Genomic DNA, 227,325 nt, shown 5'->3' with positions numbered 1-227,325 from the left:
GGTGGTCGAAGTCGTCTACGCCGACGTCGACCGGGCACTGTGGGCGCCCGCCGAATGGAGCGTGCAGGCGCAGCTGGACTACTTGCGGTCGGAAGGACAGGGATGAGCAACGTCGAGGTGGAGTTCTACTGGCGGCCCGGGTGCGGGTTCTGTGCCGCGCTCGACCGGCCGATCTCCAAGAGCGGCTTCAACGTCCGGAAGATCAACATCTGGGAGGACCCGGACGGCGCGGCGCGCGTGCGCGAGGTGGCGAACGGGAACGAAACCGTCCCGACGGTGATTGTCGGCTCGGTCGCGATGGTCAACCCGTCGTTCGCCGAGGTCGAGGCCGCCGTCAAGGCCGCTCAGGCGGCCTGAGCGCGGCCCACTCGAGGCTGGGTCGCTTTCCGTGCAGGAAGGCGGCCCAGACCTCGCGCAGCCCGGCTTCCTCTTCGAGCCCCTTCGGCGCGCCTTCGAGCATCGGCGCGGCCCAGACGTCGTGGGTGCCGAACAGGAACGGCAGGTCGACGCAGTGGCACGCGCCGAACCGGTTGCCGGGCGCCTGCCAGTCGAAGCGGAAGGTGACCGCGTCGAGCTTCCCGGCGAGCCGCGGGATGTCACCGGCGAAGAACGTGCTGGTCGCTTTGTCGACGACGTCTTGGGGCGCGTCGGGGACGAACGCGCGCAGCTCGTCGCGCGTCCAGCTGATGAGCGCTTCGCCGTGGGGCACCGCCTCGATGAGGTCTTCCGCGACGAGATCGCCGTCGGCGACGAGCTGGAACGGCGGTTCGAGCGAGCCGGGCTTCGTGGTCTTCGCGGCGACCTTGAGCTGCGCTGCGAGCAGTTTGTCCAGTGTGGCCGTTCGGACGTCCACTTCTTGTTGCAGCAGCAAGGCGTTCTGGTTCGCGTCGTCCCGAGTGGACGGTCGCATGCCGAGTGGCGCGCTCTGCAGGGCGATCCGCTTGACGAGGTTCCTTGCCCGCGGTGACGACCACAGTGCGAGCGTCGACTGCGCGCCGGCCGACTGACCGCCGAGGGTGACTTCGGCGGGGTTTCCGCCGAACGCGGCGATGTTGTCGCGGACCCATTCGAGTGCCGCGAGCTGGTCGGCGATCCCGAGGTTGGGCGGAACGCCGTCCATGGCCAGGAAACCCAGGGCGCCGAGCCGGTAGTTGAGCGTCACGACGACGGCGTCCGCCTCGCGGGCCAGGCGCGTGCCGGTGTACCAGACCTGGGCGCCCGAGCCGCTGGAGAACCCGCCGCCGTGGATCCACACGAGCACCGGCCTGCGGCCGCTCGTCGACGGCGTGAAGACGTTGAGCGACAAGCAGTCTTCACTCTGGGGGAGCGGCATCGGCCCGAGGGCGTGTTCGAGCCGCGACGGCGGCTGCGGCGCCGCGGGCCCGGGTTCGAGGACGTCGCGGACGCCGGTCCACGGCTTCGGCGGCGTCGGAAGTTCGAACCGTTTCGCTTCCGCGTAAGGGATTCCGCGGAACGTGCCGTTCAGTCCGCGGACCTGCCCGCTGGTGGTGTCGACGATCATCAGGCCTCCTCTTCGAAGTACACCGCGGCGCCGTACGCGTCCTCGGCGCGCACGAAGAATCCGCGGTCGCGGGTGGTGGTCGGGACGTGCCGCTCGACCAGTGTCCGCGCCTTGTCCAGATCGTCCACCGCGACGCCGTGCGCCGCGAAGCAGGGCAGCCGCGGCACGGTCTCACCGGGCAGGACGGCGTCGAGGTCGCTCGCGCCGACGATGTCGACGAGCCGCTCGCCGCCGGTGATCAGGGCGTAGCGCTTGCGGTAGGTCTCGACTTCGTCGTCGGCCACGACCAGCAGGATCCCGGCGACGCGGCGAGCGCCGTTCGGGTGATGGAGGTAGCGCGGCTGGTGGACGTACTCCGGGGTGAGGTGCTCGGCGGTGTGCAGGATGCCTTCGGGTGTCTTGTCGCGGCTGATGTGGACACTGCGGAAGCGCGCGGTGCGCGTGCCTTCCGGCAGGTCGACGTCGCGCTGCAGCGAGAGCACCCCGGACGTCGAGAGCCCGGCTTCGCGCAGCCGGCGTTCGGCGGCTTCGGAGTCGTCGCAGCCGAAGGAGACGCCGTGCAGGCCGTCGCCGCGCTCGTCCAGGATGGGCAGCACGCGCCACGGGTCGCCGGCGGCCGCGTCGACGACGCCGATGAGTTCGAGGAAGGAGCCGCCGAAGTAGGCGCAGCGGTTCGCCGTGCAGCTCGGCAGCAGTTCGCCGCCCTCGCTGCGGGACGCGAAGTGCCGCGACGGCGGGCTGAGCGTGAAGCCGAGTTCTTCGTAGCGCTGCCAGGTTTTCTCGTAGTTCCGGGTGAGGAAGACGGTGTGGTCGATGTTCATAGGCTCAGCGTGGATTCTCCCGGGCAGGTCTTCCATCCGTGGCGGGATTGTGCGCGAAATCCGACGTTCGCTAGGCTGATTTGATGAATTCCGACCTGCTGGACGAGCTGGACCGCAGGCTCGCGCACGCGCTCCAGCTCGACGGGCGCGCGTCGTTCAGCACGATCGCCGAGGTGCTCGGCGTCTCGGACCAGACGATCGCGCGCCGCTACCGCAAGCTGCGCTCGTCCGGGGTGCTGCGCGTGGTCGGCGTCCCGGAGGCGGCGCCGCTGGGCCAGGTCCACTGGCTGGTGCGCTTGAGGTGCGTCCCGGACGCGGCGGCCCCGATCGCGACCGCCCTGGCCCGGCGTGCGGACACGCAGTGGGTGAGCCTGATGTCCGGGGGGACGGAGATCGTGTGCTTCATCCGCGCCCCGCAACGCGAGGAAGCGGACGGCCTGCTGCTGGGCCAGTTGCCGCGCACGCCGCGAGTGGTCTCGATGACGGCGTACCGCCTGCTACGCCGTTTCGCGGGCGGCCCGGCGGGCTGGCCAGGCCGATCGAGCGCACTGCCGCAGTCGGCTGTTCTGTCGCTACGCCGTCCTACCGCTGAGGTCGCCTACCGCCCGGAGCCGGAGGACCCGGCCCTGCTGGCGGCCTTGGCCCACGACGGCCGCGCCGACATGTCGACACTGTCGGCGGCCGCGGGCCGCTCGGAGTCGACAACGCGCCGCCGCCTGGAGCACCTGCGAGACGCGGGAGCGCTGTACTTCGACGTCGAGATAGACGCGGCCCGCCTCGGCTACTCGTTGACGGCCACGCTCTGGCTGACGGTGGCCCCCTCGGCCCTGTCATCAACGGGCCGCGCACTGGCGCAGCATCCGCAGGTCGCCTTCGCGGCGGCGACGACGGGCCCGTCGAACCTGGTGGCGAACGTAGGCTGCCGCGACGACGCGGCCCTGTACGAGTACCTGGCCGACGACCTGGGCGGACTGTCCGGAGTCCAGCAGGTGGAGACGGCCCCGATGATCCGCACCCTGAAACGCTTCGGCACCCTGGATCCGGTGTAGCAACGGCCGGCGAGCGAGCGACTCCATGCCTATGGACGACGAGCGCGCGATCGACTTTGTCCTCAACGGGGAGCGGCACCACCTGAGCCGCGCCCAGGTGCTGGCCGCGGCGGCACGTGGCGGGCCGGAGGCGATCCACACGCACTGGGTCGCCGTCGACGATCAGCACTGGCCGCCGAGGCAACTGTTCGAGCGGGCCACCGGGGTGGCCCGCTCCGAGTTCATCTCGCACGCCGCGATCCGGTACCTCCGCAGGCTCGGCTTCTCGACCAGTCCGCTGCCCCAAGAGTCCGGAGTCCCGGCTGACCCAGGGGTACGCGAGCCGAAGACCACCCCGCCGCCACCGACGATCGATGTCGGCTCGGCGGTCACTTCCTTCATCGAGCTGCTGCGGTTCTTCGGCGACGAAGATCTGTCCAGCCGCGTCCTGCGACTGGAGGACCGGCTGGAAGGTGCCGACCGCGAGACGGTCGACGACCGGGTGGCGGCCGAGGGGATGACCGACGGTCTGCTGCAGGCCGCGCTGCTGGTGCGGCAGCACGCCGGGCGGATCAACGACCTCATCCACGCGACGATGATCGTCCGGGCGCTGCCGAAGGTCCTCGAGCCGGGCGAGCGCATCGTCCGGCGCCCATCGCTGGCCGCTGGGAACGATCCGAGCCGGAAGTTCGATCTCGAGACGAGCCTTCGGGTCGCGGAGTTCAAGGCCGGGCAGTGGAAGGGCCGCGACGCCATGCGCAAACGTGGGCTCGTGGCTGACCTGGTCGGCTTGGTGCTCGGCCGCGGTGATCGTCGTGCGGAGCTTTACGTGCTCGGGCGCCTGCCCATCGAGTTCCTGCGCAACAGCAACTCGACCATGGAGTGGGCACTCGGCCGCTCGTCGCCCCACCTCCGGCGGGCTTATGACGACCGCTTCGGGAGCGCGTCGTTCACCGTGCGCCAGTTCACCGAAGGGCCGGCGGCGGACGTGGCCTTGATCGACTTGGCCGAAGTGCTCAAGGCCGGCTGATCAGCGGGGCAGCATCGGCATCAGGTAGTACGTCAGCTCCACCTCCCCAGGGTCCACAGCTCGGAGGATGCACGCCCGCATGCCCGGCTGGATCGACAGCTCCACTCGCTCCCCGGCGAACGCGCTCAACGCGTCCAGCAGGTACCGGGCCTGGAACGACGGCGACGTCCGGCCACCGCTGACGTCCGCTTTCAGCGTCTCCTCCGCCTCGCCGGCGTCCAGGCGTGCGCTCGCCAGGCGGACCTGTGCGTCACCGACCTCCAGGGTCAGCACCCGGCGGTCCTCCGCGTACACCCCGACCCGGCGGACCGCCGCCGCCAGGGCGTCCGACTCCAGCGTCACCCTGGTGTCGACCGCGCCCGACGGGATTGCTTCCTCCGACAGGAAACCCGCGTCCAGGACCGCTGTGCCCACCAAGCCGCCCGCCCAGCTCAAGCCGAACCGGCCCGGTCCCGTGTGGAGTCCGACCACGCCCCGCGCCTGCCGCGCCGCCTCCGTCAGCAGGGCCGCGGGTACCAGGACGTCGAGGGACCCAGGCGTCCGCAGTGGCAGCCGGGCCACCGCCATCCGGTAGCGGTCCGACGCCGTCAGCGTCAGCCGGCCGTCGGCGGCCTGGACGCGGACGCCGGTGAACAACGGCAGCGGGTCGTCCTTGGCCGCTGTGCCGGCGACGATCCGCAACGCCGACGCGAACGCCTGTCCGTCCACTTCGGACACTTGGGGTGCGGCAAAAGCCGGCGACGCGGCCGCGGAAGCGAGCAGCGGCAACGCGAACCGGGCTTGGTCCAGGCGCAACGCCAGCCTGCTGCCTTCGACGACCAGGCGCACCGGCGCCGCGCCCAGCATCTTCAGCGTCTCGGCCAGCGGGGCCGCGGGCACGGCCACCTCGCCGTCGGTGTGGGTGGTCGCCGGGCAGTCGAACCGGACGGCGAGATCCGGGTCGCTGCCCGCGACCGTCAGCCCGGACGCGTCCGCCCGCAGCCGCAGCGCGGCGCGCGCGGGCAGCAGGCGGGACGCGGCGGAGACGGCCGCCGAGAGGCGGTGAGCAGGCGCGGTGACGTCCATCCCCGCAAGCTAGCGGCGACCACCGACAAAAACGACGCCGTCGCGGAGGGCGTCGAACAATCGCTCCAGTCGGACGCGGTGGTCGTCCACCACGACGTCCGGCGATTCTCCGGCGACGAGCCGGGACGCGGTCTCCGTCAGCACCGCGGCGTACCCGGCGATGAAGAAGGCGGCGAGCAACGTCCCGTCGGCGCCGAGTTCCTCGACCAGGACGCCCTGGAGTTCGGCGGCGATCTCCCGGGCGCGCGCGATCAGCGCGGGCGAGCCCGCGACGGTCCGGAAGAACGGGATCGAGTGGTCGTTGACGCCGGAAAGCGGGTGACGGTCGTCGAAGAGCCGGAAAGCGGCGTCGCGCAGGGACGTCAGCACGTCGACGTCCGGGGCGCGGTCGCGCACCGCCGCGCGTAGGACCTCGACGGCGTCGTCCGCGCGGTCCAGGAAGAGGTCCTCCTTGCGCGGGAAGTGGTTGAAGACCGTCACGCTCGAGACGCCGGCCTCCTTCGCGACCTCGGCGACCGTGACCTTGTCGTACCCGCGCTCGAGGAACAGCCGAGCCGCGACCTCCGCGATCTTCGCGCGCGTCCGCGGCCCGCCGCGTTCACTCGTCCTGGGCATCCGGACCTCACTCTCTTGTGTAACTAAACTTAGTCGCTTAATCTAGTGGCATGCACACCGAACTGACAGCCCGCTCGCCACGATCGTTGCGGGAAGCCTGGGTGGCCCTGGCGGGGCTGTCCGCGGTCTTCCTCTTCGAGATGCTGGACAACTCGATCCTGAACGTCGCGCTGCCGACGATCGGCCGCGAACTGCACGCGTCGACGACGTCCCTGCAGTGGGTGACCGGCGCGTACTCGGTCGTCTTCGGCGGGCTGATGCTGGCGTTCGGCGCGCTCGCCGACCGGTTCGGCCGACGGCGGATCATGCTTATCGGGCTGGTCCTGCTCGGCCTCGCGAGCCTGGCGACCGCGTTCGTCGGCAACGCCGGACAGCTGATCGCCGTCCGGGTGCTGATGGGGATCGCGGCCGCGATGACGACGCCGGGCTCGATGGCGCTGGCCTTCCGGCTGTTCGAGGCGGACGACCTGCGCGTCCGGGCGACCACGCTCATCTCGACCGTGGGCCTGGTCGGTCTCGCGATCGGCCCGACCGCGGGCGGTCTCGTGCTCGCGATCGCGCCCTGGCAGGTCCTGCTCCTGGTGAACGTGCCGATCGCCGCACTCGCGATCATCGGCGTGCGGGCCGGCATCGCCGCTGACGACCCCGCTGACCTCCACCGCGACCCATTGGACGTCCTCGGAGCGGTGCTGGGCACGGCGACGATCGTACTCGCGCTCGTCGCGCCCACCCTGTTCGTGAACGAAGGCACCGGATCGTGGGCGCCGTGGACGGTCACCGCCGCGGCCGTCGCGGGGGCGATCTCGTTCGTCCGCCGCGAGCGCTCGACCCGGTACCCGCTGCTCGACCTGAAGCTCGTCGCCCGCCCGCTGGTGTCCAGCGGCCTGGCGTTCAAGTCCGCGGCCGGGCTGGCGACCGCCGGCCTCGGGTACCTGGTGACGCTGCAGCTGCAGCTCGACTGGGGGTGGCCGCCCGCGCTCGCGGCCCTCGGGCTGCTGCCGCAGGTGGTCGTGCTCGTCGCGGGCGGCGCGTTCGTCAGCCCGTTCGTGCGGAAGGCCGGCCTCGAGCGGGCCGCGTGGCTCAGCGCCGCCGCGGTCGTGCTCGGGCTCGCGTTCTACGCGCTGCTCGGCCGGCTCGGCTACGTCTGGGTCGCGCTGGCGCTGGCGCTCGTGGCCGCCGGGCTGCGCGTGGTCGGCGTCGTCGCGGGGGTCAACGTCCTGCGCGGCCTGCCCGAGAACCGCACGACGATCGGCGCGGCCCTCATCGACACCGCGTCGGAAGTCACCACGGGCGCCGGCATCGCCGCGGCGGGCACCATCTTGGCGGCGCTGTTCACCGGCAGCATCGCCACGTCGAACTGGAGCCCCCAGCAGACCTCACAGTTCGAGACGGCGGTGATGATCGCGGCCCTGGTGCTCACCGCGGCCGCTGCTGCGCTGGTCGGCTGGGGCTTCGTCAGGTCACGGCGCGCCACGGCTTAGCGGCCGACGCTCACCAGGTCGGTCGGCTCGACCGCCGCCGAACGGACCGGGTGGACCGTGCCGCGCGGCAGTCAGGTGGCCCTGGCGAGCACCAGCTCGCGCCCACCGGTCGTGGTTGCCCGACGGGCGCCCGCCCCCGCGAGCATCAGGCCCGCCGCAACCTAGCGGGGTCGGCTCGATCGCCGTCGGCCGGACGGGGTGGACCCCGTGCCGCGTAGTCAGGCGGCCTTGGCGAACATCAGCCCGCGCCCACCGGTCGTGCTCGCCCGATGGCCGCCGCCTCCGCGAGCATCAGACCCGCGCCACGTCCTAGCGAGCCACGCTCACCAGCTCGGTCGGCTCGACCGCCGCCGAACGGACCGGGTGGACCGTGCCGCGCAGCAGCCACACGACCCCGGCCAGCACCACGCCGGCGACGCTCGCCACCAGGAACGCCGTGCTCGGGCCCGCGTGCTCGACTACGTAACCGCTCACCGACTGGCCCATGGCCAGTCCCAGCGTCACCGCCGTCAGGACCCAGCCGAACGCCTCCGCGGCCGTGCCCTCGGGGGCGACCACCTCGATCGCCGCCGAGTGGGCCGTCGACTGCGGGGTGATCAGCGCCCCGGCGACCAGCATCGCCAGCGCCAGGCCCCACAGCGACGACGGCCACGCGAGCAGCGCCACCAGTGCGCCGAACCCGCCCAGCAGCACCGGCAGCCGCACGCCCAGCCGGCGCGGCCACGGTGACAGGCTGTACACGACGCCGAACGCGACCGAGCTCAGCGACCACGCCGACAGCAGCAGGCCGCCGACCGAGGCGTGCCCGGCTTCGGTGGCCGACGCCGGGACGGCGACCTCGACGAAGCCGATCACGATGCCGAAGCCGAGCGCGGCCACGGCGAGCGTCCGCATGCCGGGGCTCGACAGCGCGCCCAGCAGCGAACCGCGCGAAGCGGCGGCCGGGCCCCACGCGCGGACGGCCGGGCTCAGCGCGAACAGCACCGCGCCGGTGAACTGCAGGGCGACGCCCAGCACCAGGCCGGTGCCCGCCCACGGCGCCATGACCAGCAGCCCGGCCACGCCCGGGCCCAGGATGAAGAAGACCTCCATGCTGATCGCCTCGTACGAGAACGCCGCGTTGCGCGCGCCGCCCGGCGGCAGGAGACGCGTCCACAGCGCGCGTGACGCCGACCCGACCATCGGCTCCGACAGCCCGGTGGCCGCGCCCAGTGCGACCAGCACGGCGGTCGGCGCGTGCGACTCGATCGCCGTGACGAGCGCGCTCATCAACAGCATCAGGAGGATCGCGACGGTGAGCAGCGGCCGAGTCGGCCCGAACCGGTCGATCAGCCGGCCCTGGATCACCGCGCCCACCGAGACACCGGCGAGTGAACCGGCCGAGACGAGCCCGGCGGCGGCGAAGGAACCGGTTTCGCGCTGGACGTAGAGCAGGGCCGAGATGCCGATCATCGCGATCGGCAGGCGGGCGAGCACGGACGCGACGGCGGGCCGCCGGGCCGCGCGGGTCGTCAGCGCGGTGCGGTAGTCGGCGAGGGACGTCCGGCTTTCGTGGTTCGAGGCAGACTGGGACACGCGTACCAGTATGCCGCAGAGTGGTACGTCGGTACCAGTTATTTGACGGTCAGGTGGGTCACCGGCAGACTGGTGGTGGATCTTGGCGTCGGAGCGCGAAGTCTCGATCAGGTAACACTCACGACATTCTGTGTGGTCTCCTGCAACGAAACGGCGCCGACCGCGTCCTTGAGAGTGAATGGCCTTGAATTAGTGGGTATGGGCCGTGATGGTTGGACAACAGCAACAGATAACCCAGCTCCCTCCGGCATATGGGTCGGGGCCTGGCCCGGAGGGCGGGGAGCGCGGATCGTCGGGGGATGGTCCGCGCGACAAACGAAGAGCCGGTGCGCCACGTCGGGGGTGGCGCCCGGCTCTTTGTTTTGTGCGCTGAACACTACGAAAAAGGCCTCCTGACCTGCGGGTCAGGAGGCCTTCTTCGTGCGTGGAACAGGATCAACGGGCGCGGCGGGCCAGGCGCTCCGGGTCCAGGATCAGGACGCTCTTGCCTTCCAGCCGCAGCCAGCCGCGGTGCGCGAAGTCGGCCAGGGCCTTGTTCACGGTCTCGCGGGACGCGCCGACGTATTGGGCGATCTCTTCCTGAGTCAGGTCGTGCGTGACCCGCAGCAGGCCCGCCTCCTGGCTGCCGAACCGCTGCGCGAGCTGCAGCAGCGCGCGCGCCACGCGGCCCGGGACGTCGGTGAAGATCAGTTCCGCGACCATGTTGTTCGTCCGGCGCAGGCGGCGCGCGACGACGCGCAGCAGCTGTTCCGCTATCTCCGGGCGGGTCGAGATCCACTGCCGCAGCGCCGGGCGGTCCATCGTGACCGCGCGGACCTCGGTGACCGTGGTCGCGCTCGACGTCCGGGGGCCGGGGTCGAAGATCGACAGCTCGCCGAACATGTCGGACGGGCCGAAGATGCCCAGCAGGTTCTCGCGGCCGTCCGGGGACTTGCGGCCGATCTTCACCTTGCCGGACTGGATGATGTACAGCTTGTCGCCGGGTTCACCCTCGTTGAAGATGACATGGCCGCGGGGGAACTCCACGGATTCCAAGGTCTGGGCCAGCGCCTCCGCCGCTGCCGGCTCCACACCCTGGAAAATGCCCGCACGGGCCAGGGTTTCGTCCACCTCGGGTGCCTCCTCGTCGAGAAACGATCACGCTCGGCGTCGGTCGCAGAGCGTGACGCCAGTCACTTGCGCGTCAGTCTAGGGCGTACAGCCGAGATCGCCCGCCGGGCGCGCGGCCCGGCAAACGATCTCGTCCGAACGTGGAGCCTAACTCCGCACGCGACGCGCGCGTTGCCTGGCTGCCCGTCCGCCCAGCCTACGCAGCCGGAACAGCTCCAGCGCGCGGCCGATGCCGTGCCCGTAGAGCGCCCGGACCTCGTTGGGCTGCGCCTGCTCGAGGAACTCTTCGACCTCGTTCTCCTGCACCGCGACGTGCTTCAACCGGCTCTCCACCCGCTCCATGAACAGGGCGAAGAACATGATCACCAGGGGGACCAGGATGACGAACCAGACGGTCATGGCCGGACTCCTGAACACAGCCGGAAACACTCAGTGAAAAGCATCTACTCCAGATCCTCGCTCATGGCGGCCGGAAACTGCGCCGAGGTGGTGCTCTGGCGTGTCGGTCGTCCACCGGTGCTGTGCCCGGCCCGTCCGACGGCGCCCGTAGGCTATCGGGGTGCCACCTGCCACCACGAACGCCCCCCGTGAGGGCGCTGGTGAAAGCCGGTTAGCTCTGGTGAGACGCGCCAGGCGGATGAAGCGTTGCCTCGACGACGTGTATCCGGACGCCCACTGCGAGCTCGACTTCACCACACCACTGGAACTGCTGGTCGCGGTCGTGTTGTCCGCCCAGACCACCGACGTTCGGGTGAACCTCGTCACGCCCGCGCTGTTCAAGCGCTACCGGACCGCCGCCGACTACGCCGGCGCCGACCGCCCTGAACTGGAGGAATACCTGCGTTCGACCGGCTTCTACCGGGCCAAGGCGAACTCCGTGATGGGGCTCGGCGCGGCGCTGGTCGAACGCTTCGGCGGCGAGGTGCCCGCCAAGCTCGCCGACCTCGTCACCCTGCCCGGCGTCGGCCGCAAGACCGCCAACGTCGTGCTCGGGAACGCCTTCGACGTGCCGGGGATCACCGTCGACACCCACTTCGGCCGGCTGGTCCGGCGCTGGGGCTGGACGGCGGAGGAGGACCCGGTCAAGGTCGAGCACGTGGTCGGCGAGCTGATCCCCCGCAAGGAGTGGACGATGCTGTCCCACCGGGTGATCTTCCACGGCCGCCGCGTCTGCCACGCCAAGAAACCGGCCTGCGGCGCCTGCCCGCTGGCCCGGGACTGTCCGTCCTACGGCACCGGCCCGACCGGGTTCGAGGAAGCCGCGAAGCTGGTCAAAGGCGTCGAACGGGACCACATCCTGGCCCTGGCGGCGCCCCGGTGACGACCGTCACCAAATGGGCGCTGGCCGTCGCCGTGCTGGTGGTGGCGCTGATCGTCGCGCTGCTGCCGCGCGGGGGCGCGGACACCGCGACGCCGTCCGCCGACCTCGCACCCGCGCGGTCGGCGGCGGCGCTGCAGCCGTGCCCGCCGGCGAGCCCGGCCGCGCCCGTGAAGCAGCTCGACGGCGTCCGCGCGGACTGCCTCGGTGACGGCGCGAGCGTCGACGTCGGACGCGCGCTGGCCGGCGCTCCGGTGCTGGTCAACGTGTGGGCGTCGTGGTGCCAGCCGTGCAAGACGGAGCTGCCCGTGCTCCAGGACTACGCGAAGCAGCCGGGCGCGGTGCGCGTCCTCGGCGTCCAGGTCCAGAGCCCGGCGGAGGACGGCTTGAACCTGCTGGCCCGGCTGGGCGTGCACCTACCGTCGGTGTTCGACGGCGACGGGCAGAGCGGGCCGGTCCGGACCGCGCTCAAGGTGCCGGCGTCGTTGCCGGCGTCGTACCTGGTCACCGCGGCGGGCACGGTGCGGTTCATCGCGAATCCCCGGACCTTCGGGAACACTGACGAGGTGCGTGTGGCTGTCGAGGGGGCATCGTGATCGGACCGCTGGTCGAGCCGGAGTCGGTTCCGGAGTGGCTCCGGCCGCTGGTCAAGGTCAGCGGTGAGGTCGACTCGAAGACGTTCACCCGGTTCAGCCCGCCCGACGGCGCCTACACCCGGTCCGCCGCGGTGCTGATCCTCTTCGGGGAGAGCGACGTCGACGGCGAGCCGGACGTCCTGCTGCAGCGGCGCGCCGACACGCTCGGCTCGCACGCCGGCCAGGTCGCCTTCCCGGGCGGCGGCGCCGAGGACGGCGACGGCGGCCCGGTCGGCACGGCGCTGCGCGAGGCCGAGGAGGAGACCGGGGTCGTTCCGGCGGGCATCCAGCCTGTCGCGATCCTGCCGGAGCTGTTCGTCCCGGTGTCGGCGTTCGCCGTGACGCCGGTGCTGGCGTACTGGGCCGAGCCGTCGCCGGTGCACGCCGTCGACCCGGGCGAGACGGCGTCGGTGGCCCGCGTCCCGGTGGCCGAGCTCGTCGACCCGGCCAACCGGTTCACGGTCAAGAAGGCCGGCGCGCCGTGGAAGGGCCCGGCCTTCGAGGTCTCGGGCCTGTTCGTGTGGGGGTTCACCGCCGGGTTGCTGTCCGTGTTGCTCGGCCTGGGAGGCTGGGAGCGCGAATGGGACCCGGGCGACGTCCGGGACCTCGACGAGGCGCTGGCCGCGTACCAAGCGCGCGTAGCAGTGGAGGAGTGACCGTGAACTGGGTCGATGTGCTGGTCCTCCTGCTCGCCGTGCTGGCGGCGGTGTCCGGTGCATACCAGGGCGTGATCATCGCGCTGCCGTCCCTGGTCGGGGTCGTGCTCGGCGCGATCACCGGCATCAAGCTGGCGCCGGTGGTCGTCGCGTTCTTCGACGACCCGGTGTGGAAGGTCGCGTTCGCGGTGGCGACCGTGGTGTTCCTGGTCGCCTTCGGCGAGGCGCTCGGCGTGTACGTCGGCCGCCGGCTGCGGCAGAAGATCAACCCGGACAAGCTCTCCGGCATCGACAAGACGCTCGGCGCGGTCGTGCAGGCCGCGGTCGTGTTCGTGGTCGCGTGGCTGATCGCGACGCCGCTGACGACCGTGTCCGGCCTGCCCGGCCTCGCCAAGGCGATCAACAACTCGGTCGTGCTCGGCAAGGTCAACGACACCATGCCGGCGGCCGCCCAGGGCTTCCCGAGCCAGCTGCGGAAGCTGCTCGACGCGTCCGGCTTCCCGTCCATAGTGGACCCGTTCGAGAAGGCCCCGACGGCGGACACGTCCCCGCCGGACCCGGCCCTGCAGAGCAGCGGGATCGTCCAGCAGCTGCACGGCAGCGTCGTCAAGATCCGCGGCACGGCCAGCTCCTGCTCGCGGTCCCTCGAAGGCAGCGGGTTCGTGATCTCGCCGCAGCGGGTGATGACCAACGCGCACGTCGTGGCCGGCACCGACACCGTCGGCATCGAGACGACGCAGGGTGACTACCCGGCGCGGGTCGTCTACTTCGACCCCGAGGTCGACATCGCCGTGCTCGCCGTGCCCCGGCTGAGCGCCCCGCCGCTGCAGTTCGCGCCGGAGACGGCTCGCGCGAGTGACAGCGCGATCGTGCTCGGCTACCCGCTCGACGGCCCGTACCGCGCGACGCCGGCCCGCGTGCGCGGCCGGATCAACCTGCGTGGCCCGGACATCTACGAGGCCAACACCGTGCAGCGCGACGTCTTCACGGTCCGCGCGGAGATCCGCAGCGGCAACTCCGGCGGCCCGATGGTGACGCCGGACGGCCGGGTCATCGGCGTCGTGTTCGGCGCGGCGGTGGAGGACCCGGAAACCGGCTTCACGCTGACGGCCGAGCAGGTCCGCGGCGAGGTCGACGCGGCGTCGACGCAGACGACGGAAGTCTCGACCGGCTCCTGCGCCGCTTAACGGCCGTAGCGCAGCGCGAGGCCGTCGAGCAGGGCGCGCAGGCCCGACTCGAAGAGGTCGTCCAGGACGAGGTCGTAGCCGTTCGTGCTCAGCTCGGTCATCATCCGGGCGAAGATCGGGTGGCCGCTGACCATCGCCGCCATCGCGGGCGCCTGGTGGTCGATCCACTGCTCTTCGGACAGCCCGGACGCGGCGAGCGCGTGCTGCTCGCGTTCGAGGTGGATCGCGATGCCCTGGACGTAGCTGAAGAACAGCACGTGCAGGTCGCACAGGGCGGCCGCGTCGTCGTCCAGCTCGGCCAGTGCCGAGAGTGCCCACTCCGCGTGCGTCGCGAGGTTGCGCAGCGGCAGCGGGCGGGTGATCGGCGTGAGCTGGGCCAGCCACGGGTGCCGCCGGTGGAGCGACCAGAGCGTCCGGCCGGCCAGCGTCAGCCGCTCGCGCCAGCCCGGCGGCGGGACTTCCGGGTAGCCGCGCTCGCCGTACGCGGAGTCGGCCATCAGCAGCACCAGCTCGTCCTTGCCGCGCACGTACCGGTAGGGCGCCATGGCCGCGACGCCGAGCCGGGCCGCCACCCCGCGCATGGACAGCGCGCCGAGCCCTTCGGCGTCGGCGATGTCGATCGCCGTGCGCACGATCCGGTCGCGCGTCAGGCCCTGGTGCCCGCCGCGGTGCTCACGTCCGGCGACGACCGTGCCGGACCGCGGCTCCGCGCGCACCAGCCCCTCCTGGTTCAGCAGGGCGAGCGCCTTGGCCGCGGTCGCCATCGCGACGCCGTGCTCGGCCGCGAGCCGCCGGGTCGAGGGCACCCGCGCGCCCGGCGGGAGGTCGCCGCGCGCGATCCGGCCGCGCAGCTCCTCGGCGATGACCACGTACTTCACGGCTGCTCCCTGACCTAGTACAGACGGCCATCTGTACTAGCACAGAATTGGCCTCTGAACTGCGATTACTCCAGTGTGGTGCGGGCAAGCGTACAACTCTGGAGGAAGCATGCGGAACGTACTGATCTCGGGAGCAGGCGTCGCCGGCGGCACCCTGGCCTGGTTCCTGGCCCGCGACGGCTGGACGGTGACCGTCGTGGAACGCGCGGCCGGCCCGCGCACCGGCGGCCAGGCGGTCGACGTGCGCGGGGTCGCGCTCGACGTGGTCGACCGGATGGGCCTGGGCGAGCGGCTGCGGGCGAAGCGGACGCGGATGCGCGGGATGTCCGTGGTGGACGGGGCCGGGCAGGAGCTGTACCGGTCCGAGGAGTTCACCCACAGCAGCGGCCGGCTCGACAGCGCCGACTTCGAGCTGCTGCGCGACGACGCCGTCGCGATCCTGCACGAGGCGACCGCGGACCGCGTCGAATACGTCTTCGGCGACTCGATCACGGCGTTGACCGAGGACGCGCACGGCGTGCGCGTGAAGTTCGAGCACGGCGGCTTCCGGACGTTCGACCTCGTCGTCGGCGCCGACGGCCCGCACTCGGCGGTCCGGCGGCTGGCCTTCGGCCCGGAGGAGCGCTTCAGCACGCACCTCGGCCAGTACCTGGCGATCTTCCCGGCGCCGAACTTCCTGGGCCTCGAGGACTGGCAGCTGTGGGTCCGGCACGAGGAGACCGGCGGCGCGGTCTACCCGGTGCGGGACAACACCGAGCTGCGCGTGACGCTCGGGTTCGGCTCGGCGCCGCTGCCCCCGATGAGCGTCCCGGAGCAGAAGCGGCTGGTCGCCGAGCAGCTGGCGGGCGTCGGCTGGGAGATGCCGAAGCTGCTGGCCGCGATGGCCGAAGCCGAGGTGTTCTACTTCGACGCGATGGCGCAGATCCACCTGGACCGCTGGTCGGCGGGCCGGGTCGTGCTGGTCGGCGACGCCGGGTACTGCGCGTCGGCGCTGTCCGGCCAGGGCACGAGTCTCGCGCTCGCCGGCGCGTACGTCCTGGCGCAGGAGCTGGGCCGCGCCGGGCACGAGGAGGCGTTCGCGGCCTACGAACGTCGGATGCGGCCGTTCGTCGCGCTCAACCAGGCGCTGGCCACGGAGAACCCGACCGGCGGACCTTCGGAGGAGTCGCTGGCGCGGGCCAAGAACGCGCTCACGCTCGGCTGAGGAAGTCCACCAGGGCCGCCGACGTGCGGTCCGGCACCTCGAGGTGGGGGAAGTGCCCGACGCCCGGCCAGAACTCCGGCTCGGCGTGCGGGCCCGCCCAACGCGCGGACGACCTCGCCGTCTCGGGGAGGATGCAGGTGTCGTCGGCGCCGTGCAGCTGCAACGTCGGGGCGGCGATCCGACGGCCGACGGCGTCGGTGAACCGGCGGCCCTCACCGCGGAACTGCGCGCGGAACGCCCAGCGGTAGTACTCCAGCGCGCTGTGCGCGACGCCCGGCACGAGCATCGCCTGCCGGAACGCCGCCGTGCTCTCGGTGAAGTCCGAAGTGGACCGCCAGGAGTCGCCGGCCCACGCGTCGAAGAGGTCCTCGACGGCTTGGGCGTCTTCGCGGGTCAGCCACTTCTCGGGCGCCATCGGCATCTGGAAGCGGAACAGGTGCCCGGCCGCGCGGCCCTGGCCACGCCAGAGCGTGCGGGCGATCGACGACCGCAGCGCGAGCGGGTGGGCGCCGCCGATGGCCGTCACCGACGACACGAGCCGGGGGTGCAGCGCGGCGACCGTCCAGGCGAGCATGCCGCCCCACGCGTGTCCGACGAGGTGCGCGCGCCGGGCGCCGAGCGACTTGACCAGCCCGCCGATGTCCCCGGCGAGCGTCCACGCGTCGTAGCCACGCGGCGGCTTGTCCGAGTCGCCGTAGCCGCGCAGGTCGACGGCGACCGCGCGGTACCCGGCGTCGGCGAGCGCCTGCAGCTGGTGGTGCCAGGTCCACCAGAACTCGGCGAACCCGTGCAGCAGCACCACGACGGGACCCTCGCCGAGCTCGGCGATGTGCAGCCGGATGCCGTTGGCGGAGACGTCGCGGTGCGCCCACGATCCGTCGATGCGGACGATCGACGGATCGGGGGACGGGTGCAACGAACTCAGTCGCGCGTGGTGGTCAAGTCGGCTTCGGGCGCCTTCTGCGGCTTGAGCGCGGCGGCGGTCTCCTTGACGCTGGCGATGGTCCGCTCCGGTGCCTTGAACTTCTTCACCTTGCGGTAGCCGAGGAACCCGGCCACACCCGCGACCAGCAGCATCAGGAAGAACACGATGCCGAACGCGATCCAGCGGTAGCGCACCCACTCCGCCAGGCCTTCGGCCGCGAAGAAGAACAGGAAGAACGTGCTGTACAGGAAGACCGTCAGCGCGATCAAGAAGTAGATGGCGCCCTTGAGGCCCTTCTTCACCTCGCCGACCAGCTCGGACTTCGCCAGCTCCATCTCGGCCCTGACCAGGGTGGAGATGTGCTGGGTCGCGTCGCCGACCAGGCGGCCGAGGGACTGGTCGCCGGGGACGTCGGTGTCGGAGGACAGCGGGAGGTAAGGCACGGCCCCCACGCCGTCGGGGCCGGTGCGTTCGTGTTTGGGGCTGCTCACCGGGTCATCGTGCCATGACGCTCCTGCGCGGGCGCGGCGGACCGGGTGAGTGTCGGCGATCAATCCGCTTCTGCGTGGACCTTGCTCCGCCGCAGGAGCATCACCGCGGCCAGCAGGGACGCGATCCCGGACGCGATCAGCACCGCCGCCTTGGCCAGTTCGCTCGCCTCCGCGGGCAGCGCGAGGTCGGCGATCAGCAGGCTGACCGTGAAGCCCACGCCGCCGAGCAGCGACAACGCGCCGATGTCACGCCAGCCCATGCCGCGCGGCTTCTCGGCGAGCTTCAGCTTCACCGCCAGGAAGCTCGCGCCGAAGATCCCGACGACCTTGCCGCCGAGCAGCCCGGCGAGCACCGCGAGCGGCAACGCCGTCGTGAACACCTTGCCGAGCGAGTCGCCGCTGACCGAGATCCCGGCCGCGAACAGCGCGAAGAGCGGCACGGCGACGGCCGCCGACCACGGCTGCAGCCGGTGCTCCAGCCGCAACGCCGGCGCCTCGGCCTCACCGTCGTCGGCCCGGACGCGGGTGAGCAGGCCCAACGCGACGCCGGCGATCGTCGCGTGGATACCCGCCGAGTGCACCGCGACCCAGGTGACGAGCGCGAGCGGGACGTAGATCCACGCCGTCCGGACGCGCTTGTGCTGCAGGAAGGCGTAGAGCGCCAGGGCCACGACGGCGACGGCCACCGCGACCAGGTCGAAGCCGGTCGTGAAGAGCACGGCGATGACGATGATCGCGCCGAGGTCGTCCACCACGGCCAGCGACAGCAGGAACACCCGCGCGCTCGAGGGCAGGTTCGACGCCGTCAGCGCGAGGACGCCGAGCGCGAACGCGATGTCCGTCGCGACCGGGATCGCCCACGCCCGGTCGATCCCCGGCGTCCCCCAGCCGACGCTCAGCGCGACCAGCGCGGGCACGATCATCCCGCCGATCGCGGCGACGATCGGCAGCACGGCCTGCTTGAACCGCGACAGCTCGCCGATGACGAGCTCGCGCTTGAGCTCCAGCCCGGCGACGAAGAAGAAGATCGCGAGCAGGCCGTCCTTCGCCCAGTCGCCGATGGTGAGGTTCAGGTGGAGCAGCTCCGGGCCGAGCCGGAACTCGCGCAGCGCGTGGTAGCTGTCGCGCAGCGGGGAGTTGGCCCAGACCAGGGCGAGCGCCGTCGCGCCGAGCAGGATCATCCCGCCGGTGGTCTCGGTGCGCAGGTAACGCGCGAATTCGCTCAACGGGCGGGACACGGGCGGCTCCTGGGGTCGCTGATCACTGTTGCCGACCAGGCTTCCCGGCGCACCTTGACGGTATTTTAATGCCGCTCGTCACCGACCGTTATGGCGGGGACCACACCTCGTGCCGGTGGTGGGTCACACGGTGGCCTCATAACATGCGAACGGACAACGAAGTCCAGACAAAGGATGACTCAGTTGTGAGCACCTCCACCGAGGTCCAGCAGGACAAGAGGTTCTTCGGGCACCCACGAGGGCTGGCGAACCTCTTCGGCGTCGAGATGTGGGAGCGCTTCTCCTACTACGGGATGCTCGGCATCCTGCCGTTCTACCTGTACTACGCGATCGACCAGGGCGGTCTCGCGCTGCCCAAGGCGCCGGCGCTCGGCATCGTCGGCGCGTACGGCGGCCTGGTCTACCTCGCGACCGTGCTCGGGTCGTGGGTCGCGGACCGGCTGCTCGGCTCCGAACGGACGTTGTTCTTCAGCGCCGTGCTGATCATGGTCGGCCACATCAGCCTGGCCGTGATCCCGGGCGTCGCGGGCCTCGGTGTCGGCCTCGCCTGCGTCGCGGTCGGCAGCGGCGGGCTCAAGGCGAACGCCACCGGCATCGTCGGCACCCTCTACGCGCCGGACGACGAACGCCGTGACGCCGGCTTCACGATCTTCTACATGGGCATCAACCTCGGCGCGTTCGTCGGGCAGATCCTCACCGGCCTGGTCTGGGACCAGGCGGGCTTCCACTTCGGCTTCGGCCTGGCCGCGATCGGCATGGCGCTGGGCCTGGTCCAGTACACGCTGGGCCGGCGCAACCTGCCGGACAAGGCGAACGAGGTGCCGAACCCGCTGCCGTCGTCGAACCGCCTGCTGGTCGTCGCCGGTGTGGTCGTCGTCCTCGCGCTGATCGTCGTGCTGCTGCTCACCGGCGTCGTCCGGGCGGACAACCTCGCCGACGTCGTGCTCTGGGCGGTCGGCGGGATCTCGATCGTCTACTTCGCGGTGATCCTCTCGAGCCGCAAGATCGACGCCGACGAGCGCAGCCGGGTGTACTCGTTCATCCCGATGTTCATCGCCAGCGCCGCGTTCTTCTCGCTGTACCAGCAGATCTTCACGGTGCTCGCGACCTACGCCGACACCCGTCTCGACCGGCGGATCTTCGGCTGGGAGATGCCGATCCCGTGGGTCGGCTCGGTCGGCCCGGTGTTCGTCATCCTGTTCTCGCCGCTGTTCGCGCTGCTGTGGACGAAACTGGGGACGCGGCAGCCGTCGTCGCCGATCAAGTTCGTCATCAGCACGATCATCATGGGCGTCGCGTTCCTGCTGTTCCTGCCGTTCACCGGCACCGGCCAGAACGGCACCCCGCTGATCGCGATGGTCGGCGTGCTGGCCGTGTTCACCCTGGGCGAGCTGGGCCTGTCCCCGGTCGGGCTGGCGCTGGCCACGAAGCTGGCGCCGAACGCCTTCCGCACCCAGATGGTGGCGCTGAACTTCCTGTCGATCTCGTTCGGCACGGCGATGTCGGGCAAGCTCGCCGAGTTCTACTCACCCGAGCACGAAGGCGCGTACTTCGGCACGGTCGGCGGCGTCGCGATCGTCATCGGTGTCCTGCTGTTCGCGGCGTCGCCGTTCATCCGCCGGATGATGAAGGGCGTGCACTAACCGATCGTGACGCCGAACAGGACCCCGACGAAGTAGGTCACCACCATCGTGAGGGCGCCGACGCCGACGTTGCGGAGGATCGCCCGCCCCACGTGCGCGTCGCCGAGCCTCGCGCTGACCCACCCGGTCAGCGTGAGGCCGACGACGACCGCCGCCGCGCACGCCCACACCCGCAGCGAGACGCCGGTCCAGGCGATGGCCAGCAGCGGCAGCAGCGCGCCGACGGAGAACGCGATCAGCGACGCCCACGCCGCCTGCCACGGGCTGGTCAGGTTGCCCGGGTCGATGCCGAGCTCGGCTTCCGCGTGCGCCTGCAGCGCGTCCTTTTCGGTCAGTTCCCGGGCGACCTGCCGCGCCAGCTCGGGCGAGAGGCCCTTCTGCCGGTAGATGTCGGCGAGCTCGTGCTCCTCGGCCTCCGGCATGGTCGTGAGCTCTTGTTCTTCCAGCCGGATCAGGGCCTGCTCGGTGTCGCGCTGGGTGCTCACCGAGACGTACTCGCCGCCGGCCATGGAGAAGGCCCCGGCGACCAGCCCGGCGATCCCGGCGGTGAGGATCGTGGTGCGTTCGGCGGTCGCCCCGGCCACCCCGACGACGATGCCCGCGACGGACACGATCCCGTCGTTCGCCCCGAGAACCCCGGCCCGCAGCCAGTTCAGCTTCCCGCCGACACCTTCGTGCGGCTCGTGGGGATGCGTTTCGATCACCCGGCAAGTGAAACACGAAAGACGTTCCTGAGAGAGTCCTCAGTGGACTTCTCGCTCAGCGGGACATTCGGTCATGATGGGGGCATGGACGAGCAAGTGTGGCAGCCCCTGCTCACGGTCGAGGGCCTGCCGCTCCAGGGCGGCGAAGGCCGGTTCCGGCTGCTGGAGAGCGCGGACAGCGGCTTGGCGTACTTGATCCACTACCCGGCCGGGGTGTCCTCACCCGCTCATGCGCACGACCACGACTCGATCGTGTACGTCCTGTCGGGTCGCCTGCGGGGCGTGGTGGACGGGGTGGAGTCGGTCCTGGAGCCGGGGGACTCGGCGGTGCACCCTCGCGGGGTTCCGCACCAGGTGGAGGCCCTGACGGACTCGATGTGGGTGGAGTTCAAGTCCCCACTGCCGACCCGCCCCCCGATCGCCTGACCCCACGGGCCCAGCTCCCGCGCCGACCCCCTGATCACGCGAGTCGACCCTTCAGACACGCGAGCCGGCTCCTCGGGTGCCCTTCGGGCGTCGCGGCCGCCGCAAAACCGCGGAAAGGTCCGGAAAGCGGAAACGCCCGGCCCCGCCAATGCGGAACCGGGCGCTTCCTGGAGAGAAAGCTGAAACTCAGGCGTCCAGCTCGGCGAGGGCCTGCTTGGCCTTCTCGAGCTCGGCCTCCAGCGCGGCGACCTTCGCGACCTGCGCCTCGCGGGCCTGGTTGATCACCTCGTCGATCGGGCCGGACAGGTCGGCGTGCAGTTCCTTCGCCGCGCGCGACACCGCGGCGGCGGGGATCTCCAGGCCCTTCGCGACCCACTTCGAGCCGTTCTTCAGCTCGGCCTGCCACTCGCCATCGGCGGTGCCGGTGACGGTCAGGATCAGCTCGACCGTGCGGGTCTTCTTCGCCGTCGACGCGGTCGCCGCACCCTTCGGGCGGCCACGCTTGGGCTTCGGTGCCTCTTCGGCGGCGGGCTCAGCGGAAGCCGAGTCCTCCGAAGGAGCGGCAGCCTCCGAAGAAGCAGCGCCCTCCGAAGAGGTGGACGCGGACTCGGTGACGGTCGTCGCCTCGTCAGTGGCAACGGCGGGCGCCTCAGGGGTCGCCGAAGCCGTTTCCTCGTCGTGCGTCAGGACATCCACGGTCATCGTCGTGTCGTCTCCTTGCCCGGGAAGGGGGTGTGGTTCGCGGCACAGTGTAGAACATGCGTTCGAAGTGCGCCGCTCGGGGGGTTCATGAAAGAGCCCTCCCGGCGCGAAGCCGGAAGGGCTCTGTCACGAAGACGCTAGCTCACTCCTCGGACTTGCCCGTCTGCAGGCCCGACGAGATCAGATCCATCACCGTCGAGTCGGCCAGCGTGGTGACGTCGCCGACCTGCCGGTTCTCCGCGACGTCGCGCAGGAGACGGCGCATGATCTTGCCCGAGCGCGTCTTCGGCAGCTCCGGCACGACCATGATCTGCCGCGGCTTCGCGATCGGCCCGATCTCCTTCGCGACGTGGTTGCGCAGCGCCTGGATGGCCTCTTCGCCGCCGTCCACCGCGTTGCCGCGCAGGATGACGAACGCGACGATGCCCTGCCCGGTCGTCGGGTCGGTCGCGCCGACGACCGCCGCCTCGGCGACCGTCGGGTGCGAGACGAGCGCCGACTCGACCTCGGTCGTCGAGATGCGGTGGCCGGACACGTTCATCACGTCGTCGACGCGGCCGAGCAGCCAGATGTCGCCGTCGTTGTCGTACTTCGCGCCGTCGCCGGCGAAGTAGAAGCCCTGCTCCTTGAAGCGCGACCAGTACGTCTCCTCGTAGCGCTCGTTGTCGCCCCAGATGCCGCGCAGCATGGACGGCCACGGCTCGTCGAGCACCAGGTACCCGCCGCCGCCGGGCGGCACTTCGGCCGCCTGGTCGTCGACGACCTTCGCCGAGATGCCCGGCAGCGCCTTCTGCGCCGAGCCCGGCTTGGTCGAGGTGACGCCCGGCAGCGGCGAGATCATGATCGCGCCGGTTTCGGTCTGCCACCACGTGTCGACGATCGGCGCCTTGCCCGCGCCGATGTTCTCGCGGTACCAGATCCACGCCTCGGGGTTGATCGGCTCGCCGACCGAGCCCAGCACCCGCAGCGACGACAGGTCGTACTTCTCCGGGATTTCCGCGCCCCACTTCATGAACGTGCGGATCAGCGTCGGCGCGGTGTAGTAGATGGAGACCTTGTGCTTCTGGATGATCTCCCAGTGCCGGCCCTCGTGCGGGGTGTTCGGCGTGCCTTCGTAGACGACCTGCGTGACGCGGTTCGCGAGCGGGCCGTAGACGATGTAGCTGTGGCCGGTGATCCAGCCGATGTCCGCGGTGCACCAGTAGACGTCTTCGCCGGCCTTGTGGTCGAAGACGTTGTGGTGCGTGTACGCCGTCTGCGTCAGGTAGCCGCCGGAGGTGTGCAGGATGCCCTTCGGCTTCCCGGTGGTGCCGGAGGTGTAGAGGATGAACAGCGGGTGCTCGCTGTCGAACGCCTCGGGAGTGTGCTCTTCGGACTGTCCGCCGACGAGCTCGTGCCACCACAGGTCGCGGCCGTCGGTCCACGGGACGTCGCCCTCGAGCTGGTCGCCGGTGCGCTGCACGACGATGACCTTCTCGACGCTGTCGGCGCCTTCGAGCGCTTCGTCGACGTTGGCCTTCATCGGCGCGGCCTTGCCGCGGCGGAACTGACCGTCCGAGGTGATCACGATCTTCGCGGCGGCGTCGTCGACGCGGGCGCGCAGCGCGGTCGGGGAGAAGCCGCCGAAGACGACGCTGTGCAGCGCGCCGATCCGGGCGCACGCGAGCATCGCGAAGATGGCCTCGGGGATCATCTGCAGCTGGATCGCCACGACGTCGCCGGCGGTGACGCCGAGGGACAGGAGGGCGTTGGCGGCCCGGGAGACCTCGGTCTTCAGCTCGGCGTAGGTGATGTCCCGGGTGTCACCCGGCTCGCCGACCCAGTGGATCGCGACCTGCTCGCCGTGGCCGGACTCGACGTGCCGGTCGACGCAGTTGTACGCGACGTTCAGCTTGCCGCCGACGAACCACTTCGCGAAGGGCGCATTGGTCCAGTCCAGTACCGTGGTCCACTTCGTGTCCCACGTCAGCCGCTCCGCCTGCTTCGCCCAGAAGGCCTCGCGATCGGCGTCCGCCTCGGCGTAGAGCTCGGCCTGCGCGTTGGCCTGAGCAGCGAAATCGTCACTGGGCGGGAAAGTACGGCTCTCGGTGAGCAGGTTGTCCAGGGCTGGGGACTGCTCGGTCATGTTGCAAGGCCTCCTGTAGTGCGCCGATCACCGGCTAGCGGCACGCTAGCGACGTTAGTCCGCCTTGTAAAAGGTTGCACCCACGTTGCCCCGGGGTTTCACCGAGGCAGGCGAGCGCCGGTGACTAAGCGTTCAGTCAGCCGGGCTTTCGCGGCCGGCCACTCCGGCGCGAGCATCGAGTAGGTGACGGTGTCGCGCGACGACCCGTCCGGCCGGATCCGGTGCGCGCGCAGGACGCCTTCGCGAAGCGCGCCAAGTCGTTCGATGGCGCGTTGTGAGCGCAGGTTGCGGATGTCGGTCTCCCACGCGACCCGTTGCGCGTCAAGGGTTTCGAACGCGTGCGTGAGCAACAGCAGTTTCGACTCGGTGTTCAGCCCGGTGCGCTGCCAGTCCGCGCCGATCCAGGTGTGCCCGATCGAGAGGATCCGGTGCTGCGCCACGACCTGGTAGTACGACGTCGTCCCGGCGACCCGGCCGGAGGCGGCGTCGAGCTGCGCGAAGGGCCGCCGGGCGGGGTCGGCCAGCGCGTCCGAGATCATCCGTTCGGCGGCCGGGACGTCCAGCGGCTGCCGGACGCTGAGCCAGGCCCAGATGCCCGGGTCGGCGCCGGCCTCGAACAGGCCCTTGGCGTGGTCGGGCGTCAACGGCTCCAGGCGGACGTGCTCACCGGACAGGGTCGGCAGGGTGCTCCAGTCACTCACAGGACCACCGTAAGGCGGCCAGTGGCTGTTCGTGATAGCCAATTTCGGAGCATCTCCAGAGTCCACTTCGGCGTTGCCTATGCTCGGCCGACCACGACCGAAGGGCGAGAACGATGGCCGAAGAGCGGGAAGAGCTGAGCTGGGAGCTGTTCGGCACGGCGGCGCGTGAACTGGCTCACACCGTCGCCGACGACGGCTTCGCGCCCGACCTCATCCTGTCCATCGCCCGCGGTGGCCTGTTCGTCGCCGGCTCGCTCGGCTACGCGCTCGACGTGAAGAACCTGCACGTGATGAACGTCGAGTTCTACACCGGCGTCGACCAGCGCCTCGACCTGCCGGTGATGCTGCCGCCGGTGCCGAACGCCGTCGACCTCACGAGCAAGAAGGTGCTGATCGCCGACGACGTCGCCGACACCGGCGCCACCCTCAAGCTCGTCCGCGACTACTGCCTCGACCACGTCGCCGAGGTGCGCTCGGCCGTCGTCTACGAGAAGCCGCACTCCACCGTGAAGTGCGAGTACGTCTGGCGCCACACCGACAAGTGGATCAATTTCCCGTGGTCGGTGCTGCCGCCCGTGGTCAAGCGCGAAGGACAGGTTCTCGACGCATGAGCGACCCGCTGAAGCCCCTGCTCGACCTCGAAGGTGTGGCCGCGGCGGCGAAGTCCGCGCAGGACGCCGTGTTCGCGGTGCACCGCCTCCCGGCGAACCTGCGCGGGGGTGCGGCGACCGCGAGCGAAGCCTCGGTTCGCGCGGCGCGCGCGTCGGCCGGGATCGAAGGCGCCAACCCGGAACTGCCGGCCGACGGCGCGGTGGCCGACCCGGTGCTGGCGGGCGCGCTGCGCGTCGCCGAGACGTTGGAGACGCTGCTGCCGACGTGGCGCCGCGCGCCCCTGCAAGCGTTGGCCCGCATGCACGTTCTCGCCGCGGCGGACCTCGTCAGCGACCCGGATGCGTTGGGGCGCCCGCATTCCGGCGGCGGCCGGCTGGAGCTGCTGGCCCAGCTGGTGACCGGCGCGACGTCGGTGCCGGGTCCGGTCCTGGCGGCCGTCGTGCACGGGGAACTGCTGGCGCTCAAGCCTTTCGGCAGCGCGGACGGCGTCGTGGCGCGCGCCGCGGCGCGGCTGACGATGATCGCGACGGGCCTGGACCCGAAGGCGCTGAGCATCCCGGAGGTCGCGTTCTTCCGCCGGGTGCCGCGTTATCTCGAAGCCGCGGAAGGGTTCGCGAGCGGGACGTCGGACGGCGTCCGCGCGTGGCTGCTCTTCAACTGCGAAGCGTTCGAAGCCGGTGCGCGCGAAGCGAAGAGCATCTCGGACGCGGCCTCTTAGCTGAGCACGGCGTCCAGCAGGCCGGGAAACCGCGCCTGCAGGTCGTCACGCCGTAGTTCGACCCAGCGCCGGCGTCCGTCGACGAACGTCGTCGTCAACCCCGCTTCGCGCAGCACGCGCCAGTGGTGCGACAGCGTCGCCGCCGTGATGTCGACGTCGTACGCCTCGAGCGAGCAGCTTCGCGGCTCCGTCACCGTCGACAGCTCACGGATGACCTCCAGGCGCACCGGATCGGCGAGCGCCTGCAGCACCGTCACGATCTCGATCGCTTCACGCGCCGGTTGAGGCAGCGTCCTGGTCACCGTGATCTCCCAACAGTTGGATCGTTTGACAACGATCGAAGTGTAGCTCCATCATGACCGTATGACGATTCGACGATCATCTAATGATCGGCTGGGGATCCTGCTCGTCCTCGCGGTGGGCACGTTCACCGTCGGCACCGACGGGTTCGTGCTCAACGGCCTGCTGCCGGTCATCGCCGCCGACCTGCACGTGACGGAGTCCGTCGCGGGCCAGCTCACCACCGTCTTTGCACTGACGTACGCGGTCGCGTCGCCGCTCATCGCCGCGTTCACCGGCTCCTGGGACCGCCGCCTGCTGCTCGCAGGCGGCATGGCGCTGTTCACCGTCGGCATGGCCGGGCAGGCGCTCGGGACGTCGTTCGCGGTGGTCGCCGCGGCCCGGCTGCTCGCCGCCGTCGGCGCGGCCGCGTTCCAGTCGAACGCCTACGTCCTCGCCGGGGCGCTCTCGTCCGAACAACGCCGCGGGCGGGCCCTGTCGACGGTCGCCGCCGGGATGAGCGTGTCGATGGTGCTCGGCGTCCCGATCGGCGTGCTCGCCGGGAACTGGTTCGGCTGGCGCGCGGTGATGTGGGGGATTGGCGTGGTCGCGGTCGTCGTCGCGGCCCTGATCCCGCTCATCCCCGAGGTCCGCGTGCCCGCGGCCGGGCTGCGCGAGCGCCTCGCCGTCGTCGCCCGGCCGGCGGTCGCCCGCGTCCTGGTGGTGACGGTCTTCGGCACGCTCGCCGCGTTCACCGTGTTCGTCTACCTGCCGGTGCTGGTCGCGCCGGTCGCGAGCGGCGCCGTCCTGTCGTGGGTGCTGGTCGGGTTCGGGCTCGGCCAGCTCGCCGGGACGACGTTCACCGGCCGCGCCACCGACCGTCTCGGCCCGGCCCGGGTCCTCGCGTTTTCGCTGGCGGGCACGGCGGTCGTGCTCGCGGTCGTGGACGTCGCCGTGCTGTCCCTGCCAGGAGCGCTGCTGTTCGCGGTGCTCGCCGGGGCCTTCGGCGGGCTGCTGATGGTGCCGCAGCAGCACCGGCTGTTCACGATCGCGCCGGACGTCCCGACCGTCGCATTGGGCGTGAACGGCTCGGCGATCTACGTCGGCGGCGCGCTCGGTTCGGTGCTCGGCGGCGTTGTCCTCGCCGACGCGGGCCCGGGATGGGTGGGGCCGGCCGGCGCGCTCGCCGCCCTGGCCGCTCTCGCGCTGGGCGTCAACCCAGCTTCGCGGACCACTTCTCCTCGATCCGCCCGAACCGCCACACCGCCAGTGCGATCACCCAGGTGAGCACGAACAACCCGACGATCGCGAACCCGACGTAGTCCAGGTCGACCGAGGCGATCGCGGCCAGCGGCCCGGACGTGATGTCGAGCTTCTCGGCGAGGATCGACACCAGCTCGATCGTGCCGATCAGCAGTGCGACGGCGACCGACAACGCCGTCACCGTGAGGTTGTAGAAGATCTTGCGCACCGGCTTCGCGAACGCCCAGCCGTAGGCGAAGTTCATGAAGCAGCCGTCCACGGTGTCGAACAGGCTCATCCCCGCGGCGAACAGGATCGGCAGCACGAGGATCGCGTACCAGGGCAGGGCGAACGTCGCGGCGCCCGCGGCCAGCACCAGCAGGCCGATCTCCGTCGCGGTGTCGAAGCCCAGCCCGAAGAGCAGGCCGACCGGGTAGATGTGCCACGGCTTGCGCACGGCCTTCGTCGCCCCGCGCAGCAGCCGGTTCATCAGGCCCCGGTTGTCCAGCTGGTGCTCCAGTGCGGCTTCGTCGAACTCGCCGCGGCGCATCCCCTTGAACACCCGCAGGATCCCGACGAGCACCACGAGGTTGAGGATCGCGATCACGTACAGGAACACGCCGGACACCGACGTCCCGATGAGGCCGGTGGTCCGGTGCAGCGTCGAGGAGTCGTCCTCGACCTGCCCGGCCAGGGCGCGGACGCCGAGGGAGAGCAGGAGGCACAGCACGAAGACGATCGTCGAGTGCCCGAGGGAGAACCAGAAGCCGACCGACAGCGGCCGCTGGCCGTCGGCCATCAGCTTGCGGGTGGTGTTGTCGATCGCGGCGATGTGATCGGCGTCGAAGGCGTGCCGCATGCCGAGCGTGAACGCCGTGACGCCCAGCCCGATCCCGAACACGCCGGAGGTGCCCAACGCGTAGTGCTGGGGTGCGACGAAAACCGCCAGCACCACCCAGCCCACGACGTTCAGCAGCAGGATGAACCCGGCCATCCCGCCCACGGAGACCCATTCACGGCGTGAAAGCCGCGAACCGGTCGCTTCGAGCACGCCCATCGTCGCCACCTGCCTTCCCTCTCATCTGAGAGGTTAGACAGGTGAACAGTTGATGGGCAATCAATCTGTGACAGCCGAGGCTTCGCCTCGGGCCGGGGGCTCCGCCACCCGGAACCCCCTAACGGCGTGTTAGCTGGCGCGCGCCCGCACCAAGTCAAGAGCCTTGCGAACGTGTCCGCCGGACGTGTGGAGCGCCTTCGCCGCGCTCGTGACGTCCGCCCCGGACAGCAGGTGCACCAGCGCCACCTTGAGGTCGCCCCCGGCCTCGGTGAGCGCGTCGGAGCAGTCCGCCATCGTCATGCCGGTGGCTTCCTGCAGGATGCGGATGGTCCGGCCGCGCAGCTTCGCGTTGGTGGCCCGCATGCTGACCATCAGGTTGGAGTAGGTCCGGCCGAGCTTGATCATCGTCGCCGTCGAGAACGACGTGAGGATCATCTTCTGCGCCGTGCCCGCCTTCATCCGGGTCGAGCCGGCGATCGCCTCCGGCCCGGTGTCGACGGCGATGAGCACGTCGACGCCCGGCGGCTTGGCGGCCTTCGCGTTGCCCGACACCAGCCCGGTGCGGGCCCCCTGACGCGACGCCGCGAGCAGCGCGCCCAAGACGTACGGCGTCCTGCCCGACGCCGTCAGCCCCAGCACGAAGTCGCCCGGCTGGACCATGGCGGCCATCTCGGCCGCGCCCGCCCCGTCGTCGTCCTCCGCGTTTTCGACGGCCTGGCGCAGGGCGCGCTCGCCGCCGGCGTGGTGCGCGATGAACCAGTCACCCGGCACGTTGAACGTCGGCACCAGCTCGGCCGCGTCCAGCGTGGCGAGACGACCCGAGGTCCCCGCGCCGACGTAGTGCACCCGGCCGCCGGCCCGCAGTGCCTCCACCGCGTAGTCCACCGCCCGTGCCACCTGCGGCAGCACCGCGGCGACCGCGCCGGCGACCGTGCGGTCCTCGGCGTTGATCGCGCTCAGGATCCCCGCGGTGGACATCAGGTCGATGTCCGTGGTGCGGGGGTTGCGGGTCTCGGTCGGCGAATCGACGTGCACCGCCTGCGTGGGGACGGTCATCATGCGCCTCACATTTTCTCCGGTCATTACTTGCCGGTTTCCCGAGGACGGCGACGACCGTCCGGCCTGACACCCAGGCGGTGCGAGCCGACCGCGTCCCTGGTGGCGTCCAGGGCGTTGACCGACGCGTCCATGTGCCGCTGCGCGACGCCGATGAACAGGCAGTCGATGACGGTGAGCTGGGCGATGCGGCTCGCCGTGGCCCCCGAACGGAAGGTGGTTTCCCGGGCGGCCGTCGTCAGGACGTAGTCGGCGACCTCGGTGATCGGGGAGCGCGGGAAGTTCGTCACGGCGATGGTGATCGCGCCGTGCTCCCGGGCCACCCGCAGCGCCTCGACGGTGTCGGTGGTCGCGCCGGTGTGCGAGACGCCGATCGCGACGTCACCGGGGCTCAGCACCGCGGCCGAGGTGAGCATGATGTGCGTGTCCGACCACGCGAAGCACACGCGGCCGATGCGGTGCAGCTTCTGCTGCAGGTCCGCGGCGACGAACGCGCTGGCGCCCACGCCGTAGACGTCGGAGCGGCCGGCGTTGGCGACGACCTCGATGACGCGCTGCATCGTGGCGACGTCGAGCTGCTCGGCCGTCTCTTCGACGGCGCGCGCGTCGGCGAAGCTGACCTTGCTGATCACGGCGGCCAGGTCGTCGTCCGGGCCGATCTCGCCGCCGAGGTTGCGCGAGCTGCGCGCCTCGGTGCGGGCGGTGTCCGCGGCCAGCGCGATGCGCAGCTGCGGGTAGCCGCCGACGCCGACGGCCTTGCAGAACCGCGTCACCGTCGTCTCGCTCGTGTTGGCGGCCAAGGCCACCTCGGTGATGCTGCGTCTCGCGACGTGCGCGGGATCCTCCAGCACCACCTTGGCCACGCGCTGCTCGGCGCGGGCCAGTCCGGGGAGCAGCGACCGGATCCGCACCAGCGGGCTGGCGTCGGCGTCCCGCACGGCCGTCTGGACCGGTACGGCTTCGGACGGTGCCGTTCCGACTACGGATTCGGTATCAGTCACCGTCGGAAAGTTACTAACCGTTGGCATTTGCGACAAGGTTACCCACACCCTTCGGTACGATCGCAACCCGTCCGTGTCTGCGGATCTCGATTTGCGATTAATCGTTGACCAGAAAGTCGCCAACAGGGTCGACCTTGTTAACGAGGTCAAGCTAACGACTTGGCAACTTAGTGTCGCGACGCAAACGGCTTGGTACCGCTCAGCGGTACACGGATGTCGGCGTTGGGCGACCGAACGGTCACCGTGCGCTCAACTGGAAACCTTCAGCGGTGAAAGCAGACGATTCTCGCTCACCGTCGAGGAGTGCTCGGCCGCGTTCGGTGACTTTCACACCGTCGACCGAAACTCCGCGGCCCGTGTAGTTCGGATCGGTGCCGTAACGCCACCTGAGGCTGATCCCGGCGGCCTGGGGCAGCTTGGCCGTCACCTTCCACCAGGCACGGTGCCCGTGCCCGGAGAGCGACGTCACGTCTCCGGACGGTGCACCCGGCCCGGATACCGATAGCGCGATCGGTTGCCAGTTCACCCCGTCGGTGCTGGTCTGCAGCTGAAGTGGATCGGTGCTCCCCTCGGTGTCCACGAAGGCGTAGAAGGACACGCGAGCTTGATCACTTTGCGTAGTAATGGGGCGGGTACTCAGCGTGGCAACGGCGTTGTTACCCAGCGTGCTCGTCCAGGCGTCCTTCCCGGCGGCCGGCTTGACGGCCATCGCGCGCGCGAGCGACGTCGCCCACACCTGGCGGGCGGTGTTGATCGAGCCCCAGTTGCGGCTCGGGTGCACCCGGTTCGTCAGCAAGATCGCGAACGAGCGCGACTCCGGGTCGATGACCAGCGTCGTTCCGGTGAAACCGGTGTGCCCGGCGGTGACCGGCGAGGCCAGCGCACCCATGTACCAGGGCTGGTCGAGCTCGAAGCCGAGGCCGTGCGAGTCGTCCGGGAACTGCTGGTTGTAGTTGGTGAGCATCAGACGCACGGTGTCCGGGCGCAGGACCCGGTGCCCGCGGTAACTGCCGCCGTTGAGGATCGTCTGGGCCAGCACGGCCATGTCGCCCGCCGTGCTGAACACCCCGGCGTGCCCGGCGACGCCGCCGAGCGACCACGCGTTCTCGTCGTGCACGCTGCCGCGCACCATCCCGCGGGGCGGGTTCGCCTCGAACTCCGTCGCGGCGATCCGGTTCAGCTTCGACGCGGGCGGGTTGTACCCCGTGTCGGCCATGCCCAGCGGCCCGGTGATCCGGTCGTGCACCACCTTGTCCAGCGGCTGCCCGGTCAGCTTCTCGACGATGAAGCCGAGGGTGAGCAGGTTGATGTCGGAGTAGAGGTACGTCGTGCCCGGCTTGTTCTTCAACGGGCTGTCGAGCACGGCCTGCCGGCGCGACGGGATGTCCGGGTAGCCGGCCCACAGCGAGGGGATCGGGTCGGCGTCGAACCCGGAGACGTGCGTGAGCAGCATCTTGATCGTGATCGCGGCCTTGTCGCCGGTCGCGAACTCCGGGAAGAAGCGGGACACCGGGGTGTCGACGGTCAGCCGCCCGCGTTCGATGAGCTGCAGCACGGCGATCGAGGTGAACAGCTTCGAGATCGACGCCATGTCGAAGATGGTGTCGTTCCGCATCGGGACCTGCTGGTCGGCGGGCAGTTCGGTGCCCGCGGCGTCGGCGTACCGCACTGCGCCGCCGACCGCGTACCGGTCGACGACCACGCCGTCGTGGGCCAGCAGCCCGACCGCGCCGGAGAAGTGCGGGTGCCCGGTGGCGTCCGGCTTCGTCCAGCTCGCCAGGAAGTCCTCGGCGGACTTGATCGGCGCGGGATCGAGGTTGACGTCCTTCGGGGGCCCGTCGCGCAGGGTCGTCCACGAAGGCGCGAAGCCCTGCTGCGGCCGGTCGAAGCGGCCGGCATCGGGGTCATGGCGCCCGGCGGGGGTGGTGATGGCACTGGCTCCCGAGGTCAACGTGGTCAGCGCGACCAGCACTCCGGCGGCCGCGGCGAGGACCTTCCTAGCACGCACGACTCTTCCTCTCAGCGGTAGAGCAGGTGGCGACGGCGGGTGTGGTCGAACGCGGCGAGCTCGGCCCGCCAGGCCCCGGTGACCTCGTCGACGCCCGCACCGGCGTCGACCATGGTCCGGAGCCGGTCGGACCCGGAGAGCTTGTCGATGTAGTTGTCGGGGCGCCAGGCGAACTTGTCCGGGTGCAGCGCCTTCGCCGTGACGAGCATGGCGACCGCGGTCCGGATCGCGTCGAAGGCCCGCGGATCGCTGACGCTCACCTGGACGCCGCCGCAGGTCTCGTTGACGAACTTGTTGAACGTCGGCACGAAGTAGATCTCCCGGAACTTCGCGCCGGGCAGGTGGAGCTCCTCGAGCTTCTCCCGCCAGCGCCAGTCGAGCCCGGGCGCGCCGATGATCTCGAACGGCCGCGTCGTCCCGCGGCCCTCGGAGAACACCGTGCCTTCGAACATGCCGGTGCCGGGGTAGACGAGCGCCGTGTCCGGCGTCGGCACGTTCGGGCTCGGCAGCACCCAGTTCAGCCCGGTCTGCGCGAACTGGACGTCACGCTGCCAACCGCGTACCTGGATGACTTCCAGCTTCGCGAGCTTCACGCCTTCGCCCGGCAGGAACTCTTCGGCGAAGAAGCGCGCGAGCTCGCCGACGGTCATGCCGTGCTGCTGGGCGATCGGCTTCTTCCCGATCCCGGAGGCGAACTTCGGGTCGAGCACCGGCCCGGCGAGCCGGCCGCCGATGGGGTTCGGGCGGTCGAGCACGACGAAGGCCGCGCCGACCTTCGCGGCCGCCACCATCGCCGTGTAGAGCGACCAGATGTAGGTGTAGAAACGCGCGCCGACGTCCGCGATGTCGAACACGACGGTGTCGACGCCCGCCTTGGTGAACAGCGAAGCGAGCTTCGTCGCGTCGGCGCCGTACGCGTCGTACACGGGCACGCCGGTCCGCGGGTCCGTGTAGTCGCCCTCGGAGCCGCCGGCCTGCGCGCTGCCGCGGAAGCCGTGCTCGGGCCCGAAGGCCGCGACCGGCTTGACGCCGGCCGCGACCATCGAGTCGACGATGTGGTCCCCGTTCAGCAGGACCCCGGTCGGGTTCGACAGCACGCCGAGCTTGCGGCCCTTGAAGGCCTGCCAGCCCTGGCCGGCCAGCTGCTCCGCGCCGGTCAGCACCCTTCCGTGGGTCTGCGTCTGTCCGGGTTGTTCCGACTGCGCCCGGGCCGAACCACCGGCCAGGACCGGGACCGCGAGGGCGCCCGCGCTCGCGCCGAGGAAGTGACGCCGGTTCAGGTTCACCAGGTGAGCCCGTGGCCGAACGGGTACTTCACGGTCTGCAGGTCGGCGCCCGCCGGGATGTCGACCGGCAGCTTCCCGACCGGCTTCGTCTCGCCGAGGATGACCTTGGTCAGCGCCTCCAGCGTCGGGTTGATGTAGCCGTAGGTCGCCAGCCAGGTCGGCACGGCGTTCGCGTAACCCGCGTCGTACGGGATCTGCGCGGCGACCGCGACGACCGGTTTGCCCGTGTTCTGCAGGGCTTGGAGGAGCTTGGTCTGCAGCGGGAAGCCGCCGATGTTGTTGGTCAGCACGACCACGAGGTCGACGTTCTTGGCGCTCGCCGCGGCCTGCGCGATCTGGGCGTCGGTCGGGGCCTGCCCGGTCTGGTACGCCGTCGCCGCCGTGCCGTGCGCGGTGAGCTTCTGGGCGAGCGTCGCCGTCGTGGCGACGCCCCAGCCGGTCACGAGCGCCGTCGCGGGCTTCTGCTTGAGCGGCAGGACGCCGGCGTCGTTCGCGATGGCCGTGATGCCGCGGTCGGCGATGTCCTGCGCGGTCTTGAGGTTGGCCGGCGTGCCGACGGTCTTCATCACCCGGTTCGCGTCGACGAACGGCGAGAACAGGATGCCGCGCTTGAACTTCAGCTTCAGCACGCGCAGCACGCTCTGGTCGATCCGCTGCATCGACAGGTCGCCGGTCTTCACGGCGTTGAGCACCGCGTTGATCGCGACGTCCAGGTGCACCGGCATGAGCAGCTGGTCGATGCCCGCCTTCAGCGCGAGCGCCGGGATCTCGGCGTCGCTGTGCATTTCCCGCACACCCTGCATTTCCAGTGAGTCGGTGATGACCACGCCGTTGTAACCGAGTTCCTTGCGCAGTTTGCCGGTGATGATCGGCTGCGACAGCGTCGCCGGCTCGAGCGACGGGTCGAGGCTCGGGAACTGGATGTGCGCGCTCATGATCGAGTCGATGCCCGCCGCGATCGCGGCCTTGAACGGCGGCACGTCGATGGCGCGCCACTGCTGCTCGGTGCGGTCGATCCGGGGCAGGCCGGTGTGGCTGTCGGTGGCGGCGTCACCGTGGCCGGGGAAGTGCTTGGCCGTCGCGGAGACGGTCTTCGTCGGGAAGTCCGAGTTCTGGTAGCCCTTCACCTCGGCCGTGACGAACTGGCTCGCGAGGCCGGGCTGCCCGGCGAAGGAGCGGACGCCGATGACCGGGTTCGCCGGGTTCGAGTTGACGTCCGAATCGGGCGCGAAGTCCTGGTTGATGCCGACCGCGCGCAGCTCGTGCCCGAGGACCGTCGCGGCCTTCGTCGCCCGGCCGGTGTCACGCCCGGCCGAGACGGCCATCGAGTTCGGGAACTCCGTGGCGGGCGCGCCCATCCGGGTGACCGTGCCACCCTCCTGGTCGGCGCCGACCTGCAGCGGGATGTGCGCCCCGCTCGAGACGGCGGCCTTCTGGAGGCCGTTGGACAGCTTCGCGACCTGGACGGGGTCGTCGAAGTTGTCGCGGCTGTCGTTGTTGAAGTAGATGACGCCGCCCAGGTGGTACTTCTGGACCACCTGCGCCGGGGTGTCGACGCCGAAGTCGGTCTGGTTCTTCGGGTTGACCTCGTCCGCGGACTTGCCGTTTACCCAGGTGACGAACAGCTGCCCGACCTTCTGCTCGAGCGTCAGCCCCCGAAGCGCCTGCGTCGCCGCGGCGTCGGCCTGCGCGTCCGCGCTCACCGCCGGTGCGCTGGCCGCGGTCGCGACACCCACACCGGTGAGGGCGAGCAGCCCCGCGACGGGCAGCGCGAACGCATGGAACCTCCGATTTCGGGTCGTCACGACCAGCCTCCCAGAAAGTTGCGGGCGCCCGGTGTGACGTGAGAAGTCCACTCAGAGGCGCCAATATCGGGAAGCTACTCACCGAATCCTTCGATGTCCATCGACCGACCGCAGCAACGGTCGAGTTCGTACCCGGATCGGTAGGAAATTCGCCGTTCGCAAGATGCGGCTCACCCGAACGGACTGGTGGGAGGGGTGACCCGAACGGCCCAGCCTCGCCTCGCACGGCGTCGTTCCGTCGCCGGCGGCTCGGCTCCTGTGCGCCAGGGGCGCGCGTCGACGGCTCCTCCGAGTGGCCGATACCGCGCGCTCGGGCTACCCATATGACGAGGCGGCGCCCGTGGCCGAAGGCCAACGGGCGCCGCCTGCAAAGCGCGAACATCTCGGGCGACCAAGCGTGCAACTCTGGTCGTACCTACATGGACTCGGCGTGTGGCGTCCCACTACGCAGTCCCTAGACGACGAGCCTCCCGCGGCGCGCTGCGCGTGGGTTCCCGGAGTCCGCGCACGGAGATTCGCCGGGGTGGAACAGGCTTCTCTTCTACCTGTTCCCTGGCCGACCGAACGTCCGCACCTTCTTTCTACGCCGTGAGCCCGGTCACTTCAAGTGCGCGGATGGGTGCACCGGTACAGAGGCTGGATCGGGTGACACGAGCACCCTCAGCGACGGACAATTCGGGGCTGGGCCAAGCAAAGCGGACGCTGTACGGCCGTATGGGTGGCCCGGCCGCCGTTACCGGGTCCGGCGGCGCCGGCTGAGGCCGTACCAGGTCGCCCCGGCGGCCATCGCCCCGACGCCGAGGGCCACCATGCCGGCCGACCGGGTCGGGATCCGGCTGCGCAGCGACATGGGCCGGTCGAACGCCAGGATCGGCCAGCCGCGGTCGAGCGCCTCCCGCCGCAGCAGCTTGTCCGGGTTGACCGCGTGCGGGTGCCCGACGACCTCGAGGAGCGGGATGTCGGTGCTCGAATCGGTGTAGGCGAAACACTCGGCGAGGTCGTAGCCGTGGGTCGCGGCGAGCTGCTTCGCGGCGACGGCTTTGTTGGCGCCGTAGCAATAGAAGTCGACTTCGCCGGAGTAGCGGCCGTCGACGATCTGCATCCGCGTCGCCACGCTCCGGGTCGCCCCGAGCATTTCCGCGACGGGCGCGACGACCTCTTCGCCGGTCGCCGAGAGCACGATGACGTCGTGGCCGTCTTCGCGGTGCTGCGCGATCAGCTCCGTCGCCTCCGCGTACACGAGCGGGTCGACGACGTCGTGCAGGGTTTCCCGCACGATCGCCGAAACCTGCGCGACGTCCCAGCCGGTGCACAGCGCGGAGACCTCCGCGCGCATCCGCTCGGTCTTGTTCTCGTCCGCGCCGGCGAGTGAGAACACCAGCTGCGCGTAGGCGCTGCGCAACGCGGCGCGACGGTTGATCAGTCCCTCCTTCAGCAATGGTTTGCTGAACGCCAGCGCGCTCGAGGAAGCGATGATCGTCTTGTCCAGGTCGAAGAACGCGGCCACCGCGTGCTCCGGGCCCGGCTTCCGGATGCGCGTCGGCGCGCTGATCGGTTCGGCCACGTGTCCAGGATAAGAGCTTGATCGCGACGCGTCCCGTTGATCCACCACAAGCGCGTCGTGTCGCCGGAAAATCCATGACAGGAAGGGACTTTCGACGCGCGATGCCGTTACCGAACTGTGTGCCTCGCCCGCTGGGCTCCCGGGCGTCCGGCGGAGTTACAGTGAGGGAGCCCGGTGTCCAACCGGGCCGGTTCAGTCCGACCCCCCGGGGCTGAACCCTTGGCGGCCCCCGTCCCTCCCCCCTGGCGGGGGCCGCCTTCTTAACCTCCCGCTCGCCTTTCGCGAGCCCGGGTTCCGAATCGCCGGACGGTTCTGTCGCGCCATTCGCCTTTCCGGAAATCTTTTCCCGTCGGGTCTATGGCGACGCGGGTGCCGCCGCGATCTTGCCACGCCCCACCGACAGAACCGGCGCGCGAGCCGTTCCCCGGCGGCAGTTGTCCACATCCCCCCGGTTGTCCACAGCCCGGCCCCCGACCCGTTGTGCCCCCAAGCCCCCCGCCGCGACGGTGGAACCGGGCCATCCGAGGCCCGCACCGACGACGGGGGAGGAACACATGGCGGGGGAACGACCGCTCGTGGTCGCCACGGACGAAACCGTGCTCGACGAGATTCTGCGCGTGGCCGCGGTGGCGGGCTGCGAGCTCGACCGCGCCCCGGACCTGACCGCGGCCGGCGGGCAGTGGGCCCGGGCACCGCTGGTGGTCCTCGACGAGGAAACGGCGTTGCGGCCACCCTCGCTGCCCCGGCGTGGCGGGATCCTCCTGGTCTGCAAGGGCACCCCGGAGCCGAGGACGTGGGAGCACGCGTTCCGCGTCGGCGTCGAGCGCGTGATCTCGTTGCCGGAGGAGGAGACCGAGCTCGCGGGGGCGTTCGCGGACGTCGTCGAGACGCCGGCCGAGCAGGCCGGGCTGGTGCTCGGTGTGGTCGGCGGCCGCGGCGGCGCGGGCGCGTCCGTCTTCGCCGCGACCCTCGCGCTGGCGGCCGACCGCGACCCCGGCGGCGCGCTGCTCGTGGACTGCGATCCGCTGGGCGGCGGTCTGGATCTGTTGCTCGGCCTGGAGAAGACGCCCGGCCCGCGCTGGTCCGAGGTCCGGCTGAGCGGCCGGGTGTCGGTACCGGCGCTGGCCGCCGCGCTGCCCCAGCGCCGTCATCGAGGCGGCAGCCTCCCGGTGCTGGCGTGCGGCCGGGAAGGTGAGGGCCCGGGGGTGGAGTCGCTGTCGGCGGTCCTCACTGCGGGCCGCCGCGCGGGCCGCACGGTGGTCTGCGACCTCCCGCGCACCTTGGGTGACGCGGCGTTGGAAGCGGTCACGGTGGCCGACCTGGTGGTGCTCGTGGTCCCGGTGGAGTTCCGCGCGTGCATGGCGGCGAAGCAGGTGCTGCGCGGGCTGTCGGAGCTGACGGCCCGCCTGGGGGTGGTCGCGTGTGGACGGTCCCGCTCCGGAGTCTCACCCGCCCAGACGGCCGGCCTCCTCGGGCCACCCCTGCTGGCCTCGATGCCCTTGGAACGAGGCCTGCCGGCGGCCGTGGAGCGCGGCGAGTTCCCGGCCAAGCAGACCGGGCCCTTGTCCACAGCGGCAGCGGACGTCCTGTCGGTGGCCCGCCGCGAAGCCCGGGCGGCGACCCGATGACGTCAGGTCTGCCGACATCCCCGACCCGAGTGGGTGACCTCCTGCTCCCGACGATCCTGACCCTGGCCGGCCGCAACACAGCGAGCGTGAAGCAGTTCCTGGAGCTGTTCCCACCCCGCAGCTCCCCGCCCCGGCCGCCCTCCCAGCCCAAGGCGGTGCACCCATGACGACCGACTTCGTGGACCGCGTCCGCAACCGCCTCGCCGGCGACCGCCGCCAAGCCGACCCGGTCGCCGTCGCGACCGCGGTCCGTGCCGAAGCGGGCGGCGCCCTCGGCCACGACGCCGTGCTCGACGCCGTCCGCCAGGCCCGCGACGAGTTCGTCGGTGCCGGCCCGCTGGCCCCGCTCCTCGACGACCCGGCGACCACCGACGTCCTCGTCACCGGCCCGGACGAGGTCTGGACGGACGGCCCGCACGGCCTCACCCGCACCGGAATCCGCTTCGAAGGCGAGGAATCCGTCCGCCGCCTGGCCCAGCGCCTCGCGCTGGCGGCCGGCCGCCGCCTCGACGACGCACAGCCCTATGTGGACGGCTGGCTCCCCGGATCCGGCCCGCACGGGCGCATCCGCGTGCACGCCGTCCTCCCGCCGGTCGCGGCCAACGGCACCTGCCTGTCCCTGCGCGTCCTCCGCCCGGCCACGCACGACCTCGCCGCACTGCAAGAGCTCGGCGCGTTCGACGCGAGCGGCGCGAAACTGCTGGAGCACGTCGTGGCGCGGCGAATGGCGTTCCTCGTCACCGGCGGCACCGGCGCGGGCAAGACCACCCTGCTGGCCGCGCTCCTCGGCGCCGTCGACCCGGGCGAGCGGATCGTCTGCGTCGAGGACGCCGGTGAGCTGCAGCCCGCGCACCCGCAGTTCGTCGGCCTCGTCGCCCGGCCGGCCAACGTGGAGGGTGCGGGCGCGGTCGGCCTGCCCGAGCTGGTGCGCCAGGCCTTGCGCATGCGCCCCGACCGGCTGGTCGTCGGCGAGGTCCGCGGCGCCGAGGTCGGCGCCCTGCTCACCGCCCTGAACACCGGCCACGACGGCGGCGCCTGCACGCTCCACGCCAACTCCCCGGCCGAGGTGCCCGCCCGCATCGAGGCGCTGGCCGCACTCGGCGGGCTGGGCCGTGACGCCGTGCACAGCCAGCTCGTCGCGGCGGTCCGCGTCGTGCTCCACATGCGACGCGAGCCAGGCGGCCGACGCCGTCTCGCCGAAGTCGGCGTGCTCCGCGGCGAGCACGGCCGCGCGCGGGTGGTGCCGGTGTGGCGCGCGGGCCGCTGGACGGTCGACCGCCACCTCTTCGTGACGACGGGATCCCTCACGTGCTGACTTTGCTTGCTGGACAACGTTTCCCGCACCGTCGAAGGAGAGACCGATGATCACCGCGTGGCTCCCGCTGTGCGTCGGCGCGGCCCTGGCGTGCTGGCCCGCGGCGCCGGACCGGCTGCAGGCCGTGGTGGAACAGCCGGCGCCGAAGTCCCGCAGCCGGCTGCCCGAGCTGTGGCCGGTCGTCCGCTGGCTGCTCCCCGCCGCGCTGGCGGGTCTGCTCGCCGGAGTCGGCGGCGCTGTCGCCGTCGGAGTGCTGACGCTGGCGTGGCGCCAGGAATGGCAGGCCCACCGCCGCGCGAACCGGGACCTCGCGATGGCCGCGCACACGGCGACCGCGTTGCGGACGATGGTCGCCGAGCTGCGCGCCGGAGCCCACCCGGTGACCGCGGCGGAGGCCGCCGCCGAAGTCGTCCCCGCGGTTTCGGCGGACTTGCGAGCCTTGGCGGCCGCGGCCCGTCTGGACGGCGAGCTGCGAGCACCGGCCATCCCGGAGCTGGCCACGGCGTGGACGTTGGGCAGGCGTTACGGCCTGCCGATGGCCGACGTCCTGGACGCCGCCCGCCGCGACGCCGAAGCCGCGCTGGCGTACGCCCGCCGGATGCGCGCGAAACTGGCCGGCCCGCAATCGAGCGCGGCGGTGCTCACCGGCCTCCCGGTGCTGTGCGTGCTCCTCGGGCAGGCGATGGGCGCGTCACCGCTGTCGGTGTTGATCGAAAGCACGCCAGGGCAGCTCCTCCTGGTCCTGGGCAGCGTCCTGCTCTGGGCGGGAACGGCCTGGTGCCGCGCCCTGACCGGCCGAGTACGGCTCCGATGAACGCGGCGGCACTCCTGCTGTTCGCCGGCGCGGTCGTCACCTGGCCGACCGACGCCGTCGCGGTCCGGCGGTTCGCTTGGCTGCGGGTCGCCCGAGCACCCGAGCCCGTTCGCGAGTGGCCGGGCGCAGTCCCGCACATCGCGACGACCTTGGGCGGCGTCTCGCTGGCCGTACTCGTCGGCGGCCTGGCCGGGATCGTCGTGGGTGCGCTCGTGACCGCCGCCGGCTGGTGGGCGATCGGCCGTTCCCGGCGACCGCGCGCACCCGCGGCCGACATCGCCACCAGACTCCGGCTAGCGGGCACGCTCGACCTCCTCGCGGCTTGCCTGCGAGCGGGCCTCCCGGTCCCGACGGCGCTCGACGCGGTCTCCGGTGCCGCACCCACCGAGGCAGCCAAGGCGTTGCGATCAGCCGCGGCCTTGCTCGCCCTCGGCTCGGAGCCAGGCGAAGCCTGGGCACCGGTGCAGGCGCTCCCGGGCCTCGATGAACTGGCGATCGCGGCGATCCGCACGTCCCGCTCGGGCGCGGCGTTCGCCACGGCCGCCGCCGACCTCGCCGAGCGGTTCCGCGAGGAACTGGCCACCGAGGCCGAGGAACGCGCCGAACGAGCCGGAGTGGCGCTGGCCCTGCCGGTGGGTCTGCTTTTCCTGCCCGCCTTCTTCTGCCTGGGCGTCCTGCCGGTCGTCCTGGGCCTGGCCGCCCGTCTCGGCCCCCTCTTCTGACCTCTTTATCGAAGGGAATCCCCCATGAACACGCCCCACCGACGTCCCACCGACGACGACGGCTCCACAACGGTCGAGTACGCCATCGTCACGGTCGCGGTAGCGGCCTTCGCGGCCGTCCTCTACACCCTGCTCACGGGCGACTCGGTCGTCTCGTGGCTGACAAGCCTGGTCATGAAGGCCTTGTCGGTCCCGTCATGACCCGCCGCGACGAAGGCTCGGTCACAGTCGAGGCAGCACTCGGGCTGGCCGGCCTCACAGTGCTGGGGCTGTTGCTGTTGGCGGCAACGACGATGGTGACAGCCCAGCTGCACTGCACAGACGCGGCACGAGAGGCAGCGCGCCTCCTGGCCAGAGGCCAACCCACCCAGGCCGAGGCGGCGGTCCACCAGATCGCACCACCGGGAGCAACCCTCGACGTCCAGCGCACGGGCGAAGAAATCACGGTCAGGGTGGCAGCCCACCCAGCCGACAGCCTCCTGCCGATGATCACCTTGAAGGCGACGGCGTACGCCCTGGCCGAGCCAGGCACAGAGGCCCGCAATGCCTCACGCTGACAACCAGAGGGCCCGAACACAACACAGGCCGCGCACCGCCGGCCGCCCTGCCGCCAAGACGCGCCGCCGCACAGCGGCAACCACGCGGACGCATAGCCGCCGAGCCGGCTCCACCACGGAGGCGGACAGCGGAGCGGCGACAATCTGGACGGCAGTGGCAGTCGCGGCGCTAACGGGCATAGCAGTGCTCGGCCTCTGGCTGAGCACGGTGACCATCGCCCGGCACCAGGTCGAATCGGCAGCCGACCTGGGAGCCCTAGCAGCGGCATCACACGCATCAGAGGGACCGGACAAAGCCTGCGGCCGCGCCCGCTGGGTGACCGAACGCATGGGAGTCACGCTCCTGACCTGCCGCTGGCAAAGACTGGACGCCCTGATCGAGGTAGAAGCCCCAAACTCGAAGTTCGCCGGACTACCCGCCCCATCAGCCCACGCCCGAGCAGGCCCCGTCGACTAACCACCCTGACCCGGCCCCACACCGGCCACCCACGCCTGGCGAAGCCCAACTGCTGTTCATGCCGACCGCTGGCCGCCGCCCGCGATCGCCGAACAAGAGACTCGACCCGTGTCACATGCGATGAACAGCTGCGGCGGCCGACGGGCGCCAAGTGACTGGCCGTTCACCAACGCGCCAACCAGCGGGGACCCGCCGCACCGGCGATGCGCCACCCGGAATCGCCGCTCGCCTTCCATCGGGCTGACTCGCCGGCGGGGTCGACCGGCGGACGCCGACCGGTCGGTATGCGGGGGTGACCGGCGCGGCGGCTAGGCCGCGCGATGAGCGGTGGTTGGTCACGCGCAGCGGTCATCGGTGCACGGTGAGCGGTCAAAACCCTCTCCCACCTGGGCTGATGGGTGGCCTGTGTGAGCCCTGTGAGGCCTCCGACGGGTGCCGATCCTGGGGTTCACCGCGACGAACGGTCTTTGTTTGCCTGCCGTTCACCGTCGGAGGCCCGCCAGTCCGTTCGGTCCGGCGTAGGGACTACTGGGCGCTCATCGCCCCGTAACCACCGGTTGTCGCGTGGGGGTTCCGGGCAATGTGCAACTTGCCGTTAAGTGAGACGTGCGACACCACGGCAGGGTCTCGGGGGGTCGCGACGAACCAGACCTCACAGGCAGGAAAGACATGTTGGACGCGAATTGGCCGGACAGCTGGCGCGGCGCCTTCCGCATCGAAATGCGGGCGGAGGCGATCGGTCTCGCCTGGCGTGGCTGGCCGGTGCTGCCGGGCGTCAACCCCGCGCCGCTCACCGAGGGCGACGACCTCACCTGGCGCCGTCCCGTTCCGGCCAGTGACAACTGGCGCGAGCAGATCGGCACCCACGCCCACGAGGTCGCCACCTGGTTCTCCGACCGCACCCACAGCCTGCTCGTCGCGACCGGCACCGTGCTCGACGCCATCGAGGTCGACGACGAACTCGGCAAGCGCGCCTGCCGCCTGCTCCGCGCCCTCGGCCACCCCGCGCCCATCATCGCGCTGCCGAACGGCCGCTGGCTCTTCCTCACCACCGCCGCCGACAGCATCCCGGCGGAGCTCGCCTCCCGCGCCACGATCCAGTGGCACGGCAAGGACAGCTGGATCCCGCTGCCTCCCTCGCCGTTCCAGCACGGTGTCGTGCACTGGCGCGTCAAGCCCGAGGTCTGCGGCTGGCAGCTGCCGGACGCGACCGAGGTGCACGACGTGCTCGTCCGTGCACTGGCCGGCGCCGACGCCGCCCTGCTGGTTCAGACCACTGCGGCCTGAGCCACTCCGAATCACCGCCCCAGGCCGGTCCCAGCCCGGCCGAGGCGGAGCAGGACACAACTCCATGGACCACTGAGTGGCCGTTCTAGGCGCCGTGTTGACGCAATGCCCCGAGCACGGTTCCGAGAACTGCCACCGCCCCCGCCTTGTCCAGCGGTTCGTTGCCGTTCCCGCACTTCGGCGACTGAACGCAGGACGGGCATCCCGTCGGGCACTCGCAGGAGACGATCGCCTCCCGCGTTGCGACCAGCCACGGGACAATCGCGGCATAACCGCGCTCGGCAAATCCCGCACCCCCGGGATGGCCGTCGTGCACGAACACCGTTGCCTCCCCGGTGTCTTCGTGCCACGCGGTACTCACCCCGCCGATGTCCCATCGGTCGCACGTAGCAAAAAGCGGTAGCAGGCCGATCGCCGCGTGCTCGGCGGCATGCAGGGCACCGGGGACCCGTGCCGGAACCAATCCGGCACCCCCCGGTGTCCTGCCACCCTCGTGAACGGGCCCCCGACCGTTCGCCAGGGTTTCCTCCCCGGTCCCCACCGTCCCCGCAGATTCGGTCCCCACCCGATGGCCCCCGGTCCCCGCCTCGCCATCGGCCCCAGATCCGCGGACGGCCTCACCCGAGCCGACCATCACCGGCTCGCCGACGACGGTCTCGCGATCGGCCGAATCCCGCTCGGCAAGCCTGCGGTCACCCGAATCTCGATCAACGACGCCACGGTCGCCCGATTCCTGGCCGCGCTCATTCCGGTCGCCGGAGTCCAAGCCGCCGATGATGGTCTCGCGAGTGACCGCACGGCGGTCGGCCGAATTCTGGCCGCCTGAATCTCGAACTGCGGCCGCATGGTCAGCGGAATCCTGAGTGATCGAGGCACGGTCGCCCGAATCTCGCTCGGTCACCTCACGGTCGCCCGACTGCCGTCCGGGCGGATTCCGGTCGCTCGAACCCACGCCACCCGAGGCCCGCTCGGCCGCGCCGCGGTCGCCCGAACCCAGGGCCGCTGCGCGTGGGGGCTCGCTAGGGCCGAGCAGGTGCGACGAGATCGTGTACCAGACCGCCCGCGTGTGGAGGCTTTGCTCCGGCAGGTCCAACGGTGTCGAGTCCAGCACCTCGCCCGATGGGCGTCGTCGCAGGTAGCCCACTACTTGGGATGTCACCGCTACCTCGCCCAGGCAGATGCTCACTCCGCCGAAGTCCTGCTTCTCCTGGGTGCTCAGCACCGAGATGTCCACGATCTCGCGCGGTGTTGTCGTCCAGTCCGGGTTCTCCGCGTGCACCAGCGCCAGGCCCTGCTCCAAGTCGAGCTCGTCCACGACGTACGACGAACCCTGGTGCAGGTAGACCGCGCCGGGGTGGACGGCGAAGCAGGCCGAGCCCGGGTCGACCGTGCCCAGCATTCGGCCGGAGTCCGACTCGACCACCGCTATCTGCTCGCCGCCCGTTCCGCGGATGCCGACGTCGGCGTGGGGGCGGTCACGGGATGTCCAGTACCAGCCGCTCGATCGGCGGCGCAGCAGTTTCTGCTCTGCCAGTTCCGCGAGCACCGCCTGGGCGGCCGCGCCGCCGAACACCTCCAGCTCGGGCACGGTCAGCGGCAGCTCGGCGACGGCGCACGCGAGCTGCGGCGCCAGCACGTACGGGTTCGACGGGTCCAGCACCGCCGACTCCACCGGCCTCTCGAGCAACGCCGCCGGGTGGTGCACCAGGTACGTGTCCAGTGGGTCGTCGCGTGCGACGAACACCACCAGTGCCGAGTCGCCCGAACGGCCCGCGCGGCCGGCCTGCTGCCAGAACGACGCGAGCGTGCCCGGGTACCCCGCCAGCACCACCGCGTCCAGCCCCGCGATGTCGACGCCCAGCTCCAGCGCGTTGGTCGTCGCGACGCCCAGCAACCGGCCCGACAGCAACGCCGCCTCCAGGGCCCGGCGCTCCTCCGGTAGGTAGCCAGATCTGTACGCCGCAACGGTTCCCGCCAAGCGGGGGTCCACTTCGGACAGTATGCGACGCGCACCCAGCGCGGCCAGCTCCGCGCCCCGGCGCGAGCGGATGAAGGCCAGCGACCGGGCGCCCTCGACGACCAGGTCGGCGAGGATCCGCGACGCCTCCGCGCCGGCCGACCGCCGGACCGGTGCGCCGTTCTCACCCGTCAGCTCCTCCAGCAGCGGGGGCTCCCACAACGCCACCGTGCGAGCGCCGCGCGGCGACGCGTCATCGGTAACGGCGACACATGGAACCCCAGTCAGCCGCGAAGCGAAAGAAGCCGGCGAGGCCGTGGTCGCGGAGGCCAGTACGAACACCGGCGAAGCGCCGTAGTGCTCCGCCACCCGCCGAAGCCGGCGCAGCAACAGGGCCACGTGCGATCCGAAGACCCCGCGATAGCTGTGGCACTCGTCGACGACGACGCAGCCGAGCCGCCGGAAGAACGGCGCCCACCGCCCGTGCGCCGAGAGGATTCCGCGGTGCAGCATGTCCGGGTTGGTGAAGACCCAGTTCGCGTGCGCGCGCACCCAGTCGCGTTCGACCATCGGCGTGTCCCCGTCGAACGCCGCCGCGCGGACGCCGGGCACGTCCAAAGAGGACACCGACCGCAGCTGGTCCGCGCCCAGCGCCTTGGTCGGCGACAGGTACAGCGCCGCCGTCTTCTCGCCCGCGGCCAGCCGGGACAGCACCGGCAGCTGGTAGGCGAGCGACTTGCCGGACGCCGTGCCGGTCGAAATCACGACATGACGACCCTCGTACGCGTGCGACGCCGCCTCCGCCTGGTGCGCCCACGGCGACGGGACGCCGCAGTCACGCAGCGCGTTCACCACCGCCGGATCCGCCCACGACGGCCACGGCGAGAAGCGCGCCGCGCGGCCCGGCAGGTCCGCGACGTGCGTGATCGGGTCTTCGCGCGCCGGGATGCCCGCGGTCACCCGCCCCAGCAGCCGCCGCCCACGTGAATCGTCCACTCGCCGAGCTTGGCACAGGGGTCCGACAGTTCCGGCGCATCCCAGCAGGGCCAACGGATCGGCGGCAGAGTGATCGATCAAGTGAGGAGGCTCACAAGGTAACGGATTGTACCGACCCTGGGACGGCTTGTCGGGCCTGGTTGCAGTACCAATACACTCCCGCAATCCACACTCTCTGTGGTGAGCGTCATGTGAGACGTGCGTTGCTGCCCGGCTAGCGTGTCGCTCGGTACAGGGTCCAAGCCAGCGTCGGCCGTGTCGAACCTCGGCCTGCCGTCGACGCTGGCGCATGTCGACGTCTCCTGGAGGACGAATGGCACGGCAGTTCCTCGCGGAGGGCGGCAACATCACGCTCTCCGGAGGTGGCTACACGATCGTCGGTGTAGTCGCCGTGGTCGCGCTTGCCGCACTCGTCATCGGCTACGTCTTGCTCAAGGAGGTGCTGGCCGCGGGCCAGGGCACCGCCAAGATGCAGGACATCGCCAAGGCGGTGCAGGAAGGCGCGGCCGCTTACCTCAAGCGGCAGCGGAACACTCTCGCCATTTTCGGCGCGATCGTGTTCCTCCTGCTCTTCGCACTTCCCGCCGACGACTGGAACGAGAAGATCGGCCGCTCGCTCTTCTTCCTGGTCGGCGCCGGCTTCTCGTTCGCGATCGGTTACCTCGGCATGTGGCTGGCGACGCAGGCGAACCTGCGCGTGGCCGCCGCGTCGCGCGAGGAAGGCGGTCGCGAGATCGCTATGCGCGTGGCCTTCCGCACCGGTGGTGTGGTCGGCATGATCACCGTCGGCCTCGGCCTGTTCGGTGCCGCGGTCGTCGTGCTGGTGTACACCGGCCAGGCGCCCAAGGTCCTCGAAGGCTTCGGTTTCGGCGCCGCGCTGATCGCCATGTTCATGCGTGTCGGCGGCGGCATCTTCACCAAGGCCGCCGACGTCGGCGCGGACCTGGTCGGCAAGGTCGAGCAGGGCATCCCGGAGGACGACCCCCGCAACGCCGCGACCATCGCGGACAACGTGGGTGACAACGTGGGTGACTGCGCCGGCATGGCGGCGGACCTCTTCGAGTCCTACGCCGTCATGCTCGTCGCCGCCCTGATCCTGGGCAGCACCGCCTTCGGTGTGCACGGCCTGATCTTCCCGCTGATCGTGCCGGCCATCGGCGTGATCACCGCGGTGATCGGTGTCTACATCACGAAGGCGCGCGTCGGCGAGCCCGGTCTCGTCACGATCAACCGCTCCTTCTACATCTCCGCGGTCATTTCCGCGGTGCTGTCGGCGATCGCGGCGTTCGTGTACTTGCCGAGCAGCTTCTCGGACTTCGGTGCGGGCTTCGAAAACTCGGGCAACCCAGCGGTCATCGCGACCATCGCGGTGATCATCGGCATCGTGCTCGCCGCGGTCATCCTGAAGCTGACGGGTTACTACACCGGCACCGAGTACAAGCCGGTGAAGGACGTCGCGCAGACGTCGGAGACCGGCGGCGCGACCGTCATCCTCTCCGGCATTTCGGTCGGTTTCGAGTCCGCTGTGTACACCGCGCTGGTGATCGGCGCGGCCGTGTTCGGCGCGTACCTCCTCGGCGGCGGCGTCGCGCTGTTCGCCGTGGCGCTCGCCGGTACCGGCCTGCTGACCACCGTCGGCGTCATCGTCGCGATGGACACCTTCGGCCCGGTCTCGGACAACGCGCAGGGCATCGCCGAGATGTCGGGCGACGTCGACGAGAAGGCCGCGCAGATCCTCACCGAGCTGGACGCGGTCGGCAACACCACCAAGGCGATCACCAAGGGCATCGCGATCGCCACGGCGGTGCTCGCGGCGACGGCGCTGTTCGGTTCCTACTCGGACGCGATCGCGAAGACGCTGACCGGCATGGGCGCCGGTGTGGCCGACGGCATCTCCGGGGCGAACTCGTTCGTCAACACGATCGTCAGCCCGAACACCCTCGTCGGCGTCATCGTCGGCGCGGCCGTGGTGTTCATGTTCTCCGGTCTCGCCGTCAACGCGGTCTCCCGCGCCGCCGGCGCGGTGGTCTACGAGGTCCGTCGCCAGTTCCGCGACATCCCCGGGATCATGGAGGGCACCACCCGTCCCGAGTACGGCCGGGTCGTCGACATCGTCACGCGCGACTCGCTGCGTGAGCTGACGACGCCGGGTCTGCTGGCGGTCTTCGCCCCGATCGCGGTCGGTTTCGGCCTGGGCACCGGTGCGCTCGCCGGTTACCTGGCCGGCGCGATCGCGTGCGGCACCCTGATGGCGATCTTCCTCGCCAACTCCGGTGGCGCGTGGGACAACGCGAAGAAGCTCGTGGAGGACGGCAACCACGGTGGCAAGGGCTCGTCCGCGCACGAGGCCACCATCATCGGTGACACCGTGGGTGACCCGTTCAAGGACACCGCCGGCCCGGCGATCAACCCGCTGATCAAGGTGATGAACCTGGTCTCCGTGCTGATCGCGCCCGCCATCGTGCAGTTCTCGATCGGTCCGGACCAGAACACCGCCGTGCGCATCATCATCTCGCTGGTCGCGGTCGCCGTGATCGTGGCGGCGATCGTGGTCTCGAAGCGGCGGGGAACGGTCCTCACGGACACCCCGACGGAGATCAAGGCCTGATCCTCGCGGTACCCGTTCACGGGCCCGGCACGCAACGTCGCGTGCCGGGCCCGTGGCGTGCCCGGGCATCCCACGCCGGGACGGCGAGTTGCGAAGCGGCACCGAGTCGGTACCGTCGGGCTCTCCGGGACGTCGTCGAGCAGGAGGTGTGCAGGTGCGGCCGCGGTCAACCGTCTTAGCCGCTCTGACCACGACGATCACGATCGGCCTCGCCGGCTGCGGGCAGCAAGCCGCCACGCAGTCGCCGGCGCGGGACCAGGGTCTGTCGGTGACGACCGTGGTGCCGCAGGCCGATCCCGCGGCGAGATGGGCGGACGCCTACTGCGGCGCGGTGGGCGGCCTGGTCCGCACCCTGGCTTCGCTCCCGGCGGTCGACCCGAGCACGCCGCAGCAGGCTTCCCGGACGTCGAGCGAGCTGCTCTCGTCGGTGGTCGGCGGCCTCGACCGGAGCCTGGCCGGGCTGACCGCGCTCGGCGCGCCACCCGTGCCCGCCGCCGATGGCGGCCGCGAGGACGTCATCGGGCAGTTCACCGAGATCCGCACGCAGGCCGAGAACGCGCGTCAGCGCATCGACGCGGTCCGCGGTGACGCGGCGGCGACCAAGGAGGCCCTCGGCGAGGCCAGGGCCACGCTGGACCGCATCGACGCCCTCGACTACCTCAAGGGCCTCGAGGACGTCCCGGCCCTGGAGGCGGCGCAGCAGCGGGCCCCCGGCTGCCGTCAGCTCGACGAGCCGCCACGCTGAAAGATCCCGTGACCCTCGCCGCGAATCGAACTTGTGTTCTAGTATGGCGCGGTGGATCGGACGATCTCGCTCTTCTCCGCGGAAGCCAGCGGGCCCGGCCTGGGCGACCTGGCCGGGCTCTTGTGCTGCCACGGTCAGATCACCGGGTTCGGGCGCACCGCCGCGCGGCTTTCGGTGGTCGTCGAGGAGCCGTGGCGGGCGCACATCCTCGCGCGTGAGCTGCGGCAGCGCGGCGCGGACGCCCAGGTCTCCAAGGCCGACTGCGGCAACCCGCAGGTCCGGACGTCGTTCCGGGTGGACCTGCTCCCGATGGCGGTGAAATGGCTGCGCACGGGCTGCGCCGGCCCGGTCGAGGACGACTCGGGCAAGGCGGTGCCGGACGGCTTCCGGCTGAGCGGGGCGATGCTGCGGATGTGGGCGCTGGCCGGCGGCCGGCCCGGCACGCAGGGCTACCTGCTGGCCGTCGACCCGCTGGCGCCCGGCATGCACGAGCGGCTGGTCGACGCGTTGACGCCGCTGGGCGTCCTGGCCAAGCTGACCGGCCCGAAAGCCGAGGTCCCGGCCGTGAAGGTCACCGGGAAGCGCCGGTTGGAGGCGCTGCTGGAGCTGATCGGCGAGCCGCCGCCGGGCGCCGAAGCGGCGTGGCCCGGGGCGGTGCCGGCGGAGGTGGAACCGCACCCGGAGGCCGTGCCGAGCACGGCCTGACCGGGTGCGGTCGCCGCGTCAGGGCCGGGGCAGGGTGCAACCGGCCTGGGTGAGCGCGATCTCGTTGGCCGCGGTGAGGCAGGCCGGGATGCCGTAGGTCTCTTCGCCGTAGTTCGTCAGGTGGTGCACGGTGACGTTGCCGGCCTGGTCGACCTCGCACGGGTTGTTCTCCGTGCAGCGCTGGCCGTCTTCGTTGCCGGTGTTGTTGACGCCGACGACCTTGCCGCCGGAGATGATCGGCGAGCCCGAGGTCCCGCCGATGGTCTGGCACGCGGAGGTGTAGCGGATCGAGTCCTTCCAGGTCCAGCTGCCCTCCTTGAGGCGGTAGACGAACCCGTCGATGTTGCAGGAGTAGACGCGCTTCCAGTAGCCGGAGACGACGTCGATCGCGGAGCCGGCGGTCGGGTGCGCGTTCGACAGCTCGAGCGGCGAGATCCCGTAGTTCGACTTGATCTGCGCGTAGGTGGTGGTGAGCTGGTAGAGCGACAAGTCGGTGTCGGTCATCGTGCCGTAGATGATCTTCTTCGCCCGGAGCGTGGCCTTGTTGCTCCCGCTGGCCGTGAGCAGCGTGAACGTCCGGGTCGAGGTCTGGTTCGTGATCACCTGGCCGGGGCCGGGGAAGCCGCTTTCGAGGCAGTGGCCGTTGGACATGACGAGGGCGGGCGCGGTGTCCGGCGTGGCGGCCGGCTTGACCACGGAGCCCGAGCAGTTGGACAGCGCCACGGTGCCGGCGAAGTTCGCCGCCGCCGCGTTCGCCGGAGTGACTCCCAGTAATACGGTGGCGGTCACGGCGGTGAGCAGGGCGCCGAGCAGGCGACGGGTCATGGCGGTTCCTTTCGGCTGGACGGGGAATCCAGTGAAGCGGTCACCTCCACGCGCCCACCACCGTCGAACGGAGGGTATCCGGACGGTCACGCGCTAGGCTGCGCGGCACGTGGCCGAAATCACGTGCCCGGTGTAGAGAGGAAACATCGCCGAGGTCAGCGGCGATGCGGTGGACACGGGCCCAGCGGCGTGTTGGGCCACCTCCACGCCGTCCGGGCTGGGAGAGCGTGCACACTGACAGGCCGAGACGCGGGCTCGGGCCCTCCGTCAGGGGTCCGGACGTGGTGCAGTCCCGCGGCGGCGGGACGAGATGAGCGGAGAGCAGGACAGCGTGGCAGGAGCAGGGACCAAGAAGAACGGAGCCGGGGCGGACAACGGCGCCGGGCACCGGCGGCTCGTGATCGTCGAGTCACCGACCAAGGCCCGCAAGATCGCCCCCTACCTCGGCGGCGGTTACGTCGTCGAGTCCTCCGTCGGGCACATCCGCGACCTGCCGCGCGGCGCCGCTGACGTCCCCGCCCAGTACAAGGGCGAGTCGTGGGCCCGGCTCGGTGTCGACGTCGACAACGACTTCAAGGCCCTCTACGTGGTCACCCCGGACAAGAAGTCCAAGGTCACCGAGCTCAAGGGGCTGCTGAAGGACGTCGACGAGCTCTACCTCGCGACGGACCCCGACCGCGAGGGCGAAGCCATCGCGTGGCACCTGCTCGAGACGCTGAAGCCGAAGGTCCCGGTCCGCCGGATGGTCTTCCATGAGGTCACCGAGCAGGCGATCCTCGCGGCCGCCGGCTCGACCCGCGAGCTGGACGTCGACCTCGTCGACGCCCAGGAGACCCGCCGCATCCTCGACCGCCTCTACGGCTACGAGGTCTCGCCGGTGCTGTGGAAGAAGGTCATGCCGAAGCTTTCGGCGGGCCGCGTGCAGTCGGTGGCGACCCGGATCGTGGTCGAGCGGGAGCGCGAGCGGATGCGCTTCACCTCGGCGTCGTACTGGGACATCTCGGCGACGATGGACGCCGGTGCAGAGGCGTCGCCGCGGGACTTCGCGGCCCGCCTGGTCGCCGTGGATGGCGCCCGCCTGGCCACCGGCCGCGACTTCGGTTCGGACGGGCAGCTCAAGGCCTCGAACAACGAGATCCGCGTGCTGGCCGAGGCCGACGCGCGGCGCCTGGCCGACGCGCTGAAGCAGCGTGACTTCAAGGTCTCGAGCGTCGAGGAGAAGCCGTACACGCGGAAGCCGTACGCGCCGTTCATGACCTCGACGCTGCAGCAGGAGGCGGGCCGCAAGATGCGGTTCACCTCCGAGCGCACCATGCGGATCGCGCAGAAGCTGTACGAGAACGGTTACATCACCTACATGCGTACCGACTCGACGACCCTGTCGGAGTCGGCGATCTCGGCGGCGCGCAGCCAGGCCACGCAGCTGTACGGCAAGGAGTACGTCTCGCCGTCGCCGCGCCAGTACACCCGCAAGGTGAAGAACGCGCAGGAAGCGCACGAGGCGATCCGGCCGTCGGGTGAGGTCTTCCGCACGCCGGGCCAGGTCGCGAGCGAGCTGGACACCGACGAGTACCGCCTTTACGAGATGATCTGGCAGCGCACGATCGCCTCGCAGATGACCGACGCCAGGGGCACCACGATGTCGGTGCGCATCGTCGGCAACGCGACGTCGGGCGAAGAGTGCACCTTCGCGGCTTCGGGCCGCACGATCACCTTCGCGGGCTTCCTGAAGGCGTACGTCGAAGCGGTCGACACCGAGACCGGTGGCGACGCCGACGACAAGCAGAGCCGCCTGCCGGTGCTCGAGAAGGACCAGGACCTCACCGCGACCGAGCTGAGCCCGGACGGGCACACGACGTCGCCGCCGGCCCGGTACTCCGAGCCGAGCCTGGTCAGCAAGCTGGAAGAGCTGGGCATCGGCCGCCCGTCGACGTACGCGTCGATCATCAAGACCATCCAGGACCGCGGCTACGTCTGGAAGAAGGGCTCCGCGCTCGTTCCGTCGTGGGTCGCGTTCGCCGTGATCGGCCTGATGGAACGGCACTTCGAGCGGCTGGTCGACTACGACTTCACCGCCGGCATGGAGGACGAGCTCGACCGCATCGCCAACGGCGACGAGCAGCGCGGGCAGTGGCTGTCGAAGTTCTACTTCGGCGGCGACATGGGCGTCGACGGCTCGATCGGCCGCCTCGGCGGGCTGAAGAAGCTGGTCGAGGGCAGTGTCGAAGACATCGACGCGCGGGAGATCAACTCGATCCCGCTGTTCAACGACTCCGACGGGCACAAGGTCGTCGTCCGCGTCGGCCGCTACGGGCCGTACCTGGAGCGCGAGGTCGACGGGAACTCGCAGCGCGCGAACCTGCCCGAAGACCTGCCGCCGGACGAGCTGTCCCTGGAGCTGGCGGAGAAGCTGTTCGCGACCCCGCAGGAGGGCCGCACGCTGGGCGCCGACCCGGTGAGCGGGCACGACATCGTCGCGAAGGAAGGCCGCTTCGGGCCGTACGTGACCGAGGTGCTGCCGGAGGCCGAGCCGCTGCCCGAAACCGCGACGGCCGCGCAGAAGAAGGCCGCGAAGGCGAAGCAGCCGAAGCCGCGCACCGGTTCGCTGTTCAAGTCGATGGACATCGAGTCGGTGACGCTCGAAGACGCGCTGAAGCTGCTTTCGCTGCCGCGCGTGGTCGGCAAGGACCCGGAGTCCGGCGACGAGATCACGGCGCAGAACGGGCGTTACGGGCCGTACCTGAAGAAGGGCACGGACTCGCGTTCGCTCGCGACCGAGGACCAGCTGTTCTCGATCACCGTCGAAGAGGCGCTGAAGATCTACGCCGAGCCGAAGCAGCGCGGCCGGTCCGCCACGGCGAAGCCGCCGCTCAAGGAGCTCGGCGAGGACCCGGTGTCGAAGAAGCCGATGGTGGTCAAGGACGGCCGGTTCGGCCCGTACGTGACCGACGGCGAGTACAACGCGACCCTGCGCAAGGGTGACGAGATCGAGGAGCTCACCACCGAACGCGCGTCCGAGCTGCTGGCGGAGAAGCGGGCGAAGGGCCCGGCGCCGAAGCGGAAGGCGCCGGCGCGCAAGCCCGCGTCGACGACGGCGAAGACGGTCAAGGCGGGCACGAGCAAGACCGCCAAGGCCGCGGCCACGAAGTCCACCGCGACGAAGACCGCGCCGAAGCGCACCACGGCCACCAAGGCGAAGTAGCGCTCTCAGGAAGTCCGTGAAGGCCTCCTTACCGGCTCTTATGGCCGGTAAGGAGGCCTTCACGGCGTTTCGGACCATGCATCGACCGTTCGGCGACTCATCTCGCCTGTTCGAACGTATGTGCGAGAAATTGTCGGTGCCAGGGTGTTCAATCCAAGGGTGAACAACTCAGTCGCGGTCTTCGACGTCATCGACGAGGTCATCGCCCCGCTCTCGGCCGAGGTCCCGGAGCGGCCCTCCGTGATGGAGTTCTACGACCCCGAGTTCGAGATCCCGCCGGTGCTCTCGGACACCGAACCCCGGTTCTCGCGCCGGGCGAACCGGCCGCGGACCCTGGCCGACGAGGTCGAGCAGTACACCCGGTTCGTTGCCGGCATGGCCGCGATCGGCCTGGCGCCGGGCGGCGAGGTCACGGCGGAGGCCGTCGGGCTGTACCGGGCGTTGCGCGGCGGCTTCATCCGCGGCGTCGTCACCGGCGTCTTCCCGGCCCGGCGCGAGCCGTGGGAGGTCCGGTTCTTCGGCGACGAGGACTACACCACGGTGCTGCACAAGCTGGGCAACCGCGCGCGGCTGCGGTCCGGGTTCCTCAGCGAGCTGCCGGGCTGGGTGTTCGACGGCCTGCCGGACCGGCCGCCGGGCCCGGGCCGGCAGGTGCGCATCGAGACCGACGAGGGCGGCCTGATCCCGCGGCGGTGCGAGGAGGCCGTCGAGCTGATCCGGGAGTGCGCGGCGCGGCCGCGGCTGGGCACGGTGCTGGTCGACCTCGCGGTGCGCGACTCGATACTGGCCGAGTACCCGCACGGCGCGTTCGGCCTGGTCGACAACGACCTCGGCCGCTACCAGTTCAGCGCGGCCGTGGGCCGGACCGGGCGCTGGACGGTCACGTGGGGCCCAGCCTCGCGGAGCACGGCCGAGCAGTGGATCGTCGAGGCGGTGCAGAGCCATGCCTGAGCCGGCCGCCCGGAGGGACCTCACGGTCCGCGACGCGATCCTCGCCGCGGTCGAGGAGAACAGCGGCGTGCCGGAGTGGCGGGGCGCGGCCGCCGCCGGCGACCCGCCCGTCGGCTCCGGCTCCGGCTCGGACGAGGGCTCTGGCGGGCCCCCGGTCGAGCCACCGGTCGAGCGGAGTGACGTGAAGGGCGAGGTGCGACGCCATGCCTGAGCGGACGGCGGCGCGCGAGCTGCTGGAGCTGGCGGCCGGGCCGGTGCTGGCGGCGATGCCGGACCGCGAGCCCGTGGACCGGCTCTACAACCCGGACGTCAGCGACCACGACATCCTCGTGCACGGCCCGGTCTCCGACGACCCGGCGGACCTGGCCGAGGAGGTCGAGCGGCACGTGGCGTGGGCCGCCTGGATCGACGGCACGCCGTTCGGCGAAGACGGCGAGCTCAACGACGTCGGCTTCGAGGTCGTGTCGCTGATGCTGCGCGGTTCCGTCCGCGCGGCGCTGTGCGGCGTGTTCGACAAGGGGCCGGAGACCGCGGACATCCGGTGCTACGCCGACGGCGAGCGGGCCTTCATGATGGGCTCGCTGCCCGGCCGCACGGCGATCCACCTGGCCGACTTCGAAGAGCTCCCCGAGATGCTGGTGGCGGAGCTGCCGGAGGCGCCGTTCGGCAGCCCGCGCCGCGCGATCTGGGTCACGGTGGACGACGACGGCCTGGTCCACGACGGCCAGGACGACGACGTCGGCGCGATGCGCGACGTCCTGGCCCGGCCTCGCTCGGGCACGGCGGTCCTGGACATGCTCGCGTTCGGCGGATTGTGCGCGGAGTTCCCCGACCACGGCTTCGTCCTGGTCGACACGGACCTCGGCCGCTTCGCGCTGGCGGCCCTGGATCGCGGTGACGGCCGTCGCCAGCTGGTGCTGAGCCCGTTCAGCCGCGAAATGCTCCGCGACTGGTGCCGGAAGATGATCGACCTCGGGCAGGAGGAGGTCTCCTGATCTGTTGACGACGCCGCCGACGACGCCAGGGCTGCTCCATCCGGGCTCGATCACCACGCGCGAAACTGGTCATCCTGACACCCTGGGTATGACCGGTTACGGGCGGTCGCTGTCGGTGACTGTGATGGGCTTCACTACGATCTGTCACCATTGGCGGTCGACCGGAGCCTCGGCGGATTGGACACTGCTGGGGGTTCGGGCGTGGGCTTGCGCTGCGTGACGAACCCTCCCGTGGAGACAGAGCCATTGGGCGGATGCGTTATCCGCCTTGGTCGCTACCCTGGAAAGGCGAGGACATTCAGTAGTGAGGTGGTCACCATGAGCGCGAACGGTGAGGCTCCCTTCTTCAGTGCCCCCGAGCTCACTCAGCGCGACGGCACACTGTCCGAAACACCAGGCGAGACGTTCGCGGACCCGGTCTCCGGACTGGTCACCACGGACCCCGAGCCACGCACCGCGATGCCGAACGGCCATGAGCCCGCCGCCATCTCGGTCGCCGGGCCCGTGCAGCACGACGAGGAGGTCGTACGCCGGATGGTGGAGGAAACCCTCCGCGAAGACGGCGTGACCGGGGCCCGAGCCCCGGAAGCGATCCCACCCGCCGGCACCACGGGCACGCTCGGCGAGGACGTGACGCCGCCGCTCGGGGTGTTGCCGCGGCAACGCAACCGGCAGCGGACCTGGCCGAAGCGGGCACCGCAGATGCTCCGGCCCGTCCGGCAGCTGCCACCGCCCGCCGAGGACGACTTCGACGACGACCTCGAGGTCGTGCCCGTCAAACGGCGCAAGCTGCCGAAGATGCCGGCGATGTCGATGCCGGCGATCGGCAGGCCGTCGTCGAGCGCGTCGGGCGTGATACTCGCGGTGGTGCTGCTGATCGTGTTCGGGGTCGTCGCCATCGAGATGGTCTCGAGCCTGGTCAGCAGCGTGACGGGGTTGTTCGACTGACGTTCACCAGCTGATCCCCACCCCACTGGGACCTCGGGGTCGTCCGCGTGCCAGAGGCCGATCGGGCTACCCTGGCTACACGGTCGGGCTAACTCACGAGGGTGCCCGGCACCGCGGTGACTAGTGGGGTGGGCGTATCAGCGAGGGCGTGCGATCGGTACCCGGGTCCGGCCCGGGCGGATCGTCGGGCGCCGAGGCGTCCACGATCAGCCGGGTCCGGCGGGTGCTGGCGATCAAACCGTTCCGGCGCCTCTGGGGCGTCACGTACCTGTGCAGCGTGGCCGACTGGCTGAACATTCTGGCCCTCACCGGCCTGGCCACGAAGCTGACGAACAACTACTTCGCGCAGAACTTCGCCTTCGTCGGCGTCGTGCTGACCGGACTGGCGCCGGGGCTGCTGTTCGCCCCGGTCGGCGGCCTGCTCGCGGACCGGTTCGACCGCCGCAAGGTGATGGTGGTCGCCGACCTCCTGCGCTGCGGGTTCCTGCTGTCCATCGCCTTCGTCAGCGCGCCGTGGTGGCTGCTGGTCGGCAACTTCCTGGTCGGCAGCGCGGCGAGCATGTGGATCCCCTCGAAAGAGGCGGCGGTCCCGAACCTGCTTCGCCGCCCCGACCAGGTCGAGACGGCCAACCAGCTCGGCATGGTGATGACCTACGGCCTCGCCGTCATCACCGCGGCCGGCGCGAACGCGATCCTCACCGGCATCAACACGAACTTCCTCCACGTTCCCGGCGAAGACACCAGCCTCCGCATCGCGAAGCTGGTCGTCATCATCACCGCCCTGCTCTACCTGGCCAGCGCGATCCTCATCGCCACCCGGATCCCCGAGCTTTCGCTGCGCAACGTCCACGAGTCGCCCGAGAAGAAGGCCGACCTGGCCGACGAGGAGAAGCTCGGCATCGGCCGGATGATCGCCGACGGCTTCCGGTTCGTCCGCAGCACGCCGCTCGTGCGCGGGCTGCTGGTCGGCGCGTTCGGCGCGTTCGCGGCGGGTGGCGCCGTGATCGGCTCGGCCAAGCCGTACTCCTCGAGCCTGCTGGCCGGTGACTCGGCGTTCAGCCTCCTGGTGCTGGCCATCTTCCTCGGCCTCGCCTCCGGCATGGCCTTCGCGCCCAAGCTTTCCCGGCGGCTCCCGCACGACCGGCTGTTCGGTGTCTCGATCATCGCGGCCGGGCTCTCGCTCGCGCTGGTCGCGTTGTCGCCGCACCTGTCGGTCTCGCTGGTCACCGTGGTCCTGGTGGGGTTCTGGGCCGGGACGGCGTTCCTCACCGGCGTCACGATCATCGGCTCCCGCGTCGAAGACGCCATCCGCGGCCGGATCAACGCGATCTACCAGCTGATGATGAAGCTCGTGCTGTTCGGCACCACGGTGACCGTCCCGGTACTGGTCGGTGTCGTGGCGACGCGCACCATCAACGTCTGGGGCAGCCCGGTCACGATCGACGGCACCCGGCCGATCATGCTCGTCGGCGCCGCGCTCGCCCTGATCGCCGGCTTCTTCGCCTACCGGCAGATGGACGACAAGCGCACTGAGCCGATCCTGTCCGACCTGCGCAACGCGTTGCGCCGCACACCGCGGCGGGTCAACGGCTTCCTCATCGCCGTCGAGGGCACCACCGCGATCAACACCGCGATCCAGGCCGTCAACCTCGCCGACTGGATGCGCGGCGGGACCCGGCCGGTCGTGGTCGCCGCCGACCCGGCGCTCGACGACAAACGGTTGACAGCGCTGGTTTCCGGCGCCTCGCTGACCGGCGCGCGGGCCCAGGCGCTGGCCGCCGCCGCGGTGCGGGCCGACATCGTCGAGCGGCACGTCCAGCCGGCGCTCGACGCCGGTTCGGTGGTCGTGATGGAGCGGTTCGTCGACTCGCCGCTGGCGCACCTGTCCGCCGTCGCGGGCCTCGACAGCGACGAGCTCGAAGGCCTCGCCGACTGGGCGACCGGACGGCTGCGGCCGGACCTGACCGTCCTGCTCGACGCCGCTCCGCCCGGGGCGCCGCGCGACCGGGCGGCCACGATGAACGACCAGTGGCGCGTCCAGCACCTGCTCGTCGAGATGGCCGCCGCGGACCCGGATCGCTACGTCGTGATCGACGCCGACGGCACCGACACCGAGGTCGCCGCGCGGATCCGGATCGCCCTGCGCGCCGTGTTCGTCGGCCGCCTTTCGGCGCTGGCCCCGGCTGCGTCCACATCGGACAAGCCGGTCACCCGGCCACTCGACGTCGACGAGCCGTCGGCCGAGGAGACCCTGCCCGTCGAGACCGCGGACGCGTCTCGCGTGGAGGCGAAGTGACGACGACCGAACGCATCGGCGTCTGGAACCAGCTGGTCGGCCAGGAACCCGCGGTCGAAACCCTGACGGCGGCCGCGTCCGCCGCGGCGAAGATCGTCGCCGGGGAGCCCGCGCCGCCCGGCGCGATGACGCACGCCTGGCTGATCACCGGCCCGGCCGGGTCCGGCCGCTCGGTGGCCGCCCGGACGTTCGCCGCGGGCCTGCAGTGCAGCACCGGCACCGGTTGTGACGCCTGCCCCGGCTGCCACACGACGATGGCGGGCACCCACGCCGACGTCCGGCTCGTCGTGCCCGAAGGCCTGTCGATCTCGGTCGCCGAGATGCGTGCGCTGGTCCAGGCCGCGGCGCGCCGCCCGACCACCGGCAGCTGGCAGGTCGTGATCATCGAGGACGCCGACCGGCTCACCGAAGGCGCGTCGAACGCGCTGCTGAAGGCCGTCGAAGAACCGCCGGACCGCACGGTGTTCCTGCTCTGCGCGCCGTCGGACCACCCCGAGGACGTCTCCGTGACGATCCGTTCGCGCTGCCGCCTGGTGAACCTGCGGACGCCGCCGCCGGAGGCGATCGCCGACGTGCTCGTGCGCCGGGACCACGTCGACCCGGAGCAGGCGCAGTGGGCCGCCGCGGTCTGCGGCGGGCACGTCGGCCGCGCGCGCCGGCTCGCCACCGACGAGGCCGCGCGCCAGCGTCGCGCCACGGTCCTGCGGATCCCGCTCGGCCTGCGCCGCCCCAGTGACGTCTTCACCTGCGCCGACCAGCTGATCAGCGCGGCGGAGGCCGACGCGGGCGAGGCGAGCAAGGGCCGCGACGAGGACGAGCGCAACTCGTTGCGCACGGCGATGGGCGGCGACGGCGTCGGCAAGGGCGTCGCGGGGGCCAAGCGGGCCGCGGAAGCCGCGGTGAAGCAGCTGGAGAAGAAGCAGAAGTCCCGCGCCACCCGCACCCAGCGGGACACGCTGGATCTGGCGCTGATCGACCTCGCGGGCTTCTACCGCGACGTCCTGGTGACGACGACCCGCTCCGGCGCGACGCTCAACCACCCCGACCACTTCGACCAGATCGCCGAAGCCGCGACGGCGTGGACCCCGGAGTCGGCGCTGCGCCGTCTCGAAGCGGTGCTGGAATGCCGCGAGGCGATCGACCTGAACGTGAAGCCCCGCATCGCCGTCGAGGCGATGGTCACCACGCTTCGCCAGGGCTGAACACAAAGAAGCCCCGTCAGGAGCCAGGCTCCTGACGGGGTTCTTCACTGTCCCCGGGGCGGACTCAGGTCACTCGCGCGGCCGCGGTGACGGCTTGAACGGCTTCTCCTCGGCCAAGATCGGCAGCGGCCGACGACGCGAGCCCGGCATCGCGGCCACCATGACCACGCCGAGCAGGAGCATCGCGGTGCCCGACCAGAACAGCGGCACCGTGTCGTACGCGCCGCCGGTGTAGGCGAGGTTCTTCACCGGGCCCTTGGGCGCTTCCCCGCCCGCGGGCGGCGGTGTCGTCGTGCTCCCGCAGACCACGCCGTCGGTCGGCGCGTAGGCCCGCGCGATCTGCTCGCCGATCGACAGCTGCGCCAGCGAGGACGGCAGGTTGCTCGCCGCGTCGCCGGGCAGCAGGCTCTTCAGCCTCGTCGTGGGCAGCAGCTGCAGGTCGAACATCCGCGCCGAAGCGCCGAGCTGGAAGCCCTTGAACGGCGTCGTCATCGCCGCGCTCTTCTGGTCGAGCCCGGCGATGCTCAGCCGCAGCACGCCCAGGTCGAGCACGGTGCCCGCGGTGTTGCCGACCTGCTCGATCGGTCCTGCGGCCGTCGCCAGGAGACCGCCGACGACCGGAAGATCTTTGAGAACGCCGAATTGGTCGCTCAGCTGCTTGAGCGGCAGCCCGATCGGGATGTCCTTGGTCGGGTGCGCGGCGTCCAGCGTGTAGAGCACCTTGCCGCCTGCCTCGATGGTCAGCACCGGCGCGGTGTACTCCACTTTGGACGTCTTCGCGTCGCCGGTGGAGGTCACCTTCAGCGTCGGCTGGCTGGCCACCTTGATGCTCAGCGCCAGCGGCGTGCCCTTGAGGATCTCGATGTCCGCGCCCTGCAGCGTCGACGTCGACTGCACAGCCTTGTTCTTCGAGCCGGGGATGTCGACGAGCTTCACCTGCGAGCGCGACGACAGCGCGTTCGGCAGGCTCAGCAGCGATCCGGTGCCGCTGGCCGCGGTCTGCCCGCCGCCCTGCAGCAGGCCGCCGAGGCTCTGCAGGCCCTTGGTCAGGTCGAAGCCCTTCGCGAGCGTCGACGGGTCGAGCGCCAGCTTGTCGAGGCCGAGGTTCGGCAGCGACGGGATGACGTTCAGCAGCGACAGGCTCGCGACGGACGTGCTGGCGTCGGCGATCGTGTCGACGCACGGGCCGAGCGTCGGGCTCCAGCGCGCGTGCGCGGAGCCGTTCAGCACCCCGACGTTCAGCAGCGGGTTGGACGGCGCGTTGAGCCCGCCGGTGATCGGCTGCGGGTTGTCCGGCAACGCGGTCTGCACCACGCTGCCCGGCGTCTGCGGCGCGTTCCCGCCCACCGACAGCCCGAGCGGCGACGCCTGCGCGATGGCCTTCTCGTAGCTCAGGTAGGCGTCGGAGTTCGCGGACGCGCTGGACAGGCCCATCCCGGCCTCGAGCGCCGACTGCTTGGGCAGCGTCGCCCCGAAGCCGGGCAGAATCGTGCTGGTGGGCACGGCGTTGGGCAGCAACCGCACGATGCCGAGCGCGGTCCCGGCATCCCCGACGGCCTGCCCCAGCGGCTGCGGCCCGATCGGCGCCGAGATGGGCGCCTGCCCGGAACTCGCCGGCTGCGGGATCGGCGTGGTCGGATAGGTCGGGTCGGCCATCGCCGGCGCCGCGCTGAGCAGGAGCAACGCCGCGGCCGCCGGCAGGGCCGCCGAACGGGGCAGTCTTCGCCGCATGTGCCAGTGCCTCCAGGTAGGTCGATCCTGGTGTGAGATCGACGTCATAGGGCCCTAACGACGGTGCCCCGGGAAAGTGACGCTCACAGCCTCCGCTACACTGGTTCCCGTCGCCAGCGCGAGCCGGAGACATGCCGCCTTAGCTCAGTCGGCCAGAGCGATTCACTCGTAATGAATAGGTCAGGGGTTCGATTCCCCTAGGCGGCTCCGCAGGTCAGGCCCCATCCGAGACACCTCGGATGGGGCCTGACTCGTCTGGTGAGTGTCTAAGTGAGTGACAACGAAGGCTCGTCGGTGGGCGAAGAAAGTTCCGCAGGTTCACCCGTCGCGGGGAAACCGGGCAGCCGCGAGATCTGCGGGAAGTGGCCTAGCCGCGCCGCTTCTTTGCTCGGCCGCGAAGGCCTCCAGAACGTGCCGGAGTGCTCCGTCACGGAAAGCGGTCGCTCGGCGAGGGCTCTGGGAGTGGTTTCGGCGGCGCGGGCGCTTGCGCCTCGCGATACGGCGGCTCGACAAGACCTGGAAGGCCCGTGCTCGCCCAGAGCGCGGGCCTTTTGGCTTGTCTCGCGTGTTTTGTGGGGCTCCGCCCCACACCCCGTCCGGAGAGCTTCGCCCCCGGCCCCCCGACCGTGGCCGGCTTCGTGAGGTGGGTGCGGCTTGGAATTTCTTCTGAGGAACCACCCTTGTGGGTCAAGTTTTGGGCTTGAAGCAAGCGAAGGCCCCCGCCTTGTGGGCGGGGGCCTTCGAGGTGAGCAGGGGGTTACTTCGGCGGGGCTACCTTGACCACGCTGGCCTTGGCGTCGCCTCGGGGGGTGCGGTAGGTGATCTCGTCGCCCGCTTTGCGGCCGACCAGGGCCAGGCCCAGGGGGCTGTCCGAGGTGATCGCGTCGGAGTCTTCGCCCGGGACCGTCACCACTTGGAACGTCTCTTCGTCGCCGTCCGAGAAGCGGAGGGTGACCGTTGTGCCGTCCGGGAGCTGGGCGTTGCCGTAGCCGCCGTGTTCCATCTTCGCGGCCAGGTCCGCGATCTGGCGGTCGAGCCGCGCCGCGGCTTCCGCTCGGTCGATCACGTCCGCCTGGTCCGCCGCGTCGCCCGTTCGCTCCTGCTCGCCGGGTTGCGGTGCGAGAGCTTCGCGTTGCGCGCGCAGGTTCGCGATTTCCTTCTCCAGCTGGCTGCGCGCAGCCGGGCTGAGCCCCTTGTCCCCTGAGATCACCATGCCGCGCATTGTCCGCCGCGCGGACCGGGGTGGCCAATCCGGTTTTTCACCCGGCGGCCACCCGCAGGACGTCTGCCCTAGAATTTGGGGCCGTCGTCCAGGAAGAAGGTAACGAGAATCACCGTGAGCGCCGTCCCCGGTCGCAGTGACCGGCTCTCTCCCAACCAGCTGGCCAAGCAGGAACAGATCGTCGAGGCCGCCCGCGTCGTGCTGGCCCGCGACGGCCTCGCGGGCTGCACCGTCCGCGCCATCGCGGACGCCGGACCGCTCACCAAGAGCGCGATCCACTACTACTTCGCCGACATCGACGTCCTCATCGACCGGGCCATGGCCGCGCACATCACCGCGTTCGCCGCGGGCCTGCGCGACGTCGGCGCGAAGCACGCCGACCCGCGCAAGCGGCTGTTCGCGGTGGTCGAGGAGTACCTGAGCGTGTTCGCCGCGAACCCGAACGCCGCGTTCCTCTGGTTCGAGTACTGGATCGCCGCCGGCCGGGCGCAGCACCCGCAGGCCATCGACGTGATGCTCACGTCGCTCACCGAGCTCCTCGCCGAGCTGCTGGCGCCCCTGGACGTCGACGACCCGCGCGCCCGGGCCCGCGCGCTGCTCTCGTACCTGCTGGGCACGGTCGTCCAGCAGCGGGTGCGGCCGCGGTCGTTCGCGACCCTGCGCGCCGACATCGAGGCGCTCTGCTTCGCCAACTACGGCTGACGGCAGAGCCGTAGCGCGCTCTCCAGGCACAACCTTTCGGCCTCGTCGGTGGTGACACGCCCGGCCGTGACTTCCGCGGCGGCCGTGTGCAGGAGCCCGAGGATCGCCGCGGCGAGCCACGCCGCCGGCAGCGCCGCGTCGAACTCGCCCGTGTCCTGGCCTCGCACGATGAGCCGCTCGAGCCGCGGCGGCACGACGTCGTGGGGGTCGTTGCCGGGCCGGGGGAGCCCGGCGGCGGGGCTCAGCAGCAGCGGGAAGCGGTCCAGGAACCGCCAGCCCGCCCCGAGGAACGCGGCCAGGGCGTCGGCGGGCGGCGCCGTGTCGAGACCGGCGTCGTCGAGCAGCGCGACGTATTCGGCGGCGGCCACTTCGACCAAGGCGGCGAGCAGGGCGTCGCGTGACGGGAAGTGCGCGTAGACCGTCTGGCGGGTGACGCCGGCCGCCGCGGCGATGTCCTCCATGCTCGCGTCCGGCTGCTCGCCGAGCACGCCTCTGGCCGCCGTGAGGATGGCGTCGATGCTGCGCTGGGCGTCGGCGCGGCGACGGCGTGGCTGCGTGGTGACCATTCCGAGCATCGTAGGAGCCCGGTCATAACCTTGACAACTTGTCAGAGATAGCTAACTCTTACGGCATGTCAAAGGACAGCGATCCGCCGGCGGTCGAAGCGCGCGGCCTGGTCAAGGCCTACGGCGGGCACCGGGCGCTGGACGGGATCGACCTCACGATCCGGCGCGGCGAGGTGTTCGGCTTCCTCGGTCCCAACGGCGCGGGCAAGACGACCACGATCCGCGTCCTGGCCACGCTGACCCGGCCGGACGGCGGCACGACGCGCGTCCTCGGCCACGACGTCTTGACCGGAACGGCCGCGATCCGCGCCCGGGTGGCGGTGACCGGCCAGTTCGCCTCCCTCGACGAAGACCTGACCGGCTACGAGAACCTGCTGCTCCTCGGCCGGCTGCACGGCCTGTCCCGCGCCGCGAGCAGGAAACGCGCCGACGACCTGCTCGCCGCGTTCGACCTGACCCGCTCGGCCGGACGTCCGGTGGGCGGCTACTCGGGCGGCATGCGGCGCCGGCTCGACATCGGTGCCAGCCTGATCACGACGCCCGACCTGCTGTTCCTCGACGAGCCGACCACCGGCCTCGACCCGCGCAGCCGCAACCAGGTGTGGGAGCTCGTCCGCCGGATCGCCGCGGCCGGCACGACGGTGCTGCTCACCACCCAGTACCTCGAAGAGGCCGATCAGCTCGCCGAGCGGATCGCGGTCATCGACCACGGCCGGATCGTGGCCGAGGGCACCAGCGCCCAGCTCAAGTCCCGGGTCGGCGCGGGCACCCTGCACGTCCGGCTGCTCGACGGCGAGCAGCGTCCAAGGGCCCGGCAGATCCTGGCGGAGGCCGGCGCGGTCCGGCTCGCCGACGACCCGCTCGCGCTGTCGATGCCGCTCGACGCCGGGGTGGACGCGGGCCGGCTGGCCGGGCGCGCCATGAGCCGGCTGGCCGACGCCGGGGTGGGCGTCGCCGAGTTCTCCCTCGGCCGGCCCAGCCTCGACGAGGCCTTCCTCGCCCTGACCGAGCACCGGGAGCTGACGGCATGAGCACCCCGATCGACGTCCTGCTCGCCGAGGGCCGCACCCGCCACCACGCCGGTGCGCTCACGGCCTCGGTCACCTTCGGCCGGCGTGGCCTGCTCAAGATCAAGCACGACCCCAAGCAGCTCGTGGACTCGGCCGCGGTACCGATCCTGTTCACGGTGCTGTTCACCTACCTGTTCGGCGGCGCGCTCAGCGGGTCGACCGGCGACTACCTCGAGGTTCTCCTGCCCGGCGTGCTGAGCATGAGCGTCGCCATCGTCACGATGTACGGCGGCGCCCGGCTCGCCCGGGACGTCCGGAGCGGTGCCTTCGACCGCTTCCGCGGCCTGCCGATCTGGCGTGGCGCCTTCGTGCTCGGCGGCCTGCTCAGCGACGCCGCCCGGTACGTGTTCGCCGCCGCCATCGTGGTCGTCCTCGGCCTGGTCATGGGCTACCGCCCGGACGGCGGCGCGCTGGGCGTGCTCGGCGCGGTCGCGCTGGTCGTCGCGTTCGGGCTCGCGCTGTCGCTGGTGTGGGCGGCGGTCGCGCTGGTGGTCCGCGACCCGGCCGTCGTGATCAGCATCGCCAACGCCGTGCTGATCCCGCTTTCGTTCGCCAGCAACATCTTCGTCGAGCCCACGACGTTGCCCGGGTGGCTCCGGGCCTTCGTCGACGTCAACCCGCTCAGTCACGTCGCGAGCGCGGCGCGGACCCTTATGAACGACGCCGGCGGCACCGGCGTCGGGTGGTCCCTCGTCGCGACGGCCGTCCTCGTCTCCGTGGCCGGCCCGGTGACGCTTCGGCTCTACAGCAGGCAGGGCTGAGGAAACCGCTCGTCTAGGGTGCGGACATGCCTCTGTTCTCGTTCGAAGGGCTCAGCCCGCAGGTCCACCCGGACGCCTGGATCGCGCCCACCGCCACCCTCATCGGCGACGTCGTCGTCGAGAAGGACGCCTCGATCTGGTACGGCGTGGTGGTCCGGGCCGACTTCGGCCGGATCGTCATCCGGGAGGGTGCCAACATCCAGGACAACTCGGTGATCCACGTCAACGACGGCGTCTGCGAGGTCGGCAAGAACGTCACCGTCGGCCACCAGTGCCTGGTGCACGACTGCACCATCGGGGAGCAGGCGCTGATCGGCAACGGCTCGACGGTGCTCGACAAGGCGAAGATCGGCGCGCGGGCGCTGGTCGCGGCGGGCGCGACGGTCACCCCGGCGACCGAGGTCCCCGAGGAGGTCATCGCGATGGGCAGCCCGGCGAAGAAGTTCGTCCCGCTGACCGATTCGGCGCGGATGTGGGTCGACCACAACGCCGCGATCTACCAGGAGCTGGCCCGCCGCCACCGCGCCGGCACGAAGCCGATCGATCGAGGTTGACCCTCCAGTAACTGGAGACTCCAGCTTCGGGCCGTGGCTCCGAAGAAACTCACCCACCAGGTCGCCCTCGAACTCGCCGCGGGCAACGCCCCGGTCGTCGACCTCGGCAAGATGCTGGGGCAGACCGGGGTCAACCTGGTCGAGAAGGCGTTGGGGGACAAGGGATCCTCGCGGCCGGGGCACGAGGTGGCGGGCAAGATCACGACGGCGCAGCTGCGCGAGATCGCCGAGCGCAAGCTGCCGGACCTGAACACGTCCGACGTCGAGATGGCGATGCGCACGATCGCCGGCACGGCCCGGTCCATGGGTGTCGCGGTCGTCGACTGAAGTGAACCGCGGCTCGAGCGGGGTGCACTAAGCTCTTCCCCGCAGCAGCGACTGGCGCCATCGAGGTGGAGCACCACCGGGAAGCGACGACGAGGCCGGCACCGCGCGCCTGGGTGAAGGCCACTCCAGAGCCGGAGTACGCCCATGACCCACCAGCCGAAACTGAACGCGCTCGCGTCCGCCGACCCCGCCATCGCCGGGCTCGTCGAGGACGAAGCCAAGCGCCAGCACGACAAGATCCGCTTGATCGCGTCGGAGAACTACGTCTCGCAGGCCGTGCTCGAGGCCACCGGGACCGTGCTCACCAACAAGTACTCCGAGGGGTACGCGGGCAAGCGGTACTACGAGGGCCAGCAGTTCATCGACCAGGTCGAGCTGCTCGCCATCGAGCGCGCGAAGGCCGTCTTCGGCGCGGACCACGCCAACGTCCAGCCCTACTCCGGATCTCCGGCGAACCTGGCCGTGTACCTCGCCTTCGCGAAGCCCGGCGACACCGTGCTCGGCATGGCGCTGCCGGACGGCGGCCACCTGACCCACGGCTGGAGCGTCTCCGCGACCGGCAAGTGGTTCACGCCGGTGCGCTACGGCGTCGCCAAGGAGACCGGCCGCGTCGACCTCGACCAGGTGCGCGACCTGGCCCGCGAGCACCGGCCGAAGCTGATCTTCGCCGGTGGCACGGCGATCCCGCGCACCATCGACTTCCCGGCGTTCGCCGAGATCGCCGCCGAGGTGGACGCGGTGCTCGTCGCCGACATCGCGCACATCGCCGGGCTGGTCGCGGGCGGCGCGCACCCGTCACCGGTCGGGCACGCGCAGGTCATCACCACGACGACGCACAAGACGTTGCGCGGCCCGCGTGGCGCGATGATCCTGTCCGACGCCGAGCACGCGAAGGCCGTCGACAAGGCCGTGTTCCCCGGCCTGCAGGGCGGCCCGCACAACCACACGACGGCGGCCATCGCGGTCGCCCTCGGGGAGGCGCAGCAGCCGTCGTTCGGCGAGTACGCGCACAGCATCGTCGCCAACGCCCGCGCGCTGGCCGACGCGCTGCTGGCCCGCGGTTACGACCTCGTGTCCGGTGGCACGGACAACCACCTGCTGCTGATCGACCTGACGAACAAGGCCGTCGCGGGCAAGCCGGCCGCGCAGGCCCTCGACCGCGCGGGCATCGAGCTGAACTACAACACGGTGCCGTTCGACCCGCGCAAGCCGTTCGACCCGTCCGGCATCCGGCTCGGCACGTCCGCGATCACCACCCGCGGCCTCCGTCCGGAGCACCAGACGCAGGTGGCGGACTGGATCGACCGCACGGTCACCGCGGCCGCCGCGCAGAACGAGTCCTCTTTGGACACGATCGCCGCGGAGATCCGCGAGTTCCTGGCGCCCTTCCCCATCCCGGGCTACTCCGCCTGAGCCCAAGTCCGTGAATGCCACATTGAGGGACACTATGTCCCTCAATGTGGCATTCACGGCTTTTGTGCCAGGGCGGCGAGGACGAGCGGGTGCAGGGTGGGGGCGGCGGCGAGGAAGCTCGGGGACGCCGGGGTCCAGGGGGCGCCGTCGGTGGTGGTGACCACCGCGCCGGCCTCGCGGGCGATCAGAGCCGCGCCGACGAGGTTCGTCGCGTCGTGGCCGTACTGCCAGAAGACGTCCAGGCGCCCGGACGCGACGTCGGCGACCTGCCACGACGTCGGGCCGAGGTTCCGGACCGCGGCGACTTCGTCGAGCACGGCGGTGAGTGATCGGCCCGCCGCGGCCGAGACGCCGGGCTGGCGCGTGACGAACGGCGGCTGGCTGGTCGCCGCGACCGCCGCGTCCAGGGAAGTCTTGTGTGACGGCGAAATCGGCGTCCCGTTGCGCCACGCGCCCGCGCCGCGCGAAGCCGCGTAGGTCTCGCCGAGCCACGGCGAGTGCAGCACCGCCAGCTCCGCCTCGCCGTCACGCAGCAGCGTCACGGTGACGCAGTACTGCGGCAGGCCCTGGACGAGCTGGACGGCGCCGTCGAGGGCGTCCACCACCCAGACCTCGCCGCCGGGGACGTCCGCGAACTCGTCGACCCAGCCCGCGTCCGGCCGGATTCCGGCGAGCGCCGCGCGCAGGCTCGCGGCCAGCGGGTCGTCGATCGCCGAGAACGTCGTGGCGAGTTCGCCGAGCGACGTGGGTGGCCGCCGCGGTGCGCGGATGCCGGTGGCCAGGGTTTCCACGATGTCGATCACTGTTTTCAGCATGCGCCCAGGGTTACGCTCGGGCGGCGCGAGCCGGTACTCCAGCGCGCCAACCTGAGCGAAAACGGACTCACAAATGCAGCTGCTGACCGAAATCGAACAGCGGGTCGTCTCGGCCCTGCAGGTCGACGGCCGCGCCGGGCCCGGCCGGATCGCCGAGGTCCTCGACCTCTCGCCGCGCACGGTCACCCGCGTCATCGCCCGGCTCACCGCCGACGGCCGCCTCGAGGTCGTCTGCGTCCCGAACCCCGCGCACGGCCTGCGCGGCGCGCTGCTCCTGCGGGTGAAGGTGCTCCGCGGAAGGACGCCGGTGATCGCCGACGCCCTCGCGAAGCGCGACGACGTCCTGTTCGTCGACATCCTGGCCGGCGGCGAGGAGATCAGCGCCGTCGCGTTCGGCGGGCTCGACGGCCGGTTGGTGCACGACGCGCTGCCGTCGACCTCCGCGATCACCGAGCTGCGCGCGCACTCGATCCTCCACGTCTTCTCCGACGCGACGCGCTGGCGCACCGGCCTGCTCACCGACGCCGAGGTCGCCGCGCTGACCCCGCCGCCGCCCGGCGACGACGTCACCCTCGACGAACTCGACCGGCGGCTGCTGGCCCGGCTCGCGATCGACGCCCGGCTCGGCCCCGCCGAGCTGGCCGCGGAAGCTCCGGAGTCCACCGTGCGCAGGCGGCTCGACCGGCTCACGGCGGCGGGGCGCATCCGGACCTACGCGAACATCGACGTCACGGCGCTCGGCCTGACGGTCGACGCCAACGTCTGGATGACCGTCCCGCCCGGCCGTCTCGACGACGTCGGGCGCGTGCTCGCGCGGCACCCGATGGTGCACGGCACCCTCGCCACGACCGGCGTGACCAACCTGATGGCCGCCGTCTGGTGCCGTGACCTGGCTGGCCTCTACGCCTTCGTCACCGGCCTCGACGTGCCGTCCGCCGAGGTCACGGTGGTCGCGCGGGCCGTCAAGCGGGGCGGGAGACCAGGGTCACAGGATATTTGATTGCACGATACAAGCTTCCGCGGAATAGTTGGCCGAAGCAAGTAGTTGACAGCTACAAGCAACTACGACGAAGGCTTCACCCGAGGGAGACCACCATGAGCGACACCACCACGGCGGAAGGAGCAGCCGCTACGAAAGGCCGGCTATCGCACCGTCAGATCCTGACCATCCTGTCCGGGCTGATGCTCGGCATGTTCCTCGCCGCGCTCGACCAGACCATCGTGTCGTCGTCGATGCGCACCATCGCCGACGAGCTCCACGGCCTGTCGCTGCAGGCCTGGGCCACCACGGCGTACCTCATCACCGCCACGCTTTCGACGCCGCTCTACGGCAAGCTGTCCGACCTCTACGGCCGCAAGCCCATGTACCTGACGGCGATCTCGCTGTTCCTGGTCGGCTCGCTGGCCAGCGGCATGGCGACCTCGATGTACGAGCTGGCCGCGTTCCGCGCGTTCCAGGGCCTCGGCGCCGGTGGCCTGATGTCCCTGGCGCTGGCGATCATCACCGACATCACCGCGCCGCGTGAGCGCAGCAAGTACCAGGGTTACTTCATGGCGGTGTTCGGCATCTCGAGCGTCGCGGGCCCGGTCGTCGGCGGCTTCTTCGCCGGCATCGACTCCTTCGCCGGCATCACCGGCTGGCGCTGGGTGTTCCTGGTCAACGTCCCGATCGCGCTCGCCGCGCTGGCCGTCGTCAGCAAGGTCCTCAACCTCCCGCACACCCGCGTCGAGCAGAAGGTCGACTACTGGGGCGCCGTGACGCTGGCCGTCGGGCTGGTGCCGCTGCTGATCGTCGCCGAGCAGGGCCGCGAGTGGGGCTGGGGTTCGGCCGCGTCGATCGCGATGTACGTCATCGGCGGGCTGGGTGTCGTGGCCTTCATCTGGCAGGAACGCCGGATGGGCGACGCCGCGCTGCTGCCGCTGCGCCTGTTCAACCGCCCCGTGTTCCGGATGGCCACGCTGGTCACCGTCGTGCAGGGCGCCGGGATGTTCGGCGCGATGATGTCGCTGCCGCTGTACCTGCAGATCGTCAAGGGCGCGACGCCGACCCAGGCCGGCCTGCAGATGCTCCCGCTGACGCTCGGCATCATGGTCGCCAGCCTGACCAGCGGCCGGCTGATCTCGAAGACCGGGCGCTACAAGATGTTCGCGGTGGCCGGGATCGGCCTGATGGCGGCGGCGCTGTTCGCGCTGTCGACGATCACCGTCGACACCTCGCTCAACCTGGTCATGGTGATCGCCTTCGTGATCGGCCTCGGCCTCGGCGCCTCGATGCAGACGCTGGTGCTGGCCGCGACCAACGACGTCCGCCCGCAGGACATCGGCGTCGCCACCTCGGCGGCGACGTTCTTCCGGCAGATCGGCGGCACGGCGGGCACCGCGGTGTTCCTGTCGATCCTGTTCGGCACGGTCGGCGACAAGATCGCCGGCGCCGTCCGCTCGGCGATCAGCACCCCGGCCTACGCCGCGGCGCTGGCCCAGCACCCGGAGTTCGCGCAGCAGCTGAAGAGCGGCCTGGACGTCAACGACACGTCGTTCCTGTCCTCGCTCGACCCGACGCTGGCCCGGCCGATCCTGCAGGGCTTCGCCGACTCGATGAGCACGGTGTTCCTGGTCGGCGGGATCGTGCTGACCGTCGGCTTCGCCCTGGTGTGGTTCCTCAAGGAGAAGCCGCTCTCGGACAAGTCGGCGATGGAGCAGCGCGCGGAGGCCGAGGAAGAGGGCACTCCCGCTCTGGCTCTGGCGCACTGACCAGCTGAAACACGAAGAGGCCCCTCGGTTTCCGAGGGGCCTCTTTCGCGTGGGGCGTCAGTGGGCGGTGCCGCCGTCGGCCTTCTCCTTGGCCAAGCGGTCGGTCTCGCGCTCGTACGAGCGGCCGATCTCGGCCTCGGCCTCGGTGCGGCCGACCCAAGACGAGCCCTCGACGCTCTTGCCGGGCTCGAGGTCCTTGTACACCTCGAAGAAGTGCTGGATCTCCAGGCGGTGGAACTCGTTCATGTGGTGGATGTCGCGCAGGTGCTCGAGGCGCGGGTCGTTCGACGGGACGGCGATGACCTTGTCGTCCGGGCCCTTCTCGTCGGTCATCCGGAACATTCCGATCGCGCGGCAGCGGATCAGGCAACCCGGGAAGGTGGGCTCCTGGACGAGCACCATCACGTCCAGGGGGTCGCCGTCCTGGCCGAGGGTGTCGTCGATGAAGCCGTAGTCGGCCGGGTACTGCGTGGCCGTGAACAGCGTCCGGTCCAGCTTGATGCGGCCGGTCTTGTGGTCGACCTCGTACTTGTTGCGCTCCCCTTTGGGGATTTCGATCGTGACGTCGAACTCCACGGCGTCCTCACTGCTTCTTTTAGATCCGGGCGTGCCCGCACGTCGCGGGCGGCAACCTCAGCGACTGTCTTGACGTCTCCTAGTGTGGACTACGGCCTGCCCGGCGGTCGCATCGATGTCGGCCGGGAGGCATGTGAGCTTGGCCCCTTCCGGGGCAGGTGAGAAGGAGTGGTGGGTGCCGGAAAACGACCAGCCGATGTGGCCTTCGTCGGACGAAGACCGCTCGTCGTCGGGTGCGGGCAAGACCACTCCGATGTCGCTGCCGGACACTCCACCGGCGTCAGCCGGACGGGTGAGCGTGCCGAAGGTCACAGGCAGTGAAGCGCCGAAGGGCTCGTGGTTCGCGCCGAACGTCGAGCCGGAGCCGGTGCCGGGCTTGAACGCGCCGGTCGAGCCGCCGGAGCCGCCCGAGCCGCCGCCCGCGGCCAAGCAGGACCTCGCCGACCGCCTCGGCGGCGCTCCGAAGCCGAAGCTGCCGCAGCAGGCACCGGAGCCGAAGCCCGCCGAGCCGGAGCCGGCCGAAGCCGCCGAGCCGGTCGAGGCCGAGCCGGAGCCCGCGGAACCGAAGGCCGCGGAGCCGAAGTGGGACCCCGAGAGCACCCGGCAGATCAAGGTCGAGAAGCAGGAGAAGCAGGAGAAGGCGCCGTGGGTGCCAGTCGAGCGGAACGTCTGGCCCGGCGGGAAGCCGGAGCAGGGCGAGCCGAAGAAGCCGGACGAGCCGCAGCAGCCGTGGCGCGAGGAGCTGCAGCACTGGCGCGAGACGCAGCAGCGTGGCGAGACGCACCAGCAGCAACAGCGGCCGCCGGACCAGCAGCGACCCCAGGACCAGCAGCAACGCCGTGACGAGCCGTCGTCGCGGCCGAACCCGGACGCCCCCTGGGCGCAGCGGATCGACCTGCGGGAACATCGCGGCGACCGGCCCGCCGAGCCCGGCGAACGCCGTCCCGGCCTGCCGCCGGAGCCGCCACGCGGGGTCGTCCCGTCGGCGTCGGCCGGCTCGCTGGCCCGGCCGATGCGGATCGAGCCGGACGGGCGGCAGTTCGACGCCGAGGCGACTGTCGGGATCGAACGGCCCGCCCAGTTCCCCGGCGCCTTCCAGCAGCAGCCCCAGTCCCGCAACGAGCCGCCTCGCAACGAGCCGCAGCCGCAAGCCGAGCCCCCGGCACCGGAGCCGCCCGCTGCCGAGGCCGCGACCGCCGCGGAGCCGCCGAAGAAGAAGCGCAAGGGCAAGCTGATCGCGATCGGCGCCATCGTGCTGGTGGTGCTTGTCGGGCTCGGGGTCGCCGCGGCCATGCCGAAGGTGTCCAACCGGCTGGGCCTGCCGTGGGCGCCGAACGCGCCGAAGGGCGACAGCCCCGACCCCGCCGCGGCCAGCCGCGTCCTGCAGGGCCCGAACACGTCCGGGCAGCCACCGACCGCCAACGGCGTCAAGTCGGCGCTGGCCGGTGCGGCCGGCAGCAGCGCGCTCGGCCAGCTCACCGGCAGTGTCGTCGACCCGGTCAGCGGCACCGAGCTGTGGAACCGCAACGCGACGTCGCCCGTCACGCCCGCGTCGACGACGAAGGTGCTCACCTCCGCGGCCGCGTTGCTCTCGATGGACCCGAACACCCGGCTGTCGACGAAGATCGTGCAGGGCACCGACCCGGGCACGGTGATCCTGGTCGGCGGCGGTGACCCCACCCTCACCTCGCTGCCGCAGGGCACCGAGTCGCCGCTGTACCCGGGCGCGGCCCACGTCGACGACCTCGTCGCGCAGGTCAAGAAGGCCAACCCGGGCGTCAAGAAGGTGCAGGTCGACCTGAGCCTGTTCAAGGGCGCGACGACCGCGCCGGGCTGGGCCGCGGGCGACGCGCCATCGACGTTCGCCACCCAGATCTCGTCGGTGATGGCCGACGCCGGCCGCCAGGACCCGAAGAACAACAACTCCCAGCGCGTGCCCAACGCGGGCAGCGCGCTCGCGGGGACGATCGCGTCGAAGCTCAGCGCCTCGGCCGGCGGCCAGGCGACCGCGCCCAAGGACGCCAAGGTCCTCGCCGAGGTCAAGTCGGCCCCGCTGACCGAGCTGGTCTCCGACACCATGGAGCTGTCCGACGACGTCCTCGCCGAAGCCCTCGCCCGCCAGGTGGCCATGGCCAACGGCCAGGAAGCCAGCTTCGCCGGCGGTGCCGCCGCGACGCTCAAGGTGCTGAAGGACCACGGCTTCGACACGACCGGCGTCCAGCTGTCCGACGGCAGCGGCATCTCGGACCAGAACAAGATCCCGGCGAAGCTGCTGTCCCAGGTCTTAGCGGCCGCGGCGGGCCCGGAGGGCAAGCACCCGGACACCGCCAAGCTGCGCGCGCTGCTGGCCGGCCTGCCCGTGGCCGGTGCGTCGGGCACCCTCGCCGACAAGCGGTTCGACACGGCGGGCTCGCAGGCCGGCCGCGGCTGGGTGCGCGCCAAGACGGGCACGCTCACCGGCGTCAACACCCTCGCCGGGGTGGTGCTCGACCAGGACGGCCGGGTGCTGGTGTTCGCGTTCATGTCCAACGGCTCGGACACCGACGCCGGCCGGGACGCCCTGGACGTCCTCGCGACGGGCCTCCGGAAGTGCGGCTGCGGCTGATCGCGTACCGGTCCGTGTGCGAAGCGTGCGGAAGTCGTGGCCGGAAACCCGCTCCGGGCAGGTAGCGTCGAAAGGGTGAGTCAGGAAACCGACACCCGGCCCATGGTCGACTGGTCGCTCGCCGCGCAGACGGGGGCGCTGCTCGTGCGCGGCGGCCCCCAGGTCCCGCGCGACGAGGCCGAGGCCGCCGTCACCGACCTGCGCGAGCTGACGATGGCGGCCGAGGGGCACGTCCGGCAGCTGACGAACCTCGGGCTCGACCTGCCGCTGCTGCCCGGCGAGGTCGTCGACCGCCCGGGCTGGGTCCGGTCCGCTGCCGCGGGCCTCGACGCGCTCACCGGGCGCGCGCTGCCGCAGCAGGGCGGGCCGTTCGGGCCGATCCTGGCCGGTGGCGCCGGCGTCCAGACCGGCCTGGTGCTCGCGTTCCTCGCCAGCCGCGTGCTCGGCCAGTACGACCCCTTCGGCGGTGCCGAGCGCCAAGGCCAGCTGCTGCTGGTCGCGCCGAACGTCGTCGCCGCGGAACGCGCGATGAAGGTGCCCGGGCACGACTTCCGGCTCTGGGTCTGCCTGCACGAGTGCACCCACCGGCTCCAGTTCACCGCCGTCACCTGGCTGCGCGACTACTTCGCCGACGAGGTCGAACGGCTCGTCTCCGGCCTGGCCGGCGGCAGCGACGACAGCCTCGCCGACCTGGTCGGCCGGTTGCCCGAGGCGATCAAGCAGGGCCCGAAGCTGAACCTCGCCGAGCTGCTCCAGTCGCCGAAGGAACGCGCGGTGTTCGACCGGCTGCTCGCGCTCTCGACGTTGCTGGAAGGCCACGCCGACTACGTGATGGACGCCGTCGGCCCGCAGGTCGTGCCGAGCGTCGACACCATCCGCGCGCGGTTCTCCGCCCGGCGCAAGGGCGGCGGCGTCTTCGACCGGCTGCTGCGCGCGCTGCTCGGCGTCGATGCGAAGATCCGTCAGTACGAAGAAGGCGCGAAGTTCACGAAGCACGTCGTGGACGCCGTCGGCATGGCGGGCTTCAACGCCGTCTGGCGCTCGCCGAACACCCTGCCGTCGCGTGCCGAGATCGCCGATCCGGCCGCCTGGGTCCGGCGCCTGCACGGATGACCGGGCCGGCGGTCGCGGCCGTCCGGCGGGCCGTCCGCGGGTTCCTGGAGAGCGTCGAGGCACCGGCCGAACTGTGCGTCGCGGTCTCCGGCGGCGCCGACTCGCTCGCGCTGGCCGAGGCCACGACGTACGTCGGGCGCCACCGCGGCCACCGCGTCCGCGCGCTGGTCGTCGACCACGGCCTCCAGGAGGGCTCGGCGAAGATCGCGCGCGACGCCGCCGCGGCGGCGAAGTCACTGGGCGCCGACGAGGCCGAGGTGCGCCGGGTCGACGTCACCGGACCGGGCGGGCCGGAGGCGGCGGCGCGCAAGGCCCGCTACCGCGCGCTCGCCGGCCACGACCTCGTCCTGCTCGGCCACACCCGCGACGACCAGGCCGAAACCGTCCTGCTCGGGCTCGGCCGCGGCTCCGGCCCGCGCAGCGTTTCCGGGATGCGGCCGCACGACCCGCCGTGGGGCCGGCCGCTGCTGGCGGTGCCGCGCGCGACCACCCGGGCGGCGTGCGCCGAGCTCGGCGTCGAGCCGTGGGAGGACCCGCACAACACCGAAGCGCGCTTCACCCGGGTCCGGCTGCGCACCGAGGTCCTGCCGCTCCTGGAGGACGTCCTCAACGGCGGGGTGGCGGCCGCGCTCGCCCGCACGGCCGCGCAGCTGCGGGAGGACAGCGAGGCGTTGGACACATCGGCGGACAGGATCTTCACCCGTGCGGGCGGCGTCGAAGGGCTGGATGTCGCAGTCCTCGAGGGCGAGCCCGCGGCCCTGCGGCGGCGGGTTCTCCGCAGGTGGCTGCTGGAGTCGGGGGTGCGCGAGCTCACCGACGGGCACCTCCGGGCGGTCGACGCGCTCGTCGCCCGGTGGCGTGGTCAGGGCGGCGTCTGGTTACCCGGCAACTTGGAAGCGCGACGGTGCCGTGGCAGGCTCTGCGTCATCTCCCAACCCACCACCCGAGGGGACTGACCCGTGTACGAGGGCGAAATCGCCTCCGTGCTCGTCACCGAGCAGCAGATCCAGGACAAGATCACGGAGCTGTCGACGCAGATCGCCGCCGACTATCCGGCCAACGGGCAGGGTGAACTCCTGCTGGTGGGTGTCCTGAAGGGCGCGGTCATGTTCATGACCGACTTCGCCCGTGCGCTGCCGCTGCCGACGCAGCTGGAATTCATGGCCGTCTCTTCCTACGGCTCGGCGACGTCGTCGTCCGGTGTCGTCCGCATCCTCAAGGACCTCGACCGCGACATCGCGGGCCGCGACGTGCTGATCGTCGAGGACATCGTCGACTCCGGCCTCACGCTCTCGTGGCTGCTGAAGAACCTGGCCAGCCGCAACCCGGCCTCGCTCGAGGTGGTTTCGCTGCTGCGCAAGCCGGACGCGGTCAAGGTCGACGTCCCGGTGAAGTACATCGGCTTCGACATCCCGAACGAGTTCGTCGTCGGCTACGGCCTGGACTACGCCGAGCGCTACCGGGACCTGCCCTACATCGGGACGCTGGACCCGAAGGTCTACACCGCGTAGTACACCGGCGGAGTTCACCGACCGTTCACCGCAATTACCGGTTTCGCGGAACCCCGGCGCCGCCGATCGCGTCATACGCTCTGATCACGTGCGTTAACCTATGCGAAGACATTGTCGTGCCCGCGGTGACCGGGTCGGGGGAACGGGAGAGAGTTCTGATGGCGAACAGCAGCGCTGCCGACGCGAACGCCTTCAAGGCGGCCGCCGCGGCTGGTCAGGTCGGGATCGACCCCGACGCCGCGCAGACCGTGCTGAACAAGATCCGCACCGGCAAGGACGCCGTCGAGGCCCTGCTCAGCGGTGCGGGCACGCTCGCCCAGCCGCCGAAGCTCGGGGACAACCCGGTCGGCAACGCGATGGCGGCGAAGTTCGTGCAGCGCGCGGACGGCGGGGGCGACTCGTACGCCGCCGCCCTGCAGAACCTGCTCGACCAGTACTCCGCCGCCGAGGAGGGCATCGTCACGGCGATGTCCCGGTACCACGAGATCGACCAGGCCGCGGCCGACCCGTTCCGCAACGCCTGAGCCCAGAGGGGGACTCGAAGTCATGGCTCCGAACCACAGCGACCAGCCGTCGACCGCCACCACTGACCCGGGCTCGCTGGTCCCGCTCGGCGACAACGCGTCGGCCCAGAACATCGTCGCGGACGCCCGCGGCCGTTCCGACGGCTTCGACATGGGCAGCGACCGCGCGATCGCGAACCCGCCGAACTGGAACGCGCAGGCCAGCCAGCAGCTCTACGACGGCGCGGTCAACAACAACGACCCCGGCACGGCCGAGGCGACCGGGCAGGCCTGGTCGCACCACGGCAGCGAGCTGAAGCAGGCCTCCGACCACCTGTACAACGCGATCTCCGAGCTGGGCAACGCCTGGGTCGGCCGCGGTGCCGCGGGTGCCCAGGGCGCGCTGGTGGCCATCGCCAACTCGGGCTCGCAGGCCTCCGAGGCCGCGCACACGATGTCGGACCGGCTCGCCCGGCAGGCCGCCGCGGCCGCCGAGGTCAAGAAGATGCCGGCCCCCAAGGACTACGACCCGAAGCAGTCGATGGCGGCGGCTCTGGCCGGCGGCCCGGCGGCGCTGGTCGCCGACCAGAAGGCCCAGGCGGACGCGGCCAACGACGTCAAGACGCAGCAGGTCGCGTTCTTCAACGCCTACACCAAGTCGATGAGCGACGTCGACAGCTCGACCCCGAGCTTCGGCCCGGAGTCGCTCGGCATGAAGCCGACGGGGTCGCACAACTCGATCTCGTTCGACGGCATCAGCAGCGTCGGCGCCACCGGCCCGGTCCAGGGCCTCGGCGGCGCGGGCAACGCGGTCTTCGCCTCGAGCGGCGGCGGCTTCGGCGGCCACGGCGGCGCGTTCGACGCGCAGCACTCGGCGTTCGCCCCGAACGCGGCCCACGGCGGCGTCGGCGGGACCGGCGGTTTCGGCGGCCACGAAGCGGCGGCGGCGCTCGGCAGCGACGTACCCGGTGGCACCGCGGCGGGGACGACCGGCGGCACCACCACGGGTGCCGGCCAGGTGCCCGGTGGCGCGCAGACCGGCGGCGGCAGCAGCAATCCGCTCGGCAAGATCGGCATGGGCCTGGGCATCGGCGGCGCCGCCGGCGGTCTCGGCGCCCTGGCGTCCCGCGCGCTGGGCCGGGGCAACCGCTCCGGGGCGAAGTCGGAGAACGAGACGTCACTAGCGTCGGCGGACGGCCAGGCGCAGAGCGCCGCCTCGGCCCAGGCGCCGCAGCAGGGTCTCGTGTCGTCGGCCGGCACCATCGGCGGCCAGACCCCGCCGCCACCCGGCATGGGCGGCATGGGCGGCGGAATGGCCCCGCACGGTGCGCAGGGCGAGCAGGACGAGGAGCACACGCACGCGTCGTTCCTCATCGAGGCCGACCCGGACGAGGCCTTCGGCGCCAACCAGGCGACCCCGCCGCCGGTCATCGGCGCGTGGTCCGAGGACAACGAAGACCGCTGATCCTGATCGGGCCGGACGCGCTTCCCGCGCGTCCGGCCCGCTTTCACATCTCTGGGGGGTGGCTCGATGCCGAACGCTGAGCTGCTGACCCCGGCCGAGGTGGACTTCCTGTGGGAGTCGGCCGGGCTGGGTGAGCTGCCGTACCCGCTGCGCGTCCGGTCGCACGGCGAGACGCTCGACGAGCGGTCGCTGCTGCGCCGGCGGACGCTGGAGGGACTGGCGGCGCGCGGGCTCGCGGACGGCCGCGGCCGCCCCGAACCGCACGTCGAGGACTACTTCGGCGTGCTGGCCACCCCCGAACTGAGCTTGGACGCCGTCCAGCTGATCGCCCCGGACGCCGAGCCGCTGCTCGCGATCGCCGGCGTACTGGGCGGCCAGGGGCTGCTGGCGGTCCAGGACACCCGCGGCCTGCACCTGCAGCCGTGCCCGGTGGACGGCCTGGCGAGCGCGATCGTCTCGCTGCTGCCCGCCGCCCCGCGCGGCAGCGAGAAGTCGATCACGGTGCCGCTGGAGCAGCTGGTCGGCGCGCACGGCGTCGACTTCCTGCAGCGCCGCGGCAACCCCGAGGACCGCACCAGCGCCGACGACGACCGCAAGGCCCTGGCCCGCCTGCACGCCCAGCCCCGCCTGCGCGGCGGCCAGATCGCGGCGAACGCCCGCACCCGGATGGGCGCCCGCAGCCGCACCCCGGTGCTGAGCTGGTTCGACACCGAGACGGGCCGCTACTTCACCCAGGCGTCCAAGGGCCACGACGGCCGAGACTGGATCACGATCGCCCCCGCCGACGCGGCGACGCTGCGCCACCGGCTCGGCGAGCTGCTCGCTGGAGCGTCGGCGACCAGCTCGGTCTGACCCCGGCCGGGTGCTTCGGCGGGCTGGTTCCGGCTCCCGCCGCGCGCGCTCGGCTCGATTCGCGCCCCGGCGCGGCCTCGCGAGTGGCTGATTCCGGACACCGCCACTCTGCCTCGGCCAAGATCGGCGCGAGCTGCCCAGGCCGCTGCCTCACCAGTCCGGCGGGACGGCGCGCGAGGCGCTGCGGCGCCCGCACCCCGGCGCGGCCTCGCGAACGGCTGATTCCGGACACCGTGAACGCGGGTCCCACACCATCTCTGCCAAGATCGGCCCCGGGTTCTCCGAGCGTGCCCAACCGGCAGCGGGAACGGTCCCGTTCTGTCGGTGGTGCGGGCTACGCTGAGCGAGAATCCGATCCGGGAGAGTAGTGATGCAAGAGTTCTTCTCGCCGCTGGCGTTCGACTTCCTGTGGGAGTCGGCGCGGGTCGGTGAGCTGCCCTACCCGCTGCACGTCCGGTCGCACGGCGCGACCGAGGACGAGCGGGTTTCGCTGCGCCACCGCACCGACGTCGAGCTGAAGGTGCGCGGCATCCGCGAGCCGCGGGGCAGGCTGGCGCCACCGATCGAAGACGCGCTGGAGCTGCTGGCCTTCGCGCCCCTGACCATCGACGCGCTGCACATCCCCCGGTTCGAGACCCCGACGGTCGGGGTGCTGGCGGCGGCCGACGACACCAAGGGCGTGCTCGCGGTCCAGGACGCCGACGGCATCTGGCTGCGGGACGTCCCGCCGGACGCGCTGGTCTCCGCCGTCATCGGCGTGCTGCCCGCCGGGCCGCGCGGGACCGAGGCCTCCGTCACACTCCCGCTGGACGACGCCCTGCACACGGCCCCCATCCGGGTGCCCGTGTCGCTGCCGGCGTCCGGTGAGGAAGAGAACAAGGGCAAACGCCGGACGCCGCTGAGCGAGCGGGTCGTCGCCGACCCGCGCGAGGCCTACGCGCGGCTCGCCGGGCAGCCCCGGATGTGCGGCGGTCAGCTGGCAGCGAACAGCCGGTCCCCGGTCGGGGCCAAGCAGCGGTCCCGGGTGCTGGCCTGGTTCGACACGGCCACCGGGCGCTACCTGAGCCTCTCCCGTGCAGGTACAGACGGTCGGGAGTGGGTCACGGTGGCCCCGGCGGACCCGCCGACACTGCGGACCCGGCTGGGCGAGATGGTGAGTGGTGTGTCCGACGGCACGCGATAGCGTGACAGAGGTGCAGGCCGAACGGGAACCAGGACGCGGTATCGCCCGTTGACCTGCGAGAGGCTCACAGGGGATGAACGCGGCAGCGGACGGTACCCTGTTGGGACGGGTGTCCAGGCACCATGGGTTGTCAAGATCGTGATGGCGGGTATCACAGGAGCCGCCCAACCAGGGAGGGTCGAGGCCACCAGGGCCGAGTCGTATGAACCGGAAGAGCGTGCTCAGGAACCCACTGCTGTGGATCGTCGCGGGGTTGCTGGCGTTGTTCGCGTACAACACGATCTTCGACAGCGATCGTGGGTACACCCAAGCACCCATCTCGGTGGCGAACTCCCAGATCACCACGAACAACGTCAAGGAAGCCAGCCTCGAGGACAAGGAACAGCAGGTCAAACTCCTGCTGAACAAACCTGTCGACGTCGACGGCCAGCAGACCACCCAGCTCATCGCGCAGTACCCGGCCAACGCGTCGCTTGAGATCTACGACAAGCTGCTGGCCGCGAAGAACGGCGATGGCGGGGTCAAGTTCACCACCAAGGTCACCCAGCAGGGTGTACTGACCCAGATCCTCATCTTCGCCATCCCGCTGGCCCTCGTGCTGGGCCTGCTGATGTGGATGATGAACAACGCCCAGGGCGGCGGCAACCGCGTCCTCAACTTCGGCAAGTCCAAGGCCAAGCAGCTGAACAAGGACATGCCCAAGACGACCTTCGGGGACGTCGCGGGCGCCGACGAGGCCGTCGAAGAGCTGTACGAGATCAAGGACTTCCTCCAGAACCCGGCGCGATATCAGGCGCTCGGCGCGAAGATCCCGAAGGGTGTCCTGCTCTACGGGCCACCCGGTACCGGCAAGACGCTGCTCGCGCGAGCTGTCGCGGGTGAAGCGGGCGTGCCGTTCTACACGATCTCGGGCTCGGACTTCGTCGAGATGTTCGTCGGTGTCGGTGCCTCCCGGGTGCGTGACCTGTTCGAACAGGCCAAGCAGAACGCGCCGTGCATCATCTTCGTGGACGAGATCGACGCGGTCGGCCGCCAGCGCGGCGCCGGCCTCGGCGGCGGCCACGACGAGCGCGAGCAGACGCTGAACCAGCTGCTCGTCGAGATGGACGGCTTCGACGCCCGCGGCGGCATCATCCTGATCGCGGCCACCAACCGGCCCGACATCCTCGACCCCGCGCTGCTGCGCCCGGGCCGCTTCGACCGGCAGATCCCGGTCTCCGCGCCCGACATGCGTGGCCGTCGCGCGATCCTCGAGGTGCACTCCAAGGGCAAGCCGATCGCGCAGGGCACCGACATGGGCAGCCTGGCCAAGCGGACCGTCGGCATGTCCGGCGCCGACCTGGCCAACGTGCTCAACGAGGCCGCACTGCTCACCGCCCGCAAGAACGGGCACGTGATCAGCGACGTCGAGCTGGAGGAGTCCGTCGACCGCGTCGTCGGCGGCCCCGCCCGCAAGAGCCGGATCATCTCCGAGAAGGAGAAGAAGATCACGGCCTACCACGAGGGCGGGCACGCGCTCGCCGCGTGGGCGATGCCGGACATCGAACCGGTCTACAAGCTGACCATCCTGCCGCGCGGCCGCACGGGCGGGCACGCGCTGCTCGTCCCGGAGGACGACAAGGACCTGATGACCCGCTCCGAGATGATCGGGCGGCTGGTCTTCGCGATGGGTGGCCGCACGGCGGAGGAGCTCGTCTTCCACGAGCCCACCACCGGCGCGTCCTCGGACATCGAGCAGGCGACGAAGATCGCCCGCGCGATGGTCACCGAGTACGGCATGAGCGCCCGCCTGGGCGCGGTCAAGTACGGCCAGGAGCAGGGCGACCCGTTCCTGGGCCGCTCGGCCGGCCGTCAGGCGGACTATTCGCTCGAGGTGGCGCACGAGATCGACGAGGAGGTGCGCAAGCTCATCGAGACCGCGCACACCGAGGCGTGGCACGTGCTCAACACCTACCGCGACGTGCTCGACGAGCTGGTCATCGAACTCCTCGAGAAGGAGACGCTGACCCGCAAGGACCTCGAGCGGATCTTCGCGACGGTCGAGAAGCGCCCGCACATCACCGTGTTCAACGAGTTCGGCGAGCGCACGCCGTCCGACAAGCCGCCCATCAAGACCCCGGGCGAGCTGGCGATCGAGCGCGGCGAGCCGTGGCCCCCGCCGGAGAAGGAGAAGCCGGTCCTGAAGCCGGAGCCGACCCCGGTCGGCACCGCCCAGGGCGCGGGCGACCTGCCCGGCGGCCCGCCGTACCCGGCGTCGGCACCGGACCCGAACGCCAACCCGTACGCCCCGCCGCCGCCGGGCGCCTACCCGAACGGCGGCCGCCCCTACGGCGGTCCCAACGGTGGCCCGAACGGCTCGTCCCACTGGCCGCAGAGCTACACCGGCCAGACGGGCGGCGGCGGCCCGGCGGGCCAGAGCGGCCCGCCGAACTACGGTGCCCCTCCGGGCTGGACCCCCGCGACCTCCCCCGGCGGCCAGCCGGGCCAGTCGTGGCGACCCGGTGGTGAAGATCGTTCTCGCGAGCACGGTTGGTTCGCCGATCAAGCGGGCGGCAACCAGCAGCAGAGCGAGGGAGAGCGTCGTGACGTGGACGGACCAGAAAAGCCCCAGTGACGCCGACCGCCCGGTCTTCGACCAGGACCGGGCGGAGAAGGCGATCCACGAGCTTCTGCTGGCCTGCGGCGAAAACCCGGACCGGGACGGCCTGAAGGACACCCCGGCCCGGGTCGCCCGCGCGTACAAGGAGATGTTCGCCGGCCTGTACACCGAGCCCGACTCGGTGCTGGACAAGACGTTCGACGAGTCCCACGAAGAGCTGGTGCTCGTCACGGACATCCCGATGTACAGCCAGTGCGTGCCCAGCAAGCAGACCGTGAACGCCGTCGGCGGCCGCAAGCAGGCCGCCGACGTGCGGGTGGGTGACAAGCTCTGGACCCTCGTCGGCGGCAACGTCGAGGAGACCGAGGTCACCGAGATCACCTCGCACCAGACGCGCGAGCTGGTCGAGGTGAAGACCTCGGTCGGCAAGTTCCTCGTCACTCCCGACCACCCTTTGGCGACGCCCGAGGGGTGGCAGGAAGCGAAGGACGTCGAAGGCTCGTTCATCGAGTGGACCCACGCGAAGAAGCTCTGCCGGGACCGGTGGCGCCCGAGCCTCGGGTACGACTTCGGCTACGTCGTCGGAACCGTCTGTGCTGACGGAACGGTCGCCGACCGGTACGTCTCGCTCGTGGTGAACGACCGCGACTACGCGAAGAAGTTCGCCGAGTCCCTGCACCGCGCCTTCGGGATCGACGCGAAGGTCGAACCGACCTCCCGGCCGTCGGGCTACCTGGGCCGCGACCTCCCCGGCTTCCGGGTCCGGGTCGTGTCTTCGTTCCTCGCGGATCTGATGCGGCAGTACGTGGGCGGCGACGCCCACCACCAGCGGCAGCGGTTCCCGATGGTGGTCCTCAACGACTTGTCGACCTTCAACGGCTTCCTCGACGGTTACGTCGACGGAGACGGACACCGGAGCAAGCATTCGGCGGGGCGGATCATCGCGAGCGCGAATACGCCGTTCATGGAGGATCTGGCCACCGTGATCGGTGCACGGTTCACCGCGAACACCGGCGGTGCCGCGTCGCGGTTGTACGTCGCCGACAGCTGGTTCCGGAAGCACGGTTTCCCGCAGGACGACTACGCGACCGATCTGATCGAGTCGGAGTACGTTCAGGTCGAGTCGGTGACACCGGTGACCGCGTCGGGCACGAAGCCCTACACCGTTTACAGTTTCAAATGCGATCCGCATCCGACGTTTTTGATTGCGGGACACTTAACTCATAACTGTGAACACCATTTAGTGCCATTTCACGGGGTCGCCCACGTCGGCTACATCCCGAACGCGGGCGGCAAGGTCACCGGGCTTTCGAAACTCGCCCGCCTCGTAGACCTCTACGCCAAGCGCCCCCAGGTCCAGGAGCGTCTGACCTCGCAGGTTGCCGACGCCTTGGTCCGCAAGCTCGAGCCGCGCGGGGTCATCGTCGTGATCGAGGCCGAGCACCTGTGCATGGCCATGCGCGGCATCCGGAAGCCGGGCGCGCGCACGACCACCTCGGCCGTGCGGGGGCTGCTCAAGACCTCCGCTTCGTCACGGGCGGAGGCGCTCGACCTCATCAAGGCGCGTCGGTGAGCACGAACCTTCCCGCGCCGGGGCGGTGCGTCGTGATGGGCGTGCTCAACGTGACCCCGGATTCCTTTTCGGACGGTGGCCGCTACCTCGACGTCGACCAGGCGCTGGAGCACGCCCGGGCGATGTGGACGCGGGGGGCCGACCTGATCGACGTCGGCGGGGAGTCGACGCGGCCCGGGGCGCTGCGGGTGGACGCCGAGACCGAGCTGGCCCGGGTTCTCCCGGTGATCCGGACGCTCGCCGGTGAAGGCGTGGCCGTGTCGGTCGACACCACGCGTGCGGCCGTCGCCGCCGCGGCGCTCGAGGCGGGGGCGCACGTCGTCAACGACGTCTCGGGTGGGCTGGCCGATCCGGACATGGCGCGGGTCGCGGCCGAGTCCGGGGCGCCGTGGGTGCTGATGCACTGGCGGGGCCACAGCGAGGACATGCAGGCCCTCGCGCAGTACGAAGACGTCGTCGCCGAAGTCCGGTCCGAGCTGCTGTCCCGGGTGGACGACGCGCTCGCGGCCGGCGTGTCCGAGAGTGCGATCGTGCTCGATCCCGGGCTCGGTTTCGCGAAGAACGCCGAGCACGACTGGGCGTTGCTGCGGGGGCTGGACTCGGTGCTCTCCCTGGGTTTCCCGGTGCTCGTCGGCGCTTCGCGCAAACGGTTCCTCGGCCGGCTGCTGTCCGAAAAGGACGGTACGCCGCGGTCGCCGGACGGCCGGGAGGACGCGACCGCGGCCATCTCGGCCCTGGCCGCGGCCGCCGGGGCCTGGGGTGTGCGGGTGCACGAGGTCGGGGCGTCGCTGGACGCGGTCGCGGTGGCCGCGGCGTGGTGGAAGGGTTCTCCGGATGTCTGACCGGATCACGTTGACCGGGTTGCGCGTGTTCGGCCACCACGGCGTGTTCGAGCACGAGAAGCGGGACGGCCAGGAGTTCGTCATCGATATCACGGTGTGGCTCGACCTCGGGCCCGCCGCCGCGTCGGACGACCTGACCAAGACGCTGCACTACGGCGAGCTGGCCGAGCTGGCCGCCGGGATCGTCGCCGGTGAGCCGTACGACCTCATCGAGAAGGTCGCCGGCACGATCGCCGACGCGGTCATGCGGGACGAGCGGCTCGGCGCGGTCGAGGTGACGGTGCACAAGCCGTCGGCGCCGATCCCGCTGACCTTCGACGACGTGGCCGTCACGGTCCGGCGCGACCGGTGAGCCGCGCCGTCCTTTCCCTGGGCTCCAACCTCGGCGACCGGCTCGGCTTCCTGAAGCTCGCGCTGGACGCCGTCCGGCCCGCGCTGGTCGCGGTGTCGAGCGTGTACGAGACGAAGGCGTGGGGCGTCGAGGACCAGCCGGACTTCCTCAACGCCGTCTGCGTCGTCGACGACCCGGGCCGCGACCACTGGGCGTGGCTGCGCACCGGCCAGGCCGCCGAGCAGGCGGCCGGGCGCGTGCGCGAGCTGCGGTGGGGGCCGCGGACGCTGGACGTCGACGTCGTCACGGTGGACGGCGTCACCTCCGCCGACCCGGAGCTGCTGCTGCCGCACCCGGGCACGCCGGAGCGCGCGAGCGTGCTGGTCCCGTGGCTGGAGATCGAGCCGGACGCGATCCTGCCCGGCCACGGCCCGCTCGCCACGCTGCTGGCCGCGCGTCCGGCGTCGGACGTCGGCTCGGTCCGGCGGACCGATCTCGACTTGAAGGCATAAAGATCGGTGAACCGGGGGTGTCCGTTACCGCCCACCCCCGGTTCGTCGCCGAACTGCGGTCCTCGTGCGGTCAGCCGCGCAGAGCCGCGATCATGAACCGCACCGCGGGCTGGGCCGTCGGGACCGGGGGCCAGCCGTTGACGGTGGCCAGCAGCTGCCAGTAGCGCTCGGCCCGGGGGTCGCCGCTCGCGGCGAAGCGGTCCGCCATCTCCGCGCGGAACTCCGGTGACGTCGCGTCCTGGCCGGGGCGGGCGGTGGCCGTCGCGATGTCGGCCGCAAGCGTTTGCCCCGCCTCCGACGTCGGCGATTCTCCGGCCGTCGCGGCCGCTTCGGCGCGGGAGACCCAGCCCGGCCAGTTCTGCTGCCAGGCGTCCGCGGGCGGGTGGAACTCGCCGTCCGCGATCTGCCGGGCCTGGGTTTCGCTCAGCTCGCGGATCAAGGCGCGGAACGACGGGTCCTGGACGAGCTCGGCGAACTCGATCCACGCCTCCAGCTGCTCGGGCGACGGGTCGTCCGGCAGCTCGGGCTTCCCGGCGCGCATCCGCGCGTAGAACTGCGGGTCGATCTCCAGCCCCGAGACCATCTCGTCCCAGAACTCGTCCACCAGCCGCTTGCGCTCCTCGTCGGACAACGACGCGAGACGGTTCATCAGGTTCACTTCCTCCAGCTCGGAATCACGCTTGGCCACCGCGCGCAGCACCGCCCGGCGCAGCCGCAGCCGCCGGATCTGCTCGTCGAGCGCCTCGACGTGCCGGTTCGCCAGCTCGCCGACCGTCGCGGAGCGCGACAGGGCGGCTTCGACGTCGGCGAGGCCGAGACCCAGCTCGCGCAGGGTGCGGACCAGCTCCAGCCGGGCCATGGCCGTGGCGTCGTAGAGCCGGTAGCCGGCGTCCGTCCGGTCGGTCGGGGGCAGCAGGCCCTCGTCCGAGTAGAACCGGATGGTCTTGACCGGCAGGCCCGTGCGCCTGGCCAGCTCGCCGATGGTGAAGATCGCGGTGGTACCCACAAGACGCATGGTGAACTCTCCAGTCGGTGGAGAGTCAAGGCTAGGCGCGGGTCCGGGTGCGCCAGGGCGCGCCCCGGTACGGTTGGCACATGCACTTCACCCGGCCTCGCGACCTGGTGGTGGCCGGGGTACTCGGCCTGGTCCTCGGTTACCTGCTCTTCCAGATGGCCTACGGCTCGCTGCCCCAGCTGCCGCTGCTCGCCGGCGTCACGTTCGCGGTGCTCGCCGTGATCGAGGCCGTGCTCGCGTTCCGGGTTCGCTCCCGGATCAGGAACGGCCGCGTCGTTGCCGCTATCGGGATCGCCCGATCGGTGGCCTTGGCGAAGGCTTCGTCACTCGCTGGCGCGTTCATGGCGGGTGCTTGGCTCGCGGCGCTCGCCTACCTTTTTCCCCGACGTGACGAACTCGTCGCCGCGGTTCTCGACACCCGGGCCGCGGTGGTCGGCGTGGTTTCCGCGGCACTGCTGGTAGCAGCGGGTTTGTGGCTCGAACACTGCTGCCGGACCCCGCGCGACCAGCCCCGTGAACGGACCCGCGGGACGACCGGTTAGCGCTCGAATCCCACCGCTCGCTGGACCGAGTAGGTCTCGTTCGGATTACGAGCAGGTACGGTGTCAGTCATGACCGGCGTGGGTGACGACTCGCGCGGCCGCCTTCTGGGTAGGCCGTGGCTTGTTGTCGGATTCGTCCTCGCCATCGGAGCCACCCTCGCACTGGTGCTCAGCAACGATCTCAAGTACCTCAGACTCGGGATCGTCGCCGCCCTCTGGGCTGCCCTGATCGGCGCGTTCCTCGCCGTGAAGTACCGCAAGCACGCGGCACAGAGCGAGGACGCGGTCTCCGAGGCGCAGGCTGTGTACGAGTTGGAGCTGGAACGCGAGATCGCGGCCCGGCGCGAGTACGAACTGGAGGTGGAGGCGGAGAACCGCACGACGGCCGACTCCCGCGGCCGCGAGGAGCTCGAGGCGCTGCGCGTCGAAGTCTCCGCGCTGCGCGACAGCCTCCAGTCGCTGTTCGGCGGTGAGGTGCTGCTCGAACGCGTCGCGCTGACTGCGCAGGCGACCCGCATGCGCAAGGTCTCCGACGACAACCGGATGATCCCCGACGGCGCCCCGAAGAAGAAGCCGGCGCAGCTGATGGCCGCGAAGAAGCCCGTGCCCGAGGGCGGCGAACGGCCGACCGAGCTGATCGACCGCGTGCTCGACGAGCGCCGCCGCAAGGCGTCGAACGGCAAGCCCGCGAACGGCAAGGGGTTCGGCGGCAAGGGCAAGGGGTTCGGCGGCAAGCCGGGCACCGGCCCGAAGGCCCCGGCCAACGTCAACGCCCAGAGCACCCAGCAGATCGCCCGGCCGAAGCCGCTGAGCGACCGCCGTCCGCCCGTGCCGGAGGTCGACCCGGCGCTGAACGCCGCGCAGCGCGAGCTGAAGGCCGCCGAGCTGCGCGCCGAGGCGGCCCGCCGCCAGGCCGAGTCGCAGCCGATGCGGCTGCCGGACCCGGCCGAGGTCGCCAAGCAGCCCGAACGCCGTCCCGAAGCCCCCGCCGAGCCGACGCGCCGGGAGATGCCGCGGACCCCCGACCCCGGTACCGAGGTCCGCCGCCCGGAGCCGAAGACCGAGATCCGCCGTCCCGAGCCGCCGCCCGCGCGCCGCGCGGAGATCTCGCGCTCGGAGATGCGGCCCGTCGAGATGTCCCGCCCCGACATCCCCCGTGTGGAGATGTCGCGTCCGGACATCCCGCGCGTCGAGGTGTCGCGGTCCGACCTGCCCCGTGTCGAGCGGCAGCGGCCCGCCGAGCGGTCGCGCCAGGAGATGCGGCCCGCCGAGATGTCCCGGCCCGACATCCCGCGCGTCGAGATGTCCCGGTCCGACCTGCCGCGCGTCCCCAAGCCGAACGGCGCGCGCCCCGATCCGCGGAAGGCTCCCGAGCCGCCCGCGCGCCCGCTCCAGGGCCGTCCGGCGGCCAGCGTGCCGCCGCCGAAGCCGTCCGAGATGTCCCGGTCGGACATCCGGCCGGTCGAGCGCCCGGTGGCCGACCTGAGCGCGGCGTTCCAGAACCGCGACGACTTCGCCGAGCGGCAGCGGCCCAACCGGCCGAAGCCGCCGGAGCCGAAGCCCGCCGACCGCAAGCCGCCGATGCCGCGGGACGCCACGGCATCGCGCACCGACCTGCCGGCGGTGCCCAGGCGGGATCCGGCCGGCTCGCGGACCGATCTGCCTGCCGTGCCGCGGCGCGATCCGGCCGGGTCGCGCACCGACCTGCCGGCCGTGGCGCGCCGGGACCCGGCCGGGTCCCGGACCGACCTCCCGGTCGTCCCGATGACGATGCCGGTGCCCAGCACCGGCCCGCCGTCGCGGACCAACCTGCCGCCCGCCGTGCCGCCGACCACGCCGGTGCCGGCCGCCGACGGCCGCCGTCCGTCGCGCCTCGAGCAGTTCTCGCGGCCCGACATGTCGCCGATCCTCGACGAGCCGCCGTCCCGGCACGGTTCGCACGGTTCGCACCGCGCTCCCACGGAAGCGGCGGCCCAGGCCGAGGCGCCGGTGAACCCGACGCTGCCGGAGTCGATGCGCAGCTTCCAGGGCCGTTCCACCGGCGGCGGCCGCCGCCGGAAGCCGGACGACTCGCAGGTGATGCCCGCCGTGCCCCCGCCGCCGCCCGAGCCGTCGGGTGGCCGCCGTCGCCGTCCGGACGGCGAACCGCCGGCCTGGGAAGGCATGGTCGCCGAACGCGCGTCCTTGTCGCGGCGCAACATGACGCCGGTCGACCCGGCCGACCTCGAGCGCAACGGCACCGGACAGCACGGCAACGGCCAGAACGGCAACGGGCAGAACGGGAACGGCCAGAACGGCCACAGCAACGGGAACGGCAACGGCCAGGCCCCGCGCAACGGCCACCGTTCCACCGAGGTGCCGGGCAGCGGGTCGCACAACACCGGCCGGTCGGTCAGCGAGCTGCTGGCGGCCAACGGCGGCACCGGTTCGACCCCGCGCCGCAGGCGGCGTGCCGAGGACTGAGGCGAGCCGGGTGGTGGCCGCGACGGCCCCGCCGGGCCACACCCGGGGTTCGCATTCCGGTCCGTGTCCGGTCTGCGTAGGGTGACCCGCTGTGAGCGGAACCCTCTCGCCCGCGACGGGACTCGATCGCGGACGGCGGCCTCGCCGGATCACCGTGCTGCTGCCGGTGCTCGGGCTGATCGTGGTCGCCCTGTGCGGCCTGTTCCTGTTCGGCCTGGCGACGGCGCGGGTCGGCCCGCTGGCCGTCACCATCGGCGTGCTGGCCGCGCTGGTGCCGGTCGCCGGGGTGGTGGCGGGCTTCCTGTGGGTCGACCGCTGGGAGCCCGAGCCGGCGAAGTTCCTGCTGCTGGCGTTCGCCTGGGGCGCCTGCATCGCGACGATCACCGCGCTGCTGATCAACACCACCGCCGAGGCGGTCGGTGACGAGCTGCTCGGCAAGGGCAGCGGCAACACCGTCGCCGCACTGGTGTCCGCGCCGGTCGTCGAGGAGGCCGCGAAGGCGCTCTTCGTGGTGCTCATCCTGTGGCGCCGCCGCAGCGAGTTCGACGGCGTCGTGGACGGCGTCGTCTACGCCGGGTTCAGCGCGGCCGGGTTCGCCTTCACCGAGAACATCTACTACTTCGGCCGGGCCTTCTACGACTACGGCTTCGGCGACGGGCACAGCCAGGGCGTCATCACGGCGTTCTTCCTGCGCGGCGTGCTCGCGCCGTTCACGCACCCGCTGTTCGCGGTGCTCACCGGCATCGGGATCGGCATCGCCGCCCGGACGACGACCAAGGCGCTGCGGATCATCGCGCCGGTCGCCGGCTACCTGGCCGCGGTCTGCCTGCACGCGCTGTGGAACAGCGCCGCGCTGCTGGGCGGGTCGAAGTTCCTGACCGTGTACTTCCTGATCATGCTGCCGCTGTTCCTCGGCGTGGTCTACCTGGTCATCCTGCAGCGACGGCGGGAGCAGCGGATCATCGAAGCCGCGCTGCCGCACATGGCCGCGGCGCGGTGGATCGCGCCGTCGGAGGTCGAGCTGCTGGCCAGCCTGCCCGGCCGCCGCGCTTGGCGCCGTCAGGCGAAACGCCAGTCCGGCAAGCAGGCCGCGAAGGCCGTCGCCGTGTACCAGGCCAGCGTCACGGAGCTCGCGTTCCTGGACCGCCAGGAGCTGCACACCGCGGTCGACCGGCAACGCCAGCAGGAGCTGCTGCGCACGCTGAAGGCCGCCCGCGCCGAAGCCACCCGGCTCGCCCAGGAAGCGCCACAAGGGTGAACCGGTCCGGGTGAAGCTTGTCACCCGGGCTCAACGGTCCACGCTCAGCCGAGTTAGTCTCGCGCCGTCGTCCGGTACCCGGAGCGGGACTGGAACGAGAGCAGAGGGAGTCTGCCAACCATGAGCGTCCACAGGCGCACGCCATGATGAGACCTGCTCGCCTCGCGGTCGGGGTCGTTTCCGCCGGCCGGGTGGGCAGTGTGCTCGGTGCCGCCTTGGCCCGGGCGGGCCACACGGTGGTCGCCGCGTCCGGCCTGTCCGCCGCGTCGCTGGCCCGCGCCGAACGCCTCCTCCCCGACGTGCCCATCCTGCCGCCCGACGAAACCGTCCGGCGGGCGGACCTGGTCGTGCTCGCCCTCCCCGACGACGCGCTGGCCGGCATGGTCCGCGGCCTGGTCGCCACCAAGTCGCTGCGACCGGGCCAGATCGTCGTGCACACCTCCGGCGCGCAGGGCATCGACGTCCTGGCGCCCGCGGCCGAGGCCGGGGCGCTCCCGCTGGCCCTGCACCCGGTGATGACGTTCACCGGCCGCGAGGAAGACCTCGAACGGCTGGCGGCGTGCAGCATCGGCGTCACGGCGACGGCCGACGACGAAGCGGCGTGGAACGTCGGCGAAGCGCTGGCCGTCGAGATGGGTGCCGAGCCCGTGCGCATCCCCGACTCCGCGCGAGCGCTCTACCACGCTGCGTTGACCCACGGCGCGAACCACCTGATGACGCTGGTCGCGGACTGCGCGGAAGTCTTGCGCGAAGCGGGAATCGGGCATTCCGAACGCCTGGTCGCACCACTGCTTTCGGCCGCGTTGGATAATGTGCTCCGACACGGCGACCGCGCGCTCACCGGCCCGGTCGCCCGTGGCGACATCGGCACCGTCCGCAAGCACCTCGAGGTGCTGGGGGACCGGGCGCCGGACGTCGCACCGGCCTACCGCGCGCTGGCCAAGCGCACGGCGGAGCGTTCCGTGGCCGCCGGGCTGCTCGACACCGCGGCCGCCAAGGAACTCACCGACCTCCTCGACGATCCCGCCGAAGGGCATCCAGACCAGTGACCACACCGAAATTCAGCCGCGGCACCCTGAACACCTTCGCCTCGCCCGAGCAGATGAGCCAGGTCAGCCGGGCCCTGCACGGCGTCGGGTGCAAGCTGGCGCTCGTGCCGACCATGGGCGCGCTGCACGCCGGGCACCGCGAGCTGATCCGCCGCGCCAAGCGGCTGCCGAACAACGTCGTGGCCACGTCGATCTTCGTCAACCCGCTGCAGTTCGGCGAGGGCGAGGACTTCGAGGCCTACCCGCGTCCGCTGGAGGCCGACCTGGCCGTGCTGGACGAGGACGGCGTCGAAATCGCCTTCACCCCGGCCGCCGACGCGCTGTACGCCGAGGGTGCCGCCGTCACCGTGCACCCCGGTCCGCTCGGCGACGAGCTCGAAGGCGTCGTCCGGCCCGGCCACTTCGCCGGCGTGCTGACCGTCGTGGCGAAGCTGTTCAACCTGCTCCGTCCGGACTACGCGCTCTTCGGCGAAAAGGACTACCAGCAACTGGTCCTGATCAAGCGGATGGTGCGCGACCTGAACATCGGCACGCACGTGATCGGCGTGCCGACCGTGCGTGAACGCGACGGGCTCGCGCTGTCGTCGCGCAACGTCTACCTCACGCCTGAGCAGCGTGAGGACGCCATCGTCCTGTCGGCCGCCCTCACCGCGGGGGCGTTCGTCGGCCGGGACGGGGCGGAAGCGGTCCTCGAGACCGCGTGGAAGACCCTCGCCGCGCGGCCCGCGGTCGAGGTGGATTACCTGGAGTTGAGGGGAACCGACCTCGGGCCCGCGCCCGTCGATGGTGAAGCAAGACTGTTGATCGCGGCCCGGGTGGGGAGTACCCGGCTGATCGACAACGTCCCGGTGTTGCTCGGTGCGGCGGTTGACCACCCAGCGCAGCCGGAGCGGGACGCAGGGGAATAGGAGTCCACGATGTACCGCACCATGCTCAAGTCGAAGATCCACCGGGTCACCGTCACCCAGGCCGACCTGCACTACGTCGGCTCGGTCACCGTCGACGAGGACCTGATGGAGGCCGCGGACCTGCTGCCGGGGGAACAGGTGTCCATTGTGGACGTCACCAACGGCTCGCGGCTGGAGACCTACGTCATCAAGGGGGAACGCGGCAGCGGCGTGCTCGGCATCAACGGCGCCGCGGCCCACCTGGTGCACCCCGGTGACCTGGTCATCCTGATCTCCTACGGCCAGATGGATGACGCCGAGGCCGCGACGTACGAACCGCGCGTGGTGTTCGTCGACGCGGACAACCGGATCGTCCACCGGCACACCGATCCCGGCCACGCGCCGGAGGGTTCCGGGCTGCTCAGCGGCACGGTGACCCTGCCGGAGGAGGAGACGGCGATCTTCCCGGTGGCCGAGACGGCGGACGCCCGCCGGCTCGACGCGTTGCTGCACGCGGAAAGCTGACCCGCTTGCTGCTCACCGTCGACGTCGGCAACACGAACATCGTGCTGGGGCTCTATTCCGGCACCGAGCTCGCAGGCGACTGGCGCATGCGCACCGACGCGCGGATGACCGCCGACGAGCTCGCGCTGACCGTGCGCGGGCTCCTCGGCCCGCACGCGGACGACGTCACGGGGATCAGCGCGTTGTCGACGGTGCCGGCGGTGCTGCGCGAACTGCGCGTGATGCTTTCGCGCTACTACGCGAAAGTGCCGAAGATCGTCGTCGAGCCGGGGGTGCGCACGGGTGTGCCCCTGCTCGTCGACAACCCGAAGGAAGTGGGCGCGGACCGGCTGGCGAACACGCTGGCCGCGCACCACCTGCACAGCGACACGGCGTGCGTCGTCGTCGACTTCGGCACGTCGACCAACGTGGACGCGATCTCGGCCCGCGGCGAGTTCCTGGGCGGCGCGTTCGCCCCCGGGATCGAGATCTCGGTGGACGCGCTGGCCGCGCGCGCGGCGGCGCTGCGGAAGGTCGAGCTGGTGCCGCCGCGGTCGGTGATCGGCAAGAACACGGTGGAGTGCCTGCAGTCGGGCATCCTGTACGGCTTCGCGGGCCAGGTCGACGGCCTGGTCCGGCGGATCGTCCGCGAGCTGTCCCCGGGCGGCCGGGAACCGGTGGCGGTGCTCGCCACCGGTGGCCTGGCGCCGCTGGTGATCAGCGAGTCGGAGACGATCACGGACCACGTCCCGGACCTGACCCTGCTCGGGCTGCGCCTGGTCTACGAGCGCAACATCCGCCCTTAGCCCCGCGCCAGGCGCCGGCGTTCGAGAACGTAGCCCAGCGCCGTCACGGCCAGCGCCGGGAACGCGATCGCCGCCTGCGGGAACTTCGCCGTCCCCGGCGGGTCGACGGCCTTCGAGCCCGGGTAGGCCAGCGCCGAGATCTGCGTCAGCCAGTACAGCGAAGCCAGTGCGGCGCCCGCGTCGAGCCCCTCCCGGGACGAGGGTGCCCGCCAGAGCTGCCACAGGCTCGTGACGCCGAGCGCGAGCCCGAGGCTCATCGTCTGGCCGTTGTGGAACTTCGCGTGCGGTGGCCAGGCCGGGTTCTTCACGTGGGTCTCGTTCCAGTCGGCCCGGTAGGGGCCGGCCGCGGTCACGAGCGACGTCAGGGAGATCAGTGCCCGGCCCCAGGATTTGGTACGCATGGGTCCAGTCTGGAACCTCCAGTTTGCTGGAGGTCAAGGCGGTGGCTTCAGCGGCGCCGGCTGCGGAACGTCCAGGTGATCAGCGGCAGGTCGAACTCGCCGGACGCCGTCGCGGGGTTCGTCTCCAGGAAGTGGCGGACGCGGGCGACCAGCGGCGCGGACTCCGCCGGGTCCGAGATGATCACGCGTGAATAGGTCTGCAGCGTTTCGAGCAGGCTCTCCGCCGTCCGCCGGTGGGCGTGGTGGAAGCGGCCGCTCTCGAACGATGTGAACGCCGGATGGGTGGCCGGCTGCCGGTCGCCGTCGGTGTCCGGGCGGCGCCACCCCATGCTCGCGGTTTCGGTGAACTCCGCCACCCACGGCACCGATTCGTCCTCGTAGTTCCACATCGGCACGAACACCCCGCCCGGGCGCAGCACCCGCGCCATTTCGGTCATCGCGGGCCCGACGTCGAACCAGTGGAACGCCTGGCCGACGAAAATCGCGTCGACGGCCGCGCCGGGCAGCGGGATCCGTTCCGCGCTCCCCTCCAGCGCCGTCACCGCCGGCAGCAGGCGGGACAGTTCGGCCAGCATTCCCGGGTCGGGTTCGACGGCGGTGACGTCGAGGCCGAGATCGACCAGGCTCGCCGTGACCTTGCCCGTTCCGGCGCCGAGGTCGAGCACCCGCCGGGGGGTGCAGTCCGCCCCGGCGAGGCCCCACTCGATGGCCTCTCGCGAGTAGTCGGGCCGGTGCTCGGCGTACGCGCCGGCGCGTGAACCGAAGGAAGCGGCTTGCCGGGCGCGGATGTCCGCTGTGGGATCACTCACCGGCCCAGGTTAATGGACGGAAAGGAAAGGTAATCCGGTTGGCGTAGCGCCAGGTGAGGTTCGTACCCTATGGGCCATGACCGAAAACCCCGCGTCCACCAGCGACCCCGCCGAAGACGAACTGCCCGAGCAGATGCGGGTGCGCCGGGAGAAGCGCGACCGGATCATCGCCGAAGGGATCGATCCGTACCCGGTGGAGGTGCCCCGCACGCACTCGCTCGCCGACGTGCGCGCGTCCCATTCCGGCCTGCCGGCCGACACCGCCACCGGCGATCTGGTCGGCGTGACCGGCCGGGTGATGTTCCTGCGCAATACGGGCAAACTGTGCTTCGCGAGCCTTCGTGAGGGCGACGGCACCGAGCTGCAGGCGATGATCAGCCTGGCGAAGGTCGGCGAAGACGCGCTCGCGGCGTGGAAGTCCGACGTCGACCTGGGCGACCACGTCTTCGTGCACGGCGAGGTCATCACCTCCAAGCGTGGCGAGCTTTCGGTGATGGCGGACAGCTGGCGGCTCACGTCGAAGTCGCTGCGCCCGCTCCCGGTGGCCCACAAGGAGCTCGCCGAGGAGACGCGGATCCGGCAGCGCTACGTCGACCTCATCCTGCGCCCGCGCGCGCGGGACGTCGTGCGCACGCGCGCCGGCGTCGTCCGGTCGCTGCGGGAGTCGTTCCACCGGCGCGGGTACACCGAGGTCGAGACGCCGATGCTGCAGACGCTGCACGGCGGCGCCGCGGCCCGCCCGTTCGTCACGCATTCGAACGCTTTCGACCTGGAGCTCTTCCTGCGGATCGCGCCGGAGCTCTACCTCAAGCGCTGCGTCGTCGGCGGCATCGAGAAGGTTTTCGAGATCAATCGCAACTTCCGGAACGAGGGCAGCGACTCGTCGCACTCGCCGGAGTTCGCGATGCTGGAGTACTACGAGGCGTACGCCACGTACGACACCAATGCCGTGATGACCCGCGAGCTGATCCAGGAAGCCGCGCAGGCGGTCTTGGACACCCAGGTCGTCACCCTGCCCGACGGTTCGGAGTACGACCTCTCCGGCGAATGGACCACACTCGGAATGTACGAGTCGTTGTCCGATTCCCTCGGCGAAGAGGTGACGCCGGAGACGCCCGCCGCCAAACTGCACGGATTCGCGCAGGCCAGGGGCTTGGAAGTGGATCCGAAGCTCACGCACGGCAAGCTGGTCGAGGAACTGTGGGAGCATCTCGTCGGAGATCACCTGCACGCCCCGACGTTTGTGCGTGATTTTCCGCTGGAGACGTCGCCATTGACCAGGCAGCACCGCTCGCGGGCCGGTGTGGCCGAGAAGTGGGACCTCTACGTGCGCGGATTCGAACTCGCCACCGGATACTCCGAGCTGGTCGATCCGGTCGTCGAACGGGAACGGCTCACCGAACAGTCCAGGCTGGCGGCACAGGGCGATAGCGAAGCCATGCGGCTGGATGAAGATTTCCTCCGGGCACTTGAGTACGGAATGCCACCGAGCGGCGGGGTCGGAATGGGGATCGACCGGCTGCTGATGGCGCTGACCGGTCTCGGTATCCGGGAGACGATCCTCTTCCCGCTCACCCGGCCCGAATAACCCGGCCGTGTGAGTTGTCTACTGGTTTACCTCAATGAGATTTGCGCTGTCACCCGGAAGCGGGTACTAATGTACAGACAAAGTCTTCTGTGCGGGGCACGCCCCGTAACCAGATCATTGAGTAAGCCCCCGCAGGAGGAAACAGATGGCACAGAAGGTGCTCGTCTCGCTGGTCGACGACCTCGACGGCAGTGAGGCGGAAGAGACCGTCGAGTTCGGTTTGGACGGCATCAGCTACCAGATCGACCTCTCCTCGGAAAACGCCGAGGAGCTCCGGGACGCGCTCGCGCAGTATGTCGAGCACGCCCGCCGCGCCGGTGGTCGCAAGCGCGCTTCCGTGCGTCCGGTCGCGGGTGGCAAGGGCTCCGCTCGCCCGGCCGCCGTCGACCGTGAGCAGAACCAGGCCATTCGGTCCTGGGCGCGCAAGAACGGGTACGCGGTTTCGGACCGGGGCCGGATCCCCTCCGAGGTCGTCGAGGCCTACCACAAGAAGAACTGACGCGGGGTTTGCGGGACTGGGGCCGCCGGGCGAATTCGCCCGGCGGCTTTCTTCATGTCCGGTGACTGTCCGGCACCGGTCCGGGGTCGGTCCGGGCCGTTCGGGCGTACTCGCCGGGCGACTGACCGGTCACCGCCGCGAAATCACGGATGAAGTGCGACTGGTCGCTATAGCCCAGCCGAGCCGCCAGTCCGGCGTAATCCACTGGTCCTTCGGTGGCGATCCGGTGCGCGGCGTCGTTGAGCCGGTATATCCGGATCGCCCACTTGGGTGCGCATCCGACGTGTTCGGCGAACAGCCGTTGCAGTGAGCGGGTGGTTAGTCCAGTATCGGTGCACAGCTGTGCCACCCGGGTAATTCCCGGATCCCGCGCGATTGATTCGACCGCGGCCGCGGCCTCTCGTGCCGCCGGTCGGAGTACCGCCGCATTTGCGATCAGCAAGTTGTCGATCGCACCGACCATTTGCGCGTCGTCCGGCGCGGTCCGCACCGATTCCGCGGCTTCGCGGGCCTTCGCGCCGAAAACGTCCGTGAGCGGGACGGCGCGGTCGGCGATGTCACTCACCGGGCCGTTGAGGAACGCGCGGAAGCACCCGGGCCGGAATCGCACGCCGAGGCCCTGCACCCGGCCTTCCAGCCGATGTGAAAAGACTTCACGACCTGGTCCGTACACCCCGGAAGCGGTGGGGAAGAACGTCGCGTGCACCGCGAGGTTCGGCAGCACGCGCTGCTCGTGCGGCGGTTTGCCGCGCCGGTCCCAGTGCAGCACCCAGTGGTACTCGACGCATTCCGCCAGTTCGGGCGCCGGCGGGTACCGGGTCAAGGTGAACATCGTGCGGGCGGCGGCCTCGGCCACGATGCCCTGCGGGATCCGGTGTTCCACCACGGCTCAACGGTAACTGTCGCGTTCTTTCAAGACGGCGCCGCGGCGGGCCGTTTTGATCTCGGCATGACTGCCGAGTTGATGCGCCCCGCCGCGGCCGAGTTCCTGAGCGTCGCGCTGGCCGTGGAAGACCTGAGCGCCCCGACGCCGTGCGCCGGCTACGACGTCTCCGGACTGCTGAATCACCTTCTGTACTGGGGCCCGTGGCTGATCGCCGCGGGACGGCGCGAGGAGCCGCCGTCACCCGGAGCGGGCGAGACCGGCGCGGGGCTGGTGACGGCCGGCTGGGCGGCCGCGCTGGAGAAGCAGACGGAGACGCTGGTGGAGATCTTCGAGGCGGCGTCGGCGTGGACCGGCACGACGAAGCTGGGCACGGCCGAGCTGCCCGGCGCGGTGATAGGCGACATGGTCCTGGGCGAGTTCGTCCTGCACGGCTGGGACCTGGCCCGGGCGAGCGGCCGACCGCTGCACTGCGTGTCCTCCGCGGCGACGGCGGTCCTGAAGTCCGCGCGGGCGATGGGCGAGCAGGCACGCGCGATGGGCGTCTACGGCCCGGAGGTACCGGTTCCGACGGACGCGGCTGTGCTGGACCGCGCGCTCGGGGCGGCGGGTCGCGATCCGGCGTGGGGTCGCTGAGTGGTGGTCCTGCCCGGAGCGGCCCGCACGCTGCCCGGAATGGCCAACACATCGCCCGGAGCGGCCAACACGCCGCCTGAAGTGGCCAACACGCCGGCAACGGGTCTCGCTGTCGGCGCTGCGTGCCGTGTTGGCCGCTCCCGTCGTCGTGTTGGCCGTTCCGGGAGAGGCGTGGCGCGGGTGACGAACGCTGCCGGGGGGCTAGCGGGCGCAGGTGCGGGGGCAGCCGTCGCACTCGGATTCGGCCGGGAGCAGGTACGAGAAGCAGCAGCTCTCGCGGCGGCGGGTCCACTCGCGGTGGCCATCCGCTCCCTCCTGCAGTCGCAGGGTCGATGCCGACGTCAGTGGCGGGTAGACCGTGTCGAGGACCAGGGCCGCGTCGGCTACGCCGGCGCCTTCGGCCTCCGCGGTGCCTCCTTGGCGGCCCGCCCACCAGAGCGAGTTCTCCAGCGCGTCGGTCGCCGCGGCCCAGAGCATACGGCGGCCCAGTCTGCTGACCGGGGCGTACGCCTGGACGAACTTGGCCGCGTGGGCCAGGTAGTGGGCCCGCAGCACCGCGGCCAGGGTCCGCTCGTCGCGGACTACCGTCGCCTCCGAGCGGGCTGATCCCGGGTCCGTCGGGAGGCAGTAGAAGTCGTCGCCGAGCACGGCCATGCCGTCCGGGTGGGGGCGGTCGTCGGCCAGCCGGAACGCCAGCTCGCCGGGCTTCAGCGAGGGCACCCGGCGCTCGTGGTGCAGCAGCAGCGCGCCGACGTACGCCGGGACGTGCAGGTACCAGGTCATCACGTAGCTGGCCGTGGTCCGCGCCGGTGCGGCGTCGTGCTCGCGCAGCAGCCAGTCGCCCAGCAGGCCGCGCCACTCGTCGAAGTACGCCGGCGTCTCCAGCAGCTCCGAACAGCGGATCCAGCCCACCGGGACGTCACGCCGCAGTTCGTTGCGTTCCTGCAGGCCGGAGACCCGCAGGAGCGACGACGCGAGGCCGTCGCCGACCTCGCGTGCGTCACGGAAGGACCGCTGCTGGTTCAACCGCGGCCCTCCTAGCGCCGTGGGGATTAGGCCTGCCTAACCTTACAGGCTTTCCGTTACTGCGCCAATCGGGTGGCCGGTCTCACGGGTCTCCCATGTTGCGGACCTGTTCGCGTTGAGCGGACACCGCGCGGATGGCGGAATCCGGGTGGCCGTCCGCACGTTGGGGTTGACGTAAAGGTGCAGGGCAACCTGATGATGGGATGCGCCCGGAGTGCTCCACGTCCGGGTGCGAAAAAGACCGCGAACAGCCGTAGTGGTACGCCAGCGCTACCAGTTGGCTACTAGAGTGGTCTCACGGTGCTGAATCCATCGCGGTGAAAGCACGGATGGATAACGGGCCGCCGGCGCAGCAGTCGAGGGAGTGCACATGTTTGAGAGGTTCACCGACCGCGCGAGGCGGGTGGTCGTTCTGGCTCAAGAAGAAGCCAGGATGCTCAACCACAACTACATCGGCACCGAGCACATCCTCCTGGGTCTGATCCACGAGGGTGAGGGTGTCGCCGCCAAGGCGCTGGAGTCGCTGGGCATCGCCCTGGAGGGCGTGCGCCAGCAGGTCGAAGAGATCATCGGCCAGGGCCAGCAGGCGCCGAGCGGGCACATCCCGTTCACGCCGCGGGCGAAGAAGGTGCTGGAGCTGTCGCTGCGCGAAGCGCTGCAGCTCGGCCACAACTACATCGGTACCGAGCACATCCTGCTGGGCCTGATCCGCGAGGGCGAAGGCGTCGCCGCGCAGGTGCTGGTCAAGCTGGGTGCGGACCTGAACCGCGTCCGCCAGCAGGTCCTGCAGCTGCTCTCGGGCTACCAGGGCAAGGAGTCCACCGAAACCGGTTCCGGCGGCCGCGGTGAAGGCACCCCGTCGTCGTCGCTGGTGCTGGACCAGTTCGGCCGCAACATGACCGTGCTCGCCCGCGAGGGCAAGCTCGACCCGGTCATCGGGCGCGGCAAGGAGATCGAGCGGGTCATGCAGGTCCTGTCCCGCCGGACCAAGAACAACCCGGTGCTCATCGGCGAGCCCGGCGTCGGCAAGACCGCCGTCGTCGAGGGCCTCGCGCAGAGCATCGTCAAGGGCGAGGTGCCCGAGACGCTCAAGGACAAGCAGCTCTACACGCTTGACCTGGGCTCCCTGGTCGCCGGCTCCCGCTACCGCGGTGACTTCGAAGAGCGCCTGAAGAAGGTGCTCAAGGAGATCAAGACCCGCGGCGACATCATCCTGTTCATCGACGAGCTGCACACGCTGGTCGGGGCGGGCGCCGCCGAGGGCGCGATCGACGCGGCTTCGATCCTGAAGCCGATGCTCGCCCGCGGTGAGCTGCAGACGATCGGCGCGACCACCCTCGAGGAGTACCGCAAGTACATCGAGAAGGACGCCGCCCTCGAGCGCCGGTTCCAGCCGATCCAGGTCGGCGAGCCGTCGCTGGAGCACACCATCGAGATCCTCAAGGGCCTGCGTGACCGGTACGAGGCGCACCACCGCGTCTCGATCACCGACTCGGCGCTGGTCGCCGCCGCGACCCTGGCGGACCGGTACATCAACGACCGGTTCCTCCCGGACAAGGCGATCGACCTGATCGACGAGGCCGGCGCCCGGATGCGCATCCGCCGGATGACCGCGCCGCCGGACCTGCGCGAGTTCGACGAGAAGATCGCGAACGTCCGTCGCGACAAGGAGTCCGCGATCGACGCGCAGGACTTCGAGCGGGCCGCCCGCCTGCGTGACGAGGAGAAGACCCTCCTCGGCCAGAAGGGCGAGCGGGAGAAGCAGTGGAAGGACGGCGACCTCGACGTCGTCGCCGAGGTCGACGACGAGCAGATCGCGGAGGTGCTGGCCAACTGGACCGGCATCCCGGTGTTCAAGCTGACCGAGGAGGAGACCACCCGGCTGCTGCGCATGGAGGAAGAGCTCCACAAGCGCATCATCGGCCAGGAGGACGCGGTCAAGGCCGTCTCGCAGGCGATCCGCCGTACGCGTGCCGGTCTGAAGGACCCGAAGCGCCCGTCGGGCTCGTTCATCTTCGCCGGCCCGTCCGGTGTCGGTAAGACCGAGCTGTCCAAGGCGCTCGCGGCGTTCCTGTTCGGCGAGGACGACGCGCTCATCCAGATCGACATGGGCGAGTTCCACGACCGCTACACCGCGTCGCGGCTCTTCGGTGCCCCTCCCGGCTACGTCGGCTACGAAGAGGGTGGCCAGCTGACCGAGAAGGTGCGGCGCAAGCCGTTCTCGGTGGTCCTCTTCGACGAGATCGAGAAGGCGCACCAGGAGATCTACAACACGCTCCTGCAGGTGCTGGAAGACGGCCGCCTGACCGACGGTCAGGGTCGCACGGTCGACTTCAAGAACACGGTCCTCATCTTCACGTCCAACCTGGGCACTTCGGACATCTCGAAGTCCGTCTCGCTCGGGTTCGCCGGCGGCAACGACGTCAGCACGAAGTACGAGAAGATGAAGCAAAAGGTCAACGAGGAAATGAAGAAGCATTTCCGCCCGGAGTTCCTGAACCGGATCGATGACATCATCGTGTTCCACCAGCTGACCAAGGAACAGATCATCATGATGGTCGATCTGATGATCGGCCGCGTGGAGAAGCAGCTCAAGGCCAAGGACATGGAGCTGGAGCTGACCGAGAAGGCGAAGTCCTTGCTCGCGAAGCGCGGGTTCGACCCGGTGCTGGGTGCCCGGCCGCTGCGCCGCACCATCCAGCGCGAGATCGAGGACCAGCTGTCGGAGAAGATCCTCTTCGGCGAGGTCGAGGCCGGCCAGATCATCCTGGTCGACGTCGAAGGCTGGAGCGGCAACCCCGAGGACAAGGACGACCAGGCGAAGTTCACCTTCCGCGGTGAGCGCCGGCCGTCCTCGATCCCGGACGCCCCGCCGGTCAGCATCGGCGCCGGTCACGAAGAGAACGGCGGCGAAGCCGAAGGCGAGTGATCGCCTGAACGCTTGAAGGTCGTGTAGTACGCCGGAAGGGCGGTTCCCCACTGGGGAGCCGCCCTTCTTGCATGTCCGGGCTCTGGTCCCCGAAGCGCTCGTGTTCGTGGAGCTGTGTCGGGAAGACCCGGTCACGGCGGATCGGGTCGAAGAAAGCGATCGACATGCTCGCTCTTGAAAGAGCTGAGGCCGGCGTCGGCGGGAAGCAGTGAGATCCGGATCCTGTTCGCATTCGACCCGTACGTTGTGCGGTGCTCCTGGTGGCGGGGGACAAAGCGGGAAACTGGAAGCGCTGGTACGACCTCACCATCCCGATAGCGGAAAAGCGGTTCCGGGAGCACTTGCGAAGCGGAGAGGAGGACTGAGCGATGAGCCGATCGTGGAAGGAAGTCAAGGCTGACAAGCTCGCGATCGATCGCGAAGCGGGCCGTGACGTCGATGCCGCCCACGTCGCGGCGCGTGAGGTCACCCAGGCGTACGTACTCGGGTTTCGCTTGGCGCAGCTGCGTGATGACGCGGGTGTCAGCCAGACCGAACTCGCCCGGCGCATGGGGGTGAGCCAGCCGCGGATCAGTCAATTGGAGCGAGGTGATCCCGGCCAGATGGAGCTGGACACCCTCGCGCGCTACATCGCCGCGCTGGGCGGTCGGATGCGGGTGGTCGCCGACTTCGACGACCACGACGTCACCGTTTCCGCGAGCCAACGGGACCAGCGCGACGCCTGCGCCTGATCCAGGTGTCGTCCGGGCGCGTGAGACGATGCCCGCGGGCCTTGGGAGGGGACGCCGCGTGGACGTTTTGTCGATCGACTTCGGGACTTCCAGTACGGTCGGCGTGCTCTCCGCGTTCGGGCGGGGGCCGCGGGCCATCGAGGTCGATGGGTCCGTCACCATGTCCTCCGCGGTCTTCCTCAACGATGACGGCCTGCTCATCGTCGGGCAGGACGCCGAACGTGGTGGGCGGCTCGATCCCAGCCGGTTCGAGGCGAATCCCAAGCGGCGGATCGACGAAGGCGTCCTTCAGCTCGGCGGCGCCACCGTCCGGATCACCGACGCCTTTGCCGCCGTCTTGCGGCGGATGGGTGAGGAAGCCGGGCGGCAGCTGGGACGGCTGCCCGGGCAGACGCGGATCTCGCACCCCGCCGGGTGGGGTGCGGCGCGGCAGGAAGTCCTGCGGATCGCCGCCGCCGATGCCGGGCTCGTCGACGTGCGGCTGGTTCCCGAACCGGTGGCCGCCGCGGCGCACTACGGGAGTCTCGGCAACCGCGACACCGGGCCGATCGGGGTTTACGACCTCGGGGCCGGCACCTTCGACTGCGCCGTCGTCGGCATGTCCGCGCACGGCTTCGCCGTGCTCGCCGAGGACGGCCTGCCCGACCTGGGCAGCCTCGACATCGACCAGGCGCTGCTCGTCCACATCGGCCGCTCGGTGTCGCACGCCGATCCGGCGCAGTGGCAACGGCTGCTGCGCCCGCAGACGACCGCCGACCGCCGCCTGCGGCGCGCGTTGCTCCAGGATGTCCGTGACGCCAAGGAAAGCCTCTCCCGGCACCCGCAGACCGACGTGCCGATGCCCGAGCCGTTCGGGGACGTCCTCGTCAGCCGTGCGGAGCTCGAGGCGCTCGTGCGGCCGAGCCTGCTGCGCAGCGCCGAACTGCTCGCTGCGACCATCCACCGCGCCGGGCTGAACCCCGCGCAGCTCGCCGGCGTCTACCTGGTCGGCGGGCCGAGCCGGATGCCGTTGCTGGCCGGGCTGCTCGGCCGCCAGCTCGGCATCGTGCCGGCCACGCAGGACCAGCCCGAGACGGCCGTCGCGTTCGGGCTGCACCACGTGCCGCTCGGGACGAGCGACCCGAACCTCACCGTGCCCGCGTTCGCGCCGGTCCGCCCGCCCGCGGCCCCGCCGCGCCCGCAACCCTGGCCGCAGCAGGCCTTCCGGCCGCCGCAGCCGCCACCGGAACCCCGGCCGAGCAAGAAGAAACCGCTGCTCGTCGCGGCCGCGCTGCTCGTCGTCGTCGCGATCGTGGTGACCGTCGTCCTGCTGGCGACCCGCACCGACGCCGCCGAGTCCACAGTGGACTGCACGAGCACGGCGCAGCGCGACCAGGCCGGGTTCACCGGTTGCCTGCGATCACTTGCCGGGACGGTGCCGGACCGCGCCGCGTGCCGGCAGTCCGACAGCGTGGCCAGGATCGTGCACGCGCGGACCGCCGTCACGTGCGGTTTCCCGGCCGGGTCCGGCAAGAGCAGCGCCGTCACCTACTACCAGGGCCTGACCGTCGACGCCTTCGAGGCGGGCGCGAAGCTGCAGATGGGCGAGGGCACCGTCGTCCGCGGGACCTGGGACGGCGGCGGGCTGCACGGCCGGTACGTCGCCGGCGTCGGCACCCTCGCCGGGATCGTGCTCTTCGGCGCGGACGGCCGCGAGGCGGCCGCGCTCTACGTCTCGATCGACTTCACGGGCCGCGACCGCCGCACCGAAGACCTCGTCGCGTACTTCACCAGCGACCTCAAGCCGGCCTGACTCACGGGCCGGCGACGAGCACTCCCGGGTTTCAGTGCTCCGCGCCCGCGCTGACCGCGATGTCCTCCGTGAGCTTCAACGCCGTGTCCGCCAAGGCTTCCAGCGCGTCGGCGATCCGGTCGATGCCCAGCGACGGCGCGGTCTTGCCCGACGCCGCGACCTGCTCGGGGCTGAACGGCACGTGCACAAAACCGCCGCGCACACCCGGGAAGTCCGTGGCCAGCAGGTGCATGAGGCCGTAGAAGACCTGGTTGCAGACGTACGTCCCGGCCGTGTGGGACACCGCCGCCGGGACGCCCGCCGCGCGGATCGCCGCGACGCAGGCCTTCACCGGGAGCGTCGTGAAGTAGGCCGCCGGGCCGCCTTCGACGACCGGGACGTCGACCGGCTGGGCACCGGCGTTGTCCGGGATGCGGGCGTCGACGAGGTTGATCGCGACCCGCTCCGGCGTCACCTCGACCCGGCCGCCGGCCTGCCCGACACAAACCACCAGCTCCGGCCGGTGCTCCTCGAGAGCCCGCCGCAGCGCGGGCAACGACGCCGCGAACTCGACCGGCAGCTCGACGGCGGCGACGTCGTCCCGCCGCGCCCCGAGCGCCGACACCGCCTGCCACGACGGGTTCACCGGCTCGCCGCCGAACGGCGCGAACCCCGTCATCAGCACCCTGGCCATGGTTCCCTCCCCGAAGTCCGTGAATGCCACATCAAGAGACACTACGTCCCTCGATGTGGCATTCACGGACTCGAAGCTCAGGCGGCGGGCTTGAGGCCGCCCGGGTAGAGGTACTGGTCGGCCGGCTTGCCGGTGCCGTAGATCCACGCGTCGAAGAAGCCCTTGAGGTTCTTGTGCGCGACGCTTTCGGTGTAGCGCTGGAAGTCCTGCATGCTCGCGTTGCCGCCCCGGTGCAGCGACGGCCAGGTCTTGAGCACCCGGTCGAACGCGTTCTGCCCGATGTAGTTGCGCAGCGCGTGCAGCATGACCGGGCCCTTCGAGTACACGTACGTGAACTCGTTGCCGGCGCCCATGTCGTAGAGCTTGCCGTTCCAGAACGCCGTCGACGCCTTCTTGACGTCGTCCGCGTACTGCTTGTCCAGGTCGACGCCGTTCTTGGCCTCGTCCCAGAGCCAGGTGGCGTAGGAGGCGAAGCACTCGTTCATGCAGACGTCACGCCAGTGGTCGACGGCCACCGAGTCGCCGTACCACTGGTGGGCGTTCTCGTGGACGATCGTCGGGACCGTGCCGGCCCAGCCCGCGGAGTAGATCGGCCGGCTCATCGTCTCCAGCGAGAAGCCGATCTGCTCGTTGAGGAAGATGCCGCCCGCGGCGTCGATCGGGTACTTGCCGAACTTCGACTCGAGGAAGTCGAGGATCTCCGGCAGCCTCGCCTCGGCCTGCTTCGTCGAATCCGGCACGCCGGGAGCGAACGCGCTGACGACCGGCGTCCCGTCCTTGCGCTTCTGCCGGTCGAAGGTCCACTTGTCGATCGCGACCGTCGTCATGTACGGCACGATCGGCGTTTCCTCGGCCCAGACGTGCGTCGTGCCGCCGCCGGGTGCCTTGAAGGACGGCTTCTCGCGGCCGTTGGCGATCACGCCCCACTCGTCGGGCACGGTGATCGCGAGGTGGAACGTGGCTTTGTCGAGCGGGGTGTCGTTGACCGGGTACCAGGTGGTCGCCGACTTCGGCTCGCCGGCGGCGAACGCGCCGCCCGCCTGGGCGTACTGCCAGCCGTTGTTGCCCAGCGACGGGTCGTCGATGGGCGCGGGCACGCCGTGGTAGCCGATCTTTACCTGGAAGTTCTGGCCGCGCCGCAGCGGCCGCGACGGCGTGATGACCAGCTCGTGGTCGCCGGTCCGGCTGAACCGCGCGCCGCGGCCGTCGACCTGGATCGTGTCGACGGTCAGCCCGCGCAGGTCGAGGTTGAACGAGCTGAGCGCCTGCGTCGCCCGCGCGGTGATGTCCTGCAGCCCGATGAGCTGGTGCGACGCGGGGTCGTAGGTGACCTTCAGGTTGTAGTCGGCGACGTCGTAGCCGCCGTTGCCGTCTTGGGGGTAGTAGCTGTCCCCGGCGCCGTCGCTGCCCGGCTTCGCGGCGCCCCAGTCGTTCCCGGCGGCGGCGACGCCCGAGCTCAGGCAGATGCCGGTGAGCAGGGCCGCCGCGAGCACGACCGGTTTCTTGCCCCTCATGAACGCTCCTGTCCGTCTGGGGTGCGTGAACCCGCAACGTAGCGCCACGGCTGTGTGCCGGGCCGGGTCGAAGTCGCATTTGTCCGGAAAATCAACCCTTCCGTCGGTGCCGCTCCGGGCATCCGCCCCCGGCCCTCAGCGAGGGTCTGGAAAGCTGGGTGCATGCGCGTTGCGCTGCTGGGCCCGCTGCGGGCAGCGGAAGACGACGGCACCCCGATCGACATCGGCGGCGCCCGCCTCCGCATGCTCCTGGCCAGGCTGGCGCTGGACGCCGGCCGGGCCGTCCCGGCCGACGCGCTGATCGACGGCCTCTGGGGTGCCGAGCCGCCCGCCGACGCGCCGAACGCCCTCCAGTCGCTGGTCTCGCGGCTGCGGAAGGCCCTGCCGGTGGCGATCGAGTCCGGCCCCGGCGGCTACCGGCTCGCCGTCGCCCGGGAGGACGTCGACGCCGAGCGCTTCGAACGGCTGGCCGCGGAAGGCCGCCGTGAGCTCGCCGCCGGCCGGGCCGCCCGCGCGGCCGAGCTGCTCGCCGAGGCGCTCGCGCTGTGGCAGGGCGGTGCGCTCGCCGACGTCCTCGACGCGCCGTTCGCGCAAGCTCCGGCCCGGCGGCTCACCGACCTGCGCGCGGAGGCGGCCGAAGACCGCTTCGACGCACTCATCCGCCTGGGCGAGCACACCGCCGTCCTGCCCGACCTGGCCGCCGCGGCCGAGGCCGACCCGCTGCGCGAACGGCTCGCCGGCCTGCTGATCCGCGCGCTCTGCGCCGCCGGGCGGCAGTCCGAGGCGCTGACCGTCTACTCCGGCCTGCGCCGCACGCTGGCCGACCAGCTCGGCGTCGACCCGTCGGCCGAGCTGCAGGAGATCCAGCTGGCCGCGCTGCGGGGCGAGTTCGCGCCGCCGTCACCGGTGGCCGACCGGCTGCCGACGCGGCTGACGACGTTCATCGGCCGGGACGACGAACTCAAGCAGCTGGCCGAGCTGCTCGGCGGGAACCGGCTGGTCACCCTGACCGGGCCGGGCGGCGCCGGCAAGACCCGGCTGGCCACCGAAACGGCGTCCCGGCACCCGGTGCACCAGCAGGGGCGGGTCTGGTTCGCCGCGCTGGCCGGCGTCCGCGACCCCGACGACGTCGAGGCCGCGCTGCTGGGCGCGCTGGGCGTCCGTGACATGCGCAGCACCGAGACCGAGGTCCGCCGGCGCCCGGCGGACCCGCTCGAGCAGGCCGTCGAGGTGCTCGGGGGCGCGGACGCGCTGCTGGTGCTGGACAACTGCGAGCACGTCGTCGACGCCGCCGCGCGGCTGGCGGACGACCTGCTGCACCGCGCGCCGCGGCTGCGGATCCTGGCCACCAGCCGCGAACCGCTGGCGATCACCGGGGAGGCGCTCTGCCCGCTGGGGCCGTTGCCGGTGCCCGCGGAACGCGCCGCGCCCGCCGAAGCCGCCGAGCTGGACTCGACGCGGCTGTTCCTCGACCGGGCGGCCGCGGTCCGCCCCGACTTCGTCCTCGACCAGTCCACTGTGGACCACGTCGGCGAGATCTGCCGCCGGCTCGACGGCATGCCGCTGGCCCTGGAGCTGGCCGCGGCGCGGCTGCGGTCGATGACGGTCGCGCAGATCGCCGGCCGGCTCGGCGACCGGTTCCGGCTGCTCACCTCGGGCAGCCGCACGGCGTTGCCGCGTCAGCGGACGCTGCGCGCGGTCGTCGAGTGGAGCTGGGACCTGCTGACCGACGCCGAGCGGGTGCTGGCCCGGCGGCTCTCGGTGTTCACCGGCGGCGCCGAGCTGGAGACGGTCGAAGCCGTCTGCGCGGACGAATCACTGCTCGCGGCCGACGTCCCGTACGTGCTCGGCAGCCTCGTCGAGAAGTCCATTGTGGACACAGTGCCGGGGGATCTCGGCGAGCCGCGTTACCGGATGCTGGAGACGCTGCGGGCCTACGCGACCGAGCGCCTGGCGGAGTCGGGCGAGCTCGACGCGACGCGACGCGCGATGGCGACGTACTACAACGAACTGGCGGCCCGGCTGGAGCCGGTGCTGCGCACCCGTGAACAGCTGCCGGCGATCGCCCGGTACGAGGCCGAGAACGCCAACATGATCACGGCGCTGCGCGGCGCGCTGGAGATGTCCGATGTGGACAACGCGATCGGGCTGCTGGACGGGATGTTCTGGTACCTCACCATTCTCGGTCAGAGCGGCCGGTTCGGTGGACTGGTCCGCGAGACGCTCGCCTTCGGCGACCGGCTGCCCGCCGTCGTCGCCGCGGCCTACAGGGCGATCCTGTACCTGATGGACATGGTCCCGATGCGCACCGACGACTCGGACACCCTGCCGGTGGTCGACGAATGCGTCCGCACCGGCGCGATGGACCGCTACGCCGGGCTCTCGGTGGCCCTGCCGATGCTGGCCTTCCTCGGCGGCGACCGCGACGTCGCGCTCCGCGAGGTGCGCCGGTCGGAGCGGAGCGCGGACGCGTGGACCCGCGCCGGCGGGCACTGGGTGGAGAGCTTCGTGCTCGACGACGAGGGGGACGTCGAGGGCGCGGACCGGGCGCGCGACCTGGCTTACGCCGGCTTCGTCGAGGTCGGCGACCGTTGGGGCATCGCGATGACGCTGAGCTTCAAGGCGTACGCGCTTTCGCAGGCGGGCGAGAGCGCGAAGGCCATCGAGACCTACCAGCAGGGCCTGGCGATGTCGATGGAGCTGCGTTCGCACGAAGACGCCGTCCAGCACTGGTGGCGGCTGGCCGTGGAGCGGGCCCGGGCCGGCGACATCGAAGGTGCCTGGCGCGACCAGGAAGCGGCCGAGCGCTACGGCGCGAGCGTCACGAACCCGCAGCAGAAGATCGTCCTGATGTTCGGCCGGCTGGAGCTGCTGGTGCGCACGGACCGGCTGACCGAGGCCCGGGTGCAGCTCGACCGCATCGCGGAGCTGGCGCGGGACGCGGCGTTCCCCGGCGGGATGGGCGAAGAGTGGGTCTGCGCGGCCGAAGCGCGGCTGAGCCTCGCCACCGGCCACGCCGACGAGGCGGAAGCCCCCGCCGCCTCGGCGATCCGGTCCACCTACCGCCGCGGCGACATGCCGGACCTGGCCGGGGCGGTCGAGCTGCTGGCGTTGATCCGCGCCCGGCAGGGCCGCCTCGACGTGGCGGTCCGGGCGCTCGCGGCGTCCGCCGTCATCCGCGGCCGGCTCGACCTCGGCAGCCCCGAGCTGCGGGAGCTTCGCGTCGAGCTGAACGACGAGCTGCCGGACTACGAAGCGCGGTACGAGCAGGCCCGGGCGATGTCCAAAGAGGACACGATCGGCTGGGTGCTGGCGGAGCTGGACGCGGTCAAAAGCTGAAGGGGACGCTCGCCCCCGCGAACGTCCCCTTCAGCTACTGGCGTGGGTCACCCCCGTGCACCCGCGCCCTCAGACCCGCCGGCGGTAGGCCCAGGTGGCCAGCGGGAAGAACACGATGACCGCGCCTGCCATCCAGGCCAGGGCCCCGGCCAGCGGACCGGCGACGGCGCCGCCGTTCATCAGGCCGCGCAACGCGTTGGCCATCAGGCTCACCGGGCTGATGTCCGCCCACGCCTTCAGCCAGCCCGGCATGGTGGCCGTGCTGACGAACACGTTGCTGCCGAACGTCAGCGGCATGATGAAGACGAACATCAGCGCCTGTGCCGCGCCCGGCGACTTCATGATCATGCCGACGAACACCGAGCCCCAGCAGAAGCAGAGCCCGAACGCCAGCGCCAGCAGGATCGCCACGGCGAACTCGCCGGGGCTGGTCGCGATCCGGTAGCCCATGATCGTCGCCACGACCATCAGCACGGTCAGGCAGACGACGTACCGCACGATGTCCGCCAGCACCGCGCCGATCAGGGGTGCCGACCGGGCGATCGGCATGCTGCGGAACCGGTCGAACACGCCCTTGGTGATGTCGGTGTTGAGGTTCGTGCCGACGGTGAGACACGCCTGCAGGATGTTCATCACCATGATGCCTGGCACGACCATCTGCAGGTACGCGTCGGTCGATCCGGACAGCGCGCCGCCGAACAGGTAGACGAACATGACCAGGAAGATGATCGGCATCAGCGTGACGTCGGCCAGCTGCTCCGGGTTCTTGCGGATCTTCAGCACGCCGCGCCACGCGAGTGAAAGCGCGTGCTGGAAGCCCTTTCCCGGGCTGATGTGCCGCGGCGGGGCCGGGCGGTCGAGTGCCAAGGTCGTCATGCCAGGCTCCCTTCGAGGTCGCGGGTGTCCTTCTTGGGTTCATCGGCGGCGTGCCCGGTCAGCGCGAGGAACACCTCGTCGAGGCTGGGCAGCCGCAGCGCCAGCTCGTCCGCGGTGATCCCGGCCTCGTCGAGCTTGCGGACCAACGTGGACAGCAGCACCGGGTCGCTGACCGGCGCGGTGAGCAGCCCGGAGGCGTCGTCCCGGGTGGGCCGGACGCCGCTGAGGTCGCCGAGGATCCGGTTGACGGCGTCCATGTCGGACAGCTGGGTCGGACGCACCTGCAGCGTCTGCCCGCCGACGCGGCGCTTCAGCTCGTCGGCCCGGCCGTCGGCGACGACGCGGCCGTGGTCGAACACGGTGATCTTGTCGGCCAGCTGGTCGGCCTCCTCCAGGTACTGCGTGGTCAGCAGCACCGTCGCGCCGTCGGCGACGAGGTTGCGGACGACGTCCCAGACCTCGTTGCGGGCGTGCGGGTCGAGCCCGGTGGTCGGTTCGTCGAGGTAGAGCACCTCGGGGCCGCCGACGAGGCTGGCGGCCAGGTCGATCCGGCGCCGCATGCCGCCCGAGAACGTCCGGATCGCCCGCTTGGCCGCGCCGGTCAGCTCGAACCGCTCGATCAGCTCGGTGGCGCGCTTGCGGGCCTGAGCCCGGGGCAGGCCGTACAGCCGGCCGATGAGCATCAGGTTCTCGATGCCGTTGAGGTCCTCGTCGACCGACGCGTACTGCCCGGTCAGCCCGATCAGGCTGCGGACCCGGACCGGGTCGGAGACCACGTCGTAGCCCCCGACCGTGGCTCTCCCGGAGTCGGGTTTCATCAACGTCGCCAGAATGCGGATCGCGGTCGTCTTGCCCGCGCCGTTCGGCCCGAGCACCCCCACCACCTGGCCGTAGGGGACCTCGAGGTCCACCCCGTCCAGCGCCTTGGTTTCCCCGAAATGCTTGACCAGGCCTTCGGCCTGGATCGCGTGCGACATGGGCGTCCTCCTTCGCTGGTCGCTGTGAGGACCACAGTGGACGTCCGGGCTGGCAGGGCGCGCACAGCGCGCTGACAGCGGCTGTCCGGCGCTGGCAGCGCCGGTGGAGATGTTGTGGAGGTGTGGTCGCCGCCCGGGCCGTCCGGCGGCGACCTCGGCATACTCGGCTGCATGGTGACAACGGAAGAGACGCGGGTGCGGCGGAAGAACCCGCTGGTCACGGCCCTGCTGGTGGTACCGGTGGTGCCGCTGGCGGTGCTGGTCGTGCTGCGCCTGGTCGGCTTCGACGGCGACTGGTACATCCTGGTCGCGCTGTCGTTGACGCCGTACGCGGTGCTGTACGGCGTGCTGGCCGGCGGCCTGGCGCTGGTGTGCCGCCGGTGGTGGGTCGGCGGGGTCGCGCTGGTGCTGGCGATCGTGCTGGCCGTCCTGGTCGTGCCGCGGGTGTCGGCGAGCGACCAACGCGACGCGCACGGCAAGACACTGCGCGTGCTCTCCTCGAACCTGCTCTACGGCCAGGCGGACCCGAAAGCCGTCGTCGACCTGGTGCGCGCGCAGCGGATCGACGTGCTGAACCTGGTCGAGATGACGCCCCGCGTGGTCGACGGCCTGACCGCGGCCGGGCTGTTCCAGACCCTGCCGTACCGCGTCCTGCACCCCGCGCCCGGCGCGTTCGGCTCGGGGATCGTGTCGCGGTTCCCCCTGACGGAGGTCAACCTGACGGGTGATTCCGCGGCCAAGCAGCCGGGTGCCCAGGCCGACCTCGGCGACGGCGTGGTCGTGGAGATCGTCGCCGTCCACCCGATCTCCCCGGACGTCGACACCCCGCAGTGGGAGCGCGAGACGAAGGACCTCTCCCGCGCGGCGGGCGAGCACGGCCTCCGGATCCTCGCGGGCGACTTCAACGCGACCCTGGACCACGCGGCGTTCCGCACGGTCCTGTCCCGCGGCTACAACGACGCGGCCGAGCAGCACGGCTCGGGGCTGACGCCGACGTGGCCGTCGTCGCTGCCACTGGTGACGATCGACCACGTCGTGGTGGACAACCGCGCGGCGGTCCGGGACTACGGCGTGTTCGACGTCCCGGGCAGCGACCACCGCGCGGTCTTCGCCGAGGTGCAACTGCCCTGATCAGCTCAGCTTTTCGAGCGTCTCCAGCGCACCGGCCGCGATCGAGACGCCACGGCCGTGGCGGATCCGGGGTTCGCGCGGGTTGATGCGGATCAACGCGCCCGTCGCGGCGCTGGCGAGTTCGCTGTAGCGGCGGACCGTCGGGACCGCCTGGCCCGCGCCCAGCTCCACCACGACGAGGTCGCGCGCCGTGCGGCGCCACGTCGTCAGCTCGTCGAGCTGGGCCTGGCTGCGGTCCGGCACCCACTCGTGGTCGCCGAACATCAGGATGTTGGGGCGGGCCAAGCCGCCGCAGCGCGGGCACGACGGCAGCGGCGGCACCGCGCGCATCGTCTCTTCGTCGACGCGGACGTCGACGTCGGCCGGCCAGATGTCCGTGGTGCAGCCGGACAGGCACTGCAGGTGGTGGATCGACCCGTGCGCCTCGGCGACGTGCTCGAAGCCCGCCTCCTGGAACTGGCCGTCCACATTGGACGTGAAGACGCGGACGCCGCCGGCCGGCCGGAGTTCGCGCAGCAGGCCGAAACCGCGGTGGGGGACCGTTTTGCGGTAGAGGTCCAGCCGGTGGCCGTAGAACCCCCAGGCCAGCTCGGGGTCCTCGGCGAAGTGGCGCGGGTCGGCGATCTCCTCGAACCGCAGGCCGAGCCGCGCGTACGGCGGGTACGCGCGCCAGAACCCTTCGCCGCCCCGGAAGTCCGGCAGCCCGGAGTCGACGCCCATCCCGGCGCCGGCGCAGATCAGGAGCGCGCCGGCACCGTCGAGCAACTCCGCGGCGCGGGCGAGGTCACTCACCCGGCTGCGAGCCGAGGACGACCTCGAACTCCAGCAGGCTGGCACCACTCGACACGGGCTTGGCCCGCTCCCCGGCGTGCGCGGCCGCGGCGGCGCCACCGGTCGCCCAGGCCTGGTAGGCCTCCTCCGTCTCCCACTTCGTGTAGACGAAGTAGCGAGTCTCGCCGGAAACCGGCCGCAGCAGCTCGAAGCCGAGGAAGCCGGGCTGCTGGTCCACGGCGTGCAGCCGCGCGCCGAACCGCTTCTCCAGCTCGGCGCCGGAACCTTCGGGAACCTCGATCGCGTTGATCTTCACAACACTCATGGCTCCACCCTACTGACGCCGTGTCGACACGCGGTGCGGGTCAGCTGCGCAGGCTGCCGGGGAAGAGATCGGCGTCCGCCGGTAGCGCGGTTCCGTGGAACCAGTCGGTGAAGAAGGCGTGGAGATCTTGGCCCGCGATGCTGCCGGCCAGCTTCTCGAAGTCGGTCCACGTTGCGTTCGCGTGGCGGTAGCGGGCCGGCCACTCGTGCAGGAGGCGGTCGAACGCCGGGTCGCCGATCTTGCGGCGCAGCGCGTGCAGGGCGAGGATGCCCTTGTCGTAGACGCCTTCGAACTCGTGGCCGGCACCCATGCCGACCAGCTTGCGGCTCCAGAAGTCGGTGCTGCCGCGGGTCAGCTCGATCGCCGCGCGGTAGCGGTCGTCGAGGTTCTGGCCCTCGCGCTCGCCCCACAGCCACTGCGCGTACGACGCGAAGCACTCGTTCAGGCAGGCGTCGGACCAGTCGGCCACCGACACCGAGTCGCCGAACCACTGGTGGGCGTTCTCGTGCACCAGCGTCAGCAGCTCGGCCCACTTCGCGTACGTCGGCCGGGTCTGCGTCTCCAGCGAGAAGTGGATGTCCTCGTTCAGGTAGATCCCGCCGGCCGCCGACTGCGGGTACGGCCCGAACTTGCCGGTCAGGAAGGTGAGGATCTCGGGCAGCCGGTCGCCGGTCGCGCGGTGGGCCTCGGCGCCGGGCGCGTACGCGGAGACGACCGGGGTGCCGTCCGGCAGCGTCGATCGGTCAACGCTGAACTTGCCGATCGCGACGGTCGTCAGGTAGCTCGCCACCGGGTTCGTCTCGGTCCACGTCGTCGTGGTCTTGCTGCCGGCGTGGACCGGCGGCAGCTCGCGGCCGTTCGAGATCACCGTCCAGCCGTCCGGGACGTGCGCGGTGAGCGTGAAGGTGGCCTTGTCGCGCGGGGTCTCGTTGACCGGGTACCAGAACGCGGCCGAGTGCGGCTCGCCGACCATGAACGCGCCGCCGTCGGCCGAGTGCTGCCAGCCGTTCTCGCTGCCGCCGCCGTGCGGGGTCTTCGCCGGATCACCGCCGTAGCGGACGCGCGTGCGGAACGTCGTCCCGGCGCGGATCGGCGCCGCCGGCGTGACGACCAGTTCGTACGCCTTCTCCCGGCTGAACTTCACCGGCTGCCCGTCCACTTCGACACCGGCGACGTCGAGTCCGCGCAGGTCGAGGTCGAACCGGCTGAGGTCCTGGGTCGCCTTGGCCGTGACGGTCGTGTCGCCGTCGAGCCGGCCGCTCGGTGGGTCGTAGGTCGCGTCGACGTCGTAGTGCAGGGCGTCGTAACCGCCGTTGCCGTCGTCCGGGTAATACGGATCACCGGCGCCGGACGCTCCGGGCACCGGGTGCATGGGCGGCGGTGGCGGCGGCGCCGGGACGGCGTCACCGCTGCAGGCCGCGGCGGAGATCACCACACTGCAGAGGGCGAGGGCGGTGAGTCGGCGGCGCATGCGACCAGCCTAGGTCATCGTGCGCGACCACTCGGTCACGTTCCGCACCTGCGGATCTGTGGTTAGGTGGCCGCGTGCTCTGTTTCGGCGGCAGCGGCGTGCCGATCGTTCTGCTCCACGGCCTGATGGGCCGGGCGCGGACGTGGCGGCGGGTCGCGGAGTGGCTCCGGCCCTACGGCGCGGTCTACGGTCTCGACGCGCGCGGCCACGGCAGCGCGCCGCGGGTCGGGCCGTGGACGACCGAGCGGTTCGCCGCCGACGTCGCCGCCGCGCTGCGCACCCTCGACGCCGGCCCGGCGGTGCTGATCGGGCACTCGATGGGCGGCCTGCACGCGTGGGCGACGGCCGCGCGGTACCCGGAGCTGGTGCGCGCGGTGGTGTCCGAGGACTTCGCGCCGGACCAGCGCGGCCGGACCGTGGAGACCTGGCGTGGTTACTTCGAGAGCTGGCCGGTGCCGTTCGAATCGCTCGACCACGTCCGGGAGTTCTTCGGCGACGCGGGCGAGTACTTCACCGACTGCGTCGAGGAGCGTCCCGACGGCTACCACCTCGTCGCGGACCTCGAAGACCTGTACGTCATCGCCGCCGAGTGGGGCCGCGTCGACTACTGGTCCACTGTGGACGGAATCCGCTGCCCGCTGCTGGTGGTCGAGGGCGAGCACACGGCCATGCCGGCGGGCCAGCAGGCGCTGGTCGCCGCCCGGGTGCCGGGCGCGAAACACCTGGTCGTCCCCGGTTCGGCCCACCTGCCCCACGACGAAGCCCCGGAGACCTACCGGGGCGCCGTCGAGGCCTTCCTGTCCCAGGTCCTGAACCGCTAGGCCCGGGACAGGTCCGCTCGCCAGGCCGCCGTGGAGCGGTCCGCGGGGACGATCAGCGGCCAGACGTCCGAGCCGAGGAAGCCCGTCTCGTCGGCCGCCTTCGCCGCCGTGCACGTGTCGCGCGGCAGGTCGGCCCGGGCCGCCAGCGCCGCCACGGCGTCCTTTGTGGACGCTCCGAAGACGCCGTCGGCCGGCACGTCGGCGCCGGCCGCGCGCAGGAACTGCTGCGCGAGCTGCACCCGCCGGCCCGTGTCGCCGGGCTTCAGCAGCGGCCACTCCGCGACGTCCGATCGCGCGACCGAGACGCCGAGCACGCGGCCGACCGCCGTCCGCAGCTCCGGCAGCCGGTCGTAGAGGACCTGGCCGCAGCACTCCGTCGAGTTGAAGTCGCGGTGGCCCTTGATGAACTCGGGCGTGATGTCGTACTGGTGCGCGATGTAGGCGACCAGGCCCACCAGCGAGTTCCACAGCGCCACCGGGACGTCGACCGTGCTGTACAGGCCTTCGTTCTCGATGCCGATGCACTCGCTGTTGTGGTTGCCGACGTTCGCGCCCTGCACGTGCTGGGTGCCGCCGCGCAGGATCTCCAGGCTGCGGTGCCTGCCCTCGGTGATGAAGCCGCCGCGGCTGTTCGTGAACTGCTGGCCGGTGTCGATCCAGCCGCGCGTGTCCATGTGGAAGTTCTGGATGTCCCGCGAGATCTGGAGCGCGTGGGCCAGCGAGTAGTCGGTGACGTTCCCCGGATCCACGGTGTGGTGCACGACGATGTACGTCGGCTTGTGGTTCTCGACCACGATCGCGCCGGTCGCGGCCCGCGCTTTCCATTCGGCCGTGCTGTGGATGGTCGGTGTTGCCGCCGCCGCTGCCGCTGTTCGAACCCCGGTCAGCCCCAGTGTTCCGACCGCGGTCGCCGTGAATCCCGCCTTCAGCAGGGCACGGCGGTCAAAGTCCGCCATTGCGAGAACCTTCCGCCGGAATGCAATCAGCAGAAGGTAGCTCCGGAGCGCGCCGTTGACAACTATTGACCAACTTTTGTCGTAGCGCGTCAGTGTTCGCCCGGAAGTGCGAAGAGGCCGTCGCGGGTCTGCTCCAGCAGGCCGTCGACCAGCAGGGAGTCCAGGCAACGATCACGCTGGCCGTCGTCGTGCCAGACCAGGTCCAGCTTCGCTTTTTCGACCGGGCCCTCGGTGCCGCGCAGGACGTCGAGCAGCCGCCCGCGGACCTGCCGGTCGGTGCCGGCGAACTTCTGCACCGGCTTGGCCGGGCCCGCGTACTCGGGCCGGCCGGCGTGCTGCCACGCGCACTCGTCGTACACCGGGCAATCCGCGCAACGCGGGGCGCGCGCGGTGCAGATCAGCGCGCCGAGTTCCATGATCGCGGCCGAAAACCGGGCCGCCGGCGCGTCGTCGGCCGGCAGCAGCGCCTCGACGTCGGCCATGTCGCGGGTGTTCGACGCGGGCCCGGCGTCGCCGGCGCCGTGCACCGCCCGCGCGACGACCCGCCGCACGTTGGTGTCCACGACCGGCGCACGCCGCCCGTAGGCGAACGCGGCGACGGCCCGCGCGGTGTAGGCGCCGATCCCCGGCAGCGCGAGCAGGGTGTCCACATCGGACGGGACGACGTCGCCGTGCTCGGCCGCGATCACGCCCGCCGCCTGGTGCAGCCGCAGCGCGCGGCGCGGGTAACCGAGCTTGCCCCAGGCCCGCACGACCTCGCCCTGGGACGACGCGGCCAGCGCCGAGGGCACCGGCCAGCGCGCCAGCCACTCGCGCCAGATCGGCTCGACGCGCGCGACCGGCGTCTGCTGCAGCATGATTTCGCTGACCAGGACGCCCCAGGCCGAGCACTCGGGCTCGCGCCAGGGCAGGTCCCGGCCGTGCGCGGAGAACCAGTCGAGCAGTACGTCAGCGTCCACAGCCACGCCGGGAGGCTACTTCGCGTGCTTCGGCAGCTCGCGAGCGACCTCGTCCGGCGACGGCGTGGCGGCGATCTCCGCGGCGACCGCGCGCGCCGCGTCACGGCAGGACGGCAGCCTCCGGGCCTGCTCGGTGACGGCGTCCGCGCTCAGCTCGCCGGGCAGGAGGCGCAGTCCCGCGCCTGCGGTGACGAGGGCTTCCGCGTTGGCGAACTGGTCGGCGCCCTGGGGCAGGACCAGCTGCGGGACGCCCTCGGCGAGCGCGCCGAGCATCGTGCCGCTGCCACCGTGGTGCACGACCAGGTCGGCGCGCGCCACCACGTCGGCCTGCGGCACCCAGGCCCGGACCGTGACGTCGGCCGGCAGTTCGCCGAGGTCGTCCGGACGCACCCGGCCGGAGGCGACGACCACGTGGGCGTCCAGGCGGGCCAGGCCCCGGATCGCCGTGGTGAGCACCTCGGCGGTGCCGAACGCGGTGCCGAGCGTCAGGTAGATCAGTGGCCGCGGCGGCCGCTCGGAGGGGCCGGGTTCGGAGTACGGCACCGGACGCAGGGCGATCCGCTCGGCCGTCGCGAGGAAGTCCGCGTCCTGCAGGGACGGCGGGCAGATGTCCAGGTGGACCCCGCCGCTCGGGCGCTCGAACCCGATCCCGTCCGGGAACATGCGGCCGAACCCGTGCCAGAGGGCGGGGATTCCGGCGCGCTCCGCGGCGACGGCCGCCTCGGGCACGCCCCAGCCGTGCACCACGAGGTCAGGCCGCAGCCGCGTCAGCTCCGGTTCGAGGTCTTCGGCGTAGATCTCGTAGAACGAATCCGCCGGCCGGAAGGGCCGGAGCCCGTTCCGGACCAGCGGCGCGTGCACGTTCTCACCGGCCGCGAAGTGCACCTCGTGCCCGGCCTCCCGCGCCGCGATGGCGAGCGGGATCAGCGGATAGGTGTGCCCGGCCGAGGCGAGGCCGGCGAAGAGGACGCGCACGTCGGTTCCTGTTCAGATGGTGACGACATCTGAACGTGAAGGCTACTCGACCTCGGAAAGCCGTCCGGTCTTGACGTCGTAGACGAAGCCGCGGACGTTGTCGGTGTGCGGCAGGAAGTCGCTGCGGCGCACGCGTTCCACCGACGTCCGGACGCTGTTCTCGACGTTGCGGAACGCCTCGACCGCCCAGGTCGGGCGCAGTCCGGTGTCGCTCTCGAGCTCATCCTTGAAGTCGTCTTCGGTGACCATCGAGAGGCCGCACTCGGTGTGCTGCACGATCAGGACCTCGCGGGTGCCGAGCTTGCGCTGCGACAGGGCCAGCGACCGGATCATGTCGTCGGTCACCACGCCGCCCGCGTTGCGCAGGACGTGCGATTCGCCCTGGAGCAGGCCGAAGAGCTCGAACACCCGGATGCGGGCGTCCATGCAAGTCAGGACGGCCACCTGGAGTGACGGCTTCGGTGACGAGCGGTCGCCGGGCGTGACTTCGCCGAGTTCTTGGTTCCGCTTGAGCAGTACGTCGATCGAGGTCATCGGTCACCTTCCGGCCAGTGGCCCCGCGGCGCGGGCGTACCCCACCATTTGACCGGCCGGTGCTCGATCGGGCAACGGGATACGAGCAAAGTCACGGCGAAAGCCGGCGCTCAGCCCCCGAACCAGGGCTCCTCGACGGTCCGCGGCGGCGCCGACGTCCGGCCGATGCGCAGCTCGGTCGGCAGCGTGATCACCTTCGGCGCGCTCCGCTCGCCCGAGCTGAGCAGCAGCCGTCCGGCCGCCTTGCCCTTCTCGAGCACCGGCTGGTGCACGGTGGTGAGCCCGATCCGCTCGGCTTCGGCGATGCCGTCGAAACCGGTGACGGTCAGGTCCTGCGGCACGCGCAGCCCGCGGCGTTCGGCTTCGGCCATGGCGCCGAGCGCGAGGATGTCGGAGGTGCAGATCACGGCCGTGATCTGCGGGTACGCGTCGAGCAGCTGCCGGGCGGCGGACGCGCCGTCGTCCACCGTGTGGTCGAACCGCTCGACCACCGGGACGCCCGCCCAGTCGACGCCGGCGCCGGAGAAGGCCACGGCGAGCGCTTCGAGCCGGGTGCGCTGGACGTGGAAGTGCGCGCCGCTCTGGCGCGCCGGGGAGACGAAGTCGTCGTTGCGCTCGCGGGCCAGCCGCATGCAGATGACGCCGACCTGCCGGTGGCCGAGGCCGACGAGGTGCTCGGCGATCTTGCCGACCGCCGCCGCGTCGTCCGGGCCGACGCGGTCGATCCCCTCGATGCTCGGCTGGTCGATGATCACCGTCGGCACCGGCCGCTCCAGCACGGCGGCCAGGTGCGGGTCGTCGTCCGGCACGGAGTAGACGACGAAGCCGTCGACACCCGCGCGGTGCACCGCGGCGACGTCCTCCCGGCCCGGGCTGGCCGGCACCAGGTGGAGGCCGACGCTGGCGTCTTCGCAGGCCAGGGCCAGTCCTTCGAGCACGCCGACGGCGGCGGGGTCGCGGAAAGCGTAGGAGAGGTTTTCGGTGAGCAGCAGCCCGACGGCGCCGGCCCTGCGGGTGCGCAGCGAGCGGGCGACGGGGTCGGGACCGGGGTAGCCGAGGCGCCGCGCGGTCTCGAGGACCCGGCGGCGCAGTTCCGGGGACAACTGGTCCGGCCGGTTGTAGGCGTTGGACACCGTGGTCCTGGACACACCGAGCTCCGCCGCGAGCGACGCCAGTGTCGCCTGCCTCCGGGTGCGAATAGGACGTCCCATCAGCAAACCGTAACGGTTCAGATCGTTTTCCTGAAGAGACACCCCGCGTGGTCGATGTCTCGATCCGTATGCACGTCGGCGCATACACCAGCCACGATCGGATTGCCAGGGTGTCATCCGGATGGGGTAAAGTGAATCTGACAACGGTTTCCATTAGCAGTCGTGCATCTCTCGCAGGAGTCCCCGATGAGTTCCCGCCGCACCAGGAGCGCGCTCGCCGCTGCTTCGGCCCTGTCCCTCTTCGCGCTCGCCGCATGCTCCGGCGGCGGGTCGTCCGGCGCCGACGGCGGCGGCCAGTCCGGCGGTGACGGCAAGATCAAGGTCGTCGCCTCGACCGACGTCTGGGGCAGCGTGGCCGGCGCCGTCGGCGGCGACAAGGTCGAGGTCAAGTCGGTCATCCACGACCCCTCGGCCGACCCGCACTCCTACGAGACGACGGCCGAAGACGCGCTGGCGGCCAAGGACGCGCAGCTGCTGCTGTCCAACGGCGGCGGCTACGACGAGTTCTTCGGCAAGCTCACCGACCAGGCGGGCGACGCGAAGAAGCTCGTCGCCTACGACATCGCCGCGACCGGCGACGAGAACGAGCACGTCTGGTACGACCTGCCGGGCGTCGACAAGGTGGCCGACCAGGTCGCCGCGCAGCTCGGCGAGCTGCAGCCGGCGTCGAAGCAGCTCTTCACCGACAACGCGGCCGCGTTCAAGGCGAAGGTCGACGCGCTGGAGAAGCGCCTCGGCGAGCTGGGCGCGGCGCACCCGGGCGTGAAGGTCGTCGTCACCGAGCCGGTCGCGCACTACCTGCTCCAGAGCGCGAAGCTGACGGACGCGACGCCCAAGGCGTTTTCGGACGCGGTGGAGAACGACACGGACGTCCCGGCGGGCGCGGTCAGCGAGTACAAGCAGCTCATCGCCACCAAGCAGGTCAAGGCGCTGATCAACAACGCCCAGACGGTGACGCCGCTGACCCAGGACGTCGTCGGCCAGGCGAAGGCCGCCGGGATCGGCGTCGTGGACGTGACCGAAACGCTGCCCCAGGGTGTGACGGACTACATTGGCTGGATGACCGGGGAAGTCGATGCACTCGCGAAAGCGTTGAGCTGAGCATGTCCCCAGTCTCCGACGACGTACGCCCCGCGGTCCGGGTCCGCGGCGCGGGTCTCGCGTTCGGTCCCCGGACGCTCTGGTCGGGCCTCGACCTCGTCGTCGAGCCCGGGGAGTTCCTCGCGGTGCTCGGCCCGAACGGCTCCGGCAAGAGCAGCCTGCTCAAGGCGTTGCTCGGTATGCAGGGCCTGTCCGCGGGCACGGTCGAGATCGCCGGCGGCCGCCCGGGCGGTGCGAACCGCAAGGTCGGCTACATCCCGCAGCAGCGCGCGATCGACGAATCGCTCACGCTGCGCGGCGTCGACCTGGTCGGGCTGGGCCTCGACGGGCACCGCTGGGGCCCGGGCCTGTTCGGCATGGCCGCCCGCCGCCGTCGGGTCGCCGAAGCCATCGAAGCGGTGGGCGCGACGCGGTACGCGAAGCAGCCCGTCGGCCGGCTGTCCGGCGGCGAGCAGCAGCGGCTGCGGGTCGCCCAAGCCCTGGTCGGCGACCCCGAGGTGCTGCTCTGCGACGAGCCGCTGCTGTCGCTGGACCTGGCACACCAGCGCGCGATCAGCGAGCTGATCGACGAGCGGCGCAGCACGTCCGGCACCGCGGTGCTGTTCGTGACGCACGAGATCAACCCGGTGCTGCCCTTCGTCGACCGGGTATTGTACCTGGTCAACGGCTCTTTCCGGATCGGCAAGCCGGACGAGGTGATGAACACCGAGACGTTGTCGCAGTTGTACGGCGCGCGCGTCGAGGTGCTCGAGGTCGGCGGCCAGATCCACATCGCGGGTTCGCAGAGCTCGCCGTGCGAGGAAGAGCCGCACCACCACGAACACGACGTCGAAGAACAAGTGGGCTGAGTCTTGGATCTGTTCGACTTCGGCAAGACCTGGGAGCTGATCACCGAGCTCGAAGGCGTCCAGACGGCGTTGCTGGCGGCCGCGATCCTCGGGCTGGTGGCCGGGGTGCTGGGCCCGCTGATCGTGATGCGCCGCATGTCGTTCGCCGTGCACGGCACGTCCGAGCTGGCCTTCACCGGCGGCGCGGCGGCGCTGCTGCTGGGCATCGGCGTCGAGTACGGCGCGTTGATCGGCGCGGTCGTCGCGGCCCTGCTGCTGGGCATCCTGGGCGCGCGAGACGCCGACCGCGACTCGGTGATCGGCGTGATCCTCTCGTTCGGCCTCGGCATGGGCGTGCTGTTCCTGTCGTTCTACAAAGGACGGTCGGGCAACAAGTTCGGCATCCTGACCGGCCAGATCATCACCATCGACTCGACGAACCTGACGTTGTTCGTGGTGTCGTCGGTGGTGGTGCTGGCCGTGCTGGCGCTGGTCTACCGGCCGCTGCTGTTCGCGTCGGTCGACCGCAACGTGGCGATCGCGCGCGGCGTCCCGGTGAAGACGCTGACGGTGGTGTTCGCGCTGCTGGTGGGCATCTCGACGGCGCTGAGCGTGAAGGTCGTCGGCTCGCTGCTGGTGGTGGCGCTGATGGTGACACCGGCCGCCGCGGCGGCGCGCGTGACGGCGTCCCCCTGGAAGGCGACGGTGCTGGCGATCGTCTTCGCGGAGGTGTCGGCGCTGGGCGGGATCGTGCTGTCGCTGGCCCCGGGCCTGCCGGTGAGCGCGTTCGTCACGGCGATCTCGTTCTTGATCTACGTGGTCTGCCGCCTGATCGCCTGGCGACGCGACCGCCGGACGCGGGTGCGCGCGGTGACCTCGGCCGCCGAGCTGACCCCGGTGGCCTGAAGAGCGTCACTTTCGCCGAGAAAGATGCGCTTGAGGCACCCCTGGACGCATCTTTCCTAGGGAAAGTGAATGTGCGGGTGCAAACTCAGCCCAGCATCAGCAGGACCTGCAGCTCCCCGACCAGGAACCCGATCACCCCGCCGACCGCGATGAGCTTCCACTCGTCCTGGCGGAACGCCGGGCGCAGCAGGCCCTCGAACTCCAGTGGTGTCAGCGCCAGCATCCGCTGCTCGATCATCTTCGCGACGTCCATCGCCTCGGTCAGGTAGCCCTCGGCGTAGCGCGCCGTGTCCGGCAGCTGCTCCAGCGCCTTCGTCGCGGCCGCGTGCTTCATCTCGCGCAGCCGGGGGCCGCCCACCGTCAGCGTCAGCACCGAGGCCGACATCTGTGTGTCGACCGCCGACGACACCATCTGCTCCACCATCGCCGCCAGGCGATCCGCGCGCGGGCCGCGCAGGACGGCGTCCAGCAGGTTCTGGACGGTGAGGACCTCGGTCGCGATCAGCTCGCCGTACTGCCGGGCGACCTCGGCGCGCCGCCGCTGGAACTTGCCCTGGAAGATCACGCGGCCGACGCGGACCGGTTCGCGGGGGACGAAGATCAGCTTGATCGCCAGCCAGTCCGTGCACAGCCCGATCACGCCGCCGAACACCGGCAGCACCCACGGCTCGCGCGTGAACGCCCAGACGATCGTCTGCACCAGGCCCAGCCCGAAGCCGAAGTAGATGCCCATCCGGGCGATGAACGCCATCTCCGGCCGGGACGTCTCGCGGATCAGCCGCACCAGCAGCGCCTTGTCGCGGGTGAGCCGCTGGACCGTCATGTGCTGGACGTCGAGCACCTCGTCGAGGTTCTCGCGGACGTCGTCGAGGAACTCCCGCACCAGCCGCGGCGCCGACGCCTGGACCTGCTTGATCAGCATCTCCTGCGCGAGCGTCGGCATGACCTCCCACAGCCGCGGGTGGTGCTCGGCGAGCACCTCGCGCGCGATGTGGTCGACCGCGCGCAGCAGCGGCTGTTCCAGCTCGCTCGTGATGATCACCGGGTCGATCCGGCCGAAGACCTCTTTCAGGTCGAGCAGGTTCGCCGTCAGCAGCTCCGTCGCGACGGCCGCCATCCGGCCGCCGTGCTTCGGGACGACGCCCTGCCAGCCGAGCAGCGGCGGGATCCCGAGGAACTCCACCGGCCGGAACATCATCTCGATCGCGACGCGCTTGGTGACGTACCCGATCAGCGCGGCGATGAACGGCATCGCCGCGTACAGCGGCCAATGCAGCGCGAGGTCGGCCAGGACAGCGTCCATCCGACCTCCCTCGCCGTGCCGAGAACGAAACCGTACCGGCTAGCCGAGCAGCGCGAGCACCTGCAGTTCGCCGACGAGACCGCCGATCACCGCGCCCACCGCGATCAGCTTCCACTCGTCCTGGCGGAACGCCGGCCGCAGCAGCTGCTCGAACTCCAGCGCGCTCAGCTTCCGCATCCGGTCCACGATCGTGTTGCGGACGTCGAGCGCGTTGACCGCGTAGTTCTCGGCGTACCGGATCGTCTCCGGGACGCGCTCCGCCGCCTTCGTCGCCGCTGTCTGCTTCATCTCCTGGAACCGCCTGGTGCCGACGGCGATGGCGACGAACGGCTTGACGACGCTCGCCTGCGCGTCGATCGTCTTCTGCACCTCACGCGTGATCATCGCGAACAGCCGGTCCGACTTCGGCCCGCGCAGCACGGCTTCGAGCAGGTTCGGGATGGTGATGATCTCGCGCGCGATCATGTCGCCGTAGTCGGCTGCCACGACGTCGCGGCGCTTCTGGAACACGCCCTGCCAGGTGTAGAGCCCGAAGAACCGGCGCGGCTCGCGCGGCAGGAAGATCATCTTGAGGGCCAGCCAGTCGGTGAGCCAGCCGATGCCGATGCCGAACAGCGGCAGCACGATCGGCGACTTCGTCAGCGCCCAGACGACGAGCTGCACGCAGCCGAGGACGAACCCGAAGCCGATCCCGGAGCGGGCGATGAACCGCATCTCCGGGCGCGAGATGTCGCGGATCAGCCGGTTCAGCAACGCCTTGTCGCGCACCAGGTTCGTCACGACCATGTGCTTGAGGTCGAGGACGTCCTCGATGTTGTCGGCGATCTCCCGCATGATCTTGGTGATCGCCTTCGGCGCTTCGGCCTGCACGCGCTTGAGCAGCAGCTGCTGCGCGCCGTTCGGCAGCACCTCCCACAGCCGCGGCTGGTAGGTCTCCATGACGTCGCGGGTGACGTCCTCGACGACCCGCAGCAGCGGCTGCTCGATCTCCTTCGCCACCTGCTCCGGGTCGAGCCGGGAGAAGATCTCCTTCGGGTCGACGAGGTTCGTCGTCAGCATCTCGGTGGCGGTCGTGGCCATCCGCTCCGCGTTCGCCGGCAGCACGCCTTGCCAGCCGAGGAACGGTCTGACGCCGGTGAACTCGAGCGGCCGGAACATCATCTCGATGGCGACGCGCTTGGTGACGTACCCGATCAGCGCCGCGATGAACGGCATGGTGACGTACACCTGCCAGTGCGTGCCGAAGTCCACGTCCGCACGCTAGCGGCCCGGTGTCAGTGGAGCAGGAGCAGGACCTGCAGCTCGCCGACGAGCCCGCCGATCACCGCGCCGACCGCGATGAGCTTCCATTCGTCCTGCTTGAAGGCCGGACGCAGGATCCCTTCGAACTCGATCGGCGTCAGCTGCCGCATCTTTTCGACGATCGTGTTGCGGACGTCGAGGGCGCCGGTGGCGTAGCTCTCGACGTGTTTCACCGTTTCGGGGAGGTAGGCGATGGCCTTCTCGGCGGCCGCGCGTTTCATCTCCTGGTACTGCTTGCCGCCCATGGTCAGCGCGACGAGCGGTTTGGCGATGCTCGCCTGGGCGTCGATCGTGCGCTGCACCTCGCGGGTGATCAGCGCGAACAGCCTGTCGGCGCGGGGCCCGGTGAGCACGGCCTCCATCACGTTCCGCACGGTCAGCACCTCGTCGGCGATCAGCGCGCCGTAGTCGGCGGCCACCTCCTGACGGCGTTTCTGGAACATGCCCTGCCAGCGGAAGAAGCCGAAGCCGCGGGGCTCGCGCGGGTAGAAGATCATCTTGAGGGCCAGCCAGTCCGTGACGAAGCCCGTGACGAAACCGAAGATCGGCATGATCAGCGGCTCCTTGGTCAGCGCCCAGGCGACGAACTGGACGAGCCCGATGACGAACCCGAACCAGACGCCGGACCGCGCGATGAACTTGAACTCGGGCGCGGCGACCTCGCGGATCAGCCGGCAGGTCAGCGACTTGTCGCGGACCATGGCGCCGATGAGCATGTCGTTGACGTCGAGGACGTCGTCGATGTTGGTCGAGACCTCCCGCAGCAGCCGCTTGACGACGTCCGGCGCCTGCGCGCGGACCTGGTCGACGAGCAGCCGCTGCGCCCGCGACGGCAGCATCTCCCACAGCCGCGGCTGGTAGGTCTCCATGACCTCCCGCGTGACGTCCTCGACGGCCTTGAGCAGCGGCGTTTCGAGCTCTTTGAGCATTTCCTCCGGATCGAGCCTGGCGAAGATCTCCTGCGGGTCGACGAGGTTGCGGGTCAGCAGGTCGACGGCGGTGGTGGCCATCCGCCGCGAGTTGGCCGGGATGACGCCCTGCCAGCCGAGGAACGGCTTGATCCCGGTGAACTCGAGGGGCCGGAACATCATCTCGATGGCGACGCGCTTGGTGACGTAACCGATCATCGCCGCGATGACCGGCATCGTGAGGTACACGTGCCAGTGAGCGCCGATGTCCGCGAGGATCGCCGATGTGTCCAAAGTGGCCTCCCCGCGGCAACCGCTGGTCAACGGACGTCAGAATGCCATGGGTGACCGGGGGTTCCCAAATTCGTGATGCATCCGTTTGGCGGTACGTCCGGAAGGCCCCTTGCTTACTAAGGTGGCGCGATGGTCGCGCCTGAGAAGCCCCAATCCGCCCCGAAGACCGCCCAGTTCGCCGTGGGCCTCCGCGGCTACAACCAGCGTCAGGTCGACGAACGCATCGCCGAGCTGACCAAGGAGTTCCGCGAGACCGCCCGCAACCGCGACGACGCCGTCGCGACGTCGTCGGATCTCACGAAGGCTCTCGCGTACGCGCAGAAGGAGCTGGCCGAGACGAAGGCCGCCCTCGCGCGGATGAGCTCCAGCCCGTCCGGCGCCGGCGCGATGGTCGAGCGCGTCCGCACGATGATGCAGCTCGCCGAGGAGGAGATCGCCGACCTGCGCTCCGCCGCGGACGCCGACGCGGCCTCGACGCGCGACCAGGCGGACAAGTACGCGCACGAGACCCACCGCACGGCCGACAAGCTGGCGAAGGACGCGGAAGAAGAGCGCGCGCGCCTGATGAAGGACGCGAAGATCGAGATCGACAAGCTGACCGCGGCGGCGGGCGCCAAGCGAGTGGAGCTGGCGGCGGCGGCCGAGCGGACCCGCAAGGAGGCCGACGCGAAGGCTGAGGCCGCGGCGGCTGAGAAGCGCGCCGAAGCGGACCGGGTGGCTTCGGAGGAGCTGGCGAAGAAGAAGCAGGCCTTCGAGCAGGAGGTCGCGCGCAAGAAGCAGGAGACGGAGGCGGCGCTGGCACAGGCTCGCGACCGCCAGGCGGAGGCGGACCGGAACCGGAAGCTGGCGCTGGACCTGCGGACGAAGGTCGCGGAGCGGATCGCGGCGACGGACGTGGCGGTACGCGAGGCGATGAAGCTGCTGGCCCCGGCGGAGGATGCGTCTGCGTCTGCGTCGACTCCGGCTTCGGCTTCGGCTTCGGCTCAGGCTCCGGCGAACGGGGACCGCAAGCCTGCTCCCGCGCCTGCCCCCGCCTCGCCGCCCGTTGCCAAGCCCCAGGCCCAGGCTGCTCCGGCGCCCGCTGCCAAGGCTCCGGCTCCCGCGCCGGCCGCGAAGGCGTAGTTATCCACAACGGCTCCGGTTGTCCACAGATTTCCGGAGACCCCGTTTTTGCAGGTCAGACCCGATAGACTGGACAGGGGACGCCCCCCAGGGAGTGGTGGGGGCTGCGTGTGGGCCAGAGTGGTGGGCGTGAGCTCACGAGACGGGACCCGCGCATGATCCTCGAGACCGAGCGGGCCGCCGTCTGCGCTTATGCCCGGCGGATGGTCGGTGACGGCCTCGTCGTCGGGACCTCGGGGAACGTCTCCGTGCGCGCCGGGAACCTCGTCGCCGTCACGCCCACCGGCGTCGCCTACTCCTCGATGACCCCCGCCGACATCCCCGTGGTCGATCTCGGCGGGGAGGTCATCGACGGCGAGCTGCAGCCGACCAGTGAGCTGCCGATGCACCTGTCCGTCTACTGGGACGCGCGCGATCCCGACGGCGAGCCGGTGACCGCCGTCGTGCACACGCACTCGCCGCACGCCACCGCCGTGTCGACGCTCGTGCGGGAGGTGCCGCCGATCCACTACATCGTCGCCACCATCGGCCCTTCCGTGCGCGTCGCGCGCTACGCCACCTACGGCACGCCCGAGCTCGCCTCCGCCGTTCTGGAAGCACTCGAAGGGCGCCGTGGCTGCCTGATGGCCAACCACGGCACCCTCACCTTCGGCGACGGCCTCGAAGCCGCTTACCACCGCGCCCAGCAGCTCGAGTGGGCGTGCCGCGTGTGGCTGCTCGCGCAGAGCGCCGGCCGGCCGAGCCTGCTGCCGCCGCCCGAGGTGGCGAACGTCGTCGACCGGTTGCGGGGCTACGGCCGGCGTTAGGACGCCAGCGCGTCGACCGCGTGCACCGCGTCCAGCAGCTCCACGACCGTCGGGTCGTCGACCGCTTCCTTGATGCACTGCCACAGCTGGAGGTTCGCCATCGCCCAGCGCGAGTACGTCGCCGCCGCTTCGGGGTTGTAGAAGTAGTACCCCTCGTCGTGGACGTCGCACTGCTCGCCGACGATCTTGTCCGCCAGCTCCCGCAGGCTCAGGCCGTTCTCGCGCAGGTAGCGGTGCGCGAGCACCACCGGCGTCACCGGCAGCGCCTTGAACAGCGTGTCCGCGTCGCTCAAGGCCTGCGCCTCCAGCGAGATGTCGCGGCCGCGGGTGGCCATCTCGGCTTCGTCGACGATCTCGTCGATCCAGCTCGCCACGCCGCCGGCGACGCCGCACTCCGCGAGGATCTCCCCGCGGAGACCGCTGCCGGCGGCGGCCGGCGAGTTGCGGAGCACCAGGTAGTTGACGTCGTGCACCAGCGCGGCCACCTCCACCACGGTGCGGTCGGCCCCGTTGTGCTGGGCGAAGCCGGCCGCCTTCGCTCGGACGAAGCTGACGTGGTGCCAGCCGTGGAACGGCAGCCGCTCGGCGTACTGCCGGCACAGCCTGCGAACCCGGTTTTCGACGGCGTCGAGAGTCACGTTGTCGATCGTGCTTTCCTGCGTACGCATACACCTCTCCGATCCCGGCCGTGGTATTCAGACGGGTGGAGTAATGGTAAGCGTCGCTGACGCCGGTGTGTAGCTAGATGCGGTCCGCCAATTCCCCCAATCGGACCTCGACCGGAACGTGACGATGGCCGATTCCGCTGGTCGGATCGTAGGAAAGGCTGAACGTGCTCACCGGACGTGATTTCACGAGGAAGGTCATCGTGCCGGGGGCCGCTTCGGGAATCCGGTGGTATTCGTCGGCCAGCATGGTGGCGCACGCCCCGGCCTGGCACAACGTCCGGCGGCGCAGGTGCGCGGAGTCGATCAGGCCGGTGCCGGGATCGTGGGTCGTCTCGTACCTTTCGTGGAGGTAGCTGCCCCGGAGAATGGTGGTGCAGAAGTGGTACCTGTGGTTGTGCACAGAATCCGCGTACCCTTCCCGCCAGTCCTGCTGCGGCTTGTATTCGTGCAGCCAGAAGGAAAACGGGTCGGTCGGCGAATCGAGCAGGCACCACGCGAAATGGGTCGTGGTTTCCCGGGACGAGCGCAGCAGTTTCGCGGCCTGCGCGGTGGACAGTGAGCGGAGCTGCGAGCGCAGCTCCTCCCGCAGCTCGGGGTGGTCGGCCCACGACCGGAACCAGGTCTCGACCGTGCGCCAGTCGACGGCGAGCGGGAACCCGGCCGTGCGCAGGCGCGTGGCCAGTTCGGTGAGCGGGGACAGGCGGGTGAGCAAGGTCAGCTCCCTAGCTCGGCGACTTCGGAGAACTCCGTGCGGAAGGCGTGGAACTTGCTTTCCAGCTCACGGAACTGCTCCTCGGACAGCGGGGATCCGGTGATCTTTTCGAACAGCGCCAGGAAATCCGCCCGCGTCGTCGCGGACGTGATGCGGAAGTGGCGGCCGGTCCGGGACTGCGAGACGCGCACGAACTCGGCGCGCTCCATGTTGTAGAGGAAGGAACCCTCGGTGAACCGCAGGGACCGCGGGTACAGCTTCGTGGCGCCGCGCACGTCGCTGTAGAGCGACATCCACACGCTGTCGTCGAACATCTCGAGCCGGTCCAGCGGCGGGTCGGCGACCACGGTGATGTCGACCTGCGCGCAGCGGCTGCGCGCCAGGAAGAGGCCCACCAGTCCGATCCGGATCTCTTCGTCGAGCCGGGTCTGGATCTGTTCGTAGTCGACGTCGCCCGCCTCGCGGCGGAGCAGGTAGCGGGCACGCCCGCTGATCGAGCTCGCGTCACGCGGATCGGCGATCACGGCCCGCAGTTCGCGTTCCGTGCGGGAAAGCAACAGGCGGGCGGCGGCGTGCCGCCCGGAGAAGCCGCGGAAGAAGTACTGCCGGGTCGCGTCGAGGTCGGCCATCAGCGCGCGGTTGAACGCGGGGTCGGGATCGGTCGTCGCCTCGAACACGTCGGTGGGGAAGAACTCCTTGTTCAGCGCGCGGTATTCGGCGCTGAGGTCCTCCAGCGCGCGCCTGCTCTCTTCGATCACCGGGGTCACCAGCGCCCGCTGCGAGGCGCTGGCGGTGATCAAGCTGGTGCCGAACCCCACGATCGCGGAGATCAGGGTGCCGGTGCCCAGCGACGTCACCAGGTTCTTCCCGGTGCCGGGTTCCATCAAGCCGGCCAGCCACAGGCTGAGACCGGCGACCACCACGAGTACCGTGAGCAGCAGGCTCGTCCTGGTCCAGAAGATCTCCTGCAGTGGGGTACGGCGGAGGCGTCCGCCTTCCGCGGCCACGTGCTTCACCTCCCTCGAATCACCCGAACAGACGAATGCGTAAAGTGTCGGTTCGAGTGCGGGGAGTCACTTTACGCGCGTCTCGGGGACCGCGAAATAAGAGATTCGGGGGACAGGTGGAGGCCCCGGACGTCACTCTCGGCAATAATTCACCGAATTGCCGGGTTTTCGGAAAATACCGCTAAACCTGGGGTTCCAGCGTGGCCGGCAGGCCGGTTTCGTACCAACCGGCCCCCGGTGCGACCGTCATCAGGAAGTCCACGACCGCCCGCGCGGGCGCGGGGTGGATCTCCGGGTGGTCGCGTTCGCCGCGCGCGGGATCGACGGGCCAGGCGAGCCGTTCGGCGTCGAGGGAGAACTCCCCGCCGGCCCCCGTGCGGTTGCCGCGGGCGTCGAGACGTGACCACTTGCCGTGCAGGTACACCGCGTTCAGCCCGTGCAGCGCGGACAGCTCCTGGTAGCAGAAACCGGCCGGGATCCCTTGCGCCCGAAGCAAAGCGGCCAGCAGGTGCGCCTTGGCGTAGCAGATCCCGACGCGTTCGCGCAGCACGTCCGACGCCCGCCAGGTGACCCGCGGATCAGCGGCGTCGACGACGTGGTCGACGTCATCCCGCACGAACCGGAACGCGGCTTCGGCGTACCCGGCCGGACTGTCCGTCAGGGTTCTGAGCGCGTCGGCTCGTTCCCGGATCGACGGGTGGTCGTGATCGACGACGGCGTCGGCCGCGAGGTAGTCGCTCAGCCGAACGGACGTGGGCGACGGCACGAAACTCATCCGGCCATCGTGCCAGGCTCGGCCATTCGGGCGAGACCTGTTTTCGGTGCCGGACACGCTCCGCGTTCCTCGGTCACGGAAGGTAAAACTCGGGCGGGAAGCCCGTCCAGCGCAGTGCGGGCGGGAGATGACCTTGGTCGTTGTACGCCAGCAGCGCGGCGGGCCGCCCCGGCACGTAGCGGATGACCGTGAGCGCCGCGTTGCCGTGGTTGAGCGCGAGCCACCGCCACGGCGGTGCGTCCTGCGAAGCGCGCACGAGCCAGGAGATGAGGTAGTTGTGCGTGACGACGAGGTCGAACCGCGCCTCGTTCCCGGGAACGGGCCCGGTGAACCGCCGTTCGGCCTCGGCGGCGAGCTCCTCGTCGGCGGGGGGCAGCTGCCGGGTGACGGCGAGCAGCCGGTCGGCGGACGTCTCGGGCAGCTCCTCGCGCTTCGGCAGGTAGGGCACGAAGTCGCCGGCCGCCGCTTCGACGTGGAGCGGAACGCCGGGCAGCTGGTCCCCGATGATGGCGGCGGTGAGCGCGGCCCGCCCTAGCGGCCCGTGGTGGATGGCGGCGACGGGCAGCTCGCGCAACCGCCGTCCGAGCAGAACTGCCTGCTGCTGCCCGGCTTCGGTGAGCCCGGCCTCGTCGGGGGTCGCTTCGCCGTGCCGGGTGAGGAGGAGGTAGCGCGCCGCCAGCACGTGGTTCACCCGAGGGGCACGAGCGAGCCCTGGGGGCCCTGGCTCGGCACGAACTGGGCGAGCAGCCGCAGCGGCGCGGAGTGGGCGGACAGGACGATCGAGGCGAACGGCGTGATCGTGTGCTCGTGGCCGCTGTTCGTGTGCAGGTGGACGCTGACGTGCACGTTGCGGTCGGCGGGGATCTCGAAGGTCACCGAGCCCCAGGAGAGCACGTACTGACGTCCGTCGACGCTGGCGATCGGGGCGTAGGCGCGGACGGTGTGGCCCAGGTGGGGGATTTCCAGGGTGAGCAGCCGTCTCGGGCCGGTGTGGTGGTCCACGTAGGGGATAACGCCTGGGATGTTGTCCAGGTCGGTCATCCCGTGCCCCCTTCCTTGCGGCTGCTTGTCGGTTCGATGGGCGCGGGCTGGTCTTGGTTCCTCCTTGCGCGTCAGAACTGGTAGTACAGGAACGGGCTGAATGTGCCCGTTGCTATCAGGATGGCCGCGTAGATCAAGCCCACCGTCATCACGCCGATGCGTAGCGCCGTTGCCGGGCGGCTTCTGGACGACTCCAGTAGCGGGCCTGTCACCGGGTGGGCCGGTAGTGCGAATACCGCCAGGGCCGCCAGTAGCAGGACCAGGCGCTGGTTGGTGAACGCCTGTTCCACTCCGGCGCCCAGGCCGTCGAAGTCGGGGATCAGCATGTGGCCGATCATCGCCAGCGCGTGGCCGATGTCCTGGGAGCGGAAGAAGACCCAGCCGAACACCACCAGGAGCATCGTCAAGGCCCTGCGGAGGTATCGCCGGCGGGGGCTTGCGGGGTTGAGGTCCAGGCCGAAGCGGCGCTCGATCACCAGCAGCGCTCCGTGGTAGCAGCCCCACACCAGGAACGTCCACTGCGCGCCGTGCCAGAAGCCGGTCAGGACGAACACCACGCACAGGTTGCGGTAGGTCTTGCCCGCTCCGTGACGGTTGCCGCCCAGGGGGATGTAGACGTAGTCGCGGAACCAGCGGGACAGGCTCATGTGCCAGCGGCGCCAGAACTCCGTGATCGTCACCGACGAGTACGGCCTGGCGAAGTTCTCCGGGAGGCGGAAGCCCAGCATGCGGCCCAAGCCGATCGCCATGTCCGAATAGCCCGAGAAGTCGAAGAACAGCTGCAGCGTGTAGCCGATCGCGCCGAGCCACGCCGTCGCGAACGTCATCTGGTCCGGTGGCACCTTGAAACACGCCTCGACCAGCGGGCTCAGGGAGTCCGCGATGATCGTCTTCTTGCACAGGCCCAGCGCGAACCGGGGGAAGCCCGCCGCGATGTCGTCCAGGCGGTGCGAACGCAGCTGGGGCAGCTGGTCGGCGATCTCGCGGTAGCGGACGATCGGGCCGGCCACCAGCTGCGGGAACATCGCGATGTACGCGGCGAACGACACCGGGTTGCGCAGCGCCGGCCGCTCGCCGCGGTAGATGTCGACCACGTACGAGATGTGGTGGAACGTGTAGAACGAGATGCCGATCGGCACCACCAGGCTCGCGACCGGCAGGCTGCCGCCGAACCAGTGCGAGACGGCGGCGATCTGCTGCGTCGCGAACCCGGCGTACTTCCAGATCAGCAGGACACCGACGTCGAGCGAGACGACGGCGATGAGGATCCGCCGCCGCCGGACGCCCTGGACGTCCCACGGGCTCGCCTCCAGCAGCGGCCCGGCCATGAAGTTGACGACCATGCAGCCGAGCAGCAGGAACACGAACGGGCCGGCGCCGATCGTGTAGAACAGCAGGCTGCCGACCGCGATGATGCCGTTGCGCCAGGTCCGCGGGCACACCAGGACGGCGATGAGCACCGCCGGCATGAAGTACCACAGGAACAGTGGCGAAACGAATGACATCGGTGGTCAGGTCCCCTCGGTTTATCCGATGGTGACCTTAACCCGAGTGGGTGGTTCCTCGTCGTGAAGGTGGGTCGTGGAGGCGGGGCTCAGATCCGCCCGGCGAGACGACGGCGCCGCGCCACCTCGGCCAGCAGCACACCGGCCGCCACCGACGCGTTCAACGACTCCACGCCCGCCGCCATCGGGATCGACACGGTCGCGTCGCACGTCTCGCGCACCAAGCGCGACAGGCCGCGGCCCTCCGAGCCCAGCACGATGACCAGCGGGTCCGCCGCCAGCTCCAGCCCGTCGATCTCGACCGAGCCGTCGGCGTCCAGGCCGACCAGCATCAGACCCTCGTTGGCCCACGACTTCAGCTGGCGCGTGAGGTTGGTCGCGACCGCGATCGGCAGCTTCGCCGCCGTGCCCGCGCTCGTGCGCCACGCCACCGCCGTCATGCCCGCGCTGCGCCGCTCCGGCAGCAGCACGCCGTGGGCGCCGAACGCGGCCGCCGAGCGGATCACCGCGCCGAGGTTGCGCGGGTCGGTGACGCCGTCGAGCGCGACGAACAGGGGCACCTCGCCCGAGTTGCGCGCCGCCGCCATCAGGTCGTCCGGGTGGGCGTACTCGAACGGCGGGACCTGCAGGCCCAGGCCCTGGTGCACGGCCCGGTTCGTCTTGCGATCCAGCTCCTCGCGCGGGATCTCCAGGATCGAGATGCCCTTGTCGCCGGCCAGCCGGACGGCGTCGTTCACGCGGTCGTCGATCTCGATGTTGATCGCGACGTACAGCGCGGTCGCCGGGACGTCCGCGCGCAGCGCCTCGACCACCGGGTTGCGCCCGGCGATCAGCTCCGGCTTGTCGGCTTTCTTCTGCCGCGCCTGGTCGCGCTTGGTCTGTGCGTTGTTCTGGCGGTAGGCCTTGTGCCCGGGACGGTCCTCCGCCTTCGGGGTCGGGCCCTTGCCTTCGAGGGCCTTGCGGCGCTGTCCGCCGGAACCGACGACGGCACCCTTCTTGGTGCCCGTCTTGCGGATGGCGCCTTGGCGCCGGGAGTTGCCTGCCATGCTGAAAAGTCCTTGCGGTTATGGAGAACGGCTCAGTCGGACTTGACTGTCCACTGTGGACCGTTAGGGGTGTCCTCCACCACGATGCCCGCCTGCTGGAGGCGGTCACGGGCGGCGTCCGCGCGGGCGAAGTCCTTCTCGGCCCGGGCCTGCTGGCGCTCGGCCAGCAGATCCTTGACGAGGAAGTCCAGCGCCTCTTTGGTGGGCGTTTCGGAACCGCCCGCCTCGGACCAGCGCGCGGACAGCGGGTCGAGGCCGAGCACGTCGGTCATCGCGCGCACGGCGGCGGCGAGTTCGAGTGCCTTGGAGGTGTCGCCCGCGTCGAGGGCGGCGTTACCGTCCCGCACCGTGGTGTGGACCACGGCGAACGCCTGCGGGGTGGCGAGGTCGTCGTCCATCGCGGCGGCGAACCCGGCCGGGATCGTGCCGATCCCCACCTCGCCGGAAGAAGTGGCGCGACGCAGGAACGTCTCGATCCGCCGATAGCCCTGCGCGGCTTCCGAGACCGCGCCGTCGGAGTACTCGATCTTGGACCGGTAGTGCGGCTGCATCAGGTAGTAGCGCAGCTCGGCCGCCCGGTAGCGCTCCAGCATCGCGGGGATCGTCACGGTGTTGCCCAGCGACTTCGACATCTTCTCGCCGGACATGGTCACCCAGTCGTTGTGCAGCCAGTAGCGGGCGAACGGGTCGCCGGCGGCGTTCGACTGCGCGCGCTCGTTTTCGTGGTGCGGGAAGACCAGGTCGCGCCCGCCGCCGTGGATGTCGAACTCCGCGCCGAGGTAGGCCGTGGCCATCGCCGAGCACTCGAGGTGCCAGCCCGGCCGGCCGTCGCCCCACGGCGTCGGCCACGACGGCTCGCCCGGCTTCGCGGACTTCCACAGCGTGAAGTCGTGCGGGTCCTGCTTGCCGCGGGCCGGTGTCTCGCCCTGCTGGACGTCCTCGAGGACCTGGCCGGACAGCTTGCCGTAGTCGTCGAACGACTTCACCGAGAAGTAGACGTCGCCGTCCACGGCGTAGGCGTGCCCCTGGTCGATCAGCCGCTGCATCAGCTCGACCATCTGGGTGACGTGCCCGGTCGCGCGCGGGTTGATCGACGGCGGGAGGCAGCCGAGCTGCTCGTAGGCCTGCTCGAAGGCGCGCTCATGCGTCGCCGCCCACTCCCACCAGGGGCGATCCGCGGCCGCGGCCTTGGTCAGGATCTTGTCGTCGATGTCCGTGACGTTGCGGACCAGCAGCACGTCCAGTCCACTGTGGACGAGCCAGCGGCGCAGGACGTCGTAGTTCAGGGCGCCGCGGATGTGCCCGATGTGGGGGACGCCCTGCACGGTGGCACCACACACGTAGATCGACGCCGTTCCGCTACGGGCGGGCTGGAACTCCCGCACGCTCCGGGTCGCTGTGTCGAAAAGGTGTAGGGCCACCCTGAAAGGGTACGGGGTGGGCGTGAGCGAGGTCGCAGGCGGCTAGGCGCTGTTCTGCGAGTCAAGCTCGCGGTCTTCGCGCCCAGGCGGCCCCTGACGGCACGGGCGGCTCACCCGAGTACGACCCGGTACGAGGGCGATCCGCCCGCACCGCCAGGAACCACCTGGATCACGAAGCCCATCGAGCAGACTCGCAGAACAGCGCCTAGCTCGGCTCCTGCCCGACACCGAACGCGCTCAGCGCCGTGAGCAGGGCGTCCGGCCGCTGCGCCGTCGGCAGCGGGTCGACCAGCGCGAACTCGCAGCCGAGCGCGCGGGCCCCGCCGTCGGCCTCTTCGCTGTCGCCGACCATCAGGGTTTCGGTGGCCGGGATGCCGAGCGCCTGCACGGCTCGGCGGAAGATCTCCAGCTCCGGCTTGATCGCCCCGACCTCGAAGGACAGGACGAACTCGTCGACGTAGGCGTCCCAGCCGCGGGCGGTGAACGCGGGCCGGATGTCGAAGGCGATGTTGCTCAGGACGCCGACCTTGAGCCCCTGCTCGGACGCCGCCTTGAGCGCGGCCTCGGTGTCCGGGTAAGGCGTCCACTGGCTGGGATCGATGAGCCGGTCGTACAGCGCGACGGCCTGCTCGGGCCGCGGGACGCCGGACTTCTTGAGGACCTCCAGGTACACCTTCCGGTGCAGCACGGGGTCGCGGTCGCGGTGGTGCCAGGCGTGCTGGTGGTCGGCGTCCAGCTCGACGACCTGGCCGACCGGCGCCGTCATCCGGCGCATCAGCTCGGCCTGGGCCTCGATGTCGAGCGGCGTGCCCGCGTGGTCGGTCAGTTCGGTGAGCCAGGTCTCGTCCTGCTCGAGCCGGAAAAGCGTGCCGGAGTAGTCGAACAACACCGCCCTGATCGTCATGGGTTTCAGCCTAACGGGATCGTCAGGCCGAATGCCCTGTGATGTGTTCGGGAACAACGCGGACGAGCACCCGCACGACGTCGGCCGGCTCGGGCGGGAAGGCCGCGCCGGTGTACTTGTGGGCCAGCTCGTCGTTCAGCTCGGGGCCGCCCTCGACGGTGACCTCGGCCCGCCCGCGGATCTCGACGTAGTTCTCCGGATCAGCCAGGTCGAAGACGGAGAGCGAGACGCGGGGGTCGCGGCGGATGTTGCGTTCCTTCCGGCGGCCCTGGACGGTCACGAAGACCACGGTGTCGCCGTCGCGGCGGGCCCAGACGACCGAGCTCTGCGGCGAACCGTCGGCGTTGGTGGTGGCGACGACGGGGTAGTTCTTCCCGTCGAGGAGCGCCTTGGTCGCGTCGTTGAATGTCACACCCATGGTCCGGACCCTATTTGACGTTGCCCGCGATCTTCTCGACGTGCAGGCGGACGATCACCCGTTCGACGTCGCCGCCCTCCGCGGGCGGGTCCTCGCCGAGGTACTTGTGGCTCAGCGTCTTCGGCAGCGTCTTGCCCGGGTCGGGGGTGAGCGTCACCGTGCCGCGCAGCTGGGTGTGCCGGTAGGGGTTGCCGGCGTCGGTGATCGACACGCCGACGCGGGGGTCGCGCCGCAGGTTGCGGACCTTCCGGCGGTCTTCGGTGGCGCTGAACACGAGGTCGCCGCCGTCGAGGCCGATCCAGACGACGGAGGTCTGCGGGCTGCCGTCGGGGTCGAGCGTGGCGACGGTGGCGAAGTTCCTGCCGTCGACGAGCGCGCGGACGGCGTCGGGGAGAGTGAGGGCCATGTCACGCCGAACGTGCTCGAACGGCGAGGCTATTCCGCTGCGCGGGCCGGCGGCGTGGCCGCGGCCATTTCGGAACGACCCTGCCGAGCAAGGCAGCCCCCGCCGGAAAGCACCCCCCACCCTCTCCGGGGGACCGGCCCCGCTTCCAGCGTATCGGGACCCTCCGACGAAAAGCGGGAAACGTCACAGGCGGGGCCTCGTTGTCCACATCTCGGCCCGGCTGTGGACAACCCGGGCGGTGGGGCTATTCCGCCGTCAGCAGCAGTGCTGTGGCGAAGGCCGCGATGCCTTCGCCGCGGCCGGTGAGGCCCAAGCCGTCGGATGTCGTGCCGGAGACGCTCACCGGGCCGCCGACGGCCTCCGAGAGCACTTTCTGCGCCTCGTCGCGCCGCTTGCCCACCCGGGGGGCGTTGCCGACGATCTGGACCGTCGCGTTCGCGACGCGCCAGCCCTCGGCCTCGATCAGGCCGCGGACCTCGGCGAGCATGTCGGCGCCGTGCGCGCCGTCCATCCGGGGGTCGCCGGTGCCGAACACCGCGCCGAGGTCGCCAAGGCCGGCCGCGGACAGCAGCGCGTCGCACAGGGCGTGCGCCGCGACGTCGCCGTCCGAGTGGCCCGCGCAGCCGTCGACGCCCGGCCAGCTCAGCCCGGCGATCCAGCACTCGCGGCCCGCCTCGATCGGGTGGACGTCCACCCCGTTGCCGATCCTCACAGCGTCTCCTCCGTGCTCGGTGCCGCCGCGATCGCCTCGGCCAGGGAAAGTTCGAAGTCGGTGGTGACGCGCATCGCGTCCGGGTGCCCCGGCACGGTCGCCGCGCCCTCGGGGACCGCCGCATCGAGGTCCGCCGCGCGGAAGGCGTCGAGGGTGTAGCCGACCGGGGTCTGGGCGGTGCGCAGCCGGGTGCGGTCCTCGGTGCCGACGATCAGCTCGGCCGCGTCGGTCACCTTCACCGTGTCGGCCATCGGGAGCACCGGGACGACGACGGGATTCGCGCTACTGACCGCGGTGATCACGTCACGCACCGTTTGCGCAGGAATGAAGGCCCGCAAGGCGTCGTGGAGGAGTAGAACGGAGTCACGGGAAAGTTCGGGCTCGACGACGGCGAAGGCCTGCCGGAGCGAACCGGGGACGACCCGGCACGAGAGATCCTCGAGGACCTGTGAATAGACTTGCGCACACCGCTGGGGGGCCGCCACGAGAACCAGATCGATCTCCGGTACTGCCAGCAGCCCCCGCACGGTGTGCGTGAGTAGCGCTTCACCACGGACCGGCGTGAGAGCGAGCTCTCCGTCGGAGGCGTGGTGTGCGACGGTCACGATCACGGCGACGTTCATCGGTTCGTGATCGTAGAGGCATCTGCTCGCCCGTCGAGCAAGAAGCCCTTGGGGTGTCAGACCGCCGCGGTTTCCAGAACTTCGTCGAGGAGGACTTCAGCCTTGTCCTCGTCGGTGCCCTCCGCGAGCGCGAGCTCGCTGACCAGAATTTGCCGCGCCTTCGCCAGCATGCGCTTCTCGCCGGCTGAAAGTCCGCGGTCCTTCTCTCGTCGCCAGAGGTCGCGCACCACTTCGGCCACCTTGTTCACGTCGCCGGAGGCGAGCTTCTCGAGGTTGGCCTTGTACCGACGAGACCAGTTCGTGGGCTCTTCGGTATGCGGAGCACGCAGTACGTCGAAAACCTTGTCCAGTCCTTCTTGCCCGACGACATCACGCACACCGACGATCTCGGCGTTGTCAGCGGGCACGCGAACCGTAAGATCCCCTTGCGCGACTTTGAGGACGAGGTACTTCTTCTCCTCGCCCTTGATCACGCGGGTCTCGATGGCTTCGATGAGTGCGGCACCGTGGTGCGGGTAGACGACGGTCTCTCCGACCTTGAAAACCATGTGTCCTCTGCCCCTTTCGCTGACCCCATCCTATCACGGTCCGCCAGTGCCCACCTAGCGGGCCGGACTCGTCCTCGCAGGTCAGCGGCCTGAGCGGGGGTTGACAAACGTCGGACCCCCGTGCTCACGCAGGTTACGGCGAAGGGTCCGTGCGACCATTGGGAATTCCTTTGTGGACGGTTGATCTTGAGGACAACGCGGACCGGTTCCGCGCTGGAGATCGCTCCGGGCTAGTCTTCGCGGGAACGAGGCCGTGAAAAGGGAAGGGACTGCGACGTGAGGCTGCAGAATCGTCGCGTGCTCGGCGCGGGCGTGCTGGCGCTCGGTGCCGCGCTCGCGCTCGCCGGGTGCGGGGCAGGCCAGATCACCCAGACCGACACGCAGCAGCCCGCCGTCAACGGCACGCACGCCCAGGTCAAGACCATCGTGATGCGCGACGTCGCGGTCCAGTACCCGACGTCCGGCCCGGGCTACGCGGCCGGTGCGACCCCGGCGCTGACCCTGACGATCGTCAACCAGGGCGCCCAGGACGACTCGCTCGTCTCGGTGACGACCGAGGACGGCACGCAGGCGACCGTCGGCGGCTCGAAGGACATCGTCGCCGGGCACTCCCTGGTGATCGGCCCGGACGACGCGGTCGAGTCCACCAACCAGGTCGAGCCCACCTCCTCGGGCGCGCCGAGCTCTTCTTCGGAAGCTCCGACGGCGACCGGGACCAGCTCCACGGGCACCGCTACCTCTTCTTCTTCCGCGGAGGCTCCCGCCACCAGCGCGACGCCGACCGCGGCCCCCGCGACCGTCGGCAAGGGCACTGTGACGCTCGCCGCGCTGAAGCAGCCGCTCTGGCCCGGTCAGACCGTGAAGGTCACGTTCGTCTTCAAGAACGCCGGACCGGTCACCGTCGAGCTGCCCGTGGCGGCGCCGGCGCACGACAAGGGGTAGGTCCCCGATTTTGTCGGTGGGCGCCGATAGCCTCGCGGGGTGAAGAAAGGCGTCAACTACCGCTGCGCGAGCTGCGGCTACGAAGCGGCCAAGTGGCTGGGCCGGTGTCCGGAGTGCCAGGAGTGGGGCTCGTTCGCGGAACGCGGGGCCGCCGGGAAACCGGCGATCCAGCGCGTCGCGGCCGGTGCACCGAGTGCGCCCGCGCGGCCGATCGGCGAGGTCGACGTCGAAACCGCCCGCGCCCGCCGCACCGGGGTGTCCGAGCTGGACCGCGTCCTCGGTGGCGGCCTGGTGCCGGGCGCGGTGGTGCTGCTCGCGGGTGAGCCGGGTGTCGGCAAGTCGACCCTGCTGCTCGAAGTCGCCTACCAATGGGCGAAAACGGTCGACCGCTCCCTGTACGTCACGGGCGAGGAGTCCGCGGGCCAGGTCCGGTTGCGCGCGGAGCGGACCGGCAACGTCCACGACCGGATGTACCTCGCCGCCGAAAGCGATCTCTCGGCCATCCTCGGGCACGTCGACGACGTGAAGCCGGGCGTGCTGATCGTCGACTCGGTGCAGACCATGGCGTCCCCGCTGGTGGACGGTTCACCCGGTGGGGTGACCCAGGTCAAGGCGGTGACGTCCGGGCTGGTCGCGCTGGCCAAGGAGCGCGGGCTGCCGGTGGTGCTGGTGGGGCACGTCACGAAGGACGGCACGGTGGCCGGCCCGCGCGTGCTGGAGCACCTGGTGGACGTCGTGCTGCAGTTCGAGGGCGACAAGCACTCGACGCTGCGCATGGTCCGCGGCATCAAGAACCGGTTCGGCGCGGCCGACGAGATCGGCTGCTTCGAGCTGGTGGAGGAAGGCATCGTCGGGGTGCCGGACCCGTCGGGGCTGTTCATCAGCCAGACGGCGGAGCCGGTGCCGGGCACGGCGATCACGGTCGCGATGGAGGGCAAGCGCCCGCTGCTGGGCGAGGTCCAGGCGCTGGTGTCGTCGACATCGGCCCCCCAGCCGCGGCGCGCGGTCAGCGGCCTCGACTCGGCGCGGGTGGCGATGGTGCTGGCGGTCCTGGAGAAGCGCGGCGGCTTGAAGCTCGCCGACAAGGACGTCTACGTCGCCACGGTCGGCGGCATGAAGATCACCGAACCGGGCATCGACCTGGCGCTGGTGCTGGCTTTGACGTCGTCGTTCGGCGACGTGGCGCTGTCGCCCAGGCTGGTCTCGGTGGGTGAAGTCGGGCTGGCGGGCGAGATCCGCCGCGTCCCGAGCGTCGGCCGCCGTCTGGCGGAAGCGGCGAGGCTGGGGTTCACGCACGCGCTGGTACCGCCGGACTCGGGCAAGCCACCGGCCGGCATCCGGGTGCTGGAGGTGGCGAACGTAGCGGACGCACTGAACGCGGCAAGCCACGCTCGCTGACGGTGTCGGCTCGGCGGTGGCCGGCTGGCCGACGGAGTCGGCTTGGTGGTGTCGGCGCGCTGATGCCGCCGGTTCGGCGGGTGGCTGAGCTGCTGCTGCCGTTGGCTCGGTGGGTAGCCGGGCCGCTGGTGTCGAGGCGCCCGGCGGATGGTCGGCTTGGCGATGCCTCCGGCCGAGGATGGGTCGGCGGGTGTCCGGCGCGCTGATGCCGTCGGCTTGGCAGGTGGCTGAGCTGCTGCTGTGGGCCCGGCGGGTGGCCGGGCCGTGGTGTCGGGGGCGTACGGCGGATGGTCGGCATCACTGATGCCGCCGGCCCAAGGGTGGGCAGTCGGGTGGCTGGCGTGCTGATGCCGCCGGCTTGGCAGGCGGCCGGGCTGCTGCTGCGGGTCCGACGGATGGCCGGGCGGCGGCTGCCGTGGGCATGAAGGTAGCCCCGCAGCCGGAGTCCCGGGCACCGAGCGTGGGCCCGGCGGGTGGCCGGGCCGTGGTGTCGGGGGCGTACGGCGGATGGTCGGCATCACTGATGCCGCCGACCCGAGGGTGGACCGCCGGCTGGGGTGGGCCGGGTGTTCCCCGCTTGGCGTGGTGGCCGGGCGCCCCCAGGGCGCCCGGCCACCACGGGTCAGCGGTCGGTCTTGGTTATCGAGTACGTGTAGCTCTCCGCCATCGACTTCTGCTCCGCCGGCTGGTGGGATGAGTGTGGCGGGAGAATCGTCGTCATGATCGGGGCTCTGGGCACGTTGGGCGTCGACGAGTCCGGTGGGACCACCTCCGAACTCGGGATGCCCGGCCCGCCGATCGACTCCTTCAGCGGCAGCGTGTAGCCGATGAGCTGGGCCGTTGCCTGGTCGGCGATCAGGGTGCCGCCGTCCTTCGCCGTGAAGCCGATGCCTGTCCGGCCGTCCGGGGACGGCATGCCCGGGGTGGTCACGATGCCTTCGACGCCGGCCAGTGCGCGCCAGAGCGCCACCCGCACGTCGCCGCGGGCCAGGCCCAGCTCCAGCGTTTTGCGCACCATCTGGACGACCGCCCCGGGGCTGTTCTCCTCGCCCCGGCGCACCGGGGTCCCCACGCCGGCCTGGGCGTTGGTCAGCTGCGCTCGCAGCGCCTCGACGTCCGCGGGCAGGCTCGTGACGAACAGCGCCGTCGGCGCGTCCCAGGAACCCTGGAAGTCGGGTCCGCCGTACATCCCGGGGAAGATCCCGCCGGCGCCGGTCGTGTCGGTGTTGTGCACCGGTACCGGTTCGAGGCGCGGTACGGGGACCTGCAGGCCCGTCGGGGTGTTCGTGAGCGTGGAGCGCAGGTGCCAGTCCCCGGCCGGGTCGGCGGGGATCCAGAGCTTGGCCTGCATCCCCACGTAGGTCTTCGGGTTCGCGCCCTTGTCGGCCTCCATCCACGACGACGACGTCGTGAGCCGGAACTCGCCGGGGCCGATCGGGAGGTCCACGCCGCGCAGGTCGTCGAGCCCGGGCAACGTGGCGGCCGGCGCGATCGGGGCGGGGGCGGGGTCGCGGTTGGTCAGCTGCGTGGCGACGACCAGGCCGCCGGCGAGCGTGGCGACGGCGGCCGCCACCGCGATCCACCGCCACGCGCCGCGGGACTCCGCCGGCGCGGGGGGCGTTTCGGGCTCGGCGCCGGCCGCCGCCAGCAGCGAGGTGCGGGCAAACGTCAGATCACCGTCGCCGACGTCGTCGTGGAGCTCGGCCAGCGCCGCGTCCAGCTCGGCGTCGGACCAGATCTGCCGGATGTTGTCGTCGGTCACGGCACTACGCCTCCTTCGCGGCGGGAGCGGCGGGAACGGTGGCAGGAGCGGTGGGGGCGGCGGTTCTCAGCCAGCGGCGGATCCGGTGCAGCCGGGAGCGCACCGTGCCCTGTGGGATGCCCAGGGCTTCGGCCACTTCGGCCGCGTCGAGCCCGGCCCACGAGACGAGCAGCAGCGTGTCGCGGTCGGCCGGGTTGAGCTTCGCCAGCGCGCCGGCCAGCTGGGCCGCGCGGGCCTGGGCGTCGACCCGCTCGGCGACGCGGCCGTCGTGCCCGGCGTGGCTGAGCTCGCCGGTGTGCGCCAGCCGCGCGGTCGCCTGCAGGCCGCGCAGCTCGGACCGCACGTGGTGGCGCAGCAGGTTGGTCGCGATGCCGTAGAGCCACGAGCGGGCCGTGCCCAGTTCCGGCCGGTAGCTCTCCCGGCGCCGGAGCGCGACGAGGAACGTCTCGGCGACGAGGTCGTTGGCCGTTTCGGCGCCGGCCCGGCGGGCGAGGTAGCGCCGCAGCGGCCCGGCGTGGGCGTCGAAGAGCTTGGCGAACACCGGTGCCGGATCGGCCCCGCCCAGGTCGGGACGGTCCTGCCCCCAGACGTCGGCACCTTCTTGGATCACCTGCATGCCCCCTGTTGCCCGCAGGCGCCGCCGGCGTTCACGGCGAACCTACCTTCGTCGTGATCCGTTCAGGGACGGTACGAGACAACGGGCGTCTCTTGTCGCGATCATCCCTTTGTTCGGCGCTGGCCAACCGGCGTCAAAACTGGGGAAGGATCGTCATGCGCAGATTCCGTCTGGGGCTCGTCACGCTCATGGCCGTTTCCGGGCTCCTCACCGCGCCCGCGGTGGCCGGGGCCCAGAAGTACGTCGTGCCGGCGCCCGGGTTCGTCAACGCCATGGCCGCGCCCGCGCACGTCGACGGCGTCGAGCGGGCCGAGGCCGTGCTGAACGTCCAGTATCAGGTCCAGAACACCGGCTACTGGTGCGGACCGGCCGCGACCCGGATCGCCATCTCGGCGCGGACGTCGAACGTGCCGAGCCAGGCCACGCTCGCCTCGCAGCTCGGCACGACCACCAACGGCACCGACTGGATCGGGCAGGTCACCGGCGTGCTCAACCAGGACCTCGGCACCTCCTGGTACGAGACGAAGGAGATGCCGAACGACCCGCCGACGCAGGCTCAGCGCGACCTGCTGTGGCGCGACATCGTCCTGGACGTCAACAACGGCTACGCGATCGTCGCGAACATCGTCGCCCCGGCGAACAACCACCCGCCGGGCTACCCGAACTACACGATCTACCACTACTTCACGGTGATCGGCTACGACAGCTCCGACATGACGGTCAAGATCGCCGACCCGGCCAGCTTCGGCGGCAACCAGATCTACTGGCTGACCTTCAACCAGCTCGCGACGCTCATCCCGCCGAAGGGCTACGCGGCCTGAGACGTCCACTGTGGACTGAAATGCTCACCAGATCGGGTGGTCGCTGAACCGCCGCAACGTCTGCATCGAGGGGCGTACGTAGAACATGCCTGCCAGAAAACCCATGGTGGCGAAGGCGAGCGTCGCGACCGTCGTGAGCAGGTCCGGGGCTCGCGCCGCGTGGGTTTCGTGCCAGACGTGGAACACGATCGGGACCGCGCACGCGCCGACGATGAGGATCAGCGTCAGCACGTAGGTGACCACGAACGCGTTGCGCGCCGACTGGGCGCTCGCGATCACGAGGTAGTCGCCGCGCAGGCACCGGCGGCACGTCAGCACCAGCACCGCCATCGCCAGCACCGCCAGCGGGGGCAGCACGGCCGCCGCTTTGCCCAGCAACGAGTCCGGGAACGCGTGGCCGTGGACGATGCCCTGCAGGAACGTGGTGAGGCCGAACAGCAGGACCGTGCCGATGATCATCGAGCAGCCGATGACGACCGATCCCGAGCGCACGCGCTCGGCGAACCGGGGCGGCAGCGGCACGTACTCGACCTGCCCGAACGTTCCTTGCACCGCATCACCTCCGAACGCCGTCAAGGCCACCTTACGGGCGCGAGACGCCTGCAAGGTGGCCTTGACGGCAGTTCGGACCGAAAGGGCTAACTGGCCGCCAGCAAGTTGGCGCACCGGATGAGCCCGATGTGCGAATACGCCTGCGGGTGGTTGCCCAGGGACCGTTCGGCGATCGGGTCGTACTGCTCCGGCAGCAGGCCCGTCGGGCCGGCCGCCGCCACGATCTGGTCGAACAGCTCCTGGGCCTCGTTGCGCCGCCCGGTGAGCAGGTACGCCTCGATCAGCCACGCCGCGCAGATGTGGAAGCCGCCCTCGCCGCCGGGGAGGCCGTCGTCGCGGCGGTAACGGTACACAGTGGACCCACTGCGCAACTCCGCCTCGATCGCGGTCACCGTCTGCTGGAAGCGCTCGTCGGCCGGGTCGATCAGGCCGGTGAGCCCGACGAACAGCGACGCCGCGTCCAGGTCCGTGCCGTCGTAGGCCGTGGTGAACGCCTGGACCTCGTCGTTCCAGCCGTGCTCCAGCACGTCGGCGGCGATCGCGTCACGCAGCGGCGGCCACGCGCCCGGCACGTCCCGGCCGTACTGCGCACCCAGCTTGACCGCACGGTCGATGGTCACCCAGCACATGACGCGCGAGTAGACCCGGTGGCGCGGCACGTGCCGCTCCTCCCAGATCCCGTGGTCCGGCTCGTTCCAGCGCCGCGTGACGGCTTCGGCCATCGCGCGCACCATCTGCCAGTCCTCGTCACGCAGGTCGCCGCGCGCCGCGGCGAGCGTGCCGACCAGCTCGACGACCGGGCCGAAGACGTCCAGCTGCACCTGGTGGTTGGCCAGGTTGCCGACGCGCACCGGCCGCGAACCCGCGTACCCGGGCAGCGACTCGATGACGGCTTCGGCGCCGATGACGCTGCCCGCGAGCGTGTACAGCGGGTGGAGCCGCTCCGGGCCGGCCAGCGTCGCGAGCACGCCGTGCAGCCACTTGAGGTAGCCCTCGGCCTCCTCGATCGAGCCCAGGTGCACGAGCTCCCGCACGGTCATCGCGGCGTCGCGGATCCAGCAGTAGCGGTAGTCCCAGTTGCGGACGCCGCCGATCTCCTCCGGCAGTGACGACGTCGCCGCGGCCAGCACGCCACCGGTGTCGGTGTTGACCAGGCCGCGCAGGGTCAGCGCCGAGCGCAGCACCAGGTCGGTCTGCACCTTCGGCAGCTGCAGCTTCGACGTCCACTCGCTCCAGTACCGGCCCGCGCGGTCGCGTCGCTCCACTTCGGACAGTTCGTGCGGGCCGAGGTCCGGCGTGCCGCAGCGCAGCTCCAGCACGACCGGCCGGGTCGGCGTCGGCTGCACCAGCGCGGTGGCCGTGTCGTGCAGGCCGTCCGAGGTGATCGTCCACTCGACGCCCGGCGCGTAGAGCACGAACGGCTCCGACGTGCCGAGCACCTTGACGCCGCCCTCGGTGATCTCCAGGCTCACCGGCACACCGCCGAACTCGGGGCGCGGCGCGAACGTCACGGCCGCGGCCGCCTCACCGGAGATGACGCGGACCAGGTCCGTCCGGTGCGGCGCGCTCTCCGGCTCGAGGTAGTCGGTGACGAGCAGGCGCGACCAGCGCGTCTCGACCGTCATCGTGTTCGGCAGGTAGCGCTGGCCGAGCGGGAGGCCGTTGCGGTGCGGCTTGATGGAGAAGTGGCCCGCGCCCTCGCCGCCGAGCAGGTCGGCGAACACCGCGGGCGCGTCCGGGCCCGGGTGGCACAGCCAGGTCAGCTTGGCGTCCGGCGTCAGGAGCGCGACCGAGCGCTCGTTGGCCAGCATCGACAGCCGCTCGATCGGCGGCGCCGACTCGCCGTACAGCCAGTTGCGCCGCTCCTCCAGCAGGAAGCCGAGGACCAGCGCGACGTCGACGGTGTCCGGCACGTGGTAGCCCGCCAGCGTCTCGCCGTCGCCGACCTTGATGCCCAGGTCGGGGCCGGAGAGCCGGGCGAAGGCCTTCTCGTCGGTGACGTCGTCGCCGAGGAAGATCGCCGCGGTCGCGCCCACCTGGTGGCGCAGGATGTCGAGCGCGTGGCCCTTGTCCGTCTGGACGACCGCGAGCTCCACCACCTCCTTGCCGTCGGTGGTCGAGACGCCGTCCCACTTCGACGGTCCGTTGTGGACGTCCGCGAGCACGCGGCGGCCGGCCTCGTGCTCGGCGCGGCGCACGTGCACCGCGATGCTGGCCGGCTTGACCTCCAGCGACACCCCCGGGACGTCGAGCACGAGTTGTTCGAGCTCGGTCTCGAGCCGTCGGTGCAGCTCACGCGCCTTGTCGTCCAGCGCGTGGATGAAACCGATGTCGAACTCCGACCCGTGGCTGCCGACGAGGTTCACCTCGGACGGCAGCCGCGACAGCGTGGCCAGGTCGCGCAGGGCCCGGCCCGAGATGACCGCGGTGGTCGTCTCGTGCAGACCGGCGAGCGATCTGAGGGCGCCAACGGACTCCGGCAGCGGCCGGGCCTCGTCCGGGTTGAGCGTGATGGGAGCCAGCGTGCCGTCGTAGTCGCAGGCGACCAGCAGTCGCGGAGTACGGGCGATCTGGACGATCGCGCGCCGCAGCTCGGCGGGCAGGGCCTCGGCAGTCAACACTCCTCCTCAGGAGCTCGTGCGTGGTCGTGTGGTCACTCGACCGCTTCGGCACCCAACGCTTGTAAGAACGAGCGCGCCCAACGGTCGACGTCATGAGTGAGAACCTGGCGACGCATGGCGCGCATCCGGCGACGGCCCTCAGCCGGGTCGAGCGTAATGGCAGCCACCAGAGCATCCTTCACCCCGTCCAGGTCGTGGGGGTTCACGAGGAATGCGCTAGAGAGTTCCGAGGCCGCGCCGGCGAACTCGCTGAGCACCAAGGCGCCGCCCAGGTCGTGCCTCGTGGCGACGTACTCCTTGCAGACGAGGTTCATCCCGTCACGCAGCGGCGTCACGACCATGACGTCCGCGGCGGAGAAGAAGGCGGCCAGCTCGGTGCGGTCGACCGATTGGTGCAGGTAGTGCACGACCGGGTGACCGACGCGGGAGAACTCGCCGTTGATCCGGCCCACCATCTGCTCGATCTCGCCGCGCATCCGCTGGTAGTGCTCGACGCGCTCGCGGCTCGGCGTGGCCAGCTGCACGAACGTGACGTCGTCCGGCTGGAGCCTGCCCTCGTGCAGCAGCTCGTGCAGCGCCTGCAGCCGCAGGTCGATGCCCTTGGTGTAGTCGAGGCGGTCGACGCCGAGCAGCACGGTCTTCGGGTTGCCGAGGTCGCGCCGCAGCTGCGCGGCCCGCTCCTGGACGCCCTTCGTGCGGGACAGCTGGTCGAGGCCGGCGGCGTCGATGGAGATGGGGAACGCGCCGACCCGCACGGTCCGGTCGCCGACCTGCATGGTGCCCGGCCGCGACCGGACGCCGACCGCGCCGCGCGTCGACTCGAGGCCGATCAGCTGGCGGCACAGCCACAGGAAGTTCTGCGCCCCGCCGGGGCGGTGGAAGCCGACGAGGTCCGCGCCGGTGAGGCCGCGGATGATCGCGGCGCGCCACGGCATCTGCATGAACAGCTCGACCGGCGGGAACGGGATGTGCAGGAAGAAGCCGATCCGCAGGTCCGGTCTCAGCTCGCGCAGCATCGCCGGCACCAGCTGCAGCTGGTAGTCCTGGATCCAGACCGTCGCGCCCGGCGCGGCGACCTCGGCGCTGGCCTGCGCGAACCGCTGGTTCACCTTCACGTAGCTGTTCCACCAGGCCCGGTCGAACACCGGGCGCTCGACGACGTCGTGGTAGAGCGGCCAGAGCGTCGCGTTGGAGAAGCCCTCGTAGTAGTCGCGGACCTCGTCGGCGCTCAGCGAGACGGGGTGCAGCACGAGGCCGTCGTCGTCGAACTCCTCGACGTCGACGTCGGGCACGCCCGGCCAGCCGACCCACGCGCCCTTGCGCGACCGGAGGAACGGCTCGAGCGCCGACACCAGCCCGCCCGGGCTGGCCGTCCAGCGGCGTTCGCCGTCAGTCGTGCGCTCGAGGTCCACCGGTAGCCGGTTCGCCACCACGACGAAATCCGCCTGGTTCGAGTTCTCCTTCGTCGCTTCAGTCACGTGCTCGCTCCTCGCGTCCCGGGTCGCGGCCCCAGAGTGAAACCCTATCGCGTGAGCGATGAACAGCCGGTGACCGTCGGGTTACTCCAAGCGCCGATCGGCCGGTTCGAGCGGACCGGCCATGCGTGGTCCGGCGAACCGGCGTTCGAGCCTGCCCAAGCCGGTGCGGACCGGCTGAGCGAGCCATTCGCCGAGTACCACGCCCGCTGCCAGCGCAAGCCCGATTGCGACCGCCGTCATGAGCGTCGAGATATTGCCGTTCGGCTCGACCCCGATTTGGTATAGACCACGATAGGTGGACAGGCCCGGGAGCAGGGGAGTGATCCCGGACACGGCGACGACGAGCGGCGTGACGCCCAGTCGTCGCGCGAGCACGCCGCCGCAGAACCCGACCAGCGTCGCGGCGATCGCGGACGAGCTGACGCCGTCGAGCCGGATCACCGTGAGCCCGCCGTAGACGGTCGCGCCGATCGCGCCGGCGGCCATCGCGACCAGCGTCGCGCGCATCTTGGAGTAGGACGCGAGCGCGAAGCAGGCCGAGGCGCCGGCCCCGCCGAGGATGACCAGCGGCAGGTGCTGCGGTGTGGAGGTGGGGACGTCGGGCAGCGGGGTGGGCGGCAGCCCGAGCATCACCGCGATCCGCAGGGCCAGCACGACCCCGGAGATCAGGCCGGCCGACATCAGCACCACTTCCGTGGTGCGGCCGGCGGCGGTGACGTTGTAGCCGGTGATGGCGTCCTGCACCGCCGAGACCGTCGACAGCCCGGACAGCAGCACGGTCAGCGCGGCCGCGACGACGAGCGTCGGTTTGTCGGTGGTCAGGACGTGGGTCCGCATGATCGTCATCGCGGACAGCGTCGCGACCAGACCGCCGATCACCTGCTGGAAGAAGAACGGCAGCGAGTAGCGGTTGACGAACCGGCCGATCCGGTCGATCACGCCGCTGATGACGAACGCGACGACGGCGATGTCGGGCCCGCCGCCGAGCAGGATGGTGATGAACGCGGCGACCCCGCCCCAGGCGAGCGTCGCGACCCAGCGCGGGTACGGGTGCGGCGCCTGGGAGATTCGCTCCAGCTCGGTCTGCGCCTGCTCGGCGCCGAGGTGCCCGCGGACGATCCGGCGGATGAGCTTCTCGGTCTCGGTCAGCCGCGTGTAGTCGAGGCTGCGGCTGCGCACGACGCGCAACGCGGTCACCGGCGCGAGGTCGGTGCCGCGGTGGCAGGTCACGGTGATCGACGTGAAGATGACGTCGACCTCGCAGTGCGGCAGCCCGAGCGCGGCGGTGACGGCGATGATCGTCGCGCTGACGTCCGCGGCGCCGGCCCCGCTGGCCATCTGCACCTCGCCGAGGCGGAGGGAGAGGTCGAGCACGAAGTTGACGGTGGCGTCATCGGGCAGCTGCGGCCCCATCGCCTCCTCGGCGTCGACCGCCGGGAACTCCCCGGTGGGCGCTTCGAGAACGTGCCAGGGACGGCGTCGCAACAGGTTCGGCCGGTGGGTGCGCGGTCTCTGCGCGGGCGGTTCCAGCAGGGGCCATCTGGTCGCCTTGCCCCCGTTGGTGCGCTCGTTGATCTTCATGATCCATCCACCTCCTCGCTCGTTCCCGAGGACCATCGACGCCCGTCCCCCGACCGTTGCACGGATCATGGAGTGGCGTCCACCACGTTCTGATCATCTTGTCCTGACCAGGGGATCTGCGCTCGCTGGACGGCTTTCGCCGAGGGCCGGCCGACGCCGTCGTCCCGATCTTCGAGACGGGCGGGCCGGGGTGGCTCCCCGGGGCGCGCGACAGGGGCCCGGTAGACTGCGAGCGGCGCTGCGGCGCCAGGCCGCTATAGCTCAGCTGGTAGAGCATCTGTCTTGTAAACAGAAGGTCAGGGGTTCGAGCCCCCTTGGCGGCTCCTCTTGTTCCGCACGGCAATGCCGTACGTGACCACGCTCGCCCGCCTAACCGACGCTGCGCTCGACGCGGTAAGCGGACTAGGTGGCAATCCTGGTCGGAGCGTTCGAGGGCGGGCTTACAAGCGTTCGGCGCTGGGCGAGGCGACCATAATCGCCCCCGTGACGGACTCGATCGCAACCCGGCGGTGTTGGCTGGTCGACGCGAATGAGCGGCCACCACGTGGCTCGGGCAGTCGACGACGACGCCGTACTTGCGGTGAATAACAAATTAAGCGACTTCGAGGAGTCCGCTGTTCGCCCTTGTGCGCTGTCGACTTCGGGATCGAGCAAGGTGATGTCGGAGATGCCAGGGCGACCGCGCGATCGGGTTCGACCTGCCGTACTCGGGTCACTGTTGTTTACAGGCGAGGCGACCGAAGAAGTCTTCTGGCGCGGCGAACGTGCATCCGGACATCGAGCAGTTGCGGGCGAATCGATCGAACCCTGTGCCCGGCCGAGCGGCGATACCTGATGGCCGAACAAACTATTTGCAACAGCGAACTGTAAGTTTCGGTACTTGCTGTAGGCGCAACAACACGTCGGTGTCCCTGCATGGAGTGTCATGGACCCTGATCGGGCTCGCTGATCGGTCCGAGTCTTACTTAGAGTCGAGAGCTGCACTCGAAAGAATTACCGCTACTCCGAATGGCCTAGCGGCTTAAGGGGTGAAGACTGCTGGCGCCACACCCCTAGTAGTGGGGATACTCCGAACGAGATAAAGATGGGCGCCCCTCGCAGGCACGAGGGACGCCCTGTGCAAACCCCACGCCCAGAGTCACACCGGAAGAGAGGGTCTACTTGACTACCGTAACGCGAAGTCGGTGGAAACGTCGCTCTCGCGACTCAGTGAATCAGCCCATCAGGGAATCCCTGACCGTGTGGAGCTTCGCGCTCCACGTGCTTAGGGAGCCTGAAACGACACAAGCGGCGATGCGTTTCATAATCGCCGGGGGCATCTTCCTGCTGGTGCTCGCCGTCTTAGGCGCCTTGGCCTTCGTTCTTCGACCGAACGAGGTCCAGGCGATCATCGAGGCGTTCGCTAGCGCAGCGAATCACCGGAGCCCGTGAGCTAAGGGGTGGTACGCGTGCAGCCCGGTGTTGCGGTCAGGCTGCACGCGTATCTGTGCGTTGTTCGCGGACGGTAGTGCGTCGCAAGTTCGAACCCCCTTGGCGGCTCCTCTTGTTCCGCTCAGGTCCGGGCGACGGCGATCGCGAACGGGCTGATGACCTTCGTGAGCGCGTTCAGCTCGGCCGGGATGTCCTTGCCGCCTCCGGGGATGGCGAGCTGCGTCAGCCGGTCGTGGCTCGCCAGCAGGGCGAAACAGTGTTCGGGCGGGGCTTTCGGGGCTCTGTCGGTGCAGAACACTTCGTGGGCCTCGGTCGCGTCGGCGGCGCTGATTCCCACGGTGCTCGTCCGGTGGTACCGGGTGCCCTCGTAGGTGAAGCTGCCGCAGGAATCCAGGGCGGCCCGGATCGCGTCGAGCACCTCCCGGGCGGAGATACGACCGTAGGCGATGATGACCTGCCGGATCTCCTGGCCGTCGGCTTGCCAGGTGAGCGCCGCGCCGTAGCGCACCAGCGCGTCCCACGGCTGGGGGAGGTCGCAGACTCGCAGCAGCGCCGCCGGCGGCTCGGAAACCAGCGGGCCGGCGCGGGTCAGGCCGACCCCGAACGCGCTGCCGTCGGCTTCGGTCGGGAGGTAGTGCGTCAGGTCCCGGATCGACGGCCAGACGGTCGGCGCGGGCCGCGGCGTCCACGACGACGGCGGGGCCGCCACGTCGATCGGATCGCATCCGGTGGTCGCCACGGCCAGTGCGGCCAGCAGGACCGGCAAGCCGAGCCACCGTCTCATCCGGGGGATTCTGCCGGGGCCGCGCGGTCGCGCCAAGGACCGTCCGGCCCAGCGTTCCCTGCGTTCTGGACGCCGTCGAGGGGCGGTGCCGACGAGTTCGTGCCTCAGCCCTCAGCCCTCAACCGTCGGTCGGGGATGGTTCGCCGGTGTCTTCGGCGAGAGTGTCTTCCCAGGTGAGGGTGCTCAGGCACTGAGTGTTCGCATCTACGCGGGTAGCGGTCACGTTGATCTCCGTGACGCCGGCGTCGAGCTGGACCTTCACCGTCGCTTCGGGAGAGCTGTTCTCCAGGACTCCCCGGACGACGACGTGGCCGTCGGCCTGGATGGTCCAGTAGATCGAGGTGCCGGCGCACGCCGGATCTCGCCAGAGTCGCTTGCCCAGTAACCGGCCGCCCAGCCAGGAGCTGGTGAACGTGGTGCTGACCGGTGCGTTCGGGGCCATGTGGTCCCAGGACCAGCCCGTGTGGGAGGCACCCGGGACGCACGACGCACCGTTCGTGCAGCGCTCCGTCACCTTCGTGCCGTTGACCGGGCTGAGGTTCTTCGGCGCCGCGAACGGGGACAGGATCAGGTAACCGCACAGCCCGAGCACGAGCGTGATGCCGGAGCCCCAGGCGACGCCGCGGATCCACCGGCCTCGCCGGTAGCGGCGTCCGACCGTGTTCCGCGCGGGTCCGGCGCCGGCCGGCGGGAGCGGTTCGCCGAGCGGCTCGGCGAGTGCCGTGGTCGTTTCGGTCCACGCGCGGAGGACGCCGTCCTCCCCGATGACGAACGGCGTGGCGGCGGCGCGTGGCCGAATCACCGGTGGCGGGAGCGGCTCCGGCGGCTCGGGTGGGTTCAGGACCGCGTCGGCGGCGAGGCTCAGGTCGGCGTCGGTGCCGACGGCGAGCTGTTCGAGCGTCACCAGGGCAGCGGCTCGCTCGGCTTCGGTGCCGGACTCGCCGAGCTCCCGGAGTTCGTCGACGGCGCCGAGCCGGAACGCCCGGCGGGTGCTGCGCAGGTTCTGCTTGATCTCGCCGGGCAGGTCCGGGTGCCAGGCGGGGCCGGTGCGGCTGCGGGCGATGAGCAGGGCGCCGGCGACCTGCGCGTTGCTGGTGGGGATCTGGTGCGGTGTGACCTGCCGGATCCGGTCCAGCACGTAGGTGTACAGCTCCGCGGCGTCGATCTCGCCGTCGCCGTTGAGATCCGCCTCGCCGGTGCGGAGCCCGTCGACGATCGCCTTGGTGAAGATCGACGGCTCCGCCGCGTCGGCCGAGGAGCGCCCCGCGTGGGGCTCGTAGGCGTAACCGAGGTGCGTGGAGGCGGTCATCACCGCGCAGCCAGGGCCGGACCGGGTGGTCAGCTGGTCGATGACGTCGACCTGGCCCGTGGCCTTGGGCGTGCTGCCCGCCGGGAAGGCGCCGCCGTAACAGCAGTCGAGCCAGACGACGACCCGGCGAGCCGGGCTGCGGTCGACGAGGCCGCGGATGTACTGCGCGGACACGCCGGTCGACTGCAGGAGCGCGCGTTCAGTGTCGGTGACCGTCAGGTGGAGGTCGCCGCGTTCGTCCTTGAGGCCGTGCCCGGAGAAGTAAAGCAGCAGAAGATCGTTCCGGGTCGCGGTGGCGAAGAACCGTTCGAGTTCGACCCGCACATCGCGCACGACGGCATTTTTCAGGTCACGGACGGCGAATCCGCCGATCTCATTGTCGTGCAGGACTTCGCGCAGCTCCGAGACGTCGTGCAGCGGCGCGCGGAGTTCGCTGAACGTCGGGTCGGCGTAGCTGTCGGTCGCGATCAGCAACGCGGTTCTGGAATTGCCCATCGCGAGGCATCATACGGCTGGATGCCCGGGTGTCCGCGCGATACGGTGCTCTCCGTGCCGACGTTTTCCTTGAAAGTGCGGGAACCCGACCCCGCCGAGCGGGATCGCCTCCACCGCCAGCTGCGTGCCGAACTGCTCGCGCTCGACGTGACGGCGGCCGATTTCGCATCGGCGACAGAACCGCCACCGGGGGCGAAGGGCGACGCTTCGGCCATCACGGCGATCGTGGTTTCCCTGGCCGGTTCACCGGTCTTGATCCAACTGGTGGGCCTGCTGCGCGACTGGGTCCGGCGCGGCACGGACCGAACGATAAGAATCGTGGACGGCGACCGCGCTTTGGAGATCACGAGTGCGACAGCCCGCGACAACCGGGAGGCGATAGAAGGTTTTTTCGCGCTCGACGAGGGAAAACCTGCGAAGGACGAGTGACGCACGCGAAAGGCCGCGGCGGTGGTGACCGCCGCGGCCCTCCTGGTCAGTCGCCCCAGTTTTCGAGGTCGCGGCTGCCCATGCCGGGGCTCCAGTACCAGTGCATCAAGGTGCCGTCGGTGGTGCGGCCGTAGACGTTCTGCTGGTTCTCCGTCGCGAACCCGGTCAGGTTGGCGCCGATGTTCCCGCCCCAGGACGCGTACTGCGGCGCGTTGTCCTCCGGCGTCCACCACCAGTGGCCCAGTTCGTTGCCCGGCGTACGCGCGAAGACGTGCTGCTGGTCGTTCCAGACGTAGGCGATCGGGTCACCCTGGATCGGTGCGTTCAGCGGCTCTTCGACGACGCCGTCCTCCGGCGTCCAGTAGAAGTGCTTGAGGGTGCCGTCGGTGCCGCGGGCCAGGACGTGCTGCTGCTCGCCGAAGGCGTACCCGGTGGGGGTGCCGGTGATGGTGGTGTTGCCCCAGGTGCCGTAGTTGGGGTCGTTGTCGGTGATCTGCCAGTACCAGTGGCCGAGGTGGCCGTCCGCGGTCCGGCCGAAGACGTGCTGCTGGTCGCCCCAGACATACGCGACGGGGTCGCCCGCGATGTTCTGCGCCAGGGTCTCTTCGATCTTGTCTTCGTTGCCGGGCGCCCAGTACAGGTGCTTGAGCTTGCCGTCGGTGCCGCGGGCGAAGGCGTGCAGCTGGTCGCCGAACGCGTATCCCGTCGGGTTGCCCGCGATGTCCGTAGCCGCGATCTCGAAGATCGGGTCCGCGTCCGTCGGACGCCAGAACCAGTGCCCGAGCCGGTTCCCGGTCAGCAGAGCGAACACGTGCTGCTGGTCACCCGCGACGTAAGCGACCGGCTCACCGGCCAGCTGGGCCGGGTAGGACTCCGATTCGATGTCGGTGCCCGTGTTGTACGAGTGCTTCAAGGAACCGTCCGCACCGCGCGAGAACATGTGCTCCTGGCCGCCGTAGCGATAAGACGCCGACGCCGCGATGCCCTCGTCGCCCAAGGACGCGCCCGGCGCGGTGCCCGAGTCGAAGCGGCGCAGGTTGAAGTCGTTGATCAGCGTCAGGACTTTGTTCACGTAGCTCGGATCGGTGGCGTAGTGCGGTCCCACCGCTCTGATGAACGCGTCCGGATCATGTCGGTAGGGCAACGCACCGGCGTAGACGGAGTTCGTCGTGAGCAGGCGCCCGTAGTCGCGGAACGAGTTCTCCATCGAGTCGTACGACCGGAAGTAGGCGTTCTCCGAGTGACAGGGCAACGGGACGCATTCCTGCGTCGGGTAGTTCGCGCAGCCCTTGGCGAACGGCCCCGGGTTGCTCGGTGACGTGCACTTGAAGCCGAAGTAGTTCCGGTCGTTGGTCGAGAGGGCGCTGCGGCCCCAGTTCGATTCGAGCACGGCCTGCGCGACCGTGACGGACGCGGGGATGTCGAAGTCGTCGTGGACGCGCTGGGCGGCGGGGCCGGCCACCGCGATGAAGTCGTCCTGGTAGCCGGCGGCGACGGCGGCCGCGCGCATCGCGGCGGCCCGCGAAGCCTCCTGCGTGCTCTGGCTCGTGCCCGGGTCACTGGTCGTCGGCTGGGCGGCCACCGCCGGCGAGACGAGGGTCAGAGCACTGAGCAGCGCGCCGAGGCCGGCGACGGCGATGCGGATCTTGGTGCGGGTCATGGCGTCACTCCCGGTCGTTGGTGATGGACCGAGCCTGGGAGCGTCGCCTGTAAGTGCTCTTCAAGTCGCCTGCAACCGCGGTTGAAGGGCTTTTGGGGCCGTTTTGAAGGTCGCCCCGGCACCGTTTCCCCCATCGCCTCCGCCGCACCGCCGGTGGAGCACAACCCCGGGAGGACTCCATGACCGTCAAGCGCACAGGCACCCTCGTGGCCGCCCTGCTCGCCTCCTTCGCGATCGCCGGCACCGTGCCGGCCGTCGCGAACGCCCACCCGCTCGGCCCGGCCGCCGCGCAGGCCGGCTACTACGACCCCGCGAAGCCCGGGCCGCTCCCGCACGAAGGCGCCGAGGGCGTGCCCAGCCATCCGAAGACGCCCGGGGCGAGCACCATGACGTCGTCGACGTCGGTGGAGAACGGGCCGATCACCCGCTCCGAGGTGCTCACGAGATCGAGGTCCTGGATCGACGAGCACGTCATGTACAGCCAGAGCGGCACGCACACCAACCAGTACGGCTCCTACCGCCCGGACTGCTCCGGCTTCGTCTCGATGGCGTGGAACCTGAGCACCAGCCTGACCACGGCCACCCTGCCGAGCCGGATGGACGCCATCGGCTGGGGCGACCTGCGGCCGGGCGACGCGCTGTGGCGCACCGGGCACATCGCGCTGTTCCTCGCCTGGAACGACGCCGCCAAGACGCAGCCGATCGTCCGGGAGGAGTTCGACTTCGGCAACCCCGCGGTCGAGCGCGCCTGGACGACCCAGTCCTACATCCGCACGTTCACGCCGATGCGGTACCGCAACATCGTCGACGACATCGACCAGCCGAAGCCGATGGGCGACGAGGGCATCGCGGCGTCGGCGTCGTACCGCTACGGCGGCCAGGAGCACATGTTCTCCAAGGGCGCCGACGGCTCGCTGAAGCACTCGTACAACACGGGCACCGACATCGAATCGGAGTCCTACCCGGCCCAGCTGGCCGGTGAGCCGGTCGCTTACGTCGCGGGTGACCAGCAGCACGTGTTCGCTCTGCTGACCGGGAACCGGCTCGGGCACTGGTTCTGGCGTCCGACGGACGCGGACCCGATCTTCGAGATCGCGGCTACGGACATCGCGGGCAACCCGACGGGATACGCGTTCGGCGACCAGCTGCACGCCTTCGCGCGGGGTACCGACGGCAAGCTGAAGCACCTGTACTGGGCGCCCGGCAACGAGGACAAGATCGAGGAGACCCTGGCGCAGAACATCGCGGGTGACCCGGTCGCGTATGTCTGGGGCGACCAGCAGCACGTCTTCGGCCGCACGCCTGACGGTCACCTCGGCCACTGGTACTGGCAGATCACCGACAACGACCCGAACTACGGCGTCTGGGGTGGTTCGCAGATCACCGGCACCCCGACGGGGTATGCGTTCGGGGAGCAGCAGCACGTCCTCGCGCGTGGCGCGGACGGGACGTTGAAGCACTTCTACTGGACGCCCGAAGAAGGTGTCGTGGAGGAGCCGCTGAACTCGCCGATCCAGGGTGACCCGATCGCCTACGTCTGGAACGACCAGCAGCACGTCTTCGCGCGTACGCCGGGCAACGAACTGGGCCACTGGTGGTGGACGCCGGAGGACAACGCGCCGCAGTACGCGTCCTGGGGCGGGAACATCGGCGCCAACCTGACCGGGTTCGCGACGGAGAACCAGCAGAACGTCTACGGCCGCACCACCGACGGCACCTTGATGCACTGGTACTGGAGTCCCGGCATGGGCAGCCGCGACCTCGAAAACTGGGGCCAGTGAACACCCGAGGAAGGAACACGACCATGCGCAGACTTCGCCGTGCGGTGGCTCCGGTCGCCGCGCTCGTGCTCGCCGCCGCCGCGCTCGGTGGCCTGAGCACGCCGTCCGCCGCGGCGGACGGGCCCACCACGACGCTGAGCTTCTCCGCTCACCAGGACGACGACCTGCTCTTCATGAACCCCGACATCGCGTCGGACATCGAGGCCGGTTTCAACGTCTGGGTGACCTACCTCAGCGCGGGCGAGTTGCCGTGCGAGAGCCACGACCCGTGCGGCATGGATTACGCCGACCTGCGGGTTGCGGGGGAGCGCGCGGCCTACGCCGAAGCGGCCCGGGTGCCGAACCAGTGGACCTACGAGCAGATGTGGTTCGGCGGCCACCCGGTCGCTGTGAACCACCTCGACGGCACCAACGTGCACCTGGCGTTCACCTACATCCACGCCGCCGCCGGGCCGGAGGACAACTGCGGTGACCTCTACCGCATGCTGAAGGACAGCTCCTACGTGGCGAACCCGATCGACGGCCGTCCCGGGTACACGAAGGACTCCTTCGTCGGGATGCTCGACTCGATCATCGACTATGTGGGCCCGGACTACATCCGCACGCAGAGCACGATCGGGCACCGCGAAGTGCGCCGTGACGGCGTGGCGGACAACGTCGACCACATCGCGGGGGCGATCCTCGCGGCCGACGCGGACGTCGACGGCGCGGGCAAGACCCGGATCCGCCGGGACGAGTACCAGGGTTACATCATCACCGACAAGCCGGACAACGTCAGCGGGTACTGGCGCGATCGCAAGCAGGCGATCTGGGACCAGTACAAGCCGCACGACCCCGCGCTGTGGTCGGGGTCCTGGAACGAGGTGATGGGCAAGCAGTACCGCCCGGAGGGCCGGATCTTCTGGCCCGGCATCCCGTGGGTGCCGCCGGGCGACTTCACCTGCTGAGGCGGAGCCTCCTCACCGGCCCTGGGGGTCGGTGAGGAGGCCTTCGCGACGCGGGAGCGGTGCCTCGGGCGGCGGGGCGACCCGCGGTTCCCCGGCCTCGCGGGCGCCGTGGCCGTCGAAGAGCGACAACGCTTCGGCGTACGCGGCATCGGCTTCCGCCGACCGCCCGAGCGCGGCCAGCGCGACGGCGAGATCGCGCAGGTTGCGCGCCCGCCACAGCGGCAGGGACAGCGCGTCGCACCAGGTCAAGGCCAGCTCCAGGTAGCGCCGCGCCGCCTCGGGCGCGTCGCGGGCCAGTTCGAGTTCGCCGAGGGTCCGCAGCACGAGCGCCTGGCCGAAGCCGTCCTGCATGTCGTGGCAGGTCCCCATGGCGTCCTTGAGCTCCGCGTGCACCTCGTCCCACGGCCGTGACCGCTGTCTGATGTGGACCTTCGCGAGCGCTTGCCGGGCGTAGGCGACCATCAGCCGGTCGCCTATCCCGTGCAGGATCTCCAGCGCTTCGGCGCAGTTGCGCTCGGCTTCGGCCAGCCGCCCGGACGAACGGTGCGCGATCCCGATCGACCGGAGCACCAGCGCGATGCCGTGCTGGTCGGGCAGCGCGCGGTAGCCGGCGAGCGCCACGTCGAGCTCGGCCAGCGACTCCGGCAGCCGGCCCAGCTCCGTCAGCACCATGCCGCGCCCGTGGTGCGCCCGGGCTTCGGCCCACGGGTCGCCGAGCGCGGACAGCGTCGGCAGGGCCGCGTCGAGCAGTTCGAGCGCGTCGAGCAGCCGGCCTTGTTCCCGGCGGACGCTGCTGAGCATCAGCCGGGTCACGGTCTTGCCGTGCACGTCGTCGACCTCGGCGTAGGCCGCCAGCGCCTGCGCGTAGTAGTCCGCGGCTTCGTCGAGCCGGTCCTGCTCGCTGCGCAGCCACCCGAGACCGGACAGCAGCAGGCCCTGCCCCGACTTGTCCCCGGCCCGGCGCGAGGCCTCCAACGCGGCGGTGTGCGTGCGCCACCAGTGGTGGAAGTGGTTTTCCACGGCGAAGGACGACGAACACAACGCCGTCGCCAAGCGGACGGCTGTGTCCGCCAGTTCCAGCTCGCTCGCCCGCTCGACGATCTGCACCAGCGCGGCCTGCTCGGCGTCGAACCAGGTGAGCGGGTCGCCGAGCGTCGCGGTGCGGGCCTCCTCCTCGGCCGTCGCGGTCCTGGTGGGCGCCGGGCGCAAGGCCCGCATCGGCGTGCCACCGGACGCCCACTCGACCAGCCGGTACCACTCCTCCGCCGCGTGCCGCACGGCCAGCCGCAGCTCGGCGCGGTCCTCTTCGGCCTCGGCGCGTTCCCAGCCGAACACCCGGACCAGGTCGTGCAGCCGGTAGCGGGTGAGGCCGGAGCCCTCGTCGCTGACGACGTCCAGCAGCTGCGCGCGGACCAGCCCTTCGACGATGTCTTCGGCGTCGTCGTCCGGCACCTCGAGCAGCACGCTCACCAGCCAGGTCCCGAAGTCCGGCACGCCGAGCCAGCCCAGCCGCCGCAGTGCGGCGCGTTCCCGCGCGTCCAATCCGTTGTAGGACAACGCCAAGCTGCCGCGGACCTCGAGGTCGCCGACGGTCAGCTCGTTGAGGAACTTCCGTTGCTCACGCAGCCGCGGGAGCAGCCGGCTCGGCCGCCAGTCGGGGCGCGCGGCGAGCCGGGCACCGACGATCCGGACCGCCAGCGGCAGGTTGCCGCACAGGTGCACCAGGGCCCTGGCGGCGTCCGGTTCGGCGTCGATCCGGGCGCGGCCGACGATCCGGGTGAGCAGCGCGAGGCAGGCTTCGTCGTCGAGGACCTGCAGATCGATGTGGTCGACGGAGTCGAGCGCGGCGAGCCGGACGCGGCTGGTCAGCACGCACAGGCACCCGTCGCCGCTGGGCAGCAGCGGGCGGACCTGCCGTTCGTCGGCCGCGTCGTCGAGGATCACCAGCAGCTGCCTGTCGGCCGAGAGGGCCCGGTAGAGCTCGACCCGTTCGTCCAGCCCGGCGGGCAGGTCGGCGTCGGCGACGCCCAGTGCGCGCAGGAAGCGCCCGAGCACCTCCACCGGCTCGACCGGCGAGTGCTGCGCGCCGCGGAGGGTGACGTAGAGCTGCCCGTCCGGGAACCGCGGCCGCAGGCGGTGACCGACGTGCACCGCGAGGGAACTCTTGCCGGAACCGGGTTTGCCGGCGATCGCGACGAGCCGCGAGCGCGATTCGGTGAGGCGAGCCGCTTCGGCGTCGCGGCCGGTGAAGTCGGTGATGTCCGGCGGCAGCAGGCACGGGCCGTTCGGCGGCTGCTCGGGCGCCGGCTCCAGCCGGTCGGCGGGCGGTTCGGGGAGCGGTGGCGGGGGCGGATCCCCGCGCAGCACCAGCTGGTGGACCGCCCGCAGGTCGGCGCCCGGTTCGATGCCGAGCTCCTCCACCAGCAGGTCGCGGCCCGCCTGGTAGCAGCGCAGCGCGTCGGCCTGGCGCCCGGCGGCCCACAACGCCGTCATCAGCTGGCCGCGCAGGCGCTCCCGCAGTGGGTGCTCGGTGACGAGCGAAGTCAGGTCGCCGACCAGCGCCGGGCCCCGGCCCAGGGCCAGCACCGACGCCGTCCGGCGTTCGACGGCGGCCAGCCGCTGGTCCTCCAGCCGCACGGACTCGGCCGCCGCGAACCGTGACTTGAGCCCGCCGAGCGCCGGTCCGCGCCACCGGCCCAGCGCCTGGTCGTACCGGCTCACCGCGGCCTCGTGGTCCCCGGCGGCGTCCAGCGCGTCCGCTTCCGCCGAGAGCCGCGCGAAGGCCAGGGTGTCGACCTCGCAGCCGGAGAGTTCGATGCGGTAGCCCGGTTGCTGCGTCAGGATCGCGCCCGGCCCCAGCTCGCCGTTCTGCTTCCCGAAGGCGCGGCGCAGTGTCGAAACGTAGGTGTGGAGCAGGGCAGAGGCGCTTTCGGGCGGGTTCTCGTCCCAGATGATCGAGATCAGCCGGTCGACCGAGAGGACCTGCCCTTCGGCGAGCAGGAGCGCGGCGAGCAGCGTCCGGGGTTTCGGGCCGCCGAGCGTGACGGCTGTGCCGTCCCGGTCCACCTCGACGACGCCGAGCAGCCGAAAACGCATCGAGCTCCCCCTGCCCCAAATCACCCGATTCCGCGATCTTGAATCCGAGGTTAACCACCGTCGAGGACGGCGCACAAGAATCCGCAACCTTCGGTGACGGTTACCGTCGATGGTGGCGGCCCGATACCACCCGAACGGCCGTACCGGTCTGACCAGCGGCTATCCCCGGACGCCGGTGACCGGGACACGCCGGGGTCCCGGCGTGGCGGCCCGTCCCGGGCTAGGGTCCGGGCAGTTTCTCGACCCGGGAGGATCCCCATGGCCACGACGTACACGCTGGAGACGGCCGAAGCCGATCTTGTCTATGACGTGCGTGGGCCCGCTCCCGCCGACAGTTCCGCGCCGCCGCTTGTCATGGTTGGGCAGCCGATGGCTGCTGATGGGTTCACGACCCTTGCTTCGTTCTTTCCCGAGCGGACCGTTGTCACCTATGACCCGCGGGGGATCGGGCGCAGTGTGCGGAAGGACGGCCGGGTCGAGCATGAGCCCGAGGTTCAAGCCCGGGATGTGCACGCCGTCATCGGGGCGGTCGGGGGTGGGCCTGTCGATCTCTTCGGGAGCAGCGGCGGCGCCGTGACCGCGCTCGCGCTCGTGGCCGCCTTTCCGGGTGATGTGCGGACTCTTGTGGCGCACGAGCCGCCGTTGCTCTCCGTTGTTCCCGATGCCGCGGCCGCTGAGCGGGCTCGGAACGCCGTGACCGATGCCTATCTCGCCAAGGGGTTCGGGGCCGGGATGGCCGCCTTCTTCGGGATGACGTCGTGGGCCGGTGAGTACAACGACGACTACTTCGCGCAACCCGTCGCCGATCCGGCGCAGTTCGGGATGCCTGCCGACGACGACGGGCGGCGGGACGATCCGCTGTTGTCCGACCGGTCCTGGGCCGTCAGCGGGTACCGGCCTGACGTCGACGCGCTCGCCGCGGCGTCCACGCGGGTGGTGATCGCCGTCGGTGAGGAATCGCTGAGTGTCTTCACCGGGCGGACGGCGGTGGCTACCGCGGAGTTGCTGGGGCAGCGGGCCACCGTGTTCCCGAGCCACCACGGCGGGTTCCTCGCCGGCGATTTCGGCTATGCCGGTCAGCCGGCGGCCTTCGCCGCGCGACTGCGTGAGGTTCTCGGCTGAGTGGGCGCCGAGCGGAATCCGAGAAAAGCGGTTCGGCTGATCGGAAGATGCTTTTGGTGCGCTCGGGTGCCGGGTGGTGATCATGAATTGCCGCGGGCTTGATCATCGGGCCGGTAGTGCTCCGAACGGCGCAAAGCCGTGGCTCGAACTTGTCGGAATGTGAGCACTCGCGCCAGGTGAACCAGGCATATCCGGCTTATTGCCGGCGCGTGAATCCGGCCTTGAAGACGGCCGTTCGAGGGTTTCGACGGTGTGTCTGTTCGCGTACGCTGCGCAGCGTACGCGGGTTGACCTCGGGCAACGACGGCGGGTAACCTGCTTTCGGCACAAGTCGATCTACGAATGTGTCGCCTGGGGTGGTGGTCTATGCGGAATTCGAGTGTCCGGACGCTGTTCCGGATGCGGAAAAACTACCTGCGATGAACAACGATGTGCGGTGCGGCGGCTTGGGGGAGGTGCCGGTTCCGTACTCGCTTTCGTGGGTGATCGCAACACATTTCCGGACGTCGGGGAAACCGGGCTGACGGAATCGTCATCTGGGGGATGTTCGGCGTGTTGCTGCAATTCAAACTATTGGGTCCGTTGTGCGTGCTGTCCGACGACCGGGACATCACGCCGAGTGCGCCCAAGCTCCGGGAAATCCTCGCGCTGCTGATCGTGCGGGCCAACCAGTTCGTGTCGACGACCGATCTCGTCGACGAAGTGTGGGGTGCCGACCCGCCCCGCAGCGCCCACGTGACCGTGCAGACCTACATCCACCGGCTGCGGAAGTCGTTGTTCCCCAAGGAATCCGGGCACGAACCCGCCGGGCTGCACACGGGGTGGCACGGGTACCGGCTCGAGATCGCCGCCGAGGCCGTCGACAAGATCCAGTTCGAGCACCTGGCGCACCAGGGCAGCGCGGCGCTGGAAAGCGGCGAACCCGGGGAGGCCACCGAACTGCTGCGGCACGCGCTGCGGCTGTGGCGCGGCCCCGCGATGAGCGACGTCGAGACCGGCGAGCTGCTCAGCGCGTACGCCGTCCGGCTCGAGGAGAGCCGGCTGCGCGCGCTGGAGGGCCGGATCGAGGCGGACCTGCAGCTGGGCCGGCACCGCGGCCTGGTCAGCGAGCTCAAGGAACTGACCATGACCCAGCCCCTCCACGAGGGGTTCCACAGTCAGCTGATGCTCGCCCTGCAACGCTGCCAGCGCCGTGACGAGGCCCTCGACGTCTACCGGCGGTTCCGCGGCCGGCTCGTCGAAGAGCTCGCCCTCGAACCGTCGCCCGACCTGCAGCGGCTGCACCGCTCGCTGCTGACCGAGACCGCCGAAGCCCGCCCGGCGCCCGAGGTCGCGGCGGAGCGGGTGCAGCTCGTCGCGCCCGCGCAGCTGCCCAACGACATCGCCGACTTCACCGGACGCGCCGAGCTGATCAGCTCGGCCGTGCAGTGGCTTTCGCCGGCCGAACGCGCGGACGACGGGCTGCGGATCGTGTCGGTGATGGGCATGCCCGGCGTCGGCAAGTCGACGTTCGCGGTCCGCGTCGCGCACCGGCTGCGGTCCGCGTTCGGCGACGGGCAGTTCTACGCGAACCTCGGCGGCCCGGCCGGCGCCGGCCCGAAGGAGGTGCTCGGCCAGTTCCTGCGGTCGATCGGGTTCCCCGGCGAGCGGCTGCCCGACAGCGTCGACGAGCGCGCGACGATGTTCCGGACCTGGAGCGTCGATCGCAACGTGCTGGTCGTGCTGGACGACGTCACCTCGGACGCCGACGTCCAGCCGCTGCTGCCCGCTGGGCCGCGGTGCGCCGCCGTGGCCACCGCGTGTTCCGGCCTGCAGGGCCTGGCCGGCACCCACACCATCGACCTCGAGCCGCTGACCGGCGAGGAGAGCCTCGAGATGCTCGCCGTGATCGTCGGGCGGGACCGGGTCGCCGCCGAGCGCGACGAGGCGCGCAGCCTGGTCGCGCTGTGCGGGTACCTGCCGCTGGCGGTGCGGTGCATCGGCGCGCGGCTGCGGTCGGTGCCCGGGTGGCCGGTGCGGAACATGCGGCAGCACCTGGAGACCAGCAACCGGCCGCTGGACCTGTTGCAGTTCAACCAGCTCGACGTCCGGGCGCGGCTGGCCGGCAGCTACCGGTCGGTGCCGTCGCACGCGCAGACGGCGTTCCGGCTGCTGCCGACGCTCGGCGCGAGCTCGTTCACCGCGGCCGAGGTCGCGGTGCGGCTCGACTGCCCGCCGAAACGGGCCGAGGCGCTGCTGGCCCGGCTCGTCGGGCACGGGCTGCTGCGCATCCAGAAGGACGTGGTGGACGAGGGCCCGGTGCGGTTCGAGTTCCACCCGATCGCGCGGTGCTACGCCGAGGAGCTGCTCGGCGGCGAGGCCGACGCGACGCCGTACCTCTGGCCGATCTACATGCGAACGGTGCTCGGGTTCCGCAACCACGCCTGAGCCCCCATGCGCCCCAATGTGGCGTTGGGTGCGTCCAACGCACCCAACGCCACATCGGGGCGCTCTGGCCGGGCCGTCGAGGTGCTGTCGAGGCGGGTTCGAGCCGTGGTCGACAGGCTCGGCGGCAGCCGAACGACCAGATGGAGGCCAGCATGTGTGGTATCGCCGGTTGGGTGGACTTCGGGCGTGACCTGTCCGGGGAACGCGCCACGATCGAAGCGATGAACGAGGCCCAGAAGCACCGCGGGACCAACGCCCGCGGGGTCTGGTGCTCCCGGAACGTCGCGATCGGGCACACCAGGACGTCGGTGATCGACCTGGCCGGCGGCGTTCAGCCGATGTTCGCGGAGGAGGACGGGCGCACGATCGCCGTGCTGACGTACTCCGGGGAGGTCTTCAACTTCAAGGAGCTGCGCAGCGAGCTCGAACGGCGGGGGCACCACTTCCGCACCCGCAGCGACACCGAGGTCGTGCTGCGGTCCTACCTCGAGTGGGGCGCCGACTGCGGCAAGCACCTCGAAGGCATGTACGCCTTCGGGGTCTGGGACCTGCGCACCGAGACGATGCTGCTCGTCCGGGACCGGTTCGGCATCAAGCCGCTGTTCTACAGCCTGCAGCCCGAAGGCGTCATCTTCTCGTCCGAGCCGAAGGCGCTGCTGACGCACCCGCTGACCAAGGCGGTCGTCGGCATCGAGGGCCTGCGCGAGGTCTTCTCGACGGCGAAGCTGCCGGGCGAGGCCGTGTTCCGGGACCAGGACCAGCTGCGGCCCGGGCACACGCTCGCGATCGGCCGCAACGGCGTCGTCGACCGGACGTACTGGGAGCTCGAAGCCAAGCCGCACACCGACGACCTGGACAACACCATCTCGCACACGCGGCAGCTGCTGGAGGACATCGTCCTCGGCCAGCTGACCGCCGACGTCCCGCTGTGCACCCTGCTCTCCGGCGGCCTCGACTCCAGCGCCGTCACCGGGATCGCGGCCGGCTGGCTGAAGAAGAACGGCGAACGCGTCCGCAGCGTCACGACCACCTACGTCGGCTACAGCGAAAACTTCCAGCCGGACGACACCCGCGACACCGCGGACGGCCCGTTCGCCGACGAGGTCGCCCAGCACCACGGGGCCGAGCACATCCACCTCGTGCTCGACACGCGCGACCTGATGGACCCCGAGGTCCGGCTGGCCGCGCTCGTCGCGCAGGACATGCCGACCACGGCCGGCGACATGGACGCGTCGCACCTGCTGATGATGCGCGCGACCCGGGAACACTCGGTCGTCGCGCTGACCGGCGAGGTCGGCGACGAGGTGTTCGGCGGCTTCCGCTGGATGCACGACGACGAGCTCGTGCGCTCGGGCACGTTCCCCTGGATCGCCAACGAGAAGCGGGTGCCGGGCTGCGTCAAGGGCCAGGGCCGCGGCCTGTTCAATGACGGCTTCCTCAAGAAGCTCGACATGGACGGTTACTACCGCGACAACTACGCCCAGGCGCTGCGCGAAACCCCGCACCAGGAGGGCGAAAGCGAGTTCGAGGGCATCATGCGGAACGTCCGCTACGTCAAGCTGATGCGCTGGCTGCCGATGCTGCTGGAACGCGGTGACCGGCTGGCCGCGGCGTGCGGGCTCGAGGCGCGGCTGCCGTTCCTCGACCACCGGCTCGTCGAGTACATGTACAACGCGCCGTGGGCGTTCCAGTCGTTCGACGGCCGCGAGAAGAGCATCCTGCGCGCCGCCGTGAAGGACCTGCTGCCGGAGTCGGTGTTCGAGCGGCGCAAGGCGCCCTACCCCGTCACGCAGGACCCGGCCTACACCGAAGCGCTGCACGGGCTGCTCGCCGAGACGCTCGCCGACCCGAACGCGCCGATCCGGCCGCTGCTGGACCAGGCGTCGGTCGACGAGGTCTTCCGCCACCCCAAGGGCGTTTCGCAGGACTGGCCGAGCCGGATGAACGTCGAGATGGCGCTGCAGTTCAACACCTGGCTCACGCACTACGGCATCACCCTCGACATCTGAACCACGTCGCCCGACCCGCGATCCGCGGAAGGAGCAAGCCGATGACCCAGACCCGGCCCAAGCCCGTGCCGATGACCCGGCGGTGCCCGCTGGCCCCGCCCGACGAGTACGCGCAGCTGCGCGAGGAGACCCCGGTCAGCGAGGTGGCCCTGCCGGACGGGAACACCGGCTGGCTGGTCACCCGCTTCGAAGACGTCACGACCGTGCTGGTGCACCCCGACGTGAGCGCCCAGCGGAAGTTCCAGACCTCGGTCACGTCGGTCACCCTCAGCCCCGAGGAGTACCTGGCGTCCGGGTTCGGCGTGTCGTTCATCGGGATGGACCCGCCGGACCACACGCACTACCGCAAGCTGATGACCGGGATGTTCACCGTCAAGCGGCTGAAGTCGCTGGTGCCGCGGATCGAGAAGATCGTCGACGACCAGCTGGACGTCCTGGTCGCCGGCGGCTCGCCCGCCGACCTGATCACGGACTTCGCGACGCCGGTGCCGTCGCTGGTCATCTGCGAGCTGCTCGGGATGCCGTACGAGGACAGCAAGCTGTTCCAGGAACGCACGCACGTCATCATGAGCCTCGAGCGGACCAAGGAAGGCCTGCTCGACGCCATGACCGGGATGTCCGACGACATGCGCGCGCTGGTCCACGAGAAGCGCGCGCACCCGGACGGCCGGCTGATGAGCAACCTCATCGAAGCCGTGCCGGACGACGGCGTCCCGCTCACCGACGACGAGCTGGTGGCCATCGGGAACCTGATGATGATCGCGGGCTACGAGACCACCGCGAACATGATCGGGCTCGGCGCGCTGACGCTGCTGCACTACCGCGAGCAGTGGGAAACCCTGTGCCGGCAACCGGAACTGGCCGAGCGCGCGGTCGAGGAGATCCTGCGGTACCTCACGGTCGGGCCGTTCTGCCTGCCGCGCACGGCGAAGACGGACCTCGAGCTCGGCGGCAAGCACATCCGCGCCGGCGACCCGATCCTGCTCTCGACCGAGTCGGCGAACTGGGACCCGGCGCAGTTCGAGCATCCCGAGGCGTTCGACGTCACCCGCAAGCCCAAGCGGCACGTCGGGTTCGCCTTCGGCGCGCACCAGTGCCTCGGGCAGGAGCTGGCCCGGATGGAGATGCGGATCGCGTTCGCCAAGCTGGCGCAGCGGCTGCCGGGGTTGCGGCTGGCCGTGCCGCTGGCGGAGATCCCGATGCGCACCGACATGCAGATCTATGGCGCGCACGAGGTCCCCGTCGTCTGGTAGGTCCGTCAGGTAGGTCCCGCTGGCAGTTCCCGCGACGAAGCAGTCGCCTCCGGCCCTTGTCGCTCGCACCGGCCGCCGGCCGGTGCGAGCGGCTTTTTTGCGTCCGGGCCGAGACTCGCGCCCGTCGCACTCCGCCGCACCGACGTCACTGATTGTAGTTTCGGATGAGTCGGACAACCTCTTGATCGACTTAATCAAACAAGTAGTTGACAGTGTGAGTCGCCTCGTTGATTATGAGTGCAGACGAGAGTTCACTGTGGGAAAAGGAGTACGTCGTGGAGAAGCACCCGCTCAGGTGGTGGGCACTGGCGGTCGCGGTTCTGGCCGTCCTGGTGGACATGATCGACAACCAGATCGTGGCGGTGGCGCTGCCCACCATCCAGCGGGAGCTGGGCACGGGGGATTCCGCGCTGCAGTGGATTTCGGCCGGGTACGCGCTGGGGTTCGCGCTCACCCTGATCACCGGTGGCCGCCTCGGTGACCGGTACGGCACCAAGAAGCTGTTCCTCGCCGGCATGGTCGTGTTCACGGCCGCGTCGCTGGCCGCCGGCCTCGCCGGGCACGTCGAGGTGCTGATCGCCGCGCGGGTGGTCCAGGGTGTCGGGTCCGGGCTGATGGTGCCGCAGGTCCTGTCGTTCATCCACGCGGAGTTCGACGAGAAGGAACGCCCCAAGGCGATGACGTACTACGCCGGCGCGTTCCCGATCGGCGGGCTCGCCGGGCCGCTGCTGGGCGGCGTGCTGACCCAGGCGGACCTGTTCGGCATCGGCTGGCGCGCGATCTTCCTGATCAACCTGCCCATCGGCGTGCTCGCGCTGATCGGCGCGCTGATCGCCATGCCGAACCGGCCCGGGTTCTTCCGGCACCGCATGGACTTCAGCGGCCTGCTGCTGCTGACCGCGGGGCTCTTCGCGATCTTCTACCCGCTGGTGCAGGGTCGTGAGCTGGGCTGGCCGAAGTGGTCGATCTACCTGATGCTGGCCGCGATCCCGCTGCTCGCGATCTTCGCGCTGCACCAGCGGATCAAGGCCAAGCGCGGCGGCGAACCGCTGGTCCCGCCGGCGCTGCTGAAGTACCGCAGCCTCTCGGGCGGCCAGGCCGTCATGCTCTGCATCAACACCGCGGTCGGCGTCTTCTTCATCCTGACGCTGCACCTGCAGCTCGGGCTCGGGTTCTCGCCGCTGCAGGCCGCGCTGACGTTCGCGCCGTCGACGATCGGCATCGTCGTGGGCAACGTCCTGGGCATGCAGCTGGCCCCGAAGCTCGGGCGGGCGTTCACCGCCGGGGCGATCGTGGTGCTGCTGGCCAGCCTGGTCGCGATCGCGGTACTGGTGCAGCAGCTGGGTCACGACCTGAACGTGTGGGCGCTGCTGGCCCCGGTCATCGGCTTCGGGCTCGGCATGGGCGCGGTGCTGAACTCGCTGTTCGGCGTCTCGATGTCGGAGATCCAGATGCAGCAGGCGGGCGCCGCGTCCGGGCTGGTGAACACGACCGTCCAGCTCGGCACCGCGACCGGGATCGCGTTGTTCGGCACGGTGTTCTTCTCGCGGCTGGGCAGCGGGTTCGAGTCCGCCACGGTCAGCGCGATCGCGGTCAGCGTCGGCGTGCTGGTGCTGGCGTTGCTGTTCACGACCGCGCTGCCGGGCAAGAAGAAGAGCGCGGGCCAGGCGGCCGCCGCCGAGCACAAGGCCGGGGCCTCGGCGCGATGACCGGGCCGGGCAACCACGAGACAGCGGTGCTCATCGTGGGCGGGGGCATCACCGGCCTGTCCACGGCGCTCTTCCTCGCGAGGCTCGGGGTTCGCCCGATCCTGGTCGAACGGCATCCCTCCACGGCCCTGCTGCCCCAGGCGCGCGCGTTCAACCCGCGCTCCATGGAGATCTACCGCGCCCTGGGGCTCGCCGAGGCCATCCGGGACCGGACGTCGATCCTCACCGACATGCCCGACATGATCGGCGCGGACACCCTGGCCGGGCGGGAGTACTTCCGGTTCGACGTGCTCGCCCAGGCCCGGCCGCCGGCGTCGCTCAGCCCGGTGGGCTGGGAGATGATCGACCAGGACGAACTGGAACGGATCGTGCGTGCCCGCGCCGAAAGCAGCGGTGCGGACGTGCGGTTCGGCACCGAACTGGTCGCGCTGACCGACGCCGGCGACGGCGTCACGGCGGTCGTGCGCGATCTGGAAACCGGGGTCCACCAACGGATCCACGCCGACTACGTCGTCGCCGCCGACGGGCACCGCGCGGGGCTGCGCGAGCGGCTCGGCGTCGGCGCCGACGGGCCGGGGGTGCTCCTGGAGGTGGCGAACTTCGTGTTCGACGCCGACCTCGGGGCCGCGCTGCAGGGCCGCCGGTTCCTGCTCGCCTACCTGGACCGGCCGACGAAGGGCTCGACCCTGATCCCGCTGCGGGAGTTCGGGCGGTGGGCGCTCGCCGTGCCCTACCGGCCCGAGCTGGGCGAGAGCGTCGCCGACTTCACCCGGGAGCACTGCGTGGAGCTGGCGCGGCAGGCGATCGGCCTGCCGGACGTCGACATCCGGCTGGTGCCGTCGATGCCGGGATCGGACCGGATCGTCACGACGACCACCATCGGCGGCTGGGTCGCGCGGCGCTACCGGACCGGGCGGGTGTTCTTCGCCGGCGACGCGGCGCACGTCGTGCCGCCGTCGGGCTCCTACGGCGCGAATACCGGCATCGCCGACGCGCACAACCTCGCGTGGAAGCTCGCCGCCGTGCTCGAAGACGGCGCCGGTGACGAGCTGCTCGACACCTACGAGGACGAACGGCGGCCGGTCGCCCGGCTGACGCTCGAAAGCGCGATGCAGCTGCTCCACGACCGCCACGAAGGTGCGGGCGACAAGACGAAGACCGATGACCTGGCCATGATCTTCGGGTACCGGTACCGCTCGTCGGCGGTCCTCGCCGGGACGGCCGGCGCGGGCCGGCCCGTCGAGGACCCGCGCACGCCCAGCGGCGAACCCGGGCTGCGGGCGCCGCACGTGCGGCTGGAGCAGGGCGGCGCCAGACTGTCCACACTGGACCTGTTCACCGGGTCGTTCACGGTGCTGGCCGGGCCGGCCGGGGTCGGCTGGGTCGCGGCGGCGAAGGCGGCCGCGGCGGCGCTCGGGCTCGCGGTGGACGTCCACCGCGTGGGCTTCGAGTTCGACGACCCGGACGACCGGTGGGCCGCGGCCTACGGCGTCACCGCCGGCGGTGCGGTCCTCGTGCGGCCGGACGGGTTCGTCGCCTGGCGGGCCGGGGAGCTGCCCCGCCACCCCGAGCAGGAGCTGCGGGCCGCGCTGGCCCGGGTGCTCGCGTTGCGCGAGGAGGATCGCCGCTGCGCAGGCTGATCAGTTCGCCGGCACGCCGTCCGGGCCGTGGGGGACCATCCCCGCGGCCCGGACGGTTCGTCGGCTCAGGTCCGGTTCGGCAAGCACGTCTTGGGAGCACGAGTTGTGTGCAACGCGCGAAGGGGGACCCGCCCGGCCGTCGAATCCGCCCGGCCGGGACGAGGTGCGGTGGCTGCCGGTCACGGACGAGCGCTGCGGCGACGACGGGTTCGCGGGCCCCGCGATCGGGGCCCTGCACCGGGTCGGTGACCTGGTCCCGGTGCCGGAGACGATCGTGCTGACCGCGCCCGTCCGGCACTGGCGGGACCGGGTGCGGCAGCGGCCCGCCGACCCGTTCGCGGAGTACGCGGGGCTGGTCGAAGAGCCGGTTTCGGTGTGGGCGTGGCAGATCCGGCCGCGGCGCTCGGACCTGCCGATCGGGCCGGTGTTCAACAACCTCGGCCCCGGCACGGTGGCCGAGGCGATGCTGGAGCTGCTGGCGCTCGCCGAAGACGGCGCCCGCAAGTTCCCGCGGCTGGCGTTCGCGCTGCAGCGGTTCACCGCGGCGGAGGCGAGCGCGCACGTCCACGCGTCCCCCGACGGCGAGCGCGTCCGGGTGCAGGCGTTCCTGGGGCTCGCCGAGCAGCTGTCCGAGCCGCTGCACCCGGACCTGATCGTGCTGGCGGGCCCGGAGCTCGCCGTCCGCGAGTACCGGGTGGTGGACAAGCCGACGGCGACGGTCGCCGCGGCCGGCGGCAGCCGGACGTCGACGGTCGCCGAGCTGCGCCGGCGCGCGCCGGCGCTGCGCGTGAAGACGGTGCAGCACCTCGGTTCGCTCGCCGCCGCGGCCGCGCGGCGGCTGGATGTGCCGGTGGCCGCGGAGTTCGCCGTAACTGACGGCGAGGTGGCGCTGTTGCGGTGCCGTCCGGTGCCGCCGTGACCGGGGAGCTCGACGCCGTGTTCCGGCCGGTGCGGGCGGGCCGGGCGGTCGAGGAGACGATCGAGCGGCTGCGGCAGCTGGTGCGGCTCGGCGTCGTCGGCGCGGGCGCGCGGCTGCCGGCCGAACGGGAGCTGGCCGAGCGGCTCGCCGTCAGCCGGGTGACGCTGCGGGAAGCGTTGCGGGCGCTCGCTTCCGAGGGGTACGTCGAGTCCCGGCGGGGGCGCTACGGCGGCACGTTCGTCGTCGAGCGGCTGCCCGCGCCGGCTCGGACCGGGCGGCTCGACGCGGCCGGGCTGGACGACGTCCTGCGCCTGCGGCACGTGGTGGAGACGGGCGCGGCCGAGCTGGCGGCCGGACGGCGGCTGAGTTCGGCGGACCGGCGGCACCTGGTCACGACCTGCGCCGCGGCGGCCGCGGCAGGCCCGGCCGATCACCGGCGCCGGGACGCGCGGCTGCACCTGGCGATCGCGGAGGTCACCGCGTCCGGCTCGCTGACGACCGTGGTCGCCGACGTCCGGATGCGGCTCGCCGAGTGGCTCGACGGGATCCCGCCGGACCCGGAGCGTTCGCAGGCCCAGCACGCGGCGATCCTCGACGCGATCCTGGCGGGCGACCCACCCGCGGCCCGCGCGGCGATGGCGGCCCACGTCGAAGCGACGGCGGCCCGGCTGCGCGCGTCCCACTCACGACCGGTGGGTGAGACGGGTGCCGGGGCGGTGGTGGACACGCCCCGGCACCCGGGGTCCTAACCGGCGAGCGCCGCGGCCAGCAGCGGGAACTCGTCGTCCGTCGGGGCCGTGATGCGCAGGCCCGGGACGCGGCCCGCCTGGTCGTCGCCGAAGACGCGGACCACCACGCCCGCCCGGACCAGCTCGTCGTAGTCGCGCTGCGGGTCGTCGGAGGCGACGAACCGGTAGTGCACCGGCGCGCCCTTGACGACGCCGGGGTAGCGGCGGACCAGCAGGGCCTCCATCGCCGCCGCGTTGACGAGCAGCCGCTCGCGGGTGCGTTCGGCCCAGGCCGTCTCCCGCAGGGCCGCGATCGCCACCACCGAGTCCACATAGGACAGTGGCCAGTTGAGGCGCTGGGCGGCGACGGCCGTCCGCAGGTCCTCGTCGACCGTCCACATGGCACCCGTGCGGGCGCCGGCGATGCCGAACAGCTTGTTCGGCGACGACAACACGACCACATTGGACAGTCCGGCCCACGCCATCGACCGCCGGGTGCCGCCGCCGAGGAAGTCGACGTAGGCCTCGTCGACGATCAGCGTCGACGCCGGGTTCTCGCGGCACACCTCGGCCAGGTCACCGGGCGGGATGTGCAGGCCCAGCGGGTTGTTCGGGTTCGACAGCACGACGTAGCCGTAGCGGGCCATGCCCTCGGCGACCCGCGCGAGCCGCGTCGCGACGGTGTCGATCTCGCCGGTCGCGGGCGGCAGGTGGTTGGTGAACCAGCGGATGCTGTCGGTGTAGTCCGGCGTCACCACGGCGATCCGGTCCGCCGGCAGCAGCCGCGCCAGCACCCGGATGAACTCGGTGATCCCGCGCCCCGAGACCAGCAGTTCGGGGTCCACGGTGAGGTAGTTCGCGTAGGTGGCCCGGAACAGCGAGTCGGCTTCGTAGGGGTGGGCGCGCAGCCGCTGGACGTCCAGCTCCCGCAGCGCGACGCGGACCGCGGACGGCGGCCCGTACCGGTTCACGCAGGTGCCCAGGTCCAGGTAGGTGTCGCCGGCGAGGCCCCGGAGATCTCCGCCCTGCCTGTGGATGGCGTCGTCGGAAAGACTCTTCATCACTTCCTGCCTTCTGGTGGCGGACGTCCGGTGCCGCCTCGTCAGGGTCCGCTGACCGTGCCAGGGGGCGGTCCAGCTTGGCTCGAACCGGGCTGACGCGGCGGGAATCCAGGTCGTCGCGAGTTGCGCACGAGTGCGCGTGGTGACCATCCGGGGGTTCGCAGAACCCCCGCCGAAACCAGGAAGGACCCACGATGACCGCTGCGTGGATTCGCAGACTCGCCCTCTTCTCCGGGGTGCTGACCGTCGTCGGGCTCAGCACCCCGGCCGCACTCGCCGACACTTCGCACGCGCGGGGGACCCAGTACTACGTCGACTGCGCCGGCGGCCACGACTCGGCGTCCGGGCTCGGTGCCGGCCAGGCGTGGAAGACGCTGGCCAAGGTGAACTCCGTCGTGTTCCAGCCGGGCAGCCGGATCACGTTCAAGCGCGGGACGACGTGCGACGGCACGTTCGCGCCGAAGGGCTCCGGCACCGCGGGCCGGCCGATCACCACCGGCACCTACGGCTGGGGCGCCAAGCCGAAGATCGACGCGCACGGCGCGCTCGCCGCGGTGCTGCTGCACAACGTCGAGGGCTGGGAGGTGCGCGACCTCGACGTCAGCAACCAGGGCCCGACGCCCGGCGACAACGACGTGCGCATCGGCGTCTTCCTCCAGCTCGAGGACTTCGGCGTCGCGCACCACCTCGTCGTGTCGGGCGTCGACGTCCACGACGTCAACGGCTGCGACTGCCGCAACCCGCACACCCCCGACGTCAGCGGCGCCATCGTCGTCAAGGCCGGCGGCACGAGCAAGCCGAGCGGCTTCGACGACGTCGTCATCGAGAACAACACGCTGCGGCACGTCGACCGCCAGGGCATCGCGACGTCGTCCGACTGGGAGAAGCGTGCGCAGTACCCCGACGGCCGCGGCACGACGTACGTCCCGATCACCCGGCTGCGCATCGCGCACAACTACGGCGAGGACATCGGCGGTGACGCGGTCGGCGTCTACAACGCCACCAACGCCGTGGTCGAGTACAACACCTTCCGCGGCTGGGCCGAACGCGCGCCGTCCTACACCGCCGCGCTCAGCGCGTTCAACGCCGACGGCACGGTGTTCCGCTACAACGAGGTCTCCTACGGCCACGGCTCCGGCCCGCTGCCCTCGGCGGCGTACATGACCGAGCACGCGAACCTCGACACGGTGTTCGAGCACAACCTCAGCCGCGAGAACCAGGGCGGCATGCTGGTGGTCTGCGCCGACGCCGGCCGCCCGACGGACCGCACCACGGTCCGCTACAACATCAGCCAGAACGACTTCTCCAACGGCTACTACCCGGACTTCAACGGTGGCACCGACCCGGTCGGCGTCATCACGGTGATCTGCCTGGAGACCGGGCGCGTGCAGGTGTACGGCAACACGATCTACGCCCCGAACGCCGAGCGCCTGCTGATGAACTACACGACCGACCCGCTGGAGTTCTCCGACAACATCTTCGTCGGGCGCGCGGGCGGGTCGGCGTTCAGCGACGCGTACGGGATCTACGACCACAACCTGTACCGGAACGTCACGACCGTGCCGGCCGGGGACGCGCACGCCGTCGTCGCCGACCCGAAGTTCACCGCGCCGGGCCTGGCGGCCGACCGCCAGGACGCCACCGGCTACCGGCTGCGCGGCGGTTCGCCGGCGCTGTCGGCGGGTGCGGCCAACCCGGGCGTGCGGGACTACTTCGGTTACCCGGTCCCGCCGGTGCGCCCGAACATCGGCGCGTACGCCGGTCCCGCGGTCCGATGAGCCGGCGGGTCCTCGTCGTCGGGGCCGGGATCGGCGGGCTCTGCCTGGCGCACGGGTTGCGGCAGGCCGGCGTCGACGTCGTGGTGCACGAACGCGACGAGACGCCGGCCCCGCGGCACCGGCTGCGGATCACGCCGGACGGCGAGCGGGCGTTCCGCGCCTGCCTGCCGCCGGCGGTGCGGGACCGGTTCGTCGCGACGTCCATGCGTTACGCGAAGGGCATGGCCGCCTACGACGAACACCTGGTACAGCAGTGGGAACACCACGACGAGGACGACGGGAACCTCGACCGCGTCGACGCCGTCGACCACCGGACGCTGCGCGAGGTGCTGATGGCCGGGCTCGGCGACGTCGTCCGGTCCGGCTCGTCGTTCAGCCACCACGCGTTGACGTCGGCGGGCGGGGTGCGCGCGTACTTCCGCGACGGCACGTCCGACGCCGGTGACGTCCTGGTCGCCGCGGACGGGACGGACTCCGCGGTGCGCGCGGCGTGGCGGCCCGGCGACGAGCCCCGCGACCTCGGCGTCCGCGCGATCGTCTCGCGGATCCCGATGGCGAAGGCGATCAAGGGCGGGCTGCCGGAGTTCATGCACGACCGGTTCACCTCGGTGGTCAGCTCCGGCGGCGTCAGCTTCGGGTTGCTGCCCATGGTGTTCCGGCCGGGCGCCGACGCCGAGGACTACTACACGGCGGTGTTCAACATGCACCGCTCGCACCTCGGGATCGCCGACGACGTCCTGTTCGGGCTGCCCGGGGCCGCCCTGCGGGAGGTGCTGCTGAACCGGACCGCGGACTGGCACCCGGACCTGCACGGGGTGTTCGCGCACGCGGAGCCGGCGGAGACGCACGTGCTGGCCCTGCGGGCGACCGCGCCGGGGCCGGCGTGGGGCCAGGGCCCGGTGGTCCCGCTGGGCGACGCGGCGCACACGATGCCGCTGTCCGGCGGGGCCGGCGCGAACGTCGCGGCCCAGGACGCGGCGGCGTTGTGCCGCGTCCTGACGCTGCCGGGCTCACTGGCCGAAGGCCTGGCGGGCTACCAGGCGGACGTCACCCGCCGCGGCACGGCCGCCATCACCGAGTCGGTCCGGATGGCCCAGGCCTCGATGCGCCTGGACTGGGAGTACTGAAAGGTCCGTGAAGGCCTCCTTACCGGCTCTTATGGCCGGTAAGGAGGCCTTCACGGCTTTTGGCGCGCGCAGGGATGGCGGGCGCGCCTTCGTTGTGGGGTAACGGGTCGCGCACCGCACCGGGGGGTAGCGGTGCGGTGCGCGATCCTCTTTCACCGGGGAGGCTGGGGGTCAACCCCGGTTCGGCGCGACGGCCACCCGCCCGGCCTCGTGGCACAGGGGCTGGTAGGCGTCGCCGGTCGTGACGGCCAGTGCCGGCTGCGGCTCGGTGCGGGCCGCTCCCAGCAGCTCCGCCTCCAGGTGCAGCCGGCGGCCGATGTCGCGGAAGGTCGGCAGCATGCGGTAGTGGTGTTCCTCCGTGTGGTCGGCCGCGTGCTCGAACTCCAGCAGGTGCAGGTTCACCAGGTCGTCCAGCAGGGTCTCTGCCAGGCAGCCGTCGAGGTTCAGCACCGCCGACGCGGCCGCCAGCGACAGGCTCCCGGCGTCGGAGGTGCTCAGCGTCCGGAACGCCCACCGCACCTCCGGCGTCGCGACGCGGTAGCTGAGCGACACGCTCGAGCGCAGGTCGAACGGGTCGTCCGCGCCCGTCGCGGCCCAGTCCGCCGCCCGCCGCACCGGCCAGTGCGGGCGGTGCCGCAGCCGGGTCGCCGCCGCGTGCAGCGCCAGCGGCAGGCCGTCGCAGCGGCCGACCAGCGCGCGGGTGCCGTCCGGGTCCTGAGCGAGCCGCTCCGGGCCGACCAGCCCGCTCAGCACCCGGACGCCGTCCGCGCCGCTCAGCGGGCTCAGGCTGACCACCGTCGTCACCGACGGGTCCGACAGCTGCATCCGGCTCGCGACGACGACCGCGCACCCGCGGCCCGCGGGCAGCAGCGGCGCGAGCTGGTGGTCGTCCAGCACGTCGTCGAGCACCACCAGCACGCGCCGGTCGGCGGTCCAGGTGCGGAACTGGGTGCTGCGTTCCGCCACCGAGCCGGCGATCCGGTCACCCGGGACGCCGATCGCGCGCAGGAACCCGGCCAGCACCGTGCCCGGGTCGACCGGCTGCCCGGCGGCGTCGGCCAGGCTCGCGTGGAACTGCCCGTCCGGGAACTTCTCCCGCACGTCGTGGCCCGCGTGCACGCACAGGGCCGTCTTGCCCGATCCCGGCGGGCCGTCGACGGTGACGACCGCCGGGCCCCGCCGGTCCGGCGCCGTGACGGCGGTGACGACCGTGTGCAGCTCGCTGTCCCGGCCGACCAGCCCCGGCCCGGCGGGTGGCAGCTGACGCGGCGGTTCCGGCCGCGCCGGCTGCCGCCGGACCTGGGCCGGGACGGCGTCGAGGCTGCCGTTGGCGGCCAGCACCGCGCGGTGGACGCGCTGCAGCTCCGCGCCCGGGTCGAGGCCCAGCTCGTCGGCCAGCGCCGAGCGGGTCCGTTGGTAGACGCCCAGCGCTTCGGAACGCCGGCCGGAGCGGTAGAGCGCCAGCATCAGCTTGGCCTGGAAGCCCTCGTGCGTCGGCTGCTGCGCCGCCAGCCGGGTGAGCTCGCCCAGCACCTCCTGGTGCCGGCCGAGCTGCAGCGCGGCGTCGATGCGGTGCTCCAGGGCGTTCTTGCGCATCTCGTCGAGCCGCAGCACCTCGGCCTGCAGCACCGGCCCGGGGTTGAGGTCGACGAGCGCGGAGCCGCGCCAGAGCCGCAGCGCGCCGTCCAGCGTGTGGAAGGCCGCCTCCGCGTCCCCGGTGTCGAGCTCGGTCCAGCCCTGCGTCGCCTGGCGCTCGAAGTGGCTCGAGTCCAGGGCGTCGCGGTCCACCGCGAGCATGTAGCCGCCGGAGAGGGTGAGCAGCACGGGCTGCCCGTCGTCGCGGCGGACGCGCGCCGACGGCCGCTGCGCCGGGTCCAGCTCCAGCAGCTTCCGCAGCTGGTAGACGTAGGTCTGCAGGGTCGTCTTGACGCTGGTCGGCGGGTTCTCCTCCCAGAGTTCCTCGATGAGCTGTTCGGTCCGGACGATGTGGTTAGCGGACACGGCGAGCAGGCTGAACACGCGCTGGAGCTTCGGCGCGGACGGCGTGATGGGCACCCCGTCGCGTACGACCTCCAACGGGCCGAGAACCTTGACGCACAACATCTGCATCCTCCAAGTATCGATGCGGCGTGGTCCGCTCCCCGTCGGATGACACCGCTCCCCAGTCCCCAGGTTTGCCCACATCCCGAACCGGGTATGAACCAGTCGGGTGCGGGCTTCTGCCCACCATGGCCGGGTCCGCTGGACGAGCATTAGCAGAGCGCTGACGCCGCCTTGGGAATGTCAGCCTATCGTGCAAGGTTTTCGTAGCTCCAGGTGCATTCTAGTGACCGGCGGTCACTTTCTGCTCGAAGAGCGCACGATAGAAGGGGTGATCGGGATGCAATACTTTCGGCGAAATTCACCTGATCGGCCCGCGTCGTTCTGACCTGCGGTGACGTGGATCGTGAGCAAGGCGTACGACTTCGGCCCGCATCCGGCCGCGGATTTCCCGTCGGCCGCCGAGCGGATTTTCCCGCGATGGGAATGGCACGCGCGCGCGTATGAACGAGGGGTCGTGAATGAATTCGAGGACGCGATTGCCGCTCGACGCGAAATGGTCGCGGAGCGGTCGCTCTACTCGTTTCCCGGGACTGCTGCTACGCAATTCCGGTGGTGGCTCGCCGGCGTCCCGGTGCAGTTCACGGGGACGCGGGAAAGCGCTGTCTTCGGTTGTCCACGGTGGCCGTGAGTGGTTGCTCCGTACCGGGTGGGCGGTGTCGCCGGTGTGTCTCTCACCATAGTCAGGGACTTGCCTCACTGTGTCAACCGTCTGTTTCATTAAGTCGATCAGCCGGTTGAGGTGGTTGGGCGCATGTATAGTCGCCGGTGTGACCGCGTCGTCGAAGCCCCGCCGTTCGCCGAAGCCGCAGGAGCGGCAGCGGGATCCGGACCGCACGCGCCGGCTGATCCTGGAAGCGGCCGTCGCGGAGTTCGCGGCGCACGGGTACGCGGGCGCGCGCATCGCGGCGATCGCGTCGCGCGCGGGCGTGAACCAGCAGCTCATCTCGTACTACTTCGACGGCAAGGAAGGCCTGTACCAGGCCATGTCGGAGGGCTGGGGCCAGCGTGAGAGCGAGCTGGTGGCGCCCGGCACCCCGCTGTCGGAACAGCTGCGCCGCTACGTCCTGGAGGTGCTGACGTCCCGGGACGGCATGCGCCTGCTGGCGTGGTCGGGCCTGGAGTACGGCGGCCCGGACACCGACCCGGACCACGCGCCGCGGTCGGCCCGGCTGGGCGGCACGGTGGACCAGGTGGCCGAGCTGCAGAAGTCCGGTCAGCTCCCCGAGTGGGTGGATCCCGCCTGCCTGACCGTGATGCTGATGGCCGCGGCGATGGCGCCGGTGACCCTGCCGCACGTCATCGAGGGCGTGGCGCAGCAGGACCCGGAGTCCCCGGAGTTCGTCAAGCAGTACGCCGACCAGCTCGCGCGCTTGATCGAATACCTGAATCCCGACAAATCGTGACGTCTTGACCGGAAAAGGCGGCTTTTCTTCACGGCCGCACCCGGGCACGGGAAAGAGCGGTGGCGCCGCGAACCCGCACCACCGCTCCTTCTCCTCCCTCAGGCGCCGGCCGCTCCCGGCCGGGCCAGGACCATCGCGCTCTGGAAGCCGCCGAAACCGCTGCCGACCGTGAGAACCACGTCCATCTCGTGCTCGCGCGCGGTCAGCGGGACGTAGTCCAGGTCGCACTCCGGGTCCGCCTCGTGCAGGTTCGCCGTCGGCGGGACCACCTGGCGGTCGAGCGCCAGGGCGCACGCCGCCACCTCCAGCGAGCCGATCGCGCCGAGCGAGTGCCCGATCATCGACTTGATGGAGCTGACCGGGACCTCGTACGCCCGCTCCCCGAGACTGCGCTTGAACGCCGCCGTCTCGTGGCGGTCGTTCTGCTTGGTCCCCGAACCGTGGGCGTTGATGTAGTCGACGTCCGACGGCGCCAGCCGCGCGTGGTCCAGCGCGACCCGGATCGCTTCCGCCATCTCCCGGCCGTCCGGCTTGAGCCCGGTCATGTGGAAGGCGTTGCTGCGCCCCGCGAACCCGACGATCCGCGCGTACTCGCGAGCCCCGCGCCGCAGCGCGGCCGACGTCTCCTCGAGCACCAGCACCGCGGACCCCTCGCCGAGCACGAACCCGTCCCGCCGCGCGTCGAACGGCCTCGACGCGTGCTCGGCGTCGTCGTTGTTCGCCGACGTCGCGCGGATCGCGTCGAAGCACGCCGAGGTGATCGGCGACAGCGGCGCGTCCGTGGCGCCGGCGAGCACGACGTCCGCCGAGCCCTCCTCGATCAGCGCCACGCCGTGGCCGACCGCGTCGAGGCCCGACGTGCAGCCCGTCGACACCAGCGCCGTCGGGCCCTCGGCCGCCACCTCCCATGCGACCTCGACGGCCAGCGTGCTCGGCACCATGTAGCCGTAGAGGTGCGGGACGCCGTAGGTGTGGTCGACCAGCCAGTGCTTGCCCTCGTCGGCGAGCACGGCGTACTCCTCCTCCAGGCCCATCGTGCAGCCGACGGCGCTGCCGATGCTGACCGCGATCCGCCCGGGGTCCAGGCCCGTGAGGTCGAGGCCGCTGTCGGCCACCGCCTCCCGGGTGCACACCGTGGCGAACTGCGCGGCCCGGTCCATCCGCCGCACCTGCTGTGCCGACAAGCCCGCGGCCCGCGGGTCGAAGTCCACCTCCGCCGCGATCTTCGAGCGGAAACCGGTGGCGTCGAACAGGCTGATCCGGCGGGTCGCGGTGCGCCCGGCGCTCAGCAGCGCCCAGAACGGTTCCCGGCCGACCCCGCCGGGCGCCACCACACCGATCCCGGTGATGGAGACGCTCCGGGTCACGAAACACCCCCGACCGCCGGGTTCGGGGCGTCCGGGCGCTGCGGTTCCTCCGTGTCGACGTGGCCGAGCTCCGGCCGCGGCGCCAGCGGCGACAGGTGGAACACGCCCCGCGCCTCGACGTCGCCGACGTTGACCAGCCGGTGCCGCACGCCGATCGGGACCATCAGCGAGTCACCCGGGCCGAGCCGCACCGCGACGCCGTCGAGCGTCATCTCCAGCTCACCCTCGACGACGTGCAGGAACTCCTCGGAGTACGGGTGGTAGTGCTCGGTGACGTGCTCGCCCGCGCCGAGGATGAGGAAGCCGCCGAAGCCGGACGTCGAGCCGACCGTCTTCGGGCTGAGCGTCACGCGGATGTCGCCACCGCGGCGCTGGTTCGGGGCCGCCTCGGCGACGTTGACCTTCACCCTGTCCACTGTGGTCATCGAACGCGGCCTTCCTCGGGAGTCCAGACGTAGAACGGGGACGCCATCGCGTCCTTCGGTTCCTTCCAGCCGGGGTCGTACGGCGAGACGAGCTCGGCGAGCTTGGTGTTGATGTCGCTGTACAGCTCGGTGCTTCGCGCCTTGTACAGGCTGGGGTTGATGTCCTGGTCCGCCTCGACGAGGTGGAAGTACAGGTCGTGGAAGTTGAAGAGGGTCCGCCGCGAGACGCCGACCATGCGCGGCAGATCGGTGGCGTCGGACTCGGCGAAGACGTCCGCGATCCGTTCGGGTGAGTCGGTCTTGAGCTTCGCGACGATCAGGGTGCGGTGCACGTTCTCGCCTCCTGGCAACGTGTTCGTACGGGACGCTTCATGTTCCGGGCCACCGGTGTAGCCCGGCTCGAATTCACCACGGAATCCGCTTGCCCGACCGCAGGAACGCGCCCGTCGGGCCGTCGTCCGGCAGGGTCGCGACGTCGGCGATGTCGACGGCGGCGTCTTCGGGACTGCGTTGCGCGCCGGGCACCATGCGCGTGCGGACCTGGCCGGGGTTGACGGCGTTGACCAGCACGCCGGTGCCCTCGATCTCCCGCGCCAGCATGGTGGTCAGGCCGTTCACGGCGGTCTTCGACAGCGAGTACGCCGGCGCGCCCAGCCACAGCCCCAGCTCGAACGACCCGGTGGCGCTGGAGAGGAACACGACGCGCCCCCAGCCGCGGCGCACCATCGCGGGCAGGAACGCCTGCGCGGTGCGCCAGCCGCCGATCAGGTTCACCGAAAGCGTTTGCTCGACGAGCTCGAGCGGCACGGTCAGCGGGTCGTGGCCGCCGTCGAGCAGCACGCCGGCGTTGCACACCAGGACGTCCACCTCGGTCAGCTCGGCGGCGGCCCGCGCCACGCTCGCGGGGTCGGTGACGTCGAGGGCGTACGGCCGCGCGCCGATCTCGGCGGCGGCTTTGGCGGCGGCGTCGAAGTCCCGCGCGGTCATGATGACGTCGAGCCCCCGGCCGGCCAGCTCGGCGGCGACGGCCTGGCCGAGCCCCCGGTTGGCCCCGGTGATCAGGGCGGTGCGTTGTGCGGCCACGGTGTTCCTCCGCTGTCGGTGGTCGTTCCGCCGCGATGGTCGCGGCCGCTGCTCGATCCGCGCTGGGGTGCCGGTCGTTCGAGTCAGGCTTCAGAACGCGGTGCCACCGTCGTCGCCGAGACGGCCGTCGGCGAGAAGCACAGGAGGAACGGACATGCGGGTGGTGTTCACGACGTGGGCCTGGCCGACGCACCTGTACGCGCTGGCGCCGCTGGCCTGGGCGTGCCGGGCGGCGGGGCACGAGGTGCTGTTCGCCAGCCAGCCCGGGCTGGCCGGCGAGATCCGGCGGGCCGGGCTGACCGCGGCGCGGGTCGGCGCCGACGTCGACACCGCGGGGATCGTGCGGGAGTACCTGCTGCCGACCGTGCCCGGGGCCGCGTCGCCGGCGAAGAGCGGCAAACCCCGTGCGGTGCGGCTGTTGCTGGAGCACGCCGAGTCCATGGTGGACGATCTGGCCGAGCTGGTCCGCGACTGGCGCGCCGATCTCGTCGTGTACGACCCGACGGCGCTGGCCGGCCCGCTCGCCGCCGCGGCCGCCGGCGTTCCCGCCGTGCGCCACCTCTACGGCGCCGACCTGCTTTCGCGGGTGAGCGGCGTGCTCGCCGAGGCGTTCGCGCCGCTGGCCGCCCGGTTCGGCGGCCTGCCCTTCGACGCCGCCGGCGCCGCGACGATCGACCCGGTGCCGGCGAGCATGCAGGTGCCGGGCGACCATCGGCGGCTGCCCGTGCGGTACGTCCCGGTCAACGGCCCGGCCACGCCGCCGCGCGGGTTCCGCATCGGCCGTGACCGGCCGCGGGTCTGCGTCAGCTGGGGCCACACGATCGCGAAGGTCGACCCGCGCCGGTTCCTCGTCGACCGGGTCGTCGCCGCGACGGCGGACCTCGACGTCGACGTCGTGCTCGCGGTGTCGTCGGCCCAGCGCCGGTTGCTCGGGCCGCTGCCGGGCCACGTCCACGTGCTCGTCGACGAGCCCCTGCAGCCGATCCTGGCCGGCTGCGACCTGCTGGTCGGCCACGGCGGCGCGAGCAGCCTGCTGACGTCGTTGCACGAAGGCGTCCCGGTGCTGCTGGTGCCGCAGCTGCCCGACCACGCCGGGCACGCGGCGCGGGCCGGGGCGCGCGGGGCCGGCGTGGTCGTGGGGATCGCCGACGCGACGGCCGACGTGCTGCACGACCACATCGTGCGGCTGATCGCCCCCGGCACGCCGCAGCGGACGGCGGCCCGGGAGGTCGCGGCGGAGATGCGCGAGCAGCCGTCGCCGTCGAAGGTCGCCGCGGCACTGGAAACCCTCACCGGCCCGGTCCTCAATCGTCCGTAGTGGACTGTCCATAGGAGACGCAGATGACCCAAGAAGCCGTCGATACACTGCGGTTTCCGTTCACCAGCAAGCATCCGCTGCTGCCACCCGAGGAGTACGCGCGGTTGCGCGCCGAGGAGCCGGTCGCGAAGGCGACGCTGCCCAACGGCCACGCCGTCTGGCTGGTCACCAAGCACGCCGACGTCCGCAAGGTGCTGGCCGACGCGCGGTTCAGCCGCGAGGCCATCACCCGCCCGGACGCGCCCCGGCTGCTGCCGGTCGCGGCCGGATCGAAGTCGATCTTCGTGATGGACCCGCCCGAGCACACCCGGCTGCGCAAGCTCGTCGGCCGCGTGTTCACGACGCGGCAGGTGGAGAACCTGCGCCCGCGCGTCGAGGAGCTGGCCGAGGAGATGGTGGCCGGGATGGTCAAGGCCGGCCCCGGCGCCGACCTCATCGAGCACCTCGCGCAGCCGCTGCCGATCACCGTGATCTGCGAGATGCTCGGCGTCCCGCAGGACGACCACGACCTGTTCCGCGGCTGGACCGACGTGATGCTGAGCGTCGGGCACCGGTCGTCCGGGCAGGTCGGCGAGGCCGCCGGGAAGCTGCGGCAGTACCTCGACGACCTCATCGAGACCAAGCAGAAGAACCCGGCCGACGACCTGCTCGCCGTGCTGATCACCGCGCGGGACGAGGACGACTCGCTCAGCACCGAGGAGCTGCTCGCGTTCGCCGAGACCATGCTGATGGCCGGGTACCACGCGACGACGTCCGAGATCGCGCACGGCGTGCTGACCCTGACCGAGCAGCCGGGCGCGGTGCGGCGGCTCGTCGAGCACCGCGACGAACTGCCGGCCGCCGTCGACGAGCTGCTGCGGTACTCGCAGGCCGGCGGCGGCGTCGGGCCGATCCGGATCGCCTTGGAAGACATGGAGATCGGCGGCGTCACGGTCAAGGCGGGTGACGCGGTGCTGCCGTGCATCAACTCCGCGAACCGCGACGAAAGCGTTTTCACCGGCGCCGGGGAGGTGGACCTGTCCCGCGCGCACAACCCGCACCTCGCCTTCGGGCACGGCATCCACCACTGCCTCGGCGCGCACCTGGGCCGGGTCGAGCTGACGGTCGCGCTGGACCGGATGCTCGAGCACTTCGGCGAGTTCCGCATCGCCGTCCCGCCCGCCGAACTCGAGTGGAGCGCGAACCGCGCGTTCACCCGACCGGACACCCTGCCGCTGCAGTGGTGACCCCTGTTGATCACACCACGCAAGGAAGGACCGTTCATGACCACCACTGCTGACCAGGGCACGGTTTCCGCGATCAACGCCCGGCCGCTGATCGAGCTGGGGACGTCGTTCTGGGCCGCCAAGACGCTGCTGACCGCCGTCGAGATCGGCCTGTTCACCGAGCTGGGCGCCGGGTCGGCGAGCGAGGAGCAGCTGCGGGCGAAGCTGGACCTGCACCCGCGCTCGTCGCGGGACTTCCTCGACGCGCTCGTCTCGCTCGACCTGCTGGAGCGCGAGGACGGGCTCTACCGCAACACCGCGACCACGGGGTACTTCCTCGACGAGCACAAGGAAACCTTCCTCGGCGGCTGGATGCGGCAGGCGAGCAAGCACCTGTTCCGCGCCTGGGGCGGGCTGACCGAAAGCCTCCGTTCGGGCAAGCCGTTCATCGGCTGGGACACCGCGGACTACTTCGAGCGGCTGTACGAGGACATGGAGGAGCGGCGCTCGTTCATCGCCGCGATGGACGCGTGGACCACGCACATCGCGACCGAGCTGGCCGACGGCATCAACTGGGCCGAGCACAAGACGTTCGTCGACGTCGGCGGCGCGCGCGGCAACCTGTCGGCGTCGCTGGTGAAGGCCCAGCCGCACCTGGACGGCGTCGTGTTCGACCGGCCGGAGATCGCCGAGCTGTTCCACGAGCACATGGCGGCCAAGGGCACCACGGGCCGCGTCGGGTTCGTCGTCGGCGACTTCTTCACCGAGCCGATCCCGCCGGCGGACGTGCTGATCTTCGGGCACATCCTGCACGACTGGAACGACGAGGAGCGCGCCACGCTGGTGCGGCGCGCGTACGAGTCCGTCAACCCCGGCGGCATCGTGGTGATCTACGACCGGATGATCGACGACGACCGCCGCGTCAACAAGGTGGGCCTGCTGGGCTGCCTGAACCTGCTGGTCGTCACCCCGGGCGGCTCGGAGTACACGATCGCCGACTGCCGCGAGTACGCGGCGGCCGCGGGTTTCGAGTCGACCACGACGGTGGCGCTGTTCGACGGCCTCGAGACGGCCGTCGTCTGCCGGAAGGCCCGCTGATGCCGTACGTGGCGATCACCTACGACATCAAGAGCGGCTGCGAGGACGACGTCGCGTCGGTGTTCGCGGACTTCCAGCGCCCGAAGTCGAACGTCGTCCCGGACGGCGGCCGCATCCTGGCGACGGCGGTCTTCATCCGCGACGCGACGCTGGTGAGGTTCATCGAGTACGACGGCGACCTGGACGCCGTGGCCCGCTTCATGGCGAACCAGCCGGGGGTGCGGGAGGTGGAGCGCAAGCTGGCGCCGTACCTGAACAACCCGCGTGACACGGGGACGGTGGAGGGTTTCGTGCGGACGTTCCGGAGCAGCATGCTGCGGTGCGTCACGCAGTTCGCGGTGCCGCGTACGCCCGTACCTGCCTGACCCGCCTGACCCGCCGACACGAGAACGGGCCGGGATCTTCGGATCCCGGCCCGTTCTGCGTACCCGGAGGGTCGGCTCACTCCGCGGCCGGCCTCCCCGGGGGTAGCGAAAAGCCGTGAAGGCCTCCTTACCGGCCATAAGAGCCGGTAAGGAGGCCTTCACGGCCCTTGGGGGTGAGCGGGAATCAGGCGGGGCGGCGAAGGACGACCAGGGTGTCGTAGTCGCCCAGGGGCTTCGACGTGAAGTCCGTGAAGCCGACCTCCGCGGCGTGCTCGCGGACCTCCGAGGCCGGGTACTCCGAGCCGCCGTCGCTGACCAGGAGCATGTCGATGCTGATCACCAGGTTCTCGACGTGGCGCGGGTCCTCGTCCAGCATGCGGTCGTACACCAGCAGCGTGCCGCCGGGGTTGACCGACGCCGCGGCCTTCTGCAGGATGCGCTTGCGGTGGTCGCGGTCGAAGTCGTGCAGGATGTGGCCCAGCACCACCAGGTCGGCCGACGGCAGGTCGTCGTGGAAGACGTTGCCGCCGTGGAACTCCAGGCGGTCGGTCAGGCCGAGCGTCGCCATGTGCTCGGTGAAGAACGGCTTCATCGGCGGCAGGTCGAAGACGTGCCCGTAGAGGTCCGGGTTCGCCTTGACGATCTGGCTCGCCATGTTGCCGCGGCAGCCGCCGATGTCGAGCATGGTCTTGAACTCCGACCATTCGAACGCCTCGATCAGCTGCGGCCCGAGCACCTGCGTGAGCGCGTCCATCATCCGGATGAACTGGCCCAGCACCTTCGGGTTCGCGATGACCTGCTCGAAGTCGCCCTCGGCCTGCGGCTTCCCGGTCTTGAGCGCCTCGGTGAGCAGGCCCCACGCCGGGTACAGGTTGTTGTTGGCGCGGTGCATGAAGCCGCCGACGTACGTCGGGAGGTTCGTCACCAGATAGCGGTCGGCGCCGGACGCGTTGCGGTAGCGGTCGCCCTCCTTCTCCAGCAGGCCCAGTGCCACCAGCAGGTTCAGGAAGTCGCCGAGGCCGCGGCCGTGCAGCGCCAGGCTCTTCCGGAGCTGCTCTTCGGTCGCCGAGCCCGAGTGCAGCTTGGTGAACAGGTCGAGTTCCACCGCGGTGAGCAACGCCTTGGCGTCACAGAAAGCGTTGCAGAGCCTGATGATTCCCGCCGGGGTGCTGACATCCGGTGCGGTACTCGTCATGTGCCGACTTCCCTTCTCGACAGTTCGCGCGGCCACTGACCGGGCCGGATCTGTCGTCACCGTTCCACCGCGGGGTGGAGCGCAACTCGAACCGGCGTGGAACCGGCGGGCTCCACCCGGGTTCGAGTTCCGGTTCAGCGGTCCTTGTCAGGCTCACGGCCAAGTCGAACGGGAAAGGTGGCGTCCGGTGGAGCAAGGACTGCGGGGCAAACGAGTACTGGTGACCGGTGGCACCAAGGGGATCGGCCGGGCCACGGCGCTTGCCTTCGCCCGGGCCGGAGCCTGGGTGCTCGCCGGCCACCGAACCGGTGACGAGGCGGCGGAAAGCCTGGCGCGGGAACTGAAGGCGCTCGGCGAGCACCACCGCCTGGTGCAGGCGGACGTGACGCGCCGCGCGGACGTCGCGGCGCTGGCGGAGACGGTGCGAGCCGACTGGGGTGGGCTCGATGTCGTCGTCAACAACGTCGGCGTCGACGGCGGGGTCCCCTTCGGGGAGATCGACGACGCCGAGTGGGACCGGCTCATCGACCACAACGTGACGTCGGCCTACCTGGTCACGCAGGCCGTGCTGGACCTGCTGACCGACGGCGCCTCGGTGGTGAACGTCGGGTCGTCGGTCGCGCTGCGCGGCCGCGTCAACGGCGTGCACTACACCGCGTCGAAGGCCGCGCTGATCGGCTTCACCCGCGGCCTGTGCAAGGAGCTCGGCCCGCGCGGCATCCGGGTCAACACCGTCGCCCCCGGTCTCACCGAGACCGAGCCGGGCGCGGGCCTGCCGCCGCACGCCGTCGAGCGGATCGTCGGGATGACGGCGCTGGGCCGGATCTGCCAGCCCGAGGACGTCGCCGGCGCCGTGCTGTTCCTCGCCGGTGACACGGCGAAGTACATCAGCGGTGTCACCCTCAACGTCGACGGCGGGGTCTGATGGCCACCGCGCGGCGCGGCCTGCGGGTCGTCGTCATCGGCGGTGGCGTCGGCGGGCTGTGCCTGGCCCAGGGGCTGCGCAAGGCCGGCGTCGACGTCTCCGTGCACGAACGCGACGACTCGATCCGCGGCCGCAACCAGGGCTACCGGCTGCACATCAGCCAGGACGGCGAACGCGCGCTGCGGGAGTGCCTGCCCGAGCGCGTCCAGGAAATACTGACCGCGACGGCGAACAGCCGCTACGGCTTCGGCATGGCGAACTACGACGAGCACCTCACTCCACAGTGGACTCCGGAGATGACCGACCCGCGGGCCGGGCAGGCGGACAAGGTCGACGCCGTCGACCGCGTCACGCTGCGGAAGGTCCTGCTGGCCGGGCTCACCGACGCCGTCCACTTCGGCAAGCGCTACACCCACCACGAGGTCCTCGCCGACGGCACGGTCGCCGTGCAGTTCGCGGACGGCAGCGTCGACACCGGGGACGTCCTCGTCGCCGCGGACGGCGCGAACTCCGGCATCCGGCGGGCGCGTGGCGGAGCCGAGCCGCGTGACCTCGGCGTCCGGACGATCTTCGGCCGGATCCCGATGACCGCGCGGCTGCGCGCGGAACTGCCGGAGATCCTGCAGGACCGGTTCACCTGGGTGATCGGCTCGGACGAGCACAAGCTCGGCCTGATGCCGATGGTCTTCCGGACCGAACCGGCGACGGCCTCGGCCAGACTGTGGCCGGAGCTGGCCTTCGAGCCGTGCGACGACTACTTCATGTCGGTGTTCTCCATGCACCGCACGGCGACCGGGATGCCGGACGAGCAGTTCCTCGCGATGAGCGGCGCCGAGCTGTGGGAGTTCGCGAAGGCCCGCACCACCGGCTGGCACCCGCACCTGCGGGCGATCATGGAGTTCGCCGACGTCGAGGAGACGTTCCCGGTGGCCGTCCGGGCGACCGCGCCGATCGAGCCGTGGGAACCGGGCCCGGTCATCCCGCTCGGCGACGCCGTCCACGCCATGCCGCCGTCCGGTGGGGTCGGCGCGAACACGGCGCTGCGCGACGCCGCGACGCTCACCCGCGAGCTGTTCGCCGCCGACCGCGGCGAACAGCCGGTAGCGCTGGCTTCCGAGCGCTACCAGACGGAAATGCTCGGGTACGCCACGGACGCCGTCGCGATGTCGCTGCAGGTCGCGAAGTGGTCGCTCAAGCGGATCGACTTCGACGAGTCGGTGCTCCCGGCGCGCGTGGCCGGCTGAAGAGACAGGAGGAGTTATGGACATCGGAGTGGGCCTGCCCAACACCGTCCCCGGCACGGACGGCCGGCAGCTGATCGAGTTCGCCGCTCGCGCGGACGAGCTCGGGTTCAGCACGCTGGCCGTGCTCGACCGGCTGGTGTACGACAGCTACGACGCCACGGTGGCGCTGGCCGCGGCGGCCGCCGCCACCAGCCGGATCACCCTGGCCCCGACCATCCTGCTGGCCGGTTACTGGCCGAGCGCGGCGCTGCTGGCCAAGCAACTGGCCAGCATCGACCGGCTCTCCGGCGGGCGGCTGGTGGTCGGCGTCGCCGCCGGCGGGCGCGAGGACGACTTCCTCGCCACCGGCGTCGACTTCCACACCCGCGGCAAGTGGCTCGACCAGCTGCTGGGCGAGCTCAAGGAGGTCTGGGCGGGCCGCGGCCCGGTGCCCGGCATCGGCCCGAAGCCGTCGAACGGCACGGCCGTCCCGATCTGGGCCGGTGGCAACGGGCCCGCGTTCATCCGCCGCGCCGCCGAGCACGGCATCGGCTGGGTGTCCGGTGGCGGCCCGGTTTCGCGCTACCCGCAGCAGGCCGACCAGGTCCGCACGGCGTTCGTCGCGGCGGGCCGCACGGACACGCCGAAGATGGGCGCGCTCACCTACGTCGCCCTCGGCGAGGAGCGCAAGGCGGCCGGTGGCCGCTACCTGCTCGACTACTACTCCTACATGGGCGAGAAGGCGCAGTTCCTGGCGAACGGCGTCATCTCCGACGAGACCCGGCTGCGCGAGACGATCGACGCCTACGCCGCCGCCGGGTGCGACGAACTCCTGCTCTTCCCCTGCACGGCCGACGTCGACCAGCTCGACGAGCTGGCCAAGGTCTGCCTGTAACCCGGCCGCGAGCAAAGGAAAACGCATGACTGACATCCGAGTGCCGGTGCTCGTCGTGGGCGCCGGCCCGGTCGGCATCTCGACCGCGCTGTTCCTGGCCCGCCACGGCGTCGGGCCCCTGCTCGTGGAGCAGCGGGACGGCACGTCCACGCTGCCGCGGGCGCCCGGGCTGCAGGCCCGGACCATGGAGCTCTTCCGCGCCGCCGGGGTGAACCAGGAGATCCGCGCCCTCGAGGTCGGCGACTCCCACCCGTACTTCGAGGGCGGCATCATCCAGGTCCGCACGTTCGCCGAGATCGACGACGCCGAGGTGCTGGAGTCGCCGTCGCTGGACGGCCCGACCGTCAGCCCCGAGCGCGTGATGGGCTGCGGCCAGGACCGCTACGAGCGCGTGCTGGCCGACCTGGCCCGCGGCGCGGGCGCCGACATCCGGTTCGGGACGCGGCTGACGTCGTTCACCCAGGACGAAGGCGGCGTCACCGCGCAGATCAAGGACCTCACCACCGGCGAGGAGACCACGGTCCGGGCCGACTACCTGGTCGGCGCGGACGGCGCGAACAGCCGGATCCGCAAGGCGCTCGGCGTCGAGCGCAGCGGCATCGGGACCGTGTTCAACGCGCTGAGCGTGTACTTCCGCGCGCCGCAGCTGACGTCGGTGCTCAAGGACCGCAAGTTCATCCTGTGCTACGCCACCGCGGCGCCCGGCACGCTGATGGGCCTGTCGCGGCTGCACGGCGCCGACCCGTGGCTGGCCGCGCCGCTGTACTACCCGGAGAAGGGCGAGACGCCGGCCGACTACCCGGACGAGCGCTGCGTCGACATCGTGCGCACGGCCGCCGGGGTGCCGGACATGGACGTCGAGATCGTCGCGAAGGTGCCGTGGCAGGGGGCGCAGCTGGTGGCCGACACGTTCCGCCGCGAGCGCGTCTTCCTCGCCGGCGACGCGGCGCACGTGCACCCGCCGGCCGGCGGGTTCGGGGCCAACACCGGCATCCACGACGCACACAACCTCGCGTGGAAGATCGCCGCTGTGCTCGCCGGCACGGGCGGCGACGCGCTGCTCGACAGCTACGACGCCGAGCGCCGCGGCGTCGGCGGCGCGATGGCCCGCCAGGCCATGGTGCGCAACCGGATCCGGCACGGTTACGCCGACGAAGAGACCCGGGCGTCCCTGGTGGACGACGTCATCATCACCCTCGGGTACCGCTACCACTCCGAGGCGATCACCGGCGGTCAGGCGGACGCGCCGACGCTCAGCCCGGGCCTGGAGCTGGCCGGCGAGCCCGGCACCCGGGCCCCGCACGTCTGGCTGGAGCGCAACGGGCAGCGACTGTCCACAATCGACCTGTTCTGGGACAAGTTCGTGCTGCTCACCGGCTCCCGCGCCAACGGGTGGGTCGAGGCCGCCGAGCGCGTCGCCAAGCAGACGGGCCTGCCGCTGGAGGTCCAGGTGATCGACGGCGGCGAGATCACCGCCGTCGACCGTGACTGGGCCAAGGCGTACGGCGTCTCGGCGGACGGTGCGGTGCTCGTGCGGCCGGACGCGTTCGTCGCGTGGCGCTCGGCCGGCAAGGTCGCCGACCAGGACACCGTGCTCGCCGACGTGCTGACCCGCGCCAGCGGCCTGCCGCCCGAGGGCGTGGCGTGAGCGCGCCGGAGATCGACCGGGTCGCGCTCGACGGCACGGTCTCGTTGAGACGGATGCCGCGCTGGTACACGACGCTGTTCGTCACGGACACGTTGGAGCGCTTCGGGTTCTACGGCATGCAGGCGATCCTCGTGCTGTACGCCGCCGCGCCGGTGGAGCGGGGCGGCCTCGGCCTGCGCACGGCCGACGCGGCCGCGTTGTTCGGCGCCTGGATCAGCGTGATGTTCCTGCTCTCGCTGCCCGGCGGCTGGATCGGTGACCGGCTGCTCGGGCAGTGGCGCGGGCTGCTGTGCGGGTGCGTGCTCAGCGGCGCCGGCTACCTGGCGCTGGCCGCGCCGACCGGCTGGGCCACCACAGCCGGCCTGATCCTGCTCGCCGCGGGTGGCGGGCTGTTCAAGCCGAACCACCAGGCGCTGATCAACCTGATGTTCGACGGCCGCCGCGGCCGTGAGTCGGGCATCTCGCTGATGTACGTCGGGGTCCAGATCTCGGCGCTGGCCGCGCCGCTGATCACCGGCTACCTCGGTGAGAAGGTCAGCTGGCACCTCGGGTTCTCGGTCGCCTCGGCGGCCGTCCTGGTGACGGCGGTGCTGCTGGCCGTCTCGGCCGAGCAGTTCGGCGGCACCGGGATGCGCCCGCGCCGGCCGGCCACGCCGGTCGAGCGGCGCCGGGCCCTGCGTGGGGCGGGCCTGGTGCTCGGGCTCGCCGTGGTGCTCGTCGCGCTGCTGGCCGTGACGGGTCGGCTGTCCGCGACCACCGCGATCCTGATCGCGAGTGTGCTCAGCATCCTGCTGCCGGTCGTGGGGTACGTGACGCTGTACCGGAACCCGGCGCTCACCGCGGGGCGGCGGCGCCGGCTGCGCGGTTACCTCGCGGTGTGCCTCGGGGCCACGTTGTTCTGGATCATCATCGCGCACTCGGCGTCGCTGCTGACGCTGTTCGCGCGGGACCACACCGACCTGACGGTGTTCGGCCTGGGCATCCCGGCCAGCTGGCTGCAGGCGGCGACGCCGGCGTTCATCCTGGTGCTCGCCCCGGTGGTCGCGAAGGTGCTGCCCGCGGTCGACGGCGTCGGCGTCAAGCTCGGCGTCGGCCTGGTGATGGTGGGCACCGGGTTCCTCGTGATGTGCGTCGGGTCGTCGCTCGCCGAAGACGGTCAGCAGGTGTCACTCCTGTGGCTCGCGCTGGTCTACCTGCTGCACGCGGCGGGTGAGGTGATCATCGCGGCGGTCGCGATCTCGTCGGCCGCCGACGTGCTCGGGCCGGAGTTCATCGGCCGCGTGATCGGGATGCTGTGGCTGTTCGCCGCCCTGGGTGGCGGGCTCGGCAGCATGCTGGTGCGGCTGAGCACGGCCATGAGCGAGCCCGTCTACTACGCCTCCCTCGGCGGGGTGGCCGCCCTCATCGGCGTCGTCTTCCTGCTGTCCCGCCGCACGCTCGGCAACGCGCTCGTCGCCGACGTCCCCGAAGTCGCCGATGTCCAGAAAGGACACGTGTAATGCCCTACGCGGCCATCACCTACCGGGTCAAGCCCGGGTTCGAGGACGAGATCGCCGACGTCTTCGCGCGGTTCAAGCGGGTCGACACCCCGGACTTCCGCGGCGACGACGGCGACGCGGCCGGCCGGCTGCTCGGCACGGCCGTGTTCGTCAAGGACGACGTCGTCGTGCGGTTCATCCACTTCGAAGGCGACTTCGCGGCCGTCGGCAAGCACATGGCGGCCCAGAGCGGGGTGCACACGGTCGAGCACGAACTCGCGCCGTACCTCGCCGAGCGGCGCGAGACCGACAGCGCGGCCGGGTTCGCCGAGTACTTCCGGAACGCCACCATGCGGTGCGTCTCGCAGCTGTCCGTCGCGACCCACCCGGCGGGGAGCTGAGCCATGACTCTGGCACGCATCGGCGTGATCGGCCTCGGGATGATGGGCGGGGGCATGGCCCGGGCCCTGCTCGCCGCCGGGTTCGAGGTCACCGCCTACAACCGGACGGCGGCGAAGGCCGCCCCGCTCGCGGCGGCGGGGGCGCGGATCGCCGCGTCCCCGGCGGAAGCCGCGGCGGACGTGGACGTCGTGCTGCTCAGCCTGGCCGACGAAGCCGCCGTCACGCAGGTCGTCTTCGACGGCCTCGCGACCCGGCTGCGGCCCGGACTGACCATTGTGGACACTTCGACGGTGTCGCCCGCCTTCGCCCAGGAGATCACCGATCGGCTCGACGCGCTCGGCGTGCGGCGGGTCGAGGCGTGCGTCATCGGGAACCCGAAGATGGCCGCGACCGGTGAGCTGCGGGTGTTCGTGGCCGGCGAGCGCGCGTGGGCGGACGACGTCTCCGGCGTGCTGTCCGCGCTCGGCCGGGACGTCCGCTACCTCGGCGGACCGGGCAGCGCGGGTGTGCTGAAGCTGGCGTTCAACCTGCTGCTCGGCGTGCAGACGGCCGGGCTGGCCGAGGCGGTCGCGCTCGCCGAGTCGATGGGCATGGAACGCGACCTGCTGCTGGACGCGTTCGACAACAGCGGCTGGCGTTCGCCGGTGCTGGCGTTCCGCGCGGACTTCATGCGGCGCCGCTCCTACCGCCCGGCCGCGTTCCGGACGACGTTGATGCACAAGGACCTCCGGCTCGCGACGGCCGAAGCGGAGCGTCACGGCGCTTCGCTGCCACTGACGTCGAAAGCGGCCGAGCGGTTCGAGGAACTGCTCGACGCGGGCCGTGGTGACGACGACGCGGCCGCGGTCGTCGAGCTGTCCCGGGCGGCTGTCCGGCCATGATCACGTGGCTGCTGTCCGTTGCGGTGCTGGCCGGCAGCGGGGTCGCGGCCGGGGTGCTGTTCGCGGTGGCGCTGAGCGTGCTGCCCGCCCTGATCACGATGCCCGCCGACCGGTACGTCTACGCCCACCAGCTGATCGGCAAGCGGTGGGACCCGACGATGCCGATCATCGTGCTCTCCTCGACGGTGATCGACGTCGTGCTGGTGTTCACGGCCGATTCCGGGAACGGGTTGTTCGCGGTCGCCGCGGTGCTTTTGCTGGCGGTTTCGATCGTCTCGCACTTCTGCAACGTGCCGATCAACCGCGTCGTCAAATCGTTGGACCCGGAAAGCATTCCGCCGGACTGGCGCGACCCGCGTCCGCTGTGGCGCCGCTTCCACCTGCTGCGGACGGCGTTGGCGCTGGTTGCGGCCGTGGTCAACGCGGTCGCATTGGTCCCGGCCTGAGCGGTTTCGAGTCCCGTCCTAGGTGGGTTGTAGGGGTGGTCCGCATTCTGGATCGCGTGAGCAGGGAAACCGTTATCCGTCTCGGATTCTTTTCGCGTGGAGGGCATCGATGAGCACGGTCGTCACCGGGATCGGCGTGGTCGCGCCGACCGGGATCGGCGCCACGGCGCACTGGGAGGCGGTTCTCGCGGGCAAGTCGGGCATCGCCCGGATCGACCGCTTCGACGCCTCCGGCTACCCGGTCCGGCACGCCGGCCAGGTGCCCGGGTTCTCCGCGCGGGAGCGGATCCCCGGCCGGCTGATCCCGCAGACCGACCACTGGACGCACCTCGGCCTCGCCGCCGCGGCCGACGCGCTGGCCGACGCCGCGCTCGACCCGGCGGGCGTGCCCGAGTTCGAGATGGCCGTCGTCACCTCGAGCAGCTCCGGCGGCACCGAGTTCGGGCAGCACGAGATGGAGCGGCTGTACCAGAACGGGCCGTCGTGGGTCGGCGCGTACCAGTCCATCGCCTGGTTCTACGCCGCGACCACCGGCCAGATCTCGATCCGGCACGGCATGCGCGGCCCGTGCGGCGTGCTGGCCTGCGAACAGGCAGGCGGGCTCGACGTTCTCGGCCAGGCGCGCCGGCTGATTCGCGGCGGCTCGCGGGTCGTCGTCAGCGGCGGCACCGACGCGTCGCTGTGCCCGTACGGCCTCGTGGCCCAGCTGTCCGCCGGTGGCTTGTCCACAGTGGACGACCCGGCCCGCGCGTACCTCCCCTTCGACGTCGAGGCGTCCGGGCACTTGCCCGGTGAAGGCGGCGCGATCCTGATCGCGGAGAGCGCCGACAGCGCCCGCGAACGAGGCGTCGAGGCGTACGGCGTCATCGCCGGGTACGCGGCCGGGTTCGACCCGCCGCCCGGCTCCGACCGGCCGCCGGTGCTCCGGCGCACCATCGCGCGGGCCCTCGCCGACGCCGGCGTCGCACCGTCCGAAGTGGACGTCGTGTTCGCCGACGCGTCCGGCGTGCCGGCCGCCGACCTGATCGAGGCTCGAGCCCTCGTCGAGACGTTCGGACCAGGGTCGGTACCGGTCACCGCGCCGAAGACGCTGACCGGCCGGCTCTACGGCGGCGGCGCCGCGCTCGACGTCGCGACCGCGCTGCTCGCGATGCGGGCCGGGATCGTCCCGCACACCGTCGGCCCGGAGCGGCTCGCCCCGGGCTGCGACCTCGACCTGGTGACCCGGCCGCGTGACGCCGACCTGCGCACCGCGCTCGTCCTGGCCCGCGGTCACGGCGGCTTCACCGCCGCCCTCGTCTTGCGCCGCCCGTAGCACCGAAGAACGGAGAAACCCATGAGCGAGTTCACCCTGCTGGAGCTCAAGGAGATCATGACGACCAGCGCCGGCGTCGACGAGGGCGTCGAGCTGGACGGCGACATCGCCGGCGTCGAGTTCGCGGACCTCGGTTACGACTCCCTGGCCATGCTGGAGCTGCGCAGCCAGGTCGAGCGCCGCTACGGCGTCAGCCTGCCGGACGACGCCGTCTCGGAGACGACCACGCCCGGCGACGCCGTCGCGTTCGTCAACGACCTGCTCTCGAAGGCGGCCGTCTGAGATGGCCGGGCACACCGACAACGAGATCGTCATCGACGCGCCGCTCGAGCTCGTCTGGACGATGACCAACGACATCCCGGCGTGGACGACGTTGTTCAGCGAGTACTCCGAGGCGACCGTGCTGTCCGAAAAGGACGGTACGATCCGCTTCCGGCTGGCGCTGCACCCGGACGAGAACGGCAAGGTCTGGGGCTGGGTGTCCGCGCGGACGCCGGACGAGGCGACGCACACCGTGCGCTCGCAGCGGGTCGAGACCGGCCCGTTCAAGTACATGTGGATCTACTGGGAGTACTTCGCGGTCCCCGAAGGCACTCGGATGCGCTGGGTGCAGGACTTCGAGATGCGGCCGCAGGCGCCGGTCGGTGACCAGGCGATGCAGGACCGGCTCAACACCAACACCCCGGTCCAGATGCGGCTGATCAAGGACAAGGTCGAGGCCGCCGCGCGCGCCGCGGTCTGAAGCGAGCAGCGAAGGAGGTGCGCGGTGCTGCAAGTGCTCGTCCCGCTCGTGATCCTGGCCAACGGCCTCGCCGCGGGGGTCCTGATGGGAACCCAGCTCGGGGGCTGGCCGCTGCTGCAGAGCCTGCCGGCGGACCGGTACGTGCACGCGCACGCCTTCTTCGCCACACGCTACGACCCGTTCATGCCGGTCTGTCTGATCGTGACCGTGCTCGGCGACGTCACGCTCGCGCTGGTCGCGGACGCGGCCGGCACCCGGCCGCTGTTCCTGGCCGCGACCGTGCTCGCGCTGGCCACGATCACCATCTCGCTGCTCAAGAACGTCCCGGTCAACAAGTGGGTGCGGGCCCTCGACCCGGACGACCTGCCCGCCGACTTCGCCGGTCGCGACCCGCGGCCGGCGTGGGGCCGGTGGAACCGGACGCGCACCGCGCTGTCGGTGCTCGCCCTGCTCGCCAACTGCCTCGCGCTCGGCCTGTCGCTGTGAGCCGCGACGCCCACGTCACCAGAACACGGAGGACCTGATGAATCTCGGTTTGGCAGGCAAGAAGGCACTCGTGACCGGCGGGACGCGCGGGGTCGGCCGCGGCGTCGTGCTCGCGCTGGCACGCCAGGGCGTCGACGTCGTCACGTGCTACCGGCAGGAGGGCGAAGCCGCCCTTTCGCTGGAGCGCGAGCTGAAGGAGATCGGTGGCAGCCACCACGTCGTGCGCGCCGACCTGGCCGACCCGGCGCAGATCACCGAGCTGCTCGGTGAGTGCCGGACGCGGTTCGGGCAGCTCGACGTCATCGTCAACAACGCCGCGATCATCAACCACGTGCCGTACGAGAAGCTGTCGCTCGAGGACTGGCAGCGGACGCTCGACACCAACGTCACCGCCGTGCACCTGATCATCCAGGGCGCGCTTCCCTTGCTGCACGAGGGAAGTTCGGTGATGAGCATGAGCTCGAAGTCGATCGAGGTCGGCATCCCGCTGCGGGCGCACTACACCACCACCAAAGCGGCGTTGCACGGACTCCACAGGTCGGTTGCCCGTGAACTGGGTTCACGAGGCATCCGCTTCAACATCCTGTCACTCGGCATGATCCACACCGAGGCCATCGACGCGATGCCGGAAGAGCAGCGCGCGCAGATGATCCAGCGCTACAGCGACAAGACGGCGCTCGGCCGGCTCGGCACGCCCGACGAGGTCGCCGGCGCGGTGTCCTGGCTCAGCAGTGACCACGCGCGGTACGTCACCGGCTCGGTCGTCTCGGTCGACGGCGGGATCGCCTGATGGCCGCCGCCTTCCGCGTCATGCTGCGGATGGAGATCAAGCCCGGCCTGGGCGGCGAGTTCGAGCGCGTCTGGACGGAGATCGGCGAATCGGTGACGTCGCACCCGGCGAACCTCGGGCAGTGGCTGTCGCGGTCGGACGAGGACGGCGTCTACTACATCGTCAGCGACTGGGTCGACGAGCCGCGCTTCCGCGAGTTCGAGACCAGCGACCGGCACCTGGAGCACCGGCAGAAGCTGCACCCGTTCCGCTCGGGCGGCTCGATGACGACGATGCACGTCGTCGCCCACCTGGCGGGAAGTGCCGAAGCCGGTCGAGCGCACGCGGACTGGGCGGTGGCCCGGTGACCGACGGCGGCGTGCGCGTCCTGCTCTACCACGTGACCGACGACGCCGCCGGCATCGAAGCGGCTTACCACGAGGCCGGCGACCGGCTGGCGGGCACGCCCGGCCTGCTCGGCAACGAGCTGCTGCGCTCGGTCCACGCCGAAAACGGCTTCGTGGTGGTCAGCTCCTGGGCCGACCTGGCCGCGTTCGACGCCTGGGAGCAGGGCGCCGGGCACAAGGACCAGACGGCGCCGCTGCGGCCCTACCGCGATCTGTCGCTGGCGCGGCCGTTCGCCGTCTACCGGGTCGCCGCGACCCGCTCGGGACCGGACGCGCCGTGAACCCCGAGTTCACGGCGGAACCGCGGTGGCGGACGGCCGGGCGGGCCGTGCTCGGCGTGCTGATCGAGTGCGGCGGCGCGCTGGCCGGGCAGCCGCCGTTCAGCCCGGCCCCCGACCACGACGAAAACAACTCCGAGACGCAAGAGGGAGACGGTGCGTCATGACGACTTCGGTGACGAACCGCCCGCCGGACACGGCCGGGCCGGTGGAGGAGGAGTGGCTGTCCTGTCCGGACTGCCGCTCGCTGCTCTACCGCAAGCGCCTCGAGCGCGGCGCCAAGGTCTGCTACGAGTGCGGCCGGTACTTCCGGCTGACCGCGGCCGAACGGCTCGACCTGCTGCTCGACCCCGGGTCGGCCGAGCTGGTCGAGCCCGCCGCGACCGTGCACGACCCGCTGGAGTTCACCGACCTGCAGCCCTACGAGCGCCGGCTGGCCAAGGCGCGGGAGAACAGCGGCACGTCGGACGCGGTGCTCGTCGCCCGCGGGGCCATCCGCGGCGCGCCCGTGGTGGTCGCGGTGATGGACTTCGGGTTCCTGGGCGGCAGCCTCGGCACGGCCGCGGGCGAGGCGATCACGACGGCCGCCGAGACGGCGCTCGCCGACCGCGTCCCGCTGCTGGTCGTCACCGCCTCCGGCGGCGCCCGGATGCAGGAAGGCGTGCTGTCGCTGGTGCAGATGGCCAAGACCAGCAACGCGATGGCCGCGCTGGACGAGGCCGGGCTGCTGACCGTCACGCTCGTCACCGACCCGACGTTCGGCGGGGTCGCCGCGTCGTTCGCGACGCTCGCCGACGTGATCGTCGCGGAACCGGGCGCCCGCATGGGGTTCGCCGGCCCGCGCGTCATCGAGCAGACGATCCGGCAGCGGCTGCCGGAAGGCTTCCAGTCCTCGGAGTTCCTGCTGGAGCACGGGCTCGTCGACGACGTCCGCGCCCGCGCCGAGCTGCCGTTCGTGCTGGCGGCGCTGTTCACCGCGACCCGGCCGGTCGACCCGGACTGGGGCGAGAGCGACACCGACCCGGTGATCCGGGACGTCGTCGCGCTGGAGCGCCGCGACATCCGCCAGACCGTCGAGCTCGCCCGGCACCCCGAGCGGCCGACCACCCTCGACCACGCCGTCTCCTGGCTCGACGGGTTCGTCGAGCTGCACGGCGACCGCGCGGGCGAGGACTGCCCGGCCATCGTCGGCGGCCTCGCCGCCATCGACGGGCTGCCGGTGATGCTGATCGGCCACCAGAAGGGCCACGCGACCGACGAACTGGTGCGCCGCAACTTCGGCATGCCCTCGCCCGCGGGCTACCGCAAGGCCGCGCGGCTGATGCGGCTGGCGGGCAAGCTCGGCGTGCCGGTGGTGACCCTGATCGACACCCCGGGCGCGCACCCCGGCCTCGACGCCGAACGCGCCGGGCAGGCCGGCGCGATCGCGGAGTGCCTGCGGGTGCTCGGCGGGCTGCGGGTGCCGGTGGTCAGCGTCGTCACCGGTGAGGGCGGCAGCGGTGGCGCGCTCGCGCTGGCCGTCGGCGATCAGGTGCTGCTGTGCGAGAACGCGACCTACTCGGTGATCAGCCCCGAAGGCTGCGCCGCGATCCTGTGGCGCGACCCGGCGGCGGCGGGCGTCGCCGCGGAGGCGTTGCGGGTGGACGCGAGGTCGTTGCTGGACCTGGGTGTCATCGACGGGGTGGTGCCCGAGCCACCCGGTGGGGCGCACCGCGACCCGGCGCGCGCGGGACTGCTCGTGCGCGACGCCGTCGTGTGCGCGTTGCGCGAGCTGCGCGGCCGGGACGGCGCCGGCCTGGCCGCGGCCCGGCGGGCCAAGTTCCGCCGGTTCGGGACCCTTGAAGCGGCGCGGGAACGGAGCTGAGTGATGACCAGGACCTATCCCGAAATCACGACCGACGAGGACTCGGTGCTGCCGGCCTCGACGTTCGGCGGGCTCGACGCGGAGGACGCCATGGCGATCCTCGGACGCAGCCTCGCCGACGCCGTCCGCGCGGCCCCTGAGCCGCCGAGCCGGGCCGTGGTGCGGTTCGGCTGCGCCAGCATCGAGGTCGAGTGGCCGGTGGGGGTGCGCGTCACCGACGGCGTCGCCGTCGTGGCGCGGCCCGAGGTGACCGACCCGGCCGAGGACCTGGTGGCGGTGGCGGCCCCGGTGGTCGGCACCTTCTACCGGTGCCCCGAGCCGGGCGCGCGGCCGTTCGTCGAGGTCGGCGACGAGATCGAGGTCGGCACGCAGGTGGGCATCGTCGAGGCGATGAAGCTGATGAACCCGATCCTCGCCGAGGAGGCCGGCGTCGTCGCGGAGATCGTCGCGGGTGACGCCGAGTCCGTCGAGTACGGCCAGCCGCTGCTGCTGCTCCGGCCGCGAGCCGAAGGGTGACGCGTGTGACTGCCCAGACGTCGCAGACCGAGCCGCCGTTCCGCAAGATCCTCGTCGCCAACCGCGGCGAGATCGCGCTGCGCGTCGTGCGAACCTGCCGTGAGATGGGAATCCGCACGGTCGTCGTGCACTCGACGGCCGACCGCGACTCGGCCGCCGTCCGGCTGGCCGACGAGGCGGTGCAGATCGGGCCCGGGGCGCCGCGCAAGAGCTACCTGTACCCGGCGATGATCATCGAGGCCGCGCTGCGCACCGGCGCGGAGGCGATCCACCCCGGGTACGGGTTCCTGTCGGAGGACCCGGACTTCGCCGAGATCTGCGACAAGAACGGCATCGTGTTCATCGGCCCGCACCCGGACGTCATGGCGCGTCTCGGCGACAAAGCGACCGCACGCGAGCTGATGGCCGCGGCCGGGCTGCCGGTGGTCCCCGGGTCGGCCGAGGCCATCGGTTCGCCGGCCGAGCTGGTCGAGACGACCAAGCGCGTCGGCCTGCCGGTGATCATCAAGGCGTCCGCGGGCGGCGGTGGCCGCGGCATGGCGGTGGTCCGCGAGTGGGACGAGCTGCTCCCGACGTTCCGCACGACGCGGGCGACGGCGCGCGGCGTGTTCGGCGACGACCGCGTCTACCTCGAGCGGTACTGGGAGAACGCGCGGCACATCGAGGTCCAGGTGCTGGCCGACAACCACGGCACGGTGCTGCACCTGGGCGAACGCGACTGCTCGGTGCAGCGGCGGCACCAGAAGCTGATCGAGGAGAGCCCGGCGCCGCTGCTCCCGCCGGCCTTGCGCGAGCGGCTGACGGAAGCGGCCGTCCGCGGCGCGGCGGCGGTCGGCTACACCGGCGCCGGGACGTTCGAGTTCCTGGTGGACGGCGACGAAGCCGCGTTCATCGAGGTGAACTGCCGGATCCAGGTGGAGCACCCGGTGACGGAGGCGGTCACCGGGATCGACCTGGTCCGCGAGCAGATCCGCGTCGCGGCGGGCCTGCCGCTGTCGGTGACGCAGGACGAGGTGCGCCCCAACGGCGTCGCGATCGAGTGCCGGGTGAACGCCGAGGACCCGCGGCGCGACTTCGCGCCGTGCCCGGGCCTGCTGACGGAGTTCGTCCCGCCGGGCGGCCAGTTCGTCCGGGTGGACACGCACGCGTACGCGGGCTGGCACGTCCCGCCGTACTACGACTCGTTGCTGGCCAAGGTGATCGTCTGGGCCCCGGACCGCGACCAGGCGATCGCCCGGATGCGGCGCGCGCTCGCCGAGTTCCGCATCGCGGGCCCGGGCATCAGCACGACGAGCGACCTGCTGCAGGAGGTCTTGGCCGACCCGGTGTTCCGGGCCGGGCAGCACAGCACAGCGTTGCTCCGGAAGTGAGGCGGCGATGCGCACGACGGCACCGGACCCGGGCCGCATCGCGGACCTGGGCGGCCGCCTGGGAACGGCGCTGCGCGAGCGTTTCGACGCGGTGACCCGCGACCTGGGCTTGACGTTCCGGGAGTACCAGTGCCTGGAAACGCTCCGCGGCGCCGACGGCCCGGTGACCGCGGGGCGCATCGCCCTGGAGACGCACCTCTCGACGGGCGCGGTGACGGGAATGCTGGACCGCCTCGAACGAGCGGGCCACCTCCACCGTCGGAAGGATCGTCTGGACCGCCGTCGCATCCTGGTGGAATGCACGCCCGCGGGCGCGGCCAGGGTGGCGACGGCGAGGGCGGCGCTGTCCCGCTTGCCGGAGGCGGTGGTGTCGAACTGCACGGTGACGGAACTGCTGGCGGTGGAGCGCTGCTTGACCCTCTGGCTGGCGGCCCTGCCGGACGAGCCCTAGTGCGGTCACTGCTCGACCGGCACGGACGCGGTGGCCGAGCTGCTCGCCGGGCTCGGGTGCGGTGTGGTGGCCGGCGCGGCGGGCCCCGCGAGGGACAGCCCGGCCACGAGGGCGAGGGCGACCAGCAGCACGGCGGCCCGTACCAGCGACGCGAAAGAACAGACGACCATCATGGCAGACTCCTCGAATTTCCCGGACCAGCCGGATTTCGACGATTTCGACGTGAGTGCGAAATCGGGTGACTACAGTGATGGTGCGCGTGCGACGTCCGCGGCGACAAGGTGTTTCCCGTTGCCCGGCAAAGACTTCCGAGGTGGACGGCCACAGGGTCCGGGTGGCCGTCCTGGCTCGAAGACTCAGTGCGTCGTCATGGCGACTTCCTCACGACTGGATCGAAGTTTCCTGTCGGTTGATCGGTACCGGCTCCGGTTTCGCTACCCGATGGCGCGGATTCGTCGGCAAGTGTCCGGTTTTGACGGGTTTCCCTCGCAGGGCCCGGCCGGGTTCAACCCTGAGAGGGAGTTGTCGCGCCGGCCGCGCGTCGAAGATCGGACGCATGACAACAACGCCTCCTCGCTGGGCCGTGGTCGCCGCGCATCTGGTGCTTTTGGTGACGCTGCCGTCCGGGTTGTGGCGGATCGCCTTGGTGGCCGGGGTGCCGCTCGGGCTTCGGGTCGGGGACGCCGACGTCGGCGGGGACGCGGTCTACATCGTCGGGCTCAGTGTGGTTTCCGAGGCGCTCGCGCTGCTGACCCTCGGGCTCGTGCGGCCGTGGGGTGAGCGGGTGCCGCGGTGGGTGCCGCTGCTGGGTGGGCGTCGCGTGGCGTCGTGGGCCGCGACCGGGCCGGCGGCGGCCGGGGCCGTCGCGCTCGCGGTGATCTGGGGCTTCGCTTTCCGGGACTTCCCGGACTTCGGGCTCGTCGCGTTCTCCCACCCGGCAGGGCACGTCCTGCTCGTGGCGTGTTACCTACCGGTACTGCTGTGGGCGCCGCTGCTGGCCGCGGTGACGTGGAGCTACCACCGGCGGCGCTGCTGACCGGCTCGGGAGCGCCGTCCGTGCCATCATCGGGCATGGCCACCCTTCGCGAAGCCCGCGAGCCGGAGCTCAACAGCGGGATTCTGCCCGGGAACGTGCGCGCCGACGACTGGATCATGCTCATCCTGGCCGCCGGTTCGGTCGGGTTGCTGGGGTTCACGCTCCTCAGCCCGCCCGCGCGCGACGTCGGCCTGGTGATCTTCTACATCGACTGCGGGATCTGCGCGATCTTCCTCGGCGAGTTCCTGTGGCGGTGGCGCAAACGCAAGTGGGCCAAGAAGTTCCTCGTGCGCAACTGGTACGAGCTGTTCGCCATGATTCCCGTCGCGCACCCGTTCATCGCCGGGCACAGGTTCATCGGCGTCGTGCTGCTGCTGATCCGGATCGGACGGGCCGCGGACCGGGCCGTCGGGGAGCAGTTCACTTATCGGCTTGTCGACAAACTGTCCGAGCCGATCGTCAAGGCCATCAAGAAGCCGGTGACCATCGCCGTGCTCGACGAGGTCGTCAAGGTCCTCGAAACGGGCAACTACCCCGAGAACCTCGCGAAGTCGCTCGGCGCCAACAAGGACGAGCTGCGCACGATCATCGCCGAGAAGATCGCCGCCGACCCGCAGCTGGGCAAGCTCAAGCGGCTGCCGTTCCACGACGAGATCGTCCGCACGGTCGTCGACACGTCCTTCCGCGTGCTGCTGGAGGTCCTGCTCGACCCGCGGATCGACGACTTCTTCTCCACGGTCGTCCGCGACAACCGCGAGCAGATCCGCCAGGCCGTCCAGCTGGGCCTCAACGACCTGGACGCCGAAGACGGCGAGCACTCACTCCCGACACGCACCCAGCGCGAAGCGGCCCACGAGTACGACACGCTCCACCCCAAGCGCTGACGACGAAGGCCGCCCCACCGGGGTCGGGTCCGGTGAGGCGGCCTTCATTGCGTTACCCGGTTTACGGGTAGCTCACCACGTTGACCGGCACCGTGCCCGTGGGCGTGACACCGCCCGTGTCGTTGATGACGTGCGTGATCGTGCCGCGGTAGTTGAGCGACACCGTCAGCAGGCTGTGGAACTTCACGCCGCTGTTGTTCGGCACCTCGAACGCGTGGTAGCTGGACACCGCCGGGTTCGTGTCGAAGAAGCAGTAACTCCCGAGACCCCAGGCCTCATGGGACGTCACCCCCGCCGCGACCTTGTACGCGGCGTACCCCGCCACACCCGATGGCGCGTTCCACGACGCCTGGTTCGGCACGTCGTAGGGCATCTCGTTCTGGAAGAAGATCGTCTTCCCGCCCTGGCCGTTCCAGATCACCTGGTACTTCTGGTAGTGCTCGACGAACAGGCCGGTCGCCAGCACGTTCGCGCCGTTCACCACCAAGCCCGTCTCGGCCGTGTTCGTGTTCCAGCCGTACGTGCCCGCGTTGCCGTGGTCGGCGCGCCACGCCCAGATGTGGTCGATGATCGTGTTGGCGCTGTTGACGATCAGGCTGTTCGTCGCCTTGCCGGCGACCGCGCCGCCGATCCGGAAGAACACGTCCTGGACCGTCGTCGGGTTCGCCGCGTGGGACGCCGTCGAGCCGGACTGGCCGACCGTGAGCAGCGCCTGCGAGTTCGTCGTGCCGGCGTCGAACAGCAGGCCCTTGAGCCGCACGCCGTCCACATCGGACACCTGCATCGCGTTGACGCCGTTGTCCGGCACCAGCGTCGGGTAGCCGATGCCGAGGATCGTCGTGCCGGCCTTCGTCACGTTGAGCGTCTGGTTGAGGTGGTAGACGCCCGGCGTGAAGAACAGGTTGCAGCCCGCCGCGAGCGCGTTGTTGATCGACGAGGCCGTGTCGCCGGCCTTGACGACGTAGAACTGGCTCATCGGTGCCGACGTGCCCGGGGTGCTGCCGTTCGCCCAGCTCGGGCCGGACGCGTTGGTGCGCAGCGAAGGCAGGAACACGCGGTACTTGCCGGTGCCGTCGACGTACAGGTAAGGCACGTCGCGGGAGACCGGGGTGGTCGCCAGCGTCGTCTCCGGCGGGTTCGGGAACGTCGTCGCCGGCGCGCCGCTGGTGCCGGAGAAGACCATGTTCCAGACGCCGCCGTTCCAGCTGCCGAGCTGCGAGTCGCGGGTGTACCACTGCTGCTGCGAGATCGACGCGGCCTGGCCGGCCACCTTCGTGTCGGCGATGTAGCCGCCGCTCGCGTAGCCGTAGCTCGCCGGGTACAGCTGCAGCCCGCCGCGGACGTCCATCCGGCGGAACGGCGCGGCCTGCGCGACGGCCCAGCGCTCCTGGCCACCGGAGGGGTTGACCGCCATGTTCTCGGCCGAGCGCCAGAAGTTCTGCAGCGCGACGCCGTTGTCGGAGGCGTTGAACGCGTCCACGGTGACGTCGCCGTTGATCAGGACGTCGCCGGGGTTCTGGCCGAGGCCGGCCACCGAGGTGTAGAAGCCCACGTTGTCGTGCACGTTGTTGTACGTGCCGGGCTTGAACAGGTGGGCGACGCGCCGGTCCGCGAACTGCGCGGTGAGCGTGTCCTTCTGGTTGTTGAAGTCGGTGTCCAGCTGCGCCTGGATCGTCGCCGCGGACATGCTCGGGTCGAAGATGCGCACGTTGGACCCGAAGTTCGGGGTGTCCGACTGCGTCGGGCAGCCCGCCTGAGTGCCGATCGTGTAGGTCGCGCTCGACACCGCCGACGTCGTCGAACCGGACTTGAGCGCGATCGCGTTGACCGTCCGCGAGCCCGGGACGCTGATCGGCGCCGTGTACTGCGGCGACGACGCGGTGGGCGTCGAACCGTCCACTGTGTACCGGATGGTCGCGCCGGAGGTGGCACTGCTGATCGTCACCGTCTGGGCCGCCGAGTACGTCCCGCCGGGCGGGCTGAACGTCGGCGCCGCGACGGTCGTCGTGCCGCCGCCACCCACGGTGTAGGTGAAGTGCGGGGTGTCGTACTGCGGCCCGCTCTTCTCGTAGGTGAACCAGTAGTCGAGCGTGTTTCCGCTGCTCAGACCGTTGACGGTGGAGCGCCACGTGCCGGAGGAGTTGGTCATCCGGACGTTCTGCTGCCCGGCGCCCGGCACGCCGGTGTAGTGGACGTCCACGTACACCGCGGGGGTCGTCGGGGTGAAGTTGAGCTGCAGCTGCGTCGAGCTGAGCTGGGTGACGCTCTGCGTGTAGTCGTCCGCGGCCAGTGCGGCCGGGGCGTTCAACCCGGCGCCGAGCAACAGGGTCGACGCCGTGAGGGCGAGCGTCGCGACGGCGCCACGCCGGCGTCGTCGAATCTTTTCAAAGGTCCGGGCCACGCCGTGACACCTCCGCCGTTGGGGATCCACGAGCATTTGTTGCGAGTCACAACAAAGTAGCTCCCGCTCAGCGGTGCTTCGATCACGAATCGATAACAGTTGTCTGGACCAATCATCCGGGTGGGTGAGGCGTTCTGTGATCGATGACCCGATTTGCCCGGTGGTGGGCGAATGACTGAACCGAGAAACCTCTGCGGCCGGGTGACTCCGAAGGTGTTACATGTGACGGTCTCGTGTCACGCCGTGGTCCCTGCCGGGGAGTAGCGGTCGGCGACGCGTACAGCGGCACGGGCGGCTTCTGGCGCACAAAACAGTCCGCTGTGGACGGTCCGACCGCTTCGTCCACAGCGGACTCTTCGCGGCCGATCCTCCACGGACGGGTGACGTTCGTGCCGCGCGTTTTCGCGGATCCCGGGGCGGGGTGAGGATGACTGCATGCTGGACACCGACGTGCTGTCGACGACACGGCCGCGGGCGCTGGGCATCGACACGCCGCTCGGCGCGGTGCGGTTCGCCGTGCGTGTCGGCGGGTGGGACGTGCCGGCGCGGCCGGAGCTGACCTGGGGCCTGGACTCCGGTGCGTGGCTGTGCCGGTGGCGGCACCGGTCCGTGCGGCTCGACGTGCTGTCCGGGCCGAGCGTGCCGCACCTGCCCGACGGCTACCCCGCCGTCACCCGGCAGACCACCATCTTCCGTGTGCTGGCGCGGGAACCGCTGAGCGAGTTCGCCGTCCAGGCCGAGCTGATCGGCGTGGCAGACGTGAGTCCCGCCGATGCCGGCTTCACGGCCGAGGGCGCCGACGCCGTGGTCACCGTCGGCGGTCCCGGCGTCGAGGTGCTGCGCGGGTGCGCGCGGGCGGGCCGGCACGTGCCGCCGTACTGGGCCGGGTCGCTCACCGACGACACCGTCGAGCGGGAAGGGGCGCGGCTCACCTGGCAGCTCCCGGCCGTCGATCGCGGTGACTACGCCGACCTGTGGGTGTCGGCCGCGTGGAGCGCGCCGAGCGAGCACCCCGGCACGTGCCGCGCGGTGGACGTCGATCCGGCGCGGGTGCTGCGGGACCTCACGCACTGAGCTGTCACATCTCGCGCACGGGATCCGTCAAGGTGGTGGGGGCACCTGAGCGAAGGACGAGAACCGTGAACGACGCCGACTGGCTGGCGCACCGCTTCGAGACGCACCGCGAGCACCTGCGGGCCGTCGCCTACCGAATGCTGGGCTCGTTGAGCGAGGCCGACGACGCCGTGCAGGAGTCGTGGCTGCGGCTCAGCCGCAGTGACACGTCCGACGTCCAGAACCTGGCGGGCTGGCTCACCACCGTCGTCGGGCGCGTCTGCCTCGACATGCTGCGCTCGCGCAAGGCCCGGCGCGAGGAGTTCGTGCCGGACCCGATCATCACCCGCGAGGACGACGGTCCCGAGGAGTCGGTGCTGCTGGCCGATTCCGTCGGCCTCGCGCTGCTGGTCGTGCTCGACACGCTCACCCCGGGCGAGCGGCTGGCGTTCGTGCTGCGTGACATGTTCGCGATGCCGTTCGAACAGATCGCGCCGATCGTCGGCCGTTCCGAGGCCGCGACCCGCCAGCTCGCGAGCCGCGCGCGCCGGCGGGTGCAGGGCGCGCCGGTCGCGCCGGACCCGGACGTCGCCCGGCAGCGCGCGGTCGTCGACGCGTTCCTCGCCGCCGCTCGCGGTGGCGACTTCGAAGCGCTCGTCTCGGTGCTCGCCCCGGACGTCGTCCTGCGCGCGGACCGCGGCGCGGAGCGGGGTGGCTCGATCGAGGTCACCGGCGCGGCGGCGGTCGCCGGCCAGGCCCTGACGTTCTCCCGCCTCGGCGCGGGCGGCGGCACGGTCCGGCGCGCCCTGGTCAACGGCGCGGCCGGCGTGGTGGCGACCCGCGAAGGCCGGCCGTTCTCGGTGCTCGGCTTCACGGTCGCGGGTGGCCGTATCGTGGCGATCGACATCCTCGCCGACCCGGCCCGGCTCGACCGGCTGGACCTGGCGGTGCTCGACTGAGCGCGCACGCTGTGGAGTTGATCCACTACGTGGTGCTACCATAGGGTGTATCGGCGCAAGGGGAGGGGTCGACGTGGGGAAGCACGAGAAAAAAGACAGTGGTGACGCGAACACCACCACGGGCACCGAGAACTCCGGCGGTGACCGGCAAGGGGGCAAGCACCGCAAGTGACCGCGGCGGTCACCAAGCGAGGTCGACCACCGCGCCCTTCTCGTCCGTGACCAGCGCGACCCGGTCCCGGTCGTCGAAGTGCAGGTACCGCCGGGCCCCGTCGGCGTGCCGCCGGACCGCCCCGGCGACCACGACCACCAGCTCGCCGTCCTCGATGGCGTAGAGCTCGTCCGGGGTCAGCGTCTCGTGGATGTCGGTGCCGTGGGTCACCAGCGTGCGGACCTGCCGGCCGGCGTGGTCGTAGCCGTACAGCTCGTTGACGCCGTCGTCGCCGTGCACCCCGCGCAGCCGGCCGAACGCGTCGCGGATCTCGATGCCGGCGGGCTGGTCCAGGCCTTCGAGCGGCGCCGGCGGCGCGATCTCGCGCAGCAGGCCGCCCGGGCCGCGGACCACGTGCAGCCCGCTGCCGAAGTGCTCGCTGACGCCGTTCGCGTAGTGCACCGCGGTGCGCCGGCCGCGCACGTCGTACTGCACGGTGTCGACGAAGCCCGGCACGCTCACCAGCCTGCTCACGTCGTCGTACTGGTACCGCACGGTCAGCCGGCCGTCCCCGGCGTCGGGGTAGGTCACCTGCGACAGCCGCCCGTCGGCGCGGCGGACGATGTCGAGCCGGTACTCGATGGCCACGTGCGCCGGGCGCCACCGCTTCGTGACGGCGTGTCCGTGCGCGTCGTAACCGAGCAGCGTGACGCCCGATTCGTCGGTGACGCGCACGAGCCGCCCGCAGCTGTGCGGGCCCGCTTCGAGCGGCACCGGGAGCCCGCCGTCGTGGTAGGTGAACGTCGTGACCGGCGGCCCGGCCGGGTCGTCGACCCGCACCGCGGCCACCCGGCCCGCCACGTCGTGGACGCGGTGGACCGTGCGCCCGCCGGTGGTCCGCGCCTGGACCGAGTTCCCGGCCGCGTCCCGCACGTGGACGACGCCGCCGGTGTCGCGCAGCACCCGCCCGAGCAGGTCGCGGACCGGTTCGGCGGCTTCGGGAGCCGACGACGCGGGCTCGAACGTCCGGACCGAACCGTCCGGGGCCGTCACCCGCACCGGACGGGCCAGCGCGTCGTAGCGGTACTCGGTCGCCGGCGCGCGCCGGCCGCCGATCCGGAACGCCCGCGACGTCCGGCACACCAGGCCCCGCGCGCAGTACTCGTGGTGCTCGTCGACGACGTCGCCGAGGAGCTCGGCGTGCCGCCGCTGCAGCAACCGCCCGGCGCCGTCGCGCACCTCCGCCGTCACGAGCACCTCCGCCTCGCCGGACACCGCGCGCTGCTCGGTGGTGACCCGCACCGGCCCGTGGTGGTGGTCGTAGCGGTGGCGCAGCGTCGGCAGGTCCGCCGAGTCGCCCGGCCGCACGACGGTTTCCGGGCGCCCCAGGGGATCGTGCGTCACGGTGGTCACCGCGCCCGCCGGGTCGATCACCTCGCAGACCCGCGCCGTCCGGACGTCGTAGCGCGTCGCCGTGACGTTCCCGACCGGGTCTGTGGCCACCTCGGGGAAGCAGCGGTCCGCCGAGTACCGCACCTCGTGGCTGTCGCCGCGCGGTCCGGTGGTCGTCGTGCGCAGCCCGGTGACGTTGCCGACCCGCCGGTGGAACGTCGTGGTCCACCAGCCCGCCTCGCCGGCGCGGCGGTGGTAGCCGTGCCGGCCGAGGTCCGGCGGGATCGGGCCGTAGACGTCGGCGACGAGCGCGTCGGGGAGCACCAGCTCCTCCCGCGCGGTGAGCAGCCCCTGCGAGCCGGCGCTCCCGTCAGGACACTCGTCGTAGCGGAACAGCTTGTCCGACAACACCTTCCCGGTGCCGTCCAGCTCGCGGACCCGGGCGGGCAGCGCGGCGAAGCGGTGGTCGGGATCGGTCGCGTACGTCGTGCGCGTCTCGCGCACCGCGGGCTCCTGGCCGGGCCGTTCGGTCGTCTCCACCACCCGGACCGGGTTCCCGGCGGCGTCCAGGTCCGACTCCGTCGTGGTGACCGAGACCGGTTTCTCCTGGCGCTCGAACACCGTCGTCACCGATTTCGTCCACTGTGGACGTCCACTGTGCTCGATCCGGCGGTACGGCCGGACGGCGTCCGGCGAGTCGTCGAGGCCGTAGGTCTCCTCCTGCCGCAGGAGCCCGTCGTCGCCGAACCAGCGCACGGTCCGCAGGGTCGGCGCGTGCTCGTCGCCGAGGTCGTCCTGGACCACCCGGCCGAAGCCCGTGAAGGCGTCGCCGGACCGCCGTTCGTGGTACTCGAACTCGGTCGCGCCCGCGTGCCCGGTCGCCGACTCGCGGTGCGTGACGCGCCAGACCACCGGGACCGCCTCGACCGTCGTGTACTCGATCGCGGTGCGCAGGCCGATGCCGTTGTCGATCTCGCTCAGCCGCCCGGCACCCGCGAGGTCGCCGGGTTCGAGGGCGTACCACGGCAGCGGTTCGTCCTCGGCGTCGAGGAGCAGCACGCCGGAGCCGCTGCTCGCGCGGGCCCGGGCCGGGATCGGGACCCGTGGCGTGGCCGGGGGTTCCGCACGGGCGTAGGCGAGCCGCAGCAGCGGCGCGGCCGCTTCGGCGCCGCGCGCGTCGAAGCCGGTCAGCGCGACGGACGTCAGCACGGAAGCGCCGTCGTCGACGTCGTAACCGAGGGTCCAGCGGCGCACGAGCGGGCGCGCGGCGGCCGGCACCCGCAGCTCGATCCGGGAGCAGCGCAACGCCGTCGTCACGCGGTCGGCGTGCAGGACGTCCGGCCGCGGCTCGTACGCGAAGTCCACTTCGTACGGTCCGTAGGAGATGCGCGCGAGGTACGCCTGCCCGCTGTGGTGCGCCCAGCCGAAGGCCGTGGTGTTGCCCAGGGCGTCTTCGGTCCGTTCGAGGTGCCAGGCGTGGGTGCCGGACCGGCCGCCGTCGGAGGTGCCGAGGAAGTGCCGGGTGCCCGACCGCGCGGTGAGCACGAAACCTTCGCCGCGGCGGGCGAGCCGGCCGCTGGTCCGGGTCCGCGCGCGGCCGTCGTCCAGCCGGACGTTCGGCAGCGGCACGGCGAACCCCGCGCCGAACGGGCCGTTCGGCGCGCCGGTGACGTACCGCAAGGCCAGCGTCGGCGCGATGCCGCCCGGGCCGGCCGGCAGGTCGAGCGGGACGGCGAAACTCCCGCCCCCGGTCGCGGGTTCCGGTGTGAAGGCGCGGCCCAGCCCGCGGACCCGTGCGGGCTGGGCCGCGTCCTGGACGCTCGACCGGAGCAGAGCCATGGCGATCTCCCCGAATGCCGGGCGGCGCGGGTGCGCCACCGGTGACTTCCGAGGTCCAAGTGGGTGAGCCGGCGGCGCCAGATACGTCGTCACCCGTTTGCCGTCGTAGTTACGCATTCGTGACGTCCGTGCCGTATCCCGGGTGCGGCTGCCCGGTCTTTCCCGAGTAACCACACGTGATCAATGGCGGGGGCGAACGAGAGGGTGGACCCGATGGTGGTCAGGTTCGTGAGGGACGAGGGCTCCAGGGCGCCGAAGGAGGATCCCGGCACGCTCAACGAGCTCCCGGCACCGCCGAGGCAGCTGCTCGACCGGCACGGCGCGCGGGTGCTCGACCCGGCGACGTCGACGGCGGTGCCGGGCCGGCCGGTGCCGCGCACGACCGTCTACCGGCCGGGGGTGTTCCTCATGCCGAACCGGTACCTGCACGACCAGGGGACCCTCGACGCGGTCAACGGCGTGCTCGCCCGCATCGGCATCTACGCCGAGCCCGCCGACCGCGGCGACACCAAGGCGAGCGCCCGGGCCCGGCAGCTCGAAGACCTGCCCGTGCGGGCGCTGCTCCACGTGCGCGAGGACTCCGACCCGGTCGTCGTCGACTGCTGGAAGGCCGTGCAGCTGCTGCGGGGCGCGTCGGCGGGCGAGAACCCGGAGATCGACCCCGAGATCGTCGCGAAGATTTCCGTGGAGCACCTGGTGTTCTCGACGCCGGTGTTCGGCGGCGTGCCCTGGGAGACCAGCGGCCTCGGCGGAACCCCGTGGGAGACCAGCGGGTTCGGCGCCGGCAGCTCGTACGGCCGGACGCGCGGCGCCAACCGGATCCCGGTGACGCTGTCGGCGGCCCCGCCCCACCGCAGCGCCGAGCCCGCGCACCGGCGTCCGGTCGTCGCGGTGCTCGACACCGGCATCGGCCCGCACCCGTGGTTCGGGCTGGCCGACCGCAGCGGCCCGCCGCCCGCCGGCAGCGGGCTGCGCGTCGCGCCGGACATCCAGGCGGCGATCCTGCAGGCGGAGACCGACTCCGGCGTCACCGTGCCGACCCAGCTGCTCAGCGACTACTGGGACGCGCCGACGACCGGCCAGCCGCTGATCGGCGACGTCGACACCGACACCGGTCACGGCCTGTTCATCGCCGGCATCATCCGGCAGGCCTGCCCCGAAGCCGACACCCTCGCGATCCGCGTCGTGCACAGCGACGGCGTCGCGTACGAAGGCGACGTCCTGCTCGCCCTGCACCTGCTGGCCGACCGGGTGCGGAGCGCGCAGGCGGACAACCGGCCCGAGGACATGGTCGACATCGTCTCGCTGTCGCTGGGCTACTACGAGGAGAACCCGGTCGACGTCGCCTACACCGGCCAGTTCGCCGCGGCGATCACCGAGCTGACCGACCTCGGCGTGCTCGTCGTCGCCGCGGCGGGCAACGACGCCACCACCCGCCGCTTCTACCCGGCGGCCTTCGCCGAACAGCCGCCCGGCCCGAACGGCGGCCCGCCGGTGATCAGCGTCGGCGCGCTCAACCCCGACCGCACCGCCAGCAAGGCGCTGTTCTCCAACGAGGGCCCGTGGGTCCGCTGCTGGGCGACCGGCGCGGGCGTCGTCAGCACCTACCCGGACGACGTCCGCGGCACCGCGTCGGCCGACCACGAAGTGCCGGACCAGGGCCGCAACTCGTTCGACCCGGACGACTACAGCGCCGGCTTCGCGGTGTGGGACGGCACGTCGTTCGCCGCGCCGCTCGCCGCCGCGGAGATCGGCAAGGCACTGCTCAAGACCGCGGGCGCCGACCTCGCGACGGTCGAGCGCGACACCGTCGTCAAGCGGGCTTGGACCGCGCTGGGCGCACTGTGACCGTGGCCAAGACGGACCACGAACGGGTCGCCACCCTGTTCGGCGCCGCGCGCGATGGGGACCGCGCGGCGCTGGACGAACTCGTCGTCCTGCTCACGCCGCTGCTCTGGCAGGTGGCGCGGGACCAGGGCCTGGACGTCGATCAGGCGTCGGACGTCGTGCAGACGTCGTGGCTGCGCCTGCTCGGCTCGTTCGCGGAGATCCGCTCGCCGGTGGCGCTCACCGGCTGGCTGATCACCGTCACGAAGCGGGAAGCCTGGCGTACGGGGGAAAAACGCCGGCTCGAACGGCCGCTGCCGGAACTGCCGGAGCGGCTCGCCGAAGCATCACCGGCACCCGAGGAGGGGGTGCTGCGCGACGACCAGCGCGCGCGGTTGTGGCGCGCGGTCGACCAATTGCCCGAACGCTGCCGCAGCCTGCTGCGGATCGTGGCGTTCGTGCACCGGCCGGACTACGCCGAAGTCGGCGTCCGGCTGGGCATGCCGAGGGGGAGTATCGGCCCGACCAGGGGACGCTGTCTCGCGCGCCTGCGTGAGCAGCTACTCGCCAACGGCGAAGGAGATTGGCTGTGACCACCGTCGAACCAGCAGGCGCGAACGAGCCCTTGGACGAGCTCGACCTCCGGCTGCTGGCCGGGGTGCGCGAGCTGTGGGAAGACGCCGACCCGATGCCCGCCACGCTGGTGGACCAGATCCGGTTCGCGATCCAGCTCGAGGACATCGACCTGGAAGTGATGCGGATCCGGGAGCAGGAAGGACTCGTCGCCGCCCGCAGCGCCGCCGAGCAGGGCAGGCTGATCACGTTCGACAGCGAAAGCCTGACCATCATGGTGAACGTCAGCCCCGAGCAGGCGGGCACGATCCGCCTGGACGGCTGGCTCACCCCACCGGCCGAGCACCCGATCGAGGTCCGCACCAGCGGCGGCCCGCTGACCACGACGTCCGACCCCGAAGGCCGGTTCGCCGTCTGCGGTGTGCCGCACGGAATGGTGCAGGTCCTGGTCCGCACCCTCGGCCGGTCGAGGACGGTGAGCACCCCGGCCATCGAGTTGTGAGCTGGTCCTGTCGGCCATAAGTTCGTCGGTGGGCAGCTCGTTGAGCAGCCATGACGTGCGCGGGAGCAATTGTGGCCGGAGTCGGCGACTTGTCGTCGGCCGTCCGGAAGGCTTTGCGCGAGCTGCCTCCCGGCGGCCTGGAACGAGCTGCTGATCTTGCCGACGAAGCCCGGCAGGGCTGTTGACCGGATATTTGGACAGGCTGGGTGTCAGTGAACCGCCACCGGCGGGCGCGGGCACTGCGGTCGGTCCCGTGCCTTCGACGGCCGCCGGCAAACCCGCGGTGAGTCCCTCGAAGCCGGACGGTCAGCGCCTCACCCGCGAGCAGGCGGAAGCCCTGCAGACCGGTATGCCGCCGCTCGTCACCGGCAACACGGGGGCCGAGACGCACGGCCGCTGGGTGGACGAGCACGGTCGGACGCACGAGATCGTCAGCGGCTTGGACGACGACTCCGCCGAGGCCGTCCGCCTGCTCCGCGAACACGGCATACCTCCGCGTGGTCACATTGCCGCGACGGCCGATGTCGAACAGAAACTGGCCGCGCGAATGGTGCACGCCCCGAACTACCGCAAGACGTTCACCGGAGGAGCGAAACCGTGGTCACGCTAGAGGTCTGGTACAACCAGGAACCGGACAACGACTATGCCGACGGTGACCCGGCAATCCTCGTGAGTTCGGCGGCCGAATTGGATGCCCTCATCGCGCAGGTCCAGGCGGACACCAAAGACGTTCCGGTGCCGTCGATGGTGGAATGCAGCGTTGCCGGAGATCCGAAGCAGGGCGTATTCGACATGGGCATCGGGCAGGACAGAGGCTTTGTCGTGTTCATGACGCCGGAGGCGGTGCAGACGCAAGGCGACGGAGATCCAGCCGAATACGTCACGTACGACTACATGGCGCATGTGCGGGAAATCCCGGCCGGGTGCGAAGTGGCGATGGACGAGGTGCGGCGGGTCGCGCGGCACTTCCTGGAGACCGGGAGCGTCCCTGCGGGGCTGGCTTCCGCCCCGTCCGTTTGAGACCTCGGCGTGGCGCGCGGCCGGGGCAGGATCCGCGCGGGCCGGGGCGCGGCGCGAGGACGGTGAGCACCCCGGCCATCGAGTTGTGACCCGCTCCTCGCGAGCGCTCAAAAACGCGAGCACCGCGAGGTAGGATCCGGCCGGGGGAACGGTTCCCGGCCGGAAGGGCTGCCTGTGCGCACCGAGGTCGCCTCGCCGAAGGTCGAAGACCGGGTGCGCGACCTGCACAAGCGCGCGGTCGCGGCGACCAACGACGGACAGCCGGTGGTCGGCGGGCGGCTGATCCGCGCCGCCGCGCGGTTGCTCGGCCTGCCCGCGACGTCCGCGCCGGAAGACTGGCCCGGGTGGACGGA

General features: G+C 71.1%; 211 protein-coding genes, 2 tRNA genes and 2 pseudogenes (2 of these 215 cut by a window edge). 130 read left to right on the top strand and 85 right to left on the bottom strand.

Going from position 1 to position 227,325, the window contains the following annotated elements; genetic code table 11:
* Both MUY22_RS09370 and MUY22_RS09365 read left to right on the top strand, forming a co-directional pair.
* Positions 1-106, top strand: the 3' end of a protein-coding gene (locus tag MUY22_RS09370; RefSeq protein ID WP_247058876.1) for an MBL fold metallo-hydrolase. The gene continues 665 nt to the left of window position 1, outside the view; 106 of the gene's 771 nt are visible here — the last part of the coding sequence; the start codon falls outside the window, past its left edge; the stop codon is at positions 104-106.
* Positions 103-357 carry a glutaredoxin domain-containing protein gene (locus MUY22_RS09365; protein WP_247058875.1) on the top strand — a complete coding sequence of 85 codons (255 nt, stop codon included), beginning with the start codon at positions 103-105 and terminating at the stop codon, positions 355-357. Before MUY22_RS09370 ends, MUY22_RS09365 begins: the two co-directional genes overlap by 4 nt.
* Here the strand turns inward: MUY22_RS09365 and MUY22_RS09360 are convergent.
* Together MUY22_RS09360 and MUY22_RS09355 are read right to left on the bottom strand one after the other, a co-directional pair.
* Positions 335-1,522, bottom strand: a complete 1,188-nt coding sequence (locus tag MUY22_RS09360) for a carboxylesterase family protein (RefSeq protein ID WP_247058874.1) — start codon at positions 1,520-1,522, stop codon at positions 335-337. The genes MUY22_RS09365 and MUY22_RS09360 overlap by 23 nt on opposite strands.
* Entirely contained in the window at positions 1,522-2,343 is an 822-nt protein-coding gene (locus MUY22_RS09355; RefSeq protein WP_247058873.1) for a VOC family protein, read from the bottom strand. Before MUY22_RS09355 ends, MUY22_RS09360 begins: the two co-directional genes overlap by 1 nt.
* 83 nt (positions 2,344-2,426) lie before the next feature.
* Here MUY22_RS09355 and MUY22_RS09350 point away from each other — a divergent pair, with 83 nt between their 5' ends.
* The gene (locus tag MUY22_RS09350; RefSeq protein ID WP_247058872.1) at positions 2,427-3,392 is read left to right on the top strand and encodes an Lrp/AsnC family transcriptional regulator; all 966 of its coding nucleotides are present in this window, start codon (positions 2,427-2,429) and stop codon (positions 3,390-3,392) included.
* Between the two features lie 25 nt (positions 3,393-3,417).
* Positions 3,418-4,401, top strand: coding sequence for a hypothetical protein (locus MUY22_RS09345; protein ID WP_247058871.1), 984 nt, complete (start codon positions 3,418-3,420; stop codon positions 4,399-4,401).
* Here the strand turns inward: MUY22_RS09345 and MUY22_RS09340 are convergent, their stop codons facing one another.
* Together MUY22_RS09340 and MUY22_RS09335 are read right to left on the bottom strand one after the other, a co-directional pair.
* Positions 4,402-5,466, bottom strand: a complete 1,065-nt coding sequence (locus tag MUY22_RS09340; protein WP_247058870.1) for a DNA polymerase III subunit beta — start codon at positions 5,464-5,466, stop codon at positions 4,402-4,404.
* A 9-nt stretch (positions 5,467-5,475) separates the two neighbouring features.
* Positions 5,476-6,081, bottom strand: a complete 606-nt coding sequence (locus MUY22_RS09335) for a TetR/AcrR family transcriptional regulator (RefSeq protein ID WP_247058869.1) — start codon at positions 6,079-6,081, stop codon at positions 5,476-5,478.
* Between the two features lie 50 nt (positions 6,082-6,131).
* Here MUY22_RS09335 and MUY22_RS09330 point away from each other — a divergent pair, with 50 nt between their 5' ends.
* The gene (locus MUY22_RS09330) at positions 6,132-7,562 is read left to right on the top strand and encodes an MFS transporter (protein ID WP_247058868.1); all 1,431 of its coding nucleotides are present in this window, start codon (positions 6,132-6,134) and stop codon (positions 7,560-7,562) included.
* Positions 7,563-7,871: 309 nt separating this feature from the next.
* Here the strand turns inward: MUY22_RS09330 and MUY22_RS09325 are convergent, their stop codons facing one another.
* From MUY22_RS09325 to MUY22_RS09315, 3 genes are all read right to left on the bottom strand, one after another.
* Positions 7,872-9,137, bottom strand: a complete 1,266-nt coding sequence (locus MUY22_RS09325) for an MFS transporter (RefSeq protein ID WP_247058867.1) — start codon at positions 9,135-9,137, stop codon at positions 7,872-7,874.
* A 435-nt stretch (positions 9,138-9,572) separates the two neighbouring features.
* Complete coding sequence (locus MUY22_RS09320; protein ID WP_003081747.1) at positions 9,573-10,247, bottom strand: Crp/Fnr family transcriptional regulator; 675 nt, start codon at positions 10,245-10,247, stop codon at positions 9,573-9,575.
* Positions 10,248-10,394: 147 nt separating this feature from the next.
* Positions 10,395-10,646 carry a hypothetical protein gene (locus tag MUY22_RS09315; RefSeq protein ID WP_247058866.1) on the bottom strand — a complete coding sequence of 84 codons (252 nt, stop codon included), beginning with the start codon at positions 10,644-10,646 and terminating at the stop codon, positions 10,395-10,397.
* 238 nt (positions 10,647-10,884) lie between these two features.
* Here MUY22_RS09315 and nth point away from each other — a divergent pair, with 238 nt between their 5' ends.
* Genes nth through MUY22_RS09295 form a run of 4 tightly spaced genes read left to right on the top strand, consistent with a single transcriptional unit; the run spans position 10,885 to position 14,043 of the window.
* Positions 10,885-11,568, top strand: coding sequence for an endonuclease III (nth, locus tag MUY22_RS09310; RefSeq protein WP_247063774.1), 684 nt, complete (start codon positions 10,885-10,887; stop codon positions 11,566-11,568).
* Positions 11,565-12,161, top strand: coding sequence for a TlpA disulfide reductase family protein (locus MUY22_RS09305; protein ID WP_247058865.1), 597 nt, complete (start codon positions 11,565-11,567; stop codon positions 12,159-12,161). Before nth ends, MUY22_RS09305 begins: the two co-directional genes overlap by 4 nt.
* Complete coding sequence (locus MUY22_RS09300) at positions 12,158-12,856, top strand: CoA pyrophosphatase (protein ID WP_247058864.1); 699 nt, start codon at positions 12,158-12,160, stop codon at positions 12,854-12,856. The genes MUY22_RS09305 and MUY22_RS09300 overlap by 4 nt, the downstream gene beginning before the upstream one ends.
* 2 nt (positions 12,857-12,858) lie before the next feature.
* The gene (locus MUY22_RS09295) at positions 12,859-14,043 is read left to right on the top strand and encodes a MarP family serine protease (RefSeq protein WP_247058863.1); all 1,185 of its coding nucleotides are present in this window, start codon (positions 12,859-12,861) and stop codon (positions 14,041-14,043) included.
* Here the strand turns inward: MUY22_RS09295 and MUY22_RS09290 are convergent.
* A complete protein-coding gene (locus MUY22_RS09290) occupies positions 14,040-14,921 on the bottom strand; it encodes a GntR family transcriptional regulator (protein WP_247058862.1) in 882 nt (293 codons plus the stop codon). The two genes, MUY22_RS09295 and MUY22_RS09290, sit on opposite strands and share 4 nt — an antisense overlap.
* Positions 14,922-15,030: 109 nt before the next feature.
* On the opposite strand from MUY22_RS09290, the gene MUY22_RS09285 reads away from it, so the two are divergent.
* Complete coding sequence (locus MUY22_RS09285) at positions 15,031-16,125, top strand: FAD-dependent monooxygenase (protein WP_247058861.1); 1,095 nt, start codon at positions 15,031-15,033, stop codon at positions 16,123-16,125.
* Here MUY22_RS09285 and MUY22_RS09280 read toward each other — a convergent pair.
* From MUY22_RS09280 to nhaA, 3 genes are read right to left on the bottom strand one after another with little or no spacing between them, the layout of a single operon-like run.
* A complete protein-coding gene (locus MUY22_RS09280) occupies positions 16,112-17,041 on the bottom strand; it encodes an alpha/beta fold hydrolase (RefSeq protein ID WP_247058860.1) in 930 nt (309 codons plus the stop codon). The two genes, MUY22_RS09285 and MUY22_RS09280, sit on opposite strands and share 14 nt — an antisense overlap.
* Before the next feature lie 5 nt (positions 17,042-17,046).
* Positions 17,047-17,541 carry a phage holin family protein gene (locus MUY22_RS09275; RefSeq protein ID WP_247058859.1) on the bottom strand — a complete coding sequence of 165 codons (495 nt, stop codon included), beginning with the start codon at positions 17,539-17,541 and terminating at the stop codon, positions 17,047-17,049.
* A gap of 59 nt (positions 17,542-17,600) precedes the next feature.
* Complete coding sequence (gene nhaA / locus MUY22_RS09270) at positions 17,601-18,779, bottom strand: Na+/H+ antiporter NhaA (protein ID WP_256475765.1); 1,179 nt, start codon at positions 18,777-18,779, stop codon at positions 17,601-17,603.
* Between the two features lie 185 nt (positions 18,780-18,964).
* Between nhaA and MUY22_RS09265 the strand changes: the two genes are divergently transcribed.
* A complete protein-coding gene (locus tag MUY22_RS09265; protein WP_247058858.1) occupies positions 18,965-20,422 on the top strand; it encodes a peptide MFS transporter in 1,458 nt (485 codons plus the stop codon).
* Here the strand turns inward: MUY22_RS09265 and MUY22_RS09260 are convergent.
* Positions 20,419-21,126 (bottom strand): VIT family protein, encoded by a 708-nt coding sequence (locus tag MUY22_RS09260; protein ID WP_247058857.1) that lies wholly within the window; start codon positions 21,124-21,126, stop codon positions 20,419-20,421. The two genes, MUY22_RS09265 and MUY22_RS09260, sit on opposite strands and share 4 nt — an antisense overlap.
* Before the next feature lie 84 nt (positions 21,127-21,210).
* Between MUY22_RS09260 and MUY22_RS09255 the strand changes: the two genes are divergently transcribed.
* Positions 21,211-21,552: a cupin domain-containing protein gene (locus tag MUY22_RS09255; protein ID WP_247058856.1), complete on the top strand. Its 342-nt coding sequence runs from the start codon at positions 21,211-21,213 to the stop codon at positions 21,550-21,552.
* Positions 21,553-21,738: 186 nt separating this feature from the next.
* On the opposite strand, the gene MUY22_RS09250 is transcribed toward MUY22_RS09255, so the two are convergent.
* From MUY22_RS09250 to MUY22_RS09240, 3 genes are all read right to left on the bottom strand, one after another.
* Positions 21,739-22,254 carry a DUF6319 family protein gene (locus tag MUY22_RS09250; protein WP_247058855.1) on the bottom strand — a complete coding sequence of 172 codons (516 nt, stop codon included), beginning with the start codon at positions 22,252-22,254 and terminating at the stop codon, positions 21,739-21,741.
* A 142-nt stretch (positions 22,255-22,396) separates the two neighbouring features.
* Complete coding sequence (acs, locus tag MUY22_RS09245; RefSeq protein ID WP_247058854.1) at positions 22,397-24,379, bottom strand: acetate--CoA ligase; 1,983 nt, start codon at positions 24,377-24,379, stop codon at positions 22,397-22,399.
* Between the two features lie 98 nt (positions 24,380-24,477).
* A complete protein-coding gene (locus MUY22_RS09240) occupies positions 24,478-25,080 on the bottom strand; it encodes a GNAT family N-acetyltransferase (RefSeq protein WP_247058853.1) in 603 nt (200 codons plus the stop codon).
* Positions 25,081-25,193: 113 nt separating this feature from the next.
* Between MUY22_RS09240 and MUY22_RS09235 the strand changes: the two genes are divergently transcribed.
* Positions 25,194-25,691, top strand: coding sequence for a phosphoribosyltransferase (locus tag MUY22_RS09235; protein ID WP_247058852.1), 498 nt, complete (start codon positions 25,194-25,196; stop codon positions 25,689-25,691).
* Positions 25,688-26,410 carry an oxidoreductase gene (locus MUY22_RS09230; RefSeq protein ID WP_247058851.1) on the top strand — a complete coding sequence of 241 codons (723 nt, stop codon included), beginning with the start codon at positions 25,688-25,690 and terminating at the stop codon, positions 26,408-26,410. The genes MUY22_RS09235 and MUY22_RS09230 overlap by 4 nt, the downstream gene beginning before the upstream one ends.
* Here the strand turns inward: MUY22_RS09230 and MUY22_RS09225 are convergent.
* Positions 26,407-26,712 (bottom strand): helix-turn-helix transcriptional regulator, encoded by a 306-nt coding sequence (locus MUY22_RS09225; protein WP_247058850.1) that lies wholly within the window; start codon positions 26,710-26,712, stop codon positions 26,407-26,409. The genes MUY22_RS09230 and MUY22_RS09225 overlap by 4 nt on opposite strands.
* A gap of 115 nt (positions 26,713-26,827) precedes the next feature.
* Here MUY22_RS09225 and MUY22_RS09220 point away from each other — a divergent pair, with 115 nt between their 5' ends.
* A complete protein-coding gene (locus MUY22_RS09220) occupies positions 26,828-27,976 on the top strand; it encodes an MFS transporter (RefSeq protein WP_247058849.1) in 1,149 nt (382 codons plus the stop codon).
* On the opposite strand, the gene MUY22_RS09215 is transcribed toward MUY22_RS09220, so the two are convergent.
* The 7 genes from MUY22_RS09215 to MUY22_RS09185 all read right to left on the bottom strand — a co-directional run bounded on the left by MUY22_RS09215 (position 27,903) and on the right by MUY22_RS09185 (position 37,708).
* A complete protein-coding gene (locus MUY22_RS09215) occupies positions 27,903-28,988 on the bottom strand; it encodes a HoxN/HupN/NixA family nickel/cobalt transporter (protein ID WP_247058848.1) in 1,086 nt (361 codons plus the stop codon). The genes MUY22_RS09220 and MUY22_RS09215 overlap by 74 nt on opposite strands.
* A 129-nt stretch (positions 28,989-29,117) precedes the next feature.
* On the bottom strand, positions 29,118-30,047 hold the full coding sequence (locus MUY22_RS09210; RefSeq protein WP_247058847.1) for an N-acetylmuramic acid 6-phosphate etherase: 930 nt from the start codon (positions 30,045-30,047) through the stop codon (positions 29,118-29,120).
* A gap of 23 nt (positions 30,048-30,070) precedes the next feature.
* Entirely contained in the window at positions 30,071-31,072 is a 1,002-nt protein-coding gene (locus MUY22_RS09205; protein ID WP_371827597.1) for a MurR/RpiR family transcriptional regulator, read from the bottom strand.
* A gap of 211 nt (positions 31,073-31,283) precedes the next feature.
* On the bottom strand, positions 31,284-33,017 hold the full coding sequence (locus MUY22_RS09200; protein ID WP_247063770.1) for a serine hydrolase domain-containing protein: 1,734 nt from the start codon (positions 33,015-33,017) through the stop codon (positions 31,284-31,286).
* A 47-nt stretch (positions 33,018-33,064) separates the two neighbouring features.
* Positions 33,065-34,339, bottom strand: a complete 1,275-nt coding sequence (locus tag MUY22_RS09195; protein WP_247058845.1) for an exo-beta-N-acetylmuramidase NamZ domain-containing protein — start codon at positions 34,337-34,339, stop codon at positions 33,065-33,067.
* Entirely contained in the window at positions 34,336-36,093 is a 1,758-nt protein-coding gene (locus MUY22_RS09190; protein ID WP_247063768.1) for a glycoside hydrolase family 3 protein, read from the bottom strand. Before MUY22_RS09190 ends, MUY22_RS09195 begins: the two co-directional genes overlap by 4 nt.
* A 784-nt stretch (positions 36,094-36,877) precedes the next feature.
* Positions 36,878-37,708 (bottom strand): HAD family phosphatase, encoded by an 831-nt coding sequence (locus tag MUY22_RS09185; protein ID WP_247058844.1) that lies wholly within the window; start codon positions 37,706-37,708, stop codon positions 36,878-36,880.
* Positions 37,709-38,262: 554 nt separating this feature from the next.
* Between MUY22_RS09185 and ssd the strand changes: the two genes are divergently transcribed.
* The 8 genes from ssd to MUY22_RS09145 all read left to right on the top strand — a co-directional run bounded on the left by ssd (position 38,263) and on the right by MUY22_RS09145 (position 44,488).
* Positions 38,263-39,336, top strand: coding sequence for a septum site-determining protein Ssd (gene ssd, locus MUY22_RS09180; RefSeq protein ID WP_247058843.1), 1,074 nt, complete (start codon positions 38,263-38,265; stop codon positions 39,334-39,336).
* A 163-nt stretch (positions 39,337-39,499) separates the two neighbouring features.
* Positions 39,500-40,651 (top strand): TadA family conjugal transfer-associated ATPase, encoded by a 1,152-nt coding sequence (locus MUY22_RS09175; protein WP_247058842.1) that lies wholly within the window; start codon positions 39,500-39,502, stop codon positions 40,649-40,651.
* A gap of 46 nt (positions 40,652-40,697) precedes the next feature.
* Positions 40,698-41,465, top strand: a complete 768-nt coding sequence (locus MUY22_RS09170) for a type II secretion system F family protein (protein ID WP_247058841.1) — start codon at positions 40,698-40,700, stop codon at positions 41,463-41,465.
* Complete coding sequence (locus MUY22_RS09165) at positions 41,462-42,187, top strand: type II secretion system F family protein (protein ID WP_247058840.1); 726 nt, start codon at positions 41,462-41,464, stop codon at positions 42,185-42,187. Before MUY22_RS09170 ends, MUY22_RS09165 begins: the two co-directional genes overlap by 4 nt.
* Before the next feature lie 24 nt (positions 42,188-42,211).
* The gene (locus tag MUY22_RS09160) at positions 42,212-42,388 is read left to right on the top strand and encodes a DUF4244 domain-containing protein (RefSeq protein WP_247058839.1); all 177 of its coding nucleotides are present in this window, start codon (positions 42,212-42,214) and stop codon (positions 42,386-42,388) included.
* The gene (locus tag MUY22_RS09155) at positions 42,385-42,744 is read left to right on the top strand and encodes a TadE family type IV pilus minor pilin (RefSeq protein WP_247058838.1); all 360 of its coding nucleotides are present in this window, start codon (positions 42,385-42,387) and stop codon (positions 42,742-42,744) included. The genes MUY22_RS09160 and MUY22_RS09155 overlap by 4 nt, the downstream gene beginning before the upstream one ends.
* On the top strand, positions 42,731-43,201 hold the full coding sequence (locus tag MUY22_RS09150; RefSeq protein ID WP_247058837.1) for an Rv3654c family TadE-like protein: 471 nt from the start codon (positions 42,731-42,733) through the stop codon (positions 43,199-43,201). Before MUY22_RS09155 ends, MUY22_RS09150 begins: the two co-directional genes overlap by 14 nt.
* Before the next feature lie 669 nt (positions 43,202-43,870).
* Positions 43,871-44,488: a bifunctional DNA primase/polymerase gene (locus MUY22_RS09145; protein WP_247058836.1), complete on the top strand. Its 618-nt coding sequence runs from the start codon at positions 43,871-43,873 to the stop codon at positions 44,486-44,488.
* Between the two features lie 85 nt (positions 44,489-44,573).
* On the opposite strand, the gene MUY22_RS09140 is transcribed toward MUY22_RS09145, so the two are convergent.
* Positions 44,574-47,405: a DEAD/DEAH box helicase gene (locus tag MUY22_RS09140; RefSeq protein WP_247063766.1), complete on the bottom strand. Its 2,832-nt coding sequence runs from the start codon at positions 47,403-47,405 to the stop codon at positions 44,574-44,576.
* Positions 47,406-47,754: 349 nt separating this feature from the next.
* On the opposite strand from MUY22_RS09140, the gene MUY22_RS09135 reads away from it, so the two are divergent.
* The 3 genes from MUY22_RS09135 (at position 47,755) to MUY22_RS09125 (ending at position 51,499) form a co-directional block, all read left to right on the top strand.
* Positions 47,755-50,049 (top strand): sodium-translocating pyrophosphatase, encoded by a 2,295-nt coding sequence (locus MUY22_RS09135; RefSeq protein WP_247058835.1) that lies wholly within the window; start codon positions 47,755-47,757, stop codon positions 50,047-50,049.
* 154 nt (positions 50,050-50,203) lie between these two features.
* Positions 50,204-50,794 carry a hypothetical protein gene (locus tag MUY22_RS09130; RefSeq protein ID WP_247058834.1) on the top strand — a complete coding sequence of 197 codons (591 nt, stop codon included), beginning with the start codon at positions 50,204-50,206 and terminating at the stop codon, positions 50,792-50,794.
* A gap of 51 nt (positions 50,795-50,845) precedes the next feature.
* Positions 50,846-51,499 (top strand): hypothetical protein, encoded by a 654-nt coding sequence (locus MUY22_RS09125; RefSeq protein ID WP_247058833.1) that lies wholly within the window; start codon positions 50,846-50,848, stop codon positions 51,497-51,499.
* Positions 51,500-51,517: 18 nt separating this feature from the next.
* On the opposite strand, the gene MUY22_RS09120 is transcribed toward MUY22_RS09125, so the two are convergent.
* Entirely contained in the window at positions 51,518-52,324 is an 807-nt protein-coding gene (locus MUY22_RS09120; RefSeq protein ID WP_247058832.1) for a serine protease, read from the bottom strand.
* A gap of 310 nt (positions 52,325-52,634) precedes the next feature.
* On the opposite strand from MUY22_RS09120, the gene topA reads away from it, so the two are divergent.
* The 7 genes from topA (at position 52,635) to MUY22_RS09085 (ending at position 61,918) form a co-directional block, all read left to right on the top strand.
* On the top strand, positions 52,635-55,526 hold the full coding sequence (gene topA / locus MUY22_RS09115) for a type I DNA topoisomerase (RefSeq protein WP_247058831.1): 2,892 nt from the start codon (positions 52,635-52,637) through the stop codon (positions 55,524-55,526).
* A gap of 159 nt (positions 55,527-55,685) precedes the next feature.
* On the top strand, positions 55,686-56,477 hold the full coding sequence (locus MUY22_RS09110; RefSeq protein ID WP_247058830.1) for an ESX secretion-associated protein EspG: 792 nt from the start codon (positions 55,686-55,688) through the stop codon (positions 56,475-56,477).
* Positions 56,470-56,688, top strand: coding sequence for a hypothetical protein (locus MUY22_RS09105; RefSeq protein ID WP_247058829.1), 219 nt, complete (start codon positions 56,470-56,472; stop codon positions 56,686-56,688). Before MUY22_RS09110 ends, MUY22_RS09105 begins: the two co-directional genes overlap by 8 nt.
* Entirely contained in the window at positions 56,681-57,472 is a 792-nt protein-coding gene (locus MUY22_RS09100) for a hypothetical protein (protein WP_247058828.1), read from the top strand. Before MUY22_RS09105 ends, MUY22_RS09100 begins: the two co-directional genes overlap by 8 nt.
* A 318-nt stretch (positions 57,473-57,790) precedes the next feature.
* Positions 57,791-58,420, top strand: coding sequence for a hypothetical protein (locus MUY22_RS09095; RefSeq protein WP_247058827.1), 630 nt, complete (start codon positions 57,791-57,793; stop codon positions 58,418-58,420).
* 148 nt (positions 58,421-58,568) lie between these two features.
* Complete coding sequence (locus MUY22_RS09090) at positions 58,569-60,716, top strand: dTMP kinase (protein ID WP_247058826.1); 2,148 nt, start codon at positions 58,569-58,571, stop codon at positions 60,714-60,716.
* Positions 60,713-61,918, top strand: a complete 1,206-nt coding sequence (locus tag MUY22_RS09085; protein ID WP_247058825.1) for a DNA polymerase III subunit delta' — start codon at positions 60,713-60,715, stop codon at positions 61,916-61,918. Before MUY22_RS09090 ends, MUY22_RS09085 begins: the two co-directional genes overlap by 4 nt.
* Positions 61,919-61,987: 69 nt before the next feature.
* On the opposite strand, the gene MUY22_RS09080 is transcribed toward MUY22_RS09085, so the two are convergent.
* A complete protein-coding gene (locus MUY22_RS09080; RefSeq protein ID WP_247058824.1) occupies positions 61,988-63,649 on the bottom strand; it encodes a hypothetical protein in 1,662 nt (553 codons plus the stop codon).
* 133 nt (positions 63,650-63,782) lie between these two features.
* Here MUY22_RS09080 and MUY22_RS09075 point away from each other — a divergent pair.
* Positions 63,783-63,856, top strand: a tRNA-Thr gene (locus MUY22_RS09075).
* Between the two features lie 550 nt (positions 63,857-64,406).
* Here the strand turns inward: MUY22_RS09075 and MUY22_RS09070 are convergent.
* Positions 64,407-64,862, bottom strand: a complete 456-nt coding sequence (locus MUY22_RS09070; protein WP_247058823.1) for a GreA/GreB family elongation factor — start codon at positions 64,860-64,862, stop codon at positions 64,407-64,409.
* A gap of 123 nt (positions 64,863-64,985) precedes the next feature.
* Here MUY22_RS09070 and MUY22_RS09065 point away from each other — a divergent pair, with 123 nt between their 5' ends.
* The gene (locus tag MUY22_RS09065) at positions 64,986-65,573 is read left to right on the top strand and encodes a TetR/AcrR family transcriptional regulator (protein WP_247058822.1); all 588 of its coding nucleotides are present in this window, start codon (positions 64,986-64,988) and stop codon (positions 65,571-65,573) included.
* Here the strand turns inward: MUY22_RS09065 and MUY22_RS09060 are convergent.
* Positions 65,564-66,139, bottom strand: a complete 576-nt coding sequence (locus MUY22_RS09060; protein ID WP_247058821.1) for a TetR/AcrR family transcriptional regulator — start codon at positions 66,137-66,139, stop codon at positions 65,564-65,566. The genes MUY22_RS09065 and MUY22_RS09060 overlap by 10 nt on opposite strands.
* A gap of 65 nt (positions 66,140-66,204) precedes the next feature.
* Here MUY22_RS09060 and MUY22_RS09055 point away from each other — a divergent pair, with 65 nt between their 5' ends.
* From MUY22_RS09055 to glyA, 5 genes are all read left to right on the top strand, one after another.
* Positions 66,205-67,170 (top strand): ATP-binding cassette domain-containing protein, encoded by a 966-nt coding sequence (locus MUY22_RS09055; RefSeq protein WP_247058820.1) that lies wholly within the window; start codon positions 66,205-66,207, stop codon positions 67,168-67,170.
* Entirely contained in the window at positions 67,167-67,970 is an 804-nt protein-coding gene (locus MUY22_RS09050) for an ABC transporter permease (RefSeq protein ID WP_247058819.1), read from the top strand. The genes MUY22_RS09055 and MUY22_RS09050 overlap by 4 nt, the downstream gene beginning before the upstream one ends.
* Before the next feature lie 26 nt (positions 67,971-67,996).
* Positions 67,997-68,524 (top strand): gamma carbonic anhydrase family protein, encoded by a 528-nt coding sequence (locus MUY22_RS09045; RefSeq protein ID WP_247058818.1) that lies wholly within the window; start codon positions 67,997-67,999, stop codon positions 68,522-68,524.
* A gap of 33 nt (positions 68,525-68,557) precedes the next feature.
* Positions 68,558-68,851, top strand: a complete 294-nt coding sequence (locus MUY22_RS09040; protein WP_247058817.1) for an uL11 family ribosomal protein — start codon at positions 68,558-68,560, stop codon at positions 68,849-68,851.
* A gap of 144 nt (positions 68,852-68,995) precedes the next feature.
* Positions 68,996-70,264 (top strand): serine hydroxymethyltransferase, encoded by a 1,269-nt coding sequence (gene glyA, locus MUY22_RS09035; RefSeq protein WP_247058816.1) that lies wholly within the window; start codon positions 68,996-68,998, stop codon positions 70,262-70,264.
* Between the two features lie 53 nt (positions 70,265-70,317).
* Here the strand turns inward: glyA and MUY22_RS09030 are convergent, their stop codons facing one another.
* Positions 70,318-71,079: an inositol monophosphatase gene (locus tag MUY22_RS09030; protein ID WP_247058815.1), complete on the bottom strand. Its 762-nt coding sequence runs from the start codon at positions 71,077-71,079 to the stop codon at positions 70,318-70,320.
* Positions 71,080-71,152: 73 nt separating this feature from the next.
* On the opposite strand from MUY22_RS09030, the gene MUY22_RS09025 reads away from it, so the two are divergent.
* A complete protein-coding gene (locus MUY22_RS09025; protein WP_247058814.1) occupies positions 71,153-72,079 on the top strand; it encodes an Lrp/AsnC family transcriptional regulator in 927 nt (308 codons plus the stop codon).
* Between the two features lie 95 nt (positions 72,080-72,174).
* On the top strand, positions 72,175-73,830 hold the full coding sequence (locus tag MUY22_RS09020; RefSeq protein WP_247058813.1) for an MDR family MFS transporter: 1,656 nt from the start codon (positions 72,175-72,177) through the stop codon (positions 73,828-73,830).
* 57 nt (positions 73,831-73,887) lie between these two features.
* Here the strand turns inward: MUY22_RS09020 and MUY22_RS09015 are convergent, their stop codons facing one another.
* Positions 73,888-74,406 carry an inorganic diphosphatase gene (locus MUY22_RS09015; protein ID WP_247058812.1) on the bottom strand — a complete coding sequence of 173 codons (519 nt, stop codon included), beginning with the start codon at positions 74,404-74,406 and terminating at the stop codon, positions 73,888-73,890.
* Between the two features lie 175 nt (positions 74,407-74,581).
* On the opposite strand from MUY22_RS09015, the gene dacB reads away from it, so the two are divergent.
* The 14 genes and pseudogenes from dacB to folK all read left to right on the top strand — a co-directional run bounded on the left by dacB (position 74,582) and on the right by folK (position 89,495).
* Positions 74,582-77,011 (top strand): D-alanyl-D-alanine carboxypeptidase/D-alanyl-D-alanine-endopeptidase, encoded by a 2,430-nt coding sequence (dacB, locus tag MUY22_RS09010; RefSeq protein WP_247058811.1) that lies wholly within the window; start codon positions 74,582-74,584, stop codon positions 77,009-77,011.
* A 102-nt stretch (positions 77,012-77,113) separates the two neighbouring features.
* The gene (locus MUY22_RS09005) at positions 77,114-78,124 is read left to right on the top strand and encodes a zinc-dependent metalloprotease (protein ID WP_247063764.1); all 1,011 of its coding nucleotides are present in this window, start codon (positions 77,114-77,116) and stop codon (positions 78,122-78,124) included.
* Complete coding sequence (tilS, locus tag MUY22_RS09000; RefSeq protein WP_247058810.1) at positions 78,121-79,080, top strand: tRNA lysidine(34) synthetase TilS; 960 nt, start codon at positions 78,121-78,123, stop codon at positions 79,078-79,080. The genes MUY22_RS09005 and tilS overlap by 4 nt, the downstream gene beginning before the upstream one ends.
* A 3-nt stretch (positions 79,081-79,083) precedes the next feature.
* Positions 79,084-79,635, top strand: coding sequence for a hypoxanthine phosphoribosyltransferase (hpt, locus tag MUY22_RS08995; RefSeq protein ID WP_247058809.1), 552 nt, complete (start codon positions 79,084-79,086; stop codon positions 79,633-79,635).
* A 158-nt stretch (positions 79,636-79,793) separates the two neighbouring features.
* Positions 79,794-80,159 (top strand): hypothetical protein, encoded by a 366-nt coding sequence (locus MUY22_RS08990; protein WP_247058808.1) that lies wholly within the window; start codon positions 79,794-79,796, stop codon positions 80,157-80,159.
* Positions 80,160-80,181: 22 nt separating this feature from the next.
* Positions 80,182-81,603: a hypothetical protein gene (locus tag MUY22_RS08985; RefSeq protein ID WP_247058807.1), complete on the top strand. Its 1,422-nt coding sequence runs from the start codon at positions 80,182-80,184 to the stop codon at positions 81,601-81,603.
* Between the two features lie 66 nt (positions 81,604-81,669).
* Complete coding sequence (locus MUY22_RS08980; protein WP_247058806.1) at positions 81,670-82,455, top strand: ESX secretion-associated protein EspG; 786 nt, start codon at positions 81,670-81,672, stop codon at positions 82,453-82,455.
* Positions 82,456-82,822: 367 nt separating this feature from the next.
* Entirely contained in the window at positions 82,823-83,638 is an 816-nt protein-coding gene (locus tag MUY22_RS08975; protein ID WP_247058805.1) for an ESX secretion-associated protein EspG, read from the top strand.
* Positions 83,639-83,840: 202 nt separating this feature from the next.
* Positions 83,841-86,252, top strand: a complete 2,412-nt coding sequence (gene ftsH, locus MUY22_RS08970; protein WP_247058804.1) for an ATP-dependent zinc metalloprotease FtsH — start codon at positions 83,841-83,843, stop codon at positions 86,250-86,252.
* Positions 86,140-86,481 (top strand): annotated as a pseudogene (locus MUY22_RS08965) (GTP cyclohydrolase I); the annotation flags it as partial. The gene ftsH and the pseudogene MUY22_RS08965, both read left to right, overlap by 113 nt.
* A gap of 984 nt (positions 86,482-87,465) precedes the next feature.
* Positions 87,466-87,810 (top strand): annotated as a pseudogene (gene folE, locus MUY22_RS08960) (GTP cyclohydrolase I); the annotation flags it as partial.
* 35 nt (positions 87,811-87,845) lie between these two features.
* Entirely contained in the window at positions 87,846-88,652 is an 807-nt protein-coding gene (gene folP / locus MUY22_RS08955; protein WP_247063762.1) for a dihydropteroate synthase, read from the top strand.
* A complete protein-coding gene (folB, locus tag MUY22_RS08950; RefSeq protein WP_247058803.1) occupies positions 88,645-89,004 on the top strand; it encodes a dihydroneopterin aldolase in 360 nt (119 codons plus the stop codon). The genes folP and folB overlap by 8 nt, the downstream gene beginning before the upstream one ends.
* Complete coding sequence (folK, locus tag MUY22_RS08945; protein ID WP_247058802.1) at positions 89,001-89,495, top strand: 2-amino-4-hydroxy-6-hydroxymethyldihydropteridine diphosphokinase; 495 nt, start codon at positions 89,001-89,003, stop codon at positions 89,493-89,495. The genes folB and folK overlap by 4 nt, the downstream gene beginning before the upstream one ends.
* Positions 89,496-89,565: 70 nt before the next feature.
* Here folK and MUY22_RS08940 read toward each other — a convergent pair whose 3' ends face one another.
* On the bottom strand, positions 89,566-90,501 hold the full coding sequence (locus MUY22_RS08940; RefSeq protein WP_247058801.1) for a MerR family transcriptional regulator: 936 nt from the start codon (positions 90,499-90,501) through the stop codon (positions 89,566-89,568).
* Positions 90,502-90,590: 89 nt separating this feature from the next.
* On the opposite strand from MUY22_RS08940, the gene MUY22_RS08935 reads away from it, so the two are divergent.
* From MUY22_RS08935 to MUY22_RS08905, 7 genes are all read left to right on the top strand, one after another.
* Positions 90,591-91,052 (top strand): DUF3180 domain-containing protein, encoded by a 462-nt coding sequence (locus MUY22_RS08935; protein ID WP_247058800.1) that lies wholly within the window; start codon positions 90,591-90,593, stop codon positions 91,050-91,052.
* 69 nt (positions 91,053-91,121) lie between these two features.
* Positions 91,122-93,515: a DUF6779 domain-containing protein gene (locus MUY22_RS08930; protein WP_371827596.1), complete on the top strand. Its 2,394-nt coding sequence runs from the start codon at positions 91,122-91,124 to the stop codon at positions 93,513-93,515.
* Positions 93,516-93,669: 154 nt separating this feature from the next.
* A complete protein-coding gene (locus tag MUY22_RS08925; protein ID WP_247063760.1) occupies positions 93,670-94,773 on the top strand; it encodes a PrsW family intramembrane metalloprotease in 1,104 nt (367 codons plus the stop codon).
* Positions 94,774-94,862: 89 nt separating this feature from the next.
* Entirely contained in the window at positions 94,863-95,822 is a 960-nt protein-coding gene (locus tag MUY22_RS08920) for a Rossmann-like and DUF2520 domain-containing protein (protein ID WP_371827663.1), read from the top strand.
* Positions 95,819-96,730 carry a pantoate--beta-alanine ligase gene (gene panC, locus MUY22_RS08915; RefSeq protein ID WP_247058797.1) on the top strand — a complete coding sequence of 304 codons (912 nt, stop codon included), beginning with the start codon at positions 95,819-95,821 and terminating at the stop codon, positions 96,728-96,730. Before MUY22_RS08920 ends, panC begins: the two co-directional genes overlap by 4 nt.
* A 9-nt stretch (positions 96,731-96,739) precedes the next feature.
* Entirely contained in the window at positions 96,740-97,234 is a 495-nt protein-coding gene (panD, locus tag MUY22_RS08910; protein WP_247058796.1) for an aspartate 1-decarboxylase, read from the top strand.
* A 5-nt stretch (positions 97,235-97,239) separates the two neighbouring features.
* Complete coding sequence (locus MUY22_RS08905) at positions 97,240-98,019, top strand: type III pantothenate kinase (RefSeq protein ID WP_247058795.1); 780 nt, start codon at positions 97,240-97,242, stop codon at positions 98,017-98,019.
* On the opposite strand, the gene MUY22_RS08900 is transcribed toward MUY22_RS08905, so the two are convergent.
* Complete coding sequence (locus MUY22_RS08900) at positions 98,016-98,420, bottom strand: DUF6640 family protein (protein ID WP_247058794.1); 405 nt, start codon at positions 98,418-98,420, stop codon at positions 98,016-98,018. The genes MUY22_RS08905 and MUY22_RS08900 overlap by 4 nt on opposite strands.
* A gap of 47 nt (positions 98,421-98,467) precedes the next feature.
* The gene (locus MUY22_RS08895) at positions 98,468-99,229 is read right to left on the bottom strand and encodes a class I SAM-dependent methyltransferase (protein WP_247058793.1); all 762 of its coding nucleotides are present in this window, start codon (positions 99,227-99,229) and stop codon (positions 98,468-98,470) included.
* A gap of 76 nt (positions 99,230-99,305) precedes the next feature.
* On the opposite strand from MUY22_RS08895, the gene lysS reads away from it, so the two are divergent.
* A complete protein-coding gene (gene lysS / locus MUY22_RS08890; protein ID WP_247058792.1) occupies positions 99,306-100,817 on the top strand; it encodes a lysine--tRNA ligase in 1,512 nt (503 codons plus the stop codon).
* 145 nt (positions 100,818-100,962) lie between these two features.
* The gene (locus tag MUY22_RS08885; protein WP_247058791.1) at positions 100,963-101,316 is read left to right on the top strand and encodes an Lsr2 family protein; all 354 of its coding nucleotides are present in this window, start codon (positions 100,963-100,965) and stop codon (positions 101,314-101,316) included.
* Between the two features lie 52 nt (positions 101,317-101,368).
* Here MUY22_RS08885 and MUY22_RS08880 read toward each other — a convergent pair whose 3' ends face one another.
* Positions 101,369-102,202, bottom strand: coding sequence for a helix-turn-helix domain-containing protein (locus tag MUY22_RS08880; RefSeq protein WP_247058790.1), 834 nt, complete (start codon positions 102,200-102,202; stop codon positions 101,369-101,371).
* Between the two features lie 63 nt (positions 102,203-102,265).
* On the opposite strand from MUY22_RS08880, the gene MUY22_RS08875 reads away from it, so the two are divergent.
* On the top strand, positions 102,266-102,835 hold the full coding sequence (locus tag MUY22_RS08875) for a TIGR03086 family metal-binding protein (RefSeq protein ID WP_247058789.1): 570 nt from the start codon (positions 102,266-102,268) through the stop codon (positions 102,833-102,835).
* A 201-nt stretch (positions 102,836-103,036) separates the two neighbouring features.
* On the opposite strand, the gene MUY22_RS08870 is transcribed toward MUY22_RS08875, so the two are convergent.
* Positions 103,037-103,861, bottom strand: a complete 825-nt coding sequence (locus MUY22_RS08870) for a (2Fe-2S)-binding protein (protein ID WP_247058788.1) — start codon at positions 103,859-103,861, stop codon at positions 103,037-103,039.
* Between the two features lie 370 nt (positions 103,862-104,231).
* Between MUY22_RS08870 and MUY22_RS08865 the strand changes: the two genes are divergently transcribed.
* From MUY22_RS08865 to MUY22_RS08850, 3 genes are all read left to right on the top strand, one after another.
* On the top strand, positions 104,232-106,790 hold the full coding sequence (locus MUY22_RS08865; protein WP_247058787.1) for an ATP-dependent Clp protease ATP-binding subunit: 2,559 nt from the start codon (positions 104,232-104,234) through the stop codon (positions 106,788-106,790).
* A 368-nt stretch (positions 106,791-107,158) separates the two neighbouring features.
* Positions 107,159-107,521 carry a helix-turn-helix transcriptional regulator gene (locus MUY22_RS08855; protein ID WP_247058786.1) on the top strand — a complete coding sequence of 121 codons (363 nt, stop codon included), beginning with the start codon at positions 107,159-107,161 and terminating at the stop codon, positions 107,519-107,521.
* 58 nt (positions 107,522-107,579) lie between these two features.
* Entirely contained in the window at positions 107,580-109,313 is a 1,734-nt protein-coding gene (locus MUY22_RS08850) for an Hsp70 family protein (RefSeq protein WP_247058785.1), read from the top strand.
* 31 nt (positions 109,314-109,344) lie between these two features.
* Here MUY22_RS08850 and pcp read toward each other — a convergent pair whose 3' ends face one another.
* Positions 109,345-109,986 (bottom strand): pyroglutamyl-peptidase I, encoded by a 642-nt coding sequence (gene pcp, locus MUY22_RS08845; RefSeq protein WP_247058784.1) that lies wholly within the window; start codon positions 109,984-109,986, stop codon positions 109,345-109,347.
* Between the two features lie 77 nt (positions 109,987-110,063).
* Complete coding sequence (locus tag MUY22_RS08840; protein ID WP_247058783.1) at positions 110,064-111,500, bottom strand: M1 family metallopeptidase; 1,437 nt, start codon at positions 111,498-111,500, stop codon at positions 110,064-110,066.
* A gap of 162 nt (positions 111,501-111,662) precedes the next feature.
* Between MUY22_RS08840 and MUY22_RS08835 the strand changes: the two genes are divergently transcribed.
* Positions 111,663-114,839 (top strand): BTAD domain-containing putative transcriptional regulator, encoded by a 3,177-nt coding sequence (locus MUY22_RS08835; RefSeq protein WP_247058782.1) that lies wholly within the window; start codon positions 111,663-111,665, stop codon positions 114,837-114,839.
* A gap of 69 nt (positions 114,840-114,908) precedes the next feature.
* Here MUY22_RS08835 and MUY22_RS08830 read toward each other — a convergent pair whose 3' ends face one another.
* Complete coding sequence (locus tag MUY22_RS08830; RefSeq protein ID WP_247058781.1) at positions 114,909-115,715, bottom strand: ABC transporter permease; 807 nt, start codon at positions 115,713-115,715, stop codon at positions 114,909-114,911.
* A complete protein-coding gene (locus MUY22_RS08825) occupies positions 115,712-116,692 on the bottom strand; it encodes an ATP-binding cassette domain-containing protein (protein WP_247058780.1) in 981 nt (326 codons plus the stop codon). Before MUY22_RS08825 ends, MUY22_RS08830 begins: the two co-directional genes overlap by 4 nt.
* A gap of 171 nt (positions 116,693-116,863) precedes the next feature.
* Between MUY22_RS08825 and MUY22_RS08820 the strand changes: the two genes are divergently transcribed.
* Positions 116,864-117,823, top strand: a complete 960-nt coding sequence (locus tag MUY22_RS08820; RefSeq protein WP_247058779.1) for an endonuclease/exonuclease/phosphatase family protein — start codon at positions 116,864-116,866, stop codon at positions 117,821-117,823.
* On the opposite strand, the gene MUY22_RS08815 is transcribed toward MUY22_RS08820, so the two are convergent.
* From MUY22_RS08815 to MUY22_RS08805, 3 genes are read right to left on the bottom strand one after another with little or no spacing between them, the layout of a single operon-like run.
* The gene (locus tag MUY22_RS08815; RefSeq protein ID WP_247058778.1) at positions 117,824-118,615 is read right to left on the bottom strand and encodes a Sir2 family NAD-dependent protein deacetylase; all 792 of its coding nucleotides are present in this window, start codon (positions 118,613-118,615) and stop codon (positions 117,824-117,826) included.
* Complete coding sequence (locus tag MUY22_RS08810; RefSeq protein WP_247058777.1) at positions 118,608-118,919, bottom strand: antibiotic biosynthesis monooxygenase; 312 nt, start codon at positions 118,917-118,919, stop codon at positions 118,608-118,610. Before MUY22_RS08810 ends, MUY22_RS08815 begins: the two co-directional genes overlap by 8 nt.
* A 40-nt stretch (positions 118,920-118,959) precedes the next feature.
* Entirely contained in the window at positions 118,960-120,390 is a 1,431-nt protein-coding gene (locus MUY22_RS08805) for a M1 family metallopeptidase (protein ID WP_247058776.1), read from the bottom strand.
* 74 nt (positions 120,391-120,464) lie between these two features.
* Between MUY22_RS08805 and MUY22_RS08800 the strand changes: the two genes are divergently transcribed.
* Positions 120,465-121,211, top strand: coding sequence for an alpha/beta fold hydrolase (locus MUY22_RS08800; protein ID WP_247058775.1), 747 nt, complete (start codon positions 120,465-120,467; stop codon positions 121,209-121,211).
* Here the strand turns inward: MUY22_RS08800 and MUY22_RS08795 are convergent.
* The 5 genes from MUY22_RS08795 to MUY22_RS08775 all read right to left on the bottom strand — a co-directional run bounded on the left by MUY22_RS08795 (position 121,208) and on the right by MUY22_RS08775 (position 125,846).
* Positions 121,208-122,167: a peptidoglycan recognition family protein gene (locus tag MUY22_RS08795; RefSeq protein ID WP_247058774.1), complete on the bottom strand. Its 960-nt coding sequence runs from the start codon at positions 122,165-122,167 to the stop codon at positions 121,208-121,210. The genes MUY22_RS08800 and MUY22_RS08795 overlap by 4 nt on opposite strands.
* Positions 122,168-122,256: 89 nt before the next feature.
* Positions 122,257-123,132, bottom strand: coding sequence for an A/G-specific adenine glycosylase (locus tag MUY22_RS08790; protein WP_247058773.1), 876 nt, complete (start codon positions 123,130-123,132; stop codon positions 122,257-122,259).
* A gap of 9 nt (positions 123,133-123,141) precedes the next feature.
* Positions 123,142-124,101: a glycosyltransferase gene (locus tag MUY22_RS08785; RefSeq protein WP_247058772.1), complete on the bottom strand. Its 960-nt coding sequence runs from the start codon at positions 124,099-124,101 to the stop codon at positions 123,142-123,144.
* Between the two features lie 42 nt (positions 124,102-124,143).
* Positions 124,144-124,635, bottom strand: coding sequence for a carbonic anhydrase (locus MUY22_RS08780; protein ID WP_247058771.1), 492 nt, complete (start codon positions 124,633-124,635; stop codon positions 124,144-124,146).
* Between the two features lie 110 nt (positions 124,636-124,745).
* A complete protein-coding gene (locus tag MUY22_RS08775; RefSeq protein ID WP_247058770.1) occupies positions 124,746-125,846 on the bottom strand; it encodes a LacI family DNA-binding transcriptional regulator in 1,101 nt (366 codons plus the stop codon).
* A gap of 186 nt (positions 125,847-126,032) precedes the next feature.
* On the opposite strand from MUY22_RS08775, the gene MUY22_RS08770 reads away from it, so the two are divergent.
* From MUY22_RS08770 to MUY22_RS08760, 3 genes are read left to right on the top strand one after another with little or no spacing between them, the layout of a single operon-like run.
* Positions 126,033-126,947, top strand: a complete 915-nt coding sequence (locus tag MUY22_RS08770; RefSeq protein ID WP_247058769.1) for a metal ABC transporter solute-binding protein, Zn/Mn family — start codon at positions 126,033-126,035, stop codon at positions 126,945-126,947.
* 2 nt (positions 126,948-126,949) lie between these two features.
* Positions 126,950-127,795 carry a metal ABC transporter ATP-binding protein gene (locus tag MUY22_RS08765; protein ID WP_247058768.1) on the top strand — a complete coding sequence of 282 codons (846 nt, stop codon included), beginning with the start codon at positions 126,950-126,952 and terminating at the stop codon, positions 127,793-127,795.
* A 3-nt stretch (positions 127,796-127,798) separates the two neighbouring features.
* Positions 127,799-128,680 carry a metal ABC transporter permease gene (locus tag MUY22_RS08760; RefSeq protein ID WP_247058767.1) on the top strand — a complete coding sequence of 294 codons (882 nt, stop codon included), beginning with the start codon at positions 127,799-127,801 and terminating at the stop codon, positions 128,678-128,680.
* A gap of 85 nt (positions 128,681-128,765) precedes the next feature.
* On the opposite strand, the gene MUY22_RS08755 is transcribed toward MUY22_RS08760, so the two are convergent.
* From MUY22_RS08755 to MUY22_RS08745, 3 genes are read right to left on the bottom strand one after another with little or no spacing between them, the layout of a single operon-like run.
* Positions 128,766-129,983 (bottom strand): DUF445 domain-containing protein, encoded by a 1,218-nt coding sequence (locus MUY22_RS08755; RefSeq protein WP_247058766.1) that lies wholly within the window; start codon positions 129,981-129,983, stop codon positions 128,766-128,768.
* Between the two features lie 39 nt (positions 129,984-130,022).
* Positions 130,023-131,198: a DUF445 domain-containing protein gene (locus MUY22_RS08750; RefSeq protein WP_247063758.1), complete on the bottom strand. Its 1,176-nt coding sequence runs from the start codon at positions 131,196-131,198 to the stop codon at positions 130,023-130,025.
* A 59-nt stretch (positions 131,199-131,257) separates the two neighbouring features.
* Positions 131,258-132,487 (bottom strand): DUF445 family protein, encoded by a 1,230-nt coding sequence (locus MUY22_RS08745; RefSeq protein WP_247058765.1) that lies wholly within the window; start codon positions 132,485-132,487, stop codon positions 131,258-131,260.
* 129 nt (positions 132,488-132,616) lie between these two features.
* Between MUY22_RS08745 and MUY22_RS08740 the strand changes: the two genes are divergently transcribed.
* Positions 132,617-133,609: a hypothetical protein gene (locus MUY22_RS08740; RefSeq protein WP_247058764.1), complete on the top strand. Its 993-nt coding sequence runs from the start codon at positions 132,617-132,619 to the stop codon at positions 133,607-133,609.
* 155 nt (positions 133,610-133,764) lie between these two features.
* Positions 133,765-134,415 (top strand): class II aldolase/adducin family protein, encoded by a 651-nt coding sequence (locus MUY22_RS08735; RefSeq protein WP_247058763.1) that lies wholly within the window; start codon positions 133,765-133,767, stop codon positions 134,413-134,415.
* Here MUY22_RS08735 and MUY22_RS08730 read toward each other — a convergent pair.
* From MUY22_RS08730 to MUY22_RS08660, 15 genes are all read right to left on the bottom strand, one after another.
* Positions 134,412-135,083 carry an HD family phosphohydrolase gene (locus MUY22_RS08730; protein ID WP_247058762.1) on the bottom strand — a complete coding sequence of 224 codons (672 nt, stop codon included), beginning with the start codon at positions 135,081-135,083 and terminating at the stop codon, positions 134,412-134,414. The two genes, MUY22_RS08735 and MUY22_RS08730, sit on opposite strands and share 4 nt — an antisense overlap.
* Before the next feature lie 73 nt (positions 135,084-135,156).
* Complete coding sequence (locus MUY22_RS08725; RefSeq protein WP_247058761.1) at positions 135,157-135,795, bottom strand: hypothetical protein; 639 nt, start codon at positions 135,793-135,795, stop codon at positions 135,157-135,159.
* Positions 135,796-135,797: 2 nt separating this feature from the next.
* Positions 135,798-136,811, bottom strand: a complete 1,014-nt coding sequence (locus tag MUY22_RS08720) for a hypothetical protein (RefSeq protein ID WP_247058760.1) — start codon at positions 136,809-136,811, stop codon at positions 135,798-135,800.
* A gap of 172 nt (positions 136,812-136,983) precedes the next feature.
* Positions 136,984-137,577, bottom strand: a complete 594-nt coding sequence (locus tag MUY22_RS08715; RefSeq protein WP_247058759.1) for a transglutaminase domain-containing protein — start codon at positions 137,575-137,577, stop codon at positions 136,984-136,986.
* A gap of 73 nt (positions 137,578-137,650) precedes the next feature.
* Positions 137,651-138,268, bottom strand: a complete 618-nt coding sequence (locus MUY22_RS08710; RefSeq protein ID WP_247058758.1) for a histidine phosphatase family protein — start codon at positions 138,266-138,268, stop codon at positions 137,651-137,653.
* Positions 138,265-138,618: a hypothetical protein gene (locus tag MUY22_RS08705; protein WP_247058757.1), complete on the bottom strand. Its 354-nt coding sequence runs from the start codon at positions 138,616-138,618 to the stop codon at positions 138,265-138,267. The genes MUY22_RS08710 and MUY22_RS08705 overlap by 4 nt, the downstream gene beginning before the upstream one ends.
* Positions 138,619-138,689: 71 nt before the next feature.
* Positions 138,690-140,123, bottom strand: coding sequence for an MBOAT family protein (locus tag MUY22_RS08700; protein WP_247058756.1), 1,434 nt, complete (start codon positions 140,121-140,123; stop codon positions 138,690-138,692).
* Positions 140,124-140,212: 89 nt separating this feature from the next.
* Entirely contained in the window at positions 140,213-141,169 is a 957-nt protein-coding gene (rlmB, locus tag MUY22_RS08695; RefSeq protein WP_247058755.1) for a 23S rRNA (guanosine(2251)-2'-O)-methyltransferase RlmB, read from the bottom strand.
* A 32-nt stretch (positions 141,170-141,201) separates the two neighbouring features.
* Positions 141,202-142,590 (bottom strand): cysteine--tRNA ligase, encoded by a 1,389-nt coding sequence (gene cysS, locus MUY22_RS08690; RefSeq protein ID WP_247058754.1) that lies wholly within the window; start codon positions 142,588-142,590, stop codon positions 141,202-141,204.
* A 205-nt stretch (positions 142,591-142,795) separates the two neighbouring features.
* Positions 142,796-143,494 carry an HAD family hydrolase gene (locus MUY22_RS08685; protein WP_247058753.1) on the bottom strand — a complete coding sequence of 233 codons (699 nt, stop codon included), beginning with the start codon at positions 143,492-143,494 and terminating at the stop codon, positions 142,796-142,798.
* A gap of 22 nt (positions 143,495-143,516) precedes the next feature.
* Entirely contained in the window at positions 143,517-143,912 is a 396-nt protein-coding gene (locus tag MUY22_RS08680) for a PPOX class F420-dependent oxidoreductase (protein WP_247058752.1), read from the bottom strand.
* Between the two features lie 10 nt (positions 143,913-143,922).
* On the bottom strand, positions 143,923-144,318 hold the full coding sequence (locus MUY22_RS08675; RefSeq protein WP_247058751.1) for a PPOX class F420-dependent oxidoreductase: 396 nt from the start codon (positions 144,316-144,318) through the stop codon (positions 143,923-143,925).
* A gap of 244 nt (positions 144,319-144,562) precedes the next feature.
* On the bottom strand, positions 144,563-145,030 hold the full coding sequence (gene ispF / locus MUY22_RS08670; RefSeq protein ID WP_247058750.1) for a 2-C-methyl-D-erythritol 2,4-cyclodiphosphate synthase: 468 nt from the start codon (positions 145,028-145,030) through the stop codon (positions 144,563-144,565).
* The gene (locus MUY22_RS08665) at positions 145,027-145,653 is read right to left on the bottom strand and encodes a 2-C-methyl-D-erythritol 4-phosphate cytidylyltransferase (RefSeq protein ID WP_247058749.1); all 627 of its coding nucleotides are present in this window, start codon (positions 145,651-145,653) and stop codon (positions 145,027-145,029) included. The genes ispF and MUY22_RS08665 overlap by 4 nt, the downstream gene beginning before the upstream one ends.
* Before the next feature lie 56 nt (positions 145,654-145,709).
* Positions 145,710-146,201: a CarD family transcriptional regulator gene (locus tag MUY22_RS08660; RefSeq protein WP_005165253.1), complete on the bottom strand. Its 492-nt coding sequence runs from the start codon at positions 146,199-146,201 to the stop codon at positions 145,710-145,712.
* Positions 146,202-146,477: 276 nt separating this feature from the next.
* Here MUY22_RS08660 and MUY22_RS08655 point away from each other — a divergent pair, with 276 nt between their 5' ends.
* Both MUY22_RS08655 and radA read left to right on the top strand, forming a co-directional pair.
* Positions 146,478-147,143: a hypothetical protein gene (locus MUY22_RS08655; protein WP_247058748.1), complete on the top strand. Its 666-nt coding sequence runs from the start codon at positions 146,478-146,480 to the stop codon at positions 147,141-147,143.
* 39 nt (positions 147,144-147,182) lie between these two features.
* Positions 147,183-148,541 carry a DNA repair protein RadA gene (gene radA / locus MUY22_RS08650; protein WP_247058747.1) on the top strand — a complete coding sequence of 453 codons (1,359 nt, stop codon included), beginning with the start codon at positions 147,183-147,185 and terminating at the stop codon, positions 148,539-148,541.
* 622 nt (positions 148,542-149,163) lie between these two features.
* On the opposite strand, the gene MUY22_RS08645 is transcribed toward radA, so the two are convergent.
* Both MUY22_RS08645 and MUY22_RS08640 read right to left on the bottom strand, forming a co-directional pair.
* Positions 149,164-150,303: a CU044_5270 family protein gene (locus MUY22_RS08645; protein WP_247058746.1), complete on the bottom strand. Its 1,140-nt coding sequence runs from the start codon at positions 150,301-150,303 to the stop codon at positions 149,164-149,166.
* A gap of 4 nt (positions 150,304-150,307) precedes the next feature.
* Positions 150,308-150,919 carry an RNA polymerase sigma factor gene (locus MUY22_RS08640; RefSeq protein WP_247058745.1) on the bottom strand — a complete coding sequence of 204 codons (612 nt, stop codon included), beginning with the start codon at positions 150,917-150,919 and terminating at the stop codon, positions 150,308-150,310.
* Between the two features lie 155 nt (positions 150,920-151,074).
* Here MUY22_RS08640 and MUY22_RS08635 point away from each other — a divergent pair, with 155 nt between their 5' ends.
* Positions 151,075-151,740, top strand: coding sequence for a C39 family peptidase (locus MUY22_RS08635; protein ID WP_247058744.1), 666 nt, complete (start codon positions 151,075-151,077; stop codon positions 151,738-151,740).
* Positions 151,741-151,764: 24 nt separating this feature from the next.
* Here the strand turns inward: MUY22_RS08635 and MUY22_RS08630 are convergent, their stop codons facing one another.
* From MUY22_RS08630 to MUY22_RS08615, 4 genes are all read right to left on the bottom strand, one after another.
* Entirely contained in the window at positions 151,765-152,292 is a 528-nt protein-coding gene (locus MUY22_RS08630; protein WP_247058743.1) for a hypothetical protein, read from the bottom strand.
* 86 nt (positions 152,293-152,378) lie between these two features.
* On the bottom strand, positions 152,379-154,910 hold the full coding sequence (otsB, locus tag MUY22_RS08625) for a trehalose-phosphatase (protein ID WP_247058742.1): 2,532 nt from the start codon (positions 154,908-154,910) through the stop codon (positions 152,379-152,381).
* A gap of 35 nt (positions 154,911-154,945) precedes the next feature.
* Positions 154,946-156,391, bottom strand: a complete 1,446-nt coding sequence (locus MUY22_RS08620; RefSeq protein WP_247058741.1) for a trehalose-6-phosphate synthase — start codon at positions 156,389-156,391, stop codon at positions 154,946-154,948.
* Between the two features lie 81 nt (positions 156,392-156,472).
* Positions 156,473-157,972, bottom strand: coding sequence for a threonine/serine exporter ThrE family protein (locus MUY22_RS08615; protein WP_247058740.1), 1,500 nt, complete (start codon positions 157,970-157,972; stop codon positions 156,473-156,475).
* A 250-nt stretch (positions 157,973-158,222) separates the two neighbouring features.
* On the opposite strand from MUY22_RS08615, the gene MUY22_RS08610 reads away from it, so the two are divergent.
* A tRNA-Thr gene (locus MUY22_RS08610) sits at positions 158,223-158,295 on the top strand.
* Positions 158,296-159,524: 1,229 nt separating this feature from the next.
* Here MUY22_RS08610 and MUY22_RS08605 read toward each other — a convergent pair.
* Together MUY22_RS08605 and MUY22_RS08600 are read right to left on the bottom strand one after the other, a co-directional pair.
* Positions 159,525-160,187, bottom strand: coding sequence for a hypothetical protein (locus MUY22_RS08605; RefSeq protein WP_247058739.1), 663 nt, complete (start codon positions 160,185-160,187; stop codon positions 159,525-159,527).
* A gap of 118 nt (positions 160,188-160,305) precedes the next feature.
* Positions 160,306-161,991, bottom strand: coding sequence for a caspase family protein (locus MUY22_RS08600; protein WP_247058738.1), 1,686 nt, complete (start codon positions 161,989-161,991; stop codon positions 160,306-160,308).
* A gap of 54 nt (positions 161,992-162,045) precedes the next feature.
* Between MUY22_RS08600 and MUY22_RS08595 the strand changes: the two genes are divergently transcribed.
* Positions 162,046-162,420, top strand: a complete 375-nt coding sequence (locus MUY22_RS08595; RefSeq protein ID WP_247058737.1) for a hypothetical protein — start codon at positions 162,046-162,048, stop codon at positions 162,418-162,420.
* 46 nt (positions 162,421-162,466) lie between these two features.
* On the opposite strand, the gene MUY22_RS08590 is transcribed toward MUY22_RS08595, so the two are convergent.
* Positions 162,467-164,080, bottom strand: a complete 1,614-nt coding sequence (locus MUY22_RS08590; RefSeq protein WP_247058736.1) for a glucosaminidase domain-containing protein — start codon at positions 164,078-164,080, stop codon at positions 162,467-162,469.
* 179 nt (positions 164,081-164,259) lie between these two features.
* Between MUY22_RS08590 and MUY22_RS08585 the strand changes: the two genes are divergently transcribed.
* On the top strand, positions 164,260-165,861 hold the full coding sequence (locus tag MUY22_RS08585) for a DUF346 domain-containing protein (RefSeq protein WP_247058735.1): 1,602 nt from the start codon (positions 164,260-164,262) through the stop codon (positions 165,859-165,861).
* Positions 165,862-165,884: 23 nt separating this feature from the next.
* On the top strand, positions 165,885-166,808 hold the full coding sequence (locus MUY22_RS08580) for a PIG-L family deacetylase (RefSeq protein ID WP_247058734.1): 924 nt from the start codon (positions 165,885-165,887) through the stop codon (positions 166,806-166,808).
* Between the two features lie 12 nt (positions 166,809-166,820).
* Here MUY22_RS08580 and MUY22_RS08575 read toward each other — a convergent pair whose 3' ends face one another.
* Positions 166,821-169,904 (bottom strand): AfsR/SARP family transcriptional regulator, encoded by a 3,084-nt coding sequence (locus tag MUY22_RS08575; RefSeq protein WP_247058733.1) that lies wholly within the window; start codon positions 169,902-169,904, stop codon positions 166,821-166,823.
* Between the two features lie 258 nt (positions 169,905-170,162).
* Between MUY22_RS08575 and MUY22_RS08570 the strand changes: the two genes are divergently transcribed.
* The 8 genes from MUY22_RS08570 to MUY22_RS08535 all read left to right on the top strand — a co-directional run bounded on the left by MUY22_RS08570 (position 170,163) and on the right by MUY22_RS08535 (position 181,732).
* The gene (locus MUY22_RS08570; RefSeq protein ID WP_247058732.1) at positions 170,163-171,026 is read left to right on the top strand and encodes an alpha/beta fold hydrolase; all 864 of its coding nucleotides are present in this window, start codon (positions 170,163-170,165) and stop codon (positions 171,024-171,026) included.
* 555 nt (positions 171,027-171,581) lie between these two features.
* Positions 171,582-173,453 carry an AfsR/SARP family transcriptional regulator gene (locus MUY22_RS08565; RefSeq protein ID WP_247058731.1) on the top strand — a complete coding sequence of 624 codons (1,872 nt, stop codon included), beginning with the start codon at positions 171,582-171,584 and terminating at the stop codon, positions 173,451-173,453.
* A gap of 140 nt (positions 173,454-173,593) precedes the next feature.
* Positions 173,594-175,462 (top strand): asparagine synthase (glutamine-hydrolyzing), encoded by a 1,869-nt coding sequence (asnB, locus tag MUY22_RS08560; RefSeq protein ID WP_371827595.1) that lies wholly within the window; start codon positions 173,594-173,596, stop codon positions 175,460-175,462.
* Positions 175,463-175,503: 41 nt separating this feature from the next.
* Positions 175,504-176,715, top strand: a complete 1,212-nt coding sequence (locus tag MUY22_RS08555; RefSeq protein ID WP_247058729.1) for a cytochrome P450 — start codon at positions 175,504-175,506, stop codon at positions 176,713-176,715.
* A 275-nt stretch (positions 176,716-176,990) separates the two neighbouring features.
* On the top strand, positions 176,991-178,424 hold the full coding sequence (locus MUY22_RS08550) for an MFS transporter (RefSeq protein ID WP_247058728.1): 1,434 nt from the start codon (positions 176,991-176,993) through the stop codon (positions 178,422-178,424).
* Positions 178,421-180,064: an FAD-dependent oxidoreductase gene (locus tag MUY22_RS08545; protein WP_247058727.1), complete on the top strand. Its 1,644-nt coding sequence runs from the start codon at positions 178,421-178,423 to the stop codon at positions 180,062-180,064. Before MUY22_RS08550 ends, MUY22_RS08545 begins: the two co-directional genes overlap by 4 nt.
* 259 nt (positions 180,065-180,323) lie before the next feature.
* Positions 180,324-180,983 carry a PEP/pyruvate-binding domain-containing protein gene (locus MUY22_RS08540; protein WP_247058726.1) on the top strand — a complete coding sequence of 220 codons (660 nt, stop codon included), beginning with the start codon at positions 180,324-180,326 and terminating at the stop codon, positions 180,981-180,983.
* Complete coding sequence (locus MUY22_RS08535; protein WP_247058725.1) at positions 180,980-181,732, top strand: FadR/GntR family transcriptional regulator; 753 nt, start codon at positions 180,980-180,982, stop codon at positions 181,730-181,732. The genes MUY22_RS08540 and MUY22_RS08535 overlap by 4 nt, the downstream gene beginning before the upstream one ends.
* On the opposite strand, the gene MUY22_RS08530 is transcribed toward MUY22_RS08535, so the two are convergent.
* Positions 181,729-182,772: an aminotransferase class I/II-fold pyridoxal phosphate-dependent enzyme gene (locus MUY22_RS08530; RefSeq protein WP_247058724.1), complete on the bottom strand. Its 1,044-nt coding sequence runs from the start codon at positions 182,770-182,772 to the stop codon at positions 181,729-181,731. The genes MUY22_RS08535 and MUY22_RS08530 overlap by 4 nt on opposite strands.
* 194 nt (positions 182,773-182,966) lie before the next feature.
* On the opposite strand from MUY22_RS08530, the gene MUY22_RS08525 reads away from it, so the two are divergent.
* Positions 182,967-184,550 (top strand): hypothetical protein, encoded by a 1,584-nt coding sequence (locus tag MUY22_RS08525; RefSeq protein ID WP_247058723.1) that lies wholly within the window; start codon positions 182,967-182,969, stop codon positions 184,548-184,550.
* Positions 184,547-185,677 carry an NAD(P)/FAD-dependent oxidoreductase gene (locus MUY22_RS08520; RefSeq protein WP_247058722.1) on the top strand — a complete coding sequence of 377 codons (1,131 nt, stop codon included), beginning with the start codon at positions 184,547-184,549 and terminating at the stop codon, positions 185,675-185,677. Before MUY22_RS08525 ends, MUY22_RS08520 begins: the two co-directional genes overlap by 4 nt.
* A 171-nt stretch (positions 185,678-185,848) precedes the next feature.
* Here MUY22_RS08520 and MUY22_RS08515 read toward each other — a convergent pair whose 3' ends face one another.
* Positions 185,849-187,786 carry an AfsR/SARP family transcriptional regulator gene (locus tag MUY22_RS08515; RefSeq protein ID WP_247058721.1) on the bottom strand — a complete coding sequence of 646 codons (1,938 nt, stop codon included), beginning with the start codon at positions 187,784-187,786 and terminating at the stop codon, positions 185,849-185,851.
* 337 nt (positions 187,787-188,123) lie between these two features.
* Between MUY22_RS08515 and MUY22_RS08510 the strand changes: the two genes are divergently transcribed.
* Positions 188,124-188,408, top strand: a complete 285-nt coding sequence (locus MUY22_RS08510; protein WP_247058720.1) for a hypothetical protein — start codon at positions 188,124-188,126, stop codon at positions 188,406-188,408.
* A gap of 139 nt (positions 188,409-188,547) precedes the next feature.
* Positions 188,548-189,183, top strand: a complete 636-nt coding sequence (locus MUY22_RS08505) for a TetR/AcrR family transcriptional regulator (RefSeq protein WP_247058719.1) — start codon at positions 188,548-188,550, stop codon at positions 189,181-189,183.
* A 98-nt stretch (positions 189,184-189,281) separates the two neighbouring features.
* On the opposite strand, the gene MUY22_RS08500 is transcribed toward MUY22_RS08505, so the two are convergent.
* The 4 genes from MUY22_RS08500 to MUY22_RS08485 all read right to left on the bottom strand — a co-directional run bounded on the left by MUY22_RS08500 (position 189,282) and on the right by MUY22_RS08485 (position 192,058).
* The gene (locus MUY22_RS08500; RefSeq protein WP_247058718.1) at positions 189,282-190,550 is read right to left on the bottom strand and encodes a beta-ketoacyl synthase; all 1,269 of its coding nucleotides are present in this window, start codon (positions 190,548-190,550) and stop codon (positions 189,282-189,284) included.
* The gene (locus tag MUY22_RS08495; protein WP_247058717.1) at positions 190,547-190,975 is read right to left on the bottom strand and encodes a cupin domain-containing protein; all 429 of its coding nucleotides are present in this window, start codon (positions 190,973-190,975) and stop codon (positions 190,547-190,549) included. Before MUY22_RS08495 ends, MUY22_RS08500 begins: the two co-directional genes overlap by 4 nt.
* Complete coding sequence (locus MUY22_RS08490) at positions 190,972-191,307, bottom strand: TcmI family type II polyketide cyclase (RefSeq protein WP_247058716.1); 336 nt, start codon at positions 191,305-191,307, stop codon at positions 190,972-190,974. The genes MUY22_RS08495 and MUY22_RS08490 overlap by 4 nt, the downstream gene beginning before the upstream one ends.
* A 73-nt stretch (positions 191,308-191,380) precedes the next feature.
* Positions 191,381-192,058: an SDR family NAD(P)-dependent oxidoreductase gene (locus MUY22_RS08485; RefSeq protein WP_247058715.1), complete on the bottom strand. Its 678-nt coding sequence runs from the start codon at positions 192,056-192,058 to the stop codon at positions 191,381-191,383.
* A 154-nt stretch (positions 192,059-192,212) separates the two neighbouring features.
* Here MUY22_RS08485 and MUY22_RS08480 point away from each other — a divergent pair, with 154 nt between their 5' ends.
* Genes MUY22_RS08480 through MUY22_RS08465 form a run of 4 tightly spaced genes read left to right on the top strand, consistent with a single transcriptional unit; the run spans position 192,213 to position 196,044 of the window.
* Positions 192,213-193,376, top strand: coding sequence for a nucleotide disphospho-sugar-binding domain-containing protein (locus tag MUY22_RS08480; protein WP_247058714.1), 1,164 nt, complete (start codon positions 192,213-192,215; stop codon positions 193,374-193,376).
* A 23-nt stretch (positions 193,377-193,399) separates the two neighbouring features.
* Complete coding sequence (locus MUY22_RS08475) at positions 193,400-194,602, top strand: cytochrome P450 (protein WP_247058713.1); 1,203 nt, start codon at positions 193,400-193,402, stop codon at positions 194,600-194,602.
* A gap of 36 nt (positions 194,603-194,638) precedes the next feature.
* Positions 194,639-195,679, top strand: a complete 1,041-nt coding sequence (locus tag MUY22_RS08470) for an acetylserotonin O-methyltransferase (protein ID WP_247058712.1) — start codon at positions 194,639-194,641, stop codon at positions 195,677-195,679.
* Positions 195,679-196,044: a SchA/CurD-like domain-containing protein gene (locus tag MUY22_RS08465; protein WP_247058711.1), complete on the top strand. Its 366-nt coding sequence runs from the start codon at positions 195,679-195,681 to the stop codon at positions 196,042-196,044. The genes MUY22_RS08470 and MUY22_RS08465 overlap by 1 nt, the downstream gene beginning before the upstream one ends.
* Positions 196,045-196,228: 184 nt before the next feature.
* On the opposite strand, the gene MUY22_RS08460 is transcribed toward MUY22_RS08465, so the two are convergent.
* A complete protein-coding gene (locus MUY22_RS08460; RefSeq protein WP_247058710.1) occupies positions 196,229-197,239 on the bottom strand; it encodes a methyltransferase in 1,011 nt (336 codons plus the stop codon).
* A 187-nt stretch (positions 197,240-197,426) separates the two neighbouring features.
* Here MUY22_RS08460 and MUY22_RS08455 point away from each other — a divergent pair, with 187 nt between their 5' ends.
* The 20 genes from MUY22_RS08455 (at position 197,427) to MUY22_RS08360 (ending at position 213,335) form a co-directional block, all read left to right on the top strand.
* Positions 197,427-198,164 (top strand): SDR family NAD(P)-dependent oxidoreductase, encoded by a 738-nt coding sequence (locus MUY22_RS08455; protein ID WP_247058709.1) that lies wholly within the window; start codon positions 197,427-197,429, stop codon positions 198,162-198,164.
* The gene (locus tag MUY22_RS08450; protein WP_247058708.1) at positions 198,164-199,408 is read left to right on the top strand and encodes an NAD(P)/FAD-dependent oxidoreductase; all 1,245 of its coding nucleotides are present in this window, start codon (positions 198,164-198,166) and stop codon (positions 199,406-199,408) included. Before MUY22_RS08455 ends, MUY22_RS08450 begins: the two co-directional genes overlap by 1 nt.
* Before the next feature lie 16 nt (positions 199,409-199,424).
* Entirely contained in the window at positions 199,425-200,282 is an 858-nt protein-coding gene (locus tag MUY22_RS08445; RefSeq protein ID WP_247058707.1) for an LLM class flavin-dependent oxidoreductase, read from the top strand.
* Between the two features lie 25 nt (positions 200,283-200,307).
* The gene (locus tag MUY22_RS08440; protein WP_247058706.1) at positions 200,308-201,930 is read left to right on the top strand and encodes an FAD-dependent oxidoreductase; all 1,623 of its coding nucleotides are present in this window, start codon (positions 200,308-200,310) and stop codon (positions 201,928-201,930) included.
* The gene (locus MUY22_RS08435; RefSeq protein WP_247058705.1) at positions 201,927-203,429 is read left to right on the top strand and encodes a peptide MFS transporter; all 1,503 of its coding nucleotides are present in this window, start codon (positions 201,927-201,929) and stop codon (positions 203,427-203,429) included. Before MUY22_RS08440 ends, MUY22_RS08435 begins: the two co-directional genes overlap by 4 nt.
* Complete coding sequence (locus MUY22_RS08430) at positions 203,429-203,809, top strand: SchA/CurD-like domain-containing protein (RefSeq protein WP_247058704.1); 381 nt, start codon at positions 203,429-203,431, stop codon at positions 203,807-203,809. The genes MUY22_RS08435 and MUY22_RS08430 overlap by 1 nt, the downstream gene beginning before the upstream one ends.
* A 3-nt stretch (positions 203,810-203,812) precedes the next feature.
* A complete protein-coding gene (locus MUY22_RS08425; protein ID WP_247058703.1) occupies positions 203,813-204,691 on the top strand; it encodes an NAD(P)-dependent oxidoreductase in 879 nt (292 codons plus the stop codon).
* Positions 204,688-205,137: a DUF1772 domain-containing protein gene (locus tag MUY22_RS08420; RefSeq protein WP_247058702.1), complete on the top strand. Its 450-nt coding sequence runs from the start codon at positions 204,688-204,690 to the stop codon at positions 205,135-205,137. Before MUY22_RS08425 ends, MUY22_RS08420 begins: the two co-directional genes overlap by 4 nt.
* A gap of 109 nt (positions 205,138-205,246) precedes the next feature.
* Entirely contained in the window at positions 205,247-206,452 is a 1,206-nt protein-coding gene (locus MUY22_RS08415; protein ID WP_247058701.1) for a ketosynthase chain-length factor, read from the top strand.
* Between the two features lie 21 nt (positions 206,453-206,473).
* A complete protein-coding gene (locus tag MUY22_RS08410) occupies positions 206,474-206,734 on the top strand; it encodes an acyl carrier protein (protein ID WP_247058700.1) in 261 nt (86 codons plus the stop codon).
* A gap of 1 nt (position 206,735) precedes the next feature.
* Positions 206,736-207,194 carry an SRPBCC family protein gene (locus tag MUY22_RS08405; protein ID WP_247058699.1) on the top strand — a complete coding sequence of 153 codons (459 nt, stop codon included), beginning with the start codon at positions 206,736-206,738 and terminating at the stop codon, positions 207,192-207,194.
* Between the two features lie 24 nt (positions 207,195-207,218).
* Complete coding sequence (locus MUY22_RS08400; RefSeq protein WP_247058698.1) at positions 207,219-207,680, top strand: DUF1772 domain-containing protein; 462 nt, start codon at positions 207,219-207,221, stop codon at positions 207,678-207,680.
* Positions 207,681-207,717: 37 nt separating this feature from the next.
* Positions 207,718-208,470, top strand: a complete 753-nt coding sequence (locus MUY22_RS08395) for an SDR family NAD(P)-dependent oxidoreductase (protein ID WP_247058697.1) — start codon at positions 207,718-207,720, stop codon at positions 208,468-208,470.
* A complete protein-coding gene (locus MUY22_RS08390; RefSeq protein ID WP_247058696.1) occupies positions 208,470-208,817 on the top strand; it encodes an antibiotic biosynthesis monooxygenase in 348 nt (115 codons plus the stop codon). Before MUY22_RS08395 ends, MUY22_RS08390 begins: the two co-directional genes overlap by 1 nt.
* Positions 208,814-209,137 (top strand): antibiotic biosynthesis monooxygenase, encoded by a 324-nt coding sequence (locus MUY22_RS08385; protein WP_247058695.1) that lies wholly within the window; start codon positions 208,814-208,816, stop codon positions 209,135-209,137. The genes MUY22_RS08390 and MUY22_RS08385 overlap by 4 nt, the downstream gene beginning before the upstream one ends.
* Positions 209,134-209,301 carry a hypothetical protein gene (locus tag MUY22_RS08380; RefSeq protein WP_247058694.1) on the top strand — a complete coding sequence of 56 codons (168 nt, stop codon included), beginning with the start codon at positions 209,134-209,136 and terminating at the stop codon, positions 209,299-209,301. Before MUY22_RS08385 ends, MUY22_RS08380 begins: the two co-directional genes overlap by 4 nt.
* A complete protein-coding gene (accA, locus tag MUY22_RS08375) occupies positions 209,298-210,998 on the top strand; it encodes an acetyl-CoA carboxylase carboxyl transferase subunit alpha (RefSeq protein WP_247058693.1) in 1,701 nt (566 codons plus the stop codon). Before MUY22_RS08380 ends, accA begins: the two co-directional genes overlap by 4 nt.
* Before the next feature lie 3 nt (positions 210,999-211,001).
* Positions 211,002-211,514 carry a biotin/lipoyl-containing protein gene (locus tag MUY22_RS08370; protein WP_247058692.1) on the top strand — a complete coding sequence of 171 codons (513 nt, stop codon included), beginning with the start codon at positions 211,002-211,004 and terminating at the stop codon, positions 211,512-211,514.
* 5 nt (positions 211,515-211,519) lie between these two features.
* Positions 211,520-212,884 carry an acetyl/propionyl/methylcrotonyl-CoA carboxylase subunit alpha gene (locus MUY22_RS08365; protein ID WP_247058691.1) on the top strand — a complete coding sequence of 455 codons (1,365 nt, stop codon included), beginning with the start codon at positions 211,520-211,522 and terminating at the stop codon, positions 212,882-212,884.
* 7 nt (positions 212,885-212,891) lie between these two features.
* Entirely contained in the window at positions 212,892-213,335 is a 444-nt protein-coding gene (locus MUY22_RS08360; protein ID WP_247058690.1) for a MarR family winged helix-turn-helix transcriptional regulator, read from the top strand.
* 5 nt (positions 213,336-213,340) lie between these two features.
* Here MUY22_RS08360 and MUY22_RS08355 read toward each other — a convergent pair whose 3' ends face one another.
* Entirely contained in the window at positions 213,341-213,508 is a 168-nt protein-coding gene (locus MUY22_RS08355; protein ID WP_247058689.1) for a hypothetical protein, read from the bottom strand.
* Between the two features lie 383 nt (positions 213,509-213,891).
* On the opposite strand from MUY22_RS08355, the gene MUY22_RS08350 reads away from it, so the two are divergent.
* On the top strand, positions 213,892-214,371 hold the full coding sequence (locus tag MUY22_RS08350) for a hypothetical protein (protein WP_247058688.1): 480 nt from the start codon (positions 213,892-213,894) through the stop codon (positions 214,369-214,371).
* 35 nt (positions 214,372-214,406) lie between these two features.
* Positions 214,407-215,255 (top strand): ion transporter, encoded by an 849-nt coding sequence (locus tag MUY22_RS08345; RefSeq protein WP_247058687.1) that lies wholly within the window; start codon positions 214,407-214,409, stop codon positions 215,253-215,255.
* Between the two features lie 61 nt (positions 215,256-215,316).
* On the opposite strand, the gene MUY22_RS08340 is transcribed toward MUY22_RS08345, so the two are convergent.
* The gene (locus tag MUY22_RS08340) at positions 215,317-217,656 is read right to left on the bottom strand and encodes a chitobiase/beta-hexosaminidase C-terminal domain-containing protein (protein WP_247058686.1); all 2,340 of its coding nucleotides are present in this window, start codon (positions 217,654-217,656) and stop codon (positions 215,317-215,319) included.
* 435 nt (positions 217,657-218,091) lie between these two features.
* On the opposite strand from MUY22_RS08340, the gene MUY22_RS08335 reads away from it, so the two are divergent.
* A complete protein-coding gene (locus MUY22_RS08335; RefSeq protein WP_247058685.1) occupies positions 218,092-218,730 on the top strand; it encodes a hypothetical protein in 639 nt (212 codons plus the stop codon).
* 65 nt (positions 218,731-218,795) lie between these two features.
* Positions 218,796-219,668: a sigma-70 family RNA polymerase sigma factor gene (locus MUY22_RS08330; protein WP_247058684.1), complete on the top strand. Its 873-nt coding sequence runs from the start codon at positions 218,796-218,798 to the stop codon at positions 219,666-219,668.
* A gap of 181 nt (positions 219,669-219,849) precedes the next feature.
* Here the strand turns inward: MUY22_RS08330 and MUY22_RS08325 are convergent, their stop codons facing one another.
* Positions 219,850-223,050: a SpvB/TcaC N-terminal domain-containing protein gene (locus MUY22_RS08325; protein WP_247058683.1), complete on the bottom strand. Its 3,201-nt coding sequence runs from the start codon at positions 223,048-223,050 to the stop codon at positions 219,850-219,852.
* Positions 223,051-223,263: 213 nt separating this feature from the next.
* On the opposite strand from MUY22_RS08325, the gene MUY22_RS08320 reads away from it, so the two are divergent.
* From MUY22_RS08320 to MUY22_RS08295, 6 genes are all read left to right on the top strand, one after another.
* Entirely contained in the window at positions 223,264-224,898 is a 1,635-nt protein-coding gene (locus MUY22_RS08320; protein ID WP_247058682.1) for a S8 family serine peptidase, read from the top strand.
* Positions 224,895-225,470 (top strand): RNA polymerase sigma factor, encoded by a 576-nt coding sequence (locus MUY22_RS08315; RefSeq protein ID WP_371827594.1) that lies wholly within the window; start codon positions 224,895-224,897, stop codon positions 225,468-225,470. The genes MUY22_RS08320 and MUY22_RS08315 overlap by 4 nt, the downstream gene beginning before the upstream one ends.
* On the top strand, positions 225,467-225,952 hold the full coding sequence (locus MUY22_RS08310; RefSeq protein WP_247058680.1) for a hypothetical protein: 486 nt from the start codon (positions 225,467-225,469) through the stop codon (positions 225,950-225,952). Before MUY22_RS08315 ends, MUY22_RS08310 begins: the two co-directional genes overlap by 4 nt.
* A 253-nt stretch (positions 225,953-226,205) precedes the next feature.
* Positions 226,206-226,562: a DddA-like double-stranded DNA deaminase toxin gene (locus tag MUY22_RS08305; RefSeq protein WP_247058679.1), complete on the top strand. Its 357-nt coding sequence runs from the start codon at positions 226,206-226,208 to the stop codon at positions 226,560-226,562.
* A complete protein-coding gene (locus MUY22_RS08300; RefSeq protein WP_247058678.1) occupies positions 226,550-226,972 on the top strand; it encodes an Imm1 family immunity protein in 423 nt (140 codons plus the stop codon). The genes MUY22_RS08305 and MUY22_RS08300 overlap by 13 nt, the downstream gene beginning before the upstream one ends.
* Before the next feature lie 174 nt (positions 226,973-227,146).
* Positions 227,147-227,325 carry the beginning of a CHAT domain-containing tetratricopeptide repeat protein gene (locus tag MUY22_RS08295; RefSeq protein ID WP_247058677.1) on the top strand. 2,377 nt of this gene lie beyond the right edge of the window, so the window shows 179 of its 2,556 coding nt (coding positions 1-179); its start codon is at positions 227,147-227,149; its stop codon lies beyond the right edge, outside the window.

It is taken from the genome of Amycolatopsis sp. WQ 127309, assembly GCF_023023025.1.
Taxonomy (GTDB): Bacteria; Actinomycetota; Actinomycetes; order Mycobacteriales; family Pseudonocardiaceae; genus Amycolatopsis.
The sequence above is the reverse complement of the archived record's forward strand: the minus strand, read 5'-3'. Positions and strand labels throughout refer to the sequence as shown.

What these genes read in the sequence shown, in the direction of transcription:
- MUY22_RS09365 (WP_247058875.1), top strand. Translation starts at nt 103, where the DNA reads ATGAGCAACGTCGAGGTGGAGTTCTACTGGCGGCCCGGGTGCGGGTTC.
- MUY22_RS09360 (WP_247058874.1), bottom strand. Translation starts at nt 1,522, where the DNA reads ATGATCGTCGACACCACCAGCGGGCAGGTCCGCGGACTGAACGGCACG.
- MUY22_RS09355 (WP_247058873.1), bottom strand. Translation starts at nt 2,343, where the DNA reads ATGAACATCGACCACACCGTCTTCCTCACCCGGAACTACGAGAAAACC.
- MUY22_RS09350 (WP_247058872.1), top strand. Translation starts at nt 2,427, where the DNA reads ATGAATTCCGACCTGCTGGACGAGCTGGACCGCAGGCTCGCGCACGCG.
- MUY22_RS09345 (WP_247058871.1), top strand. Translation starts at nt 3,418, where the DNA reads ATGCCTATGGACGACGAGCGCGCGATCGACTTTGTCCTCAACGGGGAG.
- MUY22_RS09340 (WP_247058870.1), bottom strand. Translation starts at nt 5,466, where the DNA reads ATGGACGTCACCGCGCCTGCTCACCGCCTCTCGGCGGCCGTCTCCGCC.
- MUY22_RS09335 (WP_247058869.1), bottom strand. Translation starts at nt 6,081, where the DNA reads ATGCCCAGGACGAGTGAACGCGGCGGGCCGCGGACGCGCGCGAAGATC.
- MUY22_RS09330 (WP_247058868.1), top strand. Translation starts at nt 6,132, where the DNA reads ATGCACACCGAACTGACAGCCCGCTCGCCACGATCGTTGCGGGAAGCC.
- MUY22_RS09315 (WP_247058866.1), bottom strand. Translation starts at nt 10,646, where the DNA reads ATGACCGTCTGGTTCGTCATCCTGGTCCCCCTGGTGATCATGTTCTTC.
- nth (WP_247063774.1), top strand. Translation starts at nt 10,885, where the DNA reads ATGAAGCGTTGCCTCGACGACGTGTATCCGGACGCCCACTGCGAGCTC.
- MUY22_RS09285 (WP_247058861.1), top strand. Translation starts at nt 15,031, where the DNA reads ATGCGGAACGTACTGATCTCGGGAGCAGGCGTCGCCGGCGGCACCCTG.
- MUY22_RS09255 (WP_247058856.1), top strand. Translation starts at nt 21,211, where the DNA reads ATGGACGAGCAAGTGTGGCAGCCCCTGCTCACGGTCGAGGGCCTGCCG.
- MUY22_RS09250 (WP_247058855.1), bottom strand. Translation starts at nt 22,254, where the DNA reads ATGACCGTGGATGTCCTGACGCACGACGAGGAAACGGCTTCGGCGACC.
- acs (WP_247058854.1), bottom strand. Translation starts at nt 24,379, where the DNA reads ATGACCGAGCAGTCCCCAGCCCTGGACAACCTGCTCACCGAGAGCCGT.
- MUY22_RS09235 (WP_247058852.1), top strand. Translation starts at nt 25,194, where the DNA reads ATGGCCGAAGAGCGGGAAGAGCTGAGCTGGGAGCTGTTCGGCACGGCG.
- MUY22_RS09230 (WP_247058851.1), top strand. Translation starts at nt 25,688, where the DNA reads ATGAGCGACCCGCTGAAGCCCCTGCTCGACCTCGAAGGTGTGGCCGCG.
- MUY22_RS09215 (WP_247058848.1), bottom strand. Translation starts at nt 28,988, where the DNA reads ATGGGCGTGCTCGAAGCGACCGGTTCGCGGCTTTCACGCCGTGAATGG.
- MUY22_RS09210 (WP_247058847.1), bottom strand. Translation starts at nt 30,047, where the DNA reads ATGATGACCGTCCCCACGCAGGCGGTGCACGTCGATTCGCCGACCGAG.
- MUY22_RS09205 (WP_371827597.1), bottom strand. Translation starts at nt 31,072, where the DNA reads ATGCCAACGGTTAGTAACTTTCCGACGGTGACTGATACCGAATCCGTA.
- ssd (WP_247058843.1), top strand. Translation starts at nt 38,263, where the DNA reads ATGGCGGGGGAACGACCGCTCGTGGTCGCCACGGACGAAACCGTGCTC.
- MUY22_RS09175 (WP_247058842.1), top strand. Translation starts at nt 39,500, where the DNA reads ATGACGACCGACTTCGTGGACCGCGTCCGCAACCGCCTCGCCGGCGAC.
- MUY22_RS09170 (WP_247058841.1), top strand. Translation starts at nt 40,698, where the DNA reads ATGATCACCGCGTGGCTCCCGCTGTGCGTCGGCGCGGCCCTGGCGTGC.
- MUY22_RS09165 (WP_247058840.1), top strand. Translation starts at nt 41,462, where the DNA reads ATGAACGCGGCGGCACTCCTGCTGTTCGCCGGCGCGGTCGTCACCTGG.
- MUY22_RS09160 (WP_247058839.1), top strand. Translation starts at nt 42,212, where the DNA reads ATGAACACGCCCCACCGACGTCCCACCGACGACGACGGCTCCACAACG.
- MUY22_RS09155 (WP_247058838.1), top strand. Translation starts at nt 42,385, where the DNA reads ATGACCCGCCGCGACGAAGGCTCGGTCACAGTCGAGGCAGCACTCGGG.
- MUY22_RS09150 (WP_247058837.1), top strand. Translation starts at nt 42,731, where the DNA reads ATGCCTCACGCTGACAACCAGAGGGCCCGAACACAACACAGGCCGCGC.
- MUY22_RS09145 (WP_247058836.1), top strand. Translation starts at nt 43,871, where the DNA reads ATGTTGGACGCGAATTGGCCGGACAGCTGGCGCGGCGCCTTCCGCATC.
- MUY22_RS09135 (WP_247058835.1), top strand. Translation starts at nt 47,755, where the DNA reads ATGGCACGGCAGTTCCTCGCGGAGGGCGGCAACATCACGCTCTCCGGA.
- MUY22_RS09120 (WP_247058832.1), bottom strand. Translation starts at nt 52,324, where the DNA reads ATGACCCGTCGCCTGCTCGGCGCCCTGCTCACCGCCGTGACCGCCACC.
- topA (WP_247058831.1), top strand. Translation starts at nt 52,635, where the DNA reads ATGAGCGGAGAGCAGGACAGCGTGGCAGGAGCAGGGACCAAGAAGAAC.
- MUY22_RS09105 (WP_247058829.1), top strand. Translation starts at nt 56,470, where the DNA reads ATGCCTGAGCCGGCCGCCCGGAGGGACCTCACGGTCCGCGACGCGATC.
- MUY22_RS09100 (WP_247058828.1), top strand. Translation starts at nt 56,681, where the DNA reads ATGCCTGAGCGGACGGCGGCGCGCGAGCTGCTGGAGCTGGCGGCCGGG.
- MUY22_RS09095 (WP_247058827.1), top strand. Translation starts at nt 57,791, where the DNA reads ATGAGCGCGAACGGTGAGGCTCCCTTCTTCAGTGCCCCCGAGCTCACT.
- MUY22_RS09080 (WP_247058824.1), bottom strand. Translation starts at nt 63,649, where the DNA reads ATGCGGCGAAGACTGCCCCGTTCGGCGGCCCTGCCGGCGGCCGCGGCG.
- MUY22_RS09070 (WP_247058823.1), bottom strand. Translation starts at nt 64,862, where the DNA reads ATGGTGATCTCAGGGGACAAGGGGCTCAGCCCGGCTGCGCGCAGCCAG.
- MUY22_RS09060 (WP_247058821.1), bottom strand. Translation starts at nt 66,139, where the DNA reads ATGGTCACCACGCAGCCACGCCGTCGCCGCGCCGACGCCCAGCGCAGC.
- MUY22_RS09055 (WP_247058820.1), top strand. Translation starts at nt 66,205, where the DNA reads ATGTCAAAGGACAGCGATCCGCCGGCGGTCGAAGCGCGCGGCCTGGTC.
- MUY22_RS09050 (WP_247058819.1), top strand. Translation starts at nt 67,167, where the DNA reads ATGAGCACCCCGATCGACGTCCTGCTCGCCGAGGGCCGCACCCGCCAC.
- MUY22_RS09045 (WP_247058818.1), top strand. Translation starts at nt 67,997, where the DNA reads ATGCCTCTGTTCTCGTTCGAAGGGCTCAGCCCGCAGGTCCACCCGGAC.
- glyA (WP_247058816.1), top strand. Translation starts at nt 68,996, where the DNA reads ATGACCCACCAGCCGAAACTGAACGCGCTCGCGTCCGCCGACCCCGCC.
- MUY22_RS09030 (WP_247058815.1), bottom strand. Translation starts at nt 71,079, where the DNA reads ATGCTGAAAACAGTGATCGACATCGTGGAAACCCTGGCCACCGGCATC.
- MUY22_RS09025 (WP_247058814.1), top strand. Translation starts at nt 71,153, where the DNA reads ATGCAGCTGCTGACCGAAATCGAACAGCGGGTCGTCTCGGCCCTGCAG.
- MUY22_RS09020 (WP_247058813.1), top strand. Translation starts at nt 72,175, where the DNA reads ATGAGCGACACCACCACGGCGGAAGGAGCAGCCGCTACGAAAGGCCGG.
- MUY22_RS09005 (WP_247063764.1), top strand. Translation starts at nt 77,114, where the DNA reads ATGGTCGACTGGTCGCTCGCCGCGCAGACGGGGGCGCTGCTCGTGCGC.
- tilS (WP_247058810.1), top strand. Translation starts at nt 78,121, where the DNA reads ATGACCGGGCCGGCGGTCGCGGCCGTCCGGCGGGCCGTCCGCGGGTTC.
- MUY22_RS08990 (WP_247058808.1), top strand. Translation starts at nt 79,794, where the DNA reads ATGGCGAACAGCAGCGCTGCCGACGCGAACGCCTTCAAGGCGGCCGCC.
- MUY22_RS08985 (WP_247058807.1), top strand. Translation starts at nt 80,182, where the DNA reads ATGGCTCCGAACCACAGCGACCAGCCGTCGACCGCCACCACTGACCCG.
- MUY22_RS08980 (WP_247058806.1), top strand. Translation starts at nt 81,670, where the DNA reads ATGCCGAACGCTGAGCTGCTGACCCCGGCCGAGGTGGACTTCCTGTGG.
- ftsH (WP_247058804.1), top strand. Translation starts at nt 83,841, where the DNA reads ATGAACCGGAAGAGCGTGCTCAGGAACCCACTGCTGTGGATCGTCGCG.
- folP (WP_247063762.1), top strand. Translation starts at nt 87,846, where the DNA reads ATGGGCGTGCTCAACGTGACCCCGGATTCCTTTTCGGACGGTGGCCGC.
- folB (WP_247058803.1), top strand. Translation starts at nt 88,645, where the DNA reads ATGTCTGACCGGATCACGTTGACCGGGTTGCGCGTGTTCGGCCACCAC.
- MUY22_RS08935 (WP_247058800.1), top strand. Translation starts at nt 90,591, where the DNA reads ATGCACTTCACCCGGCCTCGCGACCTGGTGGTGGCCGGGGTACTCGGC.
- MUY22_RS08930 (WP_371827596.1), top strand. Translation starts at nt 91,122, where the DNA reads ATGACCGGCGTGGGTGACGACTCGCGCGGCCGCCTTCTGGGTAGGCCG.
- panD (WP_247058796.1), top strand. Translation starts at nt 96,740, where the DNA reads ATGTACCGCACCATGCTCAAGTCGAAGATCCACCGGGTCACCGTCACC.
- MUY22_RS08900 (WP_247058794.1), bottom strand. Translation starts at nt 98,420, where the DNA reads ATGCGTACCAAATCCTGGGGCCGGGCACTGATCTCCCTGACGTCGCTC.
- lysS (WP_247058792.1), top strand. Translation starts at nt 99,306, where the DNA reads ATGACCGAAAACCCCGCGTCCACCAGCGACCCCGCCGAAGACGAACTG.
- MUY22_RS08885 (WP_247058791.1), top strand. Translation starts at nt 100,963, where the DNA reads ATGGCACAGAAGGTGCTCGTCTCGCTGGTCGACGACCTCGACGGCAGT.
- MUY22_RS08875 (WP_247058789.1), top strand. Translation starts at nt 102,266, where the DNA reads ATGACTGCCGAGTTGATGCGCCCCGCCGCGGCCGAGTTCCTGAGCGTC.
- MUY22_RS08865 (WP_247058787.1), top strand. Translation starts at nt 104,232, where the DNA reads ATGTTTGAGAGGTTCACCGACCGCGCGAGGCGGGTGGTCGTTCTGGCT.
- MUY22_RS08855 (WP_247058786.1), top strand. Translation starts at nt 107,159, where the DNA reads ATGAGCCGATCGTGGAAGGAAGTCAAGGCTGACAAGCTCGCGATCGAT.
- pcp (WP_247058784.1), bottom strand. Translation starts at nt 109,986, where the DNA reads ATGGCCAGGGTGCTGATGACGGGGTTCGCGCCGTTCGGCGGCGAGCCG.
- MUY22_RS08840 (WP_247058783.1), bottom strand. Translation starts at nt 111,500, where the DNA reads ATGAGGGGCAAGAAACCGGTCGTGCTCGCGGCGGCCCTGCTCACCGGC.
- MUY22_RS08835 (WP_247058782.1), top strand. Translation starts at nt 111,663, where the DNA reads ATGCGCGTTGCGCTGCTGGGCCCGCTGCGGGCAGCGGAAGACGACGGC.
- MUY22_RS08830 (WP_247058781.1), bottom strand. Translation starts at nt 115,715, where the DNA reads ATGACGACCTTGGCACTCGACCGCCCGGCCCCGCCGCGGCACATCAGC.
- MUY22_RS08825 (WP_247058780.1), bottom strand. Translation starts at nt 116,692, where the DNA reads ATGTCGCACGCGATCCAGGCCGAAGGCCTGGTCAAGCATTTCGGGGAA.
- MUY22_RS08820 (WP_247058779.1), top strand. Translation starts at nt 116,864, where the DNA reads ATGGTGACAACGGAAGAGACGCGGGTGCGGCGGAAGAACCCGCTGGTC.
- MUY22_RS08810 (WP_247058777.1), bottom strand. Translation starts at nt 118,919, where the DNA reads ATGAGTGTTGTGAAGATCAACGCGATCGAGGTTCCCGAAGGTTCCGGC.
- MUY22_RS08805 (WP_247058776.1), bottom strand. Translation starts at nt 120,390, where the DNA reads ATGCGCCGCCGACTCACCGCCCTCGCCCTCTGCAGTGTGGTGATCTCC.
- MUY22_RS08795 (WP_247058774.1), bottom strand. Translation starts at nt 122,167, where the DNA reads ATGGCGGACTTTGACCGCCGTGCCCTGCTGAAGGCGGGATTCACGGCG.
- MUY22_RS08780 (WP_247058771.1), bottom strand. Translation starts at nt 124,635, where the DNA reads ATGACCTCGATCGACGTACTGCTCAAGCGGAACCAAGAACTCGGCGAA.
- MUY22_RS08775 (WP_247058770.1), bottom strand. Translation starts at nt 125,846, where the DNA reads ATGGGACGTCCTATTCGCACCCGGAGGCAGGCGACACTGGCGTCGCTC.
- MUY22_RS08770 (WP_247058769.1), top strand. Translation starts at nt 126,033, where the DNA reads ATGAGTTCCCGCCGCACCAGGAGCGCGCTCGCCGCTGCTTCGGCCCTG.
- MUY22_RS08765 (WP_247058768.1), top strand. Translation starts at nt 126,950, where the DNA reads ATGTCCCCAGTCTCCGACGACGTACGCCCCGCGGTCCGGGTCCGCGGC.
- MUY22_RS08755 (WP_247058766.1), bottom strand. Translation starts at nt 129,983, where the DNA reads ATGGACGCTGTCCTGGCCGACCTCGCGCTGCATTGGCCGCTGTACGCG.
- MUY22_RS08750 (WP_247063758.1), bottom strand. Translation starts at nt 131,198, where the DNA reads ATGCCGTTCATCGCGGCGCTGATCGGGTACGTCACCAAGCGCGTCGCC.
- MUY22_RS08740 (WP_247058764.1), top strand. Translation starts at nt 132,617, where the DNA reads ATGGTCGCGCCTGAGAAGCCCCAATCCGCCCCGAAGACCGCCCAGTTC.
- MUY22_RS08735 (WP_247058763.1), top strand. Translation starts at nt 133,765, where the DNA reads ATGATCCTCGAGACCGAGCGGGCCGCCGTCTGCGCTTATGCCCGGCGG.
- MUY22_RS08730 (WP_247058762.1), bottom strand. Translation starts at nt 135,083, where the DNA reads ATGCGTACGCAGGAAAGCACGATCGACAACGTGACTCTCGACGCCGTC.
- MUY22_RS08715 (WP_247058759.1), bottom strand. Translation starts at nt 137,577, where the DNA reads ATGAGTTTCGTGCCGTCGCCCACGTCCGTTCGGCTGAGCGACTACCTC.
- MUY22_RS08705 (WP_247058757.1), bottom strand. Translation starts at nt 138,618, where the DNA reads ATGACCGACCTGGACAACATCCCAGGCGTTATCCCCTACGTGGACCAC.
- MUY22_RS08700 (WP_247058756.1), bottom strand. Translation starts at nt 140,123, where the DNA reads ATGTCATTCGTTTCGCCACTGTTCCTGTGGTACTTCATGCCGGCGGTG.
- rlmB (WP_247058755.1), bottom strand. Translation starts at nt 141,169, where the DNA reads ATGGCAGGCAACTCCCGGCGCCAAGGCGCCATCCGCAAGACGGGCACC.
- MUY22_RS08685 (WP_247058753.1), bottom strand. Translation starts at nt 143,494, where the DNA reads ATGACGATCAGGGCGGTGTTGTTCGACTACTCCGGCACGCTTTTCCGG.
- MUY22_RS08680 (WP_247058752.1), bottom strand. Translation starts at nt 143,912, where the DNA reads ATGGGTGTGACATTCAACGACGCGACCAAGGCGCTCCTCGACGGGAAG.
- MUY22_RS08675 (WP_247058751.1), bottom strand. Translation starts at nt 144,318, where the DNA reads ATGGCCCTCACTCTCCCCGACGCCGTCCGCGCGCTCGTCGACGGCAGG.
- MUY22_RS08665 (WP_247058749.1), bottom strand. Translation starts at nt 145,653, where the DNA reads ATGAACGTCGCCGTGATCGTGACCGTCGCACACCACGCCTCCGACGGA.
- MUY22_RS08660 (WP_005165253.1), bottom strand. Translation starts at nt 146,201, where the DNA reads ATGGTTTTCAAGGTCGGAGAGACCGTCGTCTACCCGCACCACGGTGCC.
- MUY22_RS08640 (WP_247058745.1), bottom strand. Translation starts at nt 150,919, where the DNA reads ATGCAGGTGATCCAAGAAGGTGCCGACGTCTGGGGGCAGGACCGTCCC.
- MUY22_RS08635 (WP_247058744.1), top strand. Translation starts at nt 151,075, where the DNA reads ATGCGCAGATTCCGTCTGGGGCTCGTCACGCTCATGGCCGTTTCCGGG.
- MUY22_RS08615 (WP_247058740.1), bottom strand. Translation starts at nt 157,972, where the DNA reads ATGAAGATCAACGAGCGCACCAACGGGGGCAAGGCGACCAGATGGCCC.
- MUY22_RS08605 (WP_247058739.1), bottom strand. Translation starts at nt 160,187, where the DNA reads ATGAGACGGTGGCTCGGCTTGCCGGTCCTGCTGGCCGCACTGGCCGTG.
- MUY22_RS08600 (WP_247058738.1), bottom strand. Translation starts at nt 161,991, where the DNA reads ATGGGCAATTCCAGAACCGCGTTGCTGATCGCGACCGACAGCTACGCC.
- MUY22_RS08590 (WP_247058736.1), bottom strand. Translation starts at nt 164,080, where the DNA reads ATGACCCGCACCAAGATCCGCATCGCCGTCGCCGGCCTCGGCGCGCTG.
- MUY22_RS08585 (WP_247058735.1), top strand. Translation starts at nt 164,260, where the DNA reads ATGACCGTCAAGCGCACAGGCACCCTCGTGGCCGCCCTGCTCGCCTCC.
- MUY22_RS08580 (WP_247058734.1), top strand. Translation starts at nt 165,885, where the DNA reads ATGCGCAGACTTCGCCGTGCGGTGGCTCCGGTCGCCGCGCTCGTGCTC.
- MUY22_RS08575 (WP_247058733.1), bottom strand. Translation starts at nt 169,904, where the DNA reads ATGCGTTTTCGGCTGCTCGGCGTCGTCGAGGTGGACCGGGACGGCACA.
- MUY22_RS08570 (WP_247058732.1), top strand. Translation starts at nt 170,163, where the DNA reads ATGGCCACGACGTACACGCTGGAGACGGCCGAAGCCGATCTTGTCTAT.
- asnB (WP_371827595.1), top strand. Translation starts at nt 173,594, where the DNA reads ATGGAGGCCAGCATGTGTGGTATCGCCGGTTGGGTGGACTTCGGGCGT.
- MUY22_RS08555 (WP_247058729.1), top strand. Translation starts at nt 175,504, where the DNA reads ATGACCCAGACCCGGCCCAAGCCCGTGCCGATGACCCGGCGGTGCCCG.
- MUY22_RS08545 (WP_247058727.1), top strand. Translation starts at nt 178,421, where the DNA reads ATGACCGGGCCGGGCAACCACGAGACAGCGGTGCTCATCGTGGGCGGG.
- MUY22_RS08530 (WP_247058724.1), bottom strand. Translation starts at nt 182,772, where the DNA reads ATGAAGAGTCTTTCCGACGACGCCATCCACAGGCAGGGCGGAGATCTC.
- MUY22_RS08525 (WP_247058723.1), top strand. Translation starts at nt 182,967, where the DNA reads ATGACCGCTGCGTGGATTCGCAGACTCGCCCTCTTCTCCGGGGTGCTG.
- MUY22_RS08520 (WP_247058722.1), top strand. Translation starts at nt 184,547, where the DNA reads ATGAGCCGGCGGGTCCTCGTCGTCGGGGCCGGGATCGGCGGGCTCTGC.
- MUY22_RS08515 (WP_247058721.1), bottom strand. Translation starts at nt 187,786, where the DNA reads ATGCAGATGTTGTGCGTCAAGGTTCTCGGCCCGTTGGAGGTCGTACGC.
- MUY22_RS08495 (WP_247058717.1), bottom strand. Translation starts at nt 190,975, where the DNA reads ATGACCACAGTGGACAGGGTGAAGGTCAACGTCGCCGAGGCGGCCCCG.
- MUY22_RS08480 (WP_247058714.1), top strand. Translation starts at nt 192,213, where the DNA reads ATGCGGGTGGTGTTCACGACGTGGGCCTGGCCGACGCACCTGTACGCG.
- MUY22_RS08475 (WP_247058713.1), top strand. Translation starts at nt 193,400, where the DNA reads ATGACCCAAGAAGCCGTCGATACACTGCGGTTTCCGTTCACCAGCAAG.
- MUY22_RS08470 (WP_247058712.1), top strand. Translation starts at nt 194,639, where the DNA reads ATGACCACCACTGCTGACCAGGGCACGGTTTCCGCGATCAACGCCCGG.
- MUY22_RS08465 (WP_247058711.1), top strand. Translation starts at nt 195,679, where the DNA reads ATGCCGTACGTGGCGATCACCTACGACATCAAGAGCGGCTGCGAGGAC.
- MUY22_RS08460 (WP_247058710.1), bottom strand. Translation starts at nt 197,239, where the DNA reads ATGACGAGTACCGCACCGGATGTCAGCACCCCGGCGGGAATCATCAGG.
- MUY22_RS08450 (WP_247058708.1), top strand. Translation starts at nt 198,164, where the DNA reads ATGGCCACCGCGCGGCGCGGCCTGCGGGTCGTCGTCATCGGCGGTGGC.
- MUY22_RS08445 (WP_247058707.1), top strand. Translation starts at nt 199,425, where the DNA reads ATGGACATCGGAGTGGGCCTGCCCAACACCGTCCCCGGCACGGACGGC.
- MUY22_RS08440 (WP_247058706.1), top strand. Translation starts at nt 200,308, where the DNA reads ATGACTGACATCCGAGTGCCGGTGCTCGTCGTGGGCGCCGGCCCGGTC.
- MUY22_RS08430 (WP_247058704.1), top strand. Translation starts at nt 203,429, where the DNA reads ATGCCCTACGCGGCCATCACCTACCGGGTCAAGCCCGGGTTCGAGGAC.
- MUY22_RS08425 (WP_247058703.1), top strand. Translation starts at nt 203,813, where the DNA reads ATGACTCTGGCACGCATCGGCGTGATCGGCCTCGGGATGATGGGCGGG.
- MUY22_RS08420 (WP_247058702.1), top strand. Translation starts at nt 204,688, where the DNA reads ATGATCACGTGGCTGCTGTCCGTTGCGGTGCTGGCCGGCAGCGGGGTC.
- MUY22_RS08415 (WP_247058701.1), top strand. Translation starts at nt 205,247, where the DNA reads ATGAGCACGGTCGTCACCGGGATCGGCGTGGTCGCGCCGACCGGGATC.
- MUY22_RS08410 (WP_247058700.1), top strand. Translation starts at nt 206,474, where the DNA reads ATGAGCGAGTTCACCCTGCTGGAGCTCAAGGAGATCATGACGACCAGC.
- MUY22_RS08405 (WP_247058699.1), top strand. Translation starts at nt 206,736, where the DNA reads ATGGCCGGGCACACCGACAACGAGATCGTCATCGACGCGCCGCTCGAG.
- MUY22_RS08395 (WP_247058697.1), top strand. Translation starts at nt 207,718, where the DNA reads ATGAATCTCGGTTTGGCAGGCAAGAAGGCACTCGTGACCGGCGGGACG.
- MUY22_RS08390 (WP_247058696.1), top strand. Translation starts at nt 208,470, where the DNA reads ATGGCCGCCGCCTTCCGCGTCATGCTGCGGATGGAGATCAAGCCCGGC.
- accA (WP_247058693.1), top strand. Translation starts at nt 209,298, where the DNA reads ATGACGACTTCGGTGACGAACCGCCCGCCGGACACGGCCGGGCCGGTG.
- MUY22_RS08370 (WP_247058692.1), top strand. Translation starts at nt 211,002, where the DNA reads ATGACCAGGACCTATCCCGAAATCACGACCGACGAGGACTCGGTGCTG.
- MUY22_RS08360 (WP_247058690.1), top strand. Translation starts at nt 212,892, where the DNA reads ATGCGCACGACGGCACCGGACCCGGGCCGCATCGCGGACCTGGGCGGC.
- MUY22_RS08355 (WP_247058689.1), bottom strand. Translation starts at nt 213,508, where the DNA reads ATGATGGTCGTCTGTTCTTTCGCGTCGCTGGTACGGGCCGCCGTGCTG.
- MUY22_RS08350 (WP_247058688.1), top strand. Translation starts at nt 213,892, where the DNA reads ATGACAACAACGCCTCCTCGCTGGGCCGTGGTCGCCGCGCATCTGGTG.
- MUY22_RS08345 (WP_247058687.1), top strand. Translation starts at nt 214,407, where the DNA reads ATGGCCACCCTTCGCGAAGCCCGCGAGCCGGAGCTCAACAGCGGGATT.
- MUY22_RS08335 (WP_247058685.1), top strand. Translation starts at nt 218,092, where the DNA reads ATGCTGGACACCGACGTGCTGTCGACGACACGGCCGCGGGCGCTGGGC.
- MUY22_RS08325 (WP_247058683.1), bottom strand. Translation starts at nt 223,050, where the DNA reads ATGGCTCTGCTCCGGTCGAGCGTCCAGGACGCGGCCCAGCCCGCACGG.
- MUY22_RS08320 (WP_247058682.1), top strand. Translation starts at nt 223,264, where the DNA reads ATGGTGGTCAGGTTCGTGAGGGACGAGGGCTCCAGGGCGCCGAAGGAG.